Raw genomic sequence first — 182,599 nt, forward strand, 5'->3', positions numbered from 1 at the left:
CCAGCCGCGGATCGACCTCCAGCGACACCCGGCCGTCCACACCACCCGTGCGGTCGTAGACACCCCGGAACACATCCGCCGCATCCCGCACATCCGTCGTGGTGATCGCACGAGCCGCGCCGTCGACGTCCTCGCCCGCCTTGGTGAGTTGTTCGAACTGCTCGTCGTAGTCGGGTTCCCGTGCCAGTGCGTTGGCGAAGATCGTCGGATTGGAGGTCGCCCCGACCAGGGAGTACTCGTCGATCAGTTCCTGGAACTTGCCCGCGGCGATGCGGCCGCGGCTCAGGTCGTCCAGCCAGATCGACACCCCGGCCTCGCTCAGGGCCTCGAGGTTCGGATTGCCCACCGTTGTCCTCCGTTGCCCGTCTCGACTTCCAGCGTGCCCAGCGGTTACGCCGCGAACCTCAGCACGGCGCCGATGCCTCCGGTCAGCTCCACCGCTTCCGGATCGGCGATGATCACCTCGCCATCGGTGGCGGCCAGCGTGCGGAGCACCGCGGCGCTGGCGGGCACCCGACCCAGCGTTTCGCTGCCCATGTCGGTGAGATCCTGCTCGACATCGGCGAGTTCGGTCGTTCCCGGTCCGATGTAGAGCTCACCCGCGCGTTCGTCGGTGGTCCACAGCAGCGTGCGGACCTGGCCGCGGCGCAGCAGGGCCACGGTGTCCGGCCAGCCTTCGACGGCGCGCTCAGCACGACCGCGTTCCCGCTCGAACTCGTCCACCACGTCGGCGACGTGCGCATTGTGGACCGTCGAAGCGATCTCCTGGCGCAGCTCCTCGTCCGGGACACCGCGCACTCCGGTGTCGCTTTCCACCACGACGTCGCGCACCTCGTTGCCGAGCCGGTCGCGGACCAGCCCGCGCTGCTGCACGTCACCGGCCAGCACGATCACGCGGGCCTCCATCTTGCGCGCCCACTCGGTGATCTCGTCGGCCATCAGCTCGGCGTTGCGCCGCCACTGCTCCTCCACCGCGAGGTGGAGCCGCTGGTGATTCTCCGGATCACCCGAGTGCGCCTTGTGCACCGGATGGTCAGCACCGCTGAGCTCCCGGCGTTCGATGTCGGCAGACCCGCGCACCAGCAGCAGTTCGGCACTGACCCGATCGACGTCGGCGAGCAGGAACGGCACCGGGGTCATGCGCCTGCGCAGGTAGGGCAGCAGGTGCGGCGCGGCGCCGAAGCAGGCCTGGTCCTCGGCGGGCAGGTTGCTGGGCGGCTCGGGCAGTTCTTCGGAGAGCACGACTTCACCGCCGGTGCCGACGATCACCTGCCCGCGCGGGCCGTTCTGCGCGCGATGCCGGCGAACCTGCTCGCCGATCGCTTCCAGCGTCGCCTCGTCGGCGCCCTGGCCTTGCAGCCGCTCGCGCAGATCGCGCCACCGCAGCTCGATGGCCTTCGACGCGTCCTCCACATCAGCCGAGGTATCCACGTAGACCGTCGTGAACGGCCCGGCGTGGTCGTAGACGTGTTGCAGCTGTCCCATCTGCACCGCCGAATCACCTCCGCGAGATCGGTGACGGCATCAGGAGCACCACCCGTGAGTGTCCCCGATCCGCGTGCCGTTCAAACTCGAAACGCGACCGAGATCAGCAGCGGCCGACCGCGGCGTAGGCGTTGGCTCGCGCCACCTCGTCCTCGGTGGGCGCGCGTTCCGGCCGCCAGGACGCCGTGGGCACCAGGCCGGGCTCGACGAGCTCGTAGCCGTGCAGGAGCTCGGCGATCTCCTCCGGACCGCGCCAGCGCACCGGAGTCGGCGTCTGCGCCATGACCTCCTCGGCCGCGGCCACCTGTTCCGAACTCGCCGCCAGCTGGGAGATGTGCGTGACCGCGAGGTGGCTGCCCGGTGCGCAAGCCCGCCGGTAGGCGGCGGTGAGCGCGGTGGCCTCCTGCTGGTCCGGCACGAAGGGCAGGATCGCGACCGCGAGCACACCCACCGGCCGGTGGAAGTCCAGCCGCGCGACGCCCGGGGCGTTGAGCACCTCATCGGGACGGCGGATGTCGGCCTGGTCGATCGAAACCAGCTCGTCGCCCTCCAGCAGCGCTTGCGCGTGCGCGACCGCCACGGGCTCGTGGTCGACGTAGGCGATGCGGGCCCGCGGATCCTGCTGATGGGCGATCTCGTGCACGTTGCCGACCGTCGGGATCCCGGACCCGAGGTCCAGGAACTGACCGACGCCCTGCTCGAGCAGGTACGCCACGGCCCGCCGCAGGAAGGCTCGGTTGGCGACCGCGTAATCCCGGGCGTAGGGCATGGCCGACAACCCGGCTTCGGCGGCCTCCCGGTCGACGGCGAAGTTGGCCGAACCACCGAGGTAGTAGTCGTACATCCGGGCGGAATTCGGGCGTCGCACATCGACTCCGCCCGGTGGAACGCCCCAGCCGTCCGACGACCTGTCCCCGCTTCCGGTCACCCGGTCAGCATAACCCCGCCACGGAGCGCGTCCCGGGTGCCGACCCCGGAACACACGTCGCCGATCGGGGCCGAACCCGCGGGCGCGAGATCAGCCCGCGACTCGCCGCACGGAGTGCACGTCGCCCATGTACTTGACCTCTTCGACCGTGACGTCCTGGCCTTCGGTCGGGGCGTGCACCATCTTGCCGTTGCCGATGTAGATGCCGTCGTGGCTGGCAGAGCTGTAGAAGAAGATGATGTCGCCGGGCTTCATGTTCGACTGGCTGACCGACTTGCCCACCGAGACCTGGGAACGGGTGGAACCGGGCAGCGAAACCCCGGCCTGCTGGTAGGCCCACTGCACCAGGCCGGAGCAGTCGAACTGGTTGGGTCCCTTGGCCCCGTACACGTAGGGCGAGCCCTGCTTGCTCAACGCGGCGTTGACGGCCTTGATCGCGGTGCCGGAACCCGCGAGCTGTCCGACGGCACTGCTGACACCGGAGAGCACGTCCTTGTCGTCCTCGCTGAGGTTGCTGTACTGCTCCTTGACCTCCGCGATCTGATCGTCCATCTGCTCCTTGCGGCTGGCGATGTCGCCCTCGAGCTTGGCGGCGTCCTGCTCGGCCTTGGCGGCCTTGGCCTCGGCCTCGCGGGCTTGGCGTTGGGCTTGCTCGGCGCGCTTGGTCGCCGCCGCCATCGCCTGCACCGCCTCGTTGTTGTGCTCCGACATCAGGTCCAGCGTCGCGGCGCGGTCCAGGAACTGCTTGGGACGTTCGCTACCGATCAGCGCCGAGAGCGTGTTCATCCGGGAGCCCTTGTAGGAGGCCTTGCTCAGCTCGTCGACCTTGCCGCGCAGCCGCTCCTCCTGCGCGTGCGCCTCGGCGGCCACCTTGTCGGCCTGCGCCGCGGACTCGGTGAACCGCTGGAGCGCTTGCTCCTTGGCGTTGTGGTCGTCCTGGGCCTTCTTGTAGTCCTCGGTGAGCACCTCGGCCTGCTTGGACAGCTCGCGCAGCTTCTGCAGGGCCTGCGAGGCGTTGGCCGGCTGCTCGGGCTGTGCCACTGCGGGCACGCCGCTGATGAACACGGTGGACAGAGCGGTCGCGGCCACTAACGCGGTGCGCTTGGCGGTGCGGTTGGTGTTCAGCGACATCGGGCGCTCCCTAACGGATCGGTCACCGGCGGATCTCCGGCAGATCGATCCGCGAGACTAGACGTCGGCTGGCCCGGATGGACGACCCCCTGGCAATCCGCTGGCCGCTCACCACGCCCCTGCGCAGCGATTTCCACCGATCTTCGAACTGAGAGCGCGCACGCGGCAAGCACCTGAAGAATGGTGACCCTTGCCACTGCCGATAATTGTTAACGCGCGAGGAGGAAAAATCGATACCCAGTGTTCAGGATATTTCGGCCATCCCGCAGCTGAGAATACCGCCCATTTGAACAACCGGGACAGCCGGGGCATATCGGACCACATCGAGCAGCCGAAACCCGCCGCCCTCGGGCGAAACCGCGTTCCAGGACAGCGCACCGGTGACTCGTCTATCGCGACCGCACGGCTGGCCGACGCTTCTCGAACCGCTCACCGGAGTGGACTCACACCTCGGCCGATTCCCGCACCGCGGTGGCGAGGTTGGCGATGCCCTGTTCGATCTCGGGCACCTCGATCCTGCTGAACGAGAGGCGCAGATGCTCGGTGTCGGCCTTCTCCGCGTAGAAGCCCGCTCCCGGCACGAAAGCGACGTCGTGCTCGGCGGCCCGGCTCGCCAGGGCCGTGGTGTCGATACCCGGCAGGTGCAGCCAGGTGAAGAAACCACCGGTCGGCGACGTCCAAGTTCCCAGTTCGGCGAAGTGCTCCGCGAGCGCGGCGTCGACGGCCGCCGCGCGGTCCCGGTAGAGCGCGCGGGCCTTCGGGAGATGTCCGTCGAGCAACCCGCCGCGCAGATATTCCTCCAGCATGCGCTGCCCCAGCGCACCCGCGCACTGGTCGGAGTTCTGCTTGGCCACGGCCAGCTTGTCCACGACCTCGGCGGGCCCGACCGCCCATCCCAGGCGCACGCCCGGGAAGAAGATCTTCGAGAACGTGCCGATCTGGATCACCACGTCCGGCCCGAGCGACCACAGACTCGGTGCCGCGGTTCCGTCGAAGGCCAGCTGCCGGTACGCCACGTCCTCGACGACGAGCACGTCCCACCGCCTGCACAGCTCCACGAGTTCGCGCCGCCGAGACTCGGAAAGCGAACGGCCGCTGGGATTCTGGTGATCCGGGATGGTGTAGAGCAGCTTCGGAGCCGCCGGCGCCGCGGCGAGCAGCTCCGCCAGCGCGCCGACGTCCAATCCGTCCTCGTCGAGCGCTGCGCCGCGCAGCACCGGGTCGAATGTGGCGAAACCGGAGACCGCCCCGAGATAGGTCGGCTCCTCCACCAGCACCACGTCGCCGGGGTCGAGCATCGTCTTGGCGATGAGGGTGACCGCGTCGATTCCACCGCTGGTGAGCATGAGTTCACCGTCGGCGGGTCTGCGACCTTGCTCCCGCACCGCCCAGTCCGCCACCGCGTGCCGCGCGGATTCGATGCCGTTGCTGGGGGTGTACTGGAGAGCCACGCCCGGATCCTCGTCGAGCAGGCGCCGTGTGATCTCGGCCAGCTCGCCGGTCGGGAACAGCGACGGGTCGGGGAATCCGCCGGAGAAGTTCAGCACGCCGCGCGCGTTCGCCAGCGCCAGGATGCCGCCCAGCGGATCTCCGGCCTCGCGCGCCCGCCGTGCCATCCGCCGCGTCCAGTCGACTGCCACCGCAGAGACCTCCCCTTAGGAGAATTTCAGTTCGGGGCTTGCGTGGCGGTGCGGGTGGCGGAACCTGGCGCCCCGCGTGGCTGCGGGATCCGCTCTTCGAGCAGCAAACTCGCGACCGGGAGGTCGGTGAAGTCAGTGCTCGCCGTCACCGTCGATGCGCTTGGTGGTGCCGTTGCTGGAGTGCGCCGCCTTCCGCGCCTCGCGCCGCAGCTGCAGGATCCGCGCCGTACCCGCCAGCGCGACCAGCAGCGCACCGCCGATCACCGAGAACAGCATGGCCACGCCCAGCGGGAGGGTTCCGGCCAGGCCGAGGAACCGCACGGTGACGCTCTGGACGTTCTGCAGGATGAAGATCAGCAGGAAGACCAGCACGATGAACGCGATGATCACGCTGGACCAGATCCAAGCCGTGCGGGACCGCTTGCTCCCGCCCTGGTCCACTCCGGGCGTGGCCTGATCACTCGTACCGTTGCGCGCCATGCGGATCATCATCGGGCGATCACTCGGAGTACGCAATAGCGACGCGCTGCGGCCGGGCCACGCGACCTCCGCGGATCGCGCGACCGAGCCGGACGACCTCCGCCCGCACCTCGGCCCCATCCGGCGGTTGCGATTCGACTGACTTGTCAGTCAGCTCCGCGAGCGGAGGAATAGCACCAGTTCAGAACGGTTTATGCACCGACATTTCTGTCCCATTATTGCGACGATCGCAATGCGCTGATAGCGTGTGGCACGTGACGGACACCGATGACGGGCTGCGGGAACGGGCACGCGGAGTGGTCCGCGCACACCCGGACTCCCAGCGCACCTTCGCCGAGCGCATCGGCCTCGACGCCACCAAGCTGTCGAAGTCGCTGACCGGCACCCGGCGCTTCACCCCCGCAGAGCTCACCCGCATCGCCGAGATCTGCCACGTCACGGTCAACTGGCTGATCAACGGTGGCGATGACGTCGAGACCGTCGCCGCTGCCCCGCAGCGCAGCGCCCGCGCCGACGCCACCAAGCCCGAGCGCTACCAGCAGATCCTCGACGCCGCCTGGGAACTGATCGCCGAGCGCGGTTACCACGCGGTGCGCGTGGCCGACGTCGCCCAGGCGGCCGGGACGAGCGCGGCGACGATCCACTACTACTTCCCCGGCCGCGACGACCTGCTGACCGAGACCCTGCGGTATTCGGTCAAGCAGGCCTTCGATCGCCAGGTCGCCGAGCTGCACAGCATCGACGACGCCCACGCGCGCTTGCTGCGGCTCGTGGAGCTGCAGCTTCCCTCCCCCGGGCTGCTGCGGCGCGAGTGGTCGATCTGGCTGCAGGTGTGGAACGAGAGCGCACTGCGCCCCGAACTCCGGGTTCTGCACAGCGATTCCTACACCCGATGGCACGACACCATCGCCCGCACCATCCGCCAGGGCCAGCAGCAGGGCGTGTTCACCGACACCGACGCCGAGGACCTGACCATGAGCCTCACCGCGCTCATCGACGGCCTCGGCATCCAGGTGCTCACCGACCGCCGGGGACGCTCGGTGCAGCGCATGCGAAAGGCGCTGCACGACTACATCGATCGCGAAATCGTCAGGCACTGAACCGAATCTCGGAATGCGCCCGGTCTGCCGGGCGCTGCTTCAGCATGCCGTTTTACGGAAGGGAATCACGTTGAACAACGAGGTCATCATCACCGCCGCGCTCACCGGCGCGGGCGACACCGTGGGCAAGAACGAGTTCGTCCCGGTCAGCCCGGAGCAGATCGCCAAGGACGCCGTGGCGGCGGCCAACGCGGGCGCCGCGGTCGTGCACATCCACGTGCGCAACGTCGAGACGGGGCAGGGTTCGCGCGAGGTCCGGCTCTACGAGGAGGTCGTGCGCCGGGTCCGCGAGTCCGGTGTGGACGTCGTCATCAACCTGACCGCCGGGATGGGCGGCGACCTGTTCATCGACCAGGACGACCCGCTCAAGCCGGTCGACGGCACCGACCTGGTCAACGGCTTGGAGCGGCTTCCGCACGTCGAGGAGCTGCTGCCGGACATCTGCACGATGGACATGGGGTCGCTGAACTTCGGCGAGGGCAGCCAGCTCTACATCTCCACCCCGGACATGATGCGCGCGGGCGCCAAGCGCATCCAGGAGCTCGGGGTCAAGCCGGAGATGGAGGTCTTCGACACCGGGCAGCTGTGGTTCGCCACCAAGCTCATCGAGGAGGGGCTCATCGACGCCCCGGCGCTGTTCCAGCTGTGCATGGGCATCCCCTACGGTGCTCCGGCCGACCCGGGCGTGCTGCAGTCGATGGTGAACATGCTGCCGGAAGGCTCGAACTGGGCCAGCTTCTCGATCGGCCGCAACCAGATGCCCTGGGTCGCGCAGTCGGCCATCCTCGGCGGCCAGGTGCGCGTCGGTCTCGAGGACAACCTCTACCTGAGCAAGGGCGTCAAGGCCACCAACGCCAAGCTCGTCGAGCGCGCCGTGACGATCGTCGAGTCGCTCGGCGCCAAGGTCGCAAGCCCGGACCAGGCGCGCGCCAAGCTCGGGCTCAAGCCCCGCTCCTGACCTCTCCCCCGGACCTCCGCCACCTCACCGCGGGCGCGCAGCAGGTCCGATCACCTCCGCGCGGGCGGGCGAACCACCCGCGCCCCAACCTCTTCGAAGGGAATGCACAGTGGACGCACGCATCGCACCGGGATCGGTGCGCAAGGTCGCCTGCGTGGGCGCCGGTGTCATCGGCGGCGGCTGGGTCGCGCACTTCCTCGCCCGGGGCTACCAGGTCACCGCCTGGGACCCGGCTCCGGACGCGAAGGACAAGCTGCAGCGCCTGGTCGAGGCCGCTTGGCCCGCGCTCACCGAGCTGGGGCTGGCCGAGGGCGCCTCGCGCGAGAACCTGACCGTGGCGGCGACTCTGGAGGACGCGGTCGGCGAGGCCGAGTTCGTGCAGGAGAGCGCCCCGGAGGACCTCGAGCTCAAGCTCGACCTGCTCTCCCGCATCGACGCCGCCGCCCCGGACGGCGTGGTGGTCTCCTCGTCGACCTCGGGCTTCCCGATGACCGACATGCAGCAGCGCTGCGCCACCCCGGAGCGCCTGGTCGTCGGCCACCCCTTCAACCCGCCCTACCTCATCCCGCTGGTCGAGGTCGTCGGCGGTGAGAAGTCCGAGCAGTGGGCGGTGGACTGGGCCGCCGAGTTCTTCGACATCGCGGGCAAGCACGTGATCAAGATGGAGCACGAGGTGCCCGGCTTCATCGCCAACCGGCTCCAGGAGGCGATCTGGCGCGAGGCGCTGCACATGGTCGCCAACGGGGAAGCCACCGTGGAGCAGATCGACTCCTCGATCACCGCGGGCCCGGGGCTGCGCTGGCCGCTGCTCGGACCGTGCCTGACCTTCCACCTCGCGGGCGGCGAAGGCGGCATGTCGCACATGCTCGACCACTTTGGTCCTTCGCTGAAGGCCCCGTGGACCCGCCTGGAAGCCCCCGAGCTCACCGATGACCTGCGCGATCGCATGGTCCAGGGTTGCGAGGAGGCCTCCGGGGGCACCCCGGTGGCCGAGCTGGTCGCCGACCGCGATCGCGCGGTCATCGAGGTCATGCGCGCCGTCGACAAGATCAAGGAGTCCCGTTGAGCCGCGAACCCGACCTGCGCACGCAGGTGCGCCCGGAGTGGATCGACTACAACGGGCACCTCAGCGAGGCCTACTACGTGCTGGTGTTCGGTTTCGCCACCGACGCCCTGATGGGACGCATCGGCATGGACGCGGCCTACCTGGAGAACACCGGCTGCTCCCTCTACATCGTCGAGGCGCACGTGCGGTACCTGCGCGAGGTGCCCGCGGACTCGGAGCTGCTGATCACCACGCGCGTCATCGACACCGGGGCGAAGAAGCTCCGGATGTGCCACGAGATGGTGGTGGGCGAGACCCTGGTCGCCACCACGGAGCTGATGGCGCTGCACGTCGACGGCGAGCAGGGACGTGCCACCCCGTTCCCGCAGGAGATCGCCGACGAGCTCGCGAGCCGGGTCGAACCGGCTCCGGAGTACGCGGGCCGGTCGATCGGCTGACCCGCTCTCCCCGGTGGGCGCCGGCGCACGGGTACCCTGATCTAGACAGCACGCTGACTATCAGTCGGCTGCCGTTTTTGGGGGAATCGATGGATTCGACCGATCCGAACCAGTCCGCCGGGTTGGGCAACCTGGGGTATCGGCTCAACCTGGCCGCGCGCCGGGCCCGGGAGAACTTCGAGCGGCGCCTGCACGAGGCCGGCGCCAGCTTCGCGGCGTGGACCGTGCTGGAAACCCTGCAGAGCCTGGGCCCGCTGATCCAGCGCGATCTCGCGGCCAAGCTGCGCGTCAGCGGGCAGACGGTGGCGCGGCAGGTCGACCGGCTCGTGGCCGACGGCCTGCTGCGCCGCGACCAGACCGCCGACGACCGGCGCGCGCAGCTGATCACGCTCACCGATGAGGGACGCGAGGTGCACCAGCGGCTGGTGCACGCCGCCAGGCAGGCCAACGCGGAGCTGATGCGCGGCATGGACAGCAGCGAAGTGGAGACGCTCGAGTCGCTGCTGGATCGGATGAACGCCAACCTCCCCGGCGTAGCCGACGATTCGGACAGCACCGACTGATTCGCCAACTAGGAGAAACGTTGCGCATCGTCCTCACCGCTCAACCCGCGTACTCGCATCTCGTGCCGCTGGTGCTGCCAGTGGCGCGGATGCTGCACGATGCGGGGCACGAAGTCGCGGTGGCCACAGGTGATCAAGCCGCCGCGCACGTCGAGGACGCGGGGCTGCGGGCGATCCGGCTGCCCAACGCGCTGACCATGGGGCAATTGGCGATGGACCCGGCCTACGCGGGCCTGGCCGAGATTCCCGAGCTGATGGCCCACGACCGCGGCCGCAGGACCATCGACCTGCGGCCGGAGGTCTTCGCGCACAACTTCATCGGCGTGCTCGGCCACCGATCGGCCGCCGACCTGCTGGACGTCCTCGACGGCGCACGCCCGGACTTGATCGTGCGCGAGGTCACCGAGTTCGGCGGCTACATCGCCGCGCGCAAGCTGGGCATCCCGCAGGCCGTGCTCGACATCGGCCCGATGGCCCCGCACGGCTCACCCGAGGTGCTGGCCGAGCTCAACGGCCTCCGCGCGGACTTCGAGCTGCCCGAGATCGACGATCCGTGGGAGGCGATGCGCGAGTTCCGCGCCACGGTGATCCCCGAGGGGTTCTACCCCGAGCAGGCGAGGCTGGAAGCGCGACATCACTACCGCCCGCCGCAGCGGCGAACCGCTCCGCTGGACCCCGCCGTCGCCGCGCTGCCCGACGACAAGCCGCTGGTGCTGGCCAGTCTCGGCTCCAACGCCCCGGCGATGCTGGGCGACCGGCCGCAGCTGCTGGAGACGATCATCGAGGCGCTCGGCGAGATGCCGGTCACCGCGGTGGCCGCCATCGGCGCTGACCGCGAGCCCGCGGACTGGGCCGGGCCGCGACCGGACAACGTGCACCTCACGCCGTTCGTGCAGCAGGGCGCGCTGCTGCCCGCCGTGGACGCGTTCATCACCCACAGCGGGTTCAACAGCACGCTGGAGTCGTTCGACGCGGGCGTGCCGATGGTGTCGATCCCGATGTTCGCCGAGCAGCCCGGCAACGCGGCGCGCATCACCGAGCTCGGCGCCGGCCTGCGGCTCAACGTCGAGGACGTCACGACCGCACGCCTGCGCGACGCGCTGCAGCAGGTCCTGGAGGACCCGGGCTACCGCGCACGCGCGCGAGGCGTGCAGCGGAGGATGCTGGCACTTCCGCCGCTGTCGGCGATCGTGGACGACCTCGTCGCCCACGCGAGCTGAGCCATCGCGGGCGCGCGCCCGGCCGCGTGCCCGCACCGCCGGTTCTGGCCGAGCGGGATCAGCTCAGCGACAGCCGGTTTCGTTCAGGACCGGGTGCCGACGTCGGCCGAGACAACACCCGTCGTGCCGAGGCGACGCGAGGGCCTGCGCGAGCCCCAGGGGCCGCGCAGCGCGATCAGCTCACTCGGAGACGGGCAGATGCGGCCGCCCTCAACCGGGTTGCGGAAAGCAGCATCAGATCCGTTGTTGCGCTTAGACACAGTTCTCACCACGAGTTTTGTTGGAAGTGAGCAAGAAGAACAGCGGCGGGATCTGCGCTGTCACCTCATTATGACAAACCGCCCAATCCCCCGGCCCACCGGGGGGTCGCCCACCCACGAAGATCCACCCGACCTGCACCAACCCCATACCCCAAGATCAACGCCCCGCCGCCTCCGACGACACCCCGGCGGCGAGGCGGGAGCCGACAGTTTTGCCTAAAACTGTCCCGACAAACCGGACATTGATCATGTACATGGAATATCGCCTACAAGAAGCGGGCTCGCGGTACTTGGTGTTCGCTCTTCGATGGTAGATCCTGCCGGTATGTTCGAGCGGATCCGCGTCTACCTGGGTGGATGCCCCGGGCGGCCGTCGGTGGGCGCGCCGTGCGAGCTCCGCGCGGCGCGCCCGCCCGGACCCGGTCAGGTGAGGTACCAGTCGCGTTCCGGGTTCGACACCTGCGGAATGGCGCGCTCGATCCCGGGTTGCGCGGCCCAGTGGACTCCGTTGGTCAGCACTCGCTGGATCTCGGGCTGGTTGTACACCGGGTAGCTCTCATCGCCGGGGCTGAAGTAGAAGATGCGACCCCGTCCCCGGTGGAAGGTGCAGCCGGAGCGGAAGACCTCGCCGCCGGTGAACGAGCTGATGAAGATCAGCTCGTCCGGGACCGGGATGTCGAAGAACTCGCCGTAGGTTTCCTGTTCGGGGATGACCAGGGGGTTCGGCACCCCTTCGGTGATCGGGTGGGTCGGGTCGACCGTCCAGACGACCTCGCGCTCGGCCGCATTGCGCCAGCTCAGCGAACAAGTGGTGCCCAGAAGGCGGGTGAAGATCTTGGAGAAGTGCCCGGAGTGCAGCACCAGCAGACCCATCCCGCCCAGGACGTGCCGCTGGACGCGCGAGACGACCTCGTCCGAGACTTCGCCGTGGGCCAGGTGCGCCCACCACAGCAGCACGTCGGTGTCGGCCAGGACCGATTCCGGAAGCCCGTGCTCGGGATCGCTGAGCATGGCGGTGCGGACCGAGGCGGTGGGGATGTGCGCGCGCAGCGCCTCGGCGATCGCGCCGTGAATCCCGTCCGGGTAGTACTCGTCGATACCGGACGGGTGCTGCCGCGCCTCGTGGACGCCCTCGTTCCAGACGGTGATGCGCAGGCTCATTCGACCGTGATCTCCTTTTTCTCGGTGGCCGACTGGTAACAGGCGTCGATGATCTGGGCGCGGCGCAGGGCGATCGAGCCGTCGTTGCGCGCCCACTCGTCCGGATCGGCCAGGGTCCGGACGAAGTCGGCGACCACGCCCGGATGCGCGAGGCCCGGTTCGGCGCTCGGTCGGTAATCGGCGACCTCGCCGTCGACGTCGCGGTAGATGCGCAGGTCGCCGACCTTGGCCTTGGTGGCTCCCACCGCGGTGAGCTCGGCGCCGCCCTCGGTGCCCATGACGTGGAAGTCGATGAGGTCGTCCGGGTTGCGGAAGGCCGCCCACGAGGTCTCGAGCACCAGGGTGCCGCCGCCCTGCAGGCGCAGGAACGCGGCTGCCATGTCCTCGACCTCGAAGGCCGATCCCTGCCCGGCTGCGGTTTCCCACTGCATGCTGCCGATGTCGCGGGTGCCGAGCTCGTTGTAGGTCGCGGCGCTGACCGAGGTCACGCGGGGTTCGCCGAGCAGGAACAGCGCGTAGTCCAAGACGTGCACACCGATGTCGGCCAGCGGTCCGCCGCCCGCCATGTCGCGGTTGGTGAACCAGCTACCGATCTTCGGGATGCCCCGGCGGCGCATCCACGATGCCTTGGCGTAATAGGGACGACCCAGCTCGCCGCCGTGGATGATCTCGCCGAGCTTCTGGATGTCGCCGCGCAGCCGGTGGTTGAACGCCACGTCCAGGACCCGACCCGCCGAGCGAGCCGCCTCTACCATTTCGCGGCCTTCGACGGCGTTGCGCGCCAGTGGTTTTTCGCTGAGCACGTGCAAGCCGCGCTTGAGGGCGGCGATGGCGACCGGAGCGTGCAGGAAGTTCGGTACGGCGATGCTGATCGCGTCCAGCTCCGGTAGCTCGACCAGGCGCTCCCAGTCGTTGAACAGGTGCTTGGCGCCGTAGCGCGCACCGAGCTCGTGGCGCAGTTCGGTTTCCTGCCCCGCGATCGCGACGATCTCGACGTTGGGCAACGCCGCGTAGGCGGCGAGGTGCTGCTGGCCAGCCCAGCCGACACCGATCACTCCGACCCGGAACGTGGGGTCACTCATGGGACTTGCTCCTTCTCCTTGTCCGCGGACTTGGGCAGTGGGGCGCGCGTGGGATCCGGGGTGGGTGCCGGTGCGCGCGGGCAATTGGGTTAGGGATTCAGCCCTTGATGGCACCGGCGGTCAGACCCGCCACGATGCGCTTCTGAAAGACCAGCACGAGGACCACCAGTGGCAGGGTGACCAGCACCGAGGCCGCGCTGATGGTGCCGATGGGGTTGTCGAACTCGCTGACCCCGGAGAAGTAGGCGATGGCGACCGGTACGGTCCTGGCATCCGGTGTGGAGGTCAGGGTGACCGCCAGCAGGAACTCGTTCCAGACCGAGATGAACACCAGGATCGCGGTGGTGGCGATGCCGGGCACGGCGAGCGGAAGGATCACCTTCCGGAAGGCCGAGAACGGCGTGGCGCCGTCGATGAGCGCGGATTCCTCGAGCTCGAAGGGGATTTCGCGGAAGAACGAGGTGAGCACGAAGATCGCCATCGGCAGCGCGAAGGTGAGCTTCGGGATGATCAGCCCCAGGAGGGTGTCGTAGAGCCCGATGTCGCTCCAGATCTTGAACATCGGGGCCGCGATCGAGATCACCGGAAACGTCGTCACCGAGAGCACCAACCCGAGCAGGAGCCCCTTTCGGGGTAGCTTCAGCCGGGCCAGCGCGTAGGCAGCGAACGAGGCGAAGGTCAGTGCGAGCGTCGTGGTCACCGCGCCGACGATCAGCGAATTGCCCAGTGCGGTCAGGAACTCTCCGTCCTGCAGCACGTCGAGGTAGTTGTTCAGCGACGCGTTGGTGGGGTAGAGGCTGCCGGAGGACAGCTCGGCCCCGGTCTTGAGCGAGGTGTTGATCAGCCAGTAGAACGGCACCAGCGACACCAGCATCGCCAGCACGGCGAGCACCAGGGTGAGCGCGCGCGGTTGCTCGCGCCCGCGGCGCGGGCGATCGCGGCGGGAGGGTGCCGCCTGTGGGCTGGACTTGGCGGGTTCGAGCACGGTCGCCGTCATCGATTCTCCTGAGCGACGTCGCGGATGTTGCCTCCGGCGAAGCGGATGTAGACCAGCGACACCAGCATCACGGTGGCGAAGGTCAGAATGGACAGCGCCGAGCCCTGTCCGATGAGGCGTCCCTCCTGCAACTCCTGGTAGGCGAGCATGGACATGGTTTCGGTGCCGTTGGCGCCCTGGGTCAGCACGTACGGCAGGTCGAAAATGCGCAATGCGTCGAGCATCCGGAAGATCGCGGCCAGCGCGATCGCCGGGCGCAGCAGCGGCAGGGTGACCCGCCAGAACGTCTGCCACCGGCTCGCGCCGTCCAGATCGGCGGCCTCGTAGACGTCGTTCGGGATGACCTGCAGCCCGGCCAGCACCAGCAGTGCCACGAAAGGCGCGGTCTTCCACACGTCGGCGGCGATGATCACCGCCATCGCGTAGCCCGGTTCGGCGAGCCACACGTGCTCACCACCGGGCAGTCCCAGGGCGCGCAGGAGGCCCGTGACCAAGCCGAGGTTGGATTCGAACATGGCCTGCCAGGTGATCGCCGAGACCACCGTCAGCACGGCGTAGGGCACCAGCAGCGCCGAGCGCAGCAACCCGCGGCCGCGGAAACCCATGTTGAGCAGCAGGCCCATGGCCGTGCCGAGCACGACCTCCAGGCCTACCGAGGTGATCGCGAAGAAGAACGTCTGTCCGAAGGCTTGCCACCACTCGTGGGTGGTCAGCGCGTGCCAGTAGTTGGTCAGTCCGACGAACTGGGACAGGCCGTCCTGGCGGACGCTGTAGACGTTGAGCGAGAGCCAGATGGCGTAGCCGATGGGCACCGCGGCAACCAGGAACATGATCAGCAGCGCCGGGCTGACCATCAGCACCGCGGTGCGGCGCTGCTCGTGGTCGACGCCGCGCCGGGGCGGGGTGAGTGCGGTCATTAGAAGGTCTCCTGGGCGGTGCGGATGTCCTTGCTCATTTCCCGCACGCCGGACTCGACGTCGGTCCGCCCGGAGACGACCTCGTAGACGTTGTCGTATATGGCGCGGGAAATCTGGGTGTAGACCGGCGATTTGGGCCGGGAGCGGGCGTTGAACACCGACTGCTTGAGCTCGCGGATGAACGGGATCTTCGCGCGCACCTGCGGGTCGTCGTAGACCGCGGCGAACACCGGTGCCTGGGTGTGCTCGAGGACGAGCTTCTTCTGCATCTCGGCGGTGGTGGCGTAATCGATCACCTCCGCCGCACCCGCGATGTTGTCCGAGGTCGCGGCGATGGCGAGGTTCCACCCGCCCAGTACGGCCGCCGGTTCGCCGTCTTCGTCGAAGGCGGGCAGCGAGGAGACCCCGGTGACCGGCCCGGCATCGGTCTGGCTGATCAGCTCGTGGGCGCTGGGCCATTGCCGCAGATAGCCCGCGACACCGGATTCGTAGGCGCGACGGGCGTTGTCCTCGTTGTAGGTCAGGCTGGCCCGGTCGACCGCGCCGGTGTCCAGCCCGTGGGCCATGAGCCGCAGCACCTCCCGGGTCTGCGGTGAGTCGATGGTGATGTTGCCTTCGGAGTCGAGGACCGATCCGCCCGCTGAGTAGAGCATCTCCAGGAAGTTCACCGTCAGGCCCTCGTACTGCTTGGCCTGCATCTCCACCCGGTTGAGCTCGTTCTGGCCAGCGCGGGCGTAGACCTGCCTCCAGGTGGTGGGCCGCGGGACCCGGTCGTCGCGGTAGAACAGCAGCCCCGCGTTGGTGTAGAACGGCACGGCCCAGTAGCGTTCGTCGTACTCAACTGTGTCCAATGTGGATGGAATCAGGTCCGCGCGGTGCTGTTCCACCAGCGCGCTGTGGTCCAGCAACCAGCCTTGCGCGGCCCACTCGCTGGTCCAGGTCACATCGGTGAGGAAGATGTCGCACTGCCGCGACCCGCCCTGCAGGCGCTGGATCGCCTGCGTGCGGGTTTCATCGGTGTCCTGCCCGATCTCGATGTAGTGGATCTCGAGCCCGGGGTGATCGGCGTTGAAGTCCGCGGTGAAGGTCTCCCACAGGCCGGTGTCGCGGACACCGCAGATGGTCACCTCACCGCGGGCGCCGGTGGTGTCGGTGCGGGCGAGTTCGGCTCGGGGGGCTTGCTCGCCGACCTGGTGCACCACCGGGTAACCGGCGCAGCCGGCCAGTGGCAGGGCCGAGAGGGCGAGCAAGGACGCGAGCCATCGCTGGCCGCGGGTGATGAGCATGATGTCTCCGCTTCGCGGTTCGTCGGCGGTGACGCCGGGACGTACCCGGGCACCGATCGAAACGGGGGCGTGAGACGAGTTAAATGAGTACTGGTTTGAATGCCCCGTGTCAAGACGGGTCGTGCACCAGGTCGCGGATTCCTTCCGGGCGGAGCACGTTTTCGATCCCGGCCACCACCGCGCCGGCCACGCCCGCCGAGCGCCCGAGGGTGCTGTTGGCGAGCGAGAGGTGCCGGGTGGCCAGCGGGAGCGCGCGGCGGTAGACCACGCTGCGAATGCCCGCCAGGACGTCGTCGCCGACGGCGGTGATCAGGCCGCCCAGCACGATCCGCTTCGGGTTGTAGAAGTGCACCAACATCGCTACGACCTCACCGATCGTGGACGCGGCCGAGCGGATGTGCCGGATCGCGGTCGCATCACCGTCGCGCACCAGGCGGGCGAGGTCCTCTATGTCCCGCGGGCCGCCGTCTTCGGTGCGCAGTGCCCGGATCACGGCGTCAGCCGAGGCCACCGCTTCCACGCAGCCAACGTTGCCGCACTGGCAGACCACGTCGTGGGATCCGGGGACCCGGATGTGCCCGATATCGCCGGCGGCGCCGTCCGCCCCCCGGTGCAGCTCGCCCGCGGCCGAGACGATCCCTCCGCCGATGCCGGTGCCGATCTTGAGGAACAGCAGCGGTGACTCCTGTGCCTCGAGCGCGCGGGCCTCGCCGAGCGCCATCAGGTTCACGTCGTTGTCCACCGAAGCGGTGCAGGAGAACCGGTCGGCCATCGCGTCACCGACCGGAAAGCCGTCCCATCCCGGCATGATCGGCGGCCGCACGGGCATGCCCACGTGCGGGTCCACCGGCCCGGGAAGGCCGATGACGAGTGCTTTGACCTCGTCATCGGTCACGCCGGTGGTCGTCAGCAGTTCGCGCAGGTGCTCGGTGAGCAGGTCCAGGGATTTCTCCGGGCCCGTGGCGATGTCCAGCTCGACCTGCTGCTCGGCGAGGACGTTCTGGCCCAGGTCGGCGACGGCGAGTCGGCTGCTGTGCGCGCCGACGTCGGCGGCCAGGACCACGCCGGCCCGGGGTGCGATCGCCAGCCGGTGCGCTGGGCGCCCGCGGCCACCGCCGCCGACAGGTCCGCGTTCGATGACGACCCCGGCGGCGATCAGCGCGTCGAGGTGGCTGTTGACCGTGGACCGGGCCAGACCGGTCGCCTTGACCAGGTCCACCCGGCTTTCGGCGGCACCGGAGGCGATCAGCCGCGCCAAGCTGCTGTGCACCAGGGCGCCGTCGGCGCGACCCGACGTTCGCGGTACGGCCATCCGGACCGGTTCCCACCCCATCTTCGATCCTCCGATCGATTTAGCGTCAATTTATGACCGAGAAGAAAATAAATCATGGATATTGCCGACACAAAATAGGGGGCTTAGCTTTGAGAGCGACCAAAATCGGGCGTGAGACACCCGTTGATGTCGACTGATCCAACGAAGGAGGCTCCGCGTGAGCCCAGGCAAGACCGGGCGCGGTGTCGCGATCCTGGGCGCCGGGATGATCGGCGAGGTGCACCGCCGCGCCGCGATCCTTTCCGGCGCCGAGATCGTCGGCGTACTGGCGTCCTCGGAACCCCGATCTCGTGCGGTCGCCGGGGAGTGGGGAACGGCGGCCTACGCGAACCTCGACGAGGTGCTGGCCGACGATCGCGTCGACGTCGTGCACGTCTGCACGCCCAACGCCACGCACGCGTCGTTCGCAGAAGCGGCCCTGCGGGCCGGCAAGCACGTGATCTGCGAGAAGCCGCTGGGGATTTCGCTGGACCAGGCCGAGCGGATGGCCGCCGCGGCTGCCGAATCCGGTTTGGTGGCCACGGTTCCGTTCGTCTACCGCTACCACCCGGTGGTCCGCGAAATCCGCGATCGTCGCGTGGCGGGGGAATTCGGCGAGTTCAACCTGCTGCACGGCAGCTACCTGCAGGACTGGATGCTGGATCCGGACGCCTCCGGATGGCGTGTCGAGCCCGAACTCGGCGGTGCCTCGCGGGCGTTCGCCGACATCGGGTCGCACTGGTGCGACCTGGTGCAGTGGGTGTCGGGCGAGACCTTCGTCGACGTGCTCGCCGAGCTGTCCATCGCGGTACCCACCCGCCCGGCCGCTGCCGTGCGCTCTTTCGCCGGACCGGCGCAGGGCGATGGCGAGCGGACCGAGGTGCGAACCGAGGACTCCGCCGTGCTGTTGTTGCGCACCGGCGGGGGTGTGCTGGGGTCGGCGACGATTTCGCAGGTCGCGGCTGGGCGCAAGAACCGGCTGTGGTTCGAGCTGGACGGCTCGCGCAACAGCGCGGTGTTCGATCAGGAGAACCCCGAGCACGCCTGGCTCGGCGGAACCGAGGCCAGCCGGACCGTGGTGCGCGACATCGGGTCCGGTTCGCCCGAACAGCGGCGGTTGTCCGTGCTGCCCGCCGGGCACGCGCAGGGATACGCCCAGTGCTTCGAGGCGTTCGTCGCCGATACCTACGCCGCCATCGACGGGAGCGATCCCGTAGGACTTCCCACGTTCGAAGACGGACTGCGCTCGGCCCGCATGGTCGACGCCGTTCTGCGCTCCGCAAGCAACGAATCCTGGACGAAGGTGTGAGAATGCAGCTGGGAATGCTCACCGCATGTCTGCCGCAGTGGACCCTCGAACGAGTGGCTCGCTGGGCCGCCGACGCCGGCTACGAGGCTCTCGAGGTCGCCTGCTGGCCCCGCACCGGCGGCCGCGATTTCGAGGCCGCGCACCTGCCCGTCGCCTCCTTCGGGCAGCGCGAGGCCGACGAAACGCGCGAACTGTTCGCCAAGCACGGCCTCGGGCTCTCCGCACTCGCCTACTACGAGAACAACCTGCACCCGGACCCGGCGCGCCGAGCGGAGATCCGGACCCATCTCAAGCACTCGATCGATGCCGCGCAGCTGCTGGGCGTTTCGTACGTGGGCACCTTCATCGGCCGGGACCCGACCAGGTCGGTCGCCGACAACCTCGCCGAAGGTGAGCGGATCCTGCCGGAGCTGGTCGACTACGCGGGGGAGCGCGGGGTCACGATCATCATCGAGAACTGCGTGATGGAGGGCTGGCACCCCGACGGTTATCCCGGCAACCTCGCCTATTCGCCGGAGCTGTGGGAGTGGATGTTCTCGCTGGGCTTCTACCTCAACTGGGACCCGTCGCACCTGACCTGGATCGGGATCGACCCGATCGAGACCATCGCGCCCCACGTCGATCGGATCGTGCACGCCCAGGCCAAGGACGTCGAGCTCGACCCGCGTGCGCGGAACCGGTACGGGTTCTTCGGCAAGGTCGACAAGAGTGGAAACCCGTGGGACATGGGTTGGTGGCGCTACCGCGTCCCTGGTCGCGGCCAGGTCGACTGGCCCGGGGTCGTCGACCGCCTCTACGAGCACGGTTTCACCGGTACCCTGTCGGTCGAGCACGAGGATCCGATCTGGGGCGGCGACGACGAGCGGATCACTCAGGGCCTGGGCATCGCGCATCGGACGCTGCGTCCGCTGATCGTCGGGTAGCAACCAGCGGACGCGAGACGTCCATGAACGAGGAGGGGTGGCACCCCGGTGAAGTGACAGTTTTGCCTAGCAACCCGGCGGGAACGTTCCAGGTGAGGACAACCCCGCGCCAGGAACGGGAAGACATGCAGCCCCCGATCTCGGGGTCAACAGCGGATCCTCGAGTCCGCTCTGCGACCAGAGATCGCTCGGCATCTGCGGACGCAGTCGCAGCAACGCGCCCGGGACTGCCGCTGCACACGAACGGTCGGCTCGCGCGGCCCGGTTATGACGCCCTGAGCTCCGCGTTGGCGGCCACCGTCGCTGAGCCCGCGGAGACTGCTCGGTGTCAAAGGTCGGAACCAGTCGGTCGCATGCAGGACACGACCAACGGCCAACCTGCGCCAGCCCGTCCCGGCGCATGGTCAGTTCATCTCGCTCACACAGCGCCGCGGACAGACGTAGAACATGCGGCCCGGCGGGAACGACTCGTCGACAAACGCGACCGGCCCGCGCCCTCGCGCATACAGCTGAGCGAGCTCGGCGCGCGCTCCGGCAGGCGGAGTGGGCTGAGCTCGCGGCATCACCGGATCCCCAGGGCAGATCATCACAGTCAGGCTCGTGGTCCCAAACCTCATGCCGCCCGACGAGGAAGCACGAAGCAGTCTGGTCCCATGTTTCGAGCACAGAGGCGCGCCGGTGTGTTGGGGGACTTGTTCGGCGGGGCGGACGGTCGGAGCAGTGCTCACTGGAAGTTCAGCTGCTAGGTGGACAGCGCGCTGGTCAAGCTGGTTTCGCGTGCTTCCTCCGCGGCTCCTCAGGCAAAACTGTCACGGGCCCGCCGCCCGGATCCGGCGGGGATCGCGCCGATGCGGCGGAGGGTTACTCGGGTTCGGCCTCCGGTGGCTGGCCGTCGCTCCACGTTTCCGGGGCGACGACGTGCAGCGCGTTGCGGGCCACCTTGAAGTGCTGCGGGGTGTTCGCGACGACCTCGCCGTCGATGTTGATCGGCATCTCCTGATCGGTGTCGATCTGCACCGCCCGCACCCGGTGGTGCTCGATCTTCGGACTGGTCCTTCCGCTGCGCACGTCGCGCGCCATGCCGACCAGCCCCGCCACACCGCTGTTGTGCACCACGGTGACGTCCAGCGCGTTGTCGTCGATGCCGGAATCACCCGCGGCCAGCTGCCCGCCGCCGAAGTAGCGGCCGTTGGCCACCGAGATCTGCAGCAGGGAGTCGTACGCGATCGGCCCCTTGTCGTCCTCCGGGAAGCTCAACCGCGCCGGGAACGCGTCGTGCTTGAAGAACGCCTTCGCGGTGGCGACCGGGTAGGCCAGCGGACCGAAGTAGCGCTTGATCCGGTGCGACATCTGCTGCGCGACCTCGGCGCCCAGGCCCACCGAAGCCCGGTTGACGTAGTAGTTGTCCCCGCACAGCCCGAGATCCACGTCAACGATGTGCCCGTCGGCGATGGTCTTGCACGCGGCGTCGAGATCGGTCGGGATGTGCATGGTGCGCGCGAAGTCGTTGGCCGTGCCCAGCGGCAGCAGCGCGAGCGGCAGGTCGCGGTGCGCGAGCACGTCGACCACCGAGCTGACGCTGCCGTCGCCGCCCCCGAGGATCACCAGGTCGTGGCCGTTCGAGGCCGCGGCCTCGACCGTCTCGACCATCCGGGACGGATCGTGCAACGGGAACGTCGCGCCCACCGGCACGCCGAGCTCGCGGAGCTTCCCGAGAGCGTACGAGTACGCCTTGCCCCCGGTCCGGGAATGCACGTTGACCACCAGGGCGGCCTTGGTGGCAGGACGCTCGACCCGCATCTCCACACTCCTCCGTCGACGACACGGTCCGGCTCCTTTCTACATGCCGCACCGTCGGCACGAGTCGCCACCGGTCCTCAACCGCCGCTACCGTGCGCAGGATGCGGAACCGCCTCCGGCGCGCCACGCGAAGCCTGCGCTCGGCCGACCGCGGCTTCGTGATCGGCTCGGCGTCGTGGCCGCGCACAGCCGCGGACCGCGGGTTGCGGCAGCTGACGGTGCTGGCCGATCACGGCAAGCTGTGGTTCGCCATCGCCGGGGTGCTCGCCACGCGCAAGGGCCCCTGGCGACGAGCGGCGCTGCGCGGCGCGGCGTCGATCGCGCTCAGCAGCGCGGTCACCAACGGGCTCGGCAAAGCGCTCCTGCGCCGCCGACGCCCCGCCGTTCACCTGCTGCCGCGCCACCGGCGGCTGCGCACGCCACCGTCGTCCTCGTCGTTCCCGTCCGGGCACGCGGCGTCGGCGATGGCGTTCACCACAGCGGTCGGCGTGGAATCGCCCGTTCTCGGGCTGGCGCTGGTGCCGCTGGCGGGAACGGTTGCCTACTCCCGGGTGCACACCGGGGTGCACTGGCCCAGCGACGTCGTGTTCGGGATGGCGCTCGGCGCCGGGGTCGCGATGGCGACGATCCGCTGGTGGCCGCTTCGCGCCTCCCCCGCCCGGCCCCGCCGCCGAGCGCCGGCCCTACCGACCGGCGAGGGCCTGCTCCTGCTGGTCAACCCGTCGTCGGGAATCCGCGATCCCTCGGCCGAACTGGCCGACCGCTGGCCGAGCGCGGTGCTGCTGCACCCGCGCCCCGGCACCGACCTCATCGACGAGCTCAACGCTCACCTCGACCGCGCGCCCCGGGTCGCCGCGCTCGGCGTGGCGGGAGGGGACGGCAGCGTCGCGGCCGCAGCCGCGGTGGCGGCCGATCGAGGTCTGCCGCTGCTGGTCATTCCCACCGGCACGCTCAACCACTTCGCCCGCGATCTCGGAATCACCGGGACGCAAGACTCCGCGGCGGCGCTCGCCGCCGGATCCGCCGTGCAGGTCCACCTGGGAGCCGTGCGGATCGACGGCGGAGCGCGGCAGCGGTTCGTCAACACCGCGGGCGTCGGCGGCTACCCCGAGCTGGTGCGGCTGCGCGAGAGGTGGCAGCCGCGCTGGGGCAAGTGGCCCGCGGCCGCGTTCGCGCTGCTGCGCGTGCTGATCGAGGCCGAGCCGCTCCCGGTGCTCATCGACGGCCGGCCGCACCGCATCTGGCTGCTGTTCGTCGGCAGCAGCACGTACCAGCCGAGGGCGTTCGCGCCCTCGTGGCGTCCCCGGCTGAACGATGGGGTGCTCGACGTCCGCTACATCCGCGCGGACCTAGCTCTGTCCCGCACCCGCTTCATCGCGGGCGCGCTCAGCGGCGCGCTGGTGCACAACCGCGCCTACGTCCAGCGGGAGCTCGAACGGGTGAGCATCGAGGTCCTCGGCGCGCCCACGACCCTCGCCGCCGACGGCGAGCTGGGCCGGACCGGCCGCGTGTTCGACTTCACCGCCCACCACGCCGTGCTCGACGTCTACAGCTGACCGGAGCACGCGCTCAGCGCGCCTGCAGCGCGTCGAGCGCCACGGCCTGGGCGAGCACCAGCCGACGGTCCAGCTGAGGGTCGTTGACCGTGATGACGTAGCGGTCCCGGAACGCGATCTTCTTCTCCACCGACAGGACGTCGGCACCGTCCGCGTCGAAGTCGAAGTGGTACGGGAAGAAGAACGGGATGTTCTCCAGGAACGGCACGAACTCCCACACCCGCCGCAGCAGCGCGATCGGCATGCTGCGCTCCTGCCCGGTGTACGTCCCCAGGCCGGGCTGCTCCAAGTGCCAGGTGGACCGGGCCAACGACTTGCCGAAGTCCTTGCGGAACAGTCCGATCGAGGCACCGTCGGCGTCGGCGACGTCGTAGCCCGACCCGAGGTCGATCATCTTGCGAGCCTTGAACGAGGCGACCACCTCGTTCTTGTCCTCGCCGGTGTAGAGCGTGACCTCCTCCTTGAGCTTCGCCCGGCGCTGCTGGGCGAAGGCCACCAACTCCCCTTCGCGCCCCTGCCCGTCGTCGGCGCGGATCTCGTACCGGTTGACCATCAGCGTGACCCGCTGCCGCATGTGCAGGGTGGTGACGCGCTGGAACTGGTCGAGGTCCATACGGCTCTCCTAGGTGGGAACGACTCCGGCACCACTCTAGCCATGGTTCCGCCGCGAGGCGGGACCCGTGCGCGGCGGCACGACCAGGCCGGTGCTCAGCTCAGCAGGGTGCGGTATCGACGCGCGTCCGCGGTCCGAGCAGGCCATCCGCATGCGGGCTCCGCACCCCACCACGCGTACCCCCGGTCGTCGGTCCACGCGGGATCGCGCGCAGGCCCCCCGTTGAGGTGGAGGTGGTACAGCAAGATCGCTTGCCGGAGAGCGGAGCCGTGCGGCCGATGACTCCTCAGTTCGACGAGCGGGACCGAACTCGCGCACTCGAGCTCGAGTTCGCCGAACTCCGTGCCGAACCGTCCCGAGAAGTGCTGGTATCGCAACAGCACCGTCGCGTCGTCGCCGACCCAGCATTGTTGGAACACGTTGGCATCCGCCGGCGAGTTGTCGAACTCGTCCGAGGTGGCCACCCGAACGAGACACCGCCCGACGGCAACGGCCCATTGCCTGCTCAGCTCGTCACCGACGAGCGATTCGGCCAGGTCGAAGTAGTTCACCTCGGATGGCCGTTCCATCGCCGCACAACCTCCCAGGGCCGACTTCGCACCGCGATCATCGTCGGCGCCTCCGGCGCACGGCAACCCGATTCCGCGTGCTGCAGCGCTCGGCGTCCGCTGCATCGGTCGCGCGTCGTCGTGCCCAGCGGGCGCCGCAACCGCCGGAACGAACTCACCGCAGCGGTGTGTCGTGCAGCACCGCGCTCTCCTGCAGGGAACCTGGCCGATTTCGAGGCTGCGCAGCGGCGAATCGGGCTGGGCCGCACCGAAAACGATGGCAAAAGCAGTTCGAGCTCGCCGGACACGCCGAGCTGCTCGCCCACCGCGTCGGCGGAAGGACCGTGGACGGCTGCGGAACAGCGCAAAACCCCCGCGCGTGCGGGGAGAGCGAGGAGTTCTGCCCGCACGTGCCCGCATCGCTCGCTCCGCGCACCCCGTCACCGAGCTGCGGGAGAACAGCATCGCGACGTGCGGGGAGCCGTAGAACCTGGGCCCCGTAGTACCCCAGCAGTCGAGCCGGGACCTGGGTCCGCTCCACCAGCTCGCCGATCCGCACGGCCCCCCGTTCCGCGGCATTTCCCGACCGGATGTCACCTGCGCAGCCACTTCGAGATCTCCGGGCGCAACCTCACGAGCACGTCTCCACCAGCGCTCCGCGGAAGAGGTCGACGAGTTCGCCGTGGGCGTCCGAGGGCGGACCGGAGGGCATGGTGCCGCCTGACAACGACGACCACGGGCACGCCTCAGCCGGTACTGCTCGGCCGAGCCGGTCGGCCGGCGGGCCTTGACTCCGAGCATCCTCGCCATGAAAGTGGACTAGCCAGTCATCCACAGTGCTGTGGGTCACGCCCATCGGTGTGACGACGGCCTGATCCTTAGGAGGCAGCGTTGCCCCCCGAGCTGATATCGATCCTCGCGCTGGTGGTGGCCTTCGTCGTAGCAACCACGATGTCGGTCAACATGGGAGTCCTGTGCTTCGCAGCCGCGTTCCTCGTGGGAACTCTCGCAGGCGGGTTGTCCGAAGACCAGATCTTCGACGGTTTCCCCGGCGACCTGTTCGTCGTGCTGGTCGGGGTCACCTACCTGTTCGCGATCGCGCGGGCCAACGGCACGACCGATTGGCTGGTGCACAGGTCGGTGCGGCTGGTCGGCGGACGGGTCTGGGTGATCCCGTGGGTCATGTTCGGCATCGGGGCGGTGATCACGGCCATCGGAGCGGTCAGCCCCGCAGCGGTGGCGATCGTGGCGCCGATCGCGCTGAGCCTGGCTGCGCAGTACCGCATCAACCCGCTGATGATGGGTGTGATGGTCGTGCACGGCACCCAGGCGGGCAGCTTCTCGCCGATCAGCATCTACGGCACCATCGTCAACGGGGTGGTGGCCAACAACCAGCTGCCGGGCAGCCCGGTACTGCTGTTCCTGGGCAGCTTGGTGGTCAACCTGGTCATCGCGATCGCGGTGTTCTGCGCGCTGGGCGGACTCCGGCTGATGCGGGGCGAGGCAGCCGGGTCTCGGGTGTCCGTCGCCGAACCCGAGATGGCGGCAGTCGCAGGAGGTTCCGGTGCTCCACCGGCGCGCTCCGGTGCGGACTCGAGCAGCCCGGGAGCCGGTGACGAGCAGGTCGAGCACCTCGACCAGGACCGAGTCCTCACGCTGCTGGGGCTGGCGACGCTGGTGGTGACCACGCTGGGATTCGGCCTGGACGTCGGGCTCGTGGCGGTGACCGTGGCGGTCGTGCTGACCGTGCTGTCACCCAAGGTGGCTCGCAACGCGCCCTCGGAAGTCGCCTGGTCCACGGTGCTCCTGGTGTGCGGCGTGCTCACCTTCGTGGGCGTGCTCAAGTCGATGGGCACCATCGACTACGCGGGGAACTCCGTGGCCAGCATCGGAATGCCGCTGCTGGCGGCCGTTCTGCTGTGCTACGTCGGAGCGGTGGTCTCCGCTGTCGCGTCGTCGACCGCGTTGATGGGGGCGCTCATCCCGCTCGCGGTCCCCTTCCTGCTGCAGGGGCACATCAGCGCGATCGGGATGGTCGTCGCGCTCTCGGTCGCCGCCACCGTCGTCGACGTGAGCCCGTTCTCCACGAACGGTGCGATCGTGCTGGCCAACGCGAAGGGCATCGATCGCGACGTCTTCTTCCGCAAGCTGCTGATCTACGGTGGGCTGATCGTGACCACGGTGCCGTTTGCCGTGTGGCTCGCCTTCGTGGTTCCCAGCGGCATCTGAGGAGATGTTTCAGCTCGGGGTTCGCGCGGCGGCGCGGGACGCAACTCGCGCCGCCGCGGGTTCTGCCGCGTCGTGCGGCGAGGACAGCCGCGACGCCGCGCGGGACGGCTGCTCAAGGAGCGGATTCCGCAGCCACGCGACGCGGCAGGTTCCGCCACCCGCACCACACGCAAGCCCCACACTGAAGAATCTCCTCAGCGTGGCCACTGAGACGGAGCTCGGGGTTCCCGGGATCAGTCCTCGTTCGGCATCCACCTCAGCAACCGCACCTCGCGCACGGTTTCGAGGTGGGCGCGCATCGCGGAGATAGCCGCAGTGGCGTCCTGTGCGCGAATCGCCTCGGCGATGCGGGCGTGCTGGGCCAGCGAGCGGTGCGGGCGCCCCGGTTGCTGCAATGATTCGTGCCGGCTCTCGGCGATCTGCTCGGCGGTTTCGCGCATGAACTCGGCGAGCAGTTCGCTGTGGGCCGCGTCGGTCACCGCGAGGTGGAACAGGCGGTCGCCGTTCTCGCCGAGGGCGCCGTCCTCGATCTCAGCGCGCATCGTCTCCAGCGCCGCTTCGATCTCGGCCATGTCCGCATCGGACCTGCGAAGCGCCGCCAGCTCGGCGAGCTTGGTCTCCATCGCCTCGCGCGCGTCGAGCACGTCCGGCAGGCGACGGCGCCGCTCGACCAACGTCGCGATGGGCTCGATGCTCAGGCTGTCCTGGCGCAGGTAGGTCCCGCCGCCGTGGCGGATCTCGACGAGGCCCTGCACCTCGAGGACCACGATCGCCTGCTTGATCGAGGCGCGGCTGACGCCCATCTTCTCCGCGAGCTCGCGCTCCGAGGGCAGCTTGTCGCCGGTCTTGAGGCCCGAAGCGCTGACGTACTCCCGCAGCTGCGCCACGATCTGCTCGTAGAGGCGAGTGCGCGACAGCGGGCGGAATGAGTCGGTGACGGCCAATCGAACCCCCTTGACAAGTGGAACACCACAGTAGCAGGGTGCTGGTCCAGTGGCGAACTGGATGAACCACTAATCCAAACTGGACTAGCCACTCGTCCACTTCTCCTTCTCCTCGTCGTGCGGAGGCTCCACATGAACCATGCGGACCGTTGTCCCTGGCAATCCCACGAAGGCGCGCTCGGCGGCCTGCGCGTGCTCGACCTGTCCCGAATCCTGTCCGGGCCGTTCTGCACCATGGCGCTGGCCGACCTCGGCGCCGACGTGATCAAGATCGAGAACGCGCGGGACGGTGACGACACCAGGGCGTGGGGCCCGCCGTTCCAGGGCGATACCGCCGCGTACTTCCTCAGCGTCAACCGGAACAAGCGAGGCGTCGCCGTCGACCTCAAGGACCCGGAGTGCCTGGAACTCGTGCAGCGGCTGGCCCGGACCGCGGACGTGATCGTGGAGAACTTCCGGCCCGGCACCGCCGACCGGCTCGGCTTGGGCTACGACCAGGTCAAGACCGAAAACCCCGGGATCGTGTTCGCCTCGATCAGCGGATACGGCCAAACAGGCCCCTTCCGCGACGAACCCGGCTACGACGCGATCGCCCAGGCGCTGTCCGGAGTCATGAGCGTCACCGGCGAATCAGACGGTCCACCGGTGCGCTACGGCGTCTCCGGCGCCGACCTCGCCGCGGGCATGTGGACCGCCATCGGCGTGCTCGCGGCACTCAAGGAGCGCGAACGCACCGGGCAGGGGCAGTGGGTCGACGTATCGCTGCTCGACGGTCAGATCTCCTGGCTCACCTACGTCGCGAACGGGTATTTCGCCACCGACGCGGTGCCTGGGCGTTACGGCTCCGCGCACCCGACGATCGTTCCCTACCAGGCATTTCCGACGGAGGAAGGGCACATCATGGTGGCAGCGGGCAACGACGGGCTGTGGCAGCGCTTCGCCCGCGCGATCGGCCTCGAGCACCTCGCTCATGACCCGAGGTTCGCCTCAAATCCGGACCGGGTGAGCAACCGCGATGTGCTGCTTCCGCTCATCGAGGACGCCCTGGCGCAGCGCTCCGCCGAGGACTGGAGCAAGGTGCTGGCCGAGCACGCCGTGCCGGCCGGAGCGATCAACACCGTCGACCAGGCACTGGCCCACCCGCAGGTGGTAGCACGCGAAATGGTCAGCGCCGTCGAGCACCCGTCCGCGGGCCGGGTCCGCACCGTCACCTCGCCGATCAAGCTCTCCGGAACGCCGCCGCAGGTGCGCACCGCCCCGCCCACGCACGGACAGCACACCGGGGAGGTCCTGACCGCACTCGGTCTGGACGAGGACCGGATCGGCGCGCTGCGGGACAAAGGGGTCATCCGATGACCGCGGGTCAGGCCGCGGCCCCGCAGGTAGAAGTGGTCACCAGAGGTCCGGTGTCCGAGCTGCTGATCGGCCGGGGCACCAAGCGCAATGCGCTCACCGGAGCAGGCTGGAGCGAGCTCGCCGAGCGCGTGGCCGAACTCGGGCGCGGTGAAGACGTGCGGGTGATCGTGATTCGCGGACGGCACGGCACGTTCTGCGCCGGATCCGACATCACCGAGTGGATCGACGCGGAACTCGACGTGGTGGAGGATTCCTTCGCGCGCATGGAATCGACCTTCCGCGCGGTGGAGGAATGCCCCGTTCCGGTGCTCGCCGAGGTGCGGGGCATCGCCGCAGGCGCGGGATGCCAGCTGGCGCTCGCCTGCGACCTGCGGTTCATGGGTGAGCAAGCGCGCATCGGCATGCCCATCACGAAGCTGGGCATCATGTGCAGTCCCGCGTTCGCCGCGCGCATGGTCGGCCTGATCGGGCCGTCGTTGACGCGGCAGCTGCTCTACACCGGTGCGTTGCTGGATGCCCCGGCGGCCACCGCCGAAGGACTGGTCGACGACGACCTCCCGGAGGCGGATCTCACCAGTCACGTCACCGCCGTCGCGAACAGCATCGCGAACCAGCCCCGCTCCCCCGTCGTCGCCGCGAAGCGCGCGGTCAACGCCGCGCTGATGCCCGCGCGCGAGGCGACCCGGCGGAACGACAGCCCCGCGGTCTCAGCTCCGGACTTCCGCAGCGGCATCACGACCTTCCTCCACCGATCCCGGCGCCCCGTGGAACAACCTTCCTGAACGGAGTTCGTGCGAAGGTCTCGCTACGCTCGGCACCCCGTCGTAGAGCCGCGGGATGGAGTCCCGGTTCCTACCCACCGCCGGAGCGGCAGCGGTCACGCGCCGTGCGCGGCCGCGAGGAGGTCGGCGCGAGCATCGATTTCGCCCCGCTGCGGCGCGAGCGGACCTCATCGCGCGCGGAGACCCCCAGCTCGGATTGTTACCCTGTCCGCGTGGCTGCACCCCAAGCACCGGTCGGCAACCTGCTCGCGATCAGCGACCTGCACATCTCCTACGCCGAAAACCGGGACATCGCAGCCGAACTCGAGCCCGAATCCGAGTCCGACTGGCTGATCATCGCAGGCGATGTCAGCGAGATCGTGGAAGACTTCGAACAGATCCTGCGCCTGCTCGCCGAGCGGTTCGCCAAGGTCATCTGGGTCCCGGGCAATCACGAGCTCTGGACGCATCCGCAGGACGCGGTCCAGCTGCGCGGCGAACACCGCTACCGCGAGCTGGTCGGGATCTGCAGGCGGCTGGGCGTGCTCACCCCGGAAGACCCGTATCCGCTGTGGACCGGAGAAGGCGGTCCGGCCTGGATCGTTCCGATGTTCGTCGGCTACGACTACTCGTTCTACCCACCCGGCGCGCGGAACAAGACCGAGGGGCTTGAAATCGCCTACGCCAGCGGGGTCGTGTGCAGCGACGAGTTCCTCCTGCACCCCGATCCGCATCCCAGCCGGGAGGACTGGTGCAGCGCGAGGATCGCCGAAACCGAGCGCCGTCTGTCCGAACTGGATGACGCGTACCCGACGGTGCTGATCAACCACTACCCCCTCGTGCGCGAACCGACCGACGTGCTGCGCTATCCCGAGTTCGCGCAATGGTGCGGCACGCAACGCACCGCCGACTGGCACCGCCGCTTCCGGGCGAGCTGCGTGGTGTACGGCCACCTGCACATTCCCCGCATCACCCACCACGACGGCGTCCCGTTCCACGAGGTCTCCCTCGGATACCCCAGGGAGTGGCGCAAGCACGGCCACCGGCACGGCCTGCTGCGCACCGTGCTTCCGTCCGGCACCACGGCCAGGTTACGACGTCGCCGCACGGCAGCGACCACGGCTCTCGCAGCCGGCAGCGCTCGCGCACTTCGGCTGACGCATCATCACCCCTGTGGGGTCGCACCGGCGGAATCAGCACTCGCTGACCGAAATGCTCACTCAGGTGCGGTGCTTCACGCTCTGCTGCATCTGCGGAGGGACGAAAGCCCAGCCGCCTCGTTCACCTCGTTCCGCTGGTTGCCCTCGTAGACGGCCACCCCACATCGTCGGACTCGCGCCGATGTTCTGGCCGAACTGACGACCGCGAGCCCTCAGGTGCCGTGCAGCTCGTCGAGGAGCGCGAAGCCGTCCTGGATCCACGCCAGCTCGGTGCGAGCGCGGGCGATCAGTCCGTCGTAGGCGTAGATCTTGTAGCGGACGGTCAGCTCGGCCTCGCGCTCGTTCAGCTTGGCGATCCGCGCCGCCAGGGTGGGATGCGTGCGGTCGGCGAGGGTCGCGCGGGTGTCTTCGAGCATCGCCAGGTGCTCCTGCCAGTACTCCTGCTGCTGCCGCAGCTGCTCGCGCACCGCGGTGGGATCGGCGAAGTCGAAGTACGCGGCCTTCAGGTAGGCGGGGTCCCGCTGCCACTGCGGCACCAGAGGCGATTCCATCCATTCCCGGAACTCGGCGAGCCCCGCGTCGGTGACGTGGTACTCCTTCTTGGTCCCCTTCTTCCCCCAGGGGACCTCGACCGAGGTGAGCAGTCCGTCGCGCTCCATCCGATTGAGCGCGGGGTAGATCTGCGAGTCCGGAGCGTGCCAGACGTGCGCGACCGAGCGGCTGAAGCTCTTCGAGATGTCGTAGCCGGTCATCGGACGACCCGTCAGCAACGCGATCAGCGCATACCGCAGCGACAAGATGATCTCCCTTCCGATCAGCCACGCTATCCGCCCTTGCCAACTCACTATATCCATAGATAGCTTGTGGCTCACGCAACAGATACCTCTCTCCATAGGGAGTTGGCCAATGACGCTCACGACTCCTCCGCCGGCGGCGACCGCAGCGCCGACCACGGCCGCGGCGAAGATCTTCAACCACCCCCGCAACGCCTGGTACGTGGCGGCCTGGGACCACGAGGTCACCGGCAAGCAGCCGCTGGCGCGCACCGTCGCCGGTGTTCCGCTCGCGCTGTGGCGCAACGCCGAAGGGCGCGCTGTCGCGCTCGCCGATGCCTGCTGGCACCGGCTCGCACCGCTGTCGCAGGGCAAGATCCTCGGCAACGAGTTGCAGTGCCCCTACCACGGCCTGCGCTACAACTCGACCGGTCGTTGCACTGCCATGCCCGCGCAGGAGACGATCAACCCGAGCGCGATCGTCCCCTCCTACCCCGTCGTCGAGCGCTACCGCTACGTGTGGGTGTGGGTGGGCGACCCCGACCTCGCCGACCCGGCCACCGTGCCCGACATGCACCAGATGAACGATCCGTCCTGGGCGGGCGACGGCGAGACCATCCACGCCGACTGCAACTACCAGCTGGTCCTCGACAACCTGATGGACCTCACCCACGAGGAGTTCGTGCACTCCTCGACCATCGGCCAGGAGGCGCTCTCCGAGTCCGAGTTCGACGTGACCCACGAAGGCAACACGGTCACCGTCGCCCGCTGGATGCGCGACATCGACGCCCCGCCGTTCTGGTTGAAGAACATGCGCGACAAGTTCCCCGGCTTCGAGGGCAAGGTCGACCGCTGGCAGATCATCAGGTTCGAGGCACCGGCCACGATCTGCATCGACGTCGGTGTCGCCAAGGCCGGTACCGGCGCGCCCGAGGGAGATCGCAGCCAAGGCGTCAACGGATACGTGATGAACACGATCACCCCCGAGACCGACCGCACCTGTCACTACTTCTGGGCGTTCATGCGCAACTACTGCCTCGACAGCCAGACCATCACCACCCAGCTGCGCCAAGGCGTGCACGGCGTCTTCGCCGAGGACGAGGACATGCTGCGCGCCCAGCAGCGCGCGATCGACGCCAACCCCGAGCACGAGTTCTACAGCCTCAACATCGACACCGGCGGAATGTGGGTCCGCCAGATCCTGGAACGGATGCTGGCGGCCGAAGGACGGCCGTCGGCGGCTCCGGCTGCACGTGGGGGTGCCTGATGGCCGCCAACTCCCAGTCCCGCTGGCGGCGGGCACAGGTCGTCGAAGCCGACCTCGTCGCCGACGGCGTCCGCCGGATCGTCCTGGAGGTCGAACACCCCGAACACGCGGCGCCCGGCACGCACGTCGACGTCGCCCTGCCCGTCCGGGGCCAACGGCAGATCCGCTCCTACTCCGTCGTGCGATCCGAGGACGGGGGCCGCCGGCTCACGCTCAGCGTGCAGCTCTCCCCCACCTCCCGGGGTGGTTCGGAAGCCATGCACGCACTGGCCGTCGGTGACGATCTCACGGTCACCGGCCCGGTGCAGAGCTTCCCGCTCGCGGTCGGCGCCGGTCGTTACGTCCTGGTCGCCGGCGGCATCGGCGTCACCGCACTGGTCGCGATGGCGTCCGCTCTGCGCCGCCGCGGTGCCGACTACGAGCTCGTGCTCGTCGGCCGCAGTCGCCGGGTCATGGCCTACCTCGACGAGCTCAGCGCCGAGCACGGCGATCGGCTCCGGGTGCACGTCGACGACGAAGGAACGCCGCTGTCGGTCCCCGGTCTGGTCGGCGAGATCGCCGCGGCACCGAACGCGGCCACGACCGAGCTCTACATGTGCGGACCGATCGGCCTGATGGACGCGATCAGGTCGAGCTGGACCGAGCACGCGCTCGCGCAGACCAACCTGCGGTTCGAAACCTTCGGGTCCAGCGGCCGGTTCGACGCCGAGGAGTTCCTGGTGCACCTCCCCCAGCTCGACCGGGCGGTCGCCGTCGCACCCGACACGTCGATCCTGGACGCCCTCGACGCGGCCGGGATCGACACGCTCTCGGACTGCCGCAAGGGCGAGTGCGGACTCTGCCTGGCCAAGATCGTCGACGCCGAGGGCACGATCGACCACCGCGACGTCTTCCTCAGCGAATCCCAGAAGCAGCGCTGCACCAACCTGTGCCTCTGCGTCTCCCGCGCGGTGGCCGGCCACACCGGTGATCGCGCATCCGTCACCCTCCACCTCACCTGATCCCGGGCAACCGGATCCCTCACCACTGGACACCTCCATGACTCTCACGGCACGCATCGGCGCGGCGCCAATGTCCGGCTACCAATGGTTGATCGTCGCGCTCTGCACCTTCATGAACTGCCTCGACGGCTTCGACGTGATGGCAGTCGCGTTCACCGGCCCCTCCGTCACCGAGGAATTCGGTCTGAACGGTTCCCAGTTCGGAATTCTGGTCTCGGTCGGGCTGGTCGGAATGGCGGTGGGTTCGATGCTGCTCGCCCCGTTCGCCGACCTGATCGGGCGCCGCCCGCTGATCCTGATCAGCCTCGCCCTGGGCACGATCGGCATGTTCGGCGCCGCGATGGCCCCCTCAGCGCTCGTGATGGGCGTCTTCCGCCTCGTGACCGGCATCGGCGTGGGCGGCATCCTGGCCAGCACCAACGTGATCGCCAGCGAGTTCTCGAACACGAAGAACCGCGGCCTCGCCATCGGCATCTACACCGCCGGGTACGGCATCGGCGCGACCCTCGCGAGCCTCGTCGCGAAGACCGCGGTGGGCGGCGACTGGCGGATCGTCTTCTACGCCGGCGGCTTCGGAACTCTGCTCGCCCTGGTCGTCATCGCCGCGCTGCTGCCGGAGTCGATCGCCTTCCTCGAGCAGCGTCGTCCCCGCGGCGCCCTGGAGCGCATCAACCGCACCCTGGCGCGAATGGGGATGGGCTCCATCAGCACGCCCGACCTCGACCAGGCGAACTCCGCCCGGAAGGAAGCCCGGCAGGCCGGTTCGGGCTGGCTGAAGCAGCTGCTCGCCCCCACGATCCTGCTCTGGATCATCTTCATCACCATCATGTTCGGCTTCTACTTCGTGAACAGCTGGACCCCGACGCTCCTCGCCGACGAAGGGCTTTCGAAGAGCGCTGCGGTCACCGCCGGAATGGCGATCTCGATCGGCGGCACCGTCGGCTCCGTGCTCTACGGCCTGGCCGCCCGGCTCCGCCCGCCGCGGGTCGTGCTGATCGGGTTCTCGCTGCTGTCGGCCGCGATGATGGTGGTGTTCATCCTGAGCACCTCGATCCTGTGGCTCGGGTTCGGGATCGGCGTCATCGTCGGCGCGCTGATCAACGGCTGCATCGCCGGTGCTTACACCGTCGGGCCACCGCTGTACCCGTCCAACGTCCGCAGCGTCGGCATGGGCTGGGCGCTCGGCATGGGCCGGATCGGCGCCATCCTGTCCCCGACCTTGGCAGGGCTGCTCAAGGACGCAGGCGCCTCGGCGACCCAGCTCTACGTCGGCGCCGCCGCAGTCGTCGCGCTCTGCGCGGTCGCCCTGGTCGCGCTGCGCAAGCACGACCCGGACTCCACCCCGGCGGCCGCAGAACCGGCCACGTCCTGAGGCATTATCCGGGGACCCTTGCGCATCGATCGGAATTCCGAGCGCATCGGGTCCCGGACCGCCGCCCCGACCAGGGAAGGCATCCCCGTGCCCCCGTGTCGCGGTCGCCCGGCCGGGAGACGATGAACCGCGGGATCACCACAGATCCGCACGAAACGCACCAGCACCCGCTGACCTGCGATTGCTCCCAGGTCAGCGGGTGCTCCTCGCCAGTCGGGGCGGCGGGATCAGTGGCCCGCGATCGGCGTCGCGATCTCGTTCGGCGCCTCGGGAAGCGCGCCGGTGGCGGTCTTCTCACCCGAGGCGATGTCGACCGCGTGGATCTCGCGCTTGCCCGGGTCGGTCACGTAGGCCGTGCCGCCGCGGACGAACAGCGCCGGGCGCGGCTGCTGCCACTCCAGCGGCTCCTCCCACTGCCCGATCACCGGAACGCTGCGCACCACGCGCGCCTCGTTCGGGTCGATCACGTGCAGCTGACCGTCGGTGCCCAGCACGAGCGCTTCCCCGCCAGGGCCACGACCCAGGGAGCGGAACGTGTAGCTGGTGCCGAGGTCGACGAGGTTCAGCGACGAGTCCTCGGTGTTGATCAACGAGACCTGCTGGGGGCGTTCGAGTTCGGCGTCCTCGTCCTGCTTGTAGTCGCCGAGCACCACGGGCGAGTGCTCGCTGCCGGCTTGGTTGCCGATCCGCCCGTACGGGGTCGGGCTGGTGACCTTGGTGATCTTCCCGTCGCGGTAGACCAGCGCGCCGTTCTCGCAACCGATGACCACGGCTTCGCCCCGCGCGACGGCCTCGCCGTGCACGCCGGGGCAGTCCTCGTTCCGGGCGATCTCGTGACGGTGCTCGTCGAGCACCAGGATGCCGGTGCGTTCCTCCTCGTCGCCCAGCGACAACACCATCTGCCCGTTGGACAGCTCCACCGCGACGCCGTGGTGCGGCTGGGCGGCGGTGTGCTGGTCGGTTTCCGGCTTTCCGCGCGCGAGTTCGGCGGTGTCGAAGGAGGTCACCTCGCCGGTCCCATCGGAGAACAGCACGGTTCGACCTGCGTTGCGCACCACGTGTCCTGGTTCGGGAGCCGGGAACTGCACATCGGTGAGCTGCGCGTGCACGGCGTCGAGAACTCGGAAGCCGGTGGAGGTGGACACCACCACGTGCTCGGCGTCGCCCGCCGGATTGAGCCGGTTGAAGCCGGGCAGCGGGATGTCCTCGGCCACGGCCAACGTCTTGCCGTCGAGCACCAGGACGCCACCGTCGTAGGTGGTGACGATCGGGTCGGGCACGACCTGTTCGGGATCGCTCGGTGCGGTGGCCTGCTGCTGGGAGCCGCACGCGGTCAGGGCCAGCGCCATCGTCGCGACGGCCGCCGGTAAGCGGGCAGGTTTCAACATGGTTTTCCTCTTCTCCTTCAGGGGTTTCCGGCACCGAGGCCGGATGTGATCGCCTCGGTGTTCGCGCGGGTCATCTCCAGGTAGGTGGCGGCACCGCCACCCGGTTCGCTCAGCGATTCGGAGAACAGCGGGGTCACGCGCACGTCGAGCCCGGCTTGCTCGGCCAGCACCCGGGCCAGCCGGTCCGGTTGCGAGGAATCGGCGAAGATCGTGCGCACTCCCGCCCGCCGGACGGCGTCGGCCAGCGACGACAGATCGGAAGCGCTCGGCGAGGCCAGCGTGGTGCCGCTGGGGATGACCGCACCGATCACCTCGAAGTCGTAGCGCTGCGCGAGATAGCCGAACACGTGGTGGTTGGTGACGAGCTTGCGTCGCTCCGGCGGGATCTGATCGAAGCGCCGCTGCATCTCGGTTTCGAGAGCCAGCACCTCGCCCTTGTACTGGGCCGCCCGGGTTTTCACCGCTGCGGCGTCGACGCCGTCGACGTGCGCCACGAGCTGGTCGGCGAGCAGGTCCACCGCTTTCGCGACCCGTGACGGGTCGGTCCAGAAGTGCGGATCCGGCTGGGAGCCCGGACCGGCGATCTCGAGCGGGTCGACGTGCTCGGCGACGGCGAACGTCGGGACGTCCTCGGCTCGGGCGGCTTGGACGTTGCGCTGCACGCCCTCCTCCAGGCCGAGCCCGTTGTGCACGACGAGGTCGGCCTGTTCGAGTTCGGCGGCCTGCTGCGCGGAGATCCCGAAGGAGTGGGGGTCGGCACCGGGCGGCATCAGCACCGATACCGGCACCTGCTCCCCGGCGATCTGCCGGGTGATGTCACCGAGGATGTTGGTCGTCACGACCACGCCCGCCCGCTGCTGCGGTGCTGCGGTGCAGGCGGTGGCGCTCAACAGCAGCGCGATCACAGCGAGGAGCGCACGCGTTATGGTGCGGTTCATCGGCCGGTCTCCACCACGTGCGAGGCCCGACCGCCCAGCCGGAAGCTGCGGGCGATGCGGAGACCGTCGTTGTAGTCGATCTCGTGCACGGTTCCGGCGGTGACGTCGTTGACGTAGGCCCGCGAGGTGTCGATCCGGATGCTCGGCGGCGGTCCACCGGGCGCGATCACCTGGTTGCGGGCGATCTCGGTGCCGTCCTCGCGATAGGCGCGCACGATCCCGTCCGTGCCGACCGCCAGCAGCGAACCGCCCGCTCCGACGGCGTTGACCGCCGCGACCGGCCCGGTGGGCACGTGCCGGAAGGACCGCTCGGACAGGTCGAGCAGCCACGCACCGTCGGTTCCGGCGAGCGCGGCCAGCGTGTCGCTGCCCGGCCGCTGGTGGAACTCGGTGGCGCGTGGTTGCCCACCCGCCGGGTATGCGATCTTCTCGCCGTGGAACTGCCCATCATCTGCGGAGACGAGCAGGGCGCCGTCGGTGCAACCGAACACCACGCCGCGACGTGTCACCGCGGTTCCGGCGGGCTCGTTGCAGGGTTCGGTGATGCGGGCGGTCTCGGTGCCGTCGCGGTCCAGGACCCGCACGACGCCGTGGTCCACGGCCAGGACGCGCTGCTCGTAGGGCACCGCCGCCGTTCCTGGCATGACGCGCACCCTTCCAGTGCGCTCGATCTGCCCGTCGTCCAGGGCTTCCTTGTCGAGCAGCGCGGTTTCACCGTCCGAACCGGACAGCGCGACGACGGCCTTGTCGCTGTGCGCGTGCACCGGCGTGGCGATCGGCAGCTCCCCCAGCTCGCGCGTCTCGGCGCGGTAGTGGTGCGCGTGATCGCCGTGGTCGACCGTCCAAGCCCCGCTGTCGACGATGCGCACCGAGTCAGCGCCCGACAGGTACGCGAACCGGCCGTCGGTGGTGACGTCGCGGATTCCCGGCACGGGTTCGAGGGCGCGGACCTCCTCGGTGAGCAGGTCCAGCATCCGCACCGCTCCCCCGTCGTCGGCGACGACCAGCCGGGACTGCACCTCGGCGGTTTCCTCGGCGCCTTCGACGTAGCCGTGCGGCGCGGGCGGCGGTGCTTGCGGTGCTTGCGGAGGTTGCGAACATGCGCTGGCCGCCAACGCGACCAGACCTAACGGGAGTGCCTTCAAACTGCGGTGTTTCACGCGACCGGCTCAACTTCCTTCTCGACGGCTTCGGAGCGGGTGATCAGAGCTCGCCTGCGGTTGCGCAGCGCGGCGAGCAAGGCGGACAGGAAGAACAGCGCCACCGAGGTGGCGGCGATGCTGGCCCCGGCAGCGGTCCCCCAGTGCCAGGAGGCGAGCAATCCCAAGGCGGTCGAAGCGGCGCCGAACCCGGCGGCACCGGCCATGACCAGCGGAACCCGGTTCGCCCACAGGGTGGCGGCAGCAGGCGGGGCGATGAGCAGACCGAAGACCAGCAGCGTTCCGACGATCTGGAAGCACATCACCATCGCCAGCGTCACCAGCCCGGTCATCAGGAGGCCCGCCAGACGCGGCCGCATCCCCAACGTGTGGGCCTTGCGCGGATCGAAGGTCAGCGCGAGGAACGGGCGGTAGGCGGCCGCGGACACGACGACCGCCACCACCAGCGCGACGGCGAGCCGCACGAGGTCGCCATCGGTGACTGCGAGCACGTCGCCGAACAGGAACCCGGTCAGGTCCACGGCGAACGACCTGGAGTGCGACACCACGATCACGCCGGTCGCCAGCATCCCCACGAACAGCAACCCGATGCCGGTGTCCCGCGACAACCACCGCGATCGGTCCAGCACCGACACCCCGGCGGCCATCGCCCCCGCACTCAGCGCCGCCCCCAGCAGCAGATCACCACCGAGGACCGAGGCGATCGCCACGCCCGGCAGCATCCCGTGCGACATGGCATCGGTCAGGAAGGCCATCCCCCGCAGCACGACCCACGTGCCCGCCAGCGCGCAGATCGCCGAGACGAGCAAACCCGCCCATAACGCGCGCTCGACGAAGGACACCTCGAACGGGACCAATAGCCAATCCATGACGGACAACCTACAATGGAAACGATTGTCATTATCGTGGGTGTAGGCGTGACTTCGCCCACGACTACCTGAGGGGAACTGTGAGCAGCGTGCCTCCACCCGCCGTCGCCTTAAGCCAAGTGAGGGCCGGCTACCGGGGAAAACAGGTTCTCGACGTCGCCGCGGCGGAGATCCCGCGCAATGCCCTGACCACGGTGGTCGGCCCGAACGGTGCGGGCAAGTCGACCCTCCTGGCCGCGCTCGCCGGCACGCTGCCGAGCAACGGCGCGCTGCGCAGCCGCTACAGCGGGAGACCAGCGCTCGTCCCGCAGCACAGCGCGGTCCCGGAGGCCCTTCCCTGCACGGTTTTCGACGCCGTCGCGATGGGCCGCTGGGCCGAGCGCGGCCCGTGGCGCAAGCTGAAGACCGCCGACCGCGAAGCCATCCGCGAGGCGATGGACCGGCTCGAGATCACCGCGTTCGCCAACCGGCGCTTGAGCGCGCTCTCCGGCGGACAACGCCAGCGCGTCCTCGTGGCCCAAGGGCTGACGCAGCACGCGAATCTGCTGCTGCTCGACGAGCCCGACGCGGGAGCCGATCCCCACGCCCGCAGGCTCATCGCGGAAGCCGTCCGAGCCGAAACGCGGGAGGGGCGCACCGTGGTCCAGGTCTCGCACGACATCACCGAGGCGCGCCGCGCCGATCACTGCCTGCTGCTCCACCGCGGCCGCATCCATGCCACCGGACACCCCGGTGACGTCCTCACCGACGCAGCGATCAACGAACTCTGGACACCCCGTGCCGACTAGCCGGAGCAGCGCGACGCCGCGGCCCGCATCTCAGAACCGGGTATCGGAACACGGGAGCACGGCTGCGATACGTCGCGTCGTCCGGGTCCGCGTGCCCAAAAGGGCCCTCGACGGGCGTGACGTCAGCTAGGCTTCTGCGGTGTCCCGACATTCGTGATGCCCAGCTCCGCGCAATCTCCCGAGGCCCAGGCTGCGGGTCGAACACCGCGGACCTGGTCAATGCAATCTCGATCAGTGTGGCGTCGCGGTTCGGGAGGCGTCAGCGGAGTTGACGATCGGTTGGAAGGTCGTGCTCGGGCGAGCGGGCAAAGCGCGGCCCGCAGGTGCGCAGGCTCGCGACGCTCGACGTGATCGCAGCGGCGACCGAGCTGACCGTCGCGAGTACGCATCCATCGCGTCGTCGCCGAACGTCTCAGGAGCGCGCTTGGGGCCATCTCGACCTCCCGGCGAACTAGAGCGCACACCACTCGGCGCCCGGCGATTCCCGGGCCCGGTCGTCGCCCGGCGCAACGCCCGCGCGGACGCTCTCACCCGCCCGAGCGCCACCCACGCTCGGGCTCCGGGAGCACGAGGCACGGCCGGCTCAGCCGACCGCGTCCTTGTCGGGGACCACCAGCGCGTAGATCACCAGTACGGACAGCGCGATCGATGCCAGTTCCCACAGCGGGAAGGCTGCGAGGAAGGCGAGGTGCCCGATCGCCGCCAGCCCGGCCAAGCCGACGCCCGTGATCCGCGCCCACCGCTGTCCGCCTAGGCAACCGGCCCCGGTCGCAGCTTGCAGGACCCCGGCCGCCAGCCAGACCCACCCCCAGACGACGAAGTCGAACACCAGCAATTCTCCGGCGACGACCACGTAGTAGTCGGGCCGGAACAACGCCGCGAGCCCAGCGATGATGTTGAAGGCACCCGCCAGCACGAGCATCCAGCCGCCGAACGCCAACCACCCGGACGTTCCGGCCGTCGACCTGGCACGGGCCACCGACCATTCCCGCCGCTGTTCCGGCTCCTGTTCGACGCGCCTCTCACCACCGGGTGTGGTCTGCTGCCCCTCATTCGACATCTCAGCGCCCCCTTCACTCCGAGGTGTTGCCTGACCAGCGTCGCTCCATTCGCACGATTGCGCAGCACGACCACCGAGGCGCCGCCCGTAGGCGTGGTTCGAGAGAGCACCACCGGACCACATCGCCTCGGCAACGGCCTGCCATTTGGGAGATGTTTCAGTTCGGGGCTTGTGTGGCAGGTGATCATCGCGTCTGGTCTCGCAATTCGACCTTCGCCTGCTGGTAGAGGACTTTCAGCGCCGCAGCGATCGGCAGCGCGAGCATCGCGCCGAGCACACCGGCCAGGGCACCCCCGAGGAGGATCGCGACGAACGCGCCGAGCGGGCTCAGCTCTACCGTCCTGGCGAACACCCGCGGTGCGACCAGGTAGTTCTCCAGGGCTTGGTAGACGATGAAGAACAGCAGGGTGGCCGCGGCCAGGGGAATGCTCTGGCTCAGCGCTACCAGCGTCCCCGCCGCGGATGCGAGCGTGGCGCCGACCTGCGGGATCGTGTCCAGCAAGGCGACCACCAGCGCGAGCAGCGCCGGGTACGGCACCCCTGCTACGAGGAAGAAAACGTACGACACGGCGCCAGCGCACAACGAGACCACGGCTTGGCCCGTCACGTAGCCACCGACCCGGCCCATCGCTTGGCGCACCGCCTCCGCCCGTCCCGGTCGGGTCGCCGCGGAACGTTCGATGGCGGCGTGGATGCGTGGCATCGCGAGGGAGAAGTAGACCATCAGGGCACCTGCCGTGCAGGCGGCGAAGACACCCCCGAGCACCACGCCCAGCGCTGCGAAACCCGCGGCCAGGGCTCGCATGACCCACGTCGCCGCGTCGCCGGCGACCTCCTTGACGCGTTCGTGCAACGCCGGATCGTGCAAGTGCGCGCGCAAGTCCGCTTGATCGCCGAGATTTGCGCTGAGGCCGTCGAGCAAGGTCGGTATCCGCGCGACGACCTGGCCGATCTGGCCAACTGCCGGAACGACGGCGAGCAGGACCACGAGACCGACGATGCCCAGCAATGCCAGGACGACCGACGCGACCGCCAAACCACGTCGCCAACGATGGCGCTGCAACCAGGCGACGGCCGGCTCCACGCCGAGCGCGAGGAAGAAACCCAGGAACACCAGGACGAGCATGCCCCGCACCGCGTAGGCCAGGACCGCGAGCACACCGACGGTCAGGTACACGCAGGCGATCTGCGCATGACGTGTCAGCGGGACCTGCGCGATCCCCTTCTCCCCGGACGAGTCGTTCACCATGCGCGTCGCCCTCCGGAGCTACCCGGCCGCGCCGCAGGCCCGGCCGTCGAACACGTCTCGGTTCGGCCACCTCCGCCGCCGCAGTGCCGGGCGGAGTTTCGCGTTTCGGCGGGAAGCGGACCCGGTCTGGTCGGTCCCGCCGCTGGCCTCAACCGGCTTGGCTGTCCTCGAAGACGTCGCGCAGCGCCTTCTCCTGCTCGTTCGACGGGTTCGTGTGGATCAGTTCGAAGTGGCTGCCCGCGAAGCGCTCCTCGATGCGGTCCAGCACCGCGTCGGAGGTCAGCAGGAACAACGCCGAGGTACCCGGAACGACCTTGTCCTGGGTCTTGCGGATGAAGTCGTCGTCGATGCCGACGTCCGAGAGCGATCCGGCCACCGCTCCGGTCGCCGCTCCGATGGCTGCTCCGAGCAGCGGGACGAAGAAGATCATCCCGAAGAGCAGACCCCAAAACCCGCCCCCGAACGCGCCGCCGGCCGCCAGGTGGTGCAGCTGCTTGGTCTTCGGTTTGGATGCCGACGCGGACCAGGACACCGTTGCAGCGTCGTAGATCGTGATCAGCTGTTCCTTCTGCAGCTCTTGCAGCGTCTTCGACGCTTCCTCGGCTCCGGTCGCGCTGTCCAACTTCCAGACGGTCATCGTGGCCATTGCGGGACTCCCCATACCGGTATCGGGTCGAACAGATGAGGACGGGCAGCTCAAAGCTTAGTTAGCGCGGACGCTCCCGCAGGTCGAGCTCGGCCCATCGTCCGAGCGCCCAGGCATGTTGCTCGCAACGTTCACCCTGTCGTGGCCACCATGGGGCGGTGGCGGCCGTCGCGGGATGTACTCGCCGCGCACCGGTCGGCGCTGCGGCCGACCGGTGCGGACCGACTGACGAGGACTGACCCGGCCGGACAGCGGGGATTCCAGCACCGTGCCGCCACGTCGTCGAAACCCGTTCTGGGAGACCCGGACGACGCAGATCGTCGAGGTCGGTTACTCCAGCTCCCGGCCCCGAGCTGAGATCCTCGCGCCGAGCGCTCGACGCGGTCGGCCTCGATACCATCCCGGTGCGGAGGTCGCTCGAGTTCGGCAGCTCCCACCAGGTGCCCGCGACATCCGGGTGATGCGCGCCGCGCGGCTACCGCGTCCGTCGCCCCGGCAGCAGGATCCCGATCAGAACCCCGACGGCGACCGCGATCACCAGGATCAACCACAGCGGGGCCGAGATCGAGAGGGTGAAGACCTCGATCCGCGTGCTCGCGCGGTTCTGCAGGATGAACACGAGCGCGACCACCAGCAGGACGAGGCCGAGCCAGACACGTGCGGGCACGTTGCCGATGCGCTGCAGCGCTGGGGAGCTTTCCATCGCCACGACCTCCTCATCACGCGGGGCCGCACCGCTGCGCACCGCTGGTGTTCGCGAGCGGTCCCCACCAACGATGGTGGCTCCTCCCCGGGCTCACCGCTCCCCGAGAGCCTCGCCGGGTGGCGCGCTTCGATGCGACCGGTAACGATGGCAGTCGTTCACGAACCGTCGTTCGACGATTCCGCCTGCGAGGAGGTCGCGATTGTCCCCGAATTCCGGCCCCAACCCGGCGCGACCGGGAATCGCCGCGCACAACGCGGCCGTGGGCGAGCTCTTTCCCTTCGACGACACGCGCGATCTCGACGACGCCCGCCGCGGTTTCATGGGCACGGCCCGCGATCCGGTCATCCGGGCAGGGGACGGTGCGGTCGTGTGGGATCTCGAGGCCTACGGGTTCCTCGCCGAGGACTGCCCGGACACGGCCAACCCCAGCCTCTGGCGGCAGAGCAGGTTGTGCGCGGAGCACGGCCTGTTCGAGGTCACGGCGGGTATCTACCAGGTCCGCGGTTTCGACCTGTCCAACATGACCTTGGTCGAGGGCGACCGCGGTGTCTTCGTCATCGACCCGTTGCTGTCGGCCGAGACCGCCACCGCGGCCCTCGAGCTCTACCGCAGCCACCGCGGCAACCGCCCCGTCACAGGTGTGCTCTACACGCACAGCCACGCCGATCACTTCGGCGGGGTGCGCGGTGTCATCACCGATGATGATCTCGCATCCGGAGTTCCCGTACTCGCCCCGCAGGGCTTCCTGGCGCATGCCGTCAGCGAGAACATCTACGCCGGTACCGCCATGGCCCGCCGCGCCGCCTACATGTACGGCGCCGCCCTGGCCAAGGGACCGCGGGGCCAGATCGGCGCCGGGCTTGGCCCGACGACCTCGACGGGCGGGGTCGGTCTGGTCCCACCGACAGTCGACATCACCGCCACCGGCCAGTCCGAGACCGTGGACGGGATCAGGATGGTCTTCCAGCTCACCCCGGGCACGGAGGCACCGGCCGAGCTCAACATCCACTTCCCGGACCACGCCGCGCTTTGCATGGCGGAGAACGCCACGCACAACCTGCACAACCTGCTGACCCTGCGGGGAGCGGAAGTGCGCGATCCGCACGCGTGGGCGGACTACCTCACCGAAGCGGTCGATCTGTTCGGCGACAGCTCCGAAGTCGCGTTCGCCTCGCACCACTGGCCGGTCTGGGGACGGGAGCGCGTCGTCGCGTACCTGAGCGAGCAGCGCGACCTCTACGCCTACCTGCACGACCAAACGCTGCGGATGCTCAACCGGGGCATGACCCCGTTGGAGATCGCCGAGCAGATCGCGATGCCACCAGCCCTGGAGCGCGCCTGGCACACCCACGGGTACTACGGCTCCGTCAGCCACAACACCAAGGCCATCTACCAGAAGTACCTGGGCTGGTTCGACGGAAACCCCGCGCACCTCTGGGAACACCCACCCGTCGAAGCCGCCGCGCGCTACGTCGAGTTCATGGGCGGAGCCGACGAAGTCGTCCGCCGCGCCCGCGCATCCTACGAGGAGGGCGACTTCCGCTGGGTCGCGCAGGTCGTCAACCACGTCCTGTTCGCCCAACCCGACCACGCACCAGCGCGCGCCTTGCAGGCCGATGCCCTGGAGCAGCTCGGCTATGGCTGCGAAAACGGGCCGTGGCGCAACTTCTACCTCATGGGCGCCCACGAACTGCGCCACGGCTCCGTCGGCACCCCCACGGTGACGACCTCACCGGACGTGCTCAGCGCCCTGACCCTCGATCAGCTCTTCGATGCCCTCGCGATCCGGGTAGACGGGCCGCGCAGCTGGGACGCCGACATCACCGTCCGCTGGAACGTCCAGGACGAGCGCCCCCACACCCAGCGACTCCGCAACGGCGTCCTCACCCACGTCACCGGCACCGGTCCGGCCGCAGGGAAACCAGACGTCGAGATCTCGCTCACCGAATCCGACCTGCGAGAAGTCCTCCTCGGCACCACGACCGCCACGGAGCTGGCCGACCGGGGCCGCGCCCAGCTCACCGGTGACGCCGCTCGACTCACCGCGCTCTTCGGCTACCTCGGCGAACCCGACCCGAACTTCGACATCGTCACCCCCTGACGGCGCGGACCGCACGCGGAACCCTCCTTCCCGCAGCCTTTTGGCAAACTATGGGATGGTTTCCGCACGTACGATCGGGGCGCTGCGGAAGGGGACTTCTGACGGCGAAGGCGGTTGCGGCCCGCGGAATACGTCGCGCGAAACCAAGCGCCGTGGAAACCCATCGGCACCGCCCTGAACGACGGCAGAGGAGCGTCCCCTTCGGCGACGTCCGGGAATGACGTCGTTCAAGCACTCGGTTTTCGAACACCTGAGGCGACACGACCTCCGCCCACACGGGCCTGACGTGGATTGCGGACGCCGGCGTTCCACTTCACGTCCTGCGGAACGTTGCTTGCCACGGCAACATCGCCACCACCCAGCCCTACCGGCATCCCGACCACCAGTCGATCATCGAGGCGGGCAACGCGCTCTCGGGCCTACTTGACCCGCGATGACAGTACTGGTCCCGAATTGATCCCCAGCAGCGATTCAACAGTCGCTGAACTTGGTGATGTGGCCCAACTGAAAAGGCCCGATGAACTGCCATTATCCGACAAACCAACGGATCTTTTCGCCAGTCGGGAGGGCGGGCTCGTAGCACCGCGCCACACTAGCGATCACCGTTCTCCTTGCCCCGAGCGATGGCGACCAGGGCGGCGGCGACACCGTCGCTGTCATGAGTGGGCAGCACGTAAAGGGCGTGGGCGAAAACCGAGGGATGGGCGTTGCCCATCGCCAGGGACACGCCAGCGGCCTGCAGCATCGGAATGTCGTTGGGCATGTCTCCGATCGCAGCACATCGACCAAGGTCGCATCCGCCGTTCTCCGCGGCTACGGCTCGAAGAGCTGAGCCCTTGTGCACACCAGGGGCAGTGAGTTCGACGAAGTCCGATCCGGAAAAAGACAGCTCAGCTGACGGGTCGGCTTGTCTGATGAGGCTGATCGCGTGGTCGCGTCCACAGGGGTGCCAGGCCACCACCTTCTGAACCGGGTCGGGTGTTTGAAGGTCGATGACGGCTTCCTCCACGCAACCTGCTGGCTCGACGTGCCAAGCGCGGGCCAGATCCTCGGGAAAACCCATGTCAAGTGCGCATACGTCGTCACCGACAATGCCGAGGCGAATCTCGTTACTGCAGCGCCGCAGCTTGGACACGAGTTGATAGGTGTCGGCAGAGGTGAAGCCACAGCGACGCCGCACGGCGCCGGTGCGGGCGTCCCAGACCGCTGCGCCGTTGGAGCCAACAAAGTCGATGTCGAGGCTGAATAGGCGGGCGAGCTCACGGCATTCCCGAACCGGACGGCCGGTTATGGCGATGACGCAGACACCGGAGTGGGTAGCCAGACTGATGGCCGCCCTCGTCGTTGCAGTCATCTGGCGCTGGCCGTTGAGCGCGGTGCCGTCGAGATCGATCCCGACGAGATCCACGCCGGAGATCTCGTCGGGAGCCGGAGAAGCGTGCCGCCGGCTCATACGGCCTTGAGCCGGTCGAACCCGGTCACGGGCATGTCCGGCAGCTTGGAGGGGCGGATCTCGAGTTCGCCGACCACGAGATCCTGCGGGCTTTGCAGGACCCACAGCACGGCCTCGGCAACAGACTGGACGGTCAGCTTCGTTGCCGAGTTGTCCCCGGGCAGGTTGGCGATGCCCCCGGGGTTGAGCAGCGTCGTACGCACGCCTCGAGGCCGTTCTTCGAGCAGTAGCACCTCGACCAGTGCCTTGAGCGCGGCCTTCGTTGCGCAGTAAGCCGCGCCGCCTTCGAAGTAGTGGCTCCCTGCATGACTACCGACGACAGCGATCCGGCCCGCACAGCGGCGCAGCAAGGGAAGGGTCCGTTGGATGAGGGTGAACGTTGAGCTCAGATTGACTTCCACCGCTTCGTCCCAGTCCTGCGGTGCGAGCTCGGCCACCTGCCCTAGGCTGCGGACTGCTGAGTTGGCGACAACGGCATCGATACGGTCGCACTCCTCCAGCAGTGCTGAGCAGGCCTTCTCGACGCTGGCGCGGTCGTCGAGATGGCACGCGACGTGCCTTACCCGAACGTCCGGGCACGGCTGTCTGCTCAGAGCGACCACGGTGTAGCCGGCGTCAGCGATTCTCGTCGCAATGGCCTGGCCCACGCCGCGGTTCGCGCCGGTAACGACCACGACTGGCTTGTCGTCGCACGGCCCGGTCATGAGATGCGCTCGATCAGTTGTTGCCAAGCTTGCCGGATCTCGGTGCCCTTCGCGCCATGTCGGAACAGGTCTTTATCCCACGAGCGCCCGTCGGGGCCCTTCAGGCGCATGCAGTCGGGTGAGATCTCCGAGATGACCGAGTAGCCGCGCGCGTCCTCGCCAATGACCAGACAGAAGTCCCAGAGGTCGAGTGGAGCTAGGCGCTCGGCGAGTACCGCGTTACAACGTAACGCGATGTCTTTGAGCTCGGCCACGGCTACACCGAGTTCATAGAGGTAGTCTTCGCCGATCGGCTGATCTTCAGGGTCGGTGCGATAATCGAATTTCACCACCGGGCGCGAAAACCGGTGTCCTTCCCCGAACAGGCCCGGGTACTTTCTCGTCGTGGACCCGTTGGCCACGTTCTTGACGATGACCTCGAACGGTGCCGCGGGTTGGTATTCGGCCAGGTAGCGAAGCTTGTCCAGGCGCCGCACGAACGCCGTGCGCACCCCGGCCGCTTCGACCCAGTCGACCACGGTTTCGTAGAAGTCCAAGCGCAGCTCAGCGGTACCGTCCACGAACTCGTCGCGTTCGTAGGTGTAGCTGCGCAGGCTTGGCACGAGTTCGGTGACGCATTGAGAGCCCTCGACTTTCCAAAGCCTCTTACTGCGTCCTTCAACGTCAGGTGGGTGTTGAAGAAGCTCGGCCAGTGCGTGCGGTGTCAGCCGGTCGAAATCGTCAGCCTGTTGGTGGGGTTTGGCCATGCTCGCCTTCCTCATTGTCGGTTTCGTCCCCCTCGGGGCGGATCTGGACGTCGAGGGACAGCAGTTTTTCGTCGTCGACGTGAGCGGCCACCTCGGCCGGACCCGAGATGCAAACCAGGCCGGGCTCTTGCCGCAGGGGTAGCCACAACCAGCACTGATCGATGTCGAGTACGGGGATGCCCAGCTTCACCACCCGAGAAGATCGGTGCCTGGCAGGAGAACCGCAGCTCGGGATGCGCCTCGCCAACGCGCGGGGCAGCACGAAGACGTCGAGGCCGTGCACCGCGCCAGCAGCACCGAGCTCCAGGCACCCGCGAGCGACGAAACTGAACTCGGTGATCCCGCCCGCCGGTGCTTGCACCTCCCAGGTGTGCCGCACTCGCGCCGAGGCAAGCAACACGGTCACCTCTGCTCAGCTTCACGCTGGTGCAGGATGAATGCGCGGGCGTTCCACCCGTAGGAGAAGAAATCATCCCGGGCGAACTCGGGGCTGTCGTCGATGACTTCGCGGACCGCTCGGCGTTGCCCGAATCCGTCGTCGGCGCGGTTGCAGTTGTAGTCGTCGCACAGCAGCACACACCCCTCTGCTACCTCGCAGGTGTTCAGCACCGCCTCCAGTGCGTACCGGCTCGAGGCGTACAGATCGCAATCGAGGTGAATGAGGGCTACGGGTTCCGAGGGCAAAGAGCTTGGCAATGTCTGCTCATAGAAGCCCGTGATCACATCCACGCCATCAGAACCGAGCATCTCGGTGAGCATTTCGCGCACTGCCGTCGCGGTTCCGGGCGGCGGAGCTCCGGCCCCTGGTGCCCAGGTCCCTGTGCAGGTCACCTCGTAGCTTCTCTGATCGATAGCCGAAGGGCTCGCCGGAAATGCTTCGAAGGAGTCGAAACACCACAGCTTCCGCGACGGGACGACCTGGAAGCGAGGGCGGTTCTCGAAGTCGATGAGCAGCCGCGCCAGCAGCGCCGCGCTGAAGCCCTTGTAAGTACCAAATTCGAGGATGTCACCGGTGATGTGGTTCGAGTACAGGAACTCAAAGACTCGCCGAAACGCATCGTCGTAGATCCGTTGACCACGAATCGGGTCCTCGAGGTAGTCCGGTGACTCGGTACCAATTCCCGCAGGCTGCGTTTCCTTCGCGGACTCCGTGGTCGATCGCATGGACGCTCTCCTCAGCGGAACCGTGTGCCAACGTGAAGATTAGCGGACTTTGTGCCTCATTTTCTGGGGCGGACCAACAATATCCAGACACAACCGAAGCATCGTCGACTCTTCAAAGGTGCTTGATTCTATCAATTTTTGCAGTGCGTTTGCGTCGGCCCAAGTCCAGTGGATGAACTTGTCCCTCTCCAGGGCCGGGCGGCCCAGATCTCCAGATACTTCCGCCACGGTGTCGATCTCGCGGCGTGCGATGCCATCGTTGCCGCACCAGTCGAAAACCGACGCAACCCGGTGAACCCGCGTCAGCTCCCAGCCGGTTTCCTCCCGGATCTCCCGCGTGAGCGCCCCGTAGAGGGACTCTCCGGGATCAACGTGTCCGCCGACGATGTCCCAGCACCCTGGGAAGTGTCGCACCTGCCAACTGCGCTGCTGGACGTACGCCCGCCCCGCTCCATCGAGGATCACCGCGCCGACAACGTACTGCAGCTCTGGATCTCGGTCCTGCTCGGACAGAGCTGGTCTCGGACCGTGCCCCCGGGCGAACTCGGTCATGTCTTCACCGATCCCAGTTCAGGCCACTGAGGTGACCGTGGTGTCCGATGACGGCGTGAGCTCGCTGAGCGCTTGATCGCACAGCTGCGAACCGGCGAGCGCATCGATGATCCCCGGGAACCGCGGCGAACTCCGGTCGAGGCACGTTGCCATGAACGCTTCGAGCTCGGGACCGAACCCGCTTCGCTCCCAACCATGGTCGAGGGGCTTTTGCCCGAACAGCTGCGTCCCGGCCGGCATCCCGGCGTCACGGGAAAGCACCACGCTCTCCAACGATGGCGCGGAATAGACACTGCCGTCGCTGGCGTGGACTGCGGCGCTGACGTGAAAACGCTGCGTCTGATTACCCACGCGCAACATAGAATGTGAACCATCCGCGTGGTGCAGTCCGATCACTGCCAGGAATCGATCCGGTTCAGTGGTCGGCAAGCGGTGCCCATCGACCCGTTGAACCGGGCTTGTGTTGAACCATTGGGCGAGGTCAAAGGCATGCACCCCGTTCTGCCTTATCCACGACTCGACCGTGGTTTCCACACCCCACTGCGGCGCGGAGGGATGCCGACTGAGGAATTCGATCTGCAGCCAACAGGGGTGTTCGCGCGTGGAGACCGTGACATCGTGCAGCTGACGCAACGCCGCCGCGTACCGGAAATTGAACCCGACTTGCAGGTGCACATCGGATGTTTTGTCGGCGATCTCGGACAACCGGTGCAGGCTGGGGGTTGACGGCCCCGCGGGCTTCTCGACGAAGCAGTGGATCCCCTGCCTCAGGAGCTGTTCAGCGATCTCGGCTGAGGGCTGGGGAGGCACGGCAACGATCGCCGCATCAACCTTGTCCGCGTCGAGGTCCTCGATGCTCGTAGCGGTGGCCGGGGCACCGCTCAAGGCCCGTACGCGGTCCGCCTGTTCGATGTCGGGGTCGACGCAGACGACCGGTCGATGGTCTCGAGAGGCGCGCTGCAGGAACGGCAGCAGGTTCTTCTGCATCTGCTTCCCACAGCCGATCAAGGCCAGTCGTAGTGGGTGCGTCATCTCTCCACCGCTCCTGTCGTCAACCACTGAGTGAATGCCTTTGCCGAACGCCGGGTGAGCTCGTCCCAGTCGGTGTCGCGGTGAGCGCTGCACACGAAGGACGGGTGCCCTTCGAGCAGCAGGATGCCGGCGTCGGTGAACGAGTCCAGCAAGGCGTCACGCCTCGTACGGTCGCCCAGCAACTGTTCGGCGTAAGTCAGTTCGAACATCGCACCGCCCATCACCGGCTGAGCCGACACGAGTGGTGCTGCGCCAGTTTGTTCCGCCGCGGCCGCGATGGATGACGCCACCCGGGTGCCGATCACACCCAGCTCGGCCCAGCCATCGGCATAGTCAGCGCGCGGGGTTTCGAGGTCGTCGAGCGTGGCCAGGGCGGCGTACACGGCCAGCATCTCCTTGGAAAACGTTCCGCTGAGCCTGGATTTCTCAGCGGTCGCCAGATGCTCGGTAGAGCCGACGAGCATGCTCAACGGTGCACCGTTGGCCAACGCTTTGCCGATGACGATGAGGTCCGCGTCGATACCGTGGTCAGCCGCATACCCCAGGCGGGAGATCCGCCCTCCGGTTTTCGTTTCGTCGAAGACCGTGAGAACACCCGCGTCGCGGGCAAGATCGACAGCACTGCGCATCAGCTCCGGGGTGGTCATCGACGCCTGGTAGGCGTCGATGACCAGGCATCCGACTGTCGACCTGTGGGCGCCGATGAGTTCCTCTAGCGTCTCCAGCGACAGATCGTGCCAATTCAAGGCCGGCTCCTTGTCGCCCACACCGCGCATGTTCGCGGTGTATTTCTGCTTATATCGCAGCGGCGAAGCTAGTGGATCATGCCATTTCAGCGAGTCCGCGATCTGCGCATCGTGCCATCCGATGAATCCGCAGCGAATGACACCACGCCTGCCCGTCTCGATCGCTGCGAGACGAAGGGCAGCAGTAACGGCCTCGGAGGCAGTCTTAAAAAAGGCACCGCGCCTATCAGGCTGGCCGATCAGCAGGCGATCGAGGTATTCCTCGTGAAAGGAGGTGTAACCAGGCATCATCACGCCATTGAGCAGCGACTTGGCTACCGACTGCGTGAAAGATTCCGTGCCGTGCCCGAGGATGACAGGTCCGTACCCCATGACAAAGTCGAGATACGTCGTCCCATCGCTAGCCTGCACCTCCCCACCCTGGCCACGCTGGAAGACAATCTGACCATCCTCCGTCTTGAACTTCTTGGTGATCTTCGAATGAATAGTTCGATTTTCCTTCATGTTTCCTGATGAAGACACACTTCTCCTCATTAATCGCGGCCACTCCGCGCACATTCGGAAACTTGCCACCCAGACCCCAGTCGCGCACTAACAAAGCTAGGGATCATCAACCGGAGGACCAACCTCCGATCGGGTGGCAACTCCACCCAGCGGAATTGCTCTTAGTAATCAAGGCTGTTCACAGCCTGCCCTTGGGAAAACCGAGAACGGCGGACCCCGCTGTGAATGTGGCCCTTTCTACCCGATTACGGATGACGCTCCGCGTCGAATATGGCAGCGTCAGGAGCCATGGCTGTTGACTCCTTCGATATGAAACTCGTATCACTATTGGCCGACACGGCGGATGCGATCACGACCGCGCGCGTGGGCAGGTCCGACCTTCGTGTCGAGCGAAAGCCTGACCGAACTCCGGTCAGCGACGCCGACATCGCCGTCGAGAACGAAGTACGAGGGATTCTGGCGCGGGAACACCCCGACGACACAGTCGTTGGCGAAGAAGGTGGCGGGTCCATCACCCAACACCGAACCTGGGTGATCGACCCCATCGACGGAACGAAGGCGTTCCTGCGCGGGCTACCAGTATGGGCGACCCTCATCGCGCTGCTCGACGACGGCAAGCCGGTGGCCGGTGCGGTGAGCGCGCCCGCACTCGGCCGGCGGTGGTGGGCGGGACGTGGGCACGGCGCCTACGTCCGCGGCCAGGACGGTCTCGTCAGCCGGATGTCGGTATCGGCGGTGGCACAGTTGGACGACGCCATCGTGTCAAGCTCGCACCTGGGAACCTGGCCCGAGTTTCATGATCGGGAGGCCTATCTCGCTCTCGTGGACGCGTGTTGGGAAGACCGTGCCTACGGCGACTTTTGGTCGCACTGCTTGGTCGCCGAGGGCGCTCTCGATCTCGCCGCAGACCCCATCGTCAATGCCTGGGACGTCGCCCCCTTGAAGATCCTCGTCGAGGAAGCGGGCGGTCGGTTCACGGACCTGACCGGCGCCGACACGATCGAAGGGGGCAACGCCCTGTCATCGAACACCCTGCTCCACCAATCAGCACTGGCACTGCTCGCACGGTAAACGGCGTCCATACAACGGCATACCGAAGGAACCTCATGGGTCATCCCTACCGCGACTGCTTCGCGCAGAGCTACGCGAAGTATCTGCTTGTGACGAACCTTCTCGGACGGCTCCAGAACGGGATGGGTCCGTTGTCCATCGCCTTGTTCCTACGCAGCGAGCGGCTGCCGTATGCGCAGATCGGCCTGCTCGTGGGCCTCTTCGCCATCGCCACCGCCATCGGCGGGCCGCTCCTGGGACGCCTCGTGGACAAGCACGGCCAGGCTCGGGTGTTGATCGCATCAGCGTTCGGCTCCGCAGCTGGCTTCATTGTTCTTGCCCTGGGATCGGCCTCCCCCGCCCTCTCAGCCAGCGCCGTCGTCCTCGCCGGAGCGTTGACGCCACCGCTTGAACCTTGCCTGCGGAGTCTGTGGGAGAAACTGCTCGGCCAGCAGAGGCTGGTGGCCGCAGCCTACTCGCTCGATGCGTCGATGCAGCAGATCGTGTACGTCGTCGGTCCCCTTCTAGTCGTAACGATCGCGGCAGCAACTTCGCCCGCTGTGGCGCTGTGGTGCGTAGGCGGTGTCACCCTTGCCGGCACGCTGCTGTTCGTACGAGCCCGTCCGGTTCGGCAGTGGCAACCCAGCTTTCCCGAGACTCGTTCCTGGATCGGCCCACTGCGCTCGGTCGAGTTGTGCAAGACCCTGCTCAGTCTCGGCGGGGTCGGTTTCGCTCTCGGGGTCTTCAGCCTCGCCACCGTGATGGTCGCCGAAGCGCACACGAACTCGGAAAACATGTCGGGGCTGCTGCTGGGAGCGCACGCCGCGGGTGCACTCATCGGAGGGCTCGTATACGGCTCCCGCACATGGTCCCTCAAACCTCAAGCGCAGTTGCCGGTGCTTTTCACCGGTCTGGCGTGCGGTTATCTGCCTCTGCTGACGCAGCCATCTCTGCCCGTGATGATCGTGCTTATGGGCATCGCGGGGTTGTTCCTATCACCCGTGCTGGCATGCGGCTTCGTGATCATCGGCGAAGTGGCCCCCGAAGGGACGAAGACCGAAGCGTTCGCCTGGGTCGTCACGATCACCCTCATCGGAAACTCGCTCGGTTCGGCGACCAGCGGTGCGGTGCAAAGCGCCGGGCTCACAACGGTCTTCGCCCTACCCCTGGCTGCGGCCACCGCAGGACTCATCATCTCCTTCACGGTGCGGTCCAATAGCGCGCCGGGCCTGGCGCACGACCGCTAATTCTGCGACTGACCTCGGCCGGTGAAAGCTCCGAAGAAGGGTGTGCCCTTCGAAGCGCTTCACGTCTCCCTCCTTCGCGTTGACCTCCTCCAACCCCTGGATACGGGATTCTTCGGGCTCAGGACGGATGGACACCGTAGTCGGCGAACTACCGACCTTGACGCGGAGTTCGAATGAACACCTCGAGTCTGCTAGCTGGCAGGCTCGGCGCTGTCGACCACGAAGATGCGGCCGAGACAGGGCAGGCGTTCGGCAAACCTCGCCCGATCTGCCCAGTTGCGGTATGCGTAGTGCGCGGTCATCGCTGCCGCCCACCGCCTGCGGCATCACCGCCATCCATCTCGAATCGGCGCGTCGATCCGGCAACGCCTCAAGCCTGGTCGGGTGGTCAACGACCACCCGACCAGACCACCGTGCGGTTGACGACCTGAATCCACATCGTCTTAGGGGTCCTTGCAGTAGTGTGCGGCGGAGCCGCATGCGGTGCGGGACTCAACTCGCGCCGCCGCGGGTTCTGACGCGTCGTGTGGCGAGGACAGCCGCGACGCCGCGTAGGACGGCTGCTCAAGGAGCGGATCCCGCAGCCACACGCGCGTCAGGTTCTCCCACCCGCACCGCCACGCAAGGCCGAACTGAAATATCGCCTTAGTCAACGGAACGCGCAGTGACCGCGCTGGATGCGGTTCGGAGCACCATCACAGCTGAAGCGAGGTCGGATTGGTGAACTCCTCGATGCCGAGCCGGCCGAGTTCGCGGCCGTAACCGCTCCGGCCGAACCCACCGAACGGGGCGGTGGGGTTGAAGGAACCGCCGTTGATCGAGACCTGACCGGTGCGCATCTTCCTGGCGAACGCGACCGCGCGATCGTGATCACCGGCCCACACAGCACCGGAAAGTCCGTACGGCGTGCCGTTGGCCACGCGCAGCGCTTCCTCATCGCCGTCGTCGTAGGGCACCACGGTCAGGACCGGCCCGAAGACCTCCTCCTGCTCGATCGTGGTCCCGGCCTCAGCGACGAGCACGGTTGGTCGCACGAAGAAGCCGCGAGGCAAGCCGTCGGGCTGATGCACGCCACCGGTCACCAGCTTGGCACCCTCCTGCAGGGCGCCCTGGATGTAAGCGCGCACCCGTTCCTGCTGCACTTTGCTGACCAGCGGGCCTTGCCGGGTCGTGGGGTCCATCGGATCGCCCGGCGCAGCGGATCGCGCGGCGATCTCGAGGATCCCCTCGACCTCGGCCAGGCGGTGCCGCGGGACGAGAAGGCGGGTGGTGGCGCTGCAGGTCTGACCGGAGTTGATGAGGCACCCCTCCAACGAGCCGGCCACAGCCGTTCGCAGTTCCCCCGCGGACAAGTCGTCGAGCAGGACGCTGGCCGACTTGCCGCCGAGCTCCAGCGCGGTGCGCTTCGGAGCGGCAGCCGCCAGTTCCGCGACTCGCCGCCCAGCTCGCGTGGAACCGGTGAACGAGACCAGGTCGACGGACTCGTGCTCGACGATGGCCTCGCCCACGACCGGTCCGGTACCGGTGACGAGGTTGAACACGCCAGGTGGCATCCCCGCGGAGTCGATGATCTCGGCGAGAAGGTAGGCGACGCCGGGAACGAGTTCGGACGGCTTGAGCACGATGGTGCATCCGGCGACCAGGGCCGGAGCGACCTTGGCCGCGATCTGGTGCAACGGGTAGTTCCACGGGGTGATCGCGCCGACAACACCCGCGGGCTGTCGCGTGATGAGAGCATTGCCGGCCTGGCGCTCCCACTCGACCTGGTCTGCGACATCGGCCATCGAGGCGAAATCGATGATCGGCAGACCGGCCTGGACCATGACGGCCAGCTCCCATGGCGCGCCCATTTCTCGGGAGGCCGCGAGCGCGATCTCAGCCGTCCGCGCCTTGAGGCCCTCCGCGATGCGGGTGCACGCCTTGATCCGGTCGTCGAGCGGGGTCGAGGCCCATTCGGCCAGGGCGCGCTCAGCCGCCCGGGCCGCACGGTCGACGTCGTCGGGCGTGCCTTCCGGCACCGCGCCGATGACCTCTTCGGTGAACGGATTGGTGACAGGAAGTAGCTGGTCACCGGTTGAGTCGACCCAAGCACCGTCGACGTAGATCCGGTCGTGGTTGTGCTGAGGTTCGGATGGGGACACTGGGGTTCTCCCTCAGATCGAGATCGCTGAGTCGTGACGCTCGGCCCAGGCCGGAGAGCCGGTGTCCTGCGCGCTGAGGTGTTCGGCCGTGCGGTGCGCGAGAGCCATGCAGGTCAGCATCGGGTTGGCTCCCGAGGGCGTCGGGAACGCGCTGGTGTCGCCGATCCACACGCCCGCGACGTCGTGCAGCTCGCCGGTCGGCTTCGCGACCGACGTGTTCGGGTCGGTGCCCATGCGAGCCGTGCCCATCTGGTGCGCGCTTCCCATGAACAGCCCACCGGCCCCAATCGGGCGCGTTCTGAGCTCGGCCAGCCATTCATCGAGGTCTTCGCCGCGCCGGTACACCCTGGTGGTGGTGCCGAACCACAACTCTTCGGCTCCTGCGGCCAGGTGCAGCTCCGCCAACACGCGCAAACCTTCGTGGTAGGCCGCGACATCCCGGGCATCGGTCAGGGCGTAGGTGTGCACCGCCTCGCCGCTCTCGTCGATGGTGACCCGCCCTCCGGCGTGCTCGCGGAGGATGAACAGGAGGTCGGACATGCGCCCGAGCTTGCTCATCGCCTCCTTCGCCGACGTGCCGTCGCGGCGCGCGAGCTGGAAGGCGAAAACGCCGGTGTAGAAGTGCGAGCCCTCGACGAGGAGCCCGTACCCGTCGCCCAGGTCGCGGAACTCGTCCATGACCGCGGCCTGCGGCGGCCCCCACCACGCCTTCTGGTCCTCTGGGTACACGCCGAAGATCCCCGCGCTCGGGTGCAGGTAGAGGTGGTGCCCGACCGCGGGTCCACCGATCCCCGATCGAAGGAGCAGTGCGGGACTCTCGAGCGCGCCGCAGGCGACGACCACGTCCGCGGACCGCACCTCCAGTGAGCTCGCCCGGCCGGTTCGCGGGTCTGTGTGGGTCGCGACCACCCCGGTCGTGCGGCCGTTGTCGACGCAGATCCGGTCGGCGCGGGTGTCGGTGACGATCACAGCGCCGTGGTCGTACGCGTCGCGCAGGTAGGTGTTGACCGTTCCGCGCTTGCTGCCGCTCGGGTCGCCGAACTGCGTGTAGCCGGCCGCGATCGGGTCGTAGCTCGCTTCGTCGACGTTGCGGACCGCGGTGTGCACCGACCAACCGAGAGCTCGCGCCCCTTCGACCATGCGCTGGTGCGGACCGTTGAAGTCGCTGCAACGATCGTTGGCGCCCAAGCGTGACAAGACCTCGTCGAGGTGGCGGTTGAATTCCTCGGTGTCGAGCCCGTCGAGTCCGTGGTCCTGCGCCCACTCGCGCCGCACTTCCTGACTGGGCTTGACGCAGTTGTGCCAGTTGATGGTTGTTCCGCCGCCCAGAGTGGCGCCGGCCAGCAATCCGACGTTGCCGTCCGCGGACACGGTGAGTCCCCCGCGGTACATCATCGCCTTGCCCGCTTCGAGCTCCAGTTGCCGGTAGTCCCGTTCGCTGCTCGCGTGACCTCGTTCCAGAACCACCACCCGCTTGCCCTGCGAGGCCAGCATTCCCGCGATGGTGCCGCCACCGGCGCCGGACCCCACGACGACGACATCGGCTTCCAGCATCTCGCCTTCGGTGGGCACGTGCGGGGTGATGTGCGGCGGGTCCTGCGGTGGCGTGATCTGCGGGCCGGGGTAGCCGTACTGCGCCCAGAAGGGGTTGCGTCCCTGCTCGTCGGGAAGGGAGTGGGCGAACATGCAGGAAACACCGCGCAAGGTCGACAGCGCGACGAGAGCTTCTTGGGACAGTGCGCTCGCCGCGGCGAGCATGCCCTCGCGGGTGGCCCTGCCCTGGTGCTGGAAGCTCAACATCGCCAATCCGTCGAGCAGCTGGGCGATGCCCTCCTGGTCGCTCTCGGACAAGGTCGTCAGGAACTCTGCCAGGGCTTCGTCGGCACCGACGGACGATCCTGCGGTCGACCAGAACGCGTGCGGATCCTCCTCGACATCCATCGACGGGACCGCGGTATCCACGAGAGCGCGAAGCACGTCGCGTTGAGTGGTGCTCAGAGCAGCCACGGCTCCTCCTTTCCGTTGATCAGGTGTTCAAGGGGTGACGATGGGAAAATCCGGCCGGAACCGGTCGCACAGATCGAAGAGCTCGTGCACGGCCTGGCTCTCGCCGTCGATGGTCATGTCGTCCGCGTTCTCGGCGTCCGCGGGATCGCGCGCTCCCAGTGCGAGCGCGGCCAGGACCGTCCTCTCCAGCCGCACCGTCGCGTCGTAGCCGTCTGCCGGCGCGCGGGAACTGCGCACCAGCACACCGTTGGCGACGTGCACGAAGCGCATCTCATCGGTGTCGATCACCTCGAACAGGAGACGCAGGTCCCGGTGGGCGGCCTTCGGCCCGTTGAGTCGGATCGCGAGGTAGCTCAGCAGCATGTCGGTGGTCATGGCACCGAGGACGTCCGCGGTGACCGACGTCGTCGGCAGCTTCAGCGCACCGGTGCGCAGTTCGAGCGCGCCGGTGAGGTAGAAGTTGCGCCACGGCGCGGATTCGGCTTGATATCCGAGCTGTTCGAGCGCGTCCGCCTGGAGCTCGCGGGCGGCCCGGTTGTCGGGCTCGGCGAACACCACGTGGTTGACCACCTGAGCCACCCAGCGGTAGTCGCCGTCGTCGAACGAACGCCGCGCCTTCTCCAGCACCGCCTCCGAGCCACCCATGAACTCCACGTACCGCTCGCCCGCCTCGACAGGCCCGTGCGGGTGCAGGTTCGCCGGGTTGCCGTCGAACCAACCCAGGTACTTCTGATAGACCGCCTTGACGTTGTGGTTGAGCGCCCCGTAGTAACCGCGATTCGCCCAGAACGTGGCCACGTTCTCGGGCAGTTCGACTCGTTCGGCGATCTCGACCATGGTGTGGCCGTGCGCGGCCAGGCGCAGCGTCTCGTCGTGAATGTAGCGGTACAGGTCCCGCTGCTGCGCGAGGAACTCCTCGATGTTCTCCCTGCCCCACACCGGCCAGTGGTGGCCGATGAACATCACGTCGCTCTCGTCGCCGAACAGCTCGAGCGCTTCGTGGATGTAGTCGCTCCACGCGGCCGCGTCGCGAATCTCGGCGCCCCGCAACGTGTACAGGTTGTGCATGGTGTGCGAGACGTTCTCGGCCATGCATAGGGCGCGCAGGTCAGGCAGGTGGAAGTTCATCTCCGCGGGTGCCTCGGCACCTGGGGTGTACTGGAACGCGAAGCGCACCCCGTCGAGCACGAGCTCCGTGCCGGATTCGGCGATCAGGTCGGTCGGTGCGAGCAGCGTTGTCGTCCCGTTGGACAGGCTGACTCCGAGTCCGGTGGAGACCTGGCCGAGCGGACCGGGCGGGATTCCGACGCCGTACATGTACTGGGCACGACGTGACATCGCGATGCCCGCGTAGACGTTCTCGCTGATCGCGTGCTCGAGGAAGCCAGTCGGTGCGACGACGCGCACGACGCCGGATGCGACCTCGTCGGCGGAAACGATTCCCTTGATCCCGCCGAAGTGATCGGAGTGGCTGTGGGTGATCACCACCGCGGTGATCGGTTTCTCGCCGAGGTGCTCGCGCACCAGGCCCATCGCTGCGGCGGCCGCTTCCGCAGTCAGCAGCGGATCGACCACGACGTACCCGGTCTCGCCTTCGATGACCGTCATGTTGGAGAGGTCGAAGCCGCGAACCTGGTAGATCCCATCGATCACGCGGAACAGCCCGTGGTTGAGGTTGAGGCGCGCCATGCGCCGCAGACTCGGGTTGACCGTGCCGGCTGCTTCGCCGTCCAAGAAGTCGTACTTCCGCAAATCCCACACGACCCGCCCGTCGGCGCCGGTGATCACCGGTGGGTCCAGGGTCGCGATGAACCCGCGGCGCGCATCGTCCTGGCTCGGGTCGTCGGCGAACGGCAGCCGGGAGAGGTCGGCGCGGTTGGCCGCCGCGGTGATCGCGGAGGCGGGCTTGGATGTCGCAGGCATGGTCAGTTCCTTTCCGCAGCCGCAGCGGCCAACTCGCGCTTGAGGATCTTTCCGGTAGCGGACATGGGGAGGGCATGTCTCAGCTCGACCAGGCGCGGATACTTGTACGCCGCCATGTTCGCCTGGCACCACTCGACGAGCTCCGCCTCGCTCGTCGAAAATCGGGCCTCGGGCACGACGAAGGCTTTGATCTCCTCGCCGTGGGTGGGGTGCGGCACCCCGACCACCGCGACCAGGCTGATCGCGGGGTGGGTCATCAGGACTTCCTCGAGTTCCCTCGGGTAGACGTTGTAACCGCCCCGGATGATCATTTCCTTGGCGCGGTCGACCACGGAGAAGTAGCCGTCGGAGTCGCGGAAGCCGATGTCGCCGGTGCGGAACCACCCGTTCCGCAGCACCTCCGCAGTGGCTTCTGGGCGTCCGTAGTAGCCCTTCATCACGTTGTGCCCGCGGATCACGATCTCGCCCCGTTCGCCGTCGGGCACTTCGTTCCACTCGTTGTCGACGACTTTGACCTGCACACCCCAGACCGGCAAGCCGACGGTGCCCGGTTTCGCCTGTCGGTCGACCCGGTTGAAAGTCGTGACCGGACTGGTCTCGGACAACCCGTAGCCTTCCAGGACCTGCACGCCGAACCGATCGGCGAACCGGCGCAGCACCTCGACCGGCAGCGCGGAACCACCCGAGGTGGCCACCCGCAACGACCGGGCGATGGCACCGAAGTCGAGCGCGCCCGTGGAGTCCTCGTGACCGAGCAGCGCCCAGTACATGGTCGGGACCCCGGAGAAAACGGTCACCCGCTCGCGCTGCATCAGTTCGAAGGCCTCACCGGCGTCGAACCTCGCCTGCAGCACGACGGTGGCGCGCGTGAGCATTCCCGTGTGGAGCTGGCAGGTCAGGCCGAACACGTGGAACAGCGGCAGCGCGATGAGGTGCACGTCGTGCTCGTGCGGGCCGAACATGCCCGCCGTCACCTGCGCGTTGTGGACGAGGTTCGAGTGCGTGAGCTCGGCGCCCTTCGGTCGTCCGGTCGTGCCACTGGTGTAGAGGATCACCGCGGTGTCCTCCGGCGCGGTCGCGGCGCAGTCGAAGGTCTCCGGCTGATCCGCCAGCAGTTCGGCGAGGTCCTCGACGACGAACAGGTGCTCGCACCCGTCCACTTCGGAGAAAGCCGCGTCCGCCTCGTCCGATCCGGCTTGCCCGCTGGCGAACAGCACCTTGGCGTCCGAGTCATGCAGGTGGTAGGCGATCTCCGCTCGCTTGAACAGCACGTTGAGCGGTACGACCGCGCAACCGGCCTTCAACGCTCCGAAGTGGACGATCGGGAACTCGGTGGTGTTCGGGCACCGCAGCGCGACGTGATCACCACGTCGCACGCCGCGGGAGACCAGCAGGTTGGCGACCTGGTTCGCCGCGGTGTCGAGCTGGGCGTAGGTCATTCGCGTGTCACCGCTGATGATCGCTGCGCGATCGGGCATCTCGCGGGCGCTGTCCTCGAGCAGGGCAGCAAGGTTCAACATCGGTTTTCTCCTCGGAGGTGTGAGAGCGATCAGCGAGTCCTGCCGGCGGCGCGGGCGTGGAGCCGGGCCGCGTCGCGTTCCGGTCTGATCAGCACCGCGGCGGCCACTCCGCCGACGACCACGATTGCGGCGGTCAGCGTGAAGGTCGCTTCGTAGCCGTTCGCCGGAACCGCGCCCGCGGCGCCGACGAGCCGACCAGCGACCAGCGGTCCGACCATTCCCGCCAGCGAGTACACCGCGACGAAGGCGCCGAGCACCGCTCCGCGGCGCCGCGCAGGGGACACCTGCCCGCACGCGGTCGTGGCGACCGTGAAGATCACGCCGGATATGCCCAGGCCCAGAGCCATCAGAGCCAGCTTCAGGGGACCGGCGGGCACCTGGACGAAGGCCCACGTGCACACCCCCGACGCGACCATGACCGCGCCGCCCAGGCCGCCGCGCGCCCACCGCCCGGACACCCCGCGCCGCATGAGCCGCTGGCTGACCGACCCCTGCACGAGCACGGCAAGAGCCCCCACGACCCACGGCAAGGTCGTCAGCAGACCGGTTTCGGACTCGGAGTACCCGGCTCCGGTGGTGAGGTACGGGGGCAGCCAGGCGATCAGCAGAGACAGCGACCAGTACGCGGCGAACACCGCCAGCGCACTGCCGATCCACGTGCCCGTCGCCAGCACCCGCAGGGTCGACACGGTCGTCTCGGGCGTCGGCGACGTCTCGTCCGCGTTCGGCCGAGCGGTCTCGGCTCCGAGCGGGCCTTCCTTGCCCAACGCTGCCCACAGGATCGCCCACAGCACGCCGACCGCGATGAGGGCGACGAACATCGACCGCCAGCCGAAGTGGATCATGAGCCAGGTGAGCGTGGGCGCAGTGATGATCACACCCAACGACGGGCCGAGGCTCAGCAGCGCGGCGGGCACGTTGCGTTCGGCATCGGGGAACCACTTCTGCATGGCGTGGTTGGCCACGCCGAACGCCGGCCCCTCGGCAGCACCCAACACGATCCGGGACACGAGAATGACGACGAAGCCCGCGGTACCGAGCACCGGCAGCAAGGTCAGCGACCAGATCACCGCCAAGCCCAGCAGCACGGGCTTGGTCGCGATCCGGTCCACCAGGAAGCCCACCGCGAGGGCCGAAAGGCTGAACAGCAGGAAGAAACCACTCGCGATCACCCCGTACTGCTCGGGGGAGATCCCGAACTCACGCTGCAAAGAACCCGCAGCCAGCCCCAGCACGGCCTTGTCGCCGAAGTTGATGACCATGAAGACGACGAGCAGAACGGTCACCGTCCACGCTCGTCGCCGGGAACCTGATCCGCTCGATGTGGCCGGTTCAGCCACCTGCTCCGTCGATCCGTTGCGGAACATCTGAAACTCCTGACTCGGACGCCGTACATCGGCGAGCATGAGAATTCGGGTCAGAGATGGCAGGCCGTGCTGTCGTGCCGGCCTCGTCCGGTGATCGGATCGGCGATCGCCCGGGGACCGCGCATCGCGGAACCATCGACCGGCATGGGTCGGGTCCTGTGCCTTGCGCCACAACCTGTGCTTGACACCACCGTAAGGCGGCGCGATGGTCCTCTCAATGAAGAATGTGCACAGTCGATGGGAAGTTGATTGTGTGCCAGCACAACGCCACGCGATCGCCGATCGAGGACCGCCGATGACCAACACCGACTCCACCCCGCCGTCCGCCCACCGGATCCTCGACCGGGTGCAGAACCGGATCTCCACCATCGCCCGCGCCGCGACGGTCGATCCCGCACTGCAGAACCTCCCCACCGCCATCCGGAAGAGCGAGGTGCCGGAGACCGCACGGCGCTACATCGCGCTCACCATCCGCGTCCTGCGCGACGGCCAGCCGCTGCGGGACACCGACCTGCGGGGGGCTCAGGAGCGCGGTGCCCAGCGAGCCGAGGACGGAGTCCCCCTGTCACTGGTGCTGCACAACTGGTTCCAGGGCGCCCACGTGTTCCTCGAGGCGTGCGCCGACGCCGCGGGCCCAGAAGACGCGGAAGGATTCAGGCACATCGCCCTGGCGTACTTCCGCCTGCACGAGAAGATGATCCGCACGGTGACGGACGCCTACCAGGACGAGCAGGCGGCGATCGCCAGCGAGGAGCGCGGGGCCAACCACGTGCTCGCCCGGCTGTTGGTGAACGGTCAGGACGGCAGCGGCGAGGCCGAGCGGTTCGGCATCCGGCTCGCGGAATCCTATGCCGTGCTGGTTGTCTCGTTCGGTACGGCCACCGATGAGCGAACCGGCGACACCACCGGACGCGCCGTCGCCGAGCGACGCAAGCTGCGTCGGGTCAACCGAGTGCTCGGGCAGCACTCCCGCTTCCCGATCCTGGCGCTGCTCGAAGCGGACGGAGGTCAGATGCTGCTGCCGCACGTCGGCGCGGACGCCTACAGCGACGCGAGCGACCTCGTCACCAAGATCACCGCAGAGGCGCATGTCCAGGTCACGGGTGCGCTCGTCGACCACGCCCCATGCCCATCCCTGCCCCACGCCAGCGAGCTCGCCCAGGAAATGCTGAAGCTCGTCACCGCAGAAGAACGTCCGCCCGGGATCTACCGGATCTCGGACATCTCACTGGACTACCACCTCACCCGGCACACGGCCGCCACCGAACACCTGCTGGCGCTGCTCACGCCGCTCGAGCCATTCCCCGAGCTGGTCGAAACGCTCGAGCGCTACTACGCGCACGACCTCGACCGAGGCCCGACCGCACGTGCACTGCACGTCCACCCCAACACCGTGAACAATCGGCTCAACCGGATCGCGGAGCTGCTGGCGATGGACCCCAACAAAGTCGAGTCCGTCATGAAAATAGGTGCGGCACTCAAGGTGCGAAAAGCCCGGTACACGTCGTGACTCCGAGCGGGCAGGGCTGCGCTCGCAGCCGCGGCTGCGAGCGCGATGACTCTCTCCTCTTCAACAGCCGCGCGTGCACATCGACGACTCCCCTCGGGAAGAGGATCGGCGTCACTGCCCGGGGACTGCCTCGTCACCGTCGGCCAGTGCGTTGACGCCGAAGACGTGGTGGCAGTGCAGGGCGAGTTCGAGGTGCGCGCGGCGGCGGTCGATCGGGTGGCCGCGCAACTGCTCGGCCTGCCGAACGCGGTAGCGGACGGTGTTCCGGTGCACCCCGAGCGCCTTGCCGGTGCGATGGGCATCGGCCGCGTTGGCGAGGAACTCGTGCAGGGTTTCGCGCAGCCGGGTGGTGGCGTCGTCGGTGGCCGCGAGCGGCCCGAGTTCGCGTTCGACCATGGCTCGCATCGCGGCTTGGCCACCGACACCAGCCGCCAAGCAGGCCAGTTCGACCTCGGCATAGCGGGTGATGACCCGGTCCTGCGCAGCCGTGATCGCGACGGATTGGGCAGCCAGCGCCTCGCGATGGCTGCTGCGGAAACCGCCCACGCCCGCCGCGCTGATGCCAACAGCCGCCCGAACGCCTGGCCACAACGTTGCGGTGACACGAGCTGCAGCGTCCGGCACCCCAGCGGTCGCCGCCCAGCACCACAGACCGCGGGCGCCACTGGCCATGGTCAGCGGCCGCGGCGCGCCGAGCGCCTTGGCCAGCTCGGTAGCCGACCCTTCGAGCGCGCGCACGACATCCACTTCGGGAACCGTGTCGTCGGCCCACAGCACCATCGCGGTGTGGTGCCGGCGCAGCGACAAGCCGAGCTCCTGCGAAGCGGTGTCCAGGTCGAACAGGTCACCGCGCAGAACGGCATGCACGGTTTCGGCGCGGCGTGCGAGCGCACCCCGCTGCCACTGCTCGCGCTCCTCGGTGTAGGTGCCGACCAGGGATTCGACGGTCGCGTCCAGCCACCGGCTTACCCGCTCCCAAAACTGCACCAGCACGGCTGCGCGCAGGTCGGCATCGGCGACTTCCTCGTCGAGCGTGCGGGTGATGTGAGTCCACACGGCGCGCTGGGCGACGCGGTAGGTCTTGAGCAAGGCCGCCAGATCGATTCCCCGGCGGGCGACGGTGCGCGCGAGGTCGTAGGCCTCGGGTGGGGTGTGCACCTCGAACCGCTCGCGGTTGATCACGCTGAGGAACGACCGCCAGTGAGCACGGGTGCTGGCGTGCAGGTCCCGGCGGAGTTCTTCATCAGCGGCGTACTCGGGGACCTCCGCCAGCACCTCGTTGTCGACGATCGTGACCAGGTGCTCCAGCTCTTCCGGCAGCTGGACGCGCTTGCTGAAGCTCTCGATCCATTCGGCGACAGTCGATTTCGCGTCGTTGCGCATGTCCTCACCTCGGTTTTTGTACCGCTGCACAATGCACTCGTCCAAGGTTGACGCGCAAGCCAAGAATGTGACCAGAGCCATATCTGATGCTGGGGCCAACATCTGCTGAACAGCACGTGGAGGCCAGTCGTGAGCGATCGGGAATCGGTCGACTACATCGTCGTAGGGGCGGGCAGTGCGGGAGCCGTGTTGGCGAACCGGCTTTCCGAAGATCCATCGGTGTCGGTGCTGCTGCTGGAGGCAGGGCCTACCGATGACGCGGACGAGATCAAGATCCCCGCGGCATTCCCCGGGCTTTTCAAGACCAAGTGGGACTGGCACTACCAGACCACCCCGCAACCCGGCCTGGGGGGAAAGCGCGCGTTCTGGCCGCGCATGAAGGCGCTCGGCGGCTGCTCCTCGATGAACGCCATGATCTACATCCGGGGCAACCGCGCCGACTACGACGGCTGGCGACGCGACTTCGGCGCGACCGGCTGGGGCTACGAGGACGTGCTGCCGTACTTCATCAAAGCCGAGAACAACACCCGGGGAGCCAGTGAGTTCCACGGAGCCGATGGCCCCCTGCACGTGGAAGATCGCCGGTTCACCCACGAGCTGACCGACGCGTGGATCGCCGCCGCCGTCAACTCCGGGCTGTCCGCCAACGATGACGTCAACGGCGCCGACCAGTACGGCGTTGGCCGCTACCAGGTGACGTGCAAGCGGGGCCGCCGCTGGTCCACCGCAGACGCGTACCTGCGACCGGTCGAGGCACGCCGGAATCTGAAAGTCCGCACCGGCGCGCAGGTCACGCGGCTGGTGTTGACCGGCGACCGCGCGACCGGAGTCACCTACCTCAAGGGCGGGCGGGAACACACCGCTCTCGCCGACGGCGAGGTGGTCCTCTCCGGTGGCGCGATCAACAGCCCGCAGTTGCTGATGCTGTCCGGCATCGGCCCCGCCGACCACCTGCGACAGATCGGCGTCGACGTGGCGGTCGACCTCCCCGGAGTGGGGCAGAACCTGCACGACCACCCGGTTTGCCCGATCGTGTGGCGGACCAAGGGGACCACCGACATCGCCGCGGACCACAACAACCCGGCGCGGCTGATGCAGTGGCAGGCACTCGGGCGCGGTCCGCTGGTGTCCAACATCGGCGAGGGCGGAGGGTTCGTCGCTACTCGCGACGGGCTGGAAGGCCCGGACATGCAGTTCCACGTAGTGGGCACCGGCTTCTACGACAACGGCCTGAACGAAGCGATTGAGCGGATGTTCACCACGGGCGCGACGCTGGTTGACGTGCGCAGCCGCGGGCAACTGCGGCTCCGCTCCGCCGACCCGCGCTGGAAACCCGAGATCGATCCGGGCTACTTCACCGATCCGGCCGACCTGACGGCGATGCTCGCCGGGCTGCGGCAAGCGCACGAGATCGCCGCGCACTCACCGCTGGCGAAGTACATCGACAGTCGGCACCCGCCGATCACCGACCACGGCGACGCGGCGCTTCAGCGGTTCGTCCAGGAATGGACGCAGACGCTCTACCACCCGGTCGGCACCTGCGCCATGGGCACCGGCGCGAAGGCCGTCGTCGACCCGGAGCTGCGCGTGCACGGAATCGAGAACCTGCGAGTCGCCGACGCGTCGATCATGCCGCGCATCCCGCGCGGCAACACCAACGCACCCACGATCATGGTCGGCGAGAAGGCCGCCGACCTCATCACCGGCCACGGCCCGACACACGCTGCGACGGCCAAGACGAAGGAGGGCGCCCGATGACGATCAGCGTTCGGAACGAGCAAGCGGAGGCAGGCACCTTCGAGGTCCGCAGCCCTGGGAACGGCGACCTGGTGGGGTCGTTCCCGATGCACACCGACGAGGATGTCGCAGCAACCGTGGCACGTGCCCGGGTTGCCGCCGACTGGTGGGCAGGGCTGACCTTCCGGGAACGGGCCGAGCGGCTGGACCGCTTCCGCGGCATCATCGCCCGGCGCCTGGCGCAGCTGGCCGGAATCATGCACGAGGAGACGGGCAAACCGCACTCCGACGCCGTGCTCGAGGCGTCCCTGTCGCTCGACCACATCGCATGGGCGGCCAAGCACGCTCCCAAGGTGCTCGGCAGGAGAAGAGCCGGGGTCAGCTTGCTCACGGCCAACCAGGCGGCGAGCGTGGAGTACCGGCCGCTGGGCGTCATCGGCGTGATCGGCCCGTGGAACTACCCGGTGTTCACACCGCTCGGTTCGATCGTCTACGCACTGGCCGCCGGCAACGCCGTTGTGTTCAAGCCCAGCGAGTTCACACCAGGAACGGGTTCCTGGCTGGTCGACGCCTTCGCCCAGGTCGTTCCCGAGCACCCGGTCTTCCAGCTGATCACCGGCGACGGATCCACCGGCGCTGCCCTGTGCGCCTCCGGCGTGAACAAGATGGCCTTCACCGGCTCGACGACGACGGCGAAGAAGGTGATGGCCAGCTGCGCCGAGACCCTGACCCCGATCGTCGCCGAGTGCGGCGGCACGGACGCGCTGCTCGTCGACTCCGACGCCGACCTCGACGCCGCCGCCGACGCGGCCGCGTGGGCGGGGATGGCCAACGCCGGCCAGTCCTGCATCGGCACCGAACGCGTCTACGTGCACACCGACGTCCACGACGCGTTCCTCGAGAAGCTGGTCACCGTCGCGCGCGGGCAGCGGGCAGGAACGGACCCGGATGCCACGATCGGCCCGATTACCTTGCCCTCGCAGATCGAGACCATCCGCAGGCACATCAACGACGTCCTCCGCCGAGGAGGCCGGGCCGTCCTCGGCGGAGCCGATGCCATCGACGGAAGCCTGGTGCAGCCCTGCGTGCTGACCGATGTGCCGGAGGACTCCCCGGCCGTCACTGAGGAGACGTTCGGGCCCATGCTGACCGTCAGCAGGGTCGGTGACATGGACGAGGCCGTCAAACGCACCAACGCCACCACCTACGGCCTGGGCGCCGCGGTGTTCTCGAAGAAGCGCGGCACTGAGATCGCGGACCGGCTGCGGTGCGGCATGGTCGCCGTCAACGCCGTGTTCAACTACCCGCAACTCCCGTCGCTGCCATTCGGCGGGGTGGGCGACTCCGGCTTCGGCCGCATCCACGGGCCGGACGGTCTGCGCGAGTTCAGCTTCGCCCGCTCCACCGCGCGACAGCGGTTCACTCCCCCGCTCGCGCTGACGACGTTCGGCCGCACCGCGAAGACCGACTCGCTGGCCACGAAGATCATGACCCTGCTGCACGGTCGGCACTGACGGCGCGACCCGGCGGCGGCAACCCGCCGTCGAAACCCGCCTGGTGACCAGCTTCGACAGCAGCGCCGCCCTCGACGGACGACCGCTGACCGACCGGCACCGCTGCCCCAACCACCGCGCAGCAGAAGAGGGATGGCCGAGCACCTCGCGAATGGTGCGCAGCCGAGAGGCAGATGCGGTGACCCCGACGTCGCCGTCGGGGTCAGGAGTGGCCCCGTCAGCCGCGGCTCGTCAGCTCGCGACCCGGCTGACGAGCCGCTTGCCGGAACTGGCCTGCGGTTGCGGGACGCGCTGGTCGCCAAGGACGAGATCTGCGCGGCCACCGACCTCGTCACACCGGGTGAGCTGCTGGGCGCGCTCCTCGAAGAGGCGCGCGAGACAGCGAGCAACGACGGGCGGTGCTGGACAGCCTGCTCGAGGAGCACGGCGATGACCCGCGGTCGCCGAGGAAGCGAACCAGGTCCTCGGAAGTTCGCCGGAGGGACGGCTGCTGATGGTGGTGATCAAGCACGTGGGCGTTTCGGCCTCCCCGCCGCACTCACCGGCGGATTCGCTCGCAGCGCACGGGTTCGCCTCGGAATGGCGGCTGCGCGCCGACCGCGAGATCGGGTTGTGGTGCTCGGAGCCGAATCCACGGCCCGGATGACCTCCCACCTGCGTGCCGTTGTGGACGGACGAGCCGGGATGTGCGCGTGACCTGCCCGTCACGGGCCTGGAGCAACTGGCCGTGGAGTTGGTGGCCAGGGCGCATGATGAGGGGTGGAGGGTTCATGTCTTCGTTCAGCTCGGCACCGAGTGCGAGTGGCCGTGTCCACTCGCACTCGTTCCGCGGCGCTGGTCACCTCAGCGAGAGTTCTCGGGCGACACCGCATCCGTCGCCGTGCCGCGGGTGGGCTCGCCGGCGAGGTCCTCGTCCTGCAGCAGCGGATCGCCCGCGGTTTCGCGCAGGGAGAAGGCCGCGATCAGGCCGATCACGGCAGCGACCATGAGGTAGGGGCCGGGCACGAGCGTGCTGCCGGTGAGCGCGATCAGCACCGTCATCAGGTACGGGACCGTGCCCGCGAACAGGGCGGCGGTGAGGTTGTAGGCGATGGACAGGCCGCCCTGACGGGTTCGGGTCGGGAAGACCTCGGCCGACCACACCGCGTAGGTGCCCAGAATCGCGGCGAGCACGACCCCCAGCGCGAGCCCGCCGACCCAGGTGCCCACCACGCCCGTGCGCATCAGCATGTACGCGGGTGTTGCGATGACGAACAGCGCGATGCCCGCTCCGATCAGGACCGGCCTTCTGCCGAGGCGGTCGGACAGGTGGCCGAACACCGGGACGAGGGCCAGCCCGAGGAGGGAGATGGCCGTGGACAGGGCCGCCGCGCTGCCGGAGGAGTGACCGAGGTAGTCGGTCTCGTAGGTGACCAGGTAGGTGAGCACGGCGTAGAACGGGACGTGCATCATCGTCATCAGACCGGCGACCTGGAGCAGCTGCCTGGTGTTGTTGCGGAGGAGCTCGCGCACGGGGCTGCGGGGCACGTTGTCGGTCGCTTCGAGAGCGCGGTACTCCGGGGTGTCCTCGATCTTGTTGCGGATGACGAATCCGATGACGCCCAGCGGTGCTGCGATGAGGAAGGGAATCCGCCAGCCCCAGGTGGAGAGCTGCTCCTCCGAGAGGCCCACCGACAGCAACAGGAAGACGAACGAGCCGGCGAGGAAGCCCAGCAGAGAACCGACTTCGAGCCAGCTGACGCCGAACCCGCGGCGACGCCGCGGGGCGTACTCGGCGAGGAAGCTCGCGGCACTGCCGAACTCCCCACCAGCGGCGAAGCCCTGCAGCAGGCGCAGGAGGACCAGCAGGAGCGGCGCGGCGATCCCGATGCTCGAGTAGCCGGGCAGCAACCCGATGGCGAGCGTGGCACCGGACATCACGAAGATGACGACCGACAACGTGCGCTTGCGCCCGATCCGGTCACCGAGCGGCCCGAAGACCAGTGCTCCGATGGGACGGATGCCGAACGACACCGCGAAGACGCCGAACACGGCGAGGAGCCCAGCGGTCGCATCCCCGGCGGGGAAGAACACCGCCGCGATCGTGCTCGCGAGGTAGGCGTAGGCGGCCCAGTCGAACCAGTGCACGAACACGCCGACCGCGCCTGCTGCGACGCTCCGGCGCAGCGTCGCGGGATCAGCCATCGCGTCGGTCAGTTCCCCGCCGGAATCGGATTCATGTGCGGTCATTGGGTGGCCTCCTCGGACCGGCTTTCGTGATGACGCTAGAAGCGAGCTGCGGCATCTAACAAGAAGAAATAATCAAAGCAATGCATCTGTCAGGCAGATGCAGAAGTGCTGACCTGGTACGAAATGCGGGCCTGATGAGCCTGAAACAGCGACTTCACCGCGCAGTCCGTCATCAACCGGGCCCACCGGTGAGAGCCTCCGGTGTGGTCAGCGCGCCGAGTTGCTCCTCGGTCAGCAGCTGTCGTTCCCGCACCAGCTCCAGCGCGGGCCGGCCCGTTCGGTGCGCCTCCAGCGCGATGGTGCACGCCGTTTCGTGCCCGAGGGCGGGACTCAGCGCCGTCACCAGACCGACGGAGGTGGCAACGGTGTCCGCCAGGCTTTCCCGGCGGGCGGTGATGCCGCGAACGCAGTGCTCGGTGAGCACACCGATCGCGGAGGTGAGGTGATCGAGCCCGGAGGTCAGGGCTCGGACGATGATCGGTTCGAAGGCGTTGAGCTGCAGCTGCCCGCCCTCCGCGGCGAGGGTGACCGTGACGTCGTTTCCCATGACCTCGAAGGCGACCTGGTTGACCACCTCGGGGATGACGGGGTTGACCTTGCCGGGCATGATCGACGAACCGGCTTGCCGAACTGGCAGCGTGATCTCGCCGAGCCCGGCCTGCGGGCCCGAGGACAGCAGCCTCAGGTCGTTGCAGATCTTGGACAGCTTGACCGCGACACGTTTCAGCACGCCGGAGAGCTGCACGAAGACGCCAACGTCCTGGGTCGCTTCGACGAGGTCGGGCGCGGAGACGAGCGTCGGGATGCCGGTCAGGTCGCGCAGGTGCGCGATCGCGAGCTCCCGGTAGCCGGGACGGGCGTTGAGCTCGGTGCCGATCGCGGTGCCGCCGAGGTTGAGCTCGTGCAGCAGCGACCGGGCCTCGGCGAGGCGCTGCTCGTCCTCGCCGAGCGTGGCCGCGAACGCGGCGAACTCCTGGCCCGAGGTCATCGGCACGGCGTCCTGCAGCTGGGTGCGCCCCATCTTGATCACGTCGGCGAACTCGGTCGCCTTGGCTGCCAGCGCCTCGCGCAGTCCGGCGAGCACCGCTAGCAGCTCGCCGAGGTGGCTGTCGAGCGCGATCTTGACCGCCGTGGGGTAGACGTCGTTGGTGCTCTGCCCGAGGTTGACGTGGTCGAGCGGATGAAGCGCGCAGTGCTCTCCCCGCTCGTGCCCGAGCAGTTCCAGCGCGCGGTTGGCGATGACCTCGTTGGCGTTCATGTTCGTCGAGGTCCCGGCGCCGCCTTGGATCAGGTCGACGACGAACTGGTCGTGCAGCCTGCGGCTCCTGATCTCGGTGCAGGCCTTCACGATGGCCTCGGCCCTGGCCCGGTCGAGCGCGCCGAGCTCGGCGTTGGTCGTCGCCGCGGCTTGCTTGACCGTTGCCAGCGCTACCACGAGGTGATGTCGGTCGGCGAGGGTTTCCCGCGTGATGGGGAAGTTGACGAGGGCGCGCGCGGTGTGGGCCCCGTAGTAAGCCTCCGCGGGCACGCTGATCTCGCCGAGCATGTCGTGCTCGGTGCGGGTCGAGGCGAGGGACATCGTCGTCCTCCCGGAAAGGTGTGAATGGGGAATGCGGACCGGCGGTGGATTCGGCCCGGGGAGTGAGCGCAGTCAGGGTCCCGTCGCTCGATCCACTCCGGTCCACGCCAGCGCGATCGCGCCGTCCAGCAGGGCTCGTTCGGCGATGCCACCGACGCAGTGCGCGGCGAACTCGCGCTGATGGTTGATCGCAGGCAGCGAACCGACGCCGATGTAGGGGTGGATCGCCGGTACCACCTGGGAGACGTTGCCCATGTCCGTGGAGGCGCGATTCATGCGCGATGCCGTGCCGTCCGGGGCGAATTCGCGCCCCAGGCGCAAGGCGTTGGAGCGGTAGGCCGCCAGCGCCGCCTCGTCGGCGCGGAACTCGGCGTAGGGCTTGCTCTCCGGCTCGACGGTCAGCTCGCAGCCCGTGGCCAGCGCACCGGCTTCGAAGGCGCGCAGCACTCGCGGTTCCAGCTCGGCCAGCTCCGCGAGGGTCTCGGCGCGCACGTACCAGCGGCCGGTAGCGCGCTCGGGAACCGCGTTCGGCGCGTCGCCCGCGTGCGTCACGATGCCGTGCACCCTCGCCGAGGCGGGGATGTGCTGGCGCAGCAGGCCGATCGCGACCTGGGCGACGGTGAACGCGTCGGCGGCGTTGACGCCCGCTTCGGGGTAGGCCGCGGCGTGCGCGGAGGTTCCGGTGTAGGAGATCTGCGAGTGGCTGACGGCGAACGGCCGCGCCTCGGCGACGTCCACGGGCGCCGGGTGCACCATCATCGCCAGGTCCACACCGGCGAACGCACCGCGTTCGAGCAGCTCGATCTTCCCACCACCGCCTTCCTCGGCCGGCGTGCCGTAGACCTCCACGGTCGCCCCGATGTCGTCGGCGACGGCGGCCAGCCCGAGCGCGGCGCCCACCGAACCGGCCGCGATGAGGTTGTGGCCGCAGGCGTGGCCGAGGCCGGGCAGCGCGTCGTACTCGGCGCACAACGCGATGCGCCTGGGACCGGTGCCGAAGCTCGCGTGGAACGCCGTCTCCAAGCCGAGGTAGGCCGGTGTGACCGCGAATCCGGCGCGGTCGAGCAGATCCGGGACCGCCGCGGCGGCGCGGTGCTCCTCCCACGCGGTCTCGGGATCGGCGTGCAAGCGTTCCGACAGGCGGACCAGCTCACCGGAGTGTCGTTCGATCGCGGTGCGGGCTGCGGTTTTCAGCGCGGTCACGACTCGTCGCCCGGCACGCCGTAGGAAGGCGCGGAACCCGGGTGGAGTCCGCGGGTGACGTAGTCGTCGCGCTGCGGGAGCCACACGTCGACCAGTTCGGCGAGCTGGCCGATCGGGTCCTCGGCCCAGTCCACCCGGAGGTCGGTAATCGGCCAATCCACATCGGACACCACCACGAGCCCCGCGGAGTGGACCGGCCCTTCCTCTCCCCCGGCATCCAGACCCGCTCGCAGAGCGGCGACGAGCCGCTGCTCCAGCTCTCCGGACGTCGAGGTGAACGCCGCGACGATGGACCGCGGGATGTGCTCGCCCGCGAGCATGTTGCCCGCCACCACGACGCCGTCGGCGACGGCGGAGCCGTGGGTGCCCAGCGTGCGGGCACCGCTGTAGGCGACGCCCGGCCCGGTCCGGCCCAGCGCGGTCAGCTGCCGGTACTCGATGTCGTCCGCGGACGTCACCTCGTCGAGAGCTCGCGCGGCGTCACCGTGCCCGGCGAGCCGGTCGAGGAGGCGACCGCCGAGCCGCGGGTCGGTGATGTTCTGCGAAGCCGCGGCACCGACACCGGGCCTGAGGTGCGCGACGCGCGCGGCGACGGCTGGGCTGGAGGAGCTGGCCGCCATGCCGAACCGCATTGCGCCGCCGGAGGTATCGCGGGCCACGATCGAGAACGTCACTGCTCCTCCTTCGGGATCACTGCGATCGCGTCGATCTCGCACAGCCATTCCGGCCGCGCGAGCGCGGAGACCACCACGCCGGTCGAGATCGGGTGCACGCCCCTGGTCCAGCTACCGACGGTGCGGTAGACGTCCTCGCGGTACCGGGGGTCGATGAGGTAGATGGTGAGCTTGACCAGGTGCTCCATCCGGCTGCCCGCTTCTTCGAGCAGCGTGTTGATGTTGACCATGGCCTGCTCGGCCTGGGCGGCGGCGTCACCGATGCCCACCGATTCGCTGGTGTCGAGGTCCTGCCCGATCTGACCGCGGACGTAGACCGTGCCGTTGGCGACGACTGCCTGGCAGAGGTCGTTGTCGAGGTTCTGCTCGGGATAGGTGTCGCGCGTGTTGAACGGGCGTATGCGGCGATGAACAGTCACGTCGTGGCCTTTCCTGGTGGGAGTTCTCGGACGGATCGGCGGCCTACCGAGCTCACCCTGTCCCCGCCACCCGACTTCTGTCCAGTAGATGTTTCAGTACCAATGCATCGAAAATTCTGATACGCGGCGCGGCCCGACCCCGAATCGATCCGCCGCCCGAGCAGACTTTGCATCGAAAAATCAGATCTCGAGCTCCAAAAACATCTGTTGGACACAGGATCTGGCCGGCGGCAAGGATCCAGTGAGACGCAGAGAGGCGCGACCGGCCCGAACGGTTCGCGCCCCGGAGTGGAGGTCTGGATGTCGATCCAAGAGGTGGAGGCCCTCGTCGTGGGCGGGGGCCAGGCCGGCCTGGCGATGAGCGAACACCTGAGCAACTGCGGCGTGCAGCACCTCGTGCTCGAACGCGACCGCATCGCCGAGCGCTGGCGTTCGGAGCGGTGGGACTCGCTGGTCGCGAACGGTCCCGCGTGGCACGACCGCTTCCCCGGCCTGGAGTTCGTCGATCTGGCTCCCGACGCCTTCGCCTCGAAGGACCAGATCGCGGGCTACTTCGAGACTTACGCGGAGAAGATCGCCGCGCCGATCCGGACCGGTGTCGAGGTGACGTCCGTCCGGAGGCGCGCGGGACGACGCGGCTTTCGCGTGGAAACCTCGGACGGCACCATCGATTCCCGTTTCGTCATCGCGGCGACCGGGCCGTTCCAGCGCCCCGTGATACCGCCGATCGTGCCCCGGGGCGCCGGTCCGGTCCAGATCCACTCGAGCGACTACCGCAATCCGGAGCAGCTGCCCGACGGAGCCGTGCTCGTGGTCGGCGCCGGCTCGTCAGGGGTGCAGATCGCCGAAGAGCTCCGCCGGTCGGGGCGGTCCGTGCACCTTTCGGTCGGTCCCCACGATCGACCGCCCCGCCGGTACCGCGGACACGACTTCTGCTGGTGGCTCGGCGTGCTCGGGAAGTGGAGCGCCGAGACGCCGCCGTCGGGAGCCGAGCACGTCACCATCGCCGTCAGCGGAGCACGCGGCGGGCACACCGTCGACTTCCGCGCGCTCGCCCAACTCGGCATCGAACTCGTCGGGATGACCAGCGAGTTCGACCGGGGGACCCTCCGCTTCGCCCCGGACCTCGGAACCAACATCGCGAACGGGGACGCGAACTACCTCGCGCTGCTCGACGAAGCCGACGCCTTCGTCGAGCGGAACGGCCTGGACCTCCCGGAAGAACCCGGCGCCCGCGTCTTGGGGGCGGATCCCGCTTGCGTGACCGACCCGACCCTGGAACTCGATCTCGCCGCCGCAGGGGTCAGCTCGATCGTCTGGGCCACCGGCTACGCCGTCGACTACGACTGGCTCCAGGTCGACGCGTTCGACGAGAACGGCAAGCCCGAGCACCGTCGCGGCGTGTCCTCCGAACCCGGCGTCTACTTCCTCGGGCTGCCCTGGCTGGCGCACCGCGGATCGAGCTTCATCTGGGGGGTGTGGCACGACGCCAAGTTCGTGGCCGACCAGATCGCGATCCAACGCGCCTACCTCGGCCGCGCGCTCTGACCTGCCGACCGGTTCGCGGCCGGGAAAGGCGAGTCGCCTTTCCCGGCCGCGACGACGTTCAGCGGGCGTAGAGCCCGCGGCACAGCTCCCGGAACTCCTGCGCCCGTCGGGTGAGGCGGACCCCGCGCATCGAGGCGACGACGATCTCCAGCGGCCGGACGTCGTCGGTCAGCGTGAGCGCCACGGCACGCGCGCCCGAGTAGGTGGTTTCGAATTCCGGGCGCTGGTTGAGGAGCGCGAAACCGTGACCGCGCGCGACGAACGCGCGGACGGTCTCGAATCCGGACGTCCGGTGCCGAACCCTCGGTTCCACGCCCGCGTCGCTGAGGATCGACCGCAAGTAATCCCGGCTGTGCGGCAGGTCGAGCAGCACCATCGGCTCGTCGGCCAGGTCCTGGAGGGACACCTCGCGGCTCTTCCGCTGCGCGAGCCGGTGGTCCTCCCCGACGATGACGTACGGCGGCACCGTGCCCACGACCTCGCGGTCGATGTCGTCGTCAAGGTCGTACCCGTACAGCAGGGCGAGCTCAGTTTCGCCGGAGCGCAGCGCCGACTTCAGCGCGTGGTGCTCGCCTTCGCGCAGCGACAGCTGGACCTGCGGGTGCCGGGCTTCGAACTCCGCGAGCAGACCTGGTAGCCGGAACGGCGCGAGCGTGGCGAAGCAGCCGACCGTCAGCGTCCCCACCAGCTCGGCTCCCGACTGCCGGGCCGTCTCGACCAGCTCAGCACCGTGCGCCAGGAAGTCCAGCACCCGCTTGTAGAACGCTTCGCCGGCGGTGGTCAAGCTGAGCCCTCGGGCGTGGTGGCGCAGCAGGAACTGCACCCCCATCTCCTTCTCCAGCTGCGCGATCGCGGTCGAAACGGCCGACTGCGACACCACGAGCTCGTTCGAGGCAGCGGTCATGCTGAGGTGCCGTGCCGCGGCCTCGAAGTAGCGCAGCTGCACCAGCGTGAAGGCGGGCTCGTTCATGGAGCCATCCTGCCTCGCGCGCCGGGGTTTCGGCACGCGGGTCGTTGCGGGCGCCCATCGGATGCGCGCCGGATCATGGGATGGTCGCGCAGCCGGTGGCCTGCCGCGCGCACTCGGCGAGCAGGTGCTTGGCGGTGCTGCGCTCGACGGAGGTGTTGTTGCTGATCAGGTGCAACCCGAGTCCGTCCTCCAGCGCGACCAACGTCGCAGCGATCTCGCGCACCGGCCGGGAAAGCGTGAACCGGCCCGTCGCGCGGCCGATTTCCAGCACCGCAGCGTAGAGCGCGACCTCGCGGTCGTACAAGCCAGTCATGAGCGCTGCGTGCTCGGAACTGCGGTCGGCGAGCCCGTGCATCTCGTAGAGCGCGCTGGCGACCTCGTCGTCCTGCCCGGTCGGCAGACCGGTCTCGATCGCCGCGGCGAGCTTGAGCTCGGCGTCCTCAGCCGCGTCGACGGTGTCGACCCGGTGGTGGTAGAAGCGGTCGGCCACCGTGCGGTGCACGTCGAACATCAGCTCCGCCAGCTCCGGGTAGTGGTAGAGCACCGACCCCGGCGAGACGCCCGCCGCTGCGGCGATATCTCGGATGCGGACGTTGTCGCGCCCCCGCTCGTTGATCGCCCGCAGAGCGGCGTCGATGAACTGCTCCCGTCGTGCCTGCTGTGTCCTCGTGCGCGTCACGTCCACCATTATTGATCCGTTGTTTCAGATTTTTCAATCGCTATCCAACTATTGACATGCGTCTTTGCCGAATATTTGAATCAGTGTTCAAAGTTGCTCAGCTCAAAGGAGAGCCATGCCAACGTTCACCCACGAGCAGTGGCGCGCGGCGGCCGCGGGCATCGCCCCGCGCGATTCCGCGTTCATCGGGGGCCGTTTCACCGCAGCGCTCGAGGGCGGCACCTTCCCGACCGTCGACCCCGCGACCGGTCGCACCCTCGCCGATGTCGCCGAGTGCGGTCCCGCCGACGTCGACGCCGCCGTGGCCGCAGCCCGCGAGCGCTTCGAATCCGGGACCTGGTCGTGCGCCAGTCCCGCCGAGCGCAAGCAGGTGCTCCTGCGCCTGGCCGATCTCATCGAGCAGCACAGCGCGGAACTCGCGCTGCTCGACTCGCTGGACATGGGCAAGCTCGTCACGGATGCGCACGAGATCGACGTGCCCGGAGCGGCCGGCCTGTTCCGCTGGTACGCCGAGGCGATCGACAAGGATTACGGCGAGATCGCACCGACCGGCGCGGGAGATCTGGCCCTGGTGCGCCGCGTCCCGCTCGGCGTCGTCGGCGCGGTCGTGCCGTGGAACTTCCCGCTCGACATGGCCACCTGGAAAGTGGCGCCCGCCCTGGCCGCCGGGAACTCGGTGGTGCTCAAGCCGGCCGAGCAGTCCCCGCTGTCGGCGCTGCGGCTCGCCGAGCTGGCCGCCGAAGCCGGGCTGCCCGATGGAGCTCTCAACGTGATCCCGGGCCGCGGCGAGACCGCTGGACGCGCGCTCGGCCTGCACCCGGACGTCGACTGCATCGCCTTCACCGGCTCGACCGAGGTGGGCAAGCTGTTCCTGGGCTACGCGGCCGAATCCAACCTCAAGCAGGTGTGGCCGGAGTGCGGCGGCAAGAGCCCCAACCTCGTCTTCGCCGACTGCGCCGACCTGGACGCAGCTGCCGAAGCGGCCTGCGCGGGGATCTTCTTCAACCAGGGCGAGGTCTGCTCGGCGAACTCGCGCCTGCTCGTCGCCCGCGAGATCAAGGACGACCTCGTGGCCAGGATCGCGAAGCGGGCCGCCGACTACAGGCCCGGCGACCCGCTCGACCCCGCGAGCCCGATGGGCCCGGTGGTCGATGTCGCGCACGCCGAACGGGTGGCCGGCTACATCGAGGAAGGCGCGCGCGAAGCCGAGCTGGTCACCGGCGGAGGACGGCGCGACTGCTTCGTGGAACCGACGGTCTTCGACGAGGTGGCGCCGGGCTCGCGCATCGAGCGCGAGGAGATCTTCGGGCCCGTGCTCTGCGTGACCGCCTTCGACGACGAGGCGCACGCGATCCGGCTGGCCAACGACAGCAGCTACGGCCTGGCCGCCTCGGTCTGGACCGCGGACCTCTCCCGCTCCATGCGCGTCTCCGATGCGCTGCGCGCGGGAACCGTCTCGGTCAACAACGTCGACGCGCTGAGCCCGCTGACCCCGTTCGGGGGCTTCGGCCAGTCGGGCTTCGGGCGCGATCTGTCCGCGCACGCGATCGAGAAGTTCACCGGTCTGAAGACCACGTGGATCAAGTACTGACGAACGTGCCTTCGAGCCGCCGCAACGCACCTGACCAACACCGAAGAGAATTGGGGAGCACCATGTCCGCGGAATCGAGCGCGACCGCCACCGTCGAAGAGCTGGCGAAGCGCCACCTGGTCATGAACTTCACCCCGGCGACGAGGTATCGCGACGAGACCCTGCCGATCTTCGCCCGAGGCGAGGGCTGCTACGTCTACGACGAATCGGGCAAGCGGTACTTCGACGGGCTCGCCGGGCTGTTCTGCACCCAGCTGGGCTACTCGCACGGGGCCGAGGTCGGCGAGGCCGTCGCCCGGCAGATGAGCGAACTCCCCTTCCAGACCACCTGGAGCGTCGCACACCCGCCCGCGGCGAAGCTGGCCGCGGAACTCGCCGAGCTCGCCCCCGGCGACCTGAACCGGGTCTTCCTGACCTCCAGCGGCTCGGAGTCCAATGAAGCCGCGATCAAGCTCGCCCGGCAGTACCACATCAGCCGGGGCGAGCACTCCCGGCGGAAGTTCATCGCCCGCCGGGTCGCGTACCACGGCACCAGCTTCGGAGCCATGTCGCTCAACGGCATGGTGCAGGTCCGCAAGATGTTCGAACCGCTCATGTCCGGTGTCCGGCACGTGTCGAACACCAAGCGGTACCGGCGGCCCGACCAGGAGACCGAGAAGGAGTTCACCGCGTTCCTCCTGGCCGAGCTCGACGCGCTGATCCAGCAGGAGGGCGCGGACACCATCGCGGCCATCGTCCTGGAGCCGTTGCAGAACGCCGGTGGGAGCCTCACCCCGCCCGCGGGCTACTTCCAGGGCGTGCGCGAACTCTGCGACCGGCACGGGATCCTGCTGATCGCCGACGAGGTGATCACCGGATTCGGCAGGCTCGGCGAGTGGTTCGGCTCGATCCACTACGGGTTCCAGCCCGACATCATCACCTTCGCCAAGGGGATCGCCTCGGCCTACGTCCCGCTGGGCGGGCTGATCGCCGACGACCGGATCATCGAGACCGTCCTCGATGGACCGGCCGGGATGTACAACCACGCGCTCACCTACGGCGGGCACCCGGTCGCCTGCGCCGCCGCGCTGGCCAACCTGGAGATCATGCGCCGGTTGGACGTGCTGGGCAACGTCCGGGCCACCAGCGCGACGTTCGCCACCGAACTCGAACGGCTGCGCGCGAATCCGATCGTCGGCGACATCCGCGGTGACGGCTACCACCGCAGCCTGGAGCTGGTCACCGATCCCGCCGCGAAGTCCTGGGCGGCGGAACAGCTCGACGCGACCGAGTTCGTCAACGGGCACCTGGCCCCGGCCGCTGCCGAAGCGGGCGTGTTGTGCCGCCTCGCCGTGGATTCCGAGGGCAATCCGCTGCTGCAGCTCTCGCCGCCGCTGATCGCCGATGCTGCTGCGATCGACGAGTTGGTCGGACTGGTCGAGCAGACCCTCAGCCGCGCCACCGCATCGGCCGGGATCCGGTGACCGGGCGCGAGCGTCGCGGGTAGCCGGACCGCCCCGCGGTCCGACGCGATCGCGATGTCGTTCGCGACGTCCCCGGGCTGGGTGGGCTCGAACCGGTGGGATCCGGTAGCGGGCCCGCCCGAGCACCGCCCTCCAGATGTCCTGAAATCCGGCCGCGCGGCCAGGCAGATCGAAAGGCTTCCCATGTCCCAACCACATCTGCAACGCGCCCTGGGCTTCTGGGGCGCCCTCGTCACCGGCATCGGCCTCGTGGTCGCGGCCACCACCCTGACCTCGCTGGGCAACGCCTTCGGGCTCGGCGGCCCGATGTTCGCCGTCGCGGGATTCGCAGCCCTGGTCATCACCACGCTGATCGCGTTCTCGTACTCGGAGCTGGCGACGCTGATCCCCGGTGCCGGGATGATCGGGGACTACACCGCGCCCGCCCTGGGGCGCGGTCCGGCCATCTTCGGGGTGCTCGCCGGCTACATCGTGCTGGTGGCCACGGTCGAACCGGCGGAACTCGTGGTCTCCGGGCTCGCCGCCGAGCACCTCGTCCCCGGTCTCTCCCCCACCGCGTTCGCGGTAGGGCTCACCCTGGCGTTCACCGCCGTCAACCTGGTCGGCGTCAAATCATTCGGTCGAGCCCAGGTCGTGGTGACGGGCTTGATGATCGTCGTCCTCATCGGGTTCGGCGCGCTGGGGTTGCTCGGTCTCGGGGGTGGCGACCCGCTGCCGAATCCGGCACCCGCCAACCCCGCCGGATGGGCGGGCGTGACGCAGCTCGTGGCGATTGGCGCGTACCTGTTCATCGGCATCGAGTTCATCTGCCCGATGAGCGAGGAGATCCGGAACCCGGGCCGGATCATCCCGCGAGCGATGATCACCGGCCTGGTGATCGTCTACCTGGTGGACATGGCCTTCGGATTCGCCGCGCTGCGCTACGTGGGACTCGATGAGCTCGCGAGCTCCTCGACCCCGCACCTGCTGGCCGCCGAGGGCATCGCCGGACGCACCGGGCTGGTCGTGCTCACCGCTGCGACCGTCCTGGCATCGGCGAGCTCGGTATCGGCGATCCTGGCGGCCGTGCCCCGCATGCTCTACGGGCTCGCCCGAAAGGGGATGCTCCCGCGGGCGTTCGCCTGGGTGCACCCCCGGTTCCACACACCGTGGGTATCGGTACTGGCCGTCACCGCGATCATCGTCGGATCGCTGGTCACGATCGCCGACAGCGACGCGATCCTCGACCTCGTGCTGGTGGCGACCGTCATGTGGCTGGCCTCGTACATCCTCGCCCAGATCGACGTCATCGTGCTGCGCCGCCGCTACCCGTCGGCCGCGCGTCCGTTCCGCTCCCCGCTGTTCCCGCTCCCGCAGGTGCTCGGCATCGGCGCGTGCGTCTGGATGATCATCGGGATCCACCCGGATCCCGCCACGCGCGCGACGATCTGGGCCGGCGCCGGCATCTGCACGGCGCTGATCGTCGGCTACGCCGTCATCTGGCTCAAGCTGGTCAAGAAGGAGCCGTTCTTCTCCCCGACTCCGCTGGATTCGGGCGAGGACCAGCAGACTGGAGCGACGCGTTGACCACCGGGCGCGGGATGAACGACCTCGCCGCGCGTTCCCTGCAGCAGCAGGCGTCCCCCTTCGGCCAGGCCGGTTGCAGCGTCGAGACCGGGGACCACGCGCTCGAGGTCCGCGCGCCCGGTGTCACCCTCGCGCTTCAATACCGCACCCAGCGCTACCTCTTTGCGCGCATTCACCAGCTCCGCGCCGTCGCGGAGATCATGGCCGATGGACCGGATGAACCGTGCGAGCTCCGGCTGGAGGTGCGCAACCGCAGGCACGGCACGTTCCGATGGAGCGGCGCCCCCGGTGCGGCAGGAGTCATCCACGCTCTGAACCACGAACCCTGCGCACAAGCCACGAGCGATCTCGTGAGCTCCGTCGACCTGGTCGAATGCAGCCTCCACTGGTTCCCGCACAGCAAGACCTGGCAGGTTCGCATCGAACCCTACGCCGGTAGCCAGGTACGGCTCCTGCTCCCACCGCTCCACTACATCAGCACCCTCACCGCAGCGGAAGCGGGGATAGTTGTGCGCATAGCGCGAGCAGTCTCCACGGCCCTCCGCAGCACACCCGAGCGGTCAACCACCTGACCGCAAGGAAATCCCCACGCGATCTCCGCAACGCGCCGGTCAGCAACGGCGGCGTCGCGGGCCTCGCGGCAGAGGACAACGGACCAGCCAACTTCTGACGCTTGGTCGCTGAAGCGTGCCAGTCTCACCATTCTTTACGGTGATCTTCCGGGGCTCCTGGAGCATTCGTTGCCATCGTTGCGGTGCTACCGCAGCGCACTGCGGCGTTCAAATGAGTCCCTAGCTGCAGAGGTGACAGACGAGATGGCAACGGTGTACGAACTGGACCAGACGGTGACCGATTACCAGCTCTCCCACGTGTACTGGCTGGTCAGGGCGGCCAAGCTCGCCTACTCGGACGAAGCTGAGGTTCGCGAGACGACCCGCCAGTGGGGGCTCGACCGGTGCGAGTTCTTCCACACCAAACTGGACGCGTCGTTCCCGATCGAGGACACGCAGGCGTTCGTCGCGGGCAGCGACAAGATGATCATCGTGGCATTCCGGGGAACCGAACCGGCGAACATCAAGGATTGGCTGTCCGACGCCGACGCGTTGGCCACGCCGGGACCCGCGGGCAAGGGATTCGTACACGACGGATTCAGCCGGGCACTGGATTCGATCTACCCGCAGGTGAAGGAGTCCGTGCAGAAGCTGCTGGACAACGAGCAGACACTGTGGATCACCGGGCACAGCCTCGGAGGCGCGCTGGCCATGCTGGCGTCGGCACGGATGCACTTCGAGAACCCGAATCTGCTGCCCGACGGGGTGTACACCTTCGGACAGCCGCGCACCTGCGACCGGTTGCTGGCCGCACCGTACAACGAGGCGTTCGCTTCGAGGGTCTTCCGCTTCGTCAACAACAACGACGTCGTCACACGGTGCCGCCGGAGCCGGCGTTCCACCACGTCGACGACGTGCGGTACTTCGACAGCGACGGCGTCCTGCGCGAGAAGCCCAGCTTCACCGGCGGATTCGCCGATGGCATCAAGGGCCTCACCAGTGACCCTCTCGCTCCGGGCACCGACGGCGTGCGGGACCACTTCATCGACCACTACGTCGATCTGGTGGAGAAGAACCTCTCCTGATCACCCGCGTACCTCGCCCCCGGAGATAGCTCCGGGGGCGCACGCGAAGCGCCGCACCCAGGATTGGAGCACGCGCAGAAATGCCACTGACGGCAGGCTCCCGACTCACCTGAATGATGTCTCGGAATCCGGTTATCTTGTGGGTGGGTGGTTAATCATGTGCTGATGCAGGGGATCTCGCGCTCTTCCGCGCACCGGGATCGTCGCCACACTAGAACCGCTGCTGGCGAGACTCAATGGTGCCATCAAACCCGCCACCTGGCCCGGAACCCCCGAGAACGCAGGTTCCCGCGGAGTTCGTTCCGGGAAACTGGCGCAGTGCACCTATTCCGAAGGTGCTGTATTCACCGCGGAGGCGGTCAATTGCATCAGCGGACGGGTTGATGTGCGACACCTAAGAATTCCCCGTCTAGGCCGAGTGGGGCCTGCACCGTCTACCGACGGTTGCGCACCCTCGAGGTAGGGGCTGACGCGGCACGGCACGCACCCCTGCCTCGGGGGTGTCAGCGGTCTGTGTCCTCAGTCGGTCAGCTGGTGGAGCGCCGCGCCTCGTTGGCGACGTGGATCGCCGGTGCGACCGGAAAACGCTCACCAGCCGCGAGTCCTGACATCGCTCCTGGTCAACGGGACTCAAACAGCCTCGCAGCTGGCCGCGCAGCTTTCGTTGTCGCGCTCGAAGATCGGGAAGGGGCTGGCTCTCCTCGAACAGCTCGAACGGGTTCCAGCTGGACTGAAGATCACGATCAGCGATCACGGTCTTCGCCTCGGTGACGAGCGGTACAACCGGTCCAACCCGCGATTTCATCCGTGGATCGGCCGCGTCACCGACCACCACGACCAGCACCCCTGAGGCCTTGCGGCCCGGCAACCGCCCGCCGGGCCGCAAGCCCCGTTCCCGCAACCTCGTCGCCTCGAATCGGTGTGCTCACCGATCCGACATCGACGGGTCTTCAGTCCTCGTGGGAGCGAGTGGGATCGGCCGGGTACCGCGGCGTGTCCTCCGCGCCGTCGTGCACGCCGAGCACGCCCTGCAGCTTCTCCAGCGGAACGCCCTTGGTCTCGGGCATCATCAGCAGCACCCAGACGAGCTGGCCGATCATGCACGCGAAGAAGAAGGCGAAGGCCATCCCGCCGCCGACGACCTCGGCCAGCAGCGGGAAGATCCAGGAGATGGCGGCCGCGAACCCCCAGTGGACCAGCGAGCCGAAGGCCTGCCCGCGAGCTCGGATCGAGATCGGGAAGATCTCCGAGATGAAGACCCAGATGACCGCGCCCTGCCCGAAAGCGTGCGCGGCGACGAACAGCATCACCACTACCACGACGAGCAGGCTGGCCGCGCCGGAGAACCCATCCCGGTGGCTGAGGAAGATCGCCGCGAGAAGGCCCAGGGTGACCAGGTAGCCGAAGGACCCGACGAGCATCAGCTTGCGCCGTCCGAACCGGTCGATCACCAGGAGCGCGAGCATCGTCGAGATCAGGTTGATCGCACCGACCCCGCCGCTGCTGAGGAACGAGGCGCTCTCCCCCATTCCAGCGGAGGCGAAGATCGAAGGCGCGTAGTAGAGGACCGCGTTGATCCCGGAGAGCTGGTTGAACGCCGCGATCGCGAACGCGAGCAGGATGACCTTGCGATGGGAGCGCGTGAAGAACTTCGCGCCGCTCTCCGCACCGTCGGTCTCGATCGCCTCGGCGATCTCCTCGTGGACCTCGCGCGCCTCGTCCGGGCCGGCGGTGAGAGCCGCGATCACGCGATCGGCTTCGGCGACCCGTCCCACCTTCATGAGCCACCGCGGGCTCTCCGGCACCAGCACCAGCAGGAGCACGAACGCGAGCGCGGGCAGCGCCTCGATGCCGAACATCCACCGCCAGGCCGTCGCTTCGGGCGCCAGGTGAAGCACGACGTAGTTCGACAGGTAGGCCAGCAGGATGCCCAGCACGATGTTGAACTGGAACAACCCCACCATCCGGCCGCGGATCTTGGGCGGGGAGACCTCGGCGTTGTAGATCGGTGCGACCGCGGCGGCCGCGCCGACGCCGAGGCCGCCGACGAAGCGCAGCACCATGAACGACACCCACTCGGGTGCGAGCGCGGAGCCGAGAGCCGACACCACGTAGAGGATCCCGATCGCGTAGAGGACCTTCTTGCGCCCGAACAGATCGGCCGGTTTCCAGATACCGGTCGCCGCGGCGCCGACGATGGTGCCGATCAGGGCCGTCGCGACGGTGAATCCCAGACCGCCCGCGCTCAGCGAGAACACCCGCTGCAGCGCGTCGGTGGTGCCCGAGATCACCGCGGTGTCGAAGCCGAACAGCAGGCCGCCGAGCGCCGCGATGACGGCGCTGCGCAGCACGAGATGTCCGCGGGCGGGACCACCCGCCCGGGTCGGTGCATTCGTCATGCCGGAAATCCTTCCTCCGTACGGGACTGAGCCTCCAGGCCGTGCTCGGACGTCGCGCTCCGCCGCAGCAGGCGGAGTGCGGCGGGAACTGGAACTCGGGCGCCGACGCGGGCCGGACGCCCCACCGCGGTCACGCGAGCACCACTTCGATCTCGGCCTCGTTGAGCTCGGCCACGGCCTGCTCGTCGAGACCGTCGTCGGTCACCAGCACGTCCATCTCCTCCAGGGCGGCGAATCGCGCGAACTGGTCGTCGCCGTACTTGCTGTGATCGCTGAGCAGCACGCGGCGTCGGCACGCGCGGATCATCGCCGACTTCACCGCGGATTCGGCGGTGTCCGGTGTGGTGCACCCGCGCGCTGCGGAGAACCCGTTCGTCCCGAAGAACCCGATGTCCACGGTCAAACCGGCGAGGACTTCCAGCGCCCAGGACTCGACCGTCGCGAGCGTCGTGCCGCGGACCCGACCGCCCAGCACGTGCAGGTTGGCGTGGTTGCGACCGGCGAGCTGCGACGCGGCGGACAACGAGTTGGTGACGATGGTCAGATCGCGCCCCTGCGGCAGCAGGGCCGCCAGGCGGCCGGTCGTGGTACCCGCGTCGAGCAGCACGGTCCCGCGCTGGGGCACCAGGTCGAGCGCGGCGCGAGCGATCCGGTCCTTCTCGTCCGCGCGCGTCCGGTCGCGCTGGTTGACCCCGGGTTCGAAGTCCAACCGCTCCAGCAGCACCGCACCGCCGTAGACCCGGCGGATCAGGCCTCGCCGCTCCAGAGCGGCCAGATCGCGCCGGATGGTCTCGGGCGCCACCCCGAACTCCTCGGATGCGGTGGTGACGTCGAGCCGCCCGTTCGAACGCGCCTGCTGCGCGAGCAGCTGTTGCCGTTCCGCACCGTACATGCCCGTTTCCCTCCGGTGCACTTTTGATGTTGCCTGATTTTGACTGCTGTTGCTCAGTTGTCAAGCCTCGTGGACGCGGCAGTTTCGCGACGGCGGAGACCGCGCGGCCGTTTCCGAGATCTTGACAATCCGTCAACAACTCGCACAATCAGTCATCACCAAGCACAGACCGGAGACAACCGGGCATCGACAAGGTGGGCCTCGCTCGCCGATCCCGGTCCGCACCGCAGCGGGAGGTGGACTCGATCCCGGCGAACTCCGACGCGCTTCCCGGAGTCCCCGCCGGATGTCCTGCATCCCCCGACCGCAGCCCTGAGAACACCGGCACGACGCGCCCCTCCGCGAGCGCGCCACGTCCGACGACCCCCACCAGTACCGAGACCCGCAGCAGGGCAACACCACCAACTCCCGCCTCCCCGAACGGGCGGCAGGAACACCGAGGAGGTACCGATGCAGCACTCCGGCACCGGGGACGCCACCAACCCGCGTCCTCCCCAGCGACGAGCTCTCGGGCGCCGCAACTTCCTCGCCGGGGCCGGCGCCCTGGTCGGCATCGGAGCGGCGGGCCTCCCGCCGTTATCCGCGAACACCCGCGCCTGGGCGGCGGGGACCGCTGACGAGACCCCGCAGTGGCGGCCGTCGGTGTGCTTCACCCCGGAGCGCAACTGGATGAACGACCCGAACGGCATGGTGTACTTCCGAGGCGAGTACCACTTGTTCTTCCAGCACAACCCGTACGGCGACCAGTGGGGCAACATGTCCTGGGGGCACGCGGTCAGCACCGACCTCGTGCGCTGGGACGAGCTGCCGGTGGCGATGGAACCCGATGAGCTGGGAGCCATCTTCTCCGGCTGCGCGGTGGTCGACCACCACGACACCAGCGGTTTCTTCGGCGGGCGCCCCGGTCTGGTCGCGCTCTACACCAGTGCGGGCGATACCCAGCAGCAGAGCCTGGCATACAGCGACGACCGCGGCCGCACCTGGACCAAGTACGCGGGCAACCCGGTCATCCCCAACTCCGGCGAGGCGGACTTCCGCGATCCGAAGGTCTTCTGGCACGCGGCGACCGGCAAGTGGGTCATGTCGCTGGCCGTGGGCGATCGCATCCGGTTCTACGACTCACCGGATCTCGTGCACTGGCAGCAGCTCAGCGAGTTCGGCGCGAATCACGGCTCGCACGACGGTGTCTGGGAATGCCCCGACCTGTTCCAGCTGCCCGTGGACGGCGACCCCGACAACGGCAAGTGGGTGCTCATCGTCAGCATCAACCCCGGCGGTCCGGCGGGTGGCTCGGGCATGCAGTACTTCCTGGGCGAGTTCGACGGCACCACCTTCAACGCGGACGACTCGCCCAGCGACGTGCGGTGGGTCGATGGAGGAGCCGACTTCTACGCCGCGGTTTCCTGGTCCGATGTCCCGGACGGCCGCCGGTTGTGGGTGGGCTGGATGAGCAACTGGAGCTACGCCGCCGACATCCCGACCTCGCCGTGGCGCGGCGGCATGTCCGTCCCGCGCCAGCTGGAGCTGATCTCCACCGCAGCAGGCCCCCAGCTCGCGCAACAGCCGGTCGCCGAGCTGACCAGGGCGCGCAGCAATCGGCGAACCTGGAGCGGCGCGGTCACCGAGCAGGACGGGGCCCCCGAGTTCGCGGGCGCGGTGCTCGACGTCGTCGCCGAGTTCCAGCTGGCAGGGGCGACGGCGACCTCGTTCGGGTTCGACGTCTTCGCCGACGACTCCCACCGCACCCGCATCGGCTACGACCTCACCGCCGGTGAGCTGTTCGTGGACCGAACCGCCTCCGGTGAGACGGCGGTCCACGCCGAGTTCCCGGCGCGGCACACCGCGGCGGTGTCCCCGACCGGAGACACCCTCCGGATCCGAGTGGTGCTCGACCGGGCCAACGTGCAGGTGTTCGGCGACCGCGGCCAGGCGGTGCTCACTGACCTGGTCTTCCCGGACGCCGGAAGCGATCGGGTCCGCGCGTTCGCCGCGGGCGGCCGAGTCGAGGTGCGATCGCTGGAGATCTACGACCTCGACGCGTGATCACCCGGCGGCATCGCCCGATCGCGGGCGGCGCCGCCGGCGCGCGATCGGGAGCCTTCTTCCAACCGCGCGGGGCAGGCGGTCCTGCTCAGGCGGGGATCTCGTGGGTGTAGGCCCGCCGCCCGCGCGGCGCCGCGTGCGGCGGGCCACCTCGGCAAACCTCCGGTCGGCGTCCCGGACACCTCAGGTCGTGCGTTGCGCACGCGAATCCAGGAAGGCTTCGACCTGCTCGACCACGAACGCGTGGTCCTCGGCTTGGGGAAGCCCGGACACCCCCACCGTGCCCACCGGGCCGACACCGATCACGATCACCGGAAACACCCCTCCGTGGGCCGCGTACTCGGCGGGGTCGAGCCGGGAGGCCTCCTCGAACGTCTTGCCGCGCACCCGGAACGAGGTGCCCACGTAGTAGGAGCTGTGCCCGTAGCGGTCCACCACGCGGCTCTTGCGCTCGATCCACGCGTCGTTGTCCGGCGCGGTGCCGGGCAGCGCGGCGTGGAAGAGCCGCTGCTGCCCGCGCCGCACCGAGACCACCACCGGCAGCTCCCGCTCCCGCGCGGCCTCCAGCAGGAACGTGCCCAACGCCAGCGCCACGTCGTTGTCGAACCGGGTGAACTGCAGCCGTTCCTCCTCCGCAGCCAACGTCGCCAGCAGTTCCGCGCTCATACCGCGACCACCTCCCCGGTGCGGGCCGACTCGAAGGCCGCCTCGATGATCTCCAACACGCGAACCGCCGATTCCGGGCCGACGGGCAGCGGGCCGCCCTCGGTCAGGGCGGTCACCAGCTGCGCGTAGAAGTTCGAGTACGCGCCCGGCTCCCCGGGCACCACCTCGGTCTCGCCGAGCACGCCCAGCGCCCCCGGGTTGCGCAGGCCCTCGGGGCTGCGACCTGCGGCCAGGGCTTCCTCCTGACCGTCCAGCCCCTCGCTGACGTAGGCCGACCGGGAGCCCAGCACGCGGAACCGCGGTCCGTGCTGCGCGGCGGTGGAACTGCACCACAGGTGCGACCGGACTCCGCTGCGGTGGGTCAGCGCCACGAACACGTCGTCGTCGACCTCGACGCCGGGGCGCCGCAAGTCGACTTCGGCGTACACCCGCGCTACCGGACCGAACAGCTCGACGGCCTGGTCGACGAGATGCGCGCCGAGGTCGTAGAGGACACCACCCGCCTCCTCGGGCGCGCCGAACTCGCGCCAGTTGTCCCAGACGTCCGGCATCCACCGCTCGAAGCGGGACTCGAACCGCGCGACGTCGCCCAGCGCGCCCTCCTCGAGCAGCGCGCGCACGGTGCGGAAATCGCTGTCCCATCGACGGTTCTGGAAAACGGTCAGCGGAACACCGGACGATTCAGCAGCTTTCAGGACGCGCTGCGCGCCGTCGGCCGTCGCGGCGAACGGCTTGTCCACCACGACCGGCACGCCGGCGTCGATCGCCTCCAGGGCGAACCGGACGTGCGTGCTGTTCGGCGTGGCGATCACCACCAGGTCCAGCCCGGAGGCGAACAGGTCGGCAGCGCTGTCGAGCAACCGCGCCTCGGGATGAGCAGCCCGCGCGTGCGCGCGGCGCTCGGCATCGCGCGTGACGATCGCCGACAGCTCCAGGCCTGGCGTCGCTTCGATCAGCGGCGCGTGAAAAACCCGCCCGGCGATCCCGTAACCGAGCAGTCCAGTCCGAAGGGTCATGGCGGCGAAATTACGCAACAGTGTTTCGTAATGTCAAACCGTGCCATAATCCCGCCCGTGCCGAACTTGCGCTACCTGCGCGGCTACAACGATGCCGTCGTCCTGGAGCACGCCCGATCGGGCTCCTTGACGCGGGGCGAGCTGGCCGAGCGCACCGGGCTGACGCCGCAGGCGGTCTCCAAGATCGTCAACCGCCTCGTCACCGACGGGCTGCTCACCAGATCCGGCAGCCGCAACGTCGGCGTCGGCAAACCCCGCACGCTGCTGTCGCTGGTCCCCGACAGCAGGCTCGCGCTCGGAGCGCAGGTGGAGCGCGACGAGCTGCGCGTCGTGCTCACCGACCTCACCGGGGCGATCGTCGACCGCGCCACCGCGCCGCTACCGCCGTCCTTCGACCCGGCGACCTTCGTCGACGTGCTCGCCGGGCTCGTGGAGAAGCTGGGCGCCGACGACCGCGTCCTCGGACTCGGCATCGGGTTCCTCGGGCCGCTCGACCACCGCACCGGGGTGATCCACTACCCGACCAACCTCGCCGCCTGGCAGGACGTCCCGCTGCGCGCGCTGGCCGAGCAGCGGCTCGGGCTGCCCGTGGTGGTCGACAAGGACACCACCGCCGCGGTCCTCGCCGAGAGCTGGCGGCGAGGCGAGCAGCTGCGCGACGCCGCGCTCGTCTTCGTGGGCACCGGCATCGGCATCGGCCTGCTGCTCGACGGGAGGGTGCACCGCGGCCCGCGCTCCAACGCCGGCGAGCTCGGGCACACCACCGTCCAGCTCGACGGCCCGCCGTGCGCGTGCGGCCGCACCGGCTGCGTGGAGGCGGTTCACAACCGCGCGCTCACCGACGACGAGCCTGCGTTCGCGGCTTCGGTACTGGCGACGGCCGTCGCGGACCTGGTGCAGCTGCTCGACATCGACCACGTCGTCCTGGCCGGCCGAGCGGTGCTGGCCGCGCCGGAGCTGTACTTGACCAGCGTGCGCGCGACGACGACCCAGGACGCGCGCCTGCCGGCCGAGATCGAGGTCACCTCGCTCGGCGACGACCTGGTCGCCGCGGGTGCCGCGATGCTCGTGCTCAACGAGTTCTACGGACGCCCGCGCTGAAGGGGCGAGCCCTCGGGCAGTTCGGACGGGCATCTCTCGCGATCGAGGAGCAGGATGCCGCTTCTCGGATCTCCCTCGTTCCCTTCGCCGACTCGCGAGTGGCGCCGCAGGAAGGCCGCGACGATTCAGGCGGCATCGAAGTCCGAATCAGACGGTCGAGATCGCCTGGTCGGCCAGGGCTTTCGCGCGCCGTCCCCGCCAGCCCGTTGCCGATCGACCGCACTGCCAGAAATGTCCGAACTCTAACGCTGCGGTGGCGCCACGCGTAGGACTCGAGCGCGGCACGCCGAGCGTGCGGCACATCCACACAATGCTGCAGTTGGCCTTCTCCGCCTCGATCAGTGCGCAGCGTTGGTTCAGTCCTGCGTCCGGGCGAACAGGGCCGCTGCTCTTTCAGCAACTCGGTTTCCACGCGCAGACGGGATACCTCGGCTTCCAGCTCGCTCAACCGGGCACGCTCGGCAGCGCTGATCTCAGGTTCGGATCCAGGGTCGTCGTGCGCCAGACATGCACTCAACTACCCAAGGCCCCGGGGTTGACCTCCAGCTCCCGAGTCACCTCGGGTACCGGGCGGCCGGTGGAGATCACCAGCTGCACCGCCTCGGCCTTGAACTGGGACGGAATTTGCGACGTTTCTCCGGCACGGACTCATCCGCTCAATCGAGAGGCCCCGCCCAAGATCCTTACTGCACGTCACCAACCGTCGCCGTAATAGCGTCTACCGGAACTGATCTTATGCTGCCCTCATTCCGCAGGCCACATTGAGTTTCGTCGAACTGCACCTCCCGGCCGCGGGGATTGGCAGCGGGCAGATGCCCTCGGAAGGCTCGCACGAGATGACTTGACCCCAGCCGCCCGGGAGGCGAACCACGCGCGGGAGGGCAGGGCCGCTCGATCTGTCTTGCGAATCCCTTCGGCCCGCTCAACTCGTAGCGGCGGGCCTCGTGCGATGCCGGCTATCCCACGAGCCACATCGCTGCCAGGACTCCCGGGGATCGCGGCGCCGAAACCGCTGAACGCGTGCACGACGGCTGCGATCACCGAGCGCCGTCCCTCGGTTCCGGAGATCAGCCGAACCACGTGCGGGCTGAACGCGCAGTACGTGAACAGCGCGCTGCCCGCACCGATGCTCAACCCCGCGCGGGTCTCCTCGCCGGGGCCCGAAGCCGCGAGGGCCGCACCGGTCAACGCGCCGAGCAGGAACGCCCCGGCCAGGCTGACCACGAGCTCGTCCCACCGCAGCACGCCGTCGTCGTCCGGGCGAACTCGTTGCACGAGCATTCGCAGCAGCGTCCCGCCGACGCCGCCGAGGAGCATCGCAAGGGTGTTCGTCATCGCACCGCCTCGAACTGGTATCTCGTTATCTCGTCAGCAATCGTCCTTCTCGCTGCCGACCAATTGAGGCGCATCTTTCCCCGAGTCGCACCGAGAGCGGGTGCCCGTCCCTTTTTCGGATGAACAGCGGGCCGCATCATCCAGAACAAGCGCAAGAGATTCACTTCTCGCTTTTCGCGCGGCATCCCCTCATGAGGCCTAAGGTGTCCTTTGCCGATCGCAATAACGCGGCGGCTGGGCAAGGACCTGGTTGGGAGGGGAGCTTCGATGGCTGAGCAACCACAACGCAGGAAAGGTTATCGCGAAGGGCTCGGGGGAGAAATGCTTGCCGAGTTCCTCGGCACCTTCGTGCTGATCCTGCTGGGCTGCGCCTCGGTCGCGGTCGCCGTCGCCGGACTGCCCGGCTCGGGGCGGCAAGCAGACGCCTTCGGTGCGGCGAACTGGCTCATCATCGTGTTCGGCTGGGGATTCGGGGTGGTCTTCGGCGTCTACGTCGCAGGCGGCGTCAGCGGTGCGCACATCAACCCGGCTGTGACGCTCGCGTTCGCCGTGCGCAGGGGATTCTCCTGGCTGAAGGTCGTGCCGTACATGATCGCCCAGGTCGCGGGCGCCTTCGTCGCCGCCGCCCTGGTGTATTCCGTGTACAGCTGGGCCATCGACGCGTTCAACGCCCAGGCAGGTGTGGGTCGAGCCCAATCCCTGGACACGTTCGCGATCTTCGCGACGTTCCCCGCGGAGTACTTCGGCGGATCGTGGTGGGGTCCGCTGCTGGATCAAATCGTGGGAACAGCAGTTCTGGTGATGCTCATCTGCGCGCTCATCGATTCGCGCAACACAGCTCCGACGGCCAACCTCGGTCCGTTCCTGATCGGCATGGTGGTCACCACCGTCGGTTTGACCTTCGGCCCCAACGCCGGATACGCCATCAACCCGGCGCGCGATTTCGGCCCTCGCCTTTGGGCGTATTTCACCGGATGGGGGGATATAGCCCTGCCCGGGACGTATGAATGGTTCAGCTTCTACTTCTGGATCCCCATCGTGGGCCCGCTCATCGGGGGCGTGGTCGGTGCGATCGTCTACGACCTGTTCATCGGGCACGTGGTCGCGGCCCGCGTGGCGGGCCCGGAACCGGGACGAACCACCGATGCGGAGCCGAGTTCCGAGTGACCTCCCGCGGTTGATTGCCCGGCCGTCGCGCCGCTCCGCCGCCGCAGGAGGTCCACCACCGGTCTCGGTGCGGCGCGTCAGCGCTGGTGCGGGGGCAGCGGGAACGGCTCCATCGGCTGGTCGTCGGCGGTGAGATCGATGCCGAAGTCCTTCGCCCACACCATCCGGGTGTCGGCCAGGACGTTCTCGGTGTTCTCGTCCAGCTCGAACACCCGCGCGCCGCGCAGCCGGTTCCGCTCGGCGCCGGACAGGCCGTAGGTGCCGAACCCGGCGTTGCCGGCGTAGCCGAGCAGCACCCCGTAGTAGTCGCCCGCGTAGGTGTTCACGTGGTCGTGCCCGCAGAAGACGCCCTTGACGTCTCCGCGGTCGAGGATCGCGGAGAACATCCCGCTGTTGAACGGGCCCGGGCACTCGTCCTCGTTCCGCTCGCCGACGATGCCGTGCCGGTCCACCCCGCGCGCGTGGTCGGCGGCGGTGCGGCCGTCAACGCTGCCCCACCACATGAACCGGTACTCCCACAGCGGGATGTGGATGAACAGCAGCGCCGGCACCAGCCGTCCGGCTTCGCGTTCGACCTCCCTCGAGGTCTGGGTGTACCACTCGATCTGGTTCATCCGGATCCAGTCCCAGTCGGGATAGCCCTCGATGTCCTGACCGGCGATCTCCTCGGGCGCGTAACGTCCGCTGTCGATCAGGAACAGGTTGAACTTCGGGTCCGAGGTCCGCGAGCCCTGGATCAGCAGGCTGTTGTTCGCGGTGCCGGTAACGGCGTCCGGGCTCGGCTGGTTCCGGTTGCACGGGTAGGACCGGTAGAAGTCGAGCTGGTCCGCCTCGGCCATCCCGCCCTGCGGCGTCGAGTCCTCGTCGTGGTTGCCGAAGGTGATCGCCCAGGGGATCTTCCTGTCCTCCATCGGCCGCACCACGTTGTTCATCGCTTGCTTCATCTCGAGCTCGGACTCGCAGCCGCCGGCGATGTTGTCGCCGTTCATCACGACGAAGTCGGGCTGCTCGGAGTCCAGGACCTTCTCCATGAGCTCGACCGTGCGGCGATCGGTCTGCTCGTCGTCCTGGGTGTCGTTGAACTGGACGATCTTGCAGGTCCCGTCCGGGCGGAACTTCAGCGGTGCGTTCCGCTGCTGCTGCGCCACCGCCGACTGGGGCGCGACGACGGCACCGGTCGTTGCGAGCGCGGCCGCGGCACCGAGCTTGAACGCGTCGCGGCGCGCGAGCCCGGACCGCGCGGCGGAGGAATCGGAACCGGTCGTGGACGGGTTCTGCGCGGTCATGATCACCTTCACCGTCGAGGGTCGAAGCCGCTCGCGGTTCGATGCGGCGGCCAGTCGACGCTAGTCAGCAGGCCGCTGATCGGGCCACGTAGCGCCGATGAACCGCGCATGACGGATCGCGGACGACTTCGTGTCGTCCGCCCCAGTGGCGAGGGCACATTCCGACGAGCCGGCCGCCGCGCACCGGCACGCTCGTCGTCTGAGCAGCGCGCGAATTCCAGCCCGACGGTCGGGGAAACAAACGCGAGATGATTCTTCGCGGAATCGGTTCTCGCGCAGCAGTCCTGGGGTCAAGCGCCGTCCGAGGCCCCTCGGGACCGGACTCGGACGGCGCTTCCGATCACCCGAACTGACCGGGCTGGTAATCGCCGGCGGGCATCTGGAGCACGACGTTGCCGCGGTTGAACGCGTTGATGAGGGTGATGGCGCCCACCAGCGCGGCGAGCTGGTCCTCGTCGTAGTGCTCGGCGGCGTTCGCCCAGACCTCGTTCGGAACGCCACCGGCCGCATCGGCGATGCGCGTGGCCTCCTCGGTCAGCTCCAGCGCCGCGCGCTCGGCCTCGGTGAACCTGGTCGCCTCCCGCCAGGACGCGACCAGGTTGAGGCGCTCAGCTGACTCCCCGAGCTGCAAGGCGTCCTTGAAGTGCATGTCGGTGCAGAAACCGCAGCCGTTGATCTGGCTGGCGCGGAGGTTCACCAGCTCCTGCGTCGACGCCGGCAAGGTCGAATCCTCGAGCTCCTTCGCCGCGGCGATGATGTGCTTGAAGACCTTGCCCAGGACCGGGCTGGCAAAGGGGTTCAGGCGAGGTTCCATTGTGGTGTGCTCCCTTACCGTCGTCTGGCGTTTGCACCCCCTTGACGCGTCGGGCCGGCGAGTTGTGACAGGGCATCATGCGACGTGAGCTTCCGCGGCGCGACGGACGCCGCTGCAGCCCGACGTCGGTGGTGATTCCCGCCGGCGAGACGACGGTTCCTCGCCTTGTCCGCACCGGTGCACCGGAGCGGTCCGCACCTCGGCCGGTCGGGGCCGAGAACGTGATCGAACCCAGATCGTTCCCGCGACGAGGCGCATCCCCGACCGGCCGCTCCGCGGTGGAGCAGGAAGGTTCCCGTGCTGAGTTCGCCGAGGCGACCGACGAGGGGTCCCCGTCCGCCGCACATCCTCCCGATGAACGACGAAGTACAACGCCTGTTGCACTAACTACAACGCTTGTTGTAGATTACTCGCTGCGGCAGCGAGCCGCCCCGAACCCGCGAGGAAGCGAAGTTCCCATGCACCGCAACAAGATCCTGGTGATCGGCGCAACCGGTAACGTCGGTAGGCACGCTGTCGACCTGCTGCACGCATCCGGCGCTGGAGTCCGCGCGATGGCCCGGAATCCGGTCGCGCTGCCTGGCGAGGTCGAGGTGGTGCGCGGCGACCTGATCGACCTGTCGAGCTTGCGCGCCGCCCTCGAGTCGGTGGACGCGGTGCTGCTGATCTGGCCGTTCGCCACCGTGCCGGTAAACGCCGCGGTCATCACGGAGATCGAGCAATACGCCAGCCGGATCGTCTTCGTGTCCTCCGCAGCGGTGCGCGACGACGTGCTCGAGCAGAACGGGCCGATCGCCGCGTTCCACGCCGCGATCGAGCACCGGATCCAGAAGTCCGCGCTCGAGTGGACGTTCCTGCGCCCGTACGGGTTCGCGAGCAACGCGCTCTCCTGGGCTCCCGAGATCCGCACCGGCGACGCCGTGCGCGGGGCGCACGGCGAGGCGCCGATGACGCTGATCCACGAACGCGATGTCGCCGCCGTCGCCGCGCACGTGCTGACCAGCAGCGGACACGGAAGCACCAAGCACACCCTCACCGGGCCCGAGCGACTCACCCAGGCGGCACAGGTGCGAACGATCGGCGAGGTGCTGGGACGGCAGCTGCGCTGGGTGGAGATCCCGGAGGCCGAAGCCGCCGCCAAGATGCTCCCCGGATCGCCGCCTGAGATCGCGAAGGCCGCACTGGACGGCTACGCCCAGCTGATCAAGCACCCGGGCCCGATCACCTCGACAGTTGCGGACCTCACCGGACGACCGGCGCGCACCTTCCGGGATTGGGTCGCGGACCGAGCCGCCGACTTCGAATGAACCGACGATCGAGCGGAGACGCGGAATGCAAACCTTGCCCGACATCACCCGCCCGGATGCCGAACTCGCGGTCATCAGCGAGTGGTCGACCGGTTCGCCGGAACGGCAGCGCGCGACAGCCCAGGCCGCCGTGGCGGCATGGGACGACGAAGAACGGCCGCGCGGGCTGCTGTCCGAAAACCTCCTGCTGAGCACGGACGACAGCACCGTGCTGCACTACGCGCAGTGGACGGACGAGGCGGCGTACCACGAAGACCTCCGGACCGGCCAACCGGCGCGGCGCTGCCGGATCGACGACGCCGTCCCGCACACCGAGCACCGCGGAACGTTCGAGCACCGGCTCCACCGGAGCCTCGTGCTCGACCGAAGAAGGCGGCCCGGCTGCATCGTGGCCGTCCGGTTCCGCTCGGACAGTCGGGAAACCGCAACGCGCTTCGTGAACACCCTGCTCGACGAGGAACCAGGGTTCTCCCGGCGGACCGACGTGATGCCACCCGCCGGGATGATCTCGAACCACTTCCACATCAGCACCGACGGCACCCACGTGGTCAACTACGCGGAGTTCGTCGACGAGGACGCTCACGCGCAGATCGTCGAGAGCATGCTGCAGGAGGAGGACGACGTCCCGCGGCTCATCGACAGCACCCCCGGCTTGGAACCGCTCGGGTTCAAGCGTTTCACCACGTGGCTGACCCGGTGAGCACCAATCGAGAACGGGCCCGATCGCTTCGCGGACACGGAAGCGTAAGGCCCGCGCACGGGATGGTTCTGCAGCGATCTCGCTGTCGCGCATCCAGGGGGCGTACCGGTCCCGCGACACCGCCGGGACGGCGACGGCGAGCTGCGCCTTCCCAGTTACCCAGGCCCGCACCACGACGAGGAGCCCGGCCGGGGTGGGCCAGTTCGTCGGCGATGAACCGATGCCCTTCCGTGGTGATCATCGTGCATGGATCTTCAGTGCTGCGTTGATCAAATGGCCGCCGCCCGACCCGAAATCAGCGGCAACATCCGCTGGGAGATCGTGCGGCGAGCAGAGGGCCCGCAGCCCTGGACGTACGTGGTGCGCGATTGACGTGCAGCACGGGCCCGTCGAAGGATGTCTGGCAAGTTTCGGAGCATCGAACCCGCCGATTCCGCGACTCCGCACTCAAGGTACCCATGAGCGGCGCGCTCGACTCCGAGCGACGGACCACGAACACGAGAAGAGGGTTCCCACAGGCTCTGACCTGCGGAAACCCTCTGGCCAGTCGGGACGGCGGGATTCGAACCCACGACCCCTTGCCCCCAGTACTCCCGCGCTGGGATCTCCGCAGGTCAGGAGCGTACTGGTGGTGCGCGCGGTGGTTCCGCAAGCCTCACGCGGGAACCGTGCACACGGTGCGGTCCCCGCGTGGTCCCCGCTGTCGAGACGCTCTTGATATTGCTGTGAAGTCGGCGTGAGCGAGATGCTTGGCCGAGCGAACACCGCGACACTCTGGCCACTCATCGTTGACGGATTGTTGACGATGGCGACCATCGAGCTGTGGAGAACCGGGCACCATCATCAGGCCACAGGCCATTGGCAAGCATGGCTAGCGTTCACACTCGGAGTCGGACTGTCTCTGTGCGCCAACATTGCCTCCGCACCCGATCTCAACGCCTTCTCCATCGCAGCAGCCGCCTGCCCACCACTTGCGCTCCTGCTATCGGTCGAACTGCGACGAGGCATACGAGGCCGGATCAGCGCAGCCGCATCCGATCGCCCCTGGCGAGGCCAGTCCAGATTGTCACGCGTTGTTCCGCGTTTTCGTCGCCATCAGATCGCCATTTGCGATCTTGGAGGAGGGCCACCTTGTCGCTCCTCTCGACCCGTCGCCCGGATGACCCGTCCACCGCACCCCGCCCGCAGAAGGTGGGATCCCTGCTTCTGAGCCTTCGATCAGACCCTTGTTCGATAAGTACCTCGAAGGTGGAGGTTGGGGGGAGCTTATTACAACACAAAAGACCAGTTCACAGCCCTAGAAACACTGCGGCAGGAACTGCCGGGCCTGACTCGCACCCACCCAACCGACACCCAAGCGGGCAAAGCCCGGTCGCGCCCGGCAACTCGACCGCGACCAGGTGCAGCAACTGATCGAGAGCTACACGATTATCTTCCGGCTATGTTTCGTGAACTGCGGCTTCTGGGGTCGTGGCCTGCACCAGCGCGCGAGTGGCCGGGTGACTCGGTGAGTCGAGCACGTCGCTGGTACGTCCGCGTTCCGCCACCCGCCCCTCGTCGAAGATGAGCACCCGGTGCGACAGAGCGGCCACAGCGGGCAGGTCGTGCGTGATCATCAGCAGTGCGCAGCCGGTGTTGGTCTGCAGCTTGGCAAGGACGTCCAGCAGGTCCTCGCGGTGGCGTGCGTCGAGGCCTGAGGTGATTTCGTCGCAGATCAGCACGTCCGGCTCCGCCAGCATGGCGCGTACTAGGGCTGCTCTCTGCAGTTCACCGCCAGACAGCCCGGACGGCAGCCGCTTGGTGCTGGTTTCGGGCAGCCCGAGCGCTGCGAGCTCGTCGGCCGCGCGAGCGCGGGCCGCGGATCGGTCGAGCCCGCGCAGCCGCTCAGCGGTGCGGGCGACTTGGTGCAGCACCGGGGTAAACTCGCTGAATGATGCCCTAGAGTCCTGGAAGACGTATTGCACTCGGGCCAGTTGCTCGCTCGACCGGCGTCGTAGCACCGGCGAGAGCCGATGATCGTCGAGCAGGATCTCTCCGCCGCGGAAGCGGTGCAGCCCCGCAATGCAGCGCGCGAGAGTCGTCTTGCCGCTTCCGGAGCGCCCCAGCACCGCTACCCGTTCCCCGGGTGCGACATCGAGGTCGATGCCGTGCAGGATTTCTCCCTGGCGGTGCCCCGCGCGCAGCCCGCGCACCCGCAATACCGGGTCACCCGCCTGCTGTTCCTGCGGCACCACCGGGTCAGACGGAGTCAGCGAGCCCACGTCGGACTCCTCCAGGCAACCTCCCTCGATGGACAGGACCCGATCGGCGATCTCGTGCACCAGGTCGAGATCGTGGGTGAGCAGCAGGATAGCGATGCCCTGCTCGGCCGCGGCGCGCAGCTCGCCGGCCAGCTGGGCGCGGATCACCGGGTCCTGGCCGGTGGTGGGCTCGTCGGCGATGAGCACCCGCGGTCGCCCGATCAGCGCTTGGGCGAGCACCACCCGCTGTTGTTGCCCGCCGGAGAGCTGGTGCGGGTACCGGCGCAGGTACTTCTCCCCGTCGGGCATCTGCGCCTGCCGCAGGGCTTCCAGGACCCGCTGCCGGGCCTGATCCTTTGGCACGTGCAGGCGCGCGACCTCGGCGAGCACCGAGCCGACTCGGCGCACTGGGTTCAGCGCTGCCGCGGGCTGTTGCGGTATGTAGCCGACGGTACCTGGCGCGAAGGAGGAATCCGCAGCCGCTCCCGCGACCTCCACGTTGCCCGAGACCGTCATCCCGGGCGAGGATTCTCCGAGCAGCACGCGAGCCAACGTGGTCTTCCCGCTGCCGGATTCACCGACCAGAGCGGTGATCTGCGCGGCGCGCAAGGTGAACGACGCTGCCGAAAGCAGCGTCCGATCCCCTGCGGTGATAGTCACATCGTGTGCGGCGACGGCGGTCACCGGTCCTCCAGGAAGTTCGAGTCGGAACGTCGCAACCAGCGGTCGAACAGCAGATTCACGCCGACCGAGAGCACGACGATGAGCACTGCGGGCACCACCACGGCCCAGGGCTGCAGGAACAGGCCCGAGCGGTTGCGGTCGACCATCGCCGCCCAGTCGCTCGCCCCGGGAGCAACCCCGACGCCGAGGAAGCTCGCCGAGGCGACCAGGTAGATCGTCCCGGTGAACCGGGTGCCCAGGTCGGCGGCCAGGGTGCGGCGCATCGCTCGGGCGACGTAGCCCAGGGCGATGCGAGCCCGGTTCTCGCCCTGCAGCCGCATCGCCTCGACCGCGGGCCGGGTGGACAGCGACAGCGCTGCCGCACGGCTGATGCGCACCACGTCGGGCAGGTTGATCAGCGCAACCACCGCGACCAGCACCCACATGTTGCCCGGAGCCAGCGCCGCGAGCAGCAGCAACATCAGCATCGAGGGCACCGCCAGCAGCACGTCCAGCGGTCGCATCAGCACCTCGTCCAGCGCGCGGCTGCGGGTCATGCCCGCCACCAGGCCCATCGGCACCGCCAGCAGGTAGATGCAGGCGGTGGCGGTCACCGCGGTGAGCACCAGCGACCGGCCCCCGAGCAGGACCTCGTCGGCCACGTCGCGGCCGAGGAAGTCGGTGCCCAGCAGGTGACCGTTGCCGATCAGGAACGCCACGTCCTTGGCGGTGTCCTCGGTGGCGAACAGCGGTCCGAACAGCGCCAGCAGCACCGGAACCGACACCAGCAGACCGGGTATCGCGTATCTCATCGACCGACCTCCGAAGTGGGCGACAGGGCGCGGGCTGCGAGATCCGCGCCGAGGTTGACCAGCACCGTGGTGGTGGCGAAGACCAGTGCCAGGCCCTGCACCACCGGCAGGTCCCGGGCCGAAACGGCCTCCAGCAGGGAGGTTCCCAGGCCCGGGATCACGAAGATCGCCTCGACCACGATCACCCCGCCGATCAGCCAGTCGGCGGTGCGCGCAAGCTGCTGCACCGCCGGAGCCGCCGCGTTGGGCAGGGCGTGGGCGAACCGGATCCGCGTGGGCGAGAGCCCGAGCCGTCGCGCGTGCTGGACGAAGGGAGAGCGCTGCGCGTCGATCATCCCGGCCCGAACCAGCCTGCTCAGCGAGCAGATCGGGCGCAGCAGCAGCACCAGGATCGGCAACGCGAGCAGTGCCGGGTTGCTGCTCAGCGAACCGCCGATGGCCGTGGGCGGGAACCAGCCCAGCTGCACCGCGAACACCGCGACGAGCAGGATCGCCATCGCGAACTCCGGTGCCGCGTAGAGCCCGAGGGTGGTGCTGGTGACCAGCCGGTCCAGCCTGCTGCCCTCGTGGCGCGCGGCCAGCACACCGAGTCCGGTGGACAGCGGCACCAGCAGCGCCAGCGCCAGCCCGGCCAGCAGCAGCGTGGGGCCCGCGGCCGTGCCGATCATCTCGGCGACCGGCCGCGGGCCGACCAGCGAAGTGCCCAGGTCGCCCTGCAGCGCGCTGCCCAGCCACTCGGCGAAGCGCTGCCACATCGGCCGGTCCAGGCCCAGCTCGGCGCGCAGACCGGCGATGACCGCGGGGTCGGGCTTGTCTCCCGCGATGGTCACCGCCGCATCGCCCGGTAGCGCCTCGGTCAGCAGGAACACCCCGACCACGACCAGCAGCACCTGCACCGCGCCGAGCAGCAGCCGGCGCACCAGGTAACCGATCACGCGAGCCACACCTTGTCGAACCGCGCCCACTCCAGGGTGTTGGCCGGCGCTTCCTCGTCGATGCCGCCGACCTTGGTGGCCGCGCCGACGATCCAGTCCGAGGCGCCCCACCAGACGAAACCGCCCTCGTTGAACTGCTGCTCCTGCATCCGGGTGTAGAGCTCGGCGCGCCGGTTCTCGTCGGTGGTGGACTGGGCGGCGTTGTAGAGCTCGTCGAACTCGGGTCGCTGCCACGCGGTGTTGTTGGTGGTGGAGCTGGTCAGCAGTCGCTGCGAGACGTGCGAGTCCAGCGGCATCGCTCCCGAGCGGTAGCTGGCGAGCACGCTGCCGTCGGCGATGTCGGACCAGTAGGTGTCCTTGTTGCCCAGCCGCACGTTGAGGTTCAGGCCCACCTGGCGCGCCTGGTCGCTGATGGCCAGCGCCGCCTCCTTGAGCCCGGTGGAGGCATCGGAGGTGTCGAAGTCGATGGTCATGCCCTCGGCACCGGCCCGGCGCACGAGCGAGCGCGCCTTGTCCAGGTCCTGACTGCGCTGCGGCAGGTGATCGGCGTAGTAGCGGTAGCCCCGGCCGTAGATGTCGTTGCCGATCTGCCCGGATCCCTGCAGCACCGAGCGCACCAGCTCCTCGCGGTTGGTCAGGTGGAACATCGCCTGCCGCAGCTCGATCCGGTCGAACGGCGGGCGGTCGACCTTCATCGCCAGACCGTGGAAGTTGCTGCGCGGTAGCCGCAGCACCCGGATCTGCCCGCCGGACTCGTAGGTGCGGGCGCTGGTGAGCGTGAGGTCGTTGGCGTAGTCGATCTGCCCGCCCAGCAATGCGTTCACCCTCGCGGCCTCGTCGTTGGTGACCACGATCTGCAACTCGTCGAGCAGCGGTGGGCCGTCGAAGTAGTCCGGGTTGCGCGCGGCCAGGAACGACTTGCCGGGCTCGAAGGAGACGAACTTGAACGGGCCCGAGCCGACCGGCTGGGAGAAGTCCTCGGTGCCCTCCGGGATGATGTAGGCGCCGAGGGTGGCCAGCGCGTTCGGGAACTCGGCGTAGGGGCGTTTGAGCTGGAACTCGACGGTGCGGTCGTCGATCGCGCGGCTGGCGGGCAGGTCGATCACCGACAGGCTGGACTTGGCGCGGCGGCTGCCGCCGGGTTCGGTGATGCGCGCGTAGCTGGCCAGCACGTCGGCGGCGCGCACCGGGCGGCCGTCGTGGAAAGTGGCTTGCCGCAGGGTGATCCGCCAGGTCCGCAGGTCGGCGGAGGGCTCCCAGCGCTCGGCCAGGCGCGGCTGCGGGGACATGTCGTTGCCGTAGTCGGCCAGCTTGTCGAAGAGCGCCTTGGAGCGAGCGATCTCGATGTAGAGGCTGGTCTCGTGCGGGTCGAGCACCTCGGCCGCGCCACCACCGGAGAAGGCGGCACGTAACCGGCCACCGGGCTTGGGCGCACCTGCTCCGGGCGCGCCGCCCGGAGCGCAGCCCGCCAGCAGCGAGCCAGTGGAGACGGCACCCGCCGCTGCCAGGCCGAGGAAGCGTCGTCTGTCGAGGTTGAACATTGCGATCTCCTACCTTTGTGAGGGCCGTTTTAATCGATACGGCGGGCGATGAGATGAAGCCGGTCACCGGACATCCGCTCGGACAACTCGGCATCGGCGGACCACGGCGTGTCGGTGCGCGGGCCCGGCTCGTCGAACAGCGCCAGTACCTCGAAGCCGTGGCATTCCGCGAAGTAGCGCAGCTCCTGCGGGAACAGCAGCCGCCACGCCGAACGCTGCACCAGCTCTTCGGCACCAGGCCACCGCCAGCGGCGCTCCCGGCGCAGCAGCTGCTCGGCGTGATCGATCCACAGTCGGGTCATCGAGCGGTAGTCCACCCCGTCGTAGCTGAGCGTGCGGTCCAGGACCTCGTCGAGCAGCTCGGTGTTGCCCAGGAAGAACGCACCGTTGCGCGCCTCGGCGATGAACAGTCCCCCGGGCCGCAGGTGGTCGTGGCAGCTGGTCAGGAACGCCTCGAGCTCCGAATTCTCGTGGCAGTACAGCAGCGCGCTGTCCAGGCAGGTGATGACGTCGAACTCGTGCCGCAGGGCGAACGAGCGCATGTCGCCCACGAGGAACTCGGCCTGCGGGCAGTGCTCGGTGGCGTGCGAGATCATCGCGGGTGAGCTGTCCAGCCCGGTGACCTGGTAACCGTGTTCGCACCACCATCGTGCGTCGCGCCCGGTGCCGCAGCCCACGTCGAGCAGATCGGTGCCACCACCGAACCGACGCACCAGGTCATCCGTGAACCGAGCCGCCACGTGCCCGGAGTCGGGAAACCACGCCTCGTAAACGGCCGGATTATCGGTCAGGAAGTTGGCGTGTGCCACGAGTTCTCCTCCGCGGTGGATTTGGGGGCGATCCCGCCGCGCCGGTGGATCGCAAGCACAGCCAGAGCCGAAGACATGCCGATGGCCACGCACAACACCGAGGGCAACCACGGCAAGTCGGCTCCGGCCAGGTCGGTCGCCCACCCGATCAGAGCGTTGCCGCCGGCGGCGGTCACTCCGGAGGCCAGGTAGAACACGCCGAAGTAGGTGCCGGAGAGGTTGTCGCGGCCGAAGGTGGGGATGAGCTCGTAGACGAAGGGCTGCGTCAGCATCACCCCGACCGACAGCGTGAATGCGGTGACCAGCACCGGCGCCAGTCGCACAACGGTCTCGGCCGAGGAGCTCGCCGGCTGGTCCGGCATCACGGTCGCGGCGATCGCGGTGACCACGAACCCGCCGCCCATCACGGCCAGGCCGGTGGCGACCGCGCGCCCCCGGCTCCAGCGCCCATCGCACCAGCGTGTGATCCGCACCTGCAGAACGAGGCTGGCCACCGTGGTCACCAAGAAGATCACCGACACCGACACCGCCGTGCCGGTGAAGTTTTCGGCGTGCATCGGCAGCACCAGGTACAGCTGGTTCTGCAGCGCGAACATCCCGGTCAACGCGCCGGTGAACAGGACGAACCGGCGATCGGTGAGCACCTCTCGCCAGTCGGCGAGTACCGAGGTCTGCGGCCGCGGGACTTCCCGGGCCGGGAGCACGAGCACCTGCGCGACGGTCAGCACAGTGAAGATCAGCGCGGCCCCGATCGCTGAGACCTGGAAGTCCACCAGCAGCAGTGCGCTGCCCAGCAGCGGCCCGATCAGCATTCCGGTGTTGGCGAAGACGTTGAACAGCGAGAACATCTCCGCTCGTCGGTCAGCGGCCTCGTGGCTGAGGTAGGAGCGCACAGCAGGGTTGAACAACGCCCCCGCGAGTCCGGATAGCACCGAGGCGGCCAGCAGCACCGGCAGCGAGGTGCCGAAGGCGAAGAGCCCGAACCCCACCGAGCGCAGCGCACAACCGGCGATGATCACGCCGCGTGCGCCGAGCCGATCGGAGGCCGAGCCGCCGAGCAGGAACAGGCCCTGCTGGCTGAGGTTGCGCACGCCGAGCACGATGCCGACCACAGCGGCCGACAGCCCCAGATCCTGCCCGAGGTATCCGGCGAGGTAGGGAATCAGCAGGTAGAAGGCCGTGTTCACGCCGAGCTGGTTGACCAGCAACACCTGCACGGCCAGCGGGTAGCTGCGGAAGAGCCGTACAGTGTTCACGCGGGCCGCACCCCGAGACCGATGAGCCCGGCGATGTGTAACCGACCGTTTTGCCCACCGAGCCCGGTCCACGGGTCGCGGGCAAGCAGCAGGTGACCATCGAGGTCCACCCAGCGAGCCATCCCGCAAAGGTGCATGGCCGGTGCGATGCCCAGCGAACTGGCGACCTGGCAGCCCAGCATCACGTCGACCCCGAGGTCGTCCGCGGTGTCGATGATCTCGCGTGCGGCGCGTATGCCACCGCATTCGGGAAGCTTGATGTTGATCCCGTGCACACGCGAACCCAACCGGCGCACGTCCTCCGGAACACCCGCGTCCTCGTCGGCGACCACCGGGATCGGCGAGTTCTCGGCCACCTCCGCGAGCAATTCCGGAGTTCCCGGTGCGATGGGTTGTTCCACCGCGTCGATGTCGAACTCCGTTGCTGCGCAGAGCATCCGTTCGGCTTCCTCGGGCTCCCAGGCGCCGTTGGGGTCCAGCAGGATCTTGGCGTGCGGGGCGGCTTCGCGGATGGCGGCCACGCGAGCGAGCTCGTCGGCACCGGTGCCGAGTTTGACCTTGAGCAGCTGGTATCCCTGTCCGACCAGCCCGATGGCCTCGGCCACCGCCTGCTCGGTCGAGGTGATCCCGATCGTGCGCGCGGTCGGCACCGAACCCGGCGGTTCGGCCCCGATGAGTTCGTGGACGGCGATGCCGCGCTTGCGGGCAAGAAGGTCGTGCAGCGCCGCGTCCAGTGCCGCGCGCACGCCCGGGGAGGCCTGCCGCAGGTCCGTGTGGATCGCCTCCTCCGGAGTGAGGTCGGCCAATTTCGCCTGAGCATCGGCCAGTTCAGCTTCGATGCGCGGCACGTCGAGCTCGTAGTAGACGCTGGTGACGATCTCGCCGTGGCCGAGGTCGCCGTCGTCGTCGTCGAGAGTCAGGGTCACTGCGTCGCGCTCGGCCATCACCGAGCGCGAGATCCGCAGCGGCTCGCGCAACGCCAAGCCGCTCACCCGCCAGTCGAGCTTCACGCGGGCACCTCCATGTTCTTCAGGGGGTCGATGACCGTCCGGCAGCGCGTCCACCCGGTGGCCTCGACCTCCGGGTTCGCGACCTCGACCGGGCGAGTGGCGATCGGGGTGTCCAGCAGCCCTCGCGCTTGGCAGTAGTCGTCGTCGAAGACCGTGCCCAAGTAGCGATGCGGGCCATCAGGGAACACGGTCACAACATTGGCACCCGGGTCGATGCGCGCGGCCCACGCCGCGACCATCGCTACCGCACCCGTGCTCCAACCGCCGGTGACGAACGCGTTGCGGGCCAGTGCCCGGCAGGTGGCCACCGCCTCACCGGGGCCGACCCAGTGCACTTCGTCGAACTGCGGGTAGTCGACGTTGCGCGGATGAATGCTGCTGCCCAGACCGCGCATCACGCGCGGACGGGCGGGCTGTCCGAAGATCGTCGAGCCTACGGTGTCCACACCGATCAAGCGCATCTGCGGCCAGCGCTTGCGCAGGGTGCGGATCATCCCGGCGCTGTGCCCACCGGAGCCGACGCTGCACACCAACACGTCCACGCGGTCGAGCTGACGGCAGATCTCCACTCCCATCTCGGCATATCCGGCGGGGTTGTCCGGGTTGTTGTACTGGTCCGGCCAGTAGGCACCCGGCAATGAGCGGCAGATCTCGCGTACCCGGTCCAGCCGCGCCTGCTGCCAGCCGCCTTCGGGATGTGGCCGCTCGACGATCTCGAGTCGCGCACCGTGGGCCCGCAGCAGTGCACGCATGCCTGGTTCGAGTTCCTTGTCGACGACCAGGACGATGGGATGTCCCAGCGCACTGCCGGCGAAAGCTAACCCGATTCCCAGCGTTCCGCTGGTGGACTCCACCACCGGCGCGCCGGGCAGCAGCTCACCGCGCTGGTGTGCTCCCCGCAGCATCGACAGCGCCGCGCGGGCCTTCATGCCGCCGGCGCTGAGGCATTCCAGCTTCGCCCAGAAACCGGGATTGGGTTGCGGGAGTGGTGTCGAAACTCGGGCGAGTGGGGTGTCGCGGACCAGGTCGAGCAGGTCCGGGTTCATGCGGCATCCTCTCCGGGGTAGCGGTAGAGCGAACTCGGTCCGGCGTCGAGCCAGAAGAACGGGTACGGCTCGGCCGAGACGGCGGTGACTCCGGCCCCCAGGAAGCGCGGCAGGATTCCGCTTCCGGTCTGGGCGAAGAACACCAACGGCTTGCCGGTGGCGCGGGCCTGCTCCAGCAGCGGCTGAAAGGTTCCGTTGCTCAGCACCATCCCGGAGGTCAGCACGGCGTCGCAGTCGGCCAGGGCGGACAAGGCGTCGGTGTGCACCGGTTCGCCCCATTCGGTCTGCCCGCCCTTGTAGTCGCAGGCCACGTAGCCGGTGCCGCGTTCGCGCAGGTGGTACAGCAGCGAGTTGACCACGCCGATCACCAGCACTCGCCGCACCGGCGGCAGCAGATCCACCACGAGCTTGGCCCGGTGCAAGGACTTCTGAAGCGACGTGCCGCGGCCGACGACGACTTCCTCGGCGTGCTGGTGGTGCGGCCGCACCGACTGCAGGTAGGCGTCGAGCGCGGTGACGCGCACCGCCGTCGACGGGTGCCGCAGCAGTTCGGCGACCGGGTTGCCGACGCAGTCCAGCACGACGTCCTCGGTGAGCTGACCGGGTTCCACGGCGCACGAACCCACGGCGTCGGCGACCCGCAGGCTCAGCACGTGGTTGCGGTATGAGGTGTTGCGCGAGGCGTGCCGAACACCTTGCTGGGTCAGAAACCCCACGCTCACCACAGCATCGGTGATCTCCTCGCCGTGTTGTCCGATGTGGACTTGCTCGATCAGGTCCGCCAGCGACTCTGGCGCGCTCATCCGGTCTCCTCGGCGTAGCGCACATCCAGCCGCTCGATCAGCGACTCGGCGTGCGCGCGTGCGGCGCCCTTCTGGTCGCTGGTGACCATGACGTGACCCAGGTAGTTGTTGTTGCTGGTCGCCGCTCCGGCGTGGTGTCCGGAGGGCTTGAGCCGGTAGTCGACCACCGCCGGGTCCCGCAGTACCTCGATGCCGCTGATCTCCTCGATCTCGCCAGTCCTGGGCGGCAGGAGGAAGGAGATCGCCGCACTGGCAGCGCCGGTGTCCACCTGGGTCAGGTCGGGTTTCTCGCCCAGCGCCACTTGCGCGTGGACCGCGGCCAGGTCGATGCCGGTGACCCGCCGGATGAGCTCGGTGATCTGGTTGCCCGCTGGACGCGGGTTGACCTCGACGAGCTTCGGGCCGTCGGCGGTGAGCTTGATCTCGGTGTGGCAGACGGTGTTGTCCAGCCCCAGCTCCTTGATCGCGGCCACGGCGGTATCGGTCACCGCGCGCTCGGTGTCGGCCTCCAGCGCGGCCGGGAACATGTGACCGGTTTCGACGAACCACGGTGCGCCGGCAACGCTCTTGTCGGTCACGCCGACGACCGCGGTCCGCCCGCCGAAGGTGACCGTCTCCACGCTCACCTCGGCCCCGGTCAACAACTCCTCCAGCAACACCACGGGATTGCGCTGCTGGCCACGAGCATTGACCGGAAACCCTTGCAGCTCCTCGAAAGCTTGGCGCAGCTCACCGACATCGTCGACCTTGCGCACGAACATCCCCGCGCACAGGTCCACCGGCTTGACCACCAGCGGGTAGCCCATCGCCGCGGCACCTTCCTCGAGCCCCCGCAGCGTCTCGGCCAGGACGAACGCCGGCCCGGACACACCCACCTCACCGAGCACCCGACGGGTTCGGTCCTTGGAGCAGGCCGCCTCGACCGCCTCAGCCGGCGGACCGGGAAGACCCAGCCGCTCGGCCAGCCGCGCAGCGGTGGCCAGGTAGTAATCGCACGAGGTCGCCACCCCGTCGAAACCCAGCACCGGTTGCAGCCGCTCCAGGTGCACCAGCAGCACCTCGGGGTCGTTGGTCTCCACGGTCAGCACGTTGTCCGCGCCCAGCAGCGGATGCGGGCCGGAAGCCGGAGCTGAACGCAGGTAGTGCTGCAAATCCCGCGTGACGAAGCTGAACCGGTGGCCGCCTTCGCGGATCGCTCTGGGAAGCAACGTGCTCATCGCGCCAACCCAGCTCTCCACCAACAACAGGTGACCCACCACGACTCCCATCGCGACGTTTGCACGGCAACAGTCGGTAATGGTAATCATTTCCAACTAGGTGGATCAACCTGCCATCTAGTGAAGGTGGATGTGACTCAACGTGGTGAATAAAAGGACCTCTGCTGCGGCGGCTTTGATGCTCGCCGTTCCCCTTCTCAGCGCCGTGCCCGCAAGTGCAGAACCGCTGGTCTTCGAGCCGTGCCCGTTCGAGGGCGCCGAGTGCGCCGAGCTCTCCGTGCCACTGGAGGAACGCGATACCGACGGCGAGATCATGATTTCTGTCTCACGCGTTCGAGCCACCGGCACCCCAGAGGAGTACCGCGGGGCACTGCTGGTCAATCCGGGCGGGCCGGGCGGCTCCGGACTGGAGTACTCGGTGAGCAAGGGCAAGAAGCTACCCGAGCAAGTTCGCCGGTCCTACGACATCATCGGCTTCGATCCGCGCGGAGTGGGACGCAGCGCCCCGTTGGACTGCGGCGACCTCGGCGGCCTGTTCAACCACCCCGCGCCGGAACCGGTTCCGGCGGACCGCGCACAAGAGCGCGCTCACTTGGACCGATTAGCCGACATGGCCGAAGACTGCCTGCGGCACAACCCGGACTCGGCGGCGATGAACACGATGAACACCGCGCGGGACATGGACCGCATCCGGGAAGCCCTCGGCGAGCCGAAGCTGAACTTCCTCGGAGTCTCGTACGGCAGCTACCTGGGCGCGGCCTACGCGGCCGAGTTCCCCGAGCGGGTCGGCCGGATGGTGCTCGACAGCGTGGTCAGTCCAGACCGCTGGCACGACTTCGACGTGCACCAGGCCAACGCGATGCTGCGACAGCGCGACGTGCTCTTCGACTGGATCGCCGCCCACCCCGAGCTGGACCTGGGCACCACCCGCGAGCAGGTACGCGACGCCTACACCAGGGCCCGCGCCAGCTTGGCCGAAGCGCCGGCCCGCGGAAACTTCGGGGCAGCGGAGTTCGACAACCTCGTCTACAAGACCCTTTCGCGTACCGAACGCTGGCGGCCGTTCGCCGAGGCGCTGGGTGCGTACGCGAATTCCGGCAATGGCGGCGGCCTGGAACCCGCGCTGCCCGAAACCGACTCCGAATCACGCAACTACGAAGCTGCGCTGCGCACCGTGAAGTGCAACGACAGCACGCGCCCGAGCCACGCCGAGGTCATCGGTGACATCCGGCAGCTGCGCGAGACCGACCCGCGGCCGATCCTCACGGGACTGGAGGCGACCACCTGCGCCTTCTGGGACCGTCCGCGAGAAACCACCCGACTGGGCAGCTCCGAGATGCCACCGGTCCTGCTCACTCAGGCCGAGCATGATCCGACCACGCCTTACGACGGCGCCAAGCGAATGCAGGCCGAACTCCCGGGCTCCCGCATGATCACCGCTCAGGACAGCTATTCCCATGGCCTGTTCGCCAGCCAGCGGATCGCCTGCGTCGACGAAGCAGCAGGGGCCTATCTAGTCGACGGCCGCCTCCCGGACCAGGATCTGCACTGCCCGGGGCCGGGCCTCCCCGAATAAAGCCACCCCGCCCACGACGCAAGGTGTCGGGCGACCCCTCGGGAACAGGGCAGCGGACGTGCGCTCAGCTGCGGCCCGCCTTCTCGGGAGCCGCTGTTCCAGGGCTGAAGCCGCCCGGCCTGGACCCCAGTCCTGACACACCATGCAGCGAGAGCCGACGAGCTCACCTTTCGGGAAGCCCTGGCGGGCAGCCCTGGCTCGTCGGCCTTCGTGCGCGCGCTGGGTCAGTGTTCGTCGTAGTGGTCGTGGTGGGCGGCGTGACGGTGCCCGTCGTGGATGTAGTCGACGTGGTCGCCGTGCGGCACCGCGACGTGCCCGCAGCCCTCACCGTGGGCGTGCTCGTGGCCGTCGTGGGCGGCGTGATCAGCTGGCTCGCACTCGTCGTAGTGGTCGTCGTGAGCGCGGTGCAGGTGACCGTCGTGGGCGTAATCGACATGATCGCCGTGCGGGACGGCGACGTGCCCGCAGCCCTCACCATGGGCGTGCTCGTGCCCAGTGTGCTGCTGGTGTGCCGTGGTCATCGGAACCCCTCCATACGCAAATGGGCGTCACGCGCTGCTCCACTCAGCGTACAACGCATTGCCAGTTACGCATGAGCAGCGACACAGCTAGACGCGCGAAACACATGAACAGACCCTCAGATGAAAACGGTTGTCGTTGTCGTCTAGTGTGGTGTGATCCTCGTCCACCACCGACGACTGCGAGGCGCGATGAACGACGCGTTGAACCAGCTGCTGGACCGATCGAACAGACCCGAACCGGGCCAGGCGGCCCGCACTGAGCAGATCGCCGAACAAGCGGGCACCACCTTGGGGATCAGTGAGCACAAGCGGGTCCGCGTCCTGGACCACTCCGGCGCGGTGCACTGGAGCTCCGAACCGCTCGCGAGCACGGTGACCAACTTGCTGCGGCCATGCGGGAAACTACGGGTGACGGCCTCGGCCTACCAAGGCGTGACGATCTTCGAACCCGAAGCCGACCAGATCACCAACACCCTGCCCGCGCCGGGCGCGATCTCCGGGCTGGCTGCCACGCCGAACGGCCGCTGGGTGGTGGGCGGCAGCCAGGACTCCACGTTGCACGGCTGGAAAAGTCGACGACGGTTCGGAGTTCGAGATGCACGGATTCCCGGCCACCGTCTCGCACCTGGCCTTCGAAGACGGTGGGCGTTGGATGGCCTGCGATTCGGCGGAAGTGCTGACCTGCTGGGACTTCTCCGGCCCCGGCCCCACCGGCCGGGGCCGGAGCCGTCCTCACAGGCCACCAGTCCACGGTCTCGGCATTTGCCTGGATGTCGGGCAACCGCACCACGCTGATCAGCGGTGATGCCGAGGGCAACGTGCTGGTGTGGCGGCTCGGCGCCAACACCGGCCCCGGCGACGAGCTGCGCCCCGCGGGCGGATGACGCGATGACGACGCGGTCACCGCCATCACCACCAGCAGGGAAACCGCCTACGTCGCACGGCGATCCGGACGCATCGACGTCCTCACCGTCACCTGACCAGGGGCCCGGAGCGCCACCCGGCCCCGTCTCGCGCGGCGGGGCGACCGTTTCACCCCTTCGGCCCTCCCGCCGCGCACCTCATCATCTCGACGTCATCGGAATCGCATGTCATGCCAACAAGCGGTTACTCGCTCACCAGCGGCGCAACCCCACAGCAACGGACCGTACTCCAGACGCTGGCACGCACCCGGAGATTCATCAGCGCCCAGTCGTTGCACTCGGCAATCCGCTCCTCCGGCACGCGAATCGGGCTCGCCACCGTGTACCGCGCGCTACATGCATTCGTCGAGTCGGGATGTGCGCACACCATGCACGACACCGATGGAACGCAACTGTTCAGCATCGCACCCGCCGACGGGCTCGGCTACCACCTCGTGTGCCACGAATGCAGACGGCACATCCCCATATCGGTCGCCTTCGCCGAAGAGCGCGCCACCCGCATCGCCGACGCTCACGGGTTCACCGACATGGAGGTCATCATCGAGGTCTCCGGACGCTGTCACACGTGCGCGTCCCGGGACGACCGAAATGCCACTCCCCTTCTCTCGTCGACCAACAGCGCACCCCGCCCAACCCCGTGCAACACCACCCGCAGCACGCTCACCGCCGACGACCAGCCGAGCACCGGGTGAATTCGAAGAGCCCCGAACCCACGAACAGTGCTTCCGCAGAACGTCAAAAGACCAGTTCACCTGGCTTCACCACGCGACGCCGGACGATCTCGCCGCATACCCGCCCGCGCGGCGAAGCCCCGCAAGCACCGCCAGATGGGAACGGGGTCATCGGGTTTCCCCTCCATACGACAATGGTTATCGTTACCATCAATGCAGTGCTTGTCGCGCACAAGCACCGTGATCCGGAACCCGCGGAGGTTCGAGATGGACAATGACCGCCGCAGCGCCGAGCGGCAGAACCAGGCTGGGTACACCGCAGTCCTGTGCGAGGCGTGCGAGCCGAACGACGACCTCGGGGTTCTCGACGCGCTGAGCGACAGCGTCAGCCGAAGCCCGCACGGAGTGCTCGTCCGCTCGCCGTGCCAGCTCGGGAAGCTGTGGTGCCACACCAGGAAGAACTCGCGGCGCACCACGGGGCAGGTGATCCTGGTCCAACCCTGCGACACCCGACGTCGGCCGCTCGGCCCGGTCATCCTCGTGGGCCCGATACGGACCTCGGCGGACCTCGCCGACGTGACGCGGTGGCTGAAGTCCACCCCGACCTCAGCCCATGGACTCCCCGACCGCCTGCACAGACCCCTGCGCAATCCAAGCCCAGCATCCCCGAACTGAGCACCTTCCACGCTCGGAAACCGGTCCAACGGACATGTTCCAGCCATCACCCACAGCGTTCCGCGTGTCTCCCGGCCGTCCGGTCTCGTCAGCCCGACATGACCTCGCACCGAACAGTTGGCTGGTTTCGTACGATGATCAGTCCATCCGGGAGGACACAGCAGCATGTCACCGATCCCGATTACACGTGACCCGACTAACCAGAATCGCCCCTTGTCAGCCGATCGGACACGGGCAAAACCATCGCCGCTAGCCCGATGCAGCAGCTTCTACTTCTCGACTCGTCTAGGAGCTGTTTAGGAACGAGGAGTGCCTTCGGGAAGTAGAGAGGTCTCCGGTAGATGGATCAACGACCAAGAAGATCGACATCTATCCGGAGACCTCGGTGGGAAGCGTATCGGTTGGCGCGCGTAAGGATCCCACGGACCGGCAATGGGCGGCGTTGCAGCGTGTGTTGCCGCCTCAGCCTGTGGTGGGACGTCGTCCGAAGTGGACACGTCGGCAGTTACTCAATGGGGTCCGGTGGCGGGTGCGGGTCGGTGCTCCGTGGCGGGACGTGCCGGAACGCTATGGGCATTGGCAGTCGATCTACCAGCTGTTTCGCCGCTGGCAGCGTGAGGGCGTGTGGCCCTGGATTCTCTCGGCGCTGCGGGCGTGGTCGGATCAGGCGGGCCTGATCGACTGGCAGGTGTCGGTGGATTCCACGATCAACCGGGCCCACCAGCACGCCGCCGGCGCTCGCCGCCGGTCCGATAAGCAGGTCGAACCGCCCGGCGGCGAACCGGCCGATCACGCGCTGGGACGTTCCCGTGGTGGGCTCACCACGAAGATCCACCTGGCCTGCGAACAAGGCCGTAAGCCGTTATCGCTACTGATCACCGCCGGTCAGCGCGCCGACAGCCCCCAGATGACCGCCGTACTGGAGGCGATCCGGGTCGCACGTGGCGGCCGCGGACGCCCGCGCACCCGCCCGGAGCGGGTGCTGGCTGACAAGGCCTACTCCTCCCGCGCGAACCGTTCCTACCTGCGTCAGCACGGGATCACGGCAACGATCCCGGTCCCGAAAGACCAAGCCGGTCACCGTCGTGCCCGCGGTTCATCCGGAGGCCGTCCACCCGCCTTCGACTCCGATGCCTATCGCCAGCGCCACGCCGTGGAATGCGGCATCAACCGCCTCAAACACCACCGCGCCGTGGCCAGCCGCTACGACAAACTCGCCGTGCGTTACGAAGCCACCGTGCAGATCGCCACCATCGACATCTGGCTCCGCGACCTCACTAAGATCAATTCCTAAACAGCTCCTAACCTCTAGCATGCACAAACGGTCCACCGATTGGGACGGCCTATTGGCCGCGAACCCGCGCGCCGGGAATCTCAACGGAAGCGCCGAGGGGATGTAGAAAACCGCGGTCACGGCGTGGCCGTGACCGTGCGCCCGCAGCAGCGGGGCGAGCCACGCGTTCATCATGAATCGGCGGCCGCCGACAGGCCGACCTCATGCTGTGGGAGCCGCGGCTCGCACGCCGACGCGGTCAATCGGTTCGGCGACCCGCCGTCCCCGGTCAGGACCTGGTGGTCGGTCGTGACAGGCCGGTCCCGTGACGTCCGATCCCCGAGATCGTGGCCTGAATCAACCTATCGACGGTCGGATTCATCACTCGGGCCGACTCAGCAGTGCACGCCCACGGTGACGGCGAAGCCGATGGCGCTCTGCTGCACCCCACTCGCCGCGGTGACGCTGACCTTTTCCTCGAGGAACTTCTGCAATTCCTCCTCGCTAAGGACCTATCTCAGAACCGCCCGCAACCTGCTGGCACGCTTGAAGACACCTACCCCAGCTTGCGCCCCTGTGGGCGGATGACGGCTACACCGAAACCATGCTCAACTGGACCAAGAAACTAAAGGAACAGGCTCTTACGATTCAGTCCCGACATTCTTCCTGTCGACACGACTCGCAAGTGCGATCGTGGCATTAGCCAACATAACGGCAAGGATTGTGCCAATAGTGTTCATCGCCCAGTCGTTCGTGTCACACGCACGCCCGATGGCAGGCACCATCGCCTGGACCGCCTCGATCGCAGCAGAGAAGCTCGTGCCCACCAGCACCATCAGCAGCCGTCGGCGGGTCGCCAACGTTACGAAGAAGACCACCGGAAAGAACACGGCCACGTTGGCCAGCAACTCAACCCGCGTCAGCGTAGGTGCGGCGAATTGGACCACGCAGGTAACGTCATCCATGCGGGTCGATGTCGGGACAAGCGTAAACGCGATGGGAAACGCGGACAAAACGACAAGAATCCACAAAGTCCCGGACCCACACCGGCGGCTACGCAAGACCAGGTAACCGGTACCAACACAGATCGTGCCCACCAACACCAACACAATCGGCACCAAAGTCGAGTACGTCAGCAAGTAGTTTGTGATCATTACGTGGATGTTCCCCTAGCTTTCCAGCCCCAGTGACTACGGGTCTGTCAGTTGATCGGTGTAAGTGGTTCTGACACGCCGAGTGTGCTCGGCGGGAAGGACCGTGATGGCCGAGAACGTCGAGTTCTCGGACTCGTTGACCAGTGAGCAGCAGGAACTCGCCGTGGAACTGGTGGTCAGGGCCCGTGATGAGGGCGTGGAGCTGACCGACCCGGACGGATTGTTGACCGGCGCGACCCGCAGCATCCCGAAAAAGCAATTCAAGGCGAGTGCGCGTGCCGTGCGGCTAATGTCTTCCATCCCCTCCCAGTAGGATTGAGGCGTGGGGAGCGGGATTTGGGTTTCACCTGGCGGAACCACCAATACACCGGTAGCGGCCACAGTCCATCCTTGGTGCTTCACACGGACGACTAGATCGTATGCAGGAGTCGGCTGAGCATTTCGGATCTTGACCGCGTGGATCACTACGCTACCGTTCGCTTGGCGCAAAGTACGATCGTTAGCGATCAGAAGTAGATCGAATCTCGATCGAGACTCAGTCATCTCTGGACTCCATCTTGTAAAACTCGGACGGCCCCGCCGGCACAGAATTACCGGAAATGCGGCCCCTCTGCGATGCGTGCAGTGAGACGCGGAATTCGCGTGGTGATACGCCAACAACGCGCCGAAACGCGGTGCTGAAAGCACTTTCGGACTTGTAGCCGATGGATGTTGCGATGGCCGTGAGGGAGTCGTCCGTGCGCAGTGCGGCACGCGCCAGCTGCATTCGCCACTCGATGACGTAATCCAACGGAGGTCTTCCTACTCTCTTCCTGAAGTTCGCGGCGAAGGCCGACCTTGACATCATCGCAACCGTGGCGAGTTCTTCGAGTGTCCAGCGATGGCTCGGTTCAGCGTGGATCGCGCGCAACGCCGCCCCGATCCCATCGTCGGCAACCGAGGCGAGCCATCCCAGGGGTTCCTGGGACGAACCGGCGTGCGACCTCAGCATGTGAACCAGGAGGATCTGGGACAGGTGTTCTAGGACGAGGGACCGCCCGGGCTGTTGCCTCTCAATCTCGCGGACGAGGAGCGTCGCGATGTTCCATAGTAGATCTCCGTCGGCATTGCCCGCTTTGACGAGCATAGCCGGGGGTAGCGATGAGAAGAGGGTCGATACATCGGCGTCCTGGAACTCGAAGTCGACGCTACACGTGTACGTGACGGCGCCTCTCGGGACCCCGGGTCCGCTCACCGACGTTTCCTCGTGGAGCGGCTCTTTCGAATCGCGAACTGTCTCGATCGAGCTCCCGATGGCGTAAGGAGGCGGGTTTCCTAGCAGATAGAAGTCGCCAGTGCTCAGTAAGAGCGGTTCCAGACCATCGACGCACAGCCAGCACTCGCCTTCCACGACCACACCGAGCTTGATGTGCGGGAAGGGCAAGAACCGAGCGCTCCACGGCGCCGTCGCGCGGAGGGGGACGGGAGCAACGGTTTGCGGTCGCGCGAGCGCCAGGACCTCCCGGAAGGGGTCGTGCGGATTGAGCGGGATCTCAATGCTGGACGATCGATAATCACTCGTGGACTCCACGTTATGGACTATACGCACAGCGGTGGGAACGATGGTTTCTGGTGGCGGGAGCCGCCAGGCGTGAGGAACCTGCTCATGCCGGATCGATGTGAGGAGCGTGGAGACGCATGCGATACCGATTTCTCGGACGGTCGGGCCTGCGAGTATCGGAACTGTCTTTGGGGACAGGAAATTTCGGCACGGGCTGGGGCCATGGGGCGCAGGTGTCCGAGGCTCAGGCGATGTACGACAAGTACCGAGATGCGGGAGGTAACTTCATCGACACCGCTTCTAACTACCAAGCGGGGGATGCTGAGGAATACCTCGCAGACATCATCTCCTCGGATCGCGAGGACATCGTTCTGGCGACGAAGTACACCATGGGAACCTCAGCGAGCAGCGGACTGCAGTGGACCGGGAACAGCCGAAAAGCGATGGTTCAGTCTCTGGAGCAGAGCTTGCGTCGCCTGGGCACGGACCGGGTGGACCTGTTCTGGGCCCACGTGGCCGACGAATCCACGCCCATCGAGGAAATAGTACGAGCTTTCGACGACCTCACGCGCGCCGGCAAGATCCTCTACGCCGGTCTCTCCAGTTTCCCCGCATGGCGCGTGGCAACGGGAGTCACCTTGGCGCAGCAGAAGGGGTGGGCGCCTCTCGCGGCAATTCAGGCCGAGTACAGCCTCGTCGAGCGTAGCGCCGACCGGGAGCTGGTGCCGATGGCAGAAGCCTTCGGCTTGGGCGTCCTCGGCTTCTCGCCCCTCGGCGGCGGCCTGCTGACAGGCAAGTACCGGCGGGGCGGAACAGGTCGCGCGCAGAGCTCGATCAGCCAGTTCCTCCACGAGGAAGACGGCCCCGCCAAGACGAAGGTGCTGGATGCCGTCGAGAACGTCGCCCGGGATCTCGACACGACTCCAGAGCGGGTGGCGATCAAGTGGTCAATGTCGAAGGGAGTGATCCCCGTCGTTGGACCGAGGAGCGTAGATCAGCTCACGTCCAATCTTGCGGCCAACGAGCTTGAAATATCAACGCGTCAGCTTGAATGGCTGGATGAAGTGAGCACGCCACAGTTGGGATACCCACACAACATGTGGATAGAGCATGAACGAGTAGAGAGGAATCGATTCGCCCAGCCGTAGAAGTATCCATTTCGCCGCATGCGGGCATGATGGCGTCGGCGCGGTGTTGTTCGAGGAAGCCCACGCGTGATCCACATTGAGCACGCCACTTGATCATCCGGAGCGATCACGCCTGGTAAATGGCCAGGCTCAATCCGCGCCTGCAACCTTCCGCCGGGTTAGTACTGCAACGGCACACGCGTGAGTCGGTAGTGGCGGGTGCATGCGCGGATCGCGGGGCGGTTCGTGCGTTCGGAGCCGCGGGCGCGGGTGCGTGAGTATGTGTCGGGGCTGGAACGGAAGAACGGGTGGACGATCGCTGAGCAGGCCGGTGAGGTCGTTCCGGATGGTATGCAGCGGCTGTTGCGGCGGGCGGATTGGGACGAGGACGGGGTCCGCGATGACGTGCGCGATTACGTTATGGAGCATCTCGGCGAGCCCGACGGGGTGTTGATCGTTACCCAGCGCCCGCAGTACATCCGCGCCACCCGGGCGAGTCCTGGCCATCCTTGGGAAAACCGGTGTCATCCAGCACGAACGCCCGCGGAGCCAGGAACTGTTGTGCCCAGCCCGCCAGGCACTGGCGCACATCGGCGTAGTCCCAGGTCGACGAGGACGCAAACTGCTGCAACTGCTGATGATCCACCTCAAGCCGCTGCGCCATCGGCTGCATCGACTTGCGCTTGCCATCCAGCAGCAGCCCACGCACATACAACTCACCCTTGGCCCGCTGATCCCGCCGCGACAGACCGCCCGGCATCTGGGCCGCGAACGCCTCCACACGCGGGGCCACCACGGCCATCTCCTCCGGAGTCACACCAAGATCATCACAAGAGATCAACAACCTAACAAAGCCCTACTAGCCCGGAAGATGCCTCAGCGCACCCCGACGGGTTCGCCCGGTATCGGCCGCACCGCACGGGACCGCTTGGTGCGGCCGTGCGTGGCATAGAGGGTGAGACCCACGAAGGTAATGCCGCCGACGAGGTTACCGACAACGGTCGGGAGCTCGTTCCACAGCAGGTAGTCGCCGAAGGTGAACTCCCCGCCGAGCATGAGCCCGGACGGGAACAGGAACATGTTGACCACGGAGTGCTCGAAGCCCATGTAGAAGAACACCAGGATGGGCATCCACATACCGATCACCTTGCCGGAGACCGAGTTCGACATCATCGCGGCGACCACACCGGTGGAGACCATCCAGTTGCACAGCACGGCGCGCACGAACAACGTCAGCATCCCGGCGGCACCGTGCTNTCCGACGAACACCAGGCCCCAGTTCCGCAGCACCCCGCGGAACTTGACGCCGGGCCGCTTGTCCAACCAAGCCAGCGGGGTGATCGTGAAAACACCGGTGAGCAGGTCGAAACCGAGCAGGTAGAGCATGCAGAAGCCGACCGGGAAAAGCAGCGCCCCGACCAACGCGTTGCTGGTCTGCACGGTGACCGTGACGGCGAAGGCCGCCGCCAGCGCCAGTATGGCGCCGGCCATGTAGGCCCGGATCAGGGTGTCCCGAGCGGACATGAAGACTTTGGATTCACCGGCGTCGATCATCTTGGTGACGAACTCCGGCGGGCTGACGTAGGACACTGGCGGCTCCAGACTCGCATGCGCACCGCAGCGCTCCTCCGCACCGGCGCGGGCGGCGCGTCTCGGGCCATTTCGCAGGAAGTGTCGGCGTCAGCCGTTTCTTCCGGGTAACGCGACCGCGAGGGCGAGATCAAACCGATCTCACGACCGAGCGGGAGGCCTCGTCAGCTCAGCGACTCCTCGACCTCCGCCGCCATCCTGAGAGGCCAGCCGGTCTTGGGTCGCATCACCAGATCCGGTGTGCCGGGGCGCTCGTGCGGATCAAGGACGCCGGTGAGCCCGCCGAGTTCCCGGCACGAGCGTGGGTGTCCGAGGACTTCGGATCCCGGACCTCCACATCTCCAGCGGGCTCGGCGAAGACCTCGAAGCACAGCAGTCGGCCTGCCGATGCACCTCCCGCACCTGTGTTGTACGGGCCCTCTCGTCCGCCCGGCCAGCACGCCGGTGGTGCGCTTTACGGCGTGCAGGACCCCCCGAACGCCTCAGCCGAACGCGAGGGCGAACCCTCGCGCGAATCCCGTACGTGCCGTCGAGGCTGCCGGTAGGCCGGTGCCCGGTTGGCCAGCGTTCGCATTCGCTGCAGCACCTCGCGGGGTCGACGTCCTAGTACGGGTCGGTTAGATCCCAACCTCCGCACCGGTGTGCGGTCCGTCGGCGAGCCGCGCTGAGCCGACACGTCCAGCACCAGAGGACGCCCGATCCGCCCAGCTGAGCAACCTGCCCCCGAAGTCGAAGCGCAAGGACGGCACACTGGTCCGAGGACGTGGACCACCGGAGGTGTCCGTGCGCGCTTTGTCCATACTCATGGCGGCACTGCTACTGGCCATCGTGGCCTGCGGTGGTGGGCAGCCGCCGCGGCCCCACGGCGAGCTGCACATCGCCACCGGCAACGTGGGCGGCGTTTACGTGGTGTACGGAGGTGCCTACGCGCGCGTCCTGGAGAAGCGCGCACCGGGCTTGCGGACGCACGTGCTGGAAACCGAAGGATCTGTCGAGAACCTGCACCTGATCTCCGAGGGCCGCGCCGATGTGGCTTTCGCGCTGTCCGACGCCGCGGCCGAGGTCGACCACCCCGGCGGTCTGCCCATAACCGCGCTGGCTTGCCTGTACGAGAACTACGTCCACATCGTCGTCCGCGCCGACAGCGACATCCGGTCGTTGCGCGATCTCACGGGCAAGCGGGTATCGCTCGGCGCTCCAGGGTCGGGAACGGCCTCCAACGCCTCCCGGGTGCTGGGTGCGGCAGGACTCGCGGCCAGGGAAGTCGCGAGCGAGAACCTCGATCTCGTGGAGTCCGCCAACGCCCTGGCGGACGGCTCCATCGACGCCTTCTTCTGGGCTGGCGGACTGCCCACCGCCGCGCTCCTGGATCTGCAACGCCGCACCCAAGTGAGGCTGGTAGATATCGGCGACACCGCGCAGGAACTGGTACGCCGCCACGGAGACCTGTACACCGTTGCGGAGGTTCCGGCATCGGTCTACGCCTTGCCCGGAGGCGTCAAGACGATCAGCGTGCGCAACTGCCTCTACGCTCCGAAGACCATGCCCGAGGATCGTGCGTACTGGCTCACCCGGCTGCTCTTCGAAGGCCAGCCGGAACTGGTGACCTCGCATCCCGAAGCGCGACGGCTCGATCTCCGCGCCGCCATTGGGACCTATCCGGTGGAGCTGCACCCAGGAGCCGCGCGCTGGTTTCGGGAAGCACACCGCTGAGCACTCACTCCTGCCCGGGCGGGGTGGGCAGCCGGATCCGAGCGACCAGGCCGTGGGGTTGCGTCGGTTCGACTGTCAGCGTTCCCCCGACACCTTCCACGAGCGTCCTGGTCACGGCCAGCCCCAGGCCAGTACCTGGCACGTTCTGGTGTCGCCGGCTGCGCCAGAAACGTTCACCGACCCGAGCGGCTTCCTCCGCGGGCAGCTGTTCACCCCGATCCCGAACCTCGACCACGACGTCGGATCGATCCCTGCGCACAGTCACGCTCACCAGCCGACCTGGGGCGAATTTCAACGCGTTGTGCAGGAGCGCATCGACGGCGTCGTCGAGGACGTCGGGCAAGCAGTTCGCCGCGATCTCGGCTTCGGGCGCATCAAGGATCAGCGGGGTGTCGCACCGTTCGAACGCCGGGTACCAGGAGGCGACGCGATGCCGGACGGTTGCCCCGACATCGACCGGCCGCCGCTCCAGCTGGGATGCTTCTGCCCTGGCCAGTTCTAGCAGGCCGTCCACGGTCCGTTCGAGCCGTTCGATCTCCTCGACCGCGTGTGCCAGGTCCTGCCTGCCCGCCACGTCTTCGACGTGTTCGAGGCTCTCGATTCGCAGCCGCAGCGACGTCAGCGGGTTACGCAACTGGTGCGAAGCCTGTGCAACGAATTCACGCTGCTGCACTATTGCGTCGGCGACGCTGTCGGCCATCGCGTTGAAGTGCGTGGTGAGGCGGCGCAGTTCCGGTGGCCCGGTCTGTTCCGGTACCCGCGCCTCCAGATGACCGGCAGCGACCTGGTGGGTGGCGTTGTCGAGATGGCGAACCGGCCGCAGGACCCAGCCGACGATGGGGACCGCAACACCGTGGGCGAGCACGGCGAGCACGACCGCACAGCCGAAGACCACCATGCCCAGCATCCACGCAGCCTGCTCCCGCGCCCACTGCGTGGGGCTTTCGATCAGAACGGCCCCTAGAACTCGCCCGTCCCGGATAATGGGTTCGGCAATGAGGTAGTTCCTCGGGTTCCACGGCCAGGCGAGATGGGATGGCCGCTCGGGTGGCCGACCGGCCAGTGCGTGCAGCACGGTCGGCCGGTTGGCCGGGGAACGCACGTCTATGGCCTCGCCGGAGGAGATCACGGTCCGGCCGTTGGGGTCGATGACGGTGACCGGCGAGTCGTAGAGCCACTGGTACCGGGCGGTCAGCGCGCGCAGCCGAGCAGGGTGACCGGTTTGCAGCGCGGTCTCGGCGACGTCGGCGAAGTAGGCCGCGTCGTCAGCCCTGCTCACGAACAGCTCCTGCGACAGGTCGCTGGTGAGCACGTAGGCGAGCGGGGCACCGAGCGCGGCGACCAGGCAGGTACCCAGGGCCAACAGGATGCCAAGCAGACGCCGGCGCATGACGCCCTACGAGTGCTGGGGGCGAAGCCGGTAGCCGACGCTACGCACCGTCTCCACCAGCCCGGGCCGCCCCAGCTTTGACCGCAGCATCGCGACGTGGACGTCCAGCGTGCGCGACGCTCCTTCGGTCGGGGCGTCCCAGACGTGGACCATGATCCGGTCCCGGGGGAAGACGACTCCGGGATCGCTGGCAAGCATCGCGAGGATGTCGAACTCCTTGCGCGTCAGATTGACCGGTTGATCACCAACGGTAACGGAACGACCCGCCAGGTCGATGACGACGTCGTCCAGGATGATCGATCCGGACTCGTCGCGGCGACGCCACGTGGCGCTGCGGCGCAGCACAGCCTGCACGCGAGCGAGCAGTTCGGCCAGCGCGAACGGTTTCACCAGGTAGTCGTCGGCCCCGGCCCGCAGGCCCTTGACCTTGTCGACATCCTGGCCACGTGCGGTGACCATGATCATCGGCACACTGTCGCGCTCCCGCAGACGCTGGCACAGCTCGATGCCTTCCACGTCCGGCAGCCCCAGGTCCAGCAGCACGAGATCGACCGGGGCGGCGGCGAGCGCCTGCGCGCCGGTGCAGGCGCGTTCGACGACGTAGCCCTGCCTTCCGAGGGAACTGGAGATCGCGCCCGCGACCCGATCGTCGTCCTCGACGAGCAGCACCCGCAAGCTGCCCTTCCAACCATTCTGGTCCTGCGGCATGGGGTGACACCTTAAAGCGCTAGTAACCGAGCCGTCTTAAGCCGTTGTTAAGTATGGGACGGGTCACTTCCCCGGTAAAGGTCGCTGCTCCTACCGTCATCGCACTCGACCTCGGGCAAAACCGGCAGCGTTGACTCCGGTCCCGAGCGAGCCTGGCATGACTGTGAAGGGATCCGAACATGAGCAATGTTGCTTCGGCGGAAGACAGGGAGGCTGGTGTTCCCGACACCGGCTGGAAATCTCGCCTCAAACAAGTCGGTCCCGGGGTGATGGCCGCCGCGACCGGTGTCGGTGCAGGTGATCTCGTCGCGACAATGGTCGCCGGCGCGCGCTACGGCTACGTCCTGTTCTGGGCCGTGGTGCTCGGGACTGTCTTCAAGCTCGCGCTTGGCGAGGCCATCGGGCGCTGGCACCTCGGCTCCGGCCGCACGATGCTGTCCGGATGGCGGACGCTCGGCCGCTGGGCCACCACCTACTTCGGGATCTACGTCGTCGTGTGGGGCTTCGTCTACGGAGCCACCGCCATGTCGGCGTCCGCACTTCCGCTAAATGCGCTGTTCCCGGTGCTGCCGGTAAGCGGCTGGGCGATCGTGTCCGCCCTGACCGGGCTGCTGCTCGTCTGGTTCGGCCAGTACGCCGTGCTGGAGAAGCTGATGACGGCCCTGGTCGGCATCATGTTCGTGACAGTCGTCGGAACCGCGCTGCTGGTAGGACCGAACCTTCCCGAACTGGCCAAAGGCCTGGTGCCCTCCCTGCCCGACGGATCCGTGGTCTACGTGCTCGGCCTGATGGGCGGCGTCGGCGGGACCATCACGATGGCCGCCTACGGCTACTGGACCCTGGCCAAGGGCTGGTCCTCGTCGAGGTGGATCCCGTTCATGCGCACCGACAACGCGGTCGGCTACATCACGACCGGCATCTTCGTGGTCGCGATGCTGGTGGTCGGCGCCGGAATGCTCGGGGGCCAGGACCTGACCGACAGCGACAAGGGACTGCTGATCCTGGGCGACAGCCTGGCCGCCGACTACGGCCAATGGGCGCGGATCCCGTTCCTGGTGGGTTTCTTCGCGGTGACCTTCAGCTCGCTGATCGGCGTGTGGAACGGCGTGAGCCTGCTGTTCGCCGACTGGTGGCGGACCTGGCAGATGCCCAAGGACGCCCCGTCGGAGACCAACACGGGCTACGACCGCAAGGCAGGACTCCGGAGCACGCCGTACCGGGCCTACCTGCTGTGGCTGACGTTCCCGCCAATGCTGCTGCTGACGCTCGGAAAGCCGTTCCAACTCACCATCATGTACGGCGTCCTGGGCGCGCTGTTCATGCCGTTCCTCGCCGGCACACTGCTGGTGTTGTTGAACTCGAAGTCGATGATGCCCGCGGCGCAACGTTCGCGGTGGTTGTCGAACACGCTGCTCGTACTCTGCCTGGCGTTGTTCGCCACCGTGGCGGTGACGGAGGTCATCAGTCAGTTCGAGTGAGCCGCTCCGAAGCCGTGAAGAGGCCTCACTGGCTCGCCATGAGGCCTCTTCGATGGTCATGGTGAGTCTTGTCAGCAATATGGTCAGCAGGCGCACACGACCCATGTGTTTTTCGGAACGACCGCGGCGAAGCAACCCTTGATCACGTCTTCAACGTGGTGCGCGGCGCGGTCGGCGAAGCGTGCGATGGCAGGCACGTTCTTACCGGTTCAACAGCTCAGCGAAGCGTGGATCACCGGCTGCGCCGACACTCGCGCCCCAGGAATCATCACACGCCACACCGATGTGCCGTCACCGCACCGGTAGATCGCCTCCACTGGGTTGGCACCGAAGCCGCAACGAGGTTCGAGGGGACTCGAGGGCGCCGTCCTAGCCGCCGAGCGCGCAGCGGCTAGGACGGCGCCCTCGGTCTCTAATCGCCCCCGTCTCACCGAACGTCGCCGAGCCGCTCCGCTCGCTCATCTTCAACCCCAGTAGTGATCGCCAAATGGGATAGGTCTGCCGCACTGGCCGCCATCCGATGATCGGCCACCTCCGCTCGCCCGATGACCCACCAACTCATCGCAGTCGTCCGAAATGGACGACTGCCACAGGCCCCGCGAAGCCCTACTAGGTTCTTGGTCGTAGGTCCGAGTACTTGCCCTTCTGGAATGCACTGCAGAGTGCGATTCACGTTCGGGCGGGCCGCAGAGATCAGTTTGGTGCGGTCGGTGATGCTGTAGTCGCCGGTGGCGTGCATGCGCCCGCAGTTCGGCCTGGTCAAGTCCGCGCGTGGTGCGCGCTATGGTCAGCAACTAGATACTCGCCTGATCGACTGCCGAGGTGGTGACCTAAACAGACGCAGCCAGGTTGCGGCCTGTAGCACGCTCCTTGCCCAAAACCCCAATAATGAGATCGTCGCCGGGAAGTCCCCACAAGGCACCGAGTTTGCCATCGGGCTTGCGGAGGAGGACCGGGTCACCAGGCGGTATCGAACGCGTTGGCGTCGGGATGATGCGCGAGGGCCGCAGCGAGCCGGTGTCCGGCGGTGACCGCATCCGTGGCAAGTGTTGAGGCCAGGGTGCCTCCCGACCGCAGCGGCACGAGTGACCACCAGGGACCACTCGTGGCGGCAGGCGGATCGTGCTCCCACATCACGGTCTCGGTGGCCAGTACACGTGAGCCCGCGAGGTACGCGGGACCGGATTTCCACGGGGACGAGCCAACGGCGAGTTGCTGCTGGAGCAACGGGACGTCCTCGCGGACGACGCGTGTGGTCGTAGTGAGCGCGCCGGAGGGCTCTCCGTGCCGACCGAGGATCAGCGTGTCCCGGAACCGTACGCGGGCCCGGGCGCCCAACCGGACGTCGAGCTCCGCGTGGTGCTGGGCACGTGCGGTGACGACGGTCGGCTCGGGCAAGTACTCGACCACCCCATCGTCGGCGACCTCGATCCGCAGCGTGGCGCGGCTCGCAGCCGGATGCTGTCCAGGCAGTGCCAGGGTGGCCGCCGTGCCTCGAAGCCGCAGTCTGGCGCCGGGACCCACCCACACCCGGAGCTCGATCTCATCCCCGCCCAATGGCATGGCGGCCGAGGTGACCAGGTGCACCACCGCGGCCCTGTCACGAGATGCTGCGGCAGCCCGCCTCGGAACCAACGTCATCGGCGCTTGAGAGCGGAGGTGGCGGACGACGGACCGGCCCTGCGGTCCGAGGTCGACGGTGAGCTGTGCGGCGGCCTTCACTGCCCGGCTCTCACGTTGCGGCGAGCGGAAGATCGGTTGTGAGCTGACGGCGGACCCACTCCGCGACGTCGGGTGCGCCGGGCGTCCGGATGAGCGACTGAGCGATGACCGGCCGGTCGCCGCGAACTCGGTGCGCGTCGGAGACCATGAGTTCCATGTCGGCGCTCACCTGCTCGGCCAGGTCGACCTTGTTGATGACCAGCAGGTCCGCAGTGGTGACCCCGGGGCCGCCCTTCCGAGGCACCTTGTCCCCACCGGCAACGTCGACGACGAAGATCTGCCGGTCGGCCAGCCCCCTGCTGAAGATCGCGGTCAGGTTGTCGCCACCGCTTTCGACGATCACCAGGTCGAGACTCGGGTGGCGGTCCGCGAGCCGGTCGACCGCATCGAGATTCGTCGTGATGTCGTCGCGGATCGCGGTGTGCGGGCAAGCACCCGTCTGCACGGCTTCGATGCGGTCGTCGTTGAGCACGCCCGCCGAACGCAGGAAATCGGCGTCCTCGGTCGTGTAGATGTCGTTGGTGACGACTGCGAGATCGACCTCGGCGCTGAGAGTCCGACAGAGCGCCGCCGTCAGCGCGGTCTTGCCGCTACCGACCGGACCACCGATCCCGAGCCGGAAGGGGCGACTGGTCTGCGGTGACGCGGTGAACGGGGCCCCACGGGCGGTCTCCGTCGGGTCGAAGTTGACTGGGTGCGTATGGCCGTGGTCGTGGTGATCATGAGGCAAAGAGACGCACCCTTTCTCGGTGATGGCGATCGTGTTCCTCGGCGAACAGGTCCAGCGCGGGGGCCCCGGGAGCGGGCAGATCCGCCGGGTCGGTCCCAGCGCTTCCGGCGGCGTGATCGGCGATGTCGTCGAGCTCGTCCCCGAGCCCGGCGACGGCGGCGTTGACGGCCATCGGATCCAGTCCGAGCAGTCGTACGCCCGCCGAGGACGGGCCGCTGATCGCCTGGTATCCGGCAGCCAGAGCGGCGTCCCTCGGGCAGGCTCCGGCGGCGGCGGTGAGAACGCCGAGCACGATCGGATGGTGTGGTCGTGGGCAGGCGGTGACGAGCGCATCCAGAGCAGGCGAGGGCCAGGCGGCTCGTCCTGCGCGGACCGTTCCCCTCCCCTGCGCGCGCGAGGCTTCACGCTGCGCCGGGGACGGGGTGCGGGCGTCGAGCTCCACGTCGAGCGGCGCCCAGCGTGCGCGGTTGCAGTCGTGGGCCGCGGTGTGCGTAGCAGCGGCGGCAAACACGGCTTGCACAACGCCCACCGTGTGCAACCGGTCGCGCAGGAATTCCTGCAACCCGGCGATGTCTGTGATCAGGCCACGAGACGCGGCTTCCTCGACGCCACCGGAGTGCGCATGGCCCCCGCCCGGGAAGCGGGCGTCAGCTAGTGCCAAGACGGCCAACCCGCCTGCATTCACCCCCACCTCCTTGCGCGTTCGCCGGTTTTCTCGGGTTGTGGTGCCCATCAGAACAGCCAGTACCGCTGCGCCAACGGCAACTCGTCCACCGGTTGCGGTTCGACGAGTTCGCCGTCGAGGCGCACCGCGAAGCTATCCGGGTCCACGCGGATGTCCGGTGTCGCCGAGTTGTTCACCATCTGCGCCTTGCCCACCGCGCGGGTGTCGCGAACGGCGACCAGGCTCCTGGTCAGACCGAGCCGATCGGGAAGGCCGGCGTCTAGTGCGGCCTGCGCGACGAAGTGAACGCTGCTCGAGGCCGCCGCTCGACCGGATCCACCCCACATCCGGCGGCCGTAGTTCGGCTGCGGTGTCGGGATCGACGCGTTGGCATCACCCATCTGAGCCCATGCCGAGAACCCTCCCTTGATCACGTGCTCCGGTCGGACGCCGAAGAACTTCGGTTCCCACAGCACCAAGTCCGCCCGCTTGCCGATTTCCACGGACCCAACCTCGTGGTCGATGCCGTGCGCGAGGGCTGGGTTGATCGTGTACTTCGCGACGTAGCGGCGGGCGCGGTGGTTGTCAGCCCTCGTGTCGCCGGGCAGCGCACCACGACCCCGCTTCATCACGTGCGCGGTCTGCCAGGTGCGCAGGACGACTTCACCGATACGGCCCATCGCCTGCGCGTCCGAACTGATCATCGAGATCGCCCCGAGGTCGTGCAGGACGTCCTCAGCGGCGATGGTGCTCGGTCGGATGCGGCTCTCGGCGAACGCGAGGTCCTCCGGGACCGCCGGGTTGAGGTGATGGCACACCATGAGCATGTCGAGGTGCTCGTCGATGGTGTTCACCGTGTGCGGCCGGGTCGGGTTGGTCGAGGACGGCAGCACATTCGGTTCAGCGGCCACCTTGATGATGTCCGGTGCGTGCCCACCGCCCGCGCCCTCGGCGTGGTAGGCGTTGATCGACCGCCCGTTGATCGCGGCCAACGTGGATTCGAGGAAGCCCGTCTCGTTGAGCGTGTCGGTGTGGATGGCAACCTGCACACCGGATTCCTCGGCGCCGCGCAGGGCGCTGTCGATCACTGCGGGCGTGCACCCCCAGTCCTCGTGCAGCTTCAGGCCGCCCGCTCCACCGCGCAACTGCTCGGTCAGGGCTTCGCCGCGCATGGTGTTGCCCTTGCCGAGCAGCAGAATGTTCACCGGAACCTCGTCTAGGGCTTCGAGCATGCGTCCGAGGTTCCACGAACCGGGCGTGACGGTAGTGGCCCTGCTTCCTTCCGCAGGGCCGGTGCCGCCACCGATGAGGGTGGTCATCCCGCTCGCCAGCGCGCTGTCGACCGCGTCGGGGCACAGGAAGTGCACGTGGCAGTCGATCCCTCCGGCGGTGAGGATCTTGCCGTTGCCCGCGATGATCTCGGTACCGGCGCCGATCACCAGGGCCGGGTCCACGCCGTCGGAAATATCGGGGTTGCCCGCCTTGCCGATTCCGGTAATGCGCCCGTCTCGGATGCCGACGTCGGCCTTCACCACGCCCCAGTGGTCGAGGACCGTGGCTCCGGTAATGACGACGTCCGGTGTTCCCTCGGCCCGCGTGGCCACGGACTGCCCCATGGATTCGCGGATCACCTTGCCTCCGCCGAACACCGCTTCGTCGCCGGATCCGCCCGGACCGAGACATCGGTCCTCAGTGACCTCGACGAGCAGGTCTGTGTCGGCGAGCCGGATACGGTCGCCCGTCGTTGGACCGAACAGCTCGGCATACTCGTGGCGGTCGAGTGCCGGTGCGTCGTCTGCTCCCGTCATAGGTGTCCTTCCCCCTCGGCGCCGTACACCAGTTCCCCTGGTTCGCTGCACCGGAAGTCGAGGTGACCTGCCCATTCCAGCCGCAGACCGTGGACCATGCGTGCACCACCGAGGGGAACGAGGGCGACCTCGCGTTCCACTCCTGGCTCGAAACGCACAGCGGTGCCCGAGGCGATGTCGAGCCGGTGGCCCCACGCGGCTTCACGGTCGAAGCGCAGCTCGCGGTTGCCGGCCGCGAAGTGGTAGTGCGATCCGACCTGCACGGGTCGATCGGCGGCGTTGACCACGGTGATCCGCACGCGCCGGGCGCCCGGCTGCTGCGGGACCGGGGTGTCGCGGAGAACAAGTTCCCCAGGAATCACGGTGCCTCCTAGGCGATCGGGTCGTGCACGGTGACCAGCTTCGTACCGTCCGGGAACGTGGCTTCGACCTGGATGTCACTGAGCATCTCGGGTACTCCGTCCATGACCTGCTCGCGGGCCAGGACCTGACGACCGCTGGACATCAGCTCCTCGACCCGCCTGCCGTCGCGGGCGCCCTCGGTGACGTGGTCGGTGATCAGCGCGACCGCCTCCGGGTGATTGAGCCGCAACCCTCGGTCGAGCCGGTCCCGGGCAAGCTGGGCCGCAACCCGAATGAGGAGCTTGTCGCGTTCATGCGGTGCGAGGTGCATGGCTCTCCTGATACGCCGGTATGCGCCGCTGGTCCTGGCAGGGGGTCGTGTGCACGGCGCGTCTCACTGAGCCGGCAGCAGGTGTTGACCGGTTCGGTCGGTGGTGACGCACAGGGAACAGATCACCGCATCGTGGGCGAAGCACGCGAGCATGTCCGGGCGTTCAAAGTCCTGCTCGCACACATGGCAGGTATAAGTCGTGTCCACGGGCGTTCCGTGGGAGTCGAAGCGCGGCTCGTCGATACCGTCGTCGGTGCGGCGCAGGTAGTAGCGCCCCCCGGTCGCGATCGCCATTACCGGCGTGAGGACCACTGCGACCGCCACGGCCGCGATCGGCGAGTAGGGCTGGAGCGTCGTGCCGAACGCACCGAAGTACATCGCGATCGAGGTGATCGCCGAGGCGATAAAGGACACGACACCGACTGGATTGGCAGCGTGGAGCATGCCCCGCCTGAACTCCGGTTCCCGCGGCGACAACTTCAGCACGAACTTGTTGACGAGGATGTCGGTGGCGACCGTGACCACCCAGGCGATCGCGCAGTTGGCGTAGAAGCTCAGGATCGAGTTGAGGAAGGCGAACATATTCGCCTCCATAAGCGCGAGCGCAACTCCCAGGTTCAACAGTACGAACACCGTCCGCCCCGGGTAATGTCCAGTGATTCTGGTAAACGAGTTTGTCCAGGCCAATGACCCCGAGTAGGCGTTCGTCACGTTGATTTTCACCTGGCTGATGACCACGAGGACGACGGCGAGCGGAGTCGCGACCGCCAACGGCAGGAACAACCCGTACACGTTCATGAACTGCTGCACGGGTTCGGTTGCCGCCGCTCCGGCGAGCCCCATAATGTAGACGGCTAGGAACGCGCCGGTGGCCTGCTTAAGCGCTCCGAAGACCACCCAACCGGGACCGGCCAGCACCACCGACGTCCACCACGAGCGCTTGTTCTCATCGGTGCGCGGGGGCATGAACCGCAGGTAGTCAACCTGTTCACCGATCTGTGCCATCAGCGACAGCGCGACGCCCGCCCCGAGCATCACCGCTCCGGCACTGAACCCTGCGCTGCCGCCTTCCGAGCCGGTGAACGCGAGCCATTCCGACACTGAGCCGGGATCGGCGATGACCAGATAGCCCAGCGGCCCGATCATCAGCAACAGCCACACCGGCGTCGTCCAGACCTGGAGTCTGCTCAGCGCCTGCATCCCGTGGATGACCAGTGGCACGACGACCAGCGTGGTGATCAGGTAACCCAGCCAGAGTGGAACACCGAGCCCGACTTTGAGGCCCTGCGCCATGATCGCGCCTTCGGTGGCGAAAAAGATGAACGTGAAGCTACCGAAGATCATGCTGGTGAGAACCGAGCCGTAATAACCGAAACCGGCGCCGCGGGTGACCAGATCGAGGTCGATGTTGTAGCGCGCGCCGTAGTAGGCGAGGGGGAACCCGGTGGTGAAGATGATCAACGCTGCAACCAGGATCGCCCCCAGCGCGTTGAGCGTGCCGTAACTCAGCCCGATCCCGGCACCGATCGAGAAGTCGGCAAGATAGGCAATCCCGCCGAGAGCCGAGCTCGCCACGACACCCGGTTTCCACCGCCGATAACTACGCGGCGCGAATCGAAGCGTGTAGTCCTCCAGCGTTTCTCGCGTCTGCTTCGTGTGCTCCCTGGCGGACACCTCGTCGACGACCATCCCCGCCCTCTCTCGATTCGATGTGCTGGCGGGAGTATCGTCGGCAGATGTTTCCGCTCCATTTTTGTGATGTTCCCGCGATATGAAGACTGCTGTGACGCCAGCGTTGATTAGGGGACTCCCGCCGGACGCGTACGGTTCGAATCCACCCGGACATCCCTTGCCGTAGTGCCCATTGATCGTGGCCATGACCATCCGCGTCTCACGCCCCTCGAGAAAGCGTCGAAAAACGGACGCCCCAGAATGCGTTGATGCCGAGCGGGTCTTCGGCCGTGCCGGTGCATCGAACAGATACTGGTGTCAGTACTGGTTTCTCGGGCCGCACTACCACCATCGGGATCGCACCACAACCACTACGACCTCGCCGCGCAGGCGTACAACCTCAGTCCGCCCAGCTGTTGCGAGGTGCGAGGTGCGAGGTTGATGACGGCCCTCGGCGGTGTTCAGGCTCCGCGCCTGGGGTCCCAGAGTCCAGTCGCGGAACCGGATTGGAGGTGTTCGGTATAGACGCCGACCTTCCACTCGATCAGCGACAAACTCGGCCAGTTGGTCAAACGTTACCCTCAGGCAAGCACCTGCGCCGATCAACCATATCTGTCCAGATAGCGCAGTGCGGTGCGAGCCGCGTGCGCCCCGCACATCCCATGTGCTCCCGGCCCAGGCGGCGTTGCGGCCGAGCAGATGTAGACACCTGGTATCCCAGCGCTGTACGGGTCGAGCGTCGGTCGTGGTCCGAGTATCAGTTGGTTCGCGTTCTTGGCGCCGGTGACGATGTCCCCACCGACGTAGTTCGGATTGTAGGCGGCCATCTCGGTCGTTGTTCGCACGGCTTTTCCGACAATGCGGTCGCGGAAGCCAGGAGCGAACCGCTCGATCTGGGCGATAATCGGCTCGGTCGCGTCGCCTGTGTAGCCGTTCGGGACGTGCGCATAGGTCCACAGCGGGTGGACCGTGCCGACCGAGCGCTGAGGATCAGCAAGGTATTGCTGGCCCACGAGGACGAACGGCCTCTCTGGCATTCGTCCGCGGTAGACGTCCCGCTCGGTCGAGGCGATCTCGGTGAAGCTCCCGCCGAGGTGAACCGTGCCCGCTCGCCGAGCGCCTGGACTAAGCCAAGGAACTCCATCTTGGACGGCGAAATCCACCTTGAAGGCGCCGGGCCCATGCTGGAATCGCTGGTACGCATGCGACACCCGTCGTGGCAGGCGATCCCCGAGGATGTCCGCCACCGCACGCGGCGCGAGGTCGAAGAGAGTCACGTCCGCGTGAGGGAGCTGCGATGCGTCCTCGATGTGAGCGCTCGTCTCGATCTTGCCCCCGAGGTCGACGAGCAGCGCGGCGAGAGCAGTGGTGATCGACTGCGAACCGCCGGCCGCCACTGGCCACCCGTGCCGATGCCCTGCCGTCAAGATGCCCAGACCGATGGCTGAGCTCAGCGGGCGATGCAGCGGTTGGAATGCGTGGGCTGCTACCCCGCCGAACAACGCTCTGGCTCGCTCGGTGGTGAAGCAGCGGGCGAGGACTGACCCGGGAAGAAGCGTGGGCGCTCCGAAGCGTGCCAACCGCAGCGGGTGCCTCGGCAGCCGCAGCATGGGCCCCATGATGTCTTCGGATAGCGAGTCGAAGTCGGCCGCCGGGCTACCGAAGAGAAGCCGCCACCGGTCTTCGTCAGCGCCGAGCCCGCTCGCAGTCTGCTCGACCGAACGCCACAACACGCCGGCATCCCCACTATCGAGCGGATGTGCGCAATCGATCTCGGGCCAGCGCCACGACAGCCCGTAGTCCTGCAACCCCAGGCCCTTGAAGAACGCCGAGCCGACCGCCATGGGGTGGAACGCCGAGCAGTGGTCGTGCAGCAGCCCCGGCAGGATCGCCTCGCCGGACCGCGTGCCACCGCCAACCTGATCTGCCGACTCCAGAACGGTGACGTGCACGCCCGCCTTGGCCAGCGCCACGGCGGCGGCGAGCCCGTTGGGCCCGCCACCCACCACGACCGCCGTACTCACGACGCAGTCCATTGGCCGTCAGTGTCCTGCCCCAGAGCGCTGGAGTGCTGCACCGCACTCCTCCGGGATGGACGTGACCACGTGACCTCGAGCGGAATCGGCCCGTTCGGCAGCCACGGCTGCTCGCGCACGGCGTCGGCCACCTTCCACGTGCCCCGCTCGATCACGCCCACCGCGACATCGATGACCTTGTAGCGCTGGACCGAGCTGTGGATCGCCTGCGATTCGACCCAGACCACGATGAACTCGCCCGGGGCGAAATCGCACTGCGTCTGCACAGCGGCCAGCAGGTCCTCGTTGTGCAGATGTCCATCTCCAAAATTGAACCCGACCAGCGAGTTGCACGCGAACTCCGCCTCACGCACGGACCAACGGTCGACGTCGGGGATGTGCTTGTAGAGCAGGGAGAACAACCCCCGTCCCTGGCTGTGCATCGACCGCCACGCGGCAGTCTGCTGCATGGTGATCTCGGCGACCTTGGGCGGGTAACCCATCGCTTCGAGTTGCTCGATCTGGTTCGTCGTTGGCCGCTTCACCCTGTTGAGCTTGGCCTCGGCGCCCGGGGCGAAGGCCCATAGCGCGGACGCCCAGTTACCCGCGTACTGGCGCATCGACGGCAGGAACGACACCAGATCCGGGCGGAGGTTGCCCAGCACGGGGAAGAACATCAGCCCCGCGATGGTTCCAGCGGCCAGCCAGGGTGACGACATGTCCCACACGGCGTGACCCTGCCAGTTGGGGAAGCCCAGGAACAGGAACACCGCAGCGTAGCCGAAGAGGATGTTCCATTCCAGTGGCACAGCCAGCGGGAAGGTCGACGTGATGAAGAGGTGGAACAGGACCATCAGGGCGACAGCGCCCAACGTCAGCCAGTAGTTGGTGGAGAACAGCAGCACCAGCGGCGTCGCGATCTCGACGAACGTGCCACCCACGTGTGCCATGAAGTGAGCCAGCCCTGACGGACGGATATCACGTGGGAAGTCTCGGTAATGCGCACGCTTCACCCATCGGCTGGGTACGCACGGGCTGTTGCTCACCATCGGGGGAACTACGTTGGAAAAATGCCGCCCGAACTTGGACACCCCGGCCCCAACCCACACGCTCACGATGAGCAGCTTGAGCGCGATCACCATGTCCCCGAAGGGCAGGACGGTGAAGAAGAGCATCGCCGGCAGGTACTGTTCGCTGCGCGTTGCGATGAAGATCGTCTTGTCTCGCAGGCCGATTAGGACCAGCAGCACGATTGCCGGGATCAGCGGAGCGGTATTGACGAGGCCAGCTGTGTTGTCGGGCAAGACAGCCGCCAGCGATTCGCTCGGCACGCCCGGCTGCAGCACTGCCGCGGTCACCGAGGCCAGGAAGCCGAGGTAGAGGAAAACGTCAAAGACCGTGCGACGATCGCCAGAAGTGAAGGGAACGCGGCGCCAAGGCCGCAGGCGAATCGTCCCTGGACGAGCCCAGAACGAGATCCCTCCGGTCATCGGCTTGAACTTTCCGGCCAGCGGCCCCCACGACCCGGCTATCCCGACCGCTTCCAACAGAACAGTCCACAACACGAGCTTCTGGTACACGATCGGCTCGTCCCACCAGCTCATCACATCCCAGAACGGGCCAAGGCCAGATGTCCACGTTGTCAACGCGGTCCCGCCGATGATGTAGAAAACCACCAGTTTCACGATGTAGGTGGTGTGGATCATCTTAGGTGAGCCGAATCCGTACTCGACCCAGTGCAAGGCCAGCGTTTTCATGCGCTCGCGCAAAGGCTTTTCGAGAAAGGTATCGACCTCGACAGGCGGGGCGTCGGCTGTCTTGAACCCCATCGTCAACTCCTTTGGTACATGGGGGTACTGCTACCCGTTTGGAACGGTTGAAACAGGTTGCTCAGTGGAGCTAGGTCAGCTCACGGCCGCCGACACCTTTTTCCTGATCGAAGGCTTGTCGATCTTTCCCACCGGGTTCTTGGGCAAGGATTCGACGATCAAGATCTCGGCGGGAACTTTGAACTTGGATACCTTCCCGACCAGGTGGTCGCGGATGTCGTTCTCCCCCAGCGACGTCCCGCTGGCCAGGGAGATCAGCAGCACGGGCTCTTCACCGAGAACCGGGTGCGAGCGACCGACGACGGCCGCCTCGAACACCCCAGGCAACTGGTAGACGACGTCCTCGATCTCTTTGGGATAGATGTTCTCGCCGCCTCGGATCAGCATGTCCTTGGCACGATCGACCAAGGTCAGGTAGCCGTCCTCGTCGAGGTACCCGATATCACCCGTGCGCAGCCAGCCCTCTTCGGTGATTGTCGCGGCGGTCTCCTCGGGCTTGTTGAGGTATCCGCGCATCACGTTCTCGCCCTTGATGAGGACCTCGCCGGCCATACCGCGGTCGACGTCTCGCCCATCGCCGTTGACGATCCGAACCGACTGCCCTGGCAGTGGCGGTCCGACGGTGCCGGCTTTACGGACGTCGCGCAGCGGGTTGACCGTGCTTGCGCACGTGCCCTCGGACAAGCCATAGCCCTCGATGATCGGTACGCCGAACCGGTCCTGGAACTTGGCGAGCAGTTCGACGCTCGCGGGAGCAGCTCCGCACACCGCGAACTCCAGAGAGGACGTATCCGGAGAAACATCGCTGGGAAGGTCGGCAAGCATGGCGTAGATCGCTGGCACGCCGGAGAAGTACGTGGGACGAGCCCGTTCGACCCGGTCGAAGAACGATGTCGCGTCGAAACGCCCCGCGATGGTGGCACGGCCACCTGCCAGCAGCGGCGACAACGTGCTCACCACAATCCCGTTCACGTGGAACAACGGCAGGATCAGCAGGCTATGCGCGGCACTGTCCAGACCGAACCCCTCGATGAGCATCGAGCACATGGCATCAACGTTGCCGTGATCGAGCATGACGCCTTTGGGACGGCCCGTGGTGCCGCTCGTGTAGATCAGCAAGGCCAGGTCGGCCGAGCTCGACAACCATTCCGGGACTGCGACTGCCGTGCTCGTCGAGCGGGGCACGAGGTCAGTGATCGCAACGACGGAGTGAGGAACTTCCGCGAGTCGCTGCGGGAGAGTGACGACAACCTTCGCTGCGGAGTCGTGGAGCTGATGTTCGACCTCGTCCGCGGCCAAGGACGGATTGATCGGCGTTACGATCGCGCCTAGCCGCCATGCGGCGAACAAACCCACCACGAATGATGTGCTGTTCGGCAGCATGATTGCCACCACGTCACCCGCCAGAATTCCGCGGGAACGCAGGACACCCGAGGCAATCGCGACCGCGGACGCGAACTCGGCATTTGTCAGCTCCACGAAGTCGTCGGCGATTGCCGGACCGTTGGGATCTTGCTCGGCGCGCATTTCAGGCAAAGCCGGGAGGTTCATGAATACTTCCTGGTAACTTCGTCGTAACCGTGGCTTATCGACGATACGAAGACACCTGTGAGGCGCACCATGTCTCGCCATGATGAAGAATCGCGGCGGCTTCGTCTCCCCGAGACAAAAGCAGGACCAAGCGAGCGCCACCCCAGCGAGGAGCTGCGGGCTGACCTCGGCATAATTGCTGGTCAAGGCAGCGCAGGCCATATGGTTCAGTTGACACAGTGCGACATCCCCAGGCTAATGTTGTCGGATGGCGACAGGCATGGAGCAGAACGTGGTGGACCGGTGGGTCGCCACCGTCGCGGCCAACCTCAACAGCCGCCTCACGACGGAAACCCTGGCGATCAAGAGGGTTCTGGAGTCGAGGATCGACGAGCTCCGAGGCGATGCCCGGCTGCTCGAACTTCTCGGCGCGAGCATCGAAGGCAACGTCGACACCATCCTCCACACGCTTCAGCACGACATCGCCACGGAACGCTTGGAAGCTCCCGCTGCAGCCATGGAGTACGCGCGGCGCCTCGCCCAGCACGGAGTGCCAGCCAACGCACTCGTCAGGGCATATCGGCTCGGACAGCGAGCACTGCTCGACAGCATCTTGAAAGAGCTCGAAGGCACCGAACTCGACGCAAGCCTGCGCCTTTCGGTGGCGCATCGCATCTTCTCGGTGGTCTCCGATTACATCGACTGGATCTCACAACAGGTGGTCGATGCCTACGAGCACGAACGCGAACGGTGGCTCGCCAACCGCAGCAGCGTCCGCACGGTGCGCGTTCGCGAGCTCCTCAACGAACAAGACACGCAAACCGGAGCCGGTGAAGCCGATCTCGGGTACTCGATGGCCCAGCATCATCTCGCCTTGATCCTCTGGTTCCCCGACACCGGCAGCGAGCGAATCAATGACCTCGAACAAGCCACCCACGCGATCGCGGACTGCACCGGAGCTCAACGACCACCCCTCTTCGTCGCTTTCGACCGGGTTTCCGGATGGGCATGGATCCCAGTGGGCAAAGGATCCGTCATCGATCGCCCAGCGCTGCGCAAATGCGTGAGGGAGCGCTCCGACGGCCTCTCGATCTCGGTTGGCACTCCCGCTTACGGCCATGCCGGGTTCCGCGAAAGCCACCGTCGAGCCCAACTCGCGCATGACATCGCCATCCGCGCGGCACCCGACGAACGACGTGTCTCGTTCTACGACGAACCTGGCCTGCCGACAATCGCTCTTCTCAGCAACAACATCGACGAGACCAGGAACTGGATCACAGAAGTGCTTGGCCCCCTCGCTGAAAACACTGACAGCGCTGAACGGCTCCGCTGCACATTGCGGGAGTTTCTTTCGAGAGGGTCGAGCCACAAAGCCGCGGGTGACGTGCTGAATCTACATTACAACACGGTGAAGTACCGCGTGAAGAAAGCCGAACAAATGCGCGGACAACCCATCGCAACGGACCGCCTGGACGTCGAACTCGCTCTCCATGCTTGCCAATGGCTGGGTACATCAGTGCTCAACTGAGTCAACCGACAAATTCTGACCAACTTTCCACGGATCCATGGGAAGTTCGTTCTTGGGGTTTCGCCACTCCCCAATCGATTCCCGGAAAGAATCAGCACTCTAATCAACCGTTGAGGAACGGGCGGGCTCCCACCTCACCCCACGACGCGCCGCTCTCGCACTTCCTGGAGTTCGAGGACTCCCCGACTCGATGGTGGTCACATAGACCGGTCCCGGACTCGCCCTCAGCGGTCGATCGAGCATCCGCGGCGAGCGCGATGGGCCGTCGATCTCGGGGCGACCTCACCGCTGCCCTGGGTCAGCTGGTCGCAGATCAGCAACATCCTCGCGGCACCACCGAAATCGACCCGTCGGGTCTGACGTGGATGGCGGACGCCGGCGTTCCCCTACACGTCCTGCGGAAGGTTGCAGGCCACGGCAACATCGCCACCACCCAGCGTTACCCGCATCCCGACCACCAGTCGATCATCGAGGCGGGCAACGCGCTCTCCGCCTACTTGACCCGGGATGACAGCGCTGGTCCCCCCAAAGGGCCCCAGCAGCAATTCAACAGTTGCTGAACTTGGAGACGTGATCCAACTAAAAAGGCCCGATGACCTGCCGTTATCCGGCAAATCAACGGACCCTTTCGGCCGTCGGGACGGCGGGATTCGAACCCACGACCCCTTGACCCCCAGTCAAGTGCGAGGTCACCGGCATGCTCAAGCCCGTTTTCCCAGGTTGCTCCGCAGTCTAACCGGCGCAGTAAAAGGGTCCGCCGATACCGATCTTAGAGTGCCACGTTTCCGCAGGTCACACTCACTTTTCGTCGCACTGTATCCCGTATCCACAGGAACACGAAAACAACGAGGGTGGTCTCGGAAGCGGCGCGCAAGGTGACTTGACTTCAGGCTGCGAACCCGTCACTGGACCATTGCCACTGGGTCGACGAGCTTCGCGCAGGGCCCGAGACCAAGATCGACCTGTCCTCCGTCAAGGGCGACACAACAGCGAGCGCGACCACCCAGTGGTGTGTAAGCAGCCGACGAGAGTCGATGGCCCCGCAAGACGGCGATGTCCGTCGCGGTTGTCTCTGTGCCTCAGCAGCGAACGCCTGTCCCCCGAGCAACATACGCTCACGGACTTAACGAACCTAGATGAACCCTTGCTCAGCAAGTGGCCCACCGCGGACGGCGGTCGCATACCGACCCGATGCCGAACACTGGAACCTCTACCAACGTCCGATCTCAGCCGACAGGCTCCACCGCGAGCTCCGCATCGGCTCAACCCGAGCCCGCGCCCTCACCCGCCGAATCCGCATCCACGGCCAACCCGGAATAATGCTCGCGGCGGTCGAGTGAAGTTCCCGATGGGCCGGCGAGTCCACCATCCCCACAGAGTAATTCGGCGTTGGGTCGCTGCTGCGCCCAGATACCGTGTCAGGCACCACGTTCACATTCGGGGCTGCCCAGGGTTTGGTTGACACCTGATGTGTGAGGCTTCGGCCTTGCTTGGAAGGATGTCGTCGTGCCCAAGCCTTATCCGCAGGAGTTCCGTGATGACGTGGTCGCGGTGGCCCGTCGTCGTGAGGCGTCGTTGACGCAGGTGGCCGCTGATTTCGGGATCTCGATTGGTCTGAAGAACTGGATGCGTGCCGCCGAGGTGGCCGAGGGAGCTCGCGAGGGTGTGACTCGGGAGGAGTCGGCCGAGCTGCGGGAGCTGCGTAAACGCAACCGGTTGCTGGAGCAGGAGAACGAGGTCCTGCGCAAAGCCGCGGCCGATCTCGCGCAGGGCAGCCTGCCGGGAAAATAGTCTTCCCGCTCGTCCGTGACCTGGCCGCCGCCGACGCCCGCATCAGGGTGCCGGCGGCGGTGACGTGCAGGGTGCTGGGGATCTCCCGGCAGCCCTACTACCGGTGGGAATCCGACCCGGTTGTTTCTTGCTCGCCAAAGTGGCAACTAACAAACGATACGTACGTAGGCAATCCAACGTCGATCCCGCCGCGCTTGCGGCGGGATCGACCTCACCAGTACTTAGGCGGATTCGGTCCGTCAGCTGCCCATTCCCAGTCGGGCGCCGCCGGCGACGTCCAGGCTCAGTCCGGTCAGGTACCGGTTTGCCGGGTCGGTGAGGAAGGCGATGGTCGCCGCGACCTCGTCCGGCTCGGCGAACCGGCCCATCGGAATCTGGGCGGCCCGGGCTCGGCGGGCTCGTTGGTCCCCGTCGGGTTCTCCTTCGCCAGCGCGGGTGGCGAGCTGGTCCCAGATGGCGGTGTTGACCGGTCCGGGGCACACGCTGTTGACCGAGACGTTGTCGGGACCGAGTGTCAAGGCCAGTGACCAGCACACGTTCAGCACGGCGGCTTTGCTGGCGTTGTACGGCACGTACGCGTGACGGGCCTCCTTCGCGGCGACCGAGGCCACCGCGACGATGGAGCCCGATCGTTGGGCCTGCATGACCAGACCGACTTCCCGCAGCACGGAGAAGGACCCTGTGGCGTTGATCGCCATCACCCGGGCGAATTCGCTGCTGGGCGTGGTCAGCAAGTCCGGGATCTCGCCGAGAATTCCGGCGGCGTGGACCAAGACGTCGATTGCCCCGTAGTCCTCGCGGATTCCGGCAACGATGGCTTGCACGGCCTGTTCGTCGGTGATGTCGAGTTCGCGGAAGTCCGCGAGCCACGGTGGGCGCTTGTCGGGTGCGGTGCGGTCACACCCGATGACGACCGCGCCCGACGTGTGCAAGCGTTCGGCGGTGGCCGCGCCGATCCCTCCGCTGGAGCCGGTGACTAGCGCAATCCGAGACGCGGCTCTCATCGAGTCTCCTCCTCCGTCGACTTCGTCGTATCTGAGGCATCGGACGCCTCGGTCGAGTCAGCGGTGGGGTGCTTCGCGGAAGTGCCTGTCTCCGGCAGCGTCACGTACACGATGAGGCAGAGCAGGACGACGACCGTCATGTACACCGCCACGCCCATCGGACGCCCCGCTTCGACGAACGCACTGGCGATGAGCGGGGCCGTTCCACCGAGTGCCGCGATCACGACTTGGTGGGCAACACCGATACCGGACACTCGCAACGCTGCGGGGAACAGGTCTGCCTGGATCGTCGGGTAGATCGCCTGCCAGATCGCCAAGACCACCCAACCAGAGGCTGTCACGATCACATACACGCCGAAACCAGGCTGCTGCAACAACAACAGCAGCGGATAAAACAACATCACCATGCCCGCGGCGCCGATGATCGGGAAGGGCTTACGCCGACCGAGACGGTCAGACAGAGCTCCGCACGTCGGCACGATGATCACCAGCAGGCACAACCCGATGACGTTCCCGGTCAAGGTGGAATCCAGATCACGCCCGGTGGTCAACTGCGCATAGGTGGGCAAGAATGTCGCCCACGTGTAGTAGGCAACGGCAGGGGCCGACAGGGCCGCCGTTTGCAACAGCGCCTTGCGGTGATCACGAAATAGTTCTCGCAGTCGCGAACGAGCCGGCCGTCGATCGCCGCCGGAACCCTCGACAGCCGCTTCGAATTCAGGAGATTCGTCTGCTCGCGACCTCAGCAACAATCCCACCAGGCCGAGAACACCACCGATGGCGAACGGGATGCGCCAACCCCACGTCGCCAGGTCATCGCTGTCCAATGTCGAGGTGACAACGGCCGCCGCCCCGGTGGCGGCCAGCGTTGCCATGCCACTGGCCACGTTCGACAGCGAGCCGAACAGCCCGCGCCGGTTGGTTGAGCCGTTCTCCACCATGTAGGCGATGGCGCTCTGAATCTCACTGCCGGCCGAGATTCCCTGCAGGACACGGGCAAACAGGAACAACAGGGGTGCGGCGTAGCCGATGGCAGCGAACGGCGGCGTGAGCGCGATGATCAAACTGCCGGCTGCCATACCACCGATAGTGACGGCCAGGACGACACGACGGCCGAAACGGTCTGCCAGGGGCGAGATAATGATGCCGCTCATCGGCCGCACCACGAACCCGACCGCGTAGGTGATCAGGGCGGCGACCAGCGATGTGAGCGCGCTGCCGCCTGGAAAGATCTGGTCTGCGAATACGGCAGCCAGTAGGCCGTAAATGTACCAGTCGTACCATTCGACGAAGTGGCCGATTGTGCCCGCTAACACGTTGAACGGCCTTCGGCGAGGTGTGCCGCCGCCCGGTTGGCTGGTGGTCGACTGGGGCTGCTGCGAGGTCATTCTTCGTGCGTTCGCCATTGAGCGCGCTCCTCGGTTAGATGAGGGATAGGTCTGCAAACGGTCGGCGGTCGGTGCGGGACGGACCGCGGCGAGATCTGACTACGATGTCGACGGTTTCTGAACCCATGTCCGAAGGCCGACCTCCTAGCGTCGACCGCTGCGACGAGGAAGTAGGGCAAGACTCCTGGAGTTCAGCGAGTCGCATGACTGGACCACGTCCGGCCTTCCTGTTCTTCCGTGGGAAGCCCGGCGGCCTGCAGGATGCGGTCGAGCAGCGCCTGCGTGCGCGCGGCCTCGCGTCCCGAGGTCAGCGGTGCAGCACGGTCACGCACCCGGTCGAGGAAGTGGTGGACGGCGGCGGCGAATCCGAAGGTGTTCGTGGCCGTGGCCCAGCCGAATGCCTCCGGGCTCATCGAGCGCCGGGTGCTGACGCCGTCCTTGGTCAGTGTGACCGTGTCCGGCGCCACCACCTCGGCGGTGCGCTCCGCGCCGTAGGCATCGAGCTTCTCCGCCCACGAACCCGCGTTCCGAGCCGCCATCAGGACACCCGTGCCGCCACCGGCGAACCGCACCAGGGCGGACACGCCGTCCTCCTGCCAGGGGTCGTCACCGGCGGCGTGGGCGGAGACGTCGACCGGTTCGCCCGGGCAGAACCAGCGCAGGAGATCGACCATGTGGATGGCGTTCTCGAAGGTCGCGCGGTATTCGCTGCCTCGACGGTTCTTCTGCGCCACGCAGAAGGAGGCGCCGGTGTCCCCGAACTGTTCGCGGGCGGCGACGTAGGTCGGCGCGAACCGGCGGTTGAGCCCGACCATCAGCACGCGCTCGCGCTCCTCGGCGAGGTCGGCGAGGCGTTCCGCCTCCTTGGTCTCGGTGGCGAGGGGTTTCTCGCAGAAGACGTCGACATCGGCCTCCAACGCGCGGCTGACGCCGTGCACGTGCTCCGACCTCGGAGTCAGGACGAAAAGCGCGTCCAAGTCGCGTTCGAGCGCTTGCTCCACTGTGGGTAGCGCTGTGGTGAATCCCCATCGGCGGACCAGTTCGGACGGATCCTCGCGCCGGGAAACCAGGGCATCGAGCACGACGTCGTCTCGCTCCACCAGGGTGGGCAACTGCGCGATGTGGGCGATGTTGCCGGCACCGACCACGCCGACGCGTAAGGGCGTCCGACTCATCGCGGTTCCTCCACTCCTACGAGTCCGGCCGCCTCGTCGACGAGCGAACGCAGCGCGCGTGCCGACCGGGCGAATCCCTCCGCTGGACCTGGGAGGTCCTGGGGGTGCCAGCGGTACTCGTACTCGAGGCTCAGGACGTCGTCGTAGCCCCGCTGCTTGACAGCTTGCAGGATGTGCACCCAGGGCAGAATGCCCTCACCCACGACGCGGGAGCGCACCGCGCGCTCGTCGGCCTTCACCCGGGCGGTCTCGGAAGCGACGAACGGCGCGTTCGGGTCGGTGAAGACGAGGTCCTTGACGTGGACGTGCCCGATCAGGTCGCCCTGCTCTCGCAGCGCCTCGGGCCAGGCTTCGTCGTGGGTGAAGGTGAGGTTGGCCTGGTCGTAGAGCACCCGGACCGCGGGCGAGTTCACTTCACGCACCAGCCGGGCTGTCTCCCGGGCCGATTGCGTCATAGTTCCGAAGTGGTTCTCCACGCACAAGGCCACTCCGGCATCGGCTGCACGAGGCGCCAGTTCCAGCAGCGCCGAGCGCAGGCGCTCCCAATGCCCGGCGTGATCACTCCGATCGGGCGACCAGGAGCCTGCGTACGCCCGGATCCGGGTCGCGCCCACTCGATGAGCGCAGTCCACCGCAGCTCGCAGCTCATCGATCGCGGCGCGGCGTTGCGCTGGGTCCGCGTGGTTGATCCCGGTGGTGTAGGGAGCCAGTCCCACCACCGGTACGCCGAGATCGTCCGCCACCCGCGCTACCTCGGCCGCGGCGTCGTCGTCCCCGATCGGCAGTCCACTGCGGTAGCCGTCTTGATAGATGACCTCCGCACCGTCCAAGCCCGCTGTGGCGAAGAGTGCGAGTGCCTCGGGCACGGATTGCTCAGGTGTGCCCAGGGTATGGCCAGCAATGCGCACTACAAGTCCTTTCCAGTCAGAGAGGGGGATGTCCAGTCGGCGGGCCCCACCAAAGGCGGCGGGTTCTGCACGCGGGAGCGGTCGACCAACTCGAGGAGCAGACCCCACGGGGCCTGCAGGTAGGTCCACCGGTTGCCGGCGACGACAGGGCTGTCCGGACCGACTTCCTTGGTGCCGCCCAGAACTCGAGCACCGTGCGCCTCGAGATGCGTGATGGCTTCGTCCACGTCCTCCACCGCGAAACACAGGTGGTGGCCGCCGAAATCGCAGTGTCGCGGGAATTCCCGCCGTTGATCCTCGCTGTGCCACTGGAACAGCTCCACGTTGAGGTTCGGTGGCATGCGCAACATGACCAGTTCCAGACGAGCATCGGCTGGAACCGCGAAGTGCTCGGTCATGAAGTCGGCATCAGGTCCTCGCGCCGAACGGTAGAGCTCCTCCGCCCCCAGGGCCTCAGTGAAGAAGGCGACCGCCTCAGCGAGGTCGGGCACCGTGAACCCGAGGTGGTCGACGTACCGGAAACCAGCGGGAAGGCTCATCGAGGCACCTCCGCGGTCGATGCGCGGATCAGCAGATCCGGTGCGAGAACGACATGTTGCGCTTCCCCGTCGTTGAGGAGCTGTTCGGCCAGGTCGATCGCGATGGCCCCCATGTCGGCGATGGGCTGGCGCACCGTGGTCAATCGCGGGTTGGACCGGGAGCCGAGTTCCAGGCCATCGAAGCCCATCACCGACACCTCGTCCGGGATCGATACGCCTCGTGCTCCCAGGGAGGAGATGAGCGCGAACGCGACCATGTCGTTGGCCGCGATCACCGCCGTCGGACGCTCCTCGTACGCCGTGTTCACGAAGAGCTCAGCGGCCCGCTCCCCCGCCTCAGAACCGGCGCCCGCGTCCAGGATCATCGCCGGTATCTCCAGCTTCGCGGCCAGCCCCTCGTAGGCAGCCAGTCTGTCCCTGGACGTGTAGGTCCCGGAGATGCCGGAGACGTAGGCGATGCGCCGGTGGCCCAAGCCGCGCAGGTGGTCCACGGCGAGAGCGATTCCTTCCGCGCTGTCGACCGTCACGGTCGGCACCTGGGCTTTGTCGACGCGGTCGACGACAACGACTCTGCTGCCGAGCGCGACGCTTCGCAGCTCGTCCAGGTCCACACTGGTCGACGGTGCGACGATCCCGAAAGGCGCGTACATCCCTTGCAGCGCCGTCAGATACGCGTTCGTCTGCGCCACCTCGCCGCCGGTCACGCACAAGACCAACTGGTAGCCCTTCTCGGCCGCCGCTGTCGCCATGGTCTTGGCCAGCTCGCCGTAGAAGGGATTGGTGATGTCCGGGACGATCAGCGGGACCAAGTTGCTCGTCTTGCGGCGCAGCGCTTGGGCCAAGGGACTCACCTGGTAACCCAGGCTCTCAGCGACCTCCAGGATGCGTTGCCTGGTCGTCGGGTTCACGGCTTCCGGCCGAGAGAACGCGCGCGAAACAGTGGAACGATGGACACCCGCGCGCGCGGCGACGTCGTCAATGCTCATCTCAGCCAAGGCTGACCTCCTCGGACGGCACGGAGGACCGCCGATAAGCGGCCCAGATGAGATCCATTGTGTCGCCGAGGTCGGCCAAGCTCGGCAGTCCGGCGAAACCGTCTTCCCAGGTGTCGGCCACTCGTCGGACGAACGAGTCGTACAGCGGGTCGCTGTCCACGTCGATTACGCTCGGCTCGCTGACACCGTCGGAGGCGCGTGTGAAGGAGACGTGACCTGAGGTGGCTACCTCGACGAATCCTCCGCTGCCGACGCTGGTGTAGGAGCAGTACCGCTTGGCGGGGCTCGCCGGGAAGGCGTAGCCGACCTCGATGATCGCCTCGCTGCCGTCGTCACCTGCCAGCAGCAGGGTGGCGTGGTCCTCGACGTCGGCGCCGTGGAGGCTCGCCGAACGGCGCGCCTCCACGAGCTCGACGTGCCGGGCGCCACTGCGCTTGAGGAAGAGATCGACGAAGTGCGGCGCGAGGTTGACCAGGCACCCACCACCAGACCGGCCGGGCTGGAGCATCCACGAACAGCCCGCCTCCCGATAACGCTCAGGCGGGCCGGCCACGAAGCTCGCGCGGTAGTACGTCGGGGTGCCGGCCAGAGACAAGGCGTGATCCACCGGGCCGCCAAGTTGAACGAGCGGAACGGTCGCCGCGACACCTGCTGAGGCCGCCGCCTCCCGGACCCGCTTCAGACCGTCAGAGCCCAGACCGCCCGGCTTCTCGACCACGAACGCAACGCCGCGCTCGATCAACGCCATGCACGTGTCGACCATGCGGTCGTGCGGACCGAAAACGTACGCCACATCCAGCGGTCCGGCGTCCAGAGCGGCCTCGACTTCCCCGGACACGGGTGCGTCGAGGCCTCGGGCGAGGTCCATGATCTGGTCCGGCTCCTCGTCCTGGACCGCCACGACGTCGTGCGTGTCGCCCCAGGCGTCGAGGTACAGGGGCACGTGCCAGTGACGAGCACCCAGAACTGCTGTTCGCGGACGTCTCACCGCGCGCCTCCCCACTTCGATGTGGATCGATTACTGCTGCTCATCGTACTGAGATCGGTTGCTGCAATCGGTTGCTGCAATCGGTTGCATTACGAAAGCAGAAGGCCCTAAGGTCTGTCAACACCGACCACAACCCAGCGAGGTGACTCGATGCGCAAGATGCGCACCCTGACCGCCGTGCACGACACCGGCACCGTGCTGATCGTGCGTCTCCCCACTGCCGAGGAGTCCTACGAGGTGGCACGCGAGGCCATCGCAGGCGGGATACGAGCGGTCGAAGTAACGCTCACGACGCCGGGCGCCCTGGACGTGATTCGCCGGCTGAGCTCGGAGCACCCGGAGGCCGAAGTCGGCGCCGGCAGCGTGCTCGACGCCACCTCGGCCTACGCCAGCATCCAGGCAGGCGCGCGCTTCCTGGTCAGCCCCCACCTCGACCACGGAATGCTCGAGACCGCCGGCCGCCACCAGGTCGTCAGCATCTGCGGAGCGGCAACACCCACCGAGATCGTCCAAGCAGCCACCTCGGGGGCCGATCTGGTCAAGCTGTTCCCCTCGTCGGTGCTCAACCGCGACTACGCCCGCGCCGTGCTCGAACCACTCGGCCACATCCCCCTGATCCCGGCCGGTGGTGTCTCGCCGGACAACGTTGCCGACTGGTTCGATGCCGGAGTCGCAGCGGTCGGCGTCGGAAGCTTCATCACCAAGGCCGCACGGCGAGAGAACAACGAGCAATACCCGGTGCGCACGGCGGCCCGGTCATTTCTCGAGGCGGTGGCCGATGCCCGCGCCTGAACCACCGCGCACGATTCCCGAGCCGCCACCTGCTTTCGTCACGATCGGACCCGCAGGTTCCGGAAAGTCCCATGTAGCCCGGGAACTCGCGCACAAGCTCCGCGCGGTCTACCTCGACAAGGACTCGATAGCCGGCGAGATCGTCGACGCAGCACTCGAACTCGCCGGCCGACGAGCCGGAGGGCGCGAAGACGACCCGACCTACGTCGCACAGCTCATGCCAGCCGAGTACGCAGCCCTGTTCGCGACCGCGGCGGACAACCTTCGGCTAGGACTCCCGGTCGTCCTCGACGCCCCATTCGCGGCCTACCTCGGCGACCCGGATTTCTTGACCACCTCCGCAGAACGAGCCTCCTGGCCCGAAGGAACACCCGTCGTCGTAGTCGAAGTGCGGACCTCCGCCGAGACCGTCCGAACTCGCCTCACGGGACGAGCTCTGCCACGCGACAAGGCAAAGCTCGCCGCCTGGCCCGAATTCTGGCAACGACTGGGAGCTCAACACTGCGCCTGGTCCGGTGCTCAACGCGTCGTCGTCGACAACGACGACGAACCCGACCTCGACGCCGTCGTGGGGCTCATGGACGGCGTCGTCGCGTGAGGACGCCACCGAAGCCGGTACGGGGTGCGATACCGAGGTGATTGCCCAGTTCATCTTCATGAGCGAGGACCCGCTGCCGTAGGTGGCCTCGACGACACCTTCCCGACCAGCGCTCTGCGCGAACAGCGCGGCGTGCGAGTCTCCAGCCACCGCCACCAGCGGGGTGCCGTCCGGGATGCCCGGCAGTCCCGTCACCCGGCCGCACTCGCCGGTGAGGGGACGATCTCGAACAGGCAGGCAGCGGGGATGCCGAACACGCCGAGCAGGTCCTGGCTCCAGTTGCCGGTGCGGATGTCGACCAGCTCCGTGCGCGAGGCGTTACCGATCTCGCAGCGATCCTGGCCGGTCATCCACTTGATCAACTAGCCGTCGACGGAACCGAGCCGGACCCGGCCGGCCTCGGCGTGCTCGCGCAACTGGTCGTCGTGATCGAGCAGCCACTCGGCCTTCGTCGCCGAGAACATCGGATCGACCGGCAGGCCGGTGATCGCGTCGTGATGTCGCTCGGGTGGTCCGCGAGCAGCTTGGCGCACCGGTTCGCGGTGCGCCGGTCCTGCCAGCTGGTCAGCGGACTCGTGGCGCACCCGGATTCGGCGTCCCACGCCAGCACGGACTCGTGCTGGGTGCTCAGCGCGATGCCGACCACCCGTTCCTGGCGGCGCGTGGTGAGCTCGGCGAACGCACCGCACACGGAGTTCCACAACCGCTCCGGCGTTTGCTCGACCATCCCGGTGTCGGGCACGTACTGGTCGAGCGGGTCCCCAGCAGCAATTCAACAGTTGCTGAACTTGGAGACGTGATCCAACTAAAAAAGGCCCGATGACCTGCCGTTATCCGGCAAATCAACGGACCCTTTCGGCCGTCGGGACGGCGGGATTCGAACCCACGACCCCTTGACCCCCAGTCAAGTGCGCTACCAAGCTGCGCCACGTCCCGGCCCGCCCTCTTGGGGCGTTGTGTGAATAGCTTACAACACCTGGCCCGTGCTGATCACACCCCCCTACGGCCGGTCGTTTCCGCAGGTCGCACCGCGCTGCGAGGCGGATCGGCAGCACCACCTTCGATCACTCGCTCTCCTGGCCGGAGGCCTTGCCGGCGCCGTGCAACGCGACGCCGTCGAGGGTGATCGCCATCGCGCCGCACTCGCACCGCCAGTAGGCAACATCGCCCTCCGAAGTGCGGTGCCGGGAGAGCAACGCCCACGCGCCGGGAGCTCGCCGGCACCCGCCCGACCGACCCTCGCTCGGCGCCGGGACACGGCTTTCCTCTCGTTCCGCGAAACGTGCCATGCCCGAACACTCCGGTAATGAGCCTGTTCACTTCAACCATTACATCCGAGTCCGGCACCGGCCGAGTGCTGTAATGGACACATGCAGTTCGACCATTACGGCGGGCAGGCCGCTCGGTTGGCGGCGGATCTCGTCAACACGCCCGCCGAGCACTTCACGCCCGGTCGGCTCGCTCCCGTGCTCTCCGCTCACGGGGTCGTCGAGCGAACGCTCAGCGATCTTCAGGCGGAGTCGCTGCTGGCTTGGAGCCGACAGCTGGAGGAGTGCTTCGGCACCCAAGACGCCGAACAGCGCTGCCAACGGGTCAACGCCTTGCTGCGGCGGTCGGCGAGCACTCCGCGCATCGCGTTGCACGACGGCAACCCACACCTCCACTACGACAGCGCCGAGGCCGACGCGGCAGCTCACGTTCGCGCCATGACGGCCGCAGGACTCGCCTACATCGTCTGCTCCGCGGGGCCGAACCGGCTCGGTCGCTGCCTTCGAGCTGCCTGTTCGGTCGCGTTCGTCGACACTTCGCGCAACGGCCGTCGCGCCTACTGCTCGGCGCGCTGCGCCAACAACGCCGCGGTGGGCCGTCACCGCGAGAGAGGCAACGATCGCGGCCGGACGGGAAGTAGCCAGCTGTAAGTCGCAGCCGGTGCCCCTCACGTGGGCCAACGCCGGTCACGGCGCGTCGTCCCCGACCCGAACGGGGGTGTTGACGCTCTCGGAGCGCCACGCGCACCATTGCGTCATCAGCAATCGGGTGCGTAATGAGCAACAGCGGATCTCGCGCGCGGCGCTGACGTCGGGCTGCTGGGTGTGCTGATCGTCTTGCGAGGCTCACCCGCAACTCGTTACGTCCGGGTCGGGCGCAGGTCCCGCGAGACACTGGAGGGGCCGATGAGGATCCTGGTCGCCGACGCCTTTCCCGAGCAGCACCGGAACCGGCTCGCCGAGGCGCACGACTGCGCCTACGAGCCGGACACCACCGCGGAGCAGCTGCCCGCCCGGCTGGGCGGGTGCGAGGTGCTGGTCGTGCGCAGCACGCGCGTCACCGCCGAGGCCCTGGAGAACGCCGATGCCCTGCGCCTGGTGATCCGGGCGGGATCGGGCACCAACACCATCGACTGCGATGCCGCCTCCCGGCTGGGAATCCGGGTCGCCAACGTGCCCGGGCGCAACGCGATCGCGGTCGCCGAGCTGGCCTTCGCGCTGTTGCTGTCGCTGGATCGCAACGTTCCGGACAACGTGGCCGATCTGCGGGCCGGGCGATGGGACAAGAAGCGCTACTCCAAGGCCCGCGGGATCTTCGGACGCGACGTCGGCGTCATCGGCCTGGGCCAGATCGGCCTCGCGTTCGCCGAACGGGCCGCGGCCTTCGGCACGCGCGTGCACGCGGTGGCCAAGCCCGGGCGCGATAGCGAAACCCAGGAGCGCGCCCGCGCCATCGGGATCACCTTCGTCGACGACCTTCCCGAGCTCGCGCGCACGTGCGACGTGCTGTCGGTGCACCTGCCCGCCACCGACAGCACCCGGCACCTCGTCGACCGGGAACTGCTGGCTCAGGTACGTCCCGGCACGATCATCCTCAACACCGCGCGCGGCGACCTGATCGACGAGGACGCGCTGATCGAGGCGATGGACGCCAAGGGCGTGCGAGCCGGCCTCGACGTCTACGCCGACGAACCGAGCACCGGCACCATCGACTCGCGGCTCGCCGCGCACCCCAACGTCTACGGCACCCACCACATCGGGGCGTCGACCGAGCAGGCGCAGGAAGCGGTTGCCTGCGAGGTCGTGCGCATGGTCGAGGAGTTCGCCTCCGGCACCGTGCTGCACTGCGTCAACCCGGAGGCGGCTCGCGAGCCGTCCCTGTCGGCGAGCGAAGCGTCATGAGCGCCCCGCGCACCGAGGCGGCTCCGGCCGCAGGAGTCACCGCGCGGCTGCCGCGCGGTCTGGTGCTGGACCGCAGGCGCGGCGAGAACCCGGGCGACGCGTCGCGGATCCGGGAGGCCTTCGACTCCGGCCGGTACCCGCGTCTGCCCGAACCGGCGGTCGTGATCTACCGCATCGCGGACGGAACGCACGCGCAGACCGGTGTCGTGCTGGAGGTTTCCGTCGCGGACTACCGGGCGGGGCGGATCCGGCGGCACGAGGCCACGCAGCCCGAGCGGGAGCGGCTGCTCGACGAGTTCACCGAGCTCGCCGGGATCGAGCAGATGCCCGTGACGCTCGCCCACTCCCCCAGCCACGCGTTGCGCGCCGCGACCGAGCGGGTCACCTCGACCGAACCGGACGTGGACCTCACGACCGGGGACGGGACCCGGCACACCGCGTGGATCCGGCGTCACCCGGATCTCGCGCGGACCATCGAGCTGGGCGTCGGTGGGATCGACGCGCTCTACATCGCCGATGGCCACCACCGGCTGACCGCGGCCGAGCGCTACGCGGCCAGGCGCCACCACCTCGGTGCCGATCACCCGGCCGCGTTCACGCTCGCCGCGCTGTTCCCCAGCGACGAGATGCAGGTCTTCGGGTACCACCGCTGCCTGCCCGTGCCCGGCGAATCCGCCGCGGCCGAGGTGCTCGAGAAGCTGCGGTCGCTGCCTGCGACCGCCTCGTGGGAGAAGTGCCCGGCGGCGACACCCGAACCGGGTGTGGTCGTGGTGAGCTTCGGCGGCGAACACTACCGGCTGGGTCTGCGCTCCCCGCACGCGGACGGTCGCGTGCGCACCTCGCTGGACGTGGTGACGCTCGACGAGGAAGTGCTGCCGGAACTCGGGATCACACCGATCTCCTGCGGCAACGGCGGACCGGAGAACTGCAGGCACGCCGCCGGCGAGGCGGTGCTGTTCGCGGCGCGCCCACCGAGCATCGAGCAGATCATGGCGGTCGCGGACGACGGGCTCGTGATGCCGCCGAAGTCGACGTGGTTCGCGCCGAAGCCCGCACCGGGCCTGTTCCTGCGCGATCTGACCGCGCACCCGGGCTGAACGCGGCGGGGCACGCCTGCGCGTCGCAGACGTGCCCCTCATGCCTCGCGAAGGGAGAACCGCCGGTTTCGCCGATCAGCCCGGCCTGGCTCCCAGGCGGCGGTGCTGTCAGCCGCCGGCCGCGGGGAGCTCGACCAGCTCGGCGAGCCGGGCGCGGTGCTTGCCGGGGGTGCCGAAGGCGATCTGGTCGGCCTTCGCCCGCTTGAGGTGCAGGTGCGCCGGGTGCTCCCAGGTCATGCCGATACCGCCGTGGAGCTGAACGGCCTCCTCTGCCGCCGTCACCGCGAAGTCGCCGCAGTAGGCCTGGGCGACCGCGGTCGCGACCTCGGCGTCGGGATCGTCGGCGGCCAGCGCCGCAGCGGCGTTGCGGGCCGCCGCGGCGGCCGAGTCCACACCGATCGCGACATCGGCCAGTCGGTGCTTGAGCGCCTGGAACCCACCGACCACGCGCCCGAACTGCCTGCGCTGCTTGAGGTAGTCGACGGTCTCCTCGAGGCACCAGCGGGCGACGCCGAGCTGCTCGGAGGCCAGCAGCGCCGCTCCGGTGCGCAGCGCTCGGCGCACCGCGCCCTCGGCGTCCGAGATGAGCGGTGCCGCGACGACGCCGTTCAGCGTGACGTCGGCCAGCTGCCGGGTCATGTCCAGCGAGACGACCGGCTCCAGGACGACCTCGGTCGCCGACACCGCGTACACGGCGATGCCCTCACGGGTCTCCACCGGCACGAGCAGGACGTCGGCCTCCAGGGCACCGGCCACGCTGGTGACGGTTCCGGTCAGCCGCCCGTCGGCGACGCGCACGGTTGCTAGCGCGCCGTCCGGTGCCGTGGACAGCGGGACGACGAGCGCGGCCGTCAGCTCGCCGGAGGCGAGATCGCCGAGCAGGTCGCCGCCGGTCTCGGCCAGCACCGTGGTCGCCACCACCGCGCTGGTCAGGAACGGTACCGGCGCTGCCGCGCGGCCGAGTTCCTCGAGGACGACGGCGGCTTCGCGAGCCGAGGCGCCCGCGCCGCCGCGGTCCTCGGGCACGAGGAGTCCAGCCAGCCCCAGGTCGACGGCCAGCGCCTGCCACAGGCCGGCGACCGCCGAGCGGTCGTCGTCGTAGACGGCGGCGACATCCGCGGGGGCGCAGCGGTCGGTGAGCAGATCGCGCACCGAGGAGCGCAGATCGTCCTCGACGTCGGTGTAGAGCAGGTTGAGATCGCTCATTTGGGGAGGTCCTTCCACGGGATGTCCTTGTCGGCGCGGGCCTCCGCAGGCAGGCCCAGGACGCGCTCCGCGACGATGTTGCGCAGGACCTCCGTGGTCCCGCCTTCGATCGAATTGCCCTTCGCCCGCAGGTAGCGGTAACCGGCGTCGCGTCCGGTGAAGTCGACGCGGTCCGGCCGCGCCATGGACCAGTCCGAGTAGCGCAGTCCCTGCTCGCCGAGCAGCTCGACCTCGAGACCGGACAGCTGCTGGTTCAGCCGCGCGAAGGTCACCTTCATCGCGGCGCCCTCCGGGCCGAGCTGGCCCTGGGCCAGCTTCTGCCGCAACCGATGGCCGGTCAGACGAGCGACCTCGGCTTCCACCCACAGCCGCAGCAGCCGGTCGTGCAGCTCCGGGGTCCGCCGTTGCGGGTGCTCGCGCCAGGTCTGCGAGACCACCCCGACCATGCCGCTCTCCCGGGGAGCGGCCCTGCCACCGATGGCGACTCGTTCGTTGTTCAGCGTCGCGGTGGCCACCTGCCAGCCCTGGCCGACCTCACCGAGGCGGTGGGCGTCCGGGATGCGCACGTCGTTGAGGAAGACCTCGTTGAACTCCGCCTCGCCGGTGATCTGCCGCAGCGGCCGCACGTCCACGCCCGGGTCGCTCATGTCGCACAGGAAGTAGCTCATCCCGCGATGCTTGGGCTGGTCCGGATCGGTGCGGGCGACCAGGATGGCGAAGTCGGCGAAGTGGGCGCCGGAGGTCCACACCTTCTGCCCGTTGACCAGCCAGTCCGGACCGTCGGGGACCGCTCGGGTGGCCAGCCCGGCGAGGTCGGAACCCGCGCCGGGCTCGCTGAACAGCTGGCACCAGATCTCCTCACCGGTCCACAGCGGACGCAGGAAGCGCTGCTTCTGCTCCTCGGTGCCGAAGGCGAGGATGGTCGGTGCCGCCATGCCCAGGCCGATGCCGTTCATCTGCGGGTTGTTGTCCGGCGCGCCCGCCTGCTCGAACAGTTCGTCCACGTCGAGCTGCCACGCCTGGGGTAGGCCGAGGCCGCCGTGGCCCTCCGGGAAGTGCACCCACGCCAGACCCGCGTCGTAGCGGGCGCGCAGGAACTCCAGTCGGTCGGTCGTGGCGGGATCGTGCGCGGCGAGGAAGTCCGCGATCCGCTGCCTGAGTTCGTCGATGGTCATCGTGCCGCCTTCCGTGCGGGTTTGGTCGCGGATCTCGTCGGAGCAGGTCGGGCCGGGTCCGGAGTCGGAATCCTCACGACGCCTCCCGCTGGTAGACGACTCGACCGACCGTGCTGCCGTCGGCGAGCCGCTGCACCCCTTCGGCCACCGAGTCCAACGAGAGCCGCTCGCTGACAAGAGGTTTCACCGCGCCGCTGGCGGCCAGCTCGGTCAGGTCCCGGTGGCACTCGGCCACCGCCGCCGGGTCGTGCCGGTTGTACAGGCCCCAGTGCAGGCCGACGATCGAGTAGTTCTTCACCAGCGCGTGGTTGAGCGCGGCCGACTGGATCTCGCCCCCGGCGAAGCCGACCACGAGGATCCGGCCCTCGAACGCGATGCACTTGGTCGAGCGGCGGTAGGTGTCGCCGCCGACCGGGTCGTAGATCACGTCCGCGCCTCGCCCGCCGGTTTCCTCCTTGACCACGGCGACGAAGTCCTGCTCCCGCCGGTCGACCACCACGTCGGCACCGAGTTCGCGCGCGACGGAGGCCTTCTCGGGGCCACCGACCACGCCGATCACGCGCGCGCCGGCGGCCTTGCCCAGTTGGATGGCGGCGCTGCCCACGCCACCCGCCGCGGCGTGCACCAGCAGCGTCTCGCCCGCGCGCAATCCGGCCCGGCGGTGCAGGCCGAACCAGCCGGTCTGGTAGCCGATGTACAGCGAGGCCGCCTCGGCGTCGTCCAGGGCGGCGGGTGCCGCGAACGTCGTCGCGGCGTCCATGACGGCCAGCTCGCCGAATCCGCCGTGCGGCAGGACCGAACCGCCCAGCACCCGGTCGCCCGCGGCGAACCCGTCGACCCCGGAGCCGACGGCCACGACCTCCCCGCAGAGCTCCACACCCGGTGTGAACGGAAGCTCGGGCTTGACCTGGTACTGCCCGCCGCACATGAGCACGTCCGGGAAGTTGGCAGGCGATGCCAGCACGCGCACGGTGAGCTGTCCCTGTCCCGGTTCGGGATCGGCCACGTCGGTGAGGCGCAGCACGTCACGCGGCTCGCCGAGCTCCACTACCTGCCATGCCTTCATCCCGGCGCCTCCTGTTCTCCGAGCCGTCGCTGCCACCCGCCGACCGACTCCCGGCGGCACGTGGCGCGCGGGGCCACCGGTTCCAGCGAGCGGTAATGACGATCACGGTGGTCGTCGTGCACTTCTCAGATTTACTAAGCGCTTGCTAAGTTGCCATTAGGCTTGGGCGGGGACACCACCGTCAAGGGAACCTTCAGAGCCCGGAGTGTTAGGCACATCACACAACAGTGTGAGCTGCGACGAGTGCCGATGCGATCCGAATTCGAACAACAGCAACAATGGACGCCGCGATGACCGAGAACTCCGAACCGAGCCGCGCCGAGGCCACCCGCGCTCGCCTGCTGGACGCGGCCGTGGCCGCGTTCGCCGAGAAGGGCTTCCACGGCACCACAACGCGGGACATCGCGACGGCCGCCGGCCTGAGCTCCGCCGCGTTGTACGTGCACCACAAGTCCAAGGAGGAGTTGCTCTACCTCATCTCCCGGTCGGGGCACGAGAACACCCTCCAGCTGGTGCAGACCGCGATCGCGTCGTCGCCCGATCCCGCCGCCGCGCTGCGCAAGTTGATCCACGACTTCGCCGTCGACCACGCCCGCGCGCACACCCTGGCGCGGATCGTCAACTACGAGCTGTCCGCGCTCACCTCGGAGCACTACGCGGAGATCCGCGAGATCCGCCACCGCATCGAACGAGATCTCCGCGAACTCATCGAACGCGGTATCGCGGCAGGCACCTTCGCGACGCCGGACCCGCCCATGGCCGCCGTCGCGCTGCTCTCGCTCGGCATCGACATCGCCCGCTGGTACCGGGACGCGGGCCGCTGGAGCCCGGAGGACATCGCCGAGCACTACGCCGAGATGGCCCTGCGCATCGTCGGCGCCGGTTGAGCCGCTCACCCGGCGAACAGCGCCCGGGGGCCATCCGGTGCGCGCAAGCGGGGGCAGCGGCAACGGCAACCCCGGCAATCCGTCGATGCTGGTCGCGATGTGGTCCTTGCTCTGGAAGCACGCGTCGAGCGACTCGTCGCCCTCGCGCGCGAAGCGCGCCGCGTGCAGTGCTCGATCCTCGTCGCAGGTCATGAGCGGAACGGCGTAGCCGCACGTGTCGCGGATCTGCTCGGCGGTCACGACGCCGATCGCGCTCAGGCCGTGCCGAGTCGGGTCGATGTCCGGGAAACGGCTCATCAGCTCCGCCCAGCGCGCGTCGTCGCGGAAGACAGACTCACCGCGGCCGCGCACGATGTTGGGCCGGGCTTCAAAAGCGCACCACATCAAGGTGATCCGGCCGTTCTCGCGCAGGTGGGCGATCGTCTCGGCGTTGCTCCCGGCGAAATCGAGGTAGGCCAGCGTTCGTTCGTCGAGCACGGCGAGCGAACCGTTCAGGCCCTTGGGCGAGAGGTTGACCGTGCCCTCGCCGTCCAGCGGCGCGGTCGCGGTGAAGAAGATGTGCTGCGACTCGATGAAGGCACGCATCCTTTCCCATGCACCGATTCTGGCGATCCGTTGACTCCTGTCGACCGGAACGAGTCCGGAATACCGCCCCATCAAGCGTTTTCGCGGCTTCGCGAGCGCGCCGATCGCGCCGGAACCGCGACGAGCCCGCGGTCGGTCGAACCGGACTGGTGCCCCCTGCCCGAGTGAGCCCAGCGAAGATCCCGCGAAGATGGGCCAGCGCGGCTAAACCGCTCGACGGTGCGATCGCCCGCCTCGACTCAGCGCACCCACACGGGCACCGGGCCGGAACGGGCCCGCCACCCCGCGTCCTCGTCATCCTGTTCCGCTGACGGCCGCCGGGCCGAAGTGCGCTCCCGATTTGTCGCCGGAGTGCGGAATCGGGCGGTAAGGTGCGTTCATGACATCGGTCAAGCAGTTCCAGATCACCTTCGACTGCGCAGAACCCGAGCGAGTCGCGCGTTTCTGGTGCGAGGTGCTGGGATACGTCGTTCCCCCGCCACCGGTGGGGTTCACCGACTGGGACGAGTTCAACAGCTCGCTACCGCCCGAGCAGCAGGGCTCGGCGTTCGCCTGCACGGATCCCTCGGGCATCGGCCCGCGACTGTTCTTCCAACGCGTTCCCGAGGGCAAGGTCGCCAAGAATCGGCTGCACCTCGACGTGCGGGCCGGCACCGGGCTCGTGGGTGCGGAGCGCCTCGCCGCGCTCGAGGCCGAGTGCGCACGGCTGATCCCGCTCGGCGCGACCCGCGTGCGACTGCTGCCCGCCGATGATCAGAACGAGTCGTGCATCGTGATGCAGGACGTCGAGGGAAACGAGTTCTGCCTCGACTGAGGTCGCGCTCTCGCTGCCCTGCCCCGGTTCGCGTGCCGAGTCCGCCTGGGTCCGCGCTAGGCTCGAAGCGCGCCCTGGACGCTCACGCGGTCGTCGTCGCGATTCCCGATCGAGCGGCGCGCCGATCGATCCACCACGCGTAGGCCAGCGTCACCGCGATGGTGGGCAGCACCTCCCACAACGAATACGCGCCGCTCTGGTCGAGATTCGGTACGCCGCGGGTGGCTTCGAAGGCGGCCGAGGCCACGTTGTTCACCACGTGCAGCGCCACCGCGGCCTCCAGCCCGCCGGTGCGAATGCTCAACCAGCACAGGGCCATCGCGAAGACGAAGAGGTCGACGATCACCAGCGGGTCGCTGTAGTCGTGCAGCGCCACGAACATGATCGAGGCCACCACCGCTCCCGGCCACGGCGTGCGGATCCACGACGCGAAGGCCTGCAGGAACCATCCGCGGAAGAGGTACTCCTCGGCGGCCGCTTGGAAGGGCACGACGAGCACGGCCAGAGCCAGCACGGTCAGATACGTCCGCCAGCCCGGCCACGTCGCGCCCGCCCACTGATCTCCCCGCACCAAGCCGACGGCGAGAACCAGCACCTGGCACAGCACCGCCCACCGCGCGCACTCCAGCATCCACCGCCAGCGCAGACGCCCCTGCACGCTGGACAACGTCCCGGCCGGGCGGCGCTGGACGATGCGCGCCGTCAGCAGCACCGCGGGAAGAAGCCCCGCCACGGTGACGAACCCGACCACGAACATCCACAGCGGATCGGCGAAACCCAGCTCCGGATCCGTACGGGCACCGACGACCGCGGCAAACCCCAGCGCGGCACCGTAGAGCAGCACCGCGAACAGCACCGACAGCGCGGTCACCAGCAGCACACCGACCAGCGGTCGCCACCAGCGATGTGCCGGCGTGCGCGCGAGCAGGTGGTAGGGCGTTCCCGCTGCGATGGCCGGCTCCCGCTGAAGAGGCATACTCATCCCTTTCACGACCCGCGGGCCACGTCAGTCCCCTGTGGACCGCAACGCGTCGTGCCATCCGTCGCGACCCGAACGTCGTCACCGGACGACCGGCGAGAGGAATCGTTGCTGCACCGTAGGCTAAGGGATCCTTGCAGTATGCGGCACAGCCGCTGTTTCAGGTGTGGGACTCAACTCGCACCGCCGCGGGTTCTGCCGCGCCGTGTGGCGAGGACAGCCGCGACGCCGCGTAGGCCGCTGCTCAAGGAGCGGATCCCGCAGCCACACGACGCGTCAGGTTCCGCCACCCGCACCGCCACGCAAGCCCAAACTGAAGTATCTCCTAAGGACCCCTAGAGCCTCGTCTGGTTCCTGAAGGACGCCCACGGAGCCGGAGTTCTCCGCTGCGTCGGTCCCATCTGCCAGTTCCGGAACGCGAAACTGCGGGACAGGCTCGCTCAACGAACGGACGCTCCCCGGCTGAACGACCGTGCGCCCGGAAGTTCGGGAGAGCCTTCGCGCTCCGCGGACTGGCCGGTGATGGCGGCCGCCGATCGCTCGTCGGTCACCGGAAGGCCGCGCTGTTGACCGGGAAGTCGAAGTACTGATCCGGGAACGGTTCGCTGGCCAGATTGTAGTGCCACCACTCGTTCGCGTAGTTCTCCAGCCCGACCGAGGTGAGCACGTCGCGCAGCAGGTTCCGGTTGGCTTCCGCCGCCCCGGTCACTCGCGGGTCGTCGGTGTGCGAGAGGTCGTCGAAGCAGTCGTAGCCGGTGCCCATGTCGACGCTGTTGTCCGGGAACCGCTCCCCCGCCGGAGCGGTGCACGGGCTCAGCGGCTCACCCGGGACGTACGGACGTTGCGGCGGGACCGGGAGCCGCACGAGCGTCAGGTCGACCGAGCTTCCCCTGCTGTGTCCGGAGTTCTCGGCGATGTAGCCGTCGGCGAACAGCCGGGACTTCTCCAGTCCCGGGTAGAACTCGGCCTTCATGCGCTGATCGTCGACGTTCTTCGCCCACTCCACGAAGTGGTCGACCGCGCGTTGCGGCCGGTAGCAGTCGTAGACCTTGAGGGAGTAGCCCCGCGTTTCGAGCTGCTGCTGCGCGGCGTGCAACGCGTCGGCGAGCGGGCGGGTCACGACGCACATCGGTTCGTCGTAGCCGCGCACCGGATCGCCGACGAAGTTGTGCGGTGTCGCGTAGCGGATGTCCTCGACGATCGAGGGAGCGACATCGCGCAGCGGCACGAACCCGGCGGGGGCCTCGACCTGCCCCGTGGGCGGCGGTTCGGTCTCGCTCGGGGAGGCCGGGGGCTCGGCCGGGCTCGATGCCGGCGGCGCGGGTGCCTGCGGCGCGGGTGCGGGCGGCGCGCTCGTGCCGCACGCCGCGGTCACCGCCAGCACGAACGCCACCGCCCAGCCGAGCCCTCGCCCCGCACCGATCATGCCCCTCACGATAGCCCGTCGCGTCCAGCGGAAGCCCGCTGCGAAGCAGCCTTCTCGGCCGCTCGGCCTGAGGAGACATTCAGCTCGTGGGTTGCGCGGCGGTGCCGAGAGCGGAACCGCAGACGCCGCGGCACCGGCTGGGTCCCACACCGCACGCGACTCCACCGCATTCTGAAAGGACCCCTAAACCACCCGATCCGGTGATGGTCGGCTCAGCGAGCGAGCAGGCGCGCCGGGGCGGTCGAGGCGTGGTGCAGCGCCCACTCCAGCGGTCCGCGTCCCAGCAGCACGCGCCAGCCGATCGTGAGCACCGCAGTCCCGACCATCAGGGCCAACCACGGAACGTACGGGTGCTCGGCGATCAGCTGACCCATCCGTTCGGCGCCGACGGCCTTCAGCACGAGCAGGTGCCCGGCGTAGGAGGTCAGCGCGAGCGCGCCCACCGAGGAGACGGGCAGCAGCGGTCCGCGCAGTCGTTGCCCGAACAGGCAGGCACCGATCACCGCGATCGCCACCCCGGAAGCGCCGACGATATCGAACGGAGTACCGCTGTGCGCGCCCGCGGTGAGCAGCCAGACCGGGGAGGTGGTCGGCGCGGTTCCCATGCTGGAGGACAGCACGGCGTCGAGGAGCTTCGGCGGGAGTCCGGGCGGCAACGTCGACAGCAGCACGTCGTGGCCGCCCAGCGGGTTCATCGCGATCCACGAGCCGCCGTAGCCGAGCGCCGCCAGACCTGCGCCCACCGCGATCAGCTTCCCGCGCACCGCGAGCAGGTCGAGCCTGCCCAAGGACATGCCCGTGAGCAGGAACGGCAGCCAAGTCAGCACCGGATACGCACCGGTGAGCAACAGGCTGTGGACCGCGGTCCAGAACCCGTCGAGCGAGCCGAAGTCGCCGAAGTCGGGTGTGTAGCCGAGCCGGTTGGTCTCGACACCTCCGCGCAGCACGTACGACAGCAGCGGTGCGCCGACCGCGAGCACTGCGGCGAGGATCGCCAGCGCTGCCGCGCGCAACCGCAGCAGCGGGATCGAGAGCAGGAACAGCACGCCGTAGAACGCCAGGATCACCATCGCGGGCACCTGCAGCGTGGTCAGGCCGAGGCCCAGCAAGAAGAGCAGGACGGCGCGCACGGCGATGCGCACCCGCGAGGTCCGCATCCGGGTTCCGGCGTGCGGGCGCGATCCGCCACTGAGCAGCGAGATCGAGACCCCGGCCAGGACGGCGAACAGCGCCGCCGCCCGACCGGACGCGAGGCTCGACGGCCAGTAGGTGGGTGGCATGACGTGCGCGGCGAACATGCCGAACACCGCGAGTCCGCGCGCCACGTCCAGACCGACCAGCCTGGCCTGGTGTCCCCGCTTCGGGGATTCCTGTTCGGGAGATTGCTGCGTGCCGGTGAGGTGAGTAGTCGCTTCCACGCGCAAGACCATCGCGCGGCACGACCCCCGGGCGGATCGACCGCGTGGCCCCGGCGCCTAGCACTTTGAGCCAGTTCCGGGCTAGCACTTCTCGATTACGCGAGCTTCGCCGCCACCGCCCGCGCGGTCCCGATCGAAGTGCGCGCGCCGAACCCGCTCACTCGCGCTCGTGGCGATGCGGGTTCGCGCGCAGCGCGCCGGAGTGGGCCTTGATCTCGGGATGTCCCCTGGTCTTGATCAGGCTCGCGACCGTCACGATCACCAGCACCCCGACGATCACGCCCAGGCTCAGCGGCGTGGGGATCTCCGGGATGCTCCCGCTGATGTCCACGTGCAGCCAGTGCAGCACCAGCTTGACCCCGATGAACGCCAGGATCAGCGCCAGTCCGGCCGAGAGGTAGACCAGCCGGTCGAGCAGGCCCTTGACGAGGAAGAACAGCGCGCGCAGCCCGAGCAGCGCGAAGGCGTTGGCCGTGAACACGATGAACGGCTCGCTGGTCACGCCGAAGACCGCCGGGATGGAGTCCAGCGCGAACAGCAGATCGATCCCGCCGATGGCCACCAGCACCACGAACAGCGGGGTGGCCGCGCGGCGACCGTTCTGGCGGATCAGCAGCTTGCCGCCGACGTACTCGTCGGAGATCGGCAGGATCCGCCGCGCAGTCCTGACCATCACGTTGTTCTCGACGTCGGGATCCTCGTTGCGGTGCCGGAACAACTGCACCGCCGTGTAGATCAGCAGCAGGCCGAACAGCAGGAACACGAACGAGAACAGCGACAGCAGCGCGGCGCCGACCGCGATGAAGATGACGCGCATGATCAGCGCGAGCACGATGCCGAAGGTCAGCACCTTGTGCTGGTGCTCCTCGGGCACCGCGAAGGTGGACATGATGATCACGAAGACGAAGAGGTTGTCGACCGACAGACTCTTCTCGACGATGTAACCGGTGAAGTACTCGGTGCCGAGATCACCGCCGTAGGTCATCGCGAACCACACGCCGAACAGCACGGCGACCACGATGTAGAACACCGACCAGGCCGTGGCCTCGCCGAATCCGACCCGGTGCGGCTTCATCGCCGCGAGCACCAGATCCACCGCCAGCAGCAGCACGACCAGCGCGATGGTGACGCCCCAGGTCAGCGCCGTGATCTCACCCACCGAAAACTCCTTCCGGACCGCATCACCGGCTCAGCGCGGGAAGAGCTGGCAGCTACCGCCCCGCGCGCAACAGCGGTCAACTCGATCGAGGATCGCACAACCGGCTGCGCGCACGGACCGACTCGCCGAAGGGCGGTTACCGCTCCCCCACACCGGTGAGGCCGGCACCAGGCTGCACCCGTCCTGATCGGGCCCACCTCGCAGCGATCGCACCGAGGACGAGGCGTGCCGCCGTGCGTGACCAACGATGGCGAGGACGTTGAGGTCCATCGGGCGGACGGGAGGCGCACCGCCCCCGATCACCGAGGCCGTTGTTCGGCGAGTCCCCTCCGCCACTGCTGTTTCGTGGTGTTTTCCGCACGGGGGGTCACTGACCGTCTCGGGCTCGGCGCGACGGTCGGTGACCCGCGACCGGGCCCGGTCAGCTCGTCCGGCACCGCGAGCAGCGCGCCGGTGGCGAATTTCTCCCCCGGGAGCGAGTTCGATCACGTGGATCTCCCGCCCACTCGGGTTTGTGACGTAAGCCGTCCCGCACCGCACGAGCAGCGGCTGCTGCTAGTCCAAGGGCGCTCCCCGCGGCCCGAGGACCGGGATCTTGCGGACCACCTGCGCCCCTTCGGGCCGATCACGTGCAGCTGCCCGCCAGTGCCCAGGACCCCGGTCTGCAACCCAGCGAGCGGAACGGGTAGCTGGCGCCGAGGTCGACCAGCCGTAGTGATCCGTTCTGCAGACCGCTGACCACCGGCGGGCCGGGCCGGAGCCACCTGTTACCAAATGGAAATGAATTGATGGCGACACCGGGTCGAATTCGAATCATCGAATCCACGGCCGCAGCTGGTGGCCCGGACCAACTGCGACCAGGCGCTGCCGGGCACGTCGCGCGCGCTCCGGAATTCGCACCCAATCCAGGTTTCGGACAACTTCGCAGGTCAGACGTGTGCGGCGTCGCAGTGACCAACAACACCGGTCGTTACCGCAATGCATTTCTGCTATACTAGTCGTGTATCAGATTTGGACGATTGCTGGATTTCAGTGATGAAGTCGGGGCTACGATGAGTGCTACAACCGAAGGCCAGCCCATCTCCATGGCCGACAAGGCGTACCAGGCGATCCGCGATCGGCTGATCATGCTTGACATCCCTCCGATGGAGCCGATCGACGACGCGGGTCTGGCGGAGGCGCTCGACATCGGCCGGACGCCGGTGCGCGAGGCGCTCAAGCGACTGGAGATCGATCGCCTGGTCGTTTCCTACCCGCGACGCGGGACGTTCGCCACCGCCGTGGACATCACCGATCTGGCCTACATCTCCGATCTGCGGATGCACCTGGAACCGCTCGCGGCCCGCAGGGCCGCCGAGGTCGCGGGCAACGCCGAAGCCGAGGAGCTCGGCAACCTCGCCGACTTCCTCGACGACGTGGATTTCCACTCCCTCGAACGCGACGAGGTGATGCGCTGGGATCTCCACGTGCATCGGGCGATCTACCACGCGGCGGGGAACCCGCACCTCGAGGACACGCTCATCCGCTACGACAACCTCGCGACGCGGATCTTCTGCGTCTTCCTGGAGCGCATGCCGGACTTCGACAGTCATGTCATGGAGCACTCGGCGCTGCTGCGGGCAATCAGCGCGCGCGAGCCGGACAAGGCTGAACGGCTCGCGCGGGAACACGTGCTGAACTTCGACAATGCTATGCGTTCGTTGGTGTGATTCCTTCCTGCGCCGAATCGATGATCCGGAGGCGGGGTTGAGTGAGAAGTCCGGGTCGCGCCGATCAGAGGTTCTGGGCGAGCTTTCGCCGCCACTGCCCGAAGGCGCGAGCGCGGTCGATGGCCAGCACTCCTACCGGCCGTTCGTCGGGGTCGAGGTAGAGAGCGAGGAAATCACCGGACTCCGGGTCGCCCTCCTCGACCTGCAACGTGCAGTCCGAGGTGCGGTGGCCCGCGAACTGGATCTTGTGTCCGTACTGATCGGACCAGAAGTAGGGAACCGCGTGGTGCGCCGGAGCCGTGTGCTCCCGCCCGAGCAGACCCGCTACCGCGGCCGCCGGTTGTTGCAGCGCGTTGGTCCAGTGCTCCAGCCGGAGCGGGCCGGCGGTGTAGTTGCGGTACGAGCGAGCGCAGTCACCCGCCGCCACGATCTCGGGGATGGCCGTTCGTCCCTGCGCGTCAGTGCGGACGCCGTCGTCGACGTCGAGCCCTGAACCCGCGAGCCATTCGGTGTTCGGTTGCGCCCCGATGCCGACCACCACGACGTCGGCAGGCAGTTCCCGTCCGTCGGTGAGGCGCACTGCGGTGACCCCGGGCTCTCCGATCAGCTCGGCGAGTCCGGTGCGCAGGTGCACCCGAGCACCGTTGCGGGTGTGCAACCGGCCGCAGACCGCACCCATCTCGGGTCCCAGGGCCCGCTGCAGCGGCACCGCCGAGGATTCGACGATGTCCACGTCGCATCCGAGACTGATTGCGGTGGAGGCGATCTCGGCTCCGATGAACCCGGCGCCGATGATGACCAGCCGTGCACCCGGGACGAGTTCCGCGCGCAGGGCTCGTGCGTCGTCCAGGGAGCGGAGGGTGTGCACACCCCGCGACGCCGTGCCGGGAAGTTCTCGTGCCCGTGCGCCAGTGGCCAGGACGACGCCATCGGTGTTGATCCGGGTTCCGTCGGCGAGCACGACGGCCCGGCCGGAGGGGTCGAGCGAGCTCGCGGGCTGGCCTATCTCCCACTGGACGTCAAGCTCGTCGTCGTCGTCGATGAGCCGGATGTCGTCCTCGGTGGCCGTTCCGGCGAGGAACTCCTTCGACAGCGGCGGACGGTCGTAGGGCTGGTGCGGCTCGTCGCCGACCAGCGTGATCCGACCTTCGAACTCCTGCGCGCGCAATGCGCGGACGGTCGTCAGCCCGGCCAGCGAGGCACCGACGACAGTGATGTGCTCCATCAACCGACCTCCTCCGCAACCGCGCCACCGACGGTGACCCGGGTCGACTCGTGCACGTAAATAAGCCCGTCCTCAACCGAGACCGCGTGCGTGCGCACCGGCTTCTTCGCGGGCGGGCCGCTGGGCTGACCGGTCCGGAGATCGAAGCAAGCGGCGTGCAGCGGGCACTCCACGGCGCATCCCTCGAGCCACCCGTCGGACAACGACGCGTCCTGGTGCGAGCAGGTGTCATCGATCGCGTAGAGCTCATCGTCCACGTTGAACACCGCGATCGGCACCTCGCCGTGCACCCGGACCGACTCCCCAGGCTGCAGGTCGGCCAACTCACCCACCAAGATCATGAACGCCTCCTGTTGCTCATAGCGGAACGGGCTGTGCATTACGCAACCAACACCGACAGAATGAAGTTCGCCACCCCGCTCGTCAACGGTCAAATTCAGCCCGAAACATGGGTTTTTCCGAGGAGTCCTCGAGGTGGGATCGACACTGGACGCGCAAGAATGGCGAGGTCGCGCCGAGCGATGTGGCGACCCCGCCGGCTGGACCGCGAGGGGGTGAGGTGAGGTCTTGCTTCGAGAGGGACTAACCCGATATCTTACCGCGAATAGATATATCAGTAGTCCATCGCGGTCACAACCGCGGAGCTGCTGCGGAGTTGCGACACCGTCGCTCGGCGCTGCAGATCGCACCCGGGAGCCCCCATGACCGACCAGTCCAGACGACCGCGGCGCAACCTCAGGCCCCCGGTGGTGCAAGAGGAACGCACCGTTCACCGCGCGGTCGCCGCGGCCTCGGTCGGCAACGTCGCGGAGTGGTACGACTTCGGGATCTACTCCTACCTCGCCGCCGTAGTGCTGGAGCGCGTGTTCTTCCCGGGACTCGGCGACTGGGGGGCGGTCTACACGCTCGGCGCGTTCGCCGCCGCGTTCATCATGCGCCCGCTGGGTGGTTTCGTCTTCGGCCGCATCGGCGACAAGTTCGGTCGCACCAAGACCCTTTCCGCCACGATCCTGCTGATGGCCGTCGCCACGGTGCTGCTCGGCCTGGTCCCCAGCTACGGCACCAGCGGCCTGCTGGCCCCGCTGCTGGTGCTGCTCATCCGGATGTTGCAGGGCTTCTCAGCAGGCGGCGAGTACACCGGGGCACTGACGCTGATCGCCGAGTACGCACCGGACCGGCGGCGCGGATTCTTCGGCAGCTGGCTGGAATTCAGCACCCTGACCGGCTACGCGCTCGGGGCGAGCACCTGCGGCGCGGTGATCGCCCTGCTGCCGGACGAGGATCTGGTCGCCTGGGGCTGGCGGGTGCCGTTCATGCTGGCGCTGCCGCTGGGCCTGGTCGGGATCTACCTGCGCATCCGGTTGGAGGACACCCCGGCGTTCCGGCAGCTCATGGAGCGCTCCCCCGCGCTGGCCACGATGTCTACCAGGCGCGCCGTGCAGATCGTGCTGCGCCACTACCGCACCCCCGCGCTGGTCGCCACAGGTGTGATCGTGGCGTGGAACGTGACCAACTACGTGCTGACCAACTACGTCCCGACCTACCTGACCGGCACGCTCCCCCGCTTCGGCGAGGGCGGGACGAGCAGCGCAGTGGCCACCGGGTTGCAGGTGGCGGTCATGCTCGTGATGTTGTGCGCGATCGTCGGCGTTGGGCGCCTCAGCGACCGAATCGGACGCAAACCGGTGTTGATGACCGGGAGCGTCTCCCTGGTGCTGCTCGGATTACCGGCGGTCTGGCTGCTGCGCACCGGAATGGCCGGTCTGATCGCAGGGCTGCTGATCATCGGATTGTGCCTGATGTGCTTCGCGGCGGTTTCCCCGTCGACGTTGCCCGCGCTGTTCCCGACCGTGATCCGCTACAGCAGCCTCGCGGTGATCTTCAACCTGTCGGTTTCGCTGTTCGCCGGTACCGCTCCGACGATCATCGAGGCGGCGGTGACCGCCACCGGCAACCTGGACTGGCCGGGTTACTACCTCATCGGCGCCGGCGTCATCGGGATCGTCGCCACGCACTTCCTGCGCGAGCACGCGGGAAAGCCGCTGGACGGCGCCGCTCCCCTCTCCTCCAGCGCCGAACTCCCACCCCCACCTCTGTCCGAGGACGGCGTGCCGCTGGAGCAGCCGCGCTGACGGCTCCGCGGTAACAGCCACAACTCTGCGGTCCCGCCCGGAACCGCGCTCTCCGGATGCGCTTGGTTCCGGGCGGGACCGCTCTTTCGCGTCGCTCGGTGGGTCGACGAGAAGTGGCCTCGCACCGGACTTCGGTGCGAGGCCACCTGGGCGGCGGGTCAGCCGATCCGGTTGCGAACCCAGTCGTGGAACTCGGCGATGTGGTGCTCGCTCGGGACCAGCACCCCGCCGTCGGCGTAGGCACGGGAGTCCATGGCCAGCTGGCAGCGCTCGCAGGCGTCGAAGTCCTGCTTGTTGACCCGGTGGAACAACTCCACGGAACGATCGATGTCGGCCCCCGAATCGACCACCTCGGGAAGGTAGAGCCAGTCGCAGCGCACCAGCGTGCGTTCTGCCGAGATCGGGAACATGCGGTGGAAGACCACGTGGTCGGGCACCAGGTTGATGAACACCTGCGGCCGCACCGTAATCGCGTAGTAGCGGCGGTCCTGCTCCTCGTTCACCCCGGGCAGCTTCTGCAGCCCGGCCGAACCGTCGACCGTGAAGCCCTCGATGTCCTCACCGAACTCCGCGCCGTGCCCCACGAAGTACTGCGCGGCCAACCCGTCGCCGAACTCGGGCAGCACCTCGGTGAGCTCGGGGTGAATCGTCGCGCAGTGGTAGCACTCCATGAAGTTCTCGACGATCTGCTTCCAGTTCGCCTTGACGTCGTACTCGATGCGCCGCCCGAGCTTGAGGTCGGCGACCTGGTAACCCACGATCGCGTCCGGGGTGCCCAGCCGGTTGGTGACGTCACCGATGACGGTTTCCTCGAACGAGGGCGCTTCCTCGGCCAGGCACAGCCACACGTAGCCGAGCCATTCCCGGACGTGCACCTTGTGCAGCCCGTACTCGGTGCGATCGATGTCGTCCATCGCGTTGAGATTCGGCGCGGCGATCAGATCGCCGTCGAAGGAGTAGGTCCAGGCGTGGTACGGGCACTGGAAGGACCGCCGCACCTCGCCCTTCTCCTCGGTGCACAACTGCGCGCCGCGGTGCCTGCAGACGTTCAGGAACGCCTTGACGGCGCCGTCGCGGCCTCGGGTGACCAGTACGCTCTCACGTCCGATCTGGACCGTTTCGTACTGGCCGGGCTTGGTCAGGTCCGCGCTGAGCACGGCGCAGAACCAGCCTGCTTCGAAAATCGTCTCCTGTTCCAGGCGGAAGATCGAGGGGTCGGTGTAGTAGTGCCCGGCCAGGGTCTCGCGCAGGCTTTCGGGGAGAACGGCCTTGCCTTGAGAGGTGGGAAGCTCACCGGTCGTCATGGGTAGTGCTCCTCGTCGGACAGAGGTGGGGATCTCGCTGCGGCGCCTCGGAGGCGGGCGTCGTCTCGACGTTGATGTTGCGGCAAAGGTGGCTCAGCGGGCCATGTTTGATCGCTGGCGGCGGAATCGGTCTCGTGCTCGTGCCGCGCTGCGGCGGTCCGCGGCACGAGACCGAAGCGCAGCGCGGAGCGGGAGCACGTGCGGTGCGCGCCGGCGCGCACCGGGAGGAACGCGATTCGATTGCCAAAGTACTCGGACTTTCCCCGGTATGGCTACCGGAACACGACGGTGCTGTGACCGTTGAGCAGAACGCGGTTCTCGCAGTGCCACCGCACCGCCCGCGACAGCGCCAGCGCCTCGGCATCCCGCCCCACGGTCTGCAGCGCCCGCGGGTCGTAGCTGTGGTCGATCCGGATGACCTCCTGCTCGATGATCGGGCCCTCGTCGAGGTCGGGCGTGACGTAGTGCGCCGTGGCACCGACGAGCTTGACGCCGCGGTCGTAGGCCTGGTGGTAGGGCTTGGCGCCCTTGAACCCGGGCAGGAACGAGTGGTGGATGTTGATCGCGCGGCCGTGCAGCGCCTTGCAGGTCTGGTCGGAGAGCACCTGCATGTAGCGGGCGAGCACCACCAGGTCGACGCCGTAGTCGTCGGCCAGCCGCAGCAGCCGGGCCTCGCTCTCCGGCTTGGTCTCCGGGGTGACCGGGACGTGGTGGAACGGCAGACCGGCCGCCTCGGCCATCGGGCGGAGGTCCTCGTGGTTGGACACCACGGCCACGATCTCGGCACCCAGCTCCCCGGCGCGCCACCGGTAGATCAGGTCGTTGAGGCAGTGCCCCAGCTTGGAGACCATCACCAGGATCCGGGCGTCGCGGTCCAGGTGCAGGGCGTAGACCATCTCGAAGTCGGTGGCCACCGGTTCGAAGCCGCGGGACATCTCGTCGAGGTCGATCTCGGCGGCCGCGGTGGCCTGCACCCTCAGGAACAGGCGCCCGCGCACCGGGTCGTCGAACTGCCGGTATTCGGCGATGTCGCAGCCCTGCTCGACCAGGTAGGAGCTGACCGCTCGGACGATCCCGGTGCGGTTCGGGCAGCTCAAGGTGAGGGTGAACGATCGTGTCACGGGATTCTCCTCAGCATTCCACGATGTTGAGCGCGAGGCCGCCGCGCGCGGTCTCCTTGTACTTGTCCTTCATGTCCGCCCCGGTCTCGCGCATCGTCTTGATCGCCTTGTCCAGGGACACGTGGTGGTGGCCATCGCCGCGCAGCGCCATCCGCGCGGCGGTGATCGCCTTGATCGCGGCGACCGCGTTGCGCTCGATGCACGGGATCTGCACCAACCCGCCAACCGGGTCGCAGGTGAGGCCGAGGTTGTGCTCGATGCCGATCTCCGCGGCGTTCTCCACCTGCTCGGGGGTTCCGCCGAGCAGCTCGGCCAGTCCGGCGGCGGCCATCGAGCAGGCCGACCCGACCTCGCCCTGGCAGCCGACCTCGGCGCCGGAGATCGACGCGTTCTCCTTGAACAGCACGCCGATCGCCCCGGCGGTGAGCAGGAACCGCACCGCGGCGTCATCGTCGAAGGAGGGCAGGTAGCGGTGCGCGTAGTGCAGCACGGCGGGCACGATCCCGGCGGCGCCGTTGGTCGGCGCGGTCACCACCCGGCCGCCCGCGGCGTTCTGCTCGTTGACCGCCAGGGCGAACAGGGTCACCCACTCCATGGCCTGCGCCGCGTCGTTCTCCCCCGCGCTGCTCTCCAGGCTGGTCCGCAGCTCGCGTGCGCGGCGGCGAACCTTGAGCCCGCCGGGCAGGGTTCCCCCGGTGTGCACACCTTGCTCGACGCACTCCCGCATCACCGACCAGATGTGCAGCAGGCCGGCCCGGGTGTCCTCCTCCGGGCGCCAGGTCAGCTCGTTGGCAAGCATCACGTCGCTGATCCGCGCTCCGGACCCCGCGGTGTGCGCGAGCAGCTGCTCGGCAGTCGCGAAGGGATAGCGCATCGGGGTCTCGTCCTCGACGAGGACGGGCCGCCCGGTTTCGTCCTCGTCGAGGACGAAACCACCGCCAACCGAGTAGTACTCGCGTCGATCGAGGCACGTTCCGGCGTCGTCGAGGGCTTCGAAGACCATGCCGTTGCTGTGGAAGTCGAGCCGCGCGTTGCGGTGCAGGACCACGTCCTCGTCCACCTCGAAGGCGATCTTGTGCTCGCCGCCGAGGCTCAGCCGGGACTCCTCGCGTGCGGCCTGCACCTGCGGTTCGGCAGCGACCGGGTCGACCAGGTGCGGCTGCTCGCCCGCGAGCCCGAGGACCACGGCCTTGACGCTGCCGTGCCCGTGCCCCGTCGCTCCGAGGGAACCGAACAGCTCGCAGCGCACCCGCACGACGCGGGGCAGTGTCCCGGTGCTGCGCAGGTGCTCGACGAACAGGTAGGCCGCCCGCATCGGACCGACGGTGTGCGAGCTCGACGGCCCGATGCCGACCTTGAACAGATCGAAGACGGAAAGGCTCATCAGCACTCCTGACCGGGTCGCAGCCGCGGGTCGGCGGTGTTCCCGACCTGGCGGGCGGTGCGGATCGCGGACCGCACCGTGTGCTGCAGCAGCAGTGCGGTGGTCACCGGACCCACGCCCCCTGGCACGGGAGTGAGCCCGGCGACTCGCACGGACGGCTCGACGTCGCCGACGAGTCCGCCGTCGGCTGTCGGGTTGGTGCCGACGTCGACGACGACCGAGCCGTCCCGGACGTGCTTGTCGGTGATCAGGCCGGGCTTGCCGACCGCGACCACCAGCACGTCCGCGTCCGGGGTGAACGCGGTCAGCTCCGGCGTGTGCCGGTGGCAGACCGTGACGGTCGCGTCGCGCTGCAGCAGCAGCTGTGCGACCGGCTTGCCGACCACGTTGGAACGCCCCACCACGACGCAGTTTCGCCCGGCCAGCTCGATCTCGTGGTGATCGAGCAGCTCCAGGACCGCAGCGGCGGTGGCGGGCGGGTGCGCGGGCAGGCCCGCGGCCAGGTTGCCGAGCGAGACCGGGTTGGCCCCGTCGACGTCCTTGCGAGGATCGATCGCCGATGCCAGCTCTTCGAAGTGCGCCTCGGCCGGCAACGGGGTCTGCAGGATGATGCCGTGCACCGACTCGTCCGCGCTGAGCTTTTCCAGCGCGGCGCGGATCCGCTCGGGTTCGGCGCCCGGACCGAGATCGACCGTGCGGCAGTCGATTCCGGCCTTGCCCGCAGCACGTGCGATCGAGCGCACGTACCAGGCGCTGGACTCGTCGTCGGTGGCAACCACCACGGCCAGCCCCGGGGTGATGCCGGTTTCGGCGAGCTCCGCGGCGTTCGCGGCGGCTCGCGCGCGGATCTCGCGAGCGAGCCCGGTTCCACCGAGTTCTCGGATGGCCTCGGTGGTTCGGGGTGTGGTGGGCTGAATCGTGGTCATCGCAGGATCTGCTCCCGGACTGCGGAGGTGACGGTATCGGCACGCAGCAGCATGTCGTCGGTCTTGACGAGCGCCTCGTCGAGTTCGGTGCGGAGGTCGAGGTCGGTGATGCCGGAGAGGTTTATCTCGACGTTGACCCGGGCGGTCGAGATCGCCGCCCGCGCCGCGATCGCGGAGGCCGCCACATCGCTGATCACGTTCGGGTTCCCGATCGGCCGCAGTCGCTCGGCGAGTTCGACGATCTGTTCGGCCAGGACGATCACCCGGGCGGGGACCCGCCCGGCCTCGGCGAGGGCCGTTCCGATCGCCAGGGAACGAGCTCGCTTCTCCTCCGGGGTCTGCTTGGGCAGCCGGTAGGCGTTCGCGACCGCACCGAAGGCTTCCGCGTCCTGCTCGGCCAGGTCCAGGCAGAGTCCGCGCAGTTCGTCGGTGGTGTCGCGCACCTCGTGGATCGTCGCGGCGTGCTCGGCGTACTTCTCGCCGTCGCTGTAGCGGGCGACCATGCCAAGCAGGGCGGCGGCCTGCGCGGCGTGCAGTGCCGCGGTCGCCCCGCCGCCGGGTGCGGGCACCCTGGCGGCCAGGTCGTGCAGGAATTCTTCGATGGTGTCCGTGCGCATGGGTATCCTTCGCAGTCGTGCGCCCGCGGGCGCGGGTCGGGTCAGCGACGGATCCGCTGCATGTCCGGGTCGACCAGGGGCTCGGCGGCGACGGTCGCGCTCACCATGCGGTCGAAGTACTGGATGCGCACCCGGGTGCCCTCGACGGCCTCGGCGGGTAGCCAGGCGTAGGCGATCGGAGTACCGAGGGTGTGCGAGAACGCGGCGGAGGTGACGTAGCCGGAGGGCACCCCGTCGACGAACACCGGCTCGGACCCCAGCACCACGCTGCGCCCGTCGTCGATCGTCAGACACGTCAGCCGACGGGTCACCGCCTCCGGCTCGATCTGAGCGAGCGCGTCTCGACCGATGAACTCGCCCTTCTGCATCCGCACCGCGAAACCGACTCCGGCCTCGTACGGGTTGTGCTCCGTGGTCATGTCCGCGCCCCAGGCGCGGTAGCCCTTCTCCAGCCGCAGGCTGTTGAACGCTGCTCGCCCGGCTGCGACCACCCCGTGCTCGCGGCCCGCTTCGTAGAGCACGTCCCAGAGCCGCCTGCCGTACTCAGCATTGGTGTAGAGCTCCCAGCCCAGCTCGCCGACGTAGGACACCCGCATCGCGGTGACCGGGATGCCTGCGATGTGGATCTGCTTGCAGCGGAAGAACTTCAGGCCCTCGTGCGAGAGGTCCTCGCGGCTCAGCGGCTGCACCAGGTCACGCGCGCGGGGACCCCACACGCCGATGCAGCAGGTGCCGCCGGTGATGTCGCGCAGCGACACGCTGCCGTCCTCGGGGAGCTCCCGGCGGAGGTGGTCGAAGTCCAGGTTTCCGTTGGCACCGATCTGGAACAGCTGCTCGTCCAGCCGCGCCACTGTGAGATCGCTGCGCACGCCGCCTGCCTCGTCGAGCATCAGCGTGTAGGTCACCGAGCCGACGGACTTGTTGAGCTTGTTGGTGGTGAGCCGGTCCAGGAACGCCAGCGCCCCGGGCCCGCTGACCTCGAGCCGCTTGAGCGAGGTCATGTCGAACATGGCCACGTCGGTGCGGGTCTTCCACGCCTCGGCCGCGGCGATCGGGCTGTGGTACATCGCCGCCCAGGCGTCCCGCCCCGGCGGCTGCCACTCCAACGGCAGCTCCTTGACCAGTGGTGCGTTCGCCTCGTACCAGTGCGGGCGCTCCCAGCCGTGGGCTTCCAGGAACACCGCGCCGAGTTCCTTCTGCCGCGCGTGGAACGGGCTCACCCGCAGATCGCGCGGGGAGAACTTGGGCTGCAGCGGGTGCTTGACGTCGTAGACCTCCACGAAGTTGCGCGCAGCGGTCTCCTCGACGTAATCCGGCGTCGTCTCGATCTCGTCGAAGCGGTGCACGTCGCAACCGTGCAGCTCGATCTCGCTGCGCCCGTCGACCAGCAGCTGCGCCACCGAGCGCCCCACTCCCGCGGAATGGGTCACCCACACCGCCTCGGCGATCCAGAATCCCGCCACGTCCGGGGACTCGCCGACCAGCGGGCCACCATCGGGCGTGAAGGACATGACCCCGTTGAAGCCCGTCTCGACCGCGGCCGACTCCAGAGCGGGCAGCAGCCGCTTGGTGGCCTCCCAGGAAGGCGCGAAGTCCTCCTCGGTGAACGGCAGCACCGATGGCATGGCCTGCTCGGAGGGGGCGTCGAGCTCGGGCAGGTCGCCCAGGCGCACCGGCATCGGGCGGTGGGCGTAGGTGCCGATGCCCAGCCGATCGACGTGCTCGCGGAAGTAGAGGTCGCGGTCCTGGTGGCGCAGGATCGGCAGGTTGGCCTCGGTGTGCTCGTCGTTGCGCCCGGCGAGCTCGGGCAGCTGGTCGGTCTTGGCGTACTGGTGGGCCATCGGCAGCAGCGGCACGTTCATGCCGGCCATCTCGCCGATCCGCTGACCCCAGAAACCGGCGCAGGAAACCACGATGTCGGCGGGGACCTCTCCCTGGTCGGTCTCCACACCGGTGACCCGTCCGCCCTGCTGGTTGATCCCCACCACGCGGACCGCGCCCCGGAACCGCGCACCGCGCCCGACGGCGCGACGTGCGAGGGCGAGCACGGCCCGGGGTGCCTTGGCCAGGCCGTCCGTCGGCGTGTGGAACCCGCCGAGAATCCGGTCTGGATCGAGCAGCGGGTGCAGCTTCGCGCACTCCTCGGGCTCGATGACCTCGCCGGGAACTCCCCAGGAGGTGGCCCAGCCCTGCTTGCGGTGCAGGTCGGCGAGCCGTTCCGGGGTGGTGGCGACCTCGAGCCCGCCGACCTGGTTGAAGCACCAGCCCTCATCGGCGTAGAGGCTCTTGAACTTCTCGACGGTGTAGGTGGCGAACTCCGTCATCGTCTTCGAAGAAGCCGTTTGGTAGACGAGGCCTGGCGCGTGCGACGTCGAGCCACCGGTGAGCGGCAGTGGCCCCTGGTCAAGGACGGTGACCTGGTTCCACCCGCGGCTGGTGAGCTCGTCGGCGAGGTTCGCGCCGACGATCCCGGCTCCGATGATGACGACGCGAGGGGTCGTGCTCATGCTGATCTCCTTACGGGGCAGCGGATGTTGAGCTGGGGAGCGAAATGCCTTCGGCAGGCGAATTTGGTTGAGCAGAAGCGGTTTTCGGATGAGCGGTGACACCGAGCCGCACCGCGGAAAACTATGGAGCCCTCTGACCGAGGACTGATATATCAACTGTCCAGCAGAGTAGAACGCCAGATGTGGCGTGGTCAACACGTAGCCGAAAAATCCAGGTCAACCCGGGCCGCGACCGCGCGCCGCCACCCGCCCGAGGCGGCAACCCCGAGCAACGAAATCTGAGCGTTTTTCAGCTCTCCGCGCTGAAGCTCCGGCCTCCAGCGCCACTGCTCGCGAATCGATCTCTTGACCACGCGGCGCGCGCTGCTACCGTGACATCCATCTGATATTTCAGTTGGCTCTCAGAAGTGCGGGCTCCTGCCCTGCCGGTCTTCGATCCCCCTGCAGCGTCCCAGCGCGGAAGGAATCCCATGAATCCGTCCACCGACAATCTGTTCAACGACGCGCTCGCCGCGGTGGACCCGGAGGTGGCGACGGCGGTCGGCGCCGA

The 182,599-nt window shown here is 68.0% G+C and carries 159 protein-coding genes, 1 tRNA gene and 3 pseudogenes; 53 read left to right on the forward strand and 110 right to left on the reverse strand.

Annotation, left to right across the window (positions count from 1 at the left end; translation table 11 throughout):
• From ABD289_RS23895 to ABD289_RS23920, 6 genes are all read right to left on the reverse strand, one after another.
• Window positions 1-346 (reverse strand): transaldolase family protein (locus ABD289_RS23895; RefSeq protein WP_344137396.1); only part of this gene is annotated, 346 nt, incomplete at its 3' end.
• Window positions 347-390: 44 nt separating this feature from the next.
• The gene (locus tag ABD289_RS23900; RefSeq protein ID WP_344137399.1) at window positions 391-1,485 is read right to left on the reverse strand and encodes a baeRF2 domain-containing protein; all 1,095 of its coding nucleotides are present in this window, start codon (window positions 1,483-1,485) and stop codon (window positions 391-393) included.
• Window positions 1,486-1,588: 103 nt separating this feature from the next.
• The gene (locus tag ABD289_RS23905; protein ID WP_344137402.1) at window positions 1,589-2,413 is read right to left on the reverse strand and encodes an SAM-dependent methyltransferase; all 825 of its coding nucleotides are present in this window, start codon (window positions 2,411-2,413) and stop codon (window positions 1,589-1,591) included.
• Window positions 2,414-2,503: 90 nt separating this feature from the next.
• Window positions 2,504-3,544: a C40 family peptidase gene (locus ABD289_RS23910; protein WP_344137405.1), complete on the reverse strand. Its 1,041-nt coding sequence runs from the start codon at window positions 3,542-3,544 to the stop codon at window positions 2,504-2,506.
• Between the two features lie 443 nt (window positions 3,545-3,987).
• Entirely contained in the window at window positions 3,988-5,184 is a 1,197-nt protein-coding gene (locus tag ABD289_RS23915) for an aminotransferase-like domain-containing protein (protein WP_344137408.1), read from the reverse strand.
• A 132-nt stretch (window positions 5,185-5,316) separates the two neighbouring features.
• Entirely contained in the window at window positions 5,317-5,664 is a 348-nt protein-coding gene (locus ABD289_RS23920; protein WP_344137411.1) for a LapA family protein, read from the reverse strand.
• Window positions 5,665-5,918: 254 nt separating this feature from the next.
• On the opposite strand from ABD289_RS23920, the gene ABD289_RS23925 reads away from it, so the two are divergent.
• From ABD289_RS23925 to ABD289_RS23950, 6 genes are all read left to right on the forward strand, one after another.
• The gene (locus ABD289_RS23925) at window positions 5,919-6,764 is read left to right on the forward strand and encodes a TetR/AcrR family transcriptional regulator (protein WP_344137414.1); all 846 of its coding nucleotides are present in this window, start codon (window positions 5,919-5,921) and stop codon (window positions 6,762-6,764) included.
• 70 nt (window positions 6,765-6,834) lie between these two features.
• On the forward strand, window positions 6,835-7,722 hold the full coding sequence (locus ABD289_RS23930; RefSeq protein ID WP_344137417.1) for a beta-keto acid cleavage family enzyme: 888 nt from the start codon (window positions 6,835-6,837) through the stop codon (window positions 7,720-7,722).
• 109 nt (window positions 7,723-7,831) lie between these two features.
• Complete coding sequence (locus ABD289_RS23935) at window positions 7,832-8,788, forward strand: 3-hydroxyacyl-CoA dehydrogenase NAD-binding domain-containing protein (RefSeq protein WP_344137420.1); 957 nt, start codon at window positions 7,832-7,834, stop codon at window positions 8,786-8,788.
• Window positions 8,785-9,225 carry a thioesterase family protein gene (locus tag ABD289_RS23940; RefSeq protein WP_344137423.1) on the forward strand — a complete coding sequence of 147 codons (441 nt, stop codon included), beginning with the start codon at window positions 8,785-8,787 and terminating at the stop codon, window positions 9,223-9,225. Before ABD289_RS23935 ends, ABD289_RS23940 begins: the two co-directional genes overlap by 4 nt.
• Window positions 9,226-9,314: 89 nt before the next feature.
• The gene (locus tag ABD289_RS23945) at window positions 9,315-9,788 is read left to right on the forward strand and encodes a MarR family winged helix-turn-helix transcriptional regulator (RefSeq protein WP_344137426.1); all 474 of its coding nucleotides are present in this window, start codon (window positions 9,315-9,317) and stop codon (window positions 9,786-9,788) included.
• Between the two features lie 20 nt (window positions 9,789-9,808).
• On the forward strand, window positions 9,809-11,008 hold the full coding sequence (locus tag ABD289_RS23950) for a glycosyltransferase (RefSeq protein ID WP_344137429.1): 1,200 nt from the start codon (window positions 9,809-9,811) through the stop codon (window positions 11,006-11,008).
• Window positions 11,009-11,691: 683 nt separating this feature from the next.
• Here ABD289_RS23950 and ABD289_RS23955 read toward each other — a convergent pair.
• The 6 genes from ABD289_RS23955 to ABD289_RS23980 form a co-directional block, all read right to left on the reverse strand.
• Entirely contained in the window at window positions 11,692-12,429 is a 738-nt protein-coding gene (locus tag ABD289_RS23955) for a ThuA domain-containing protein (protein WP_344137432.1), read from the reverse strand.
• On the reverse strand, window positions 12,426-13,511 hold the full coding sequence (locus ABD289_RS23960; protein WP_344137435.1) for a Gfo/Idh/MocA family protein: 1,086 nt from the start codon (window positions 13,509-13,511) through the stop codon (window positions 12,426-12,428). Before ABD289_RS23960 ends, ABD289_RS23955 begins: the two co-directional genes overlap by 4 nt.
• A 97-nt stretch (window positions 13,512-13,608) precedes the next feature.
• A complete protein-coding gene (locus tag ABD289_RS23965; RefSeq protein WP_344137438.1) occupies window positions 13,609-14,508 on the reverse strand; it encodes a carbohydrate ABC transporter permease in 900 nt (299 codons plus the stop codon).
• Window positions 14,505-15,425 (reverse strand): carbohydrate ABC transporter permease, encoded by a 921-nt coding sequence (locus tag ABD289_RS23970; RefSeq protein ID WP_344137441.1) that lies wholly within the window; start codon window positions 15,423-15,425, stop codon window positions 14,505-14,507. The genes ABD289_RS23965 and ABD289_RS23970 overlap by 4 nt, the downstream gene beginning before the upstream one ends.
• Window positions 15,425-16,711 (reverse strand): ABC transporter substrate-binding protein, encoded by a 1,287-nt coding sequence (locus tag ABD289_RS23975; protein ID WP_344137444.1) that lies wholly within the window; start codon window positions 16,709-16,711, stop codon window positions 15,425-15,427. Before ABD289_RS23975 ends, ABD289_RS23970 begins: the two co-directional genes overlap by 1 nt.
• 109 nt (window positions 16,712-16,820) lie before the next feature.
• Entirely contained in the window at window positions 16,821-18,044 is a 1,224-nt protein-coding gene (locus ABD289_RS23980; RefSeq protein WP_344137447.1) for an ROK family transcriptional regulator, read from the reverse strand.
• Window positions 18,045-18,201: 157 nt separating this feature from the next.
• On the opposite strand from ABD289_RS23980, the gene ABD289_RS23985 reads away from it, so the two are divergent.
• On the forward strand, window positions 18,202-19,332 hold the full coding sequence (locus ABD289_RS23985) for a Gfo/Idh/MocA family protein (RefSeq protein ID WP_344137450.1): 1,131 nt from the start codon (window positions 18,202-18,204) through the stop codon (window positions 19,330-19,332).
• A 2-nt stretch (window positions 19,333-19,334) separates the two neighbouring features.
• Window positions 19,335-20,255 (forward strand): sugar phosphate isomerase/epimerase family protein, encoded by a 921-nt coding sequence (locus tag ABD289_RS23990; protein ID WP_344137453.1) that lies wholly within the window; start codon window positions 19,335-19,337, stop codon window positions 20,253-20,255.
• An 861-nt stretch (window positions 20,256-21,116) separates the two neighbouring features.
• On the opposite strand, the gene ABD289_RS23995 is transcribed toward ABD289_RS23990, so the two are convergent.
• Window positions 21,117-22,055 carry a diacylglycerol/lipid kinase family protein gene (locus ABD289_RS23995; RefSeq protein ID WP_344137456.1) on the reverse strand — a complete coding sequence of 313 codons (939 nt, stop codon included), beginning with the start codon at window positions 22,053-22,055 and terminating at the stop codon, window positions 21,117-21,119.
• 101 nt (window positions 22,056-22,156) lie between these two features.
• Here ABD289_RS23995 and ABD289_RS24000 point away from each other — a divergent pair, with 101 nt between their 5' ends.
• Window positions 22,157-23,611 carry a bifunctional phosphatase PAP2/diacylglycerol kinase family protein gene (locus tag ABD289_RS24000; RefSeq protein ID WP_344137459.1) on the forward strand — a complete coding sequence of 485 codons (1,455 nt, stop codon included), beginning with the start codon at window positions 22,157-22,159 and terminating at the stop codon, window positions 23,609-23,611.
• 13 nt (window positions 23,612-23,624) lie between these two features.
• On the opposite strand, the gene ABD289_RS24005 is transcribed toward ABD289_RS24000, so the two are convergent.
• Both ABD289_RS24005 and ABD289_RS24010 read right to left on the reverse strand, forming a co-directional pair.
• A complete protein-coding gene (locus tag ABD289_RS24005) occupies window positions 23,625-24,224 on the reverse strand; it encodes an LURP-one-related family protein (RefSeq protein ID WP_344137462.1) in 600 nt (199 codons plus the stop codon).
• Window positions 24,225-24,319: 95 nt separating this feature from the next.
• Window positions 24,320-24,793 carry a hypothetical protein gene (locus tag ABD289_RS24010; protein ID WP_344137465.1) on the reverse strand — a complete coding sequence of 158 codons (474 nt, stop codon included), beginning with the start codon at window positions 24,791-24,793 and terminating at the stop codon, window positions 24,320-24,322.
• 870 nt (window positions 24,794-25,663) lie between these two features.
• Here ABD289_RS24010 and ABD289_RS24015 point away from each other — a divergent pair.
• Window positions 25,664-27,001 (forward strand): SLC13 family permease, encoded by a 1,338-nt coding sequence (locus ABD289_RS24015; RefSeq protein WP_344137468.1) that lies wholly within the window; start codon window positions 25,664-25,666, stop codon window positions 26,999-27,001.
• Between the two features lie 233 nt (window positions 27,002-27,234).
• On the opposite strand, the gene ABD289_RS24020 is transcribed toward ABD289_RS24015, so the two are convergent.
• Window positions 27,235-27,945 carry a FadR/GntR family transcriptional regulator gene (locus ABD289_RS24020; protein WP_344137471.1) on the reverse strand — a complete coding sequence of 237 codons (711 nt, stop codon included), beginning with the start codon at window positions 27,943-27,945 and terminating at the stop codon, window positions 27,235-27,237.
• A 132-nt stretch (window positions 27,946-28,077) separates the two neighbouring features.
• Between ABD289_RS24020 and ABD289_RS24025 the strand changes: the two genes are divergently transcribed.
• From ABD289_RS24025 to ABD289_RS24035, 3 genes are all read left to right on the forward strand, one after another.
• The gene (locus ABD289_RS24025) at window positions 28,078-29,301 is read left to right on the forward strand and encodes a CaiB/BaiF CoA transferase family protein (RefSeq protein WP_344137474.1); all 1,224 of its coding nucleotides are present in this window, start codon (window positions 28,078-28,080) and stop codon (window positions 29,299-29,301) included.
• Window positions 29,298-30,083 (forward strand): enoyl-CoA hydratase/isomerase family protein, encoded by a 786-nt coding sequence (locus ABD289_RS24030; protein WP_344137477.1) that lies wholly within the window; start codon window positions 29,298-29,300, stop codon window positions 30,081-30,083. The genes ABD289_RS24025 and ABD289_RS24030 overlap by 4 nt, the downstream gene beginning before the upstream one ends.
• Window positions 30,084-30,295: 212 nt before the next feature.
• Window positions 30,296-31,372 carry a metallophosphoesterase family protein gene (locus ABD289_RS24035; RefSeq protein ID WP_344137480.1) on the forward strand — a complete coding sequence of 359 codons (1,077 nt, stop codon included), beginning with the start codon at window positions 30,296-30,298 and terminating at the stop codon, window positions 31,370-31,372.
• Window positions 31,373-31,434: 62 nt separating this feature from the next.
• Here the strand turns inward: ABD289_RS24035 and ABD289_RS24040 are convergent, their stop codons facing one another.
• Window positions 31,435-32,019: a PadR family transcriptional regulator gene (locus ABD289_RS24040; RefSeq protein WP_344137483.1), complete on the reverse strand. Its 585-nt coding sequence runs from the start codon at window positions 32,017-32,019 to the stop codon at window positions 31,435-31,437.
• 109 nt (window positions 32,020-32,128) lie between these two features.
• Between ABD289_RS24040 and ABD289_RS24045 the strand changes: the two genes are divergently transcribed.
• From ABD289_RS24045 to ABD289_RS24055, 3 genes are read left to right on the forward strand one after another with little or no spacing between them, the layout of a single operon-like run.
• Window positions 32,129-33,262: an aromatic ring-hydroxylating dioxygenase subunit alpha gene (locus ABD289_RS24045; protein ID WP_344137486.1), complete on the forward strand. Its 1,134-nt coding sequence runs from the start codon at window positions 32,129-32,131 to the stop codon at window positions 33,260-33,262.
• On the forward strand, window positions 33,262-34,263 hold the full coding sequence (locus tag ABD289_RS24050) for a PDR/VanB family oxidoreductase (RefSeq protein ID WP_344137491.1): 1,002 nt from the start codon (window positions 33,262-33,264) through the stop codon (window positions 34,261-34,263). Before ABD289_RS24045 ends, ABD289_RS24050 begins: the two co-directional genes overlap by 1 nt.
• A 37-nt stretch (window positions 34,264-34,300) precedes the next feature.
• On the forward strand, window positions 34,301-35,635 hold the full coding sequence (locus ABD289_RS24055) for an MFS transporter (protein WP_344137494.1): 1,335 nt from the start codon (window positions 34,301-34,303) through the stop codon (window positions 35,633-35,635).
• 227 nt (window positions 35,636-35,862) lie between these two features.
• Here ABD289_RS24055 and aztD read toward each other — a convergent pair whose 3' ends face one another.
• From aztD to aztB, 4 genes are read right to left on the reverse strand one after another with little or no spacing between them, the layout of a single operon-like run.
• Complete coding sequence (gene aztD / locus ABD289_RS24060; RefSeq protein ID WP_344137497.1) at window positions 35,863-37,023, reverse strand: zinc metallochaperone AztD; 1,161 nt, start codon at window positions 37,021-37,023, stop codon at window positions 35,863-35,865.
• A gap of 17 nt (window positions 37,024-37,040) precedes the next feature.
• Window positions 37,041-37,961, reverse strand: a complete 921-nt coding sequence (aztC, locus tag ABD289_RS24065) for a zinc ABC transporter substrate-binding protein AztC (protein WP_344137500.1) — start codon at window positions 37,959-37,961, stop codon at window positions 37,041-37,043.
• Window positions 37,958-39,106: a hypothetical protein gene (locus ABD289_RS24070; protein WP_344137504.1), complete on the reverse strand. Its 1,149-nt coding sequence runs from the start codon at window positions 39,104-39,106 to the stop codon at window positions 37,958-37,960. The genes aztC and ABD289_RS24070 overlap by 4 nt, the downstream gene beginning before the upstream one ends.
• A gap of 11 nt (window positions 39,107-39,117) precedes the next feature.
• A complete protein-coding gene (aztB, locus tag ABD289_RS24075) occupies window positions 39,118-39,990 on the reverse strand; it encodes a zinc ABC transporter permease AztB (RefSeq protein ID WP_344137506.1) in 873 nt (290 codons plus the stop codon).
• Between the two features lie 119 nt (window positions 39,991-40,109).
• Here aztB and aztA point away from each other — a divergent pair, with 119 nt between their 5' ends.
• Window positions 40,110-40,778, forward strand: coding sequence for a zinc ABC transporter ATP-binding protein AztA (aztA, locus tag ABD289_RS24080; RefSeq protein ID WP_344137508.1), 669 nt, complete (start codon window positions 40,110-40,112; stop codon window positions 40,776-40,778).
• A 583-nt stretch (window positions 40,779-41,361) separates the two neighbouring features.
• On the opposite strand, the gene ABD289_RS24085 is transcribed toward aztA, so the two are convergent.
• The 4 genes from ABD289_RS24085 to ABD289_RS24100 form a co-directional block, all read right to left on the reverse strand.
• Window positions 41,362-41,838, reverse strand: a complete 477-nt coding sequence (locus ABD289_RS24085; RefSeq protein WP_344137510.1) for a DUF7144 family membrane protein — start codon at window positions 41,836-41,838, stop codon at window positions 41,362-41,364.
• A gap of 184 nt (window positions 41,839-42,022) precedes the next feature.
• Window positions 42,023-43,087 carry an AI-2E family transporter gene (locus ABD289_RS24090; RefSeq protein ID WP_344137513.1) on the reverse strand — a complete coding sequence of 355 codons (1,065 nt, stop codon included), beginning with the start codon at window positions 43,085-43,087 and terminating at the stop codon, window positions 42,023-42,025.
• Window positions 43,088-43,235: 148 nt separating this feature from the next.
• Window positions 43,236-43,733, reverse strand: coding sequence for a DUF1269 domain-containing protein (locus ABD289_RS24095; RefSeq protein ID WP_344137517.1), 498 nt, complete (start codon window positions 43,731-43,733; stop codon window positions 43,236-43,238).
• 475 nt (window positions 43,734-44,208) lie between these two features.
• Window positions 44,209-44,436 carry a LapA family protein gene (locus tag ABD289_RS24100; protein WP_344137520.1) on the reverse strand — a complete coding sequence of 76 codons (228 nt, stop codon included), beginning with the start codon at window positions 44,434-44,436 and terminating at the stop codon, window positions 44,209-44,211.
• A 202-nt stretch (window positions 44,437-44,638) separates the two neighbouring features.
• Here ABD289_RS24100 and ABD289_RS24105 point away from each other — a divergent pair, with 202 nt between their 5' ends.
• Complete coding sequence (locus ABD289_RS24105; RefSeq protein ID WP_344137523.1) at window positions 44,639-46,540, forward strand: alkyl/aryl-sulfatase; 1,902 nt, start codon at window positions 44,639-44,641, stop codon at window positions 46,538-46,540.
• Between the two features lie 592 nt (window positions 46,541-47,132).
• On the opposite strand, the gene ABD289_RS24110 is transcribed toward ABD289_RS24105, so the two are convergent.
• The 8 genes from ABD289_RS24110 to ABD289_RS24145 are packed head-to-tail and all read right to left on the reverse strand — an operon-like array spanning window position 47,133 to window position 53,441.
• Entirely contained in the window at window positions 47,133-47,948 is an 816-nt protein-coding gene (locus tag ABD289_RS24110) for an HAD family hydrolase (protein ID WP_344137525.1), read from the reverse strand.
• A gap of 41 nt (window positions 47,949-47,989) precedes the next feature.
• Entirely contained in the window at window positions 47,990-48,697 is a 708-nt protein-coding gene (locus ABD289_RS24115) for an SDR family oxidoreductase (protein WP_344137527.1), read from the reverse strand.
• Complete coding sequence (locus ABD289_RS24120; RefSeq protein ID WP_344137530.1) at window positions 48,694-49,443, reverse strand: phosphoribosylaminoimidazolesuccinocarboxamide synthase; 750 nt, start codon at window positions 49,441-49,443, stop codon at window positions 48,694-48,696. Before ABD289_RS24120 ends, ABD289_RS24115 begins: the two co-directional genes overlap by 4 nt.
• Window positions 49,418-49,849, reverse strand: coding sequence for a hypothetical protein (locus tag ABD289_RS24125; RefSeq protein WP_344137533.1), 432 nt, complete (start codon window positions 49,847-49,849; stop codon window positions 49,418-49,420). The genes ABD289_RS24120 and ABD289_RS24125 overlap by 26 nt, the downstream gene beginning before the upstream one ends.
• Entirely contained in the window at window positions 49,846-50,607 is a 762-nt protein-coding gene (locus tag ABD289_RS24130) for a TylF/MycF/NovP-related O-methyltransferase (protein WP_344137536.1), read from the reverse strand. Before ABD289_RS24130 ends, ABD289_RS24125 begins: the two co-directional genes overlap by 4 nt.
• A gap of 39 nt (window positions 50,608-50,646) precedes the next feature.
• A complete protein-coding gene (locus tag ABD289_RS24135; protein ID WP_344137539.1) occupies window positions 50,647-51,159 on the reverse strand; it encodes an NUDIX domain-containing protein in 513 nt (170 codons plus the stop codon).
• Window positions 51,160-51,177: 18 nt separating this feature from the next.
• Window positions 51,178-52,191, reverse strand: coding sequence for a Gfo/Idh/MocA family protein (locus tag ABD289_RS24140; RefSeq protein ID WP_344137542.1), 1,014 nt, complete (start codon window positions 52,189-52,191; stop codon window positions 51,178-51,180).
• Complete coding sequence (locus ABD289_RS24145) at window positions 52,188-53,441, reverse strand: aminotransferase class III-fold pyridoxal phosphate-dependent enzyme (RefSeq protein WP_344137545.1); 1,254 nt, start codon at window positions 53,439-53,441, stop codon at window positions 52,188-52,190. The genes ABD289_RS24140 and ABD289_RS24145 overlap by 4 nt, the downstream gene beginning before the upstream one ends.
• Before the next feature lie 288 nt (window positions 53,442-53,729).
• Between ABD289_RS24145 and hisN the strand changes: the two genes are divergently transcribed.
• Together hisN and ABD289_RS24155 are read left to right on the forward strand one after the other, a co-directional pair.
• Complete coding sequence (gene hisN / locus ABD289_RS24150; protein ID WP_344137548.1) at window positions 53,730-54,512, forward strand: histidinol-phosphatase; 783 nt, start codon at window positions 53,730-53,732, stop codon at window positions 54,510-54,512.
• 35 nt (window positions 54,513-54,547) lie between these two features.
• Complete coding sequence (locus ABD289_RS24155) at window positions 54,548-55,738, forward strand: MFS transporter (protein ID WP_344137551.1); 1,191 nt, start codon at window positions 54,548-54,550, stop codon at window positions 55,736-55,738.
• A 695-nt stretch (window positions 55,739-56,433) separates the two neighbouring features.
• On the opposite strand, the gene ABD289_RS24160 is transcribed toward ABD289_RS24155, so the two are convergent.
• From ABD289_RS24160 to ABD289_RS24180, 5 genes are read right to left on the reverse strand one after another with little or no spacing between them, the layout of a single operon-like run.
• Window positions 56,434-57,879: an aldehyde dehydrogenase family protein gene (locus tag ABD289_RS24160; RefSeq protein ID WP_344137554.1), complete on the reverse strand. Its 1,446-nt coding sequence runs from the start codon at window positions 57,877-57,879 to the stop codon at window positions 56,434-56,436.
• Window positions 57,880-57,891: 12 nt separating this feature from the next.
• Complete coding sequence (locus ABD289_RS24165; RefSeq protein WP_344137557.1) at window positions 57,892-59,886, reverse strand: FAD-dependent oxidoreductase; 1,995 nt, start codon at window positions 59,884-59,886, stop codon at window positions 57,892-57,894.
• A 27-nt stretch (window positions 59,887-59,913) separates the two neighbouring features.
• On the reverse strand, window positions 59,914-61,809 hold the full coding sequence (locus ABD289_RS24170) for an alkyl/aryl-sulfatase (RefSeq protein ID WP_344137560.1): 1,896 nt from the start codon (window positions 61,807-61,809) through the stop codon (window positions 59,914-59,916).
• Between the two features lie 2 nt (window positions 61,810-61,811).
• Window positions 61,812-63,329: a long-chain-fatty-acid--CoA ligase gene (locus ABD289_RS24175; protein WP_344137563.1), complete on the reverse strand. Its 1,518-nt coding sequence runs from the start codon at window positions 63,327-63,329 to the stop codon at window positions 61,812-61,814.
• A 29-nt stretch (window positions 63,330-63,358) separates the two neighbouring features.
• Complete coding sequence (locus tag ABD289_RS24180) at window positions 63,359-64,615, reverse strand: MFS transporter (protein WP_344137566.1); 1,257 nt, start codon at window positions 64,613-64,615, stop codon at window positions 63,359-63,361.
• A gap of 376 nt (window positions 64,616-64,991) precedes the next feature.
• On the opposite strand from ABD289_RS24180, the gene ABD289_RS24185 reads away from it, so the two are divergent.
• Window positions 64,992-66,206 (forward strand): PucR family transcriptional regulator, encoded by a 1,215-nt coding sequence (locus ABD289_RS24185; RefSeq protein WP_344137569.1) that lies wholly within the window; start codon window positions 64,992-64,994, stop codon window positions 66,204-66,206.
• A 111-nt stretch (window positions 66,207-66,317) separates the two neighbouring features.
• On the opposite strand, the gene ABD289_RS24190 is transcribed toward ABD289_RS24185, so the two are convergent.
• On the reverse strand, window positions 66,318-67,589 hold the full coding sequence (locus ABD289_RS24190) for a PucR family transcriptional regulator (protein WP_344137572.1): 1,272 nt from the start codon (window positions 67,587-67,589) through the stop codon (window positions 66,318-66,320).
• 129 nt (window positions 67,590-67,718) lie between these two features.
• On the opposite strand from ABD289_RS24190, the gene ABD289_RS24195 reads away from it, so the two are divergent.
• On the forward strand, window positions 67,719-69,347 hold the full coding sequence (locus ABD289_RS24195; RefSeq protein WP_344137575.1) for a GMC family oxidoreductase: 1,629 nt from the start codon (window positions 67,719-67,721) through the stop codon (window positions 69,345-69,347).
• A complete protein-coding gene (locus tag ABD289_RS24200; RefSeq protein WP_344137578.1) occupies window positions 69,344-70,840 on the forward strand; it encodes an aldehyde dehydrogenase family protein in 1,497 nt (498 codons plus the stop codon). Before ABD289_RS24195 ends, ABD289_RS24200 begins: the two co-directional genes overlap by 4 nt.
• An 843-nt stretch (window positions 70,841-71,683) precedes the next feature.
• Here ABD289_RS24200 and ABD289_RS24205 read toward each other — a convergent pair.
• From ABD289_RS24205 to ABD289_RS24225, 5 genes are all read right to left on the reverse strand, one after another.
• Window positions 71,684-73,069, reverse strand: coding sequence for an MFS transporter (locus tag ABD289_RS24205; protein ID WP_344137580.1), 1,386 nt, complete (start codon window positions 73,067-73,069; stop codon window positions 71,684-71,686).
• Window positions 73,070-73,241: 172 nt separating this feature from the next.
• Window positions 73,242-74,648, reverse strand: a complete 1,407-nt coding sequence (locus ABD289_RS24210) for an aspartate ammonia-lyase (protein WP_344137583.1) — start codon at window positions 74,646-74,648, stop codon at window positions 73,242-73,244.
• A 72-nt stretch (window positions 74,649-74,720) separates the two neighbouring features.
• On the reverse strand, window positions 74,721-75,851 hold the full coding sequence (locus tag ABD289_RS24215) for a M20 family metallopeptidase (protein ID WP_344137586.1): 1,131 nt from the start codon (window positions 75,849-75,851) through the stop codon (window positions 74,721-74,723).
• On the reverse strand, window positions 75,848-76,525 hold the full coding sequence (locus tag ABD289_RS24220) for a DUF1028 domain-containing protein (RefSeq protein WP_344137589.1): 678 nt from the start codon (window positions 76,523-76,525) through the stop codon (window positions 75,848-75,850). Before ABD289_RS24220 ends, ABD289_RS24215 begins: the two co-directional genes overlap by 4 nt.
• Entirely contained in the window at window positions 76,522-76,944 is a 423-nt protein-coding gene (locus tag ABD289_RS24225; protein ID WP_344137592.1) for a RidA family protein, read from the reverse strand. The genes ABD289_RS24220 and ABD289_RS24225 overlap by 4 nt, the downstream gene beginning before the upstream one ends.
• 300 nt (window positions 76,945-77,244) lie before the next feature.
• Here ABD289_RS24225 and ABD289_RS24230 point away from each other — a divergent pair, with 300 nt between their 5' ends.
• Window positions 77,245-78,492 (forward strand): flavin-containing monooxygenase, encoded by a 1,248-nt coding sequence (locus ABD289_RS24230; RefSeq protein WP_344137595.1) that lies wholly within the window; start codon window positions 77,245-77,247, stop codon window positions 78,490-78,492.
• 58 nt (window positions 78,493-78,550) lie between these two features.
• On the opposite strand, the gene ABD289_RS24235 is transcribed toward ABD289_RS24230, so the two are convergent.
• Both ABD289_RS24235 and ABD289_RS24240 read right to left on the reverse strand, forming a co-directional pair.
• The gene (locus ABD289_RS24235; protein ID WP_344137598.1) at window positions 78,551-79,462 is read right to left on the reverse strand and encodes a LysR substrate-binding domain-containing protein; all 912 of its coding nucleotides are present in this window, start codon (window positions 79,460-79,462) and stop codon (window positions 78,551-78,553) included.
• Between the two features lie 73 nt (window positions 79,463-79,535).
• Window positions 79,536-80,141 carry a TetR/AcrR family transcriptional regulator gene (locus tag ABD289_RS24240; protein ID WP_344137601.1) on the reverse strand — a complete coding sequence of 202 codons (606 nt, stop codon included), beginning with the start codon at window positions 80,139-80,141 and terminating at the stop codon, window positions 79,536-79,538.
• Window positions 80,142-80,256: 115 nt separating this feature from the next.
• Here ABD289_RS24240 and ABD289_RS24245 point away from each other — a divergent pair, with 115 nt between their 5' ends.
• From ABD289_RS24245 to ABD289_RS24265, 5 genes are all read left to right on the forward strand, one after another.
• Window positions 80,257-81,732, forward strand: a complete 1,476-nt coding sequence (locus ABD289_RS24245; RefSeq protein WP_344137604.1) for an aldehyde dehydrogenase — start codon at window positions 80,257-80,259, stop codon at window positions 81,730-81,732.
• A 62-nt stretch (window positions 81,733-81,794) separates the two neighbouring features.
• Window positions 81,795-83,195 (forward strand): aspartate aminotransferase family protein, encoded by a 1,401-nt coding sequence (locus ABD289_RS24250; RefSeq protein ID WP_344137607.1) that lies wholly within the window; start codon window positions 81,795-81,797, stop codon window positions 83,193-83,195.
• Between the two features lie 183 nt (window positions 83,196-83,378).
• Window positions 83,379-84,761, forward strand: a complete 1,383-nt coding sequence (locus ABD289_RS24255; RefSeq protein WP_344137610.1) for an APC family permease — start codon at window positions 83,379-83,381, stop codon at window positions 84,759-84,761.
• Window positions 84,758-85,333: a DUF3156 family protein gene (locus tag ABD289_RS24260; RefSeq protein WP_344137613.1), complete on the forward strand. Its 576-nt coding sequence runs from the start codon at window positions 84,758-84,760 to the stop codon at window positions 85,331-85,333. Before ABD289_RS24255 ends, ABD289_RS24260 begins: the two co-directional genes overlap by 4 nt.
• Before the next feature lie 243 nt (window positions 85,334-85,576).
• The gene (locus tag ABD289_RS24265; RefSeq protein ID WP_344137616.1) at window positions 85,577-86,563 is read left to right on the forward strand and encodes a lipase family protein; all 987 of its coding nucleotides are present in this window, start codon (window positions 85,577-85,579) and stop codon (window positions 86,561-86,563) included.
• 784 nt (window positions 86,564-87,347) lie between these two features.
• Here ABD289_RS24265 and ABD289_RS24270 read toward each other — a convergent pair.
• Both ABD289_RS24270 and ABD289_RS24275 read right to left on the reverse strand, forming a co-directional pair.
• Window positions 87,348-88,796 (reverse strand): sugar porter family MFS transporter, encoded by a 1,449-nt coding sequence (locus ABD289_RS24270; protein WP_344137620.1) that lies wholly within the window; start codon window positions 88,794-88,796, stop codon window positions 87,348-87,350.
• 130 nt (window positions 88,797-88,926) lie between these two features.
• The gene (locus tag ABD289_RS24275) at window positions 88,927-89,688 is read right to left on the reverse strand and encodes a DeoR/GlpR family DNA-binding transcription regulator (protein WP_344137623.1); all 762 of its coding nucleotides are present in this window, start codon (window positions 89,686-89,688) and stop codon (window positions 88,927-88,929) included.
• Window positions 89,689-90,138: 450 nt separating this feature from the next.
• On the opposite strand from ABD289_RS24275, the gene ABD289_RS24280 reads away from it, so the two are divergent.
• Window positions 90,139-91,731, forward strand: a complete 1,593-nt coding sequence (locus ABD289_RS24280) for a glycoside hydrolase family 32 protein (protein WP_344137626.1) — start codon at window positions 90,139-90,141, stop codon at window positions 91,729-91,731.
• A 183-nt stretch (window positions 91,732-91,914) separates the two neighbouring features.
• Here the strand turns inward: ABD289_RS24280 and ABD289_RS24285 are convergent, their stop codons facing one another.
• Together ABD289_RS24285 and ABD289_RS24290 are read right to left on the reverse strand one after the other, a co-directional pair.
• Entirely contained in the window at window positions 91,915-92,397 is a 483-nt protein-coding gene (locus ABD289_RS24285; RefSeq protein ID WP_344137630.1) for a heme-degrading domain-containing protein, read from the reverse strand.
• Window positions 92,394-93,413 (reverse strand): Gfo/Idh/MocA family protein, encoded by a 1,020-nt coding sequence (locus tag ABD289_RS24290; protein WP_344137633.1) that lies wholly within the window; start codon window positions 93,411-93,413, stop codon window positions 92,394-92,396. Before ABD289_RS24290 ends, ABD289_RS24285 begins: the two co-directional genes overlap by 4 nt.
• Window positions 93,414-93,470: 57 nt before the next feature.
• Between ABD289_RS24290 and ABD289_RS24295 the strand changes: the two genes are divergently transcribed.
• Window positions 93,471-94,514: an ROK family transcriptional regulator gene (locus ABD289_RS24295; RefSeq protein WP_344137636.1), complete on the forward strand. Its 1,044-nt coding sequence runs from the start codon at window positions 93,471-93,473 to the stop codon at window positions 94,512-94,514.
• Between the two features lie 513 nt (window positions 94,515-95,027).
• Here the strand turns inward: ABD289_RS24295 and ABD289_RS25430 are convergent.
• On the reverse strand, window positions 95,028-95,138 hold the full coding sequence (locus tag ABD289_RS25430; protein ID WP_425564774.1) for a transposase: 111 nt from the start codon (window positions 95,136-95,138) through the stop codon (window positions 95,028-95,030).
• A gap of 120 nt (window positions 95,139-95,258) precedes the next feature.
• Entirely contained in the window at window positions 95,259-95,849 is a 591-nt protein-coding gene (locus ABD289_RS24300; protein ID WP_344137639.1) for a CrcB family protein, read from the reverse strand.
• Between the two features lie 267 nt (window positions 95,850-96,116).
• Between ABD289_RS24300 and ABD289_RS24305 the strand changes: the two genes are divergently transcribed.
• Window positions 96,117-97,016 (forward strand): MIP/aquaporin family protein, encoded by a 900-nt coding sequence (locus ABD289_RS24305; RefSeq protein WP_344137642.1) that lies wholly within the window; start codon window positions 96,117-96,119, stop codon window positions 97,014-97,016.
• Between the two features lie 77 nt (window positions 97,017-97,093).
• On the opposite strand, the gene ABD289_RS24310 is transcribed toward ABD289_RS24305, so the two are convergent.
• Window positions 97,094-98,302, reverse strand: coding sequence for a metallophosphoesterase family protein (locus tag ABD289_RS24310; RefSeq protein WP_344137645.1), 1,209 nt, complete (start codon window positions 98,300-98,302; stop codon window positions 97,094-97,096).
• Between the two features lie 340 nt (window positions 98,303-98,642).
• Window positions 98,643-99,116 (reverse strand): carboxymuconolactone decarboxylase family protein, encoded by a 474-nt coding sequence (locus tag ABD289_RS24315; protein WP_344137648.1) that lies wholly within the window; start codon window positions 99,114-99,116, stop codon window positions 98,643-98,645.
• A 458-nt stretch (window positions 99,117-99,574) separates the two neighbouring features.
• Here ABD289_RS24315 and ABD289_RS24320 point away from each other — a divergent pair, with 458 nt between their 5' ends.
• Together ABD289_RS24320 and ABD289_RS24325 are read left to right on the forward strand one after the other, a co-directional pair.
• Window positions 99,575-100,423 (forward strand): NAD(P)H-binding protein, encoded by an 849-nt coding sequence (locus tag ABD289_RS24320; RefSeq protein ID WP_344137651.1) that lies wholly within the window; start codon window positions 99,575-99,577, stop codon window positions 100,421-100,423.
• 25 nt (window positions 100,424-100,448) lie between these two features.
• Window positions 100,449-101,123, forward strand: coding sequence for an antibiotic biosynthesis monooxygenase (locus ABD289_RS24325; RefSeq protein ID WP_344137654.1), 675 nt, complete (start codon window positions 100,449-100,451; stop codon window positions 101,121-101,123).
• A gap of 1,439 nt (window positions 101,124-102,562) precedes the next feature.
• Here ABD289_RS24325 and ABD289_RS24335 read toward each other — a convergent pair.
• Genes ABD289_RS24335 through ABD289_RS24380 form a run of 10 tightly spaced genes read right to left on the reverse strand, consistent with a single transcriptional unit; the run spans window position 102,563 to window position 113,476 of the window.
• On the reverse strand, window positions 102,563-104,047 hold the full coding sequence (locus ABD289_RS24335) for an ABC transporter ATP-binding protein (protein WP_344137657.1): 1,485 nt from the start codon (window positions 104,045-104,047) through the stop codon (window positions 102,563-102,565).
• Window positions 104,044-104,838 carry an ABC transporter permease gene (locus tag ABD289_RS24340; RefSeq protein WP_344137660.1) on the reverse strand — a complete coding sequence of 265 codons (795 nt, stop codon included), beginning with the start codon at window positions 104,836-104,838 and terminating at the stop codon, window positions 104,044-104,046. The genes ABD289_RS24335 and ABD289_RS24340 overlap by 4 nt, the downstream gene beginning before the upstream one ends.
• Window positions 104,835-105,773, reverse strand: coding sequence for an ABC transporter permease (locus tag ABD289_RS24345; protein ID WP_344137663.1), 939 nt, complete (start codon window positions 105,771-105,773; stop codon window positions 104,835-104,837). The genes ABD289_RS24340 and ABD289_RS24345 overlap by 4 nt, the downstream gene beginning before the upstream one ends.
• Window positions 105,770-107,314: an ABC transporter substrate-binding protein gene (locus tag ABD289_RS24350; protein WP_344137666.1), complete on the reverse strand. Its 1,545-nt coding sequence runs from the start codon at window positions 107,312-107,314 to the stop codon at window positions 105,770-105,772. The genes ABD289_RS24345 and ABD289_RS24350 overlap by 4 nt, the downstream gene beginning before the upstream one ends.
• Window positions 107,315-107,343: 29 nt before the next feature.
• The gene (locus tag ABD289_RS24355; protein ID WP_344137669.1) at window positions 107,344-108,123 is read right to left on the reverse strand and encodes a class I SAM-dependent methyltransferase; all 780 of its coding nucleotides are present in this window, start codon (window positions 108,121-108,123) and stop codon (window positions 107,344-107,346) included.
• Entirely contained in the window at window positions 108,102-109,379 is a 1,278-nt protein-coding gene (locus ABD289_RS24360) for an MFS transporter (RefSeq protein ID WP_344137671.1), read from the reverse strand. Before ABD289_RS24360 ends, ABD289_RS24355 begins: the two co-directional genes overlap by 22 nt.
• The gene (locus ABD289_RS24365; RefSeq protein ID WP_344137674.1) at window positions 109,376-110,389 is read right to left on the reverse strand and encodes a dipeptide epimerase; all 1,014 of its coding nucleotides are present in this window, start codon (window positions 110,387-110,389) and stop codon (window positions 109,376-109,378) included. Before ABD289_RS24365 ends, ABD289_RS24360 begins: the two co-directional genes overlap by 4 nt.
• On the reverse strand, window positions 110,386-111,435 hold the full coding sequence (locus tag ABD289_RS24370) for a PLP-dependent cysteine synthase family protein (protein WP_425564771.1): 1,050 nt from the start codon (window positions 111,433-111,435) through the stop codon (window positions 110,386-110,388). The genes ABD289_RS24365 and ABD289_RS24370 overlap by 4 nt, the downstream gene beginning before the upstream one ends.
• Window positions 111,432-112,238 (reverse strand): Rossmann-like domain-containing protein, encoded by an 807-nt coding sequence (locus ABD289_RS24375; RefSeq protein ID WP_344137677.1) that lies wholly within the window; start codon window positions 112,236-112,238, stop codon window positions 111,432-111,434. Before ABD289_RS24375 ends, ABD289_RS24370 begins: the two co-directional genes overlap by 4 nt.
• Complete coding sequence (locus ABD289_RS24380; protein ID WP_344137680.1) at window positions 112,235-113,476, reverse strand: ATP-grasp domain-containing protein; 1,242 nt, start codon at window positions 113,474-113,476, stop codon at window positions 112,235-112,237. Before ABD289_RS24380 ends, ABD289_RS24375 begins: the two co-directional genes overlap by 4 nt.
• Window positions 113,477-113,660: 184 nt before the next feature.
• On the opposite strand from ABD289_RS24380, the gene ABD289_RS24385 reads away from it, so the two are divergent.
• On the forward strand, window positions 113,661-115,031 hold the full coding sequence (locus ABD289_RS24385) for an alpha/beta hydrolase (RefSeq protein ID WP_344137683.1): 1,371 nt from the start codon (window positions 113,661-113,663) through the stop codon (window positions 115,029-115,031).
• Window positions 115,032-115,255: 224 nt separating this feature from the next.
• On the opposite strand, the gene ABD289_RS24390 is transcribed toward ABD289_RS24385, so the two are convergent.
• Together ABD289_RS24390 and ABD289_RS24395 are read right to left on the reverse strand one after the other, a co-directional pair.
• Window positions 115,256-115,552 carry a hypothetical protein gene (locus ABD289_RS24390; protein ID WP_344137686.1) on the reverse strand — a complete coding sequence of 99 codons (297 nt, stop codon included), beginning with the start codon at window positions 115,550-115,552 and terminating at the stop codon, window positions 115,256-115,258.
• Window positions 115,553-115,974: 422 nt separating this feature from the next.
• Window positions 115,975-116,106, reverse strand: a complete 132-nt coding sequence (locus tag ABD289_RS24395) for a hypothetical protein (protein WP_344137689.1) — start codon at window positions 116,104-116,106, stop codon at window positions 115,975-115,977.
• A 539-nt stretch (window positions 116,107-116,645) separates the two neighbouring features.
• On the opposite strand from ABD289_RS24395, the gene ABD289_RS24400 reads away from it, so the two are divergent.
• Entirely contained in the window at window positions 116,646-117,167 is a 522-nt protein-coding gene (locus ABD289_RS24400; protein ID WP_344137692.1) for a Fur family transcriptional regulator, read from the forward strand.
• 1,039 nt (window positions 117,168-118,206) lie between these two features.
• Complete coding sequence (locus tag ABD289_RS24405) at window positions 118,207-119,115, forward strand: IS5 family transposase (protein WP_344137695.1); 909 nt, start codon at window positions 118,207-118,209, stop codon at window positions 119,113-119,115.
• 374 nt (window positions 119,116-119,489) lie between these two features.
• On the opposite strand, the pseudogene ABD289_RS24410 reads toward ABD289_RS24405, so the two are convergent.
• Together ABD289_RS24410 and ABD289_RS24415 are read right to left on the reverse strand one after the other, a co-directional pair.
• Window positions 119,490-119,591, reverse strand: a pseudogene (locus ABD289_RS24410) (hypothetical protein); the annotation flags it as partial.
• A 144-nt stretch (window positions 119,592-119,735) separates the two neighbouring features.
• Complete coding sequence (locus ABD289_RS24415) at window positions 119,736-120,248, reverse strand: VanZ family protein (RefSeq protein ID WP_344137698.1); 513 nt, start codon at window positions 120,246-120,248, stop codon at window positions 119,736-119,738.
• A 106-nt stretch (window positions 120,249-120,354) separates the two neighbouring features.
• On the opposite strand from ABD289_RS24415, the gene ABD289_RS24420 reads away from it, so the two are divergent.
• The gene (locus tag ABD289_RS24420) at window positions 120,355-120,561 is read left to right on the forward strand and encodes a hypothetical protein (protein WP_344137701.1); all 207 of its coding nucleotides are present in this window, start codon (window positions 120,355-120,357) and stop codon (window positions 120,559-120,561) included.
• A 222-nt stretch (window positions 120,562-120,783) separates the two neighbouring features.
• Here the strand turns inward: ABD289_RS24420 and ABD289_RS24425 are convergent, their stop codons facing one another.
• Window positions 120,784-121,818: an AraC family transcriptional regulator gene (locus tag ABD289_RS24425; protein ID WP_344137704.1), complete on the reverse strand. Its 1,035-nt coding sequence runs from the start codon at window positions 121,816-121,818 to the stop codon at window positions 120,784-120,786.
• A 107-nt stretch (window positions 121,819-121,925) separates the two neighbouring features.
• On the opposite strand from ABD289_RS24425, the gene ABD289_RS24430 reads away from it, so the two are divergent.
• Together ABD289_RS24430 and ABD289_RS24435 are read left to right on the forward strand one after the other, a co-directional pair.
• Window positions 121,926-122,936 (forward strand): aldo/keto reductase, encoded by a 1,011-nt coding sequence (locus tag ABD289_RS24430; protein ID WP_344137708.1) that lies wholly within the window; start codon window positions 121,926-121,928, stop codon window positions 122,934-122,936.
• A gap of 198 nt (window positions 122,937-123,134) precedes the next feature.
• Window positions 123,135-123,413 (forward strand): annotated as a pseudogene (locus ABD289_RS24435) (IS701 family transposase); the annotation flags it as partial.
• Here ABD289_RS24435 and ABD289_RS24440 read toward each other — a convergent pair.
• Complete coding sequence (locus tag ABD289_RS24440) at window positions 123,373-123,717, reverse strand: transposase (protein WP_344137858.1); 345 nt, start codon at window positions 123,715-123,717, stop codon at window positions 123,373-123,375. The pseudogene ABD289_RS24435 and the gene ABD289_RS24440 sit on opposite strands and share 41 nt — an antisense overlap.
• Window positions 123,718-123,791: 74 nt before the next feature.
• Window positions 123,792-124,505, reverse strand: coding sequence for a formate/nitrite transporter family protein (locus ABD289_RS24445; RefSeq protein ID WP_344137711.1), 714 nt, complete (start codon window positions 124,503-124,505; stop codon window positions 123,792-123,794).
• Between the two features lie 804 nt (window positions 124,506-125,309).
• Between ABD289_RS24445 and ABD289_RS24450 the strand changes: the two genes are divergently transcribed.
• Window positions 125,310-126,218 carry a TAXI family TRAP transporter solute-binding subunit gene (locus ABD289_RS24450; RefSeq protein ID WP_344137714.1) on the forward strand — a complete coding sequence of 303 codons (909 nt, stop codon included), beginning with the start codon at window positions 125,310-125,312 and terminating at the stop codon, window positions 126,216-126,218.
• Window positions 126,219-126,222: 4 nt separating this feature from the next.
• Here the strand turns inward: ABD289_RS24450 and ABD289_RS24455 are convergent, their stop codons facing one another.
• Window positions 126,223-127,608 (reverse strand): sensor histidine kinase, encoded by a 1,386-nt coding sequence (locus tag ABD289_RS24455; RefSeq protein ID WP_344137717.1) that lies wholly within the window; start codon window positions 127,606-127,608, stop codon window positions 126,223-126,225.
• A 6-nt stretch (window positions 127,609-127,614) separates the two neighbouring features.
• Complete coding sequence (locus ABD289_RS24460; protein WP_344137861.1) at window positions 127,615-128,283, reverse strand: response regulator transcription factor; 669 nt, start codon at window positions 128,281-128,283, stop codon at window positions 127,615-127,617.
• 212 nt (window positions 128,284-128,495) lie between these two features.
• Here ABD289_RS24460 and ABD289_RS24465 point away from each other — a divergent pair, with 212 nt between their 5' ends.
• Window positions 128,496-129,794 carry an Nramp family divalent metal transporter gene (locus ABD289_RS24465; protein ID WP_344137719.1) on the forward strand — a complete coding sequence of 433 codons (1,299 nt, stop codon included), beginning with the start codon at window positions 128,496-128,498 and terminating at the stop codon, window positions 129,792-129,794.
• Window positions 129,795-130,751: 957 nt separating this feature from the next.
• Here the strand turns inward: ABD289_RS24465 and ABD289_RS24470 are convergent.
• The 10 genes from ABD289_RS24470 to ABD289_RS24515 all read right to left on the reverse strand — a co-directional run bounded on the left by ABD289_RS24470 (window position 130,752) and on the right by ABD289_RS24515 (window position 142,457).
• A complete protein-coding gene (locus tag ABD289_RS24470; RefSeq protein WP_344137722.1) occupies window positions 130,752-131,516 on the reverse strand; it encodes an urease accessory protein UreD in 765 nt (254 codons plus the stop codon).
• A gap of 10 nt (window positions 131,517-131,526) precedes the next feature.
• On the reverse strand, window positions 131,527-132,246 hold the full coding sequence (ureG, locus tag ABD289_RS24475; protein ID WP_344137725.1) for an urease accessory protein UreG: 720 nt from the start codon (window positions 132,244-132,246) through the stop codon (window positions 131,527-131,529).
• Complete coding sequence (locus ABD289_RS24480; RefSeq protein WP_344137728.1) at window positions 132,236-132,979, reverse strand: urease accessory protein UreF; 744 nt, start codon at window positions 132,977-132,979, stop codon at window positions 132,236-132,238. The genes ureG and ABD289_RS24480 overlap by 11 nt, the downstream gene beginning before the upstream one ends.
• Window positions 132,979-134,718, reverse strand: a complete 1,740-nt coding sequence (locus tag ABD289_RS24485; RefSeq protein ID WP_344137731.1) for an urease subunit alpha — start codon at window positions 134,716-134,718, stop codon at window positions 132,979-132,981. The genes ABD289_RS24480 and ABD289_RS24485 overlap by 1 nt, the downstream gene beginning before the upstream one ends.
• Window positions 134,715-135,080 carry an urease subunit beta gene (locus ABD289_RS24490; RefSeq protein ID WP_344137734.1) on the reverse strand — a complete coding sequence of 122 codons (366 nt, stop codon included), beginning with the start codon at window positions 135,078-135,080 and terminating at the stop codon, window positions 134,715-134,717. Before ABD289_RS24490 ends, ABD289_RS24485 begins: the two co-directional genes overlap by 4 nt.
• 8 nt (window positions 135,081-135,088) lie before the next feature.
• Window positions 135,089-135,391, reverse strand: a complete 303-nt coding sequence (locus ABD289_RS24495) for an urease subunit gamma (RefSeq protein ID WP_344137737.1) — start codon at window positions 135,389-135,391, stop codon at window positions 135,089-135,091.
• A gap of 63 nt (window positions 135,392-135,454) precedes the next feature.
• Complete coding sequence (locus ABD289_RS24500) at window positions 135,455-137,080, reverse strand: purine-cytosine permease family protein (protein ID WP_344137741.1); 1,626 nt, start codon at window positions 137,078-137,080, stop codon at window positions 135,455-135,457.
• Between the two features lie 584 nt (window positions 137,081-137,664).
• Window positions 137,665-139,086, reverse strand: a complete 1,422-nt coding sequence (locus ABD289_RS24505; RefSeq protein ID WP_344137744.1) for a phytoene desaturase family protein — start codon at window positions 139,084-139,086, stop codon at window positions 137,665-137,667.
• Window positions 139,083-140,906 carry a DUF3556 domain-containing protein gene (locus ABD289_RS24510; protein WP_344137747.1) on the reverse strand — a complete coding sequence of 608 codons (1,824 nt, stop codon included), beginning with the start codon at window positions 140,904-140,906 and terminating at the stop codon, window positions 139,083-139,085. The genes ABD289_RS24505 and ABD289_RS24510 overlap by 4 nt, the downstream gene beginning before the upstream one ends.
• A gap of 75 nt (window positions 140,907-140,981) precedes the next feature.
• Complete coding sequence (locus tag ABD289_RS24515; RefSeq protein WP_344137750.1) at window positions 140,982-142,457, reverse strand: class I adenylate-forming enzyme family protein; 1,476 nt, start codon at window positions 142,455-142,457, stop codon at window positions 140,982-140,984.
• Between the two features lie 247 nt (window positions 142,458-142,704).
• Between ABD289_RS24515 and ABD289_RS24520 the strand changes: the two genes are divergently transcribed.
• Window positions 142,705-143,964: a PucR family transcriptional regulator gene (locus ABD289_RS24520; RefSeq protein ID WP_344137753.1), complete on the forward strand. Its 1,260-nt coding sequence runs from the start codon at window positions 142,705-142,707 to the stop codon at window positions 143,962-143,964.
• A 1,506-nt stretch (window positions 143,965-145,470) separates the two neighbouring features.
• Window positions 145,471-145,755: a hypothetical protein gene (locus ABD289_RS24525; protein WP_344137756.1), complete on the forward strand. Its 285-nt coding sequence runs from the start codon at window positions 145,471-145,473 to the stop codon at window positions 145,753-145,755.
• Window positions 145,756-145,994: 239 nt separating this feature from the next.
• Here ABD289_RS24525 and ABD289_RS24530 read toward each other — a convergent pair whose 3' ends face one another.
• The 7 genes from ABD289_RS24530 to ABD289_RS24560 all read right to left on the reverse strand — a co-directional run bounded on the left by ABD289_RS24530 (window position 145,995) and on the right by ABD289_RS24560 (window position 152,767).
• Entirely contained in the window at window positions 145,995-146,759 is a 765-nt protein-coding gene (locus ABD289_RS24530) for an SDR family NAD(P)-dependent oxidoreductase (protein ID WP_344137759.1), read from the reverse strand.
• Entirely contained in the window at window positions 146,756-148,165 is a 1,410-nt protein-coding gene (locus ABD289_RS24535; protein ID WP_344137761.1) for an MFS transporter, read from the reverse strand. The genes ABD289_RS24530 and ABD289_RS24535 overlap by 4 nt, the downstream gene beginning before the upstream one ends.
• Before the next feature lie 173 nt (window positions 148,166-148,338).
• Window positions 148,339-149,322, reverse strand: coding sequence for a Gfo/Idh/MocA family protein (locus tag ABD289_RS24540; protein ID WP_344137764.1), 984 nt, complete (start codon window positions 149,320-149,322; stop codon window positions 148,339-148,341).
• Window positions 149,319-150,188 (reverse strand): sugar phosphate isomerase/epimerase family protein, encoded by an 870-nt coding sequence (locus tag ABD289_RS24545; protein WP_344137767.1) that lies wholly within the window; start codon window positions 150,186-150,188, stop codon window positions 149,319-149,321. Before ABD289_RS24545 ends, ABD289_RS24540 begins: the two co-directional genes overlap by 4 nt.
• A gap of 41 nt (window positions 150,189-150,229) precedes the next feature.
• On the reverse strand, window positions 150,230-150,769 hold the full coding sequence (locus tag ABD289_RS24550; RefSeq protein WP_344137770.1) for a VOC family protein: 540 nt from the start codon (window positions 150,767-150,769) through the stop codon (window positions 150,230-150,232).
• The gene (locus ABD289_RS24555; protein WP_344137864.1) at window positions 150,766-151,755 is read right to left on the reverse strand and encodes a LacI family DNA-binding transcriptional regulator; all 990 of its coding nucleotides are present in this window, start codon (window positions 151,753-151,755) and stop codon (window positions 150,766-150,768) included. Before ABD289_RS24555 ends, ABD289_RS24550 begins: the two co-directional genes overlap by 4 nt.
• 1 nt (window position 151,756) lies before the next feature.
• Window positions 151,757-152,767 carry a Gfo/Idh/MocA family protein gene (locus ABD289_RS24560; RefSeq protein ID WP_344137774.1) on the reverse strand — a complete coding sequence of 337 codons (1,011 nt, stop codon included), beginning with the start codon at window positions 152,765-152,767 and terminating at the stop codon, window positions 151,757-151,759.
• Between the two features lie 135 nt (window positions 152,768-152,902).
• On the opposite strand from ABD289_RS24560, the gene ABD289_RS24565 reads away from it, so the two are divergent.
• Window positions 152,903-153,544 carry a bifunctional 4-hydroxy-2-oxoglutarate aldolase/2-dehydro-3-deoxy-phosphogluconate aldolase gene (locus ABD289_RS24565; protein WP_344137777.1) on the forward strand — a complete coding sequence of 214 codons (642 nt, stop codon included), beginning with the start codon at window positions 152,903-152,905 and terminating at the stop codon, window positions 153,542-153,544.
• Window positions 153,531-154,142 (forward strand): P-loop nucleotide/nucleoside kinase family protein, encoded by a 612-nt coding sequence (locus ABD289_RS25435; RefSeq protein WP_425564772.1) that lies wholly within the window; start codon window positions 153,531-153,533, stop codon window positions 154,140-154,142. The genes ABD289_RS24565 and ABD289_RS25435 overlap by 14 nt, the downstream gene beginning before the upstream one ends.
• 191 nt (window positions 154,143-154,333) lie before the next feature.
• Here ABD289_RS25435 and ABD289_RS24575 read toward each other — a convergent pair whose 3' ends face one another.
• From ABD289_RS24575 to ABD289_RS24590, 4 genes are all read right to left on the reverse strand, one after another.
• Window positions 154,334-154,492, reverse strand: coding sequence for an FGGY family carbohydrate kinase (locus tag ABD289_RS24575; RefSeq protein ID WP_344137783.1), 159 nt, complete (start codon window positions 154,490-154,492; stop codon window positions 154,334-154,336).
• 8 nt (window positions 154,493-154,500) lie between these two features.
• Window positions 154,501-154,869, reverse strand: coding sequence for an FGGY family carbohydrate kinase (locus tag ABD289_RS24580; protein ID WP_425564775.1), 369 nt, complete (start codon window positions 154,867-154,869; stop codon window positions 154,501-154,503).
• Window positions 154,870-155,004: 135 nt separating this feature from the next.
• Window positions 155,005-155,078: transfer RNA gene (locus ABD289_RS24585), tRNA-Pro, on the reverse strand.
• Window positions 155,079-155,206: 128 nt separating this feature from the next.
• Window positions 155,207-155,431, reverse strand: coding sequence for a hypothetical protein (locus ABD289_RS24590; protein WP_344137789.1), 225 nt, complete (start codon window positions 155,429-155,431; stop codon window positions 155,207-155,209).
• A gap of 81 nt (window positions 155,432-155,512) precedes the next feature.
• On the opposite strand from ABD289_RS24590, the gene ABD289_RS24595 reads away from it, so the two are divergent.
• From ABD289_RS24595 to ABD289_RS24605, 3 genes are all read left to right on the forward strand, one after another.
• The gene (locus ABD289_RS24595; protein WP_344137792.1) at window positions 155,513-156,061 is read left to right on the forward strand and encodes a CGNR zinc finger domain-containing protein; all 549 of its coding nucleotides are present in this window, start codon (window positions 155,513-155,515) and stop codon (window positions 156,059-156,061) included.
• Between the two features lie 255 nt (window positions 156,062-156,316).
• Complete coding sequence (locus ABD289_RS24600) at window positions 156,317-157,312, forward strand: NAD(P)-dependent oxidoreductase (protein ID WP_344137795.1); 996 nt, start codon at window positions 156,317-156,319, stop codon at window positions 157,310-157,312.
• Window positions 157,309-158,409: a DUF1015 family protein gene (locus ABD289_RS24605; RefSeq protein WP_344137798.1), complete on the forward strand. Its 1,101-nt coding sequence runs from the start codon at window positions 157,309-157,311 to the stop codon at window positions 158,407-158,409. The genes ABD289_RS24600 and ABD289_RS24605 overlap by 4 nt, the downstream gene beginning before the upstream one ends.
• Before the next feature lie 108 nt (window positions 158,410-158,517).
• On the opposite strand, the gene ABD289_RS24610 is transcribed toward ABD289_RS24605, so the two are convergent.
• The 3 genes from ABD289_RS24610 to ABD289_RS24620 all read right to left on the reverse strand — a co-directional run bounded on the left by ABD289_RS24610 (window position 158,518) and on the right by ABD289_RS24620 (window position 161,856).
• Complete coding sequence (locus ABD289_RS24610) at window positions 158,518-159,615, reverse strand: acyl-CoA dehydrogenase family protein (RefSeq protein ID WP_344137801.1); 1,098 nt, start codon at window positions 159,613-159,615, stop codon at window positions 158,518-158,520.
• Window positions 159,612-160,790, reverse strand: a complete 1,179-nt coding sequence (locus tag ABD289_RS24615; RefSeq protein WP_344137804.1) for an acyl-CoA dehydrogenase family protein — start codon at window positions 160,788-160,790, stop codon at window positions 159,612-159,614. Before ABD289_RS24615 ends, ABD289_RS24610 begins: the two co-directional genes overlap by 4 nt.
• Before the next feature lie 73 nt (window positions 160,791-160,863).
• Entirely contained in the window at window positions 160,864-161,856 is a 993-nt protein-coding gene (locus tag ABD289_RS24620; protein WP_344137807.1) for an NADPH:quinone oxidoreductase family protein, read from the reverse strand.
• 290 nt (window positions 161,857-162,146) lie between these two features.
• Here ABD289_RS24620 and ABD289_RS24625 point away from each other — a divergent pair, with 290 nt between their 5' ends.
• Window positions 162,147-162,743, forward strand: a complete 597-nt coding sequence (locus tag ABD289_RS24625) for a TetR-type transcription factor C-terminal domain-containing protein (RefSeq protein ID WP_344137810.1) — start codon at window positions 162,147-162,149, stop codon at window positions 162,741-162,743.
• 270 nt (window positions 162,744-163,013) lie between these two features.
• Here ABD289_RS24625 and ABD289_RS24630 read toward each other — a convergent pair.
• Window positions 163,014-163,400, reverse strand: a pseudogene (locus ABD289_RS24630) (pyridoxamine 5'-phosphate oxidase family protein); the annotation flags it as partial.
• Window positions 163,401-163,707: 307 nt separating this feature from the next.
• Between ABD289_RS24630 and ABD289_RS24635 the strand changes: the two are divergent.
• Window positions 163,708-164,142, forward strand: a complete 435-nt coding sequence (locus tag ABD289_RS24635; protein ID WP_344137813.1) for a VOC family protein — start codon at window positions 163,708-163,710, stop codon at window positions 164,140-164,142.
• 82 nt (window positions 164,143-164,224) lie between these two features.
• Here ABD289_RS24635 and ABD289_RS24640 read toward each other — a convergent pair whose 3' ends face one another.
• From ABD289_RS24640 to ABD289_RS24655, 4 genes are all read right to left on the reverse strand, one after another.
• Window positions 164,225-165,124, reverse strand: a complete 900-nt coding sequence (locus tag ABD289_RS24640; RefSeq protein WP_344137816.1) for a CPBP family intramembrane glutamic endopeptidase — start codon at window positions 165,122-165,124, stop codon at window positions 164,225-164,227.
• 544 nt (window positions 165,125-165,668) lie between these two features.
• Complete coding sequence (locus tag ABD289_RS24645; protein ID WP_344137819.1) at window positions 165,669-166,547, reverse strand: M15 family metallopeptidase; 879 nt, start codon at window positions 166,545-166,547, stop codon at window positions 165,669-165,671.
• Window positions 166,548-166,759: 212 nt separating this feature from the next.
• The gene (locus ABD289_RS24650) at window positions 166,760-167,965 is read right to left on the reverse strand and encodes a heparan-alpha-glucosaminide N-acetyltransferase domain-containing protein (protein ID WP_344137822.1); all 1,206 of its coding nucleotides are present in this window, start codon (window positions 167,963-167,965) and stop codon (window positions 166,760-166,762) included.
• 157 nt (window positions 167,966-168,122) lie between these two features.
• A complete protein-coding gene (locus ABD289_RS24655; protein WP_344137825.1) occupies window positions 168,123-169,124 on the reverse strand; it encodes a TerC/Alx family metal homeostasis membrane protein in 1,002 nt (333 codons plus the stop codon).
• Between the two features lie 1,052 nt (window positions 169,125-170,176).
• On the opposite strand from ABD289_RS24655, the gene ABD289_RS24660 reads away from it, so the two are divergent.
• A complete protein-coding gene (locus ABD289_RS24660) occupies window positions 170,177-170,833 on the forward strand; it encodes a GntR family transcriptional regulator (protein ID WP_344137828.1) in 657 nt (218 codons plus the stop codon).
• Between the two features lie 64 nt (window positions 170,834-170,897).
• On the opposite strand, the gene ABD289_RS24665 is transcribed toward ABD289_RS24660, so the two are convergent.
• Window positions 170,898-172,058, reverse strand: coding sequence for an NAD(P)/FAD-dependent oxidoreductase (locus tag ABD289_RS24665; protein ID WP_344137831.1), 1,161 nt, complete (start codon window positions 172,056-172,058; stop codon window positions 170,898-170,900).
• Entirely contained in the window at window positions 172,058-172,399 is a 342-nt protein-coding gene (locus tag ABD289_RS24670) for a bifunctional 3-phenylpropionate/cinnamic acid dioxygenase ferredoxin subunit (RefSeq protein ID WP_344137834.1), read from the reverse strand. The genes ABD289_RS24665 and ABD289_RS24670 overlap by 1 nt, the downstream gene beginning before the upstream one ends.
• A 405-nt stretch (window positions 172,400-172,804) precedes the next feature.
• Between ABD289_RS24670 and ABD289_RS24675 the strand changes: the two genes are divergently transcribed.
• Complete coding sequence (locus tag ABD289_RS24675; protein WP_425564773.1) at window positions 172,805-174,190, forward strand: MFS transporter; 1,386 nt, start codon at window positions 172,805-172,807, stop codon at window positions 174,188-174,190.
• Window positions 174,191-174,348: 158 nt separating this feature from the next.
• Here the strand turns inward: ABD289_RS24675 and ABD289_RS24680 are convergent, their stop codons facing one another.
• The 6 genes from ABD289_RS24680 to ABD289_RS24705 form a co-directional block, all read right to left on the reverse strand.
• The gene (locus ABD289_RS24680) at window positions 174,349-175,494 is read right to left on the reverse strand and encodes an aromatic ring-hydroxylating oxygenase subunit alpha (protein WP_344137840.1); all 1,146 of its coding nucleotides are present in this window, start codon (window positions 175,492-175,494) and stop codon (window positions 174,349-174,351) included.
• A 272-nt stretch (window positions 175,495-175,766) separates the two neighbouring features.
• Window positions 175,767-176,615: a formyltetrahydrofolate deformylase gene (gene purU / locus ABD289_RS24685; protein ID WP_344137843.1), complete on the reverse strand. Its 849-nt coding sequence runs from the start codon at window positions 176,613-176,615 to the stop codon at window positions 175,767-175,769.
• A 10-nt stretch (window positions 176,616-176,625) separates the two neighbouring features.
• On the reverse strand, window positions 176,626-177,999 hold the full coding sequence (locus ABD289_RS24690) for an L-serine ammonia-lyase (RefSeq protein WP_344137846.1): 1,374 nt from the start codon (window positions 177,997-177,999) through the stop codon (window positions 176,626-176,628).
• Window positions 177,999-178,925: a bifunctional 5,10-methylenetetrahydrofolate dehydrogenase/5,10-methenyltetrahydrofolate cyclohydrolase gene (locus ABD289_RS24695; RefSeq protein WP_344137849.1), complete on the reverse strand. Its 927-nt coding sequence runs from the start codon at window positions 178,923-178,925 to the stop codon at window positions 177,999-178,001. Before ABD289_RS24695 ends, ABD289_RS24690 begins: the two co-directional genes overlap by 1 nt.
• Window positions 178,922-179,542, reverse strand: a complete 621-nt coding sequence (locus ABD289_RS24700; protein WP_344137852.1) for a cyclodeaminase/cyclohydrolase family protein — start codon at window positions 179,540-179,542, stop codon at window positions 178,922-178,924. Before ABD289_RS24700 ends, ABD289_RS24695 begins: the two co-directional genes overlap by 4 nt.
• A 41-nt stretch (window positions 179,543-179,583) precedes the next feature.
• Window positions 179,584-182,049 (reverse strand): GcvT family protein, encoded by a 2,466-nt coding sequence (locus ABD289_RS24705; protein ID WP_344137855.1) that lies wholly within the window; start codon window positions 182,047-182,049, stop codon window positions 179,584-179,586.
• Window positions 182,050-182,599: the final 550 nt, after the last annotated feature.

The organism is Saccharopolyspora halophila, assembly GCF_039531955.1.
In the GTDB taxonomy this organism is placed as follows: domain Bacteria; phylum Actinomycetota; class Actinomycetes; order Mycobacteriales; family Pseudonocardiaceae; genus Saccharopolyspora; species Saccharopolyspora halophila.

What these genes read in the sequence shown, in the direction of transcription:
- ABD289_RS24000 (WP_344137459.1), top strand. Translation starts at nt 22,157, where the DNA reads ATGCGGAACCGCCTCCGGCGCGCCACGCGAAGCCTGCGCTCGGCCGAC.
- ABD289_RS24440 (WP_344137858.1), bottom strand. Translation starts at nt 123,717, where the DNA reads ATGGCCGTGGTGGCCCCGCGTGTGGAGGCGTTCGCGGCCCAGATGCCG.
- ABD289_RS24305 (WP_344137642.1), top strand. Translation starts at nt 96,117, where the DNA reads ATGGCTGAGCAACCACAACGCAGGAAAGGTTATCGCGAAGGGCTCGGG.
- ABD289_RS24665 (WP_344137831.1), bottom strand. Translation starts at nt 172,058, where the DNA reads ATGGAGCACATCACTGTCGTCGGTGCCTCGCTGGCCGGGCTGACGACC.
- ABD289_RS23990 (WP_344137453.1), top strand. Translation starts at nt 19,335, where the DNA reads ATGCAGCTGGGAATGCTCACCGCATGTCTGCCGCAGTGGACCCTCGAA.
- ABD289_RS24055 (WP_344137494.1), top strand. Translation starts at nt 34,301, where the DNA reads ATGACTCTCACGGCACGCATCGGCGCGGCGCCAATGTCCGGCTACCAA.
- ABD289_RS24690 (WP_344137846.1), bottom strand. Translation starts at nt 177,999, where the DNA reads ATGAGCCTTTCCGTCTTCGATCTGTTCAAGGTCGGCATCGGGCCGTCG.
- aztD (WP_344137497.1), bottom strand. Translation starts at nt 37,023, where the DNA reads ATGTTGAAACCTGCCCGCTTACCGGCGGCCGTCGCGACGATGGCGCTG.
- ABD289_RS24010 (WP_344137465.1), bottom strand. Translation starts at nt 24,793, where the DNA reads ATGGAACGGCCATCCGAGGTGAACTACTTCGACCTGGCCGAATCGCTC.
- ABD289_RS23980 (WP_344137447.1), bottom strand. Translation starts at nt 18,044, where the DNA reads ATGGGGTGGGAACCGGTCCGGATGGCCGTACCGCGAACGTCGGGTCGC.
- ABD289_RS24200 (WP_344137578.1), top strand. Translation starts at nt 69,344, where the DNA reads ATGACGATCAGCGTTCGGAACGAGCAAGCGGAGGCAGGCACCTTCGAG.
- ABD289_RS24605 (WP_344137798.1), top strand. Translation starts at nt 157,309, where the DNA reads ATGAGCGCCCCGCGCACCGAGGCGGCTCCGGCCGCAGGAGTCACCGCG.
- ABD289_RS24540 (WP_344137764.1), bottom strand. Translation starts at nt 149,322, where the DNA reads ATGAGTCGGACGCCCTTACGCGTCGGCGTGGTCGGTGCCGGCAACATC.
- ABD289_RS24575 (WP_344137783.1), bottom strand. Translation starts at nt 154,492, where the DNA reads ATGACCGGCCAGGATCGCTGCGAGATCGGTAACGCCTCGCGCACGGAG.
- ABD289_RS24250 (WP_344137607.1), top strand. Translation starts at nt 81,795, where the DNA reads ATGTCCGCGGAATCGAGCGCGACCGCCACCGTCGAAGAGCTGGCGAAG.
- ABD289_RS24230 (WP_344137595.1), top strand. Translation starts at nt 77,245, where the DNA reads ATGTCGATCCAAGAGGTGGAGGCCCTCGTCGTGGGCGGGGGCCAGGCC.
- ABD289_RS24005 (WP_344137462.1), bottom strand. Translation starts at nt 24,224, where the DNA reads ATGGACCTCGACCAGTTCCAGCGCGTCACCACCCTGCACATGCGGCAG.
- ABD289_RS24310 (WP_344137645.1), bottom strand. Translation starts at nt 98,302, where the DNA reads ATGACCGCGCAGAACCCGTCCACGACCGGTTCCGATTCCTCCGCCGCG.
- ABD289_RS24625 (WP_344137810.1), top strand. Translation starts at nt 162,147, where the DNA reads ATGACCGAGAACTCCGAACCGAGCCGCGCCGAGGCCACCCGCGCTCGC.
- ABD289_RS23995 (WP_344137456.1), bottom strand. Translation starts at nt 22,055, where the DNA reads ATGCGGGTCGAGCGTCCTGCCACCAAGGCCGCCCTGGTGGTCAACGTG.
- ABD289_RS24100 (WP_344137520.1), bottom strand. Translation starts at nt 44,436, where the DNA reads ATGGAAAGCTCCCCAGCGCTGCAGCGCATCGGCAACGTGCCCGCACGT.
- ABD289_RS24320 (WP_344137651.1), top strand. Translation starts at nt 99,575, where the DNA reads ATGCACCGCAACAAGATCCTGGTGATCGGCGCAACCGGTAACGTCGGT.
- ABD289_RS24030 (WP_344137477.1), top strand. Translation starts at nt 29,298, where the DNA reads ATGACCGCGGGTCAGGCCGCGGCCCCGCAGGTAGAAGTGGTCACCAGA.
- ABD289_RS24610 (WP_344137801.1), bottom strand. Translation starts at nt 159,615, where the DNA reads ATGAGCGATCTCAACCTGCTCTACACCGACGTCGAGGACGATCTGCGC.
- ABD289_RS24140 (WP_344137542.1), bottom strand. Translation starts at nt 52,191, where the DNA reads ATGACGCACCCACTACGACTGGCCTTGATCGGCTGTGGGAAGCAGATG.
- ABD289_RS24115 (WP_344137527.1), bottom strand. Translation starts at nt 48,697, where the DNA reads ATGACCGGGCCGTGCGACGACAAGCCAGTCGTGGTCGTTACCGGCGCG.
- ABD289_RS24155 (WP_344137551.1), top strand. Translation starts at nt 54,548, where the DNA reads ATGGGTCATCCCTACCGCGACTGCTTCGCGCAGAGCTACGCGAAGTAT.
- ABD289_RS23910 (WP_344137405.1), bottom strand. Translation starts at nt 3,544, where the DNA reads ATGTCGCTGAACACCAACCGCACCGCCAAGCGCACCGCGTTAGTGGCC.
- ABD289_RS23975 (WP_344137444.1), bottom strand. Translation starts at nt 16,711, where the DNA reads ATGCTCATCACCCGCGGCCAGCGATGGCTCGCGTCCTTGCTCGCCCTC.
- ABD289_RS24350 (WP_344137666.1), bottom strand. Translation starts at nt 107,314, where the DNA reads ATGTTCAACCTCGACAGACGACGCTTCCTCGGCCTGGCAGCGGCGGGT.
- ABD289_RS24515 (WP_344137750.1), bottom strand. Translation starts at nt 142,457, where the DNA reads ATGAACCTCCCGGCTTTGCCTGAAATGCGCGCCGAGCAAGATCCCAAC.
- ABD289_RS24280 (WP_344137626.1), top strand. Translation starts at nt 90,139, where the DNA reads ATGCAGCACTCCGGCACCGGGGACGCCACCAACCCGCGTCCTCCCCAG.
- ABD289_RS24090 (WP_344137513.1), bottom strand. Translation starts at nt 43,087, where the DNA reads ATGGTGAACGACTCGTCCGGGGAGAAGGGGATCGCGCAGGTCCCGCTG.
- ABD289_RS24095 (WP_344137517.1), bottom strand. Translation starts at nt 43,733, where the DNA reads ATGGCCACGATGACCGTCTGGAAGTTGGACAGCGCGACCGGAGCCGAG.
- ABD289_RS24245 (WP_344137604.1), top strand. Translation starts at nt 80,257, where the DNA reads ATGCCAACGTTCACCCACGAGCAGTGGCGCGCGGCGGCCGCGGGCATC.
- ABD289_RS24130 (WP_344137536.1), bottom strand. Translation starts at nt 50,607, where the DNA reads ATGCGATCGACCACGGAGTCCGCGAAGGAAACGCAGCCTGCGGGAATT.
- ABD289_RS24510 (WP_344137747.1), bottom strand. Translation starts at nt 140,906, where the DNA reads ATGGGGTTCAAGACAGCCGACGCCCCGCCTGTCGAGGTCGATACCTTT.
- ABD289_RS24045 (WP_344137486.1), top strand. Translation starts at nt 32,129, where the DNA reads ATGACGCTCACGACTCCTCCGCCGGCGGCGACCGCAGCGCCGACCACG.
- ABD289_RS24645 (WP_344137819.1), bottom strand. Translation starts at nt 166,547, where the DNA reads ATGATCGGTGCGGGGCGAGGGCTCGGCTGGGCGGTGGCGTTCGTGCTG.
- ABD289_RS24660 (WP_344137828.1), top strand. Translation starts at nt 170,177, where the DNA reads ATGAGTGCTACAACCGAAGGCCAGCCCATCTCCATGGCCGACAAGGCG.
- ABD289_RS24485 (WP_344137731.1), bottom strand. Translation starts at nt 134,718, where the DNA reads ATGACGGGAGCAGACGACGCACCGGCACTCGACCGCCACGAGTATGCC.
- ABD289_RS24555 (WP_344137864.1), bottom strand. Translation starts at nt 151,755, where the DNA reads ATGAGCATTGACGACGTCGCCGCGCGCGCGGGTGTCCATCGTTCCACT.
- ABD289_RS24615 (WP_344137804.1), bottom strand. Translation starts at nt 160,790, where the DNA reads ATGACCATCGACGAACTCAGGCAGCGGATCGCGGACTTCCTCGCCGCG.
- ABD289_RS24400 (WP_344137692.1), top strand. Translation starts at nt 116,646, where the DNA reads ATGCCAACAAGCGGTTACTCGCTCACCAGCGGCGCAACCCCACAGCAA.
- ABD289_RS24135 (WP_344137539.1), bottom strand. Translation starts at nt 51,159, where the DNA reads ATGACCGAGTTCGCCCGGGGGCACGGTCCGAGACCAGCTCTGTCCGAG.
- ABD289_RS24170 (WP_344137560.1), bottom strand. Translation starts at nt 61,809, where the DNA reads ATGCCTGCGACATCCAAGCCCGCCTCCGCGATCACCGCGGCGGCCAAC.
- ABD289_RS24270 (WP_344137620.1), bottom strand. Translation starts at nt 88,796, where the DNA reads ATGACGAATGCACCGACCCGGGCGGGTGGTCCCGCCCGCGGACATCTC.
- ABD289_RS24535 (WP_344137761.1), bottom strand. Translation starts at nt 148,165, where the DNA reads ATGGCGAACGCACGAAGAATGACCTCGCAGCAGCCCCAGTCGACCACC.
- ABD289_RS24695 (WP_344137849.1), bottom strand. Translation starts at nt 178,925, where the DNA reads ATGACCACGATTCAGCCCACCACACCCCGAACCACCGAGGCCATCCGA.
- ABD289_RS24670 (WP_344137834.1), bottom strand. Translation starts at nt 172,399, where the DNA reads ATGATCTTGGTGGGTGAGTTGGCCGACCTGCAGCCTGGGGAGTCGGTC.
- ABD289_RS23970 (WP_344137441.1), bottom strand. Translation starts at nt 15,425, where the DNA reads ATGACCGCACTCACCCCGCCCCGGCGCGGCGTCGACCACGAGCAGCGC.
- ABD289_RS24520 (WP_344137753.1), top strand. Translation starts at nt 142,705, where the DNA reads ATGGCGACAGGCATGGAGCAGAACGTGGTGGACCGGTGGGTCGCCACC.
- ABD289_RS24210 (WP_344137583.1), bottom strand. Translation starts at nt 74,648, where the DNA reads ATGTCCCTCGCCTCGACCCGCACCGAGCACGACATGCTCGGCGAGATC.
- ABD289_RS24185 (WP_344137569.1), top strand. Translation starts at nt 64,992, where the DNA reads ATGACCAACACCGACTCCACCCCGCCGTCCGCCCACCGGATCCTCGAC.
- ABD289_RS24530 (WP_344137759.1), bottom strand. Translation starts at nt 146,759, where the DNA reads ATGAGAGCCGCGTCTCGGATTGCGCTAGTCACCGGCTCCAGCGGAGGG.
- ABD289_RS24640 (WP_344137816.1), bottom strand. Translation starts at nt 165,124, where the DNA reads ATGAGTATGCCTCTTCAGCGGGAGCCGGCCATCGCAGCGGGAACGCCC.
- ABD289_RS24565 (WP_344137777.1), top strand. Translation starts at nt 152,903, where the DNA reads ATGCGCAAGATGCGCACCCTGACCGCCGTGCACGACACCGGCACCGTG.
- ABD289_RS24050 (WP_344137491.1), top strand. Translation starts at nt 33,262, where the DNA reads ATGGCCGCCAACTCCCAGTCCCGCTGGCGGCGGGCACAGGTCGTCGAA.
- ABD289_RS24085 (WP_344137510.1), bottom strand. Translation starts at nt 41,838, where the DNA reads ATGTCGAATGAGGGGCAGCAGACCACACCCGGTGGTGAGAGGCGCGTC.
- ABD289_RS24325 (WP_344137654.1), top strand. Translation starts at nt 100,449, where the DNA reads ATGCAAACCTTGCCCGACATCACCCGCCCGGATGCCGAACTCGCGGTC.
- ABD289_RS24700 (WP_344137852.1), bottom strand. Translation starts at nt 179,542, where the DNA reads ATGCGCACGGACACCATCGAAGAATTCCTGCACGACCTGGCCGCCAGG.
- ABD289_RS24620 (WP_344137807.1), bottom strand. Translation starts at nt 161,856, where the DNA reads ATGAAGGCATGGCAGGTAGTGGAGCTCGGCGAGCCGCGTGACGTGCTG.
- ABD289_RS24595 (WP_344137792.1), top strand. Translation starts at nt 155,513, where the DNA reads ATGCAGTTCGACCATTACGGCGGGCAGGCCGCTCGGTTGGCGGCGGAT.
- ABD289_RS24375 (WP_344137677.1), bottom strand. Translation starts at nt 112,238, where the DNA reads ATGAGCGCGCCAGAGTCGCTGGCGGACCTGATCGAGCAAGTCCACATC.
- ABD289_RS24550 (WP_344137770.1), bottom strand. Translation starts at nt 150,769, where the DNA reads ATGAGCCTTCCCGCTGGTTTCCGGTACGTCGACCACCTCGGGTTCACG.
- ABD289_RS23945 (WP_344137426.1), top strand. Translation starts at nt 9,315, where the DNA reads ATGGATTCGACCGATCCGAACCAGTCCGCCGGGTTGGGCAACCTGGGG.
- ABD289_RS24600 (WP_344137795.1), top strand. Translation starts at nt 156,317, where the DNA reads ATGAGGATCCTGGTCGCCGACGCCTTTCCCGAGCAGCACCGGAACCGG.
- ABD289_RS24285 (WP_344137630.1), bottom strand. Translation starts at nt 92,397, where the DNA reads ATGAGCGCGGAACTGCTGGCGACGTTGGCTGCGGAGGAGGAACGGCTG.
- ABD289_RS24450 (WP_344137714.1), top strand. Translation starts at nt 125,310, where the DNA reads ATGGCGGCACTGCTACTGGCCATCGTGGCCTGCGGTGGTGGGCAGCCG.
- ABD289_RS24500 (WP_344137741.1), bottom strand. Translation starts at nt 137,080, where the DNA reads ATGGTCGTCGACGAGGTGTCCGCCAGGGAGCACACGAAGCAGACGCGA.
- ABD289_RS23920 (WP_344137411.1), bottom strand. Translation starts at nt 5,664, where the DNA reads ATGGCGCGCAACGGTACGAGTGATCAGGCCACGCCCGGAGTGGACCAG.
- ABD289_RS23965 (WP_344137438.1), bottom strand. Translation starts at nt 14,508, where the DNA reads ATGACGGCGACCGTGCTCGAACCCGCCAAGTCCAGCCCACAGGCGGCA.
- ABD289_RS23955 (WP_344137432.1), bottom strand. Translation starts at nt 12,429, where the DNA reads ATGAGCCTGCGCATCACCGTCTGGAACGAGGGCGTCCACGAGGCGCGG.
- ABD289_RS24290 (WP_344137633.1), bottom strand. Translation starts at nt 93,413, where the DNA reads ATGACCCTTCGGACTGGACTGCTCGGTTACGGGATCGCCGGGCGGGTT.
- ABD289_RS24580 (WP_425564775.1), bottom strand. Translation starts at nt 154,869, where the DNA reads ATGGTCGAGCAAACGCCGGAGCGGTTGTGGAACTCCGTGTGCGGTGCG.
- ABD289_RS24300 (WP_344137639.1), bottom strand. Translation starts at nt 95,849, where the DNA reads ATGACGAACACCCTTGCGATGCTCCTCGGCGGCGTCGGCGGGACGCTG.
- ABD289_RS24390 (WP_344137686.1), bottom strand. Translation starts at nt 115,552, where the DNA reads ATGACCACGGCACACCAGCAGCACACTGGGCACGAGCACGCCCATGGT.
- ABD289_RS24680 (WP_344137840.1), bottom strand. Translation starts at nt 175,494, where the DNA reads ATGACGACCGGTGAGCTTCCCACCTCTCAAGGCAAGGCCGTTCTCCCC.
- ABD289_RS24635 (WP_344137813.1), top strand. Translation starts at nt 163,708, where the DNA reads ATGACATCGGTCAAGCAGTTCCAGATCACCTTCGACTGCGCAGAACCC.
- ABD289_RS24455 (WP_344137717.1), bottom strand. Translation starts at nt 127,608, where the DNA reads ATGCGCCGGCGTCTGCTTGGCATCCTGTTGGCCCTGGGTACCTGCCTG.
- ABD289_RS23900 (WP_344137399.1), bottom strand. Translation starts at nt 1,485, where the DNA reads ATGGGACAGCTGCAACACGTCTACGACCACGCCGGGCCGTTCACGACG.
- ABD289_RS24340 (WP_344137660.1), bottom strand. Translation starts at nt 104,838, where the DNA reads ATGAGATACGCGATACCCGGTCTGCTGGTGTCGGTTCCGGTGCTGCTG.
- aztC (WP_344137500.1), bottom strand. Translation starts at nt 37,961, where the DNA reads ATGAACCGCACCATAACGCGTGCGCTCCTCGCTGTGATCGCGCTGCTG.
- ABD289_RS24590 (WP_344137789.1), bottom strand. Translation starts at nt 155,431, where the DNA reads ATGGCACGTTTCGCGGAACGAGAGGAAAGCCGTGTCCCGGCGCCGAGC.
- ABD289_RS24480 (WP_344137728.1), bottom strand. Translation starts at nt 132,979, where the DNA reads ATGGGCACCACAACCCGAGAAAACCGGCGAACGCGCAAGGAGGTGGGG.
- ABD289_RS24315 (WP_344137648.1), bottom strand. Translation starts at nt 99,116, where the DNA reads ATGGAACCTCGCCTGAACCCCTTTGCCAGCCCGGTCCTGGGCAAGGTC.
- ABD289_RS24145 (WP_344137545.1), bottom strand. Translation starts at nt 53,441, where the DNA reads ATGAAGGAAAATCGAACTATTCATTCGAAGATCACCAAGAAGTTCAAG.
- ABD289_RS24275 (WP_344137623.1), bottom strand. Translation starts at nt 89,688, where the DNA reads ATGTACGGTGCGGAACGGCAACAGCTGCTCGCGCAGCAGGCGCGTTCG.
- ABD289_RS24205 (WP_344137580.1), bottom strand. Translation starts at nt 73,069, where the DNA reads ATGACCGCACATGAATCCGATTCCGGCGGGGAACTGACCGACGCGATG.
- ABD289_RS24265 (WP_344137616.1), top strand. Translation starts at nt 85,577, where the DNA reads ATGGCAACGGTGTACGAACTGGACCAGACGGTGACCGATTACCAGCTC.
- ABD289_RS24190 (WP_344137572.1), bottom strand. Translation starts at nt 67,589, where the DNA reads ATGCGCAACGACGCGAAATCGACTGTCGCCGAATGGATCGAGAGCTTC.
- ABD289_RS24370 (WP_425564771.1), bottom strand. Translation starts at nt 111,435, where the DNA reads ATGAACCCGGACCTGCTCGACCTGGTCCGCGACACCCCACTCGCCCGA.
- ABD289_RS24025 (WP_344137474.1), top strand. Translation starts at nt 28,078, where the DNA reads ATGAACCATGCGGACCGTTGTCCCTGGCAATCCCACGAAGGCGCGCTC.
- ABD289_RS24495 (WP_344137737.1), bottom strand. Translation starts at nt 135,391, where the DNA reads ATGCACCTCGCACCGCATGAACGCGACAAGCTCCTCATTCGGGTTGCG.
- ABD289_RS24415 (WP_344137698.1), bottom strand. Translation starts at nt 120,248, where the DNA reads ATGATCACAAACTACTTGCTGACGTACTCGACTTTGGTGCCGATTGTG.
- ABD289_RS24255 (WP_344137610.1), top strand. Translation starts at nt 83,379, where the DNA reads ATGTCCCAACCACATCTGCAACGCGCCCTGGGCTTCTGGGGCGCCCTC.
- ABD289_RS25435 (WP_425564772.1), top strand. Translation starts at nt 153,531, where the DNA reads ATGCCCGCGCCTGAACCACCGCGCACGATTCCCGAGCCGCCACCTGCT.
- hisN (WP_344137548.1), top strand. Translation starts at nt 53,730, where the DNA reads ATGGCTGTTGACTCCTTCGATATGAAACTCGTATCACTATTGGCCGAC.
- ABD289_RS24175 (WP_344137563.1), bottom strand. Translation starts at nt 63,329, where the DNA reads ATGTTGAACCTTGCTGCCCTGCTCGAGGACAGCGCCCGCGAGATGCCC.
- ABD289_RS24465 (WP_344137719.1), top strand. Translation starts at nt 128,496, where the DNA reads ATGAGCAATGTTGCTTCGGCGGAAGACAGGGAGGCTGGTGTTCCCGAC.
- ABD289_RS24705 (WP_344137855.1), bottom strand. Translation starts at nt 182,049, where the DNA reads ATGAGCACGACCCCTCGCGTCGTCATCATCGGAGCCGGGATCGTCGGC.
- ABD289_RS24120 (WP_344137530.1), bottom strand. Translation starts at nt 49,443, where the DNA reads ATGGCCAAACCCCACCAACAGGCTGACGATTTCGACCGGCTGACACCG.
- ABD289_RS24420 (WP_344137701.1), top strand. Translation starts at nt 120,355, where the DNA reads ATGGCCGAGAACGTCGAGTTCTCGGACTCGTTGACCAGTGAGCAGCAG.
- ABD289_RS24235 (WP_344137598.1), bottom strand. Translation starts at nt 79,462, where the DNA reads ATGAACGAGCCCGCCTTCACGCTGGTGCAGCTGCGCTACTTCGAGGCC.
- ABD289_RS23960 (WP_344137435.1), bottom strand. Translation starts at nt 13,511, where the DNA reads ATGAGTGACCCCACGTTCCGGGTCGGAGTGATCGGTGTCGGCTGGGCT.
- ABD289_RS24430 (WP_344137708.1), top strand. Translation starts at nt 121,926, where the DNA reads ATGCGATACCGATTTCTCGGACGGTCGGGCCTGCGAGTATCGGAACTG.
- aztB (WP_344137506.1), bottom strand. Translation starts at nt 39,990, where the DNA reads ATGGATTGGCTATTGGTCCCGTTCGAGGTGTCCTTCGTCGAGCGCGCG.